The following is a 230,686-nucleotide window of genomic DNA, read 5'->3' as shown; positions in this document are numbered from 1 at the left end:
GGTGCCGTCGGGCAGCCTGGCCCACAGGTGGTAGCCGCCGAACGGGATGTGGGGCAGGGCGAGTTCGGGGAGCCGTAGCCGCAGGGCCGCGGTCATCGTGTCGCGTCGGGCCCTCAACTCGGCCGAAACGGTGCGCAGATGACGCGGCCAGGCCGGCGAGCCGACGAGTTCGAGCGCGGCCTCCTGGAGCGGGCGCGGTACGAAGAAGGTGTCGACGACCTGGATGGCGCGCAGCCGTTCGAGCACCGGGCCGCGCGCGGCCAGCGCGCTCACCCGGAAGCTCGGCGAGGTCGCCTTGGTCAGGGAACCGACGTGCACCACGACACCGTCCGGGTCCTCGGCGGCCAGCGGACGCGGCAGCGGGCCGGCGTCCTCGTGCACCAGACGGCGTACGAAGTCGTCCTCGACGACGAAGGCCCCGGCATCCCGCGCGATGCGCAGCACCTCGCCCCGCCGCTCGGGCGCGAGCACGGCACCGGTCGGATTCTGGAACAGCGGCTGGCAGACGAAGACCCGGGCGCCCGTCACCCTGAAGGCGTCGGCGAGGAGTTCGGGCTTCACCCCGTCGGGATCCACCGGGACCGGAACGGGGCGAAGACCGGCGGCCCGGGCGATGGCCAGCATGCCGGGATACGTGGGCGACTCGACCAGGACCGGGGCGCCGGGCGGCGCGAGCGCGCGCAGGGCGGTCGTCAGGGCGGACTGGCCACCCGCCGCGACCAGGACCTCGGCGGCGCCGATGGCCCCGCCGATGCCCCGCGCGAACCACTCGCGCAGTTCCGGCAGGCCCTCCATGGGCGGCCGGGACCACGCGCCGGGGCGGCGGCCCGCCCGGGCGAGGGCCGCGCCCATCGCCCGTTCCGGCTGGAGCGAGGGGTGCAGATAGCCGCCGTTGAACTCGACGACACCGGGCGCCGGCGCGGCGAGCGAGACGAGGACGCCGGACGCGTCCACCGTGCGGGGGACGACCTCGGCCGCGGCGTCCGCGCTGAGCGCGACCTCCTGCCAGGACGTGTCCCCGGTGGACGTGATGGCGGGGCGGGGCCGCGCCCGGAAGGCACCCGCACCGGGCCGGGTGACCACGAGTCCCTCGGCGGCCAGCTGCGCCAGTGCCCGGGACACCGTCACCGGACTCACCCGGAACCGTTCGACCAGCGCCCGGCTCGACGGCAGCTTTCCACCTGGAGAGTAGCGGTTCAGTTCCTGTCGCAGCTGATTCGCCAGATCGCCCACACTGCTACGCTCTTGCATGAGAACAGAGAGTAGCGCTATCGACCGGACCGGGATAGCGGTCAGCACCGACGTCGAGCCCGTGGTCGCCGCCTCGCACCCGGGCCCCCTACCGAAGGACCGCCGCTCGGGCACCCTTCAGGCGGCCCTCGGTGTCACGGCCTTCTCCCTCACCTTTCCCGCGACCGCCTGGGGCCTGGAGGGCTTCGGTCCCTGGTCGCTGGTGGCCGTGCGCTGTGTCCTCGCGGCGGTCGTCGCGGGTGGCTGCCTCCTCGCGCTGCGGGTGCCCCTGCCGGACCGGCGGCACCTGGCGGGCCTCGCCGTCGTCGCCGCCGGTGTGGTGCTCGGCTTCCCGCTGCTGACGACGCTCGCCCTGCGGACCTCGACCACCGCGCATGCCGCCGTGGTGGTCGGGCTGCTGCCGCTGACGACGGCGCTGTTCTCGTCCCTGCGCACCGGCGCGCGGCCGTCGCGGATGTTCTGGCTGGCGGCCTGCGCGGGCGCGGCCGCGGTGATCGCGTTCACCGTGCAGCAGAGCGGTGGCGCCCTGACGGGTGCGGACGCCTATCTGTTCGGGGCGCTGCTGATCTGCGCGGCGGGCTACACCGAGGGCGGCCGACTGGCCCGGGTGATGCCGGGCTGGCAGGTCATCGGCTGGGCCCTGGTCCTGTGTCTGCCGCTGAGTGTGCCGGGCGCGCTGACGGCGCTGTCGTACGAGCCGGTGCGGCTGACGGCGCACAGCGTGACCGGGCTGCTGTGGGTCGCGGCCGGTTCGCAGTTCCTCGGACTGGTCGTCTGGTACCGGGGGATGGCGTCGATCGGGATTCCGAGGGCCAGCCAGTTGCAGCTCGCCCAACCGCTGCTCACACTGGTGTGGTCGGTACTGCTCCTGGGCGAGCGGCTCACCCCGGCGGCACCCCTGACGGCGGCCGCCGTCCTCGTCTGTATCGCGCTCACCCAGCGGGCGCGGAGCTGACCCGCACGGGCCGGGCCAACCCGCGCCCCCGGCCGTAGACTTGAGGCCACGAACCGTTACTCCCGTACACGACGAGGAGACCGTTCAGATGCACGCAACCAAAGGTGACCAGCTGGTGCAGCACGGGAGGACCGTGGGCCAGCACGACAAGGTCTCGGAGATCACCGAGGTCATGGGAGCCGAAGGCTCTCCCCCCTACCGCGTGCGGTTCGAGGACGGTCACGAGGCCGTGTGCTCGCCGGGCCCGGATTCCGAGATCCGCCACCGGGACATGCCGCAGTAGGACGAGCGGGACGGACGCCGGCGGCCCGGCCGGCTCTCAGCGCGGGGGCTTCACCGGCTGCCGGTAGTGGTCCGCGAGGACGCGTTCCATCGCGCCGGTCCGGTCCGCCGCGGCCTCCCGGGCCGCGAAGAAGACGTGGCCCTGCACCTCGGGATACTTCGCGGCCAGCGTGAGGTGCCGGGAGAGTTCGGCGGGGTCGTGCCAGGCGGCGGGCTGCGCCGGGTCGCCCGCCTTGTAGAGCGCCTCACCCGCGTACAGCCGCACGCCCGTTCCCCGTGCGACCCGCGCCCACCAGGGCAGCAGCTTCGCGTAGTCGGCGGCCGCGAAGCCGATGTTCCAGTAGAGCTGCGGGCAGATGTAGTCGATCCAGCGCTCCCTGACCCACTTCCTGGTGTCGGCGTACAGGTCGTCGTACGTCTCGACGCCGGCCCGGGTCGGCGAGCCGAGCGGGTCGGTCGACGCGTTGCGCCAGACCCCGAAGGGGCTGATCCCGAAGCGGACCCCGGCGCGGACCTTCTTGATGCCCGCCGCCATCTCCAGGACAAGCAGGTCGATGTTGTTGCGCCGCCAGGCCGCTCGGTTCGGGAAGCCCGCGCCGTGTTCCGCGTACGCCGCGTCGTCGTCGAAGCGCTCTCCGGCCACCGGGTACGGATAGAAGTAGTCGTCCCAGTGCACGCCGTCGACCGGGTACCGGCGCACCGCGTCGAGCATCGCGGTCCGGACGAACGTTCGGACCGGGGGCAGGCCGGGGTTGTAGTAGAGCTTCCCGCCGTACGGCACGACCCAGTCCGGGTGGACGCGGGCGGGGTGCGAGGGGGCGAGCCTGCCGGGGTCCGGCTGTCCCGAGACGCGGTACGGGTTGAACCAGGCGTGCAGTTCCAGGCCGCGGGCGTGGGCCTCCCGCACCGCGGTGCCCAGCGGGTCCCAGCCGGGGTCCTTGCCCTGGACGCCGGTCAGGTACTGCGACCAAGGCTCGTACGGCGAGGGCCACAGCGCGTCGGCGGCGGGGCGGACCTGGAAGATCACGGTGTTGAGGCGCAGGCGTACCGCCGTGTCGAGATGCGCGAGCAGTTCGGCGCGCTGCCGGGCGGGGCTCAGGCCGGTGCGGGAGGGCCAGTCGCGGTGCGAGGTGGTCGCCAGCCACAGGCCCCGCACGGCACGCGGGGCGGCCGAGCGGCGCCGGGAGGACGGGCCCTGGGCGGCCACGGCGTCCCCCGCCGTGCCGAACCCCGACAGGGTCGCGAGCGCGGCCGCCGCGAACACCCGCCGTGGCAGTGGCTCCATCGCCGTACCCCCTACGCTACGGGTCCGTCCGGTCACGGACCGTCTCGTCGCCCAGCATGCACCACCCCGACGATCGATCATCGATACTTGGGAGTAACGTGCACGTTCGGAGCAGGGACCGAACAACGGATGACCTGCCAGGCAGTGCGGATCAGCGAAGGGGACGATGTGACCGACATCGAACGCGTCGGAGTGGTGGGCTGCGGCCAGATGGGAGCGGGCATTGCCGAGGTGTGCGCCCGCGCCGGCCTGGACGTCAAGGTCGCCGAGACCACCGGCGAAGCCCTGGAGTTCGGCCGGACCCGGCTCTTCTCCTCGCTCTCCAAGGCGGCTGAGCGCGGAAAGATCTCCGCGGACGAGCTCAAGGCCACCCAGGACCGGCTGAGTTTCACCACGGACCTCGGCGAGTTCGCCGACCGTGACCTGGTGATCGAGGCCGTCGTCGAGAACGAGCAGGTGAAGACCGAGATCTTCCAGGTGCTCGACCAGGTGATGACCAGGCCGGACGCGATCCTCGCCTCCAACACCTCCTCGATCCCGCTGGTGAAACTGGCCGTCGCGACCTCGCGGCCCGACCAGGTCATCGGCATCCACTTCTTCAACCCGGCCCCGGTGCAGCAGCTCGTGGAGCTGATCCCGGCGCTGACCACCTCCGAGGGCACCATCAGCCGCGCCCAGCTCTTCGCCGAGAAGGCGCTCGGCAAGCACGCGATCCGCGCCCAGGACCGCTCGGGCTTCGTCGTCAACGCGCTGCTGATCCCGTATCTCCTGTCCGCGATCCGGATGTTCGAGTCGGGCATCGCCAGCCGCGAGGACATCGACAACGGCATGGAGATGGGCTGCGCCCACCCGATGGGCCCGCTCAAGCTGTCCGACCTGATCGGTCTCGACACGGTGGCCTCGGTCGCGTACTCGATGTACGAGGAGTACAAGGAGCCGCTGTACGCCGCTCCCCCGCTGCTCCAGCGCATGGTGGACGCGGGACGCCTCGGCCGGAAGTCCGGCTCGGGGTTCTACACCTACGGCCAGTAATAGCGGAACGCGGGCTCCGTTCCACGGAGTTCGGGCGGGCGCGGGCCCGGCACCTTTTCCGGTGCCGGGCCCGCGCCGTTCACACGCCGTGTGCGCGCCGGGCCCGCATATGCCGCGCGCACACGCTCCCCACGCGCCCACCAGGCGAGTTGACTTTCCGTGCACGGACAAGGGATGTGCCGACTACGGAAAGGAGCGGACTCGTGACCGCCGACCCCCAGCATCCCGTGGCGCCGAAGGAACTCGCGGAGTTACGCCGGTCTCTCGAAGTGGGGTTCACCCGCATCGAGGGAGGACTGGCCCTGCTCACTCAGCGCGACGACCAGACGGCCAAGGATCTGGATGACCTCAGCACACGGATCGTCGCGCTGGAACACACCCGCTGGCCATTGCCCACCGTCGCCGTCGTCGCGGCCGTGGGCGCACTGACCGTCGCGGTCTGGCAGGCCCTGGGCCACTAGGACCTGTCGCCCCGGCCCCAAGGGGACCGTACGGGGGAACCGATCAGGGCAACGTGTCCTGCCCCAGCCTGAGATGGTGGAGGAGGAGCAACGCGGCCGCCATGTTGGCGGCCGGGACCTCACCGCGGGCGACCATGTCGGGAACGAGCTTCAGGGGAACCCATTCCCGGCGGTCGGACTCGAAGTCGTCCACAGGGTGTCCGATGTACGCGCCCTCGTCGGCCCAGTAGATGTGATGCCGGGCGTCGGTGAGCCCGTTGGAGGGCTCGACACTCATCAGATGCCGCAGGGGTCCCGGCCGCCAGCCGGTCTCCTCCTCCAGTTCGCGGGCCGCCGCCGCGGCGATGTCCTCGCCGTCCTCCACGACGCCCGCCGCCAGCTCCCATCCCCAGCTGTCGGTGATGAAGCGGTGCCGCCACAGGAGCAGTACCTCGTTGGCCTCGTTCACCACCGTGGCCACGGCGACGGGCCGCAGCCGGATCAGGAAGTGATCGAGATGCCGTCCGTCCGGCAGCTCCACATCTGCGAGATTGACACTGAACCAGCGGTTTTCATACACAGTTTGTTCGTTCTGCTTCGTCCACTGCACGGTTCTGCCACCTTCCGCCGAGTAGATGGCAATATCGCAGCAGCGGCGTCCTGGCAGCAGGGCTCACAGGGGTCGGTGCGCAGCGCAGGGGCGGTGAACACGGTCCGGCAAAACGGTGGCCGGCGTTCCGGTACGGCTGGTGAGGGGGCTACGCGAGGGGTCTCTACAGCGGTACGCGCAGTGCGCCGTCGATGAGTTCGGCGGCCTCGGTCGTGCCCGCACAACCGCTGCGCACCAGATGCTCGCGTACCGCGCGAAGTCTGTCGCGCAGCCGCTGGGACTCCATCCCCCGTGCCTGCTCCGCCATTTGGACGGCCGTCGCCACCGCTTTGTCGGCGTTGCCCTGGCGCAGTTCGATCTGGCTGAGCATGGCCAGCCGGTGCACGCGCCCCCGGTCGTGCGCGGGAGTGTCGACGGCAGCCGTGGCGTGCTCCGCCGCCGCCACCAGGTCGCCGAGGCTGAGCAGCGCCTCCGCCACCTGTACGTTGACCAGTCCCGGCTGGACATAGCCGGTCTCGTCGGGCTCGTAACCGCGCCGGATACGCTCGGCGGCCTGCTCGGCACGCCGTATGCACGACAGCGCGCTGCTGCCGTCGCCGAGGTGTGCGTACGCCTTGGCCTGCATCGCGTAGAGGTCGGAGGCGAGCGCCGGGGTGATGTGGCGCCCCGCGGCACGCAGCGCGGCCTCGGCGAAGGCGACGGCCTGCCGGTACTCGCGCATGAACAGCGACTGATTGACGAGGAGGGCTATGACGTAGGCCCCGAGCCCCCTGTCCCCACTGGCCTTCGCCAGCCGCAGCGCCTGGTGGAAGTAGCGCTGGGCGAGTCCGTGCGCGTCGGAGTCGTAGGCGCAGATGCCCGCGATGGCCACCAACCCGCCGGTGGCGCGGTGGAGTTGGCGGCCGGTGGCGTCGGTGTAGCCGCCGCGGAGCAGGGGCGCGGTCTCGGAGTTGAGGAAGCCGACGATCCGGGTGCGGGTCGCTATGCCCCCGGCCTTGCGGTACATCTGCTCGTAGTGGGCCCGTGCCGCGCGCAGCATCTCGATGTCGGCCATGCTGACGTGATGGCGGCCGCCGCGTGAGACGTCCACGTCCTCGGGCGGGTTCTCCCACTCCCACACGGGCATCACCGCGGGCGTGCCGGTGACGGCCTGGGCGCCGAGTATGTGCGGGCGCTGCTGTTCGTCGGACCGCCACAGGGCGGTGGCTCGTTCGACGAAGCCGGAGAGCGATCCGGCGTGCGGGGTGGAGGGTTCGCCGGGGACCCCGAGGCCGATGTCGTCGAGCGTGACGGGACGGTGCAGTCGTCCCGCGAGCACTTCGCAGATCAGGTCGGGCACTTGGCCGCGCGGCCGCTGGCCCTTCAACCACCGTGCCACGGCGGTGTGTTCGTAGCGCAGCGCGAGACCGCGCGCCCGCCCCGCCTGGTTGACGTGGGCGGCCAGTCCCGCGTGCGAGATGCCCGCCTCGTCCAGGATCGCGTCGAGCAGAGTGTTGGGCTGCATGGGAGGCCCCCCGAGTGACTCGTTGCCGACGGCGCGATCGTGCCCGGCCGCGCCCGACCGCACCAGAGAGAGTAGTGCGTCCCCTTTCACACGGGGTGTGATGGGAATGCCCGTATCCGTGTTGTGCGCGCGCTGTCGCGGAGAGTTTCGCACCGGTTGACTGAAATGCCTCGCAAGAGGCCGGCCGGGCCGCCGGCTCCCCCTCGTACAGTACGGCGGCCCGCTCCGCGCCGTCCGCCCGGCCGCCTGCCCGACACTCCGTGGCCGGGCGGACGGGAGCCGGCCCGGCGGGGGCGACCGCGGGACCCCGGTCGTCCGGGTGCGGGTCCCGTGGCCGGTCGCCTCCGGGACCCCGCGAGGCACAGGCAACCACTCCTAGCGAGGCACGTGTTGGGATACGCGGCCCTGTTTCAGGGCGACGGGCCGACGGTCGTTGTGCAGCACCAGAAGGGCCACGTCGTCGTCCGGCCGCCCGCCGGTGTGGCGCAGCAGCCCGGTGAAGACCGCGCGCAGCACGGCCTGCGGTACGACGGGCCCGTCGCGGACGGCCGCCGCGAGCTCCGGGAGCAGCGGAAAGAACCGCCCCCGGGTGTCCCGTGCGTCCTCGACACCGTCGGTGTGCAGGAAGAGCCCCTCGCCGGGCCGGAGTCGGCCGCAGGGTTCGGCCGGGAGACCGGCCGGGAGCGGGAACGGCCCGAGCGGGGGCAGCGGTTCGGCACGGACGAGGGGCCGGACGCAGCCCCTGCCGAGCAGATACGGCCAGGGATGGCCGCAGTTGAGGGCGCGCACCTCGCCGTCGCCGCGGATCTCCAGGAGCAGGACGGTCACGAACTCCTCGGCGGCCGGGCTGTCGGGGTCGAGTGCGGCCGAGAGCTGCTCGGCCCGGTCCCGCCCGCGCAGATGCCGGGCCAGCGCCCGTTCGAGTCTTCTGAGGACGTCGCCGAGTTCGGGTTCGTCGTGCGCGGCCTCGCGGAAGCTGCCGAGGACGGCCGCGACGGTACCGAGGGCGCCGAGTCCGTGCCCGCGGACGTCCCCCATCACGACGCGCACTCCGTGTTCGGTGGCGATCGCCTCGTACAGATCGCCGCCGACGCTCGCGCCGTGGTCCGCGGAGAGCTGGGCGGCGGCGAAGTCCAGCCCGTCGATGCGCGGTGGGAGCGGGCGCAGCAGGACGTTCTGGGCGGCTCCCGCGACCTTGCGGATCTGCCGGAGCTCGCGCAGCAGCGTTCTTCTGACGTGGAGTATCAGACCGGCGCCGACCGCGAAGAAGACGGCGCTGGTGACGATGCGGGCACCGAGCCCGTTCTGCGGAGCGAGCGGGCAGGCCATCTTGTACGAGATCGCCAGCGCGCCCCAGACCGCGGGCAGCCCCAGGTTCACCGCCCGGCGCAGCGGCGGCCGGCCGGCGGTGCGCCGGACCCGGTCGCCAAGGCCGCCGCGTGTGCCGCCTCCGCACCCCTCACGGGTGAACCCGATACGGGGTCTGCGGCCGCGCACCGCGCGGGCGAATCCGGCCCTCAGCCGGTCACGCCGACGCCGCGGCCCGAGGACCGCCCTGGCCGCGTTCCGCGAAGGTGTCCGGAGGGTGGCCCTGCGGGGAGCCCCGGTCTTGATACGGATCATGCCGATTGGCCCCCCAATAGGCACTGACAGCACAGACGGGCCTCGGAGAGACCGGTCCGATTCTGTCGAGCGCCCGACCCGGCCGGGTCGACCTCCCGGACATGTCACCCGAATGAGTGAGGTGTCTTCGGACACGCGCATTTATGCAGGCGGGAGCTGCGGAAGCCCTCGTCGGAAGCCCGGAAAGGCCCGGCGCCCGGGCGCCTGGACCCCCTGGAAACGGGCGCCGGGAACCCCTGGAAAACGGCAGCGGGGAACCGCGCGCCCGGCCACGAACGATCCGCGGCCACCGAACGGCGCACAGTTCCCCGGCACGGCCGGTGGAGTTCCTAGGCTCCGCGCAACACGGCTCCCGTGCGCTCGGCGGCCAGCGCCACCGCCGCGTCGCGGGCCGCGGAGGCCTCGTCGACGGTCAGCGTGCGGTCGGCGGCACGGAACCGCAGCGCGTAGGCGAGGGACTTCTTGTCCTCGCCGAGCTGCTCGCTCTCGTACTCGTCGAACAGCCGGATGGACTCCAGGAGTTCACCCGCGCCCTCGTGCAGCGCCGCCTCGACGTCCCTGTGCGGGACGGTCTTGTCGACGACCAGCGCGACATCCTGCGTGGCGACCGGGAAGGTCGAGATCTTCGGGCCCTTGGGGTGGCCCGAGCTCGCCCGCTCCAGCGCGTCCAGGTCCAGCTCCATCGCGCAGGTGCGCGCGGGCAGGCCCAGCGTCTTCAGCACACCGGGGTGCAGCTCACCGGCGTACCCGATGACCTGCTCCGCGCCGTCCACGACGACCGCGAGTTCGGCGCAGCGGCCCGGGTGCCACGGCCCGTACTGGCCGGAGCGGACGAGGAGTTCGGTCCCCGCCTCGCGGGCCAGGGTGCGCGCGGCCTCGATCGCGTCGGCCCAGTCGGCCGGGCGGCCCTTGCCCCACCAGCCGGCCTGCTCGCGGGCGCCCGCGAGGACGACGGCGGCGTGCCGGGGCTGGACGGGAAGCGCGGCCGTCAGGGACGCGATCTCCTCGTCGGTGGGACGGCGGTCGACGGGCAGCCGCCCGGCGACGCGCAGTTCCTCCCGGGGGTGGAAGACCAGGCCGGTCTCGAAGAGCGCCAGGTCGTGGCTGCCGCGTCCGTCGTTGCGGCGCAGGGCGTGCAGCAGGCCCGGCAGCAGCGTCGTACGGAGCGCGGGCTCCTCGTCGGAGAGCGGGTTGACCAGCTTGACGACCTTGCGCTTCGGGTCGTCGTCGGCCAGGCCGAACTGGTCGAGGACGTGCTCGCCCATGAACGGGTAGTTCAGCGCCTCGACGTATCCGGCACCGGCCAGCGCGCGGCCGATCCGGCGGTGCAGCCGCTGCCGGTCGGTGAGGCCGAGGCCCGCCGGGGGCTTGGGCAGCGTGGAGGGCAGGTTCTCGTAGCCCTCCAGGCGGATGACCTCTTCCGCGAGGTCGTTCGGGTCCGTCAGGTCGGGCCGCCAGGACGGCACGGTGACGATCAGCTCGTCCTGGCCGTAGACGTCGCAGCCGACCTGCTGGAGGCGGCGGACGACGGTCTCGCGGCCGTAGTCGACACCGGCCACCTTGTCCGGGTGGTTCGCCGGGATGGTGATGGTGTGCGGCGCGGACGGCGCGATCACCTCGGTGACCCCGGCGTCGGCGGTGCCGCCCGCGAGGAGCACGAGCAGGTCGACGGTCCGCTGGGCCGCCGCGGAGGCGGCCTGCGGGTCGACGCCGCGCTCGAAGCGCTTGGACGCCTCGGAGGCCAGCTTGTGACGGCGGGCCGTGCGGGCGATCGAGATCGCGTCGAAGTGCGCGGCCTCGATGACGACCTCGGTGGTGGTGCCCTCGGTGTCGTCGATCTCCGTGTTGGCGCCGCCCATGACGCCCGCGAGGCCGATGGGGCCGCGGTCGTCGGTGATCACCAGGTCTCCGGCGTCCAGCGTGCGCTTGACGCCGTCGAGGGTGGTGAGCTTCTCGCCCTGCTCGGCCCGGCGCACGCCGATGGTGCCCTGGACGCGGCTGCGGTCGTAGGCGTGCAGGGGCTGGCCGAGCTCCAGCATCACGTAGTTGGTGATGTCGACGGCGAGCGAGACCGGGCGCATGCCGGCCTTCTGCAGCCGGCGCCGCAGCCAGATCGGGGACTGCGCGTCGGGGTCGAGGCCGGTCACCGTACGGGCGGTGAAGCGGTCGCAGCCCATGGGGTCGGAGATCTGCACCGGGTAGCCGAACGCGTTCGGGGCCGGTACGTCGAGCAGCGCGGGGTCGCGCAGCGGCAGGCCGTACGCGATGGCGGCCTCGCGGGCCACGCCGCGCAGCGACAGGGCGTAGCCGCGGTCGGGCGTGACGGCGATGTCGAGGACCTCGTCGACGAGCTGGAGCAGCTCGATCGCGTCGGTGCCGGGCTCCGTCTCCGGCGGCAGCACGATGATGCCGCCGGAGCCGTCGTCGCCCATGCCCAGTTCGTCGCCGGAGCAGATCATGCCGTGCGAGGTCTTGCCGTACGTCTTGCGCGCGGCGATCGCGAAGTTGCCGGGCAGCACGGCGCCGGGCAGCACCACGACGACCTTGTCGCCGACGGCGAAGTTGCGGGCGCCGCAGACGATCTCCTGGGGCTCACCGGTGCCGTTGGCGGTGCCGACGTCGACGGTGCAGAAGCGGATGGGCTTCTTGAACTCCGTCAGTTCCTCGATGGTGAGCACCTGGCCGACGACCAGGGGGCCCTTGAGGTCGGCGCCGAGCGGCTCGACCGTCTCGACCTCGAGGCCTGCCGAAATGAGCTTGGCCTGGACGTCGCGCCCGGTCTCCGTCGCCGGCAGGTCGACGTACTCCCGCAGCCAAGAAAGCGGGACCCGCATCAGATCTCCATCCCGAACGGCCGGGTGAACCGGACGTCACCCTCGACCATGTCTCGCATGTCTTCTACGTTGTGACGGAACATCAGCATCCGTTCGATGCCGAACCCGAAGGCGAACCCGCTGTACTTCTCCGGGTCGACGCCACAGGCGACCAGCACCCGCGGGTTGACCATGCCGCAGCCGCCGAGCTCGATCCAGCCCTCGGAGGAGCAGGTCCGGCAGGGACGGTCGGGGTTGCCGACGGACTCGCCCTTGCAGACGTAGCAGAGCATGTCCATCTCGGCGGACGGCTCGGTGAAGGGGAAGTAGTTCGGGCGCAGCCGGGTCTTCATGTCCGAGCCGAAGAGCGACTGGACCATGTGGTCCATGGTGCCCTTGAGGTCGGCCATGGTCAGGCCCTCGTCGACGGCCAGCAGCTCGATCTGGTGGAAGACCGGGGTGTGCGTGGCGTCGAGCTCGTCCGTGCGGTAGACGCGGCCGGGGCACACGACGTAGACGGGCGGCTCCCGGTCGAGCAGGGCGCGGGCCTGCACCGGCGAGGTGTGGGTGCGCAGCACGACACCGGACTCGTCGCCTTCCGTGCCCTGGGGGCCCTGGACGAAGAAGGTGTCCTGCATCTGCCGGGCCGGGTGGTCGGGCGTGAAGTTGAGGGCGTCGAAGTTGAACCACTCCGCCTCGACCTCGGGGCCCTCGGCGACCTCGTATCCCATGGACACGAAGACGTCCGCGACCCGCTCCATCATGGTGGTCAGCGGGTGCCGGGCGCCGGCCGGTACGCGGTCGTAGGGCAGTGTGACGTCCACCGCCTCCTCGACCAGTACGCGGGCGTCGCGGTCGGCCTCCAGCTCGGTCTGGCGGGCTGCGAGGGCCTTGTTCACGGCGCCGCGGGCCTGGCCGACGAGCTTGCCGGCCGCGGCCTTGGCCTGCGGGGGCAGCGCGCCGATCTCGCGGTTGGCGAGGGCCAGCGGAGAGGTGCCGCCGGTGTGGGCGACCTTGGCCTCCTGGAGTGCGTCGAGGTCACCGGCGGCCGCGAAGGCGGCGAGCGCCTCGTCCCGCATGCGCTCGATCTCTTCCGGTTTCAAGGCCTCGACCTCTACAGGGTCGTACGACTTATTAGGTGCCGACATCTCTTCCCGTGCTTCCGGTTGGCTGGCTGAGGGTCCCCGTCATCGACTCGGAGACGCATCGTCCGCAGATGAGTGGACGCAAAGGTGCCAAAGGCCGAGTCTAACGGGGGTGGGGGCCTGCCCAGGACTGGGCGTCCTCGCGGTGCTCCCGTGCGGATGAGCCCGTGGGGGCCGCTGCGGCGTTACAGAAGATACGCCGGGGTGCCCACGGGCAACGTAAATCGGAACTCGGCGCCCCCGCCGGGGGCACGTCCGACGGTGATGGAACCGCCGTGGGCTTCGACGATGCCCTTGACGATGTAGAGCCCGAGGCCGGTGCCGCCGCGCTTGCTGCCCCGCCAGAAGCGGGTGAAGACGCGGTTCATGGACTCCTCCGGGATTCCGGCGCCCTCGTCGCTCACGGTGACCGACGTGACGGCGCTCGCCGTGCCCTCGTCGTCCCGCTCACGCGGGGAGGCCGAGGGTGCCACGTCAATGGTGACGGTTCCCTCGCCGTGCCGCACCGCATTTTCGATCAGGTTGCTGAGCACCTGGTCGACCTTGTCGGGGTCGGCCCAGAGGTCGGGCAGGGGCTGCTCGATGCGCAGCAGGAAACGGTCGGCGGGCTGGCCCGAGGCGACGTACGCCTGGATGTGCCGGCCGACGGCGGCGCCTATGTCGACGGGCTGGCGCCGCAGTTCGAGGCGCCCGGAGTCGATGCGGGAGATGTCGAGGAGCTCGGCGATGAGCCGGGTGACGCGGTTCGCGTCGGCGTCGACGGTCTCCAGCATCAGCTTCTTCTGGTCGTCGGTGAAGCGTTCCCACTTGGCGAGCAAGGTCGCGGTGAAGCCCTTGACGGAGGTGAGCGGCGAGCGCAGTTCGTGGGCGACCGTGGCGATCAGCTCGGCGTGGCTGCGCTCGGTGCGGCGGCGGGCCTCGGTGTCGCGCAGACACACGACGACCCGGCGGACCGGTCCGGTGGGCCGGGTCCGCACATACCGCGCGGAGACGAGGACCTCACGGCCGCCGGGCAGCAGCAGGTTCCGCTCGGGCTGGCTGTTGCGGATGGCGAGACCGCCGTACGGGTCGGTCAGCTGCCACCAGCGGCGGCCTTCCAGGTCCTCCAGGGGGAGCGCCGATTCGAGCCGGCGGCCGAGGGCCTCGGCGGCGGGGACCGCGGTGATCCGGGCGGCGGCGGCGTTGAAGCAGATGACCCGGCCGTGTTCGTCGGCGACGACGATTCCGTCGGGCAGGTCGTCGGGGTCTATGCCGAGACCGGGACCGGCTCCGGCGGTGTCATCGTGCCGGGACGCGGATGTGCCGCGCACGTCTCGTGCTCGCAGCGCGCTCTGGGCACCGCCCGTGCCGACACTCATCCCCGTACCCCACCTCTCGTCTGGCGCAGAGGGCCCCCGAGCCCGTCACCCTACTAGCTGCCGGTGACGGAACGGCACCCTGTGGAGGCGCGCTGTGCACGGGCGGACGCGTAGAGACATACGGCCGCGGCCGTGGCCAGGTTCAGGCTCTCGGCCTTTCCGTGGATCGGAACGCGCACGACCGCGTCGGCCAGCGCGCGGGTCTCCTCCGGAAGCCCCCAGGCCTCGTTGCCGAACACCCAGGCGGTGGGGCCGCCCATGGTGCCCTTGTCGAGCTCGTCGTCGAGGTCGTCCTCGCCCGCGCCGTCGGCGGCGAGAATGCGGACGCCCGCGTCCTTGAGTCCCGCCACGGCCTGCTCGACGGGCACGCCGACGGCGACGGGCAGATGGAACAGCGACCCGACGGAGGCCCGTACGGCCTTGGGGTTGTAGAGGTCCACGGACGCGTCGGTGAGGACGACGGCGTCGGCGCCCGCGGCGTCGGCGCAGCGCAGCACGGTGCCGGCGTTCCCGGGGTCGCGCACGTGCGCGAGGACGGCGACGAGTTTGGGTGCGGCCTTGAGGATGTCCTCGAAGGGGGTGTCGAGGAAGCGGCAGATCCCGACGAGACCCTGCGGGGTGACGGTCGTGGAGATGTCGGCGATGACCTGCTCTTCGGCGAGGTGCACCCGCGCGCCGGCCTGGCGGGCGTCGCCGATGATGTCGGCGTAGCGCTCGGCGGCGTCGACCGTGGCGAACAGTTCCACGAGGGTGGCGGTGCCGTCGGAGCGGTGCGCGGCGGCCTCCCGGACGACCTGCGGCCCCTCGGCGAGGAACAGCCGGTCCTTGCCCCGGAAGGTCCGCCTGGCGAGCCGCCGGGCGGCCAGGACACGCGGCGAGCGCGGGGAGATCAGCTCGGGGTCGGCGGGGGGCATGTTCTGGTTCACCTTCGGTATCTGTGCAGCTCGCTTGGCGGCGGGGGCGACTCCGCCCCCCCCGGGGGCGCGGGGCCCTGTCGATCCGCGGCTCCGCCGCGATGGGGGTCCCCCCTGTTCGAGCGGAGCCGCGAACTCGGGGGAGCGACCGGCCTGCCCCCGACGGCCCGCACCCGAACGACTACCCGTGGGGTCAGCAGCAAAGGACCCGCAGGTCTGAAAACCTGCGGGTCCTTTCGTCACATCGGCTCAGAGCCAGCGCAGCGTCACGCGGCCTTCGGCGCGTTGACGTCCGACGGCAGCGCCTTCTTCGCGACCTCGACGAGCGAGGTGAACGCGTTGGCGTCGTTGACGGCCAGCTCAGCGAGGATCTTGCGGTCCACCTCGATGTTGGCGGCCTTCAGACCCTGGATGAGGCGGTTGTACGTCATGCCGTTCTGGCGGGCCGCAGCGTTGATGCGCTGGATCCACAGCTGACGGAAGTCGCCCTTGCGCTTCTTGCGGTCGTTGTAGTTGTAGACCAGCGAGTGGGTGACCTGCTCCTTGGCCTTGCGGTACAGGCGCGAACGCTGACCGCGGTAGCCGGAGGCCGCCTCGAGGATTGCCCGGCGCTTCTTGTGGGCGTTTACTGCCCGCTTGACGCGTGCCACTTTTTAACTCCTTGTAGCGGGGCCGTGGTTGGACTCACACGACCCGAAATCGATTGGGTCCCGGTGCAGACGTACGGCGCGCTGGGCGCCGGTACGTCACTTGCCGAGAAGCTTCTTGATCTTCGCGGCGTCGCCCGGGGCCATCTCGGCGGTGCCGGTGAGACGACGCGTCACGCGGGACGACTTGTGCTCGAGCAGGTGGCGCTTGCCGGCACGCTCACGGAGCACCTTGCCGGAGCCGGTGATCTTGAAGCGCTTGCTGGCACCGCTGTGCGACTTGTTCTTCGGCATAGCGCCGTTCTCTCCTCGTCAGTGGCGTTCCGGTGCCCGGTCGCTGGACCGGGCACGGTGGAACGTCATATGTATGGATTGCCATCCCGGGACATGCGCCCTGGGATCAGGCCTCGGCGGATGCCTCGGCCGGGGCCTCGACGGACTCGGCCTCGGTGGACTCGTCCTCAGTGGACTCGTCCTCGGTGAGCTCGTCCTCGGTGAGCTCGTCTTCGGTGAGCTCACCGTCGGCGATGTCATCGTCGGCGGCGTTCTGCGAGCGACCCGGGTTGGCCTTCGCTTCCGCCTTGCGAGCCGCCTGAGCCTCACGGGCTTCGGCCATCGCCTCGGTCTTCTTCTTGTGCGGACCGAGAACCATGATCATGTTTCGGCCGTCCTGCTTCGGGTTCGACTCGATGAACCCGAGATCCTCGACGTCCGTGGCGAGACGCTGCAGCAGTCGGTAGCCGAGCTCCGGCCTGGACTGCTCGCGACCACGGAACATGATCGTGATCTTGACCTTGTCGCCCTGCTTGAGGAACCGGACGACGTGACCCTTTTTGGTGTCGTAGTCGTGCGGGTCGATCTTCGGCCGGAGCTTCATTTCCTTGATGACCGTGTGCGCCTGGTTCTTGCGCGCCTCACGGGCCTTCATGGCCGACTCGTACTTGAACTTCCCGTAGTCCATGAGCTTGCAGACGGGCGGGCGAGCGCTCGCCGCCACCTCGACCAGGTCGAGGTCGTACTCCTGAGCAAGCTCAAGGGCCTTGGCAAGCGGAACAATCCCGACCTGCTCGCCGCTGGGACCGACAAGTCGCACTTCGGGAACGCGAATCCGGTCGTTGATGCGGGGCTCGGTGCTGATGGATCCTCCTCGGTAGCACCACACGGCGGTCTGGCGGACAGCCGCGTATGTCTCTGATGACATGTAGACCAACCACCGCAGGGCACGAAAAATGCCCCGGACGGGACACAGGCGGGGCTCCATGAATAACCGGAGCACCGCCGCGGTCAACCGCGGGGCGCACATTCGGGCGACTCCATCGTCCGTACGGAACGATGGCGGCCGCCTGACCGGATGACCCGCCGTCCCGGAGGACAGTCGGGTGGGAGATCGGAGCCTCCACTTGTGGGCCGGGCACATGTGTCCGGCCGGTCGTTACACAAGGTTAGCAGTTCCGCCGGGTACGCGCTAACCGGCGGCCTCCTCACCGCCTCTCACCGGGCGGAACACCCCGGAGGAAGCTCCGGCGGACCCGGCGGAGCGCCCCCTCGGCCCCCGCGGAGACTCCCGCGGACGGGGGCGCGCGTGCCGGGGCCTATCGTGTGGGGCATGAGTGACACCCCTCCCCAGAACCCCGACTACGACACCATGGCCCGCGACATCGCCGAGGTCCCCGCGGTCGAGGTCATCGTGACGGTCGCCGTGAACCTGATGAGCGCCGCCGCCGTGAAGCTCGGTCTCACCGAGGAGGGCGACGCGTACAAGGACCTGGACGAGGCGCGCAAGCTGGTCACCGCGCTCGCCGGGCTGCTCGACGCGAGCGCGACCGAGATCAGCTCCTTCCACGCGGCACCGCTGCGCGACGGTCTGAAGTCGCTCCAGCTCGCCTTCCGCGAGGCCTCGCTCGTTCCCGACGAGCCGGGCCAGGGCCCCGGCGAGAAGTACACGGGTCCCGTCTACGGCTGACCCGATCCGTACGTCGGTACGGACACGGACCTGTCCGCGCCCGTACCCGCGTACCTACCCGCGTACGTACAGGGGCTCGCCCGGAGGCGCCGCCTCGGCCGGCAGAAGTGCCAGGTCGAGGCCGCGCACCAGGCGGGCCCTCAGTGTTTCGTCGGCCGCGAGCCGCTGGGCCACCGCGCGGGCGGTCTCCGCGGGGGCGGCCGACGCGTCGAGCACGAGGGCGAGGGTTCCGTCCGCCGGACCGGGGCCGAGATGGGCGCGGACCACCAGGGGCTCGGCGGCGACCGCGGCCCGTACCGCCTCGACCACGGCGGGATCGGCGAGCGGGTCGGCGGTCGTACGTCCCTCGGCGAGCGCCAGCAGGGCGGACCCCGTGAGCTGGTAGGACACGGGCCCGGCCAGGTCCAGCACGATCGTGTCGGCCTTCTCGTGCGCCGCGGCCTCCAGGACCTGACCCAGTCGTGCGGCGACGGGGCGGGCCTCGGGGTCCCAGCGGGCCAGCGAGTCCGTGGACGTGAAGGCGGGCAGGGCCGTGCGGTTCCCGGCCTTGAGCGTGGGCACCGCCATGTCACTGGTCTTCTCGCGGCGCAGCCCGTTCTCGTCCTCCTCGACCTCGCCGAGAATCGCCACGACGGGCACGAGCAGCCGGGCGCTCCTGAGCGCCTCCAGGACCGGCGGTACGGCGGTGCGGTCCGCGGACCAGGCGGCGAGCGCCGCGCTCAGCCGGGGGTCGGCGGATCCGTCGTCGTCGGGGAAGCCGGGGTCGGGAATGTTCTTGTTCGCCACGGTCCCCGACCCTATCGGGGGGATGCTCCTGCGCTTGTGCGGCCCCTGAAACCCGGAGTTGACGGAACTCATGAGTTTCTCAGTATCCCCTGACACACCTCTAACACGGGTCTAACCGCGGACACAGCCCGGCCGTCCAGCATCACCGGATGGACCGTCACAGAGCACACGGGCGTCGCGCCCGGCCCTCCCGACGCAAGCCTCTCCTCTCCGTCGCGGTGGCCTCGGTCGTCCTCGTCGGCGCCACGGCGGCCGGGACCGTGTACATGAAGGCACAGGCGCACGACGGCCCGGCCGCCGTATCGTCGGCGGCGTCGGCGTCGGCGTCGCCCTCTTCGTCGCCGTCCGTGAGCGAGGAGGCATCGGTGGAACCCGTGGCGGAGCCCTCCGTGGACCGGGACGCGCTGCTCGCGAAGGCGCTGAAGTCGGTGACGGTGGCGGACGGCGTGCGGACCTCGGTCGCCGTCCTCGACGTCGACTCCGGTGAGAGCGCCGCCCACGGTGACGCCGCCTTCGACACCGCGAGCATCGTCAAGGTGAACATCCTGGCCGCGCTGCTGCTCCAGGCGCAGGACGCGGACCGGCATCTCACCGCGCAGGAGAGGACGTACGCCACGGCGATGATCGAGAACAGCGACAACGCGTCGGCGACCGCGCTGTGGACCGCGATCGGCAGGGCCGACGGCCTGGACGCCGCGAACAAGCGCTTCGGTCTGAAGGACACGGAGGGCGGCGACGGCGAGCTGTGGGGGCTGACGCAGACCACGGCGAGCGACCAACTCGCCTTGTTGCGCCAGGTGTTCGGGGACGCATCGAAACTGAGCAAGACCTCGCGGTCCTATCTCCAGGGGCTCATGGGCGCGATCGAGACCGACCAGCAGTGGGGGGTGTCGGCCGCCGCCGACGACGACTCTCCATGGGCCCTGAAGAACGGGTGGTTGGCCCGCAGCACGACCGGGCTGTGGGACATCAACAGCATCGGGCGGATCTCGGTCGACGGCCACGCCTATCTGGTGGCGGCCCTGTCGAACGGGAACTCCACGCAGGCGAAGGGCATTTCGCTGGTGGAGGCGGTGTCGAAGGCCGCGCTGTCGGCGTTCCAGGACACGGCCGAGGACTGAGAGCGCGGGCTCACGGGGTTCCCCGCGTACGGGGAAGTCCGGGGGCCGACCGCGAACGGCGCTCGCGGCCAGGGCGGTCCGGCCGATCGGGTCGCAGGAGGACGACGGCGCCGCGGACGCGCGGGCCGGCCCCCGCGTCTGCGGCGTGATTCGGCCGGACAGGTCCTAAGGCGGTCCCAAGGCCGGTCGACGGTCCTAAGGCCGGCCGAACGGGTGCGGGTCTCTGCGTCCGCGCCACAGGAACACCGCCGCCCCGAGCAGGGCCAGCCCCAGGGCGCCCGCGACGGGACCGGCCCAGTCGGCCGAACTGCCGCCGCTGTCCGGGGTGTCGGGGCCCTTGCCGAAGTACTTCTGGGCGTACGCAGCGGACTTGAGGCCCTGCGGCTTGAGCCGGCCGGCGGCCTTGATGGCGGCGGCGGGGTCGATGAAGCCGAAGCCGCGGGAGTCGTCGCGGCCCCCGGAGGGAACGTTGCGGGCGGTGTCCTCCAGGAGCTGCTTGATCTGGGCCGGGGACAGCCCCGGGTGGGCGGCCTTGATGAGCGCGACCGCGCCGGAGACGAAAGCGGACGCCGCGCTGGTGCCCCAGCCCTCGTAGTACCGGTCGTCCGGGTCGGCGATGACGACATCGACGCCCGGGGCGCTGACGGTGGCGTACCAGCGGCGGGTGGAGAAGGAGGCGTGGGTTCCGTAGCGGTCGACGGCGGTCGCCGCGATCACGCCGGGGTAGGCGGCGGGGTACGAGATGTGGTCGCCCTTCTCCCCGCCGTTGCCGGCCGAGGCGACGACGACGGCACCCTTCTTCAGCGCGTACTGGACGGCTTCGTCCTCGGCGGGCTCGGGGTGGGCGGACTTGGAGTCGTCTCCCAGGGAGAGATTGATGACGTCGGCGCCGTGGTCGGCGGCCCAGCGAATGCCCTCGGCGAGCGCGTTGCCCCGGGTGTTACGGGCCTTCGAGCGCGCCGGGTCACCGTCTTCGAGGATGACGCGGACGGGCAGGATCTTCGCCTCCGGGGCGATGCCCATGATGCCGTTGGCGTCACCCGGCCCGTGGCCGTGCCCGGCGATGATGCCCGCCATGGCGGTGCCGTGCCGGGCCCAGGCCCGGTCACCGCGGCTCGCGCCGAACCCGACCAGGTCCTTGTCGGCCAGCACGTTGCCCGCCAGGTCCGGGTGCCGGGAGTCGACGCCGGTGTCGAGGACGGCGACGGTGATGCCCTTGCCCTTGGTCGTACGCCACGCCTGCTGCGTGTGCATCGCGTCGAGGCCCCACTGCTGGGCCCGTATGCCGTCGGCGTGCGCGGCGGTCGAGGGCACCAGGGCGAGGGAGGCGGCGAGGAGTGCGGCGAGGGCGCCGGACCTGCGGGAGAGCCGGGGCCCGCGGACCGCGAGGGCCGCGCGGAGACGCCGGGCGTTGCCGGTGGCGGGGGCCGCGCCGGGCGGGTCCGGCATCGGGATCGGGCCGACCTGGGCGCTCTCCGAAGCCGAGGTCGTCGCTCCGGACATGCCGGGCGTGCCGGTCGCGTTGGGCATGCCGGGTGTGCCGGTCGCCATGGGCGTGCCGGTCTGCTGAATTCGGCGGGCGGGGTCGGCGTTGCGGCTCATGACGGCTTCTCCGTGGCCGAGGTGACGGTCTTGCGGAGGCCTCGCTCGACCCGGTCGGCGAGGCCCTGCGCCTCGTGGCCCAGGCCCGCCTGGGCGGCTGCCGTGGTCGAGTCCGGCTTCATCGCGTCGGCCGCGGGCTGCGGGGTGGCGACCGCGCGGCCGTCGGCGAACCCGGAGACCGCGTACACGACGACGGGGGCGTCCGTGAGGACCGACTCGGTCCAGGAGGCGCGCTGTGCCTTGCCGAAGCCCTCGGCGTCGGTGCCCTTCGCCGCGTAGGGGCGGGGCAGCAGGTCGGCGCGCCGGTCCAGGCCGTCCTTGCGGAAGCGGGCCTTCAGGGCCGTCATGCCCGCCGCGTCCGCCTTCGTGAACAGCAGGCCGACGGTGGTGACATGACTCCGGGTCGCGTCCACGTAGGTGGCACGCAGCAGCCGCAGGCAGCCGACGGGGGCGAGAGCCTGACGCAGCAGCGGGTCGAAGGCGTCCTTGCAGCCGGCGTCCGGGGCGACGGCGATCCGCGTCCAGGAGCGGTCGGAACCGCCGGGGCCCGCTCCGTCGCCGCGCACGGTCGGCGGGAAGAGCCGGTCCACGGGCACGGTGTGCCAGAGTGCTCCGGCCGCCGCGAAGGCACCAGGCGAACCGGGTCCGTCCGTGGTGTCGCCGGTGAGCCAACTCCCGGTCACCGCACCGCCGATGAGCCCGAGTCCGAGGACGACACAGGCAGCGGCGGCCACGGTACGGGACCGGCCCCGCCCTCGGAGCGAACGCGTCCGCGCGGTGTCACCGGCGTACGTCTCGGGCTCCCCGAACGTCACGAAGGGGCGCTCCACACCCGGGGCTCCCCCGGTGGGCGCTGCCGGCGCCGACGGGGTGAACGGGGGTGTGGCGGCAGAGGACACAAGGGAGGGCACGGACTGCTCGAAGCGCCCGGACGGCAGCCCCCGGCTCGCCTCAGCGACCCGCTCCCCGGAAACGGGGACCTGCCCCGCCCCTCCGGCCCGCCCGGACGCGGCGGCCTCGGACGAACGCAGGGGATCGCCGAGACGTGGGGGCCGGGAGGGGCGCGAGGGATCGGCGGGCCGTGAGGGCTGGGCCGGGCGCGAGGGATCGGTGGGCCGTGACGATGGGAGCGGGCGCGCCGGATCGGCCGGCCGCGAAGGTTGCGGCGGGCGAGAGGGGTCGGCGGACCGCGAAGACTGGGCCGAGCGCGAGGGGTCGGCAGCCCGTGAGGGCTGGGACGGGAGCGAGGAATCGAAGGGCCGCGCGGACTCGAAGGCGCGTGGCGGTTCCGCGGCCAGCGAGGGCTCGGAGGAGCCCGGGGACCCGGAGGGCCGCGGGGGCTCGAAGGCGCGTGGCGGTTCGGCGGACCGCGGGGACCCGGAGGGCCGCGGGGGCTCGAAGACGCGTGGCGGTTCCGCGGCCAGCGAGGGCTCGGAGGAGCCCGGGGACCCGGAGGGCCGCGGGGGCTCGAAAACGCGTGGGGATTCAGCGGCCCGCGGGGACCCGGAAGGGCGCGGGGGCTCGAAGACGCGTGGGGATTCAGCGGCCCGCGAGGGCTCGGAGGAGCCCGGGGACGCGGAAGGACGCGGGGGCTCGAAGGCGCCCCGAGGCTCGGACGGGCGCTGCGGCTCGGCGGGGTGCGACAGCCGGGCGGGGCGCTGTCCAGGGCGCTGCGTCCCGCCGGGCCGTGACGGTCCGTCGGTGTGCGGCGCCGCACCGGGACGCACCGGCTCGGCGGGCGCGGGCGGCACGTCAGGGAAGCGTGCGGAGGCCGCCGGGGGCGGCGGGGTCGACGACTCCGGCCCCGCCTCGGGGCGCAGGTGGGGGTAGCGCCGGGCCTCCGGCCGGGACGCGGATGCGGAACCCTGGGGAGCGGTGCCCGACGCGGAGCGCTCCGAGGCCGCCGACGGCGGGGCCGGGCGCTCCGAGGGGGATGCCGCGGAGCCGTACGAGGCGGTTTCCGAGGTGGCGCGCGGTGCGGTGGCCGGCGCCGTCGGGCGCTGCGCGCCGGACGGTGAGGTGCCGGTCGTCCCGGACGCCGCTGCCCCCGCCCTGGCGGACGAGCTGGACCACGGCCTACCGGGCGAGACGGACGCCGGCGCGGCAGGCGAAGCAGACCCGGGAGCGCCGGGCACGGCGGATCCCGGCCCACCGGCCGAGGCAGACCCCGACGCGGCAGGGTCCGCAGATCCCGGCGTACCCCTCGACGCGGCCCCCGGAGCGCCGGACGAGCCCGGCATCGCCCCGCCGGACGAGACGGGGCCCGTGACACCGGGCACGGCGGATCCCGGCCCACCGGCCGAGGCAGATTCCGACCCACCGAACGAAGCCGACCCCGGCAGACCAGGCGCGGCCGCCCCGGTGGCACCGGTGGAGGCGGCCCGCGGCGCGACAGGCGCGGAGAACCTCGACGCACCGGGCGCGGCAGACCCCGGCCCACCGGGCGACGCGAACCCCGGCGTGCCGGGCGAGGCCGATCCCGGCCTGCGGGCAGGACGCGGGGGCGTCGACGCATCCGAGGAAGGGGGCACCTGACCGGAAGGTGAAGCGGGCCTCGCGGCATTCGTCGTGCCGGACGTTTCGTCCGCTTCTGTCGACATGTCGAAGAAGTCGAAGGACCGCGGCGGCGAAGGCACCCGCGAGCCCCGTACGGGTCCCTGCGCGGACGCCGGCCCGGAAGCGGCAGCCGGGGTCGAAGGAGTCGAAGCCGGCTCCGGCGTCGACGCCGGAGCCGACGAGGGAGTCGGGGTGGACGTCGGTACGGAACCCTCGCCGGAGAATTCGAACCCGTCTCCGGCCGCGGATCGTCCGGCCGGCGAACCGGGCCACTCCCGCGTCGACGGGGGCCCGACCGGCTGGGGCGGCACCGACGGAGCCGCCCCCCGGGGCGGGCTCGCGGGGCGCGGCGGCACCGCGGCGGCGCGGCCGGAAGCGGCTTGTCCGGACCCGGACGGGGAACCCTGCGGGGTCGGCGGGGGATCCTCGGCAGACCAGTCCTCCCCGCCCGAAAGGGACGGCCCGGGCGACCGGAGCGGCTGCGAGGGAGCCGGTCCCCCGGGCGGCGTCGTCCCGGCGGACCGGTCCGCCGGGACCGGAGGAGTCGACGGCAGCGGAGGGTGGGCCGGCGCCGGTGGGGTCCGGGAAGGCTGCGGGGACCCGGCGGACGAGGCGGTGGGGCGCTGGGGATTCGAGGCACGCCGCGCTTCCGTACTCATGCACCCCCCGTTTCCTCGTACCGGGCTGTCGGCCGCCCCCGAACTCGGCGAGCCGTTTCGTCTGCGCGCCGGAGGTTCGCCACGGGCACGCATACCCGCACCGGTGGACCGTCACCCCCGGGCAGCGCCCACCGGAGCAAGGTCGTTCCTCCCTGCGTCCGCGTCACTCTACGGGTTGACGCGCGTCCGGCGGGAACCAGTACGAGGCGCCGGGGCATCTGCCCGGAACGTCCCCCTACCCTGCGGTAATCGAGTCTGGCAGTCTTCGCTCATGACTGCCCGTGCCGCCGACAGGGCCCGCTATGACCGGGCCACCGCTCACCTCGACGCCCCCGTCGCGATCGTGGACCTGGATGCCTTCGACGCGAACGCGGACGACCTCGTCCGCAGGGCCGGCGGCAAGCCGATCCGTGTCGCCAGCAAGTCCGTCCGCTGCCGCACCCTCCTGGAACGCGTCCTGGGCCGGGACGGCTTCGCGGGGATCATGTCCTTCACCCTCGCCGAATCGCTCTGGCTGGCCAGGTCCGGTTTCGACGACGTCCTGCTCGCCTATCCGTCGGCGGACCGCAAGAGCTACGCCGAACTGACCGCCGACCCCAAGCTCGCCGCCGCGGTGACCGTCATGGTCGACGACCCGGCGCAGCTCCGTCTCATAGACGAGGCACGCCAGGGGGGCACCGAGGTCGTGCGGGTCTGTCTGGAGCTGGACACCTCGCTCAAGCTGTTCGGCGGCCGGGTCAGGGTCGGAGCGCTGCGTTCACCGCTGCACTCCCCCGCCCAGGTGGCCGACATGGCCCGTGCCGTCGTCCGCGCTCCCGGGTTCGAACTGGTGGGGATCATGGCCTACGAGGGCCACATCGCCGGCGTCGGCGACGCGATCTCGGGACGGCCGCTGCGCTCGCGTGCCGTGCGGCTGATGCAGGCCACCGCCCGCAAGGAGCTCGCCCAGCGGCGCGCGGAGGTCGTCCGTGCGGTCCGGGCCGTGGAGCCGAACCTCGCATTCGTCAACGGCGGCGGCACCGGCAGCGTCCAGCACACGGCTGCCGAGGACGCGGTCACCGAGATCGCGGCCGGGTCGGGGCTCTATGTGCCGAGGCTCTTCGACAACTACACGTCCTTCAGCGGACGCCCGGCCGCGCTGTTCGCCCAGCCCGTCGTGCGCCGCCCGGGCGTGGGTGTGGTGACCGTGCTGGGCGGCGGATATCCCGCGTCCGGGGCCGCGGGCGCGGACCGGCTGCCCGTCCCGTATCTGCCGGAAGGGCTGTCGTACGACCCCCAGGAGGGTCCCGGCGAGGTACAGACCCCGCTGCTCGGCTCCCCGGCGGACGATCTGCTGATCGGCGACAAGGTGTGGTTCCGGCACGCGAAGGCCGGTGAGCTGTGTGAGCGGTTCGACACGCTCCACCTGGTCGAGGGCGATACGGTCACGGCCACCGTCCCGACCTATCGCGGAGAGGGCCACACCTTCCTCTGAGCCGGTGAGGGCCGCGTCTCCGCCGATCAGGCGGGGGCGGCCCGCTCCCGGTAACCGGGTGGCCGGACAGCCGCCGTACAGCCTTACAACCGGGTGGCTGGGACGACCGTCACCGGGACGGGTGGTCAGCGTTCACTTGGACGGGTCGATGCTGCTGCCCACACCGCCGCCCGCGTCCTTCTCGCCGACCGACCGGATCCCCTCGGTGATCCGGTCCATGTCGGACAGCGGCGGCCCGTCGGCGCCGGCGTCGAAGGCGAAGCGGACGATGACCGGGGACTGCGAGCCCACGCTGGACGGGAAGGCCAGCGACTCGACGTAACCCCCGGGCCCCACACCGGTCTTGACCTGCCAGCGCACGAAGTATCCGGCGCGCCCGGCGACGGCGACCGAGCCGGACGTCATCAGCCGGTGGGAGGTGACCCCCCGGAAGGGGCGGCTGCCGACGACGTCGTGGCCGTACGCGCTGTCGACGGCGTCCTCGATGTCCCCCTCGGCGAGGGCCTTCGGGGACGTCACATCGGTGGCCGTGGCCGTGCGCGAGACGACCCGGCCGTGCCGGCACAGGCCGGGGTCGCCCGGACACTCGTAGGTGCCCGGGGTCGTCAGCACCGTGTCGTGGTCGACGACGTACTGCGGTCGTGCCCAGCCGTCGAGAACCGGAAAGGTGATGCCGTCGAGTTCGTCCGTGACGACGGACCGGTCGCCGGCCGACGGCGAGGGGCCGCCCGATGACGGGGACGGGCCGTCGGTCACCGCGGGAGACGCGACGGCCGGCGTGGTCTGTGTCGCGGCCTGGCCGCCACCGTCGTCGTCGTGGCGCAGCAGCACGGCGCCCGTGACGATCGCGGCGACGAGGACCACGGCCGCCGTCCCGAGCGCCACGGCCTTGGCCCGGCCGGAGCCGCCACCGCTGGGCGACCGGGTCTGCACGAGGGGCTGTTGGGGTACCTCGGGCTGACGGCGGTGCTCGGTCCACGCGGCTCCGTCCCACCAGCGTTCGACGAGCGGGTACGACGGGTCGCGGTACCAGCCGGGCGGAGGCGACATGCTCATCCCGGCACTCTAGGACGTGCCGGGACGAGCGGTACACGGTGTACGCGAGGCCGGGCACGACCGGGCCGTGCCGCCCGCGGACCGTGCCCGTGGCCGGCCTACAGCGGCGTCACGTACGCGCCCGAAATACCCCCGTCCACCAGGAAGTCGGTGGCATTCACGAAGGAGGAGTCGTCGCTGGCGAGGAACGCGACGGCCGCCGCGATCTCGTCGGCCTCGGCGAACCGCCCGACCGGGATGTGCACCAGCCGGCGCGCGGCCCGCTCGGGGTCCTTGGCGAACAGCTCCTGGAGCAAAGGGGTGTTGACCGGGCCGGGGCACAGGGCGTTGACCCGGATGCCCTCGCGGGCGAACTGGACCCCCAGTTCACGGGACATGGCCAGCACACCGCCCTTGGAGGCCGTGTACGAGATCTGGGAGGTCGCCGCGCCCATCCGGGCCACGAAGGACGCCGTGTTGATGATGGAGCCCCTGCCCTGGCGGCGCATGTAGGGGATGGCGGACTTGCAACACAGGTACACGGAGGTGAGGTTGACCTCCTGGACGCGCTTCCATGCCTCCAGGCCCGTGTCCAGGATGGAGTCGTCGTCCGGCGGCGAGATGCCCGCGTTGTTGAAGGCGATGTCGACCGAGCCGTAGGTGTCGTACGCCGTCCTGAAGAGCGTCTCGACCTGCTCGGGGTCGGTCACGTCGACCTTGACGAAGATCCCGCCGACCTCCTCGGCCACGGCCTTGCCGTGCTCCTCGTCGATGTCGGCGCAGACGACGTGGGCGCCCTCGGAGGCGAGCCGGCGCGCGGTGGCGAGGCCGATGCCGCTGGCGGCGCCGGTGATCACGGCGGTGCGGCCGACCAGGCGGCGGCAGATGGTCTCAGGGGTGTCTGAAGTCACTGTGCGGGACCCTCCGTGCTGATGAAGACGTTCTTGGTCTCGGTGAAGGCGGTGAGGGCGTCCGGGCCGAGTTCACGGCCGATTCCCGACTGCTTGAAGCCGCCGAAGGGGGTCCAGTAGCGGACGCTGGAATGGGAGTTGACGGACAGGTTCCCGGCCCGGACGGCCTGGGAGACGCGCAGCGCGCGGCCGACGTCGCGGGTCCAGATGGAGCCGGACAGGCCGTAGTCGGTGGCGTTGGCGAGCCGGATCGCGTCGGCCTCGTCCTCGAAGGGCAGCACGACGGCGACGGGGCCGAAGACCTCTTCGACGGCCACGCGCGCGTCGGGCCCGACGCCGGTGAGGACGGTGGGCGCGAACCAGAAGCCGGGACCCTCCGGGGCCTTGCCCCGGATACCGGGCGCGTCGGCGTCGACGTAGGACCGTACGCGCTCCAGCTGGGCTCTGGAGATCAGCGGGCCCATCTGGGTCCGCTCGTCGGAGGGGTCGCCGACGACCACCGACTCGACCGCCGGGGCGAGGAGTTCGAGGAAGCGGTCGTGGACGGAACGTTGGACGAGGATGCGGGTGCGGGCGCAGCAGTCCTGGCCGGAGTTGTCGAGGAAGGACAGGGGAGCGGCGGCCGCGGCGGCCTCGATGTCGGCGTCGGCGAAGACGATGTTGGGGCTCTTGCCGCCGAGTTCGAGGGTGACGCGCTTGAGGAGGGCGGAGCCCTTCGCCAGCACCTGCTTGCCCACGGCCGTCGAGCCGGTGAAGACGATCTTAGCGACGCCGGGGTGTTCGACGAGTGCGGCGCCGGCGACGGGACCCGCGCCGGGCAGCACCTGGAGGAGATGGTCGGGCAGGCCCGCCTCCAGGGCGAGTTCGGCCAGCCGCAGCGCGGTCAGCGGGGTCGTCTCGGCGGGTTTGACGATGACGGCGTTGCCCGCCGCGAGGGCGGGTGCGGTGCCCCAGGCGGCGATGGGCAGGGGGAAGTTCCAGGGGGCGATGACCCCGACGACGCCGAGCGGTTCGAGGAGCGTGATGTCGAGGCCGCCCGCGACGGGGATCTGGCGGCCGGTCAGCCGTTCCACTCCCCCGGCCGCGTAGTCGAGCAGATCGCGGACGTTGCCGGCCTCCCAGCGGGCGTTGCCGAGGGTGTGGCCGGCCTCGCGGACCTCCAGGCGGGCCAGTTCCTCGATGTGGTCGTCGACGACGGCCGCGAAGCGGCGCAGCAGCCGGGCCCGGTCGCCCGGCGCGAGGGCGGCCCACCGGACCTGGGCCTTAGCGGCCCGTACGACGGCGTCCCCGACGTCCTGGGCGGTGGCGGCCGGGACGGTGGCGACGACCTCTTCGGTGGCGGGGTTCAGTACCTGGAGTTCGTGGTCGTACGGGGGCGAGGTGTACGGGAACGAGGTGGACGGGCGTGAGGTGGACGGGTGCGGCAAGGGGGTCCTCACATGCGTTCGAAGGAGCGGCGGAGCTCCCAGTCGGTCACCGCGGCGTCGAAGGCCTCCAGTTCGACGCGGGCCATGTTGCGGTAGTGCTCGACCACCTCGTCGCCGAAGGCGGCTCGGGCGATCGGGCTGTTCTCCCAGAGCTCGGCGGCCTCGCGCAGGGTGGTGGGGACGTGCGCGTACGCGGCGGTGTAGGCGTTGCCGGAGCACGCCTCGGGCAGTTCCAGCTTCTGCTCGATGCCGTACAGGCCGGCCGCCACGAGTCCGGCGACGGCCAGATGCGGGTTGACGTCACCGCCGGGCAGCCGGTTCTCGAAGCGCATCGAGCGGCCGTGGCCGACGACACGGAGCGAGCAGGTGCGGTTGTCGTACCCCCAGGCCACGGCGGTCGGCGCGAAGGAGCCGGGCTGGAAGCGCTTGTACGAGTTGATGTTGGGCGCGTACAGGAGCGAGAAGTCGCGCAGGGCGGCCAGTTGTCCGGCGAGGAAGTGGCGCATCACCTCCGACATGCCGCCCGGGTCGGTGGCGGAGCCGGCCATCACGTTGGCGCCGTCGGCGTCGGCGAGCGAGAGGTGGATGTGGCAGGAGTTGCCCTCGCGCTCGTTGTACTTGGCCATGAAGGTGAGGGAGACGCCCTCCTGGGAGGCGATCTCCTTGGCGCCGGTCTTGTAGATCGCGTGCTGGTCGCAGGTGACGAGGGCCTCGTCGTACTTGAAGGCGATCTCGTGCTGGCCGGGGTTGCACTCGCCCTTGGCGGACTCGACGGTGAGGCCCGCGGCCTGCATCTCGTTGCGGATGCGGCGCAGCAGGGGCTCGATGCGTCCGGTCCCGAGGACCGAGTAGTCGATGTTGTACTGGTTGGCCGGAGTGAGTCCGCGGTAGCCGGTGTCCCAGGCCTGCTCGTAGGTGTCCTTGAAGACGATGAACTCCAGCTCGGTCCCGACCTGGGCGGAGTAGCCGAGCCGGGCGAGCCGTTCGAGCTGGCGGCGCAGGATCTGGCGGGGCGCTGCCACCACCGGGGAGCCGTCGTTCCAGGCGAGGTCGGCGATGAGCAGGGCGGTGCCCTCGTTCCAGGGGACGCGCCGCAGGGTGCCGAGATCGGGGTGCATGGCGAAGTCGCCGTAGCCACGGTCCCAGGAGGACATGGCGTATCCGTCGACGGTGTTCATGTCGGTGTCGACGGCGAGGAGGTAGTTGCAGCCCTCCGTGCCGTGCTCCAGCACCTCGTCGAGGAAGAAGCGCGCGGCGAACCGCTTGCCCTGGAGCCGCCCCTGCATGTCGGGAAAGGCCAGGACGACCGTGTCGATGTCCCCGGCCTCGACGAGACGGCGCAGTTCTTCGACGGTGAGCGGGGGTGTGCGGTCTGCCACCGGAAAAGCCTCCTTGGGTCAGCCGAGAGCCATAAGGTATTGCGGAGAACCATTGCTTGGGAAGGGGGCGCGACCGGATGACGAGGGAGGAACCCGACCGTGGTACGGACGACCGGCTGACGCCGGTGCTGCGGCCGGTGCGGGCGGGCAACGGCTTCGAGGAGGCGCTGGAGCAGATCCTCCAGATCGTCCGGCTCGGTCTGGTACCGGGCGGTGAACGGCTGCCCGCGGAGCGGGAGTTGGCGGAGCGGCTCGGCATCAGCCGGGTGACGCTGCGCGAGGTCCTGAAGGTGCTCCAGGACCAGGGTCTGGTCGAGTCGCGGCGCGGCCGGTACGGCGGCACCTTCGTACAGGCGCGCACCGCCACACCGGGCGAGCACGAGCTGCGCCGCCGGGTCGCCGGCGTCGACATCGAGGACGTCCTGCGATTCCGCGAGGTCCTGGAGGTGGGCGCGGCCGGGCTGTGCGCGACGCACGGACTCGACGCGGAGCAGGCGGGCCGGCTGCGCGAAGCCCTCACCCGGACGAACGACGCCCCGCTGACCGACTACCGACGCCTGGACACCATGCTCCACCTCACCCTCGCGGAGTTGTGCGGCTCCCCGTCGCTCACCGCGCGGTACGCGGCCGTCCGCGCCTCCGTCAACGACCTGCTCGACTGCATCCCGCTCCTGGTCCGCAATCTGGAGCACTCGCAGCGCCAGCACACCGCCCTCGTCGAGGCGGTCCTCGACGGGGACGCGGACGGGGCGCGGGAGATGATGCGGGAGCACTGCGCGGGTACGGCGGCGCTGCTGCGGGGGTTCCTGGCATGAGCGGGACGCGACGCGAGGGGCGAGCGGGGCGCTCGGTGTTTTCCGTCCCTCGCCACCCAAAGGTATGAGACCTTTCCATTGACGTTCCATGGGAGTCGTGGCGACCCGGATCCGAGGGAGAGGCGCGTGGGCAGGCCGCTGGTCGGTGTGAGTACGTATCTGGAGGCCGGGGCGCGCTGGGGCGTGTGGGAGCTGGCGGCCGCGCTGCTGCCGGCGGGCTATCCGCGGCTCGTGCAGCGGGCGGGCGGGCTCGCCGTGATGCTGCCGCCGGACGATCCGGCCCTGGCCGTCGAGACCGTCGCCCGGCTCGACGCGGTGGTCGTGGCGGGCGGTCCCGACGTCGACCCCGCCCGCTACGGCGCCGAGCGCTCCCCGCGTACGGGCCCGCCCGCTCCCGAGCGTGACGCCTGGGAACTCGCCCTGATCCGGGCCGCGTTGGACTCCGGCACCCCGCTCCTGGGCATCTGTCGGGGCCACCAGCTCCTGAACGTGGCCCTGGGTGGCACGCTCGTCCAGCATCTCGACGGGCATGCGAAGGACACCGGGGTCATCGGGCACCACGAGGTGATGCCCGTGCCGGGGACGCGGTACGCGGGTCTGGTTCCGGAGCCGTGCGCTGTCCCGACGTACCACCATCAGGCGGTGGACCGCCTCGGCGACGGCCTCAGGGTCTGCGCGCACGCGACGGACGGCACCGTGGAGGCGGTCGAACTCCCTTCCCCCGCCTGGGCGTTGGGAGTCCAGTGGCACCCGGAGATGGGCGACGACCTACGGGTGATGCGGGGCCTGGTCGCGGCGGCGTCATCACGGGAGGAATCAAGGCCCCTCGGGCGATCGAGGAGCGGGCGCCCAAATTCAGGCCCCTCCGGCGATTGAGGAGCGGGGGTCCAAATTCAGCCCCTCCGGCGATTGAGGAGCGGGGGTCCGGGGGCGGCGCCCCGGATGCGGGACGGGTAGGGGCGGAGGGGGCGAAAACGGCCTGTGGTCAGGCAGCACCCCGTGTCGCCTGCCATCAGGCGACACGGAGTGTCCCGGTGCGGTCAGGCGCCCCCGGGCTCCCGCACGGTCAGGCCGCACCCTGCGTCAGGGAGAGCAGGTCGCGGGCCGGGCCCGTGGGGCGGTGTCCGGTCGGCCAGACGGCCCGCAGGGCGCGGGTGAGCCGGACGTCGGCGAGCGGAATGCTCACCAGCCGATGGGCGGACAGTTCCTCGCCGAGGGCGAGTTCGCTCAGGACGGCGGGCCCGGCACCGTTGACGGCGGAGGCCTTGACGGCCGTCGTCGAGGACAGCTCGATCAACGGGCGCGCGAGCCCGCCGAGCGCGGTGTCGAGAACCTGACGCGTACCCGACCCCTCCTCCCGCAGGATGAGCGGCGTGGCGGCCAGCTCCGCCGCGGCGAGGGGCGCGCGACGACGTGCCCAGGGATGTCCGGGCGCCGTCACCACGATCAGCCGGTCGTGCGCGATGACGGTCGCGTCGAGACCGGACGGCACCGAGAGCCCCTCGACGAAGCCGAGGTCCGCCTCGCCGGAGAGGAGCCGTTCCGCGACGCCGGCGGAGTTCCCGGCGAGCAGCGACACGGCCGTGTCGGGGCGCTGGGCGCGCAGCGCGATCAGCCAGCCGGGCAGCAGATACTCGGCGATGGTCATGCTCGCGGCCACCCGCAGCCGCGAGTCGCGCCGGTCCCGCAGCGCCTGCGCCCCGGCGTCGAACGCCTCGGCCGCGTCCACCACCCGACGGGCCCAGTCCGTGACGAGCGCCCCCTCCCGGGTGAGCCGGGATCCGCGCGGCGAACGGTCGACGAGCGCCACCCCGAGGAGCCGCTCCATGGAACGGATACGGCTGCTGGCCGCCGGCTGGGTGATTCCCAGTTCGCGTGCGGCGCGGCCGAGACTGCCGAGGCGCGCGACCGCCAGCAGCAGTTCCAGCGCGCCGAGATCGGGCACCCGGTGCGCGATCCCGACGCCGTGCCGATCCTCGGCACCGCTACCCATGCCGATCCTCAGTGCCGCTGCTCATAAAGCCAGCTTATGCCCTCATAGGCGCGCACTCCCTGGTGGGGAGCCGAGGCGAGCGCGACCGTGGTGCCATGGTCACCGCAGCCCAGCCCCTGTCCGCCCATCAGGCGGGAACCGTCCCCGACACGAAGACCCCCCGTGCCTCGGGGAACCGCGCCATCGCCGCGGTCCGGCATCTCGGCCCGAACTGGTACGCCTCCGTGATGGGCACCGCGATCGTGGCAACGGCGGGAGCCGGGCTGCCCGGAAACGTGCCGGGCGTGCGCACCGCCTGCACCGTCGTGTGGGCCCTCGCGCTCACCCTGCTGGTGACCTTGCTCGCCGCCCGCGCGCTGCACTGGACGTACCACCGCGACCAGGCCCGCGCCCACCTCCTCGACCCGGCCATGGCCCCGTTCTACGGCTGCCTCTCGATGGCCCTGCTCGCCGTGGGCGCCGGCACCCTGCTCGTCGGCCGGGACTGGATCGGGATGCCGGCGGCGGTCGCCGTGGACACCGTCCTGTTCGTCGCCGGGACGCTGATCGGACTCGCCGCCGCCGTGACCGTCCCGTACCTGATGGTCGTACGGCACCGGATCGAGCCCGGACAGGCGTCACCCGTGTGGCTGCTGCCGATCGTCGCCCCGATGGTGTCGGCGGCGCTCGGGCCCCTCCTCGTTCCCCACCTGCCGGCCGGACAGCCCCGGGAGACGCTGCTCCTCGCCTGTGTCGCGATGTTCGGGATGAGCCTGCTGGCCACCCTGGTGATGCTGCCGACGATCTTCGCCCGGCTCGTCACCGCGGGTCCGCTGCCGCTCGCGCTCACTCCGACGCTCTTCCTGGTGCTCGGCCCGCTGGGCCAGTCGACGACCGCGGTGGGCAAGTTCGCGGACGCCGCGCCCGGCGTGGTGGCCGCCCCGTACGACAAGGGCTTCGCGCTCTTCTCGGTGCTCTACGGCGTCCCCGTGCTGGGTTTCGCGCTGCTGTGGCTCGCGCTGGCCGTCGCGATGGTCGTACGGGCCCGCCGCCAGGGCATGGGCTTCGCGATGACCTGGTGGGCGTTCACCTTCCCGGTGGGCACCTGTGTGACCGGCGCGGAGAGCCTGGCCCGGCACACCGGCCTGGCCGCCTTCGACACGCTCGCCGTCGCGCTGTACGCCCTGCTGGTGGCCGCCTGGTCGGTGGCCGCCGTCCGCACCGCGCACGGCCTGGTCAGCGGCAAGCTGCTCGCAGCGCCTTCGCGAAAGTAGGCCTCTGCGATTGCCTTCCCCTGCCTGGCCACGTCGATCGACGTGGCCAGGCTTCGTCCTTCGCCGACCCTCAAGCAGGGTGCACCGGCCCCCGCGGCCCCGCGCGACGGTCGGCCCGTGCCGGACCCGCGCAGGCATGTTGCAGCGCACAGTTGGGCAGTGTGACGCGTCACAGACAACACGGCACCGCTGTGGGAACTTCAAGTGCCCTTCCTGCCAGCGGAGTTGCTCACAAGCCGAGAGCGAGGTCCGGCCGACCGCACGGATCGCGTCGGACGTGCCGTGCGTGGGTATGAGAGGGAACCGCGGGCCCGCGAGGGAGCCGACGAGTGGGGCGGCCCGCACGTGGAGAGGATCGAATGCGCTCTTTGGAAGACCTGACGCTTGATCAGGTGGTCGACACTGCTCGCTATCCCCTGTCGGAACTCGCGGGCCCCCGGGGACAGGCCGTGGTTTCCCGTGCCCGGCGCGACCTGGCGACGTCCGGCTGCACCGTGCTGCCGGACTTCGTCCGCCCATCGCTGCGCGATGTGCTGCGGCAGGAGTGCTCGGCCATCGCGCCCCGGGCGCACCACGACGTCGAGACGGTGAACGTCTACAACATCGCCGTGGACTCGGCGCTGCCGGCGGACCATCCGGGCCGGAGGACCTTCGAGCGGGGCAACGCGTTCGTCGCGCGGGACCGCATCCCCGCGGACTCCCTGATCAGCCGGCTCTACTCCGACACGGTGTTCCGGCACTTCATCGCCCGCTGCTTCGAACTGCCGGAGCTGCACGAGCTGGCGGACCCGCTCTCCGGACTGGTCCTCAACGTCGTCGCGCCGGGCCTGGAGCACCCCTGGCACTTCGACACCAACGAGTTCACCGTCAGCATGCTCACCCAACAGGCGCAGGCAGGCGGCGTCTTCGAGTACTGCCCGAACATCCGGACCGCGCGGGACGAGAATTTCGACGACGTCCGGGACGTGGTGGACGGCCGGGGCGAGCGGTTGACCCGGCGTCTCCCCCTGCAACCGGGTGACCTGCAACTGTTCAAAGGGCGCTACTCGCTGCACCGGGTGAGCCCGGTGCGCGGCGAGATCGCGCGCCACTCCGCGATCTTCGCCTACAGCGAGCGCCCCGGCGTCATCGGCAGCGTGGAACGAACCCGGCAGCTCTTCGGCCGGGTGCTGCCCGAGCACCTGGCGGCCGAGGGCAAGGCGGTCCGCGGCGACCGGCTCCTGGACTAGGGGGCGAGAACGCGTAGTCGCCGTAGACCGTCACCCCTGCTTCCCCCTGCGCGATCCACGGAGGAGTAAGCCCTGTGCGTTTCGACGTGACCGGAAAAGTCTCACTCGACCACATCTACGACCAGCCCGATCCGCGAGCCTATTTCACAGCGCTGCGCCCGCTCGACTACGGCGTTCCGCAGCAGGCCAAGCCCTACTTCTCGAAGATCATCACGGAGTACCGGGAGTCCCGGCACGTCGCGGTACCGAAGGTGCTGGACATCGGCTGCTCGTACGGAATCAACGCCGCCCTGCTGAAGTACGACGCGACCATGGACGAGCTGTACGCGCGCTACGGCGACGAGGAGCGCGCGGGTGAGAGCCGCGAGGCTCTGCTGGCCCGCGACCGGGAGCTGGCCCGGTCACGCCAACCCCCGCAAGCGATGCGCTTCGTCGGCCTCGACACCTCCGGCAGCGCGCTGTCCTACGCCTTCGAGGCCGGGTTCCTCGACGACGTGGTGCACGCCGACCTGGAGGAGCACGAGCCCACACCCCGACAGCGCGCCCAGCTCTCGGGGACGGACCTGGTGATCTCGACGGGCTGCGTCGGCTACGTCACCGAGCGGACGCTCACGCGAGTCGTCCGGGCGCAGGGCGTCCGCCGGCCCTGGATGGCGCACTTCGTGCTGCGGATGTTCCCGTTCGACCCCGTCGAGCGCGCGTTGGCGGGTCTGGGCTACCGGACCGTCCGCGTCGACGAGGTGTTCAGACAGCGGCGGTTCGCCTCCCCGCAGGAGCAGGCGCTCGTCCTCGACGGCATGGCGGCCGCGGGGGTGGATCCGCGGGGCCTGGAGGCGGAAGGCTGGCTGTACGCACAGCTCCACCTTTCCCGGCCGTACGACATCACAGGTACCGACGATCCGAATCGAGAACAGAGTTGAAGACCAGTCAGGACGCGTCAGGCAACACGACCTTCGCCCAGGAGGACAGCCTCCCGCGCGTGCCGCTGCCGACGCTGGACGCGAGCTGCGAGAGGTTTCTCGCCTGGTGCACGCCGCTGCTGACCGCCGACGAGCGGTCGGCGACCGAGGCGGAGGTCGCCGCCTTCCTCCGACCCGGCGGCCCCGGCCGGGTGCTGCATGCCGCGCTGGAGGAATACGACGCCACGGAGGGCGTGCACAGCTGGCTCGACACCTTCTGGCCGTACCGGTACCTGGGCCGCCGGGACCGGATCGCCCTCAACGCCAACTTCTTCTTCCTGTTCAAGGACTCCGGCCAGGCGCAGGTGGAACGGGCGGCCGGGCTCGTCGCCGGGGCCCTCAACTACAAGCGGCAGCTCGATCAGGAGCTGATTCCGCCGGTGGTGCAGCGCGGAGCACCCCAGTCGATGGTGCAGAACAAGTTCCTGTTCTCCAGCACGCGTATCCCCGGCGCGCGGCAGGACACCGTCCGCGCCCCCTATACCGAGGAGTGGCCGGGCCCGTCCGAGGCCCGGCACATCGTGGTGTTCTTCCGGGGCGGCATGTTCCGGCTGACCGTGCTGGGTCCGGACGGCGTCCCGCACAGCCTGGACGACATCGAGGCGGGGCTGCGCGCGGTGATGAAGGCCGACCCGTCCGGCGCGGACACCTCGGTGGGCCACCTCACCACCATGGCCCGCGCGGAGTGGGCCGCCGCCCGGGAGTCCCTTCTCGCCTGCCACCCCCGCAACGCCGACGCCCTCGACGATGTCGAGACCGCGCTGTTCTGCGTCGCTCTGGAGGACTTCGCCCCCGCGGACGTCCAGGACGCCTGTGACCAGTTGCTGTACGGCGACCGCGGCAACCGCTGGTTCGACAAGGCCGTGTCCCTCGTCGTCTTCGCGGACGGACGGGCGGGCATCAACGTCGAGCACTGCGAGTTGGACGGGACGACGATCCTCACCTTCACCGACGCCCTGCTCGACACCCCGGCCGAGGAGCAGTCCCGGCAGTCCGGAGCCCGCTCCCAGGGGCTGCCCGCGCTGGAGCCGATCGTGTTCGAACTGGACGACGCGCTGCGGGACCGGGCGCGCTCGGCCGCCGACGCGTTCGCGGCGTACGGGGAGAGCACCGCGACCAGCACGTTGTCGTTCCCGGACTTCGGCAGCAGCGCGGCCAAGGTGCTGGGCGTCTCGCCGGACGCGTTCGTCCAGGCCGCCTACCAGCTCGCCCACCAGCGCGCCAAGGGGCTCCTGGGCGCCACGTACGAGTCGATCGCCACCCGGCAGTACCGGCACGGGCGGACCGAGGCGATGCGCGTCGTCACCCCCGAGATGCTCGCTTTCGTGGCGGCGATGGAGGACCCGGCAGCGGACGCGGACGCCCGGCGCGCCGCGTTCCGGGCCGCCACGGAGGCCCATGTGGCGCGCGCGAAGGCCTGCCAGACCGGGCAGGCGCCGGAGCAGCACCTGTGGGAGCTGGAACTGATCCAGCGCCGACGCGGAGCCGAGCTCGGGGTGACCGAGCAGCCCGCGCTGTACCGGACGCCGGGCTGGTCGACCATGCGGGACGACTACCTGAGCACGAGCTCCGCTCCCTCCGTCAACATCCAGTACTTCGGCTTCGGGTCGACCAGCAGCCAGTGCATCGGAGTCGCCTATGTGCTGCTTCCCGATCGGTTCAACCTCTATCTGAGCACGCCGTCGGCGGTCGCCGCGCAGATGCGGACGTTCGCCGACCGGCTCCGGGAGGCGGTGGACGAACTCCGGGAGCTGCTGGCGTCCGAGCGCTCCGAGGACTGAACGAACCGCGCCGCCGGACCGGAACCCCGGTCGGGGTCCACGGTCCCGACCGGAACTCCCGGTCGGAGACCACGGTCCGGCGGCCCGGACGGCTTCGGTGGCTGAGCCCGGGGTGCTGATTTCGCCCGGCCGGAACGGAAGTCCAGGCCTTGCGGCTCCTCACCCGATGGTCATGACCGAGCCGCTCGCAACGCCTCGCCGAGCCGCGCGGGCGCCTCGGTCAGCGACGGTCCGTACCAGGTCAGCAGGCGGCCGTCGACGAGAGCGCAGGGCAGCCCGGGGAACGCCTCGGGCCCGTCGTCGGCGGTGAAGCGGTACGGCTCGTCCGGCAGCACCACGAGGTCCGGGGCCGCCGCGGTCAGCTCGGCGAGCGGAACGCGGGGGTAGCGGTCCTCGTGGTGCGCGTACGCGTGGTCGACGCCGAGCCTGGCGAGGACGTCACCCGCGAAGGTGTCCCGGCCCAGCACCATCCAGGGGCGCCGCCAGATCGGCACGATCGCGGTCGTGCGGCGGGCGGGAGCGGCCGGTTCCGCCCACGCGGCCTCCGCGGCGTCCAGCCAGCGCGGACGACTGCGCGCGCCGCAGGCACCGAGCACCCGGTCCAGTTCACGAAGGGCCCCCGGCACGTCCCGCACCTCGGTGACCAGGACCTCGATCCCCGCCTCCCGCAGGGCGGTCAGGTCGGGCTCCCGGTTCTCCTCCTCGTTGGCGACGACGAGGTCGGGCGCGAGCCGTACGACGGCCTCGACGTCGGGGTTCTTGGTGCCCCCGATCCGAGCGACGTCCAGGTCCGCCGGGTGGCTGCACCAGTCGGTGGCGCCGACCAGGACGGCGGGTACGGACACGGCGACGGCCTCCGTCAGCGAGGGCACGAGGGACACCACGCGCATATCCGTCCGCCTCTCCCGCGCCGTTCTCTCCCCCGCCATCCTCTCGCGAGCCGTCCGGCCCCGCCCTGTCCGCTCCTGTGCCGTCTTCTCCCCCGCGGTCATCGGGGGACCGGCCTCGGCCGCGCCGCTCAGCGCTTGCCGAAGTTGTGCCGGTCCTCCACCGCGTCGATGTGGTCGGCGACCTCGACGACGACCACCCGGGTGTCCGGCACGGTGGCGCGCCAGCGGTGGCGCACACCGCCGGTCAGATAGAGGGTGTCGCCGCGCCCCAGGCGATGGGCACGCCCCTCCGCCTCGACCTCGACGGCACCGTCGGCGACGTACATCAACTTGTCGTTGCGGTGCTGGAGTTCGCGGCCCTCTTCGTGGTCGCCGGTGAACTCGGTGGCGTGCAGCTGGTGGTGACCGCGCACCAGGGGGCGCGCGTGGGCTCCGGGAGTGAACTCGGCACCGGCGTCGGCGCGCACGACGTCGACACTGCACGCCGGGTCGGCGGCGGCGAGCAGTTCGACGGCGGTGGTACCGAGGGCGTCGGCGACTCTCTGCAGGGAGCTTCTGCTGGGCCGTGCCCGCTCGTTCTCCACCTGGCTGAGAAAGGGCACCGACAGGCCGCTGCGTTCGGCCACGACGGCGAGGGTGAGCCGCAGTGCCCGACGTCGTCGCCGTACGGCCGCACCCACCCGAAGGGGCTGTTCTTTGTGGTCGCCCATCGCTCCGGCTCCCTCCCTCGCGTCGTCGGTCCGCGAACCGCCCGGATTTCCGGTCCGCTGCTTCTGAAGAGTTGTTTGCACCCTACGCATGTTCGGCAAACCGTTTCATGGACCCGTCACATCGCTGTCACATCGAGGGAGTGTGAGGGTTACAGTTCGCGCCACCGCGCGAGCCGTCGCGCGCCCGGCGCCGCGGCCCCCTGTCGTGAGGCGAAAGGGCCGATCACCAGGGCGGGACTGCCGGTCCGGACCCGTCGGCGGGGGGATCGGAAGCCGAAGTCCGTTCTCTCTGTGCGCAGTTGACCGTCCGCGCCGCTCCGCGGCCCCCGGTGGCCGAGGGGTTCGGCCGTGCCTCCGCGCACGGAGCTGATGTGCGGCGGGGGCTCGGAGCGGTGCGCGGGGAGCGGTCGGCCCGTCGACCGCGCGGTCGACGCCGTGGGCCGCGAACGCGTCGGGAGAGTGCGGTCACGGACCGCGTCACGGTTGTCCGGATCTCTCTCGTACGCCAGTACGTGACCGCCTGCGTCGTCGCCCGCGTGTGCGGACCGGCCTCCGCCCGGACACGGTGGAGTCCGCCGGCCCCGGGAACGCCGCGAGGGGTGGCCCGCGCCGCGCGGGTCAAGAGGACCCGTACGACGAGGACCACCCCTCGGAGTGAACCGCTCACCACGCTCGGAGTGAACCGATCGCCCCTGACCACCCCGCGGAGGGAACCGCTCACCACCCCTCGGGCCGACCGGCTCGCCTCCTGCTACGGAGTCATCCGCCGCACCAGGTCCGGGTGCTCCTTGAGCCACCCGGCGACGGCGTCCTCCTCGTGCCCCTGCCCGCGTCGCTTGATCTCGCTCTCCAGGCCGCCGAGTTCGGCCTCGCTCATCCGGAACTTCCTTATCCACTCCGTGAGCTTCGGGTACTGGCCGGGGAACTTCGCGCTGGAGATCGTCCGGATCGTGTTGCCCTCACCGAACAGCTTCCGGTCGTCGGCCAGCTTGGTGAGCCGGTACTCGCTGTACGCCCAGTGCGGCGACCACAGGACGACCGCCACCGGCTCCTTCTTGGCGTACGCGCGCTTCAGCTCGGCCAGCATCGCGGGCGTCGAACCGTCGACGACCTTGTACTCCTTGTCGAGCCCGTAGCCCGGAAGCACCTTCTTCTTCAGGAGGTTCATCTCACCGGTGCCCGGCTCGATACCGATGATCTTCCCGCCGAAGGTCTTCGACTTCCCCTTGAGGTCGGCGAGGGACTTCACGTCCTTCACGTACGACGGGACGGCGATCTCCAGGGAGGTCGGTCTGTACCAGGTGCCCAGGTCCTTCAGGTCACTCTTGTGCTGATCCCAGTAGTTGGACTGGGCGTACGGCAGCCAGGCGTCGAAGTTGAGGTCGAGGTCGCCGGAGGCCAGACCGGTGTATACCGGGCCGACGTCCATCTGCTTCAGGTTCAGCGTGTAGCCGCGCCGGGCGAGCACGTTCTTCCAGAGGTAGGTGACGGCGACGTCCTCGTCCCAGGGGAACCAGGCGACGTCCAGCGGGCGCTTCGCCTCGGCCGGAGCGGCGGACGCGGAGCCCTTCACGGGCGCGAGCCTGTCGACGACACCGGGGTTCTTCTTCAGCCAGCCGCGCACCGCGTCCTGCTGCTTGCCCTTGCCGGCCTTGTTGATCTCGGCTTCGAGCCCGGTGAGCTGCTTCTCGGTCATCCTGAAGTTCTTCAGCCACCCTCCGACGACCGGGTTGTCCTGGGCGAAGCCCTTGCGGGAGAGGGTGTGCACGCCGTCGCCCTTGCCCCAGGCGCCCTTGGGGTCCTTGAGCTTCTTCAGCTTGTACTCGCTGTACGCCCAGTGCGGCGACCACAGGGTGGCGACGATCGGCGCCTTCTTCGCGTACGCGCGCTTCAGCTCGGCCAGCATCGCGGGCGTGGAGCTGTCGACGACCTTGTACTCCTTGTCGAGCCCGTACGCCTTGAGCACCTTGCTCTTGAGCAGGCCCATCATTCCGGCGCTGGACTCGATGCCGGTGATCCTGCCGCCGAAGGTGCCGGCCCTGCCCTTGAGGTCGTCGAGTGAGTCGATGCCCTTCATATAGGCGGGCACCGACAGTTCCAGGGATGTCGGGCCGTACCAGGAGCCCAGGTCGTCGAGCTGCTTGCCGTACTTCTTCCAGTACTGGGCGTGCGTGGTCGGCAGCCAGGAGTCGGTCTCGAAGTCGACGCCGCCCTGGGCGAGCGAGGTGTAGAGCGGGCCGGCGTCGAACTGCCTGGTCTCGACCTGGTAGCCGCGCTCCTCCAGGATCTCCTGCCAGAGGAAGGTGGACGCGACGCCCTCGTCCCAGGGGATGTAGCCGATGGTGACCTTCTTGCCCCGGCCGACGTTGTCGCCGCCGGCCGCGGTGGAGGTGGCGCCCGTACCGCCGAGGACGCCCATGCCGGCCGCGACCAGGGCGAGGACGAGGACGCCCGCCAGGGCGACGACGGGACGGGGGCGGTACGACCGGATCCTCGGGCCCTGCGCGGCGCGCGCCTTGGCGGCGGCGCGGCGGCCGAGCGGGGAGACCTGGGTGCCCAGCGCGCCGGTCATGCGGTCCAGGTAGATCGCGAGGATGACGATGGCGACGCCGGCTTCGGAACCGAGGCCGACGTTCAGCTGGCCGATGGCCTCGTTGACGTCGCCGCCGAGACCGCCGGTGCCGACCATGCCCGCAATGGCGGCCATGGACAGGCCCAGCATGATGACCTGGTTGACGCCCGCCATGACGGTGGGCAGCGCGAGCGGGAGCTGGATGCGCAGCAGGGTGTCGCGCGGGGTGGTGCCGAACGCGTCGGCGGCCTCGACCAGGTCCTTGTCGACCTGGCGGATGCCCAGCTCGGTCATGCGGACACCGGGGGCCAGCGCGAAGATCAGGGTGGCGACGATGCCGGCCGGGGCGCCGGTGCCGAAGAAGAGGATCGCCGGGATGAGGTAGATCATCGCGGGCAGCGTCTGCATGAAGTCGAGGACCGGCCGGACGACGCCGCTGACCCGGTCGGAACGGGCCGCCCAGATGCCCACGGGCACCGAGACGACGAGCGCGATGAGGGTCGCGACGAGGACCAGCGAGAGGGTCACCATCGCGTCCTCCCACAGTTCGAGGGAGTCGATGAAGGCGAAGCCCACGAAGGTGAGGACGCCGGCGGAGGTGCCGCGCAGCCAGAACGCGATGACGGCGAAGATGCCGGCGAGGAGCAGAGGTTGGGGCGCCTGGAGGACCGCGTCGATACCGTCGTAGGTGCCCGAGAAGACGCTCTTGAGGAAGTCGAAGAGCCACGCCATGTGGTTCAGCAGCCAGTCGACGGCGCTGTTGACCCAGTCGCCGAAGGGGATCCTAGGCACCGGCCTTCACCCGCTCGTCACGCGAGGTCGCGCACCGGACCGGGGCGCCCCCCTCGTCGCCGAGGAAGCCGACGAGCCGCTGCCGGGGAACGACCCCGACGAGAGCGCGCTTCCTGTCGACGACCGCGACCGGGTGGGACAAACGGGCGCTGATCGCGCAGAGGTCCACGAAGGGCGTGTCCGGTGTGGCTGTCTCGCAGAAGCAGTCGGCCTCGTCGCCGCGCAGGTCCGTGTCCATGACGGCGGCCGCGGTGAGCACCCGTGAGCGGTCGACGTCCTGGGTGAAGGAGGCGACGTAGTCGTCGGCGGGCCGGACGAGGATGTCCTCGGCGGTGCCGGTCTGGACGATACGGCCGTCACGCATCACGGCGATGCGGTCGCCGAGGCGCATCGCCTCGTTGAGGTCGTGCGTGATGAAGACGATGGTCTTCTCGAGCTTCTTCTGGAGCTCGATGAGCTGGTCCTGCATGTCCCGGCGGATCAGCGGGTCGAGCGCGCTGAAGGACTCGTCCATGAGCAGCAGATCGGCGTCGGTGGCGAGCGCACGGGCGAGTCCCACGCGCTGCTGCATTCCGCCGGACAGTTCGTCGGGCCAGGACTTCTCCCAGCCGGCGAGTCCGGCGAGTTCCAGGGCCGTGGTCGCCCGTTCCCTGCGTTCGGCGGCCGGTACGCCCTGGACCTCCAGGCCGTAGCCGGCGTTCTCCAGCACGCTGCGGTGCGGGAACAGCGCGAAGTGCTGGAAGACCATGCTGATCTTCCGGGAGCGGACCGCGCGCAGCTCGCGCGCGCTGAGCCCGGTGAGGTCCTGGCCGTCGAAGCGCACATGTCCCGCGGTGGGCTCCAGCAGTCCGTTGAGCATGCGCAGCAGCGTGGACTTGCCGGATCCGGACAGGCCCATGACGACGAAGATCTGCCCCGGTTCCACCGTGAAGGACGCGTCGATCACGGCGGCGGTGGTGCCTTCGGCGCGCAGTTCCTCACGGTCGGCCCCCTGACGGAGCCGCTCCACGGCCGCTTTCGATCGTCTTCCGAACACCTTGTACAGATGGTCGGCCTCAAGCCTGGATGACACGTGTGCCTCTCGTTCGAACGCGGGGAACGGGTTGAACCAATGGTTTCGATGTTCCCGACGGCTGGTGACGGTTGAATGCACAACCGGGTCCGTTCAGAGGCGGCGCCTGCCCCCGCTTACACGGAGCAAACACGGGAGTGGTCCAGGTCACTGTCAGTGGCGTACGGCATGATGCGGAACGTGACTCTGCAGACGCGACGACTCATGCTTCTCGACACCGCCTCGCTGTACTTCCGCGCCTACTTCGGCGTGCCGGAATCCGTGAAGGCCCCGGACGGCACTCCGGTGAACGCCGTGCGCGGGCTGCTGGAGTTCATCGACCGCCTCGTCAAGGACCACCGCCCGGACGATCTGGTGGCCTGCATGGACGCCGACTGGCGCCCGCAGTGGCGGGTCGATCTGATCCCGTCGTACAAGGCGCACCGCGTCGCGGTGGAGACCGAGACGGGCCCGGACGAGGAGGAGGTGCCGGACACGCTCTCCCCGCAGGTGCCCGTCATCGAGGACGTCCTGGACGCGCTGGGCATCGCGCGCGTGGGGGTCGAGCGGTACGAGGCGGACGACGTGATCGGCACGTTCACCGGGCGCGCCACCGGCCCGGTCGACATCGTCACCGGTGACCGTGACCTGTATCAACTGGTCGACGACAAGCGGGAGGTGCGCGTGCTGTACCCCCTCAAGGGCGTCGGCACGCTCCAGCTCACCGACGAGGCCTGGCTGCGCGAGAAGTACGGCGTGGACGGTCCGGGGTACGCGGATCTGGCGCTGCTGCGCGGCGACCCGAGCGACGGGCTGCCCGGGGTGCCCGGCATCGGGGAGAAGACGGCCTCCAAACTCCTCGCCGAGTTCGGCGACCTGGCCGGGATCATGGCCGCGGTCGACGACCCGAAGGCCAAGCTGACGCCCACTCAGCGCAAGCGGCTCGACGAGTCCCGGCCGTACCTCGCCGTGGCACCGACGGTCGTCAAGGTGGCCGGGGACGTTCCGCTGCCCGAGGTGGACACGGCGCTGCCGCACACCCCGCGCCATCCCGCCGCACTGGACGAACTGGCCGAGCGCTGGGGCCTGGGCGGCTCGCTGCACCGCCTGCTCACGACACTGCGGGCATAGCCGAGCGCCTCTGCCGCGACTGATACCCCTTCACACCTAGGTGTCACAGAGGAAGGGATGCTAACTTAGGTAAGCCTAAGCATGCGAATCAGGAGGCAGTCATGGCAGAGCGCCCGGAACGCAAGCCCCGGAAGCCCCACTCCGCGAAGGTTCTGCGGACCGAGCGGCTGACCCCCCACATGCAACGGGTGGTGCTGGGAGGCGACACCCTCGCGGACTTCGCCACGGGCACCAGCACCGACCATTACGTGAAGCTGCTGTTCGGCCCCCCGGGTGTCACCTATCCCGAGCCCTTCGACCTGGAGCGCATCCGCGAGGAGTTCCCGCGCGAGCAGTGGCCGGTGACGCGGACGTACACCGTGCGCGCCTGGGACCCCGAAGTGCGCGAGCTGACACTGGACTTCGTGGTGCACGGGGACGAGGGGCTCGCCGGGCCGTGGGCCCTTCGGGTGCAACCGGGCGAGGTCGTCCGGTTCATGGGCCCCGGCGGCGCCTACGCGCCGGACACGAGCGCCGACTGGCATCTGCTCGCCGGTGACGAGAGCGCGCTGCCCGCGATCGCCGCAGCACTGGAGTCACTGCCGGACGCCGCCGTCGTCCGCGCCTTCGTCGAGGTCTCCGGGCCCGAGGAGGAGCAGAAGTTCGACTCCGACGCGGAGGTCGTCTGGCTGCACCGCGGCGACCGGCCCGTCGGCACGGCCCTGGTCGAGGCCGTACGGGCGCTGGCGTTCCCGGAGGGCCGGGTGCACGCGTTCGTGCACGGCGAGGCCGGCTTCGTGAAGGAGCTGCGGGGGCTGCTGCGGGTCGAGCGCGGGATTCCGCGCGACGACCTGTCGATCTCCGGCTACTGGCGTCTCGGCCACAACGAGGACGGCTGGCAGGCCGCGAAGCGCTCGTGGAACGCCCAGGTGGAGGCGGAGCAGGAGGCGTCGGCCTGACGCCGGCTCACCACCCCGTACGTCATCAGGAGGCGGACCCGCGTCGCGCGGGCCGCCTCCTGGCGTATGCGCCGACGGCCGGACGGACGGACGGCGGCCCGTGGTGCGGAACGGCCGCTCGGCCCTGTGCGGCGGGGGCGGCGAGGGCGTGAGGACTTAGGCCCGTCGCCGACACGGTCGCGTCACGCGGGTGAAACAGGTTCTCCCTAATTTCTGTCACCCGACAGGAATTCTCGGGAATCCCTCTCCCTTCCGCGCCGAAGGCAGGTGCCGCCGTGACCACCACCGCCCCCTCCGACGTACGCCCCGATCCGCCGGAGTCCCCCGACGACCGCTCCCTCACCGAGTTCGGCTACCGCCAGGAGCTGCACCGCAGCCTCGGCCGGTACGCCTCGTTCGCCGCCGGGTTCTCCTTCATCTCCGTCCTCACGACGGTCTTCCAGTTCTTCGCCTTCGGGTACGCGTTCGGCGGCCCGGTCTTCTTCTGGACCTGGCCGGCCGTGCTGATCGGCCAGCTCGCGGTCGCCGCGTGCTTCGCCGAACTGGCCGCGCGCTACCCGATCTCCGGCGCGATCTACCAGTGGTCCTCGCGCCTGTCGAACCTCTCGTTCGGCTGGTTCGCCGGCTGGATCATGGTGATCGGACAGATCGTCGTGGTCGCCGCGGCGGCGCTCGCCCTGCAGATGGTGCTGCCCGCCATCTGGTCCGGCTTCCAGCTCGTCGGCAGTGATCCGGCCCCGACCAGCCCCGACGGTGCCGCCAACGCGGCCGTCCTCGGCGTCGTCCTGCTCGTCCTGACCACGCTGGTGAACCTCCTCGACAACCGCGTGATGTCCGCGGTCAACCGGATCGGCGTCACCGCCGAGATCATCGGCGCCGTCCTGATCATCGTGCTGCTGCTCACCCACTCCGAGCGTTCCCCCGGCATCACCTTCCACACCGGCGCAGGCACCGGCACCGGCCTGTTCGGGGCGCTGATGGTGGGCTCGTTCATGGCCGCGTACGTGATGATCGGCTTCGACAGCGCCGGCGAGATGAGCGAGGAGACCCATCACCCGCGGCGCACCGCGCCCCGCACGATCCTCACCGCGCTCGGCGCGGCCGGCCTGCTCGGCGGGCTGATCGTGCTCGGCGGACTGCTCGCCGCCCCGAGCCTGACCGACGGCCGCCTCGGCGTGGACGGCCTGAGCTACGTCCTGACCAGCAGCCTCGGCGACGGGGTCGGGCGGGCGCTGCTCGCCGACGTGGTGGTGGCCATCGCGGTGGCGACCCTGGCGATCCAGACCGCCGCCTGCCGCATGCTCTTCTCGATGGCCCGCGACCGCCAGCTCCCCTTCTCAGGACGTCTCGCCAAGGTCGACCCGCGCACCGGTATGCCGACCGCCCCCGCCCTGGTCGTCGGCGTCCTCGCGGCCGCCCTGCTGCTCCTGAACTTCGCCTCCCCGGACGCGTTCCTGGCGATCGGCACCACCTGCATCGTGATGCTGTACCTGGCGTACGCGATGGTCACCGGGCCGCTGCTGGTGCGCCGGCTGCGCGGGCGGTTCACCGCGGACGGCACCGACGAGACGGGCGCCCCGCTCTTCTCCCTCGGCCGCTGGGGCGTTCCCGTGAACGCGCTCGCCCTCGTCTACGGCCTCTTCATGACCGTCAACCTCGCGTGGCCGCGCGCCGCGGTGTACGACCCGGCGGGCGGGCACTGGTACTTCCGCTGGTTCACCCTGCTCTTCCTGGGCCTGACGCTGGTCGCGGGCGCCGGGTACCGGGCGGTCAAGGCACGAGCGACGGTGGCCCAGGCTCCCGAGGTCGTCCCGGCCTCGTACGCTTGACCGGGTGAGACGCAAGCCCCGGATCCCGCCCTCTCCCCTCCCGCAGCGCCACGGGGTCGACCCCGTGCGGATCAGACTGCCGCGGGAGGGGGGCTCGGCCACGGTCCGGGAGTATCTGCTGGAGCGGCTCGCGGCGGGCGACGGGGTCATCGACGCGATGATCGGCGAGGGGCTGATCGTCGGCGAGGACGGACGGCCGCTGACGGCGGAGGCGGCCTACGCGCCGGGGATGTTCCTGTGGTTCCACCGGGAGCTGCCGGACGAGGAGCCGGTGCCGTTCCCCCTCGACGTGGTGTACCGGGACGAGCACATCGTCGTCGCCGACAAACCGCACTTCCTCGCCACCACACCGCGCGGAAGCCATGTCGCCGAGACGGCCCTCGCCCGGCTGCGCCGGGAGCTGGACCTGCCGGAGCTGGGCGCCGCGCACCGCCTCGACCGGCTGACCGCCGGGCTCGTGCTGTTCACCGTACGGCCCGGGGAACGCGGCGCGTACCAGTCGCTGTTCCGTGACCGGCTGGTCGGCAAGGAGTACGAGGCCGTGGCGCCGTACGACTCCGCTCTCGCCCTGCCGCGCACGGTCACCAGCCGCATCCTCAAGGAGCGCGGGGTCATGGCCGCGCGCGAGGTGGCGGGCGAGCCGAACGCGGTCAGCGGGATCGAACTGCTGGAGTGCCGGGAGGAACTGGGCCGCTACCGGCTGACTCCCCGCACCGGCCAGACGCATCAACTCCGGTTGCACATGAGCGCGTTGGGGGTACCGATTCTCGGCGATCCGCTGTACCCGGTGGTGACCGGTCCGGTGCCGGCCGGAGACTTCCGGCGCCCGCTGCAACTGCTTGCGCGGACACTGGAGTTCACCGATCCGGTCACCGGACGGGCCCATCGGTTCGTCAGCGGACGGATGCTGGAGGCGTGGTCCTCGTACGACGCCTGGTCGGCCCGGACCGCCGGGGATCAGTAGCCGCGCCACCACCGCAGGAAACGCTGCCAGGCGCCCGGCCCGCGGACGGGCCGGGGAGCGGCCGGGACGGACTCGGGGGCCACCGGCCGCGGTGCGGGCGCGGTACCCGGTGCCGCGGCGTCGGTCGTGACCTGCCAGTGGGACCGCTGGGCGGGCAGCGGGCGGACCGAGGGCCGCTGTGTGACGTCCTGGGTCGGCTTGGGCTCGAATCGCACGGGCAGATCGACCAGGTGGCGCGAGGACATGGATCCCCGCCAGCGCAGATCGCCCTCGTCGCAGTCGAGTTCGACGTCCGGCAGCCGCAACAGCAGGGCGTCGACGCCGACATCGGCGATGGCACGGCCGATGTCCTGCCCCGGGCACTCGTGGGGACCGCCGCCGAAGGCGAGGTGGGAGCGGTTGCCCTGCATGCTGGCGGCCAGGTCGGGGCGGATCCGGGGGTCGACGTTGCCGGGCGCGATCCCGAACAGCAGTCCGTCGCCCTTGCGGATGCGCTGACCGCCGAGCTCCGTCTCCTGCTTGGCGAAGTAGCCGAGGACGGCGCTGAACGGAGGCTCGTTCCACAGGGACTGCTCGACCGCCTCGGGCACGGTCATCTGCCCGCCGTTCAACTGGGCGCGAAAACGCGGGTCGGTGAGCAGCATGCGCAGCACATTGGCGATCAGGTTGGCGGTGGCCTCGTACGCGGCGAGCAGGACGAGCCGCAGATGCTGGGCCACCTCGTCGTCGGTGAGCCGGGCCGGGTGATTGATCAGATGGCTGGTGAAGTCCTCCTCGGGCTCGGCACGGCGCCGCAGGGTGTGCTGGGTCAGCACGCTCATGACGTACTCGTTGCTGGCGATCGCGGTGTCGGTGCCCTTGAGCAGGTCACGGGTGGCCTGCACCATGCGGTCGTTGTAGTCCTCGGGCATGCCGATGATCTCGCAGAGCACGGACATCGGAAGATGCTCGGCGAACTGTCCCACCAGATCGGCCTCGCCGAGCTCGCAGAACGCGTTGACCAGGCGCTGCGTCGCACGGTTGATGTAGCGCCGCAGGCTGCGGAAGTCGATGGTCGACATGGCCCCGGTGACCGCTCCGCGCAGCCGCAGGTGCTCGTCGCCCTCGGCGTGCGAGCAGATGGGCTGCCAGGCGATGTGCGGGGCGAGCGGATGGTCGGCGCCCGCCGTGCCGTCCTTGACGGCGGTCCACAGCCGGCTGTCGCGTGCGTAGTGCGAGGGCGTACTGACCATGTGCAGGTTCTCGGCGTGACCGAGGACCACCCAGATCGGCACGTCGTTGTGCAGTAACACGGGTGCGACGGCGCCGTGTTCGGCACGGAGCTTCTCGTAGAGGGCGCCCAGGTCCTCCGCCTCGGGTCCGTACAGGCGGCGCAGACCGCCGGGGCCGATGCCCGGGCCGACGCCGGGACCGATTCCATGGGCGGGGCAGCCTGGGGGCGGGCCGCCGAACGCGGGTTCTTCCGTACCGGTGGGGGAATGGGATTCGGTCGTCACAATGATCGCTCCGAAGCTCAAGTACGTTCTATGGATGGGGAGTTGGCGTACGGATGCCGTTCACGGTACGGCGTTCAGACGCGCGCCGAGGTCATCGCCAGGGAATGCAGGAACCGCATCAGGGTCATCAGGGTGTCGCGGCTCGACGCCCTGCGACGGGCGTCGCACTTCACGATCGGGACGTCCTCGGAGAGGTCGAGCGCGGCCCTCAGGTCCTCGACCGGGTACCGGGGCGCGTCGGGGAAGTCGTTTATCGCGACGACGAACGGAACACCGCGCTCCTCCAGGCGGCCGATCACGTCGAAGCTGACTTCCAGGCGGCGGGTGTCGATCAGGACGACCGCGCCGAGCGCTCCCTCGAACAGGCCGTTCCACAGGAACCAGAAGCGCTCCTGTCCCGGCGTGCCGAACAGGTAGAGCACCAGCTGGTCCGTGATGGAGATGCGGCCGAAGTCCATGGCCACGGTGGTGGCCGTCTTGGTCTCGGACCCGTAGTTGTCGTCGACTCCGATGCCGGCCTGCGTCATGGTCTCCTCGGTCGTCAGCGGCTTGATCTCGCTGACGGAGCCCACCATGGTCGTCTTGCCGACTCCGAAGCCGCCCACGATCACGATCTTCACCGCCGCCTGCGCGGTGTGCGGCAGGTGGTCCTCGGCACGAGGGCCCGTGATGGTGTCAGAGCTTTTGAAGTCCATGCATCACCGCTTCGAGGAGGGAACGGTCGGGGAGCGCCTGGCGGACGATCGGGGCGCGCGCCTGTACCAGTTCGGCCGTCAGCAGCTCGGTGAGCAGGACGGTCACCACGCTGAACGGCAGATTGAGATAGGCCGAGATCTCGGCCACGGACAAAGGGGCCTTGCACAGGCGCAGCAGCGCCGACTGCTCCGGCTGGGTGGCGGGCGGCGGCTCGGCGGCACTCGCCACGACCAGCGTGACCAGGTCGAGCTCGGCCCGGTCGCCGCCCTCACCGCCGCCCGTGAGCACGTACAGCCGCTCGGGGTTCTTCGGCTTGTCCTGGCCCTCCTCCCCCTCGGGGCCCTCCGGGGCCACGAGGGGGGAAGCCACTGCGGGAGGTTCCGGGGGCCGCTCCTTCGGGTGGCGCCGCCGCCGTTGCGGAGGAGTCATACGGTCTGCCCGTTGCGGCGCGGCGGGCTCGTCAGATGGGCGCCGATCCGTACGACGAGGTCGCGCATGCGGTTGCTCATCAGACCGGGCTCCGCGGTCTGGTTGGCGAGCACCGCGAGGTAGGCGTTGGGTCCGGCCGACATCAGGTAGAAGTAGCCGCCGTCGATCTCGATGATGACCATCCGCATCCGGCCGTCGCTCCTGGGGATCTCCCCGGCGACGGCTCCGGCCAGGCTCTGCAGGCCCGCGCAGGCCGCGGCGACCCGGTCGGCCGCGTCCGGATCGCCGCCGTAGCGGGCGATGCGCAGTCCGTCGGCGGAGAGCACCACGATCTGCTGGATGCCCGGCACTCCGTCGGCGAGATCCTTGAGCATCCAGTCGAAGTTGGCTCGTTGCTGGATCACTTGAGGTCCCCCTCGTCGTCGGCGTCGGCAGGGGCCGGCTGATTGTCCGTGCTGAATGCGGTCGGGTCCGGGTCGCCCTTGAGTCCGTTCATGAACGCCTCGACCCACAGCCCGGGTTCGGGCTCCTTCTCCTCGGGGCCGGGGTCGGGTTCCCACGGGTCGACGCCACCGGCGGCCTCGGCGGCCTCCCGCTCGGCGCGTGCCGCCTCGGCGTACCGCTGGCTGAGCGGGACCTTGACCCGGCTGCGGCGCTGCGGCAGCCCGCCCGGCGTCCACTCCGTGACCACCGGGACGTCGTCCTCGCGGAGGTCGCCGCTCGACGAGGGGATGCGGGGGCCCGTGGTCGGCCTGCGCTTCTTGGGCTTGCGCGCGGGGCCCTCGACGCCGCCGTTGTCGATGCCGGTCACGGAGGCGGCTCCGATGCCGTGCGCGAGACCGGGGGCGAAGTCGGTGGTGAGCATGTCGCGCGGGGCGACGAGGACGGCGCGGACACCGCCGTACGCGGACTGCCGCAGCGAGATCTGCATGCTGTACATCTGCGCGAGTCGTCCGACGACGGCCATGCCGAGGCGGGGCGCCTGGCCCATCACGTTCGGGTCGACGCCGGCGGCGGCCAGCCGGAGCAGTTCCTCGATCTTGCCGCGGGCCTCGTCGCTGAGGCTGACGCCGCCGTCCTCGATCTCGATGGCGATGCCGGTCTGCACCTCGATGGCGGTGACGTGCACCTTGGTGTGCGGCGGCGAGTAGCGGGTGGCGTTGTCCAGCAGCTCGGCCAGGGCGTGGATGAGCGGTTCGACGGACACGCCGTCGACGGCGATGTCGACGATGTTGTGCAGCTCGATGCGCCGGTACTCCAGGATGCGCGACATCGCGCCGCGCAGCACGCTGAACAGCGGTACGGGCTCGGGCCATTGGCGTCCGGGGCGGCCGCCGCCGAGTACGGCGATGGAGTCGGCGAGCCGGCCGATCAGCGCGGTGCCGTGGTCGATGCGCAGCAGGTCGTCGAAGACCTCGGGGTTGCGCCCGTGGTCCTCCTCCATCTCGCGGAGTTCGTTGTTCTGCTGGTGGACGATGGCCTGGACACGCCGGGCGATGTTGACGAAGGAGCGCTGCGCGGCGTCGCGCATCGACTCCTCGGTATCGATGATCTTGAGCAGTTTCTTCAGCAAGTCCTTCTGGGACTTGGGGATTTCATGGAGTTCCGGGTCGTCGCGGCCCAGGGTGCGAACGACCTCCGAGGGGGAATCCCCGTCGTGCAACCGGTCGATCGCGTACGGAAGGATCTCCCGGGTGAGGCGCACGATGTCCTGGTCGTGGGCGGCGATGCGCTGTTCCAGGGAGGCGGTGCGGCGCGCGGAGTCGGCCCGCAGCTCACGGGCGACCCGGCCGCGGCGGACGGCCTCTCCGCCGATCGCGATCACCAGCAGCGTGGCGAAGCCACCGCACAGGGCGACCGCGCCCCGGGCCGGCTCCGTCACCGCGGCGACGGCGGCGCCGGTCGCCACCGCCATCAGTATGGCCGGCAGCAACAGCACGCGCGCGTAGGGAAGTTCACTGTCACCGGGAGGCGATTGAACACTCACCATGTAAGCCCTCTGAGACAAGTCGGCTGGGGTAGGGGAGGTTTGTGGGGGAAACGGCACGGATCGGCGCGGATCAAACGGCATCTTCGGAACTTTTGGGAACAAGCGCACGAATACATCCCAACTCGGTGCGCTGCGGGCGAGCTTAGTCCGACCGGATCATCGCTGTGTCATATTCAGCAAGCACCTGAAATCGCCCATACGACTGGAGTACCCTCAGCCCCATTTGCACGCTGAGCCTCCGTTCGCACACGGTGCGTGATGACGTGCGGGCATGCGAAAACCGCGCCCGTCAGGGATGGAGCGGCGGTGCGAGCTCAGACTCCGGCGATGCGCAGCGCCGCGTCCGCCGTGGCCTCGGCGAAGGCGGACACCGGGCGCTGCGGATCCGAGCGGTGCACGAGGATGACCCCCTCGATCAACCCGAACAGCAGATCCGTCCGCAGATCCAGCTCACTCTTGGCGAGCGCGCCACCGGCCGCCGTCGCGGCGAGCAACTGACGGTAGGTGTCCTTGAGTTCGGCGCGTACGGCATGGAAGCCCGCGAAGCGTTCGGTGCGCACCTCGGGCAGCAGATAGAGGCCGCCGAGGTTGTGCGGGCCCCCGCAGAGCACCTGCACGTCGGCGCGGCACAGCTCCCACAGCCGGCCCTCAGCGGGCGCGGCGTCATCGGCGAGGAGCTCGCGTGCGAACGCCAGCGACGGTGTCACCGTGGACTCCAGGAGCTCGGCGAGCAGCTCCTCCTTGCCGGACACGTAGTGGTACATCGACGCCTGGCGCATGCCCGCCCGCTCGGCGACGGCCCGGGTGGTGGTGGCCGCGTACCCCCGCGTCGTGAACAACTCGGCCGCGGCGTCGAGCAGTTCGGCGCGCGGCGTCAGGCCGCTGTCCGGCCGCTGCGCGGCCCGTGGCCTGCCGACCCGTCGTGCGCCACCCGTTCCCATGCGTTCGATCCTCGCACACACGACATGCGCCGACGGGGGCCGCGACCCACGCGGCGCACACCGGGCGACGGCGTCCGGACCCGGCCGCCCCCGATGGCGAACCCTCCGTGAGGGACAGGTAACCGCGCGGCAACACACGGGACACGGCCGCGACCCACCCCGCACCTAATTTCTGTCGGGCGACAGAAATGACCCAGGAGCCGGAGGACCCGCGATGGCGACAGCGACCACCTACGGAGCACGCGACCACGCCCGCGCCCAGCAGGGAACCCGCGCGGAGGCCATGCCCGTGGTCCCCGCGGGCGACTGGCCGGCGCCGCCCTGCGAGGCGGGCCATCTGGTGTGGGCGGAGACCGTGGCGGGCGGCAACTACACGCACAAGGTGCTGGCCCGGGGCACCGAACTGCGCCTGACCGACCTCACCGGCGACGCCTGCGCGCACCTTCTGATCTACGTCGCGGACCGCCCGTGGGAGCGCCTGAACGTCGCCGACACCGTCAAGGTCCAGTGGAACGCCTATCTGGGCCAGGGGCAGTTGCTCCTCTCCGACCAGGGCCGGGTGCTGGCCTCGGTGGTCGCCGACTCCTCCGGACGGCACGACGCGCTGTGCGGCACCTCCACGCTCGTACGCAACACCGAGCGGTACGGGGACGGCACTCCGCAGTCCCCGTCCCCGGCCGGACGCGAGCTGTTCAAGCTGGCCGCCGCCAAGAACGGGCTCGGGCCCCGCGATCTGCCGCCCTCGCTCTCCTTCTTCCAGGGCGTGGAGATCCGCGAGGACGGCTCACCGGACTTCACCGGCTCGGCCGGCGCCGGCGGCAGCGTCACCCTGCGCGCCGAGCAGGACGTCACCGTGCTGATCGCGAACGTGCCGCACCCGTCCGATCCGCGCCCGGACTACACGAGCACCCCCCTGGAGGTGCTGGCCTGGCGCGCGCGGGCCACCGCGGCGGGCGACCCGCTGTGGGAGGCCACCCCCGAGGGCCGCCGCGCCTTCCTCAACACCGCCGAATTCCTTGCCACGAGGGGGCTCGCATGACCCACGTCACCGTCCCGGCCAGGGCCGCCTGGTCCGCGATCGTCCGCACCGGCCAGACGCTCACCGTCACCGATCTGCACGGCAACCAGGCCGTCGACTTCCTGGTGTACGACGCCGAGGACACCGCCGTCCGCTACAGCGCGCCCGACACGATCCAGGCGCAGGGGAACATCTTCCTGATCACGGGCAGTGTGCTGATGTCCAACGAGCACACCCCGCTGATGACCGTCGTCGAGGACGAGGTCGGCCGGCACGACACGGTAGGCGGCGCCTGCTCCAAGGAGTCGAACACCCTGCGCTACGGGCACCACACCTGGTCCCAGCACGCCTGCGTGGACAACTTCCTCGCGGAGGGCGCCCGTTACGGCCTCGGCAAGCGCGATCTCGTATCGAACATCAATTGGTACATGAACGTGCCGGTCGAGAAGGACGGCACCCTCGGCATCGTCGACGGCATCTCCGCGCCGGGACTGCGGCTGACCCTGCGCGCCGAACGCGATGTGATCGTGCTGGTGTCCAACTGCCCGCAGATCAACAACCCGTGCAACGGCTTCGAACCGACGGCGGTCGCGATGACGATCGGGGAGTCCGCATGACCTTCGACACCCTGCTGATCGCCAACCGCGGCGAGATCGCCGTCCGGATCATCCGCACGGCCCGCGAACTGGGCCTGCGCACGGTCGCCGTGTATTCCGACGCCGACCGCGCGGCGCCCCACGTCCGGCTCGCCGACGAGGCGGTACGGCTCGGGCCGGCCCCCGCGAAGGAGTCCTACCTCGACGGCGACCTGGTCCTGAAGGCGGCCAAGGACACCGGGGCCGGGGCCATCCACCCGGGATACGGCTTCCTGTCCGAGGACGCGGCGTTCGCGCGGCGCTGCGAGGACGCCGGGATCGTGTTCGTCGGGCCGACGCCGGAGCAACTGGAGCTGTTCGGCGCCAAGCACACGGCACGGGCGGCGGCCGAGGCCGCGGGAGTGCCGCTGGCTCCGGGCACCGGGCTGCTCGCCGGCCTTCCCGAGGCCCTGGAGGCGGCCGGGCGCATCGGCTACCCGGTCATGCTCAAGGCCACCGGCGGTGGCGGCGGCATCGGTATGTCGGCATGTCGATCCGCCGATGAACTGACCGAGGCCTGGGACCGGGTGCAGCGTGTCGCGGCTGCCTCCTTCTCCTCGGCCGGGGTCTTCCTCGAACGCCTCGTCGAGCACGCCCGTCATGTCGAGGTGCAGGTCTTCGGCGACGGCCGGGGCCGAGTCGTCACCTTCGGCGACCGCGACTGCTCGCTCCAGCGCCGCAACCAGAAGGTCCTGGAGGAGGCGCCCGCCCCGGGCCTGCCCTCCGCCGTCCGCGACCGACTCGCCTCGGCCGCACGTGAGTTGTGCGCCTCCGTCGGCTACCGCTCGGCCGGGACCGTCGAGTTCGTCTACGACGCCGCCCGCGAGGAGGCGTACTTCCTGGAGGTCAACACCCGTCTCCAGGTGGAACATCCGGTCACCGAGGAGATCTACGGCGTCGACCTGGTCGGCTGGATGCTGCGCCTCGCCCGGGGCGAGTCCGATGTCGTACGGGATCCGGGGAAGCCCCGCGGTCACGCCGTCGAGGCCCGGGTGTACGCCGAGGACCCCTCGCGCGAACACCGCCCGAGCGCCGGCCTGTTGACGCGGGTGGAGTTCCCCGGCGGCGTCCGCGTGGACGGCTGGGTCGAGACCGGCACCGAGGTGACCACCTCGTACGACCCGATGCTCGCGAAGATCATCGCGTACGGGCCGGACCGGGCGCACGCCCTGGAGCGGCTCGACGAGGCACTGGCCAGGACCCGGGTGGACGGCATCGAGACCAACCTCGGTCTGGTGCGGGCCGCGCTCGCCGAACCGCCCTTCCGGCGGGCGGCGCACTCGACCGCCACCCTCGCGGGTGTCACCGATCCCACCCCGCGCGTCGAGGTCATGTCCGGCGGCACGCTCACCACCGTGCAGGACTGGCCCGGCCGCACCGGCTACTGGCAGGTCGGGGTACCGCCGTGCGGCCCGATGGACGACCTCTCCTTCCGGCTCGGCAACCGTGCCCTCGGCAACCCCGAGGGCGCTCCGGGACTCGAATGCACCCTGCAGGGACCGGCGTTGAGGTTCACCCACGCCACGACGGTCTGCGTGACCGGTGCCCCCGCGCCGGTCACGGTGGACGGCTCACCCGTCGCCCGGTGGGAGCCGGTGACCGTGCCGGCCGGGGCGGTGCTGGAGGTCGGCGCACCCACCGAGCACGGCCTGCGCACCTATGTCCTGTTCGCGGGCGGCGGCCTGGACGTGCCCGCTTTCCTCGGCAGCGCCTCCACCTTCACCCTCGGCCGGTTCGGCGGCCACGGGGGCCGGACCCTGCGGACCGGTGACGTACTGCACGGCGGCGCGGTCACGGCCCTCGGGGCACCCGTGCCGCCCGGTGAGCGTCCCGGCTTCACGGCCGAGTGGCGGGTCGGCGCCCTCGAAGGGCCGCACGCCGCACCGGAGTTCTTCACCGAGGACGACATCCACGACTTCTACGCCGCCGACTGGAAGGTCCACTTCAACTCGGCCCGCACCGGCGTCCGGCTCGTCGGCCCGAAGCCCCGCTGGGCCCGCACGGACGGCGGCGAGGCCGGACTGCACCCGTCCAACATCCACGACACCCCCTACTCGGTCGGGGCCGTCGACTACACCGGCGACATGCCGGTGCTGCTCGGCCCGGACGGCCCCTCCCTCGGCGGCTTCGTCTGTCCGGCGACGGTCGTCAGCACGGAACGCTGGAAACTCGGCCAGCTCCGCCCCGGCGACACCGTGCGCTTCGCCCCGCTCGCCGACGACGGTTCGGCACGGCCCGCGATCGTCGACGGCGGGGTGCTGGCCCGGGACGGCGATGTGACGTACCGCCGCAGCGGCGACGACAACCTGCTCGTCGAGTTCGGGCCCATGCACCTCGACCTGGCCCTGCGCATGCGGGTCCACGCGCTGATGGAGGCGGTCACGGAGGCGGAGCTCGACGGCGTCACCGACCTGACGCCGGGCATCCGCTCGCTCCAGATCCAGGCGGACCCGCGCCGGCTGTCCCAGCGCGAACTCCTCGACACCGTACGGCGGACGGTCCGCGCCCTGCCCCCGAGCGACCAGCTCGTCGTTCCCTCGCGGACCGTCCATCTCCCGCTGTCCTGGGACGACCCGGCCACCCGCGAGGCCATCGCCCGCTACATGGCCGGTGTCCGCGACGACGCTCCCTGGTGCCCGTGGAACATCGAGTTCATCCGCCGGGTGAACGGCCTGGACTCGGTCGACGACGTGTACCGCACGGTGTTCGACGCGGAGTACCTCGTGCTCGGCCTGGGCGACGTCTACCTGGGCGCGCCGGTGGCCACCCCGCTCGACCCCCGCCATCGTCTGGTCACCACCAAGTACAACCCGGCCCGCACCTGGACCGCCGAGAACTCGGTCGGTATCGGCGGCGCCTACCTCTGCGTCTACGGCATGGAGGGCCCCGGCGGCTACCAGTTCGTCGGCCGTACGACCCAGGTGTGGTCGGGCTGGCAGCAGCGCGGCGCGTTCGAGCCGGGCTCACCCTGGCTGCTGCGCTTCTTCGACCGGATCAAGTGGTACCCGGTCGAGGCGGACGAACTCCTCGATCTGCGGGCCGACATCATCTCCGGCCGCTTCGTACCGCGCGTCGAGGAGGGCACCTTCTCGCTCTCCGCGTACGAGGACTTCCTCGCCGAGAACGCCGAGTCCATAGCGGAGTTCAGGTCCCGGCAGGGCGGCGCCTTCTCGGCCGAACGCGATGCCTGGGAGGCGGCGGGCGAGTTCACCCGCGCGGAGGCGGCCGCCGCACCACCGGCTCCGGCCGTCGAGGTGAGCGTCCCGGCGGGCGGCCGGCTGATCGAGGCCGAGTTCGCCGCGTCGGTGTGGCGGCTCGACGTGGAGCCGGGCGAGCGGGTGACGGCGGGGCAGCCGTTGCTCGCCCTGGAGGCCATGAAGATGGAGTCACGCGTCCCCGCGCCGATCGACGGCACGGTCCAGCGGATCCTCACCAAACCGGGCGCCCAGGTGGAAGCGGGCACGGCACTGCTGGTCCTGGCTCCCTTGGAACCGGCGGCATCCTGATCCCGCCCCTCACCGCCACCCGCACGAGCCACGCCGCCACGCACCGGGCCCGCACCCGTACCCGGTACCCCGTACCCCGTACAAGGAGTTCCGATGTCCGCCCTCACCCGAGTCCGCATGGCGTACGCCCGTATCGAGGCCGTGGACCGCCCCGAGATCTGGATCGACCTGCGCCCCCGGCCGGAGGCCGAGAGCGAAGCCCGTGCCGTGGACGCCCGGGTCGCCGCCGGCGAGCGCCTCCCGCTCGCCGGCCGGCTCCTTGCCGTGAAGGGCAACATCGACGTGGCCGGCCTGCCCACCACCGCCGGCTGCCCGGCCTACGCGTACACCCCGCGGGACGACGCCCCCGCGGTCGCCCGCCTGCGCGCGGCCGGAGCCGTCGTCCTCGGCACCACGAACCTCGACCAGTTCGCCACCGGCCTGGTCGGCACCCGCTCCCCCCACGGCGCCGTCCGCAACGCCCTGGACCCGGAAAGGATCAGCGGCGGCTCCAGCTCGGGATCGGCCGTGGCCGTGGCCCTCGGCATCGTCGACCTCGCCCTCGGCACGGACACCGCCGGCTCCGGCCGTGTTCCCGCCGCGTTCAACGGCATCGTCGGCCTGAAGCCGACCCGCGGCCTGGTGCCGACGGCCGGTGTCGTCCCCGCCTGTGCCTCGCTGGACTGCGTGACCGTGTTCGCCCGCACCCTCCCGGAGGCCGAACAGGCCCTCGCGCACCTGGCCTCCCCGTCCGGACGCGAGCTGCCGCCCCTGGTGCAGCGCGTGCCGGGCCCCTGGCGCGTCGCCGTCCCACCGACGGCACAGCTCGGCGAACTGGACGAGGGCTGGGCGGAGGCGTACGAGGCGGCGGTGCACCGGCTCGTCGCGGCCGGGGCCGAGGTGCGCACCCTCGACCTCACCCCGTTCACCGAGGCCGCCGCGATGCTCTACGAGGGCGCGTTCGTCGCCGAGCGCTACACGGCGGTGGGGAGCTTCGTCGACAAGCTGACCGCCGAGGGGGGCGCCGGACTCGACCCGACCGTCGCGGGGATCATCACCCGTGCCCGGGACATCCCGGCCCACCGGCTGTACGCCGACCAGGAGCGGCTGGCCTCCCTGCGCATCCGGGCGCTCGCCGAACTGGCCGACGCGGACGCGTTGCTCCTGCCCACGGCACCGGGCCATCCCACGCTCGCCGAGGTGGCCGCCGACCCGCTGGGCGCCAACGCCCGGCTGGGCCGCTTCACCAATTCCACGAACCTCTTCGACCTGGCGGCCGTCGCCGTCCCCGTCGGGCGGACTCCCGCCGGACTCCCCTTCGGCGTGATGCTGATCGGCCCGGCGTTCACCGACGAACGGCTGGCACGGATCGCCCGCTCGCTGGAGCCGCAGACGCGCCTCGCCGTGGTGGGGGCGCATCTGTCCGGCCAGCCGCTGAACACGCAACTGCTGTCCCTGGGCGCCCGCCTCGACCGTACGACCACCACCGCCGCCGTGTACCGACTGCACGCCCTGGCCACCAGCCCGCCGAAGCCGGGTCTCGTCCATGTCGGCGCGGGCGGCGCCGCCGTCGAGACCGAGGTGTGGACCCTCCCCGCCGACGGCCTCGGACGCCTGCTGGCGGCACTCCCCCGCCCGATGACGCTGGGCAGCGTCGAACTGGCCGACGGCAGCAATGTGCCCGGTTTCCTGTGCGAACCCGGCGCCCTGGCCGGGGCGCCCGACATCACGGAGTACGGCGGCTGGCGCGCGTACGTGGGCCGCCACCCGGCCCGCTGACCCACCCGGGTCCCCGACAGCACGCGCACGACCCGGGCGCGGAGCCGTGCGCCGCACCCCCGCCGAAAACGTGCGCCCGTAGAGTCGGCTGCCGAACAGACGGCCACCGGACGAACGTCACGCCAGGCGGCCCTGCCCGCGAACGCCGTCGGCCGACGCGGCCACTTCCTGCGGCCACACCCACCAGCAGACCCGGCCATGCCCCTGGCACAGCCACCAGCCGACCCCGACACCATCACAAGTGGCAGCCGCGCGGCGCCACCACCTCCACGGGCGACAGCCGCCGGGGCGCCCGTGCCCCGGTCACCGGGGCACGTGGGCGCCGAGCCGCGCCCGTCGCCACGTCGTCCGTCACCGGGTAAAGGCGGCGGCCGGCGGTGCGCCGCCCCCCCGAGGGATGACGGCGCACCGCTGGGGCGGGGCTCAGCCCACCGACGAGTACGCCACCACCCCGCGCAGCAAGGCCTCCACCGCCTTGCGGGCGTTCTTCGCGACCGTCGAGTTCCCGCTGCCCGAGACGGGTGCGGCGGCCGCGATCTGACCGAGGACGTCGATGACCTGCTTGCACCAGCGCACGAAGTCACCGGCCGGCATCTCGGCCTCGCGCAGCACCTCGTCGAGACCCTTGCCGGACGCCCATTCATGGGCGGCCCAGGCGAAGCCGAGGTCCGGTTCGCGCTGGCCGACGCCCTCGGTCTGGTTGATCCCGAAGTCCTCCTCCAGCGCGTCGAGACGGCCCCAGATGCGCACCATCTCGGCGAGCGCGGCCTTCGCCTTGCCGGAAGGCACCTTCGGCGCCATCGCGTCGTCGGCGACCCGGGACTCGTACACCAACGCCGAGACGCAGGCCGCGAGTTCGGCCGGGGAGAGCCCGTCCCAGATACCGGCGCGCAGGCATTCGCTGGCCAGCAGGTCGAGTTCGCCGTACAGCCGGGCGAGCCGCTTGCCGTGCTCGGTGACCTCGTCGGCGCGCAGATAGTCCAGCTCGGTGAGGAGCGCGACGATCCGGTCGAAGGTGCGGGCGATGGTGTTCGTCCGGCCCTCGATACGACGCTCCAACTGCGAGGTGTCGCGCTGCAGGCGGTGATAGCGCTCGGCCCAACGGGCGTGGTCCTCGCGGTCGTTGCACCCGTGGCAGGGGTGCGCGCGGATCACCGTGCGCAGCCGGGCGATCTCACGGTCGTCGGCGGCCTCGGCGCGCTTCTTGCGGTGCCGGTCCGGGACGATGTGCCCGGCCTTGGTGCGCAGGGCGGACGCCAGGTCCCGACGGGACTGCGGCGAACGCGCGTTGAACGACTTGGGGATGCGCATCCGGTCGAGCGCCTCGACCGGCACCGGGAAGTCCATCGAGGCCAGCCGCTTCACCTGGCGCTCGGCGGTGAGCACCAGCGGGCGGGGACCGTCGTGCTGCTCGAAGCCCCGGTGGCCGTTCGACCTGCCGGCGGGCAGCCCGGGATCGAGCACCAGCGCGAGTCCGGCGTACTTGCCGGTCGGCACATGGATCACGTCACCCGGCTTCAGCTTCTCCAGGGCGACGGCCGCTTCGGCGCGGCGCTCCGTCATGCCCCGCCGGGCCAACTCGGTCTCGCGGTCCTTGAGTTCGCGGCGCAGCTCCATGTACGCGTCGAAGTCGCCGAGATGGCAGGTCATGGACTCCTTGTAGCCCTCGAGACCCTCTTCGTTGCGCTGCACCTGCCGGGAGATCCCGACGACCGACTTGTCGGCCTGGAACTGCGCGAAGGACGTCTCAAGGAGTTCGCGCGAGCGGTGCCGCCCGAACTGCTCGACCAGGTTCACCGCCATGTTGTACGACGGCTTGAAGCTGGAGCGCAGCGGATAGGTGCGGGTGCCCGCGAGTCCCGCGAGGTGCTCGGGGCTGAAGCCGCGCTGCCACAGCACGACCGCGTGGCCCTCGACGTCGATGCCGCGGCGGCCCGCGCGGCCGGTGAGCTGGGTGTACTCGCCGGGGGTGATGTCGGCGTGCTGCTCGCCGTTCCACTTGACGAGCTTCTCCAACACCACCGAGCGGGCGGGCATGTTGATGCCCAGCGCGAGGGTCTCCGTCGCGAAGACCGCCTTGACGAGGCCCCGGACGAACAGTTCCTCGACGACCTCCTTGAAGGTGGGCAGCATGCCCGCGTGGTGCGCCGCGATGCCGCGCTCCAGACCCTCCAGCCACTCGAAGTAGCCGAGGACGTGCAGATCCTCGTCCGGGATCGAGGCGGTGCGCTCCTCGACGAGTTCACGGACGCGCACGCGCGCCGCGTCGTCGTTCAGCCGCAGACCGGCGTACAGACACTGCTGCACCGCGGCCTCGCAGGCCGCGCGGCTGAAGATGAACGTGATGGCGGGCAGCAGCCCTTCGCTCTCCAGCCGCTCGATGACCTCGGGACGGCCGGGCGTCCAGATGCGCGAGCGCTGTCTGCGCTCACGCTCCCGGTCGGCCTCGCGCATCGCGCGGCCCCGTTTCCGGTCCTGGTACGACGGGCGGCTCGCCTCCATGCGCGCCATACGCGCGAGGTCGGGGTTGACGGCCCTGCGCTGGCCCTCGCCCTCCTCGAAGAGGTCGTACATGCGCCGTCCGGCCAGCACATGCTGGAACAGCGGGACGGGCCGGTGCTCGGAGACGATCACCTGGGTGTCGCCGCGCACGGTGTCCAGCCAGTCGCCGAACTCCTCCGCGTTCGAGACGGTCGCCGACAGCGACACCAGGGTCACCGACTCGGGGAGGTGAATGATCACTTCCTCCCAGACGGCGCCGCGGAAGCGGTCGGAGAGGTAGTGCACCTCGTCCATCACGACGTAGCCGAGTCCGAGGAGGGTCTGCGAGCCCGCGTACAGCATGTTGCGCAGGACCTCGGTGGTCATGACGACCACCGGTGCCTCGGAGTTGACGCTGTTGTCGCCGGTGAGCAGGCCGACCTTGTCGGCGCCGTAGCGGCGGCACAGGTCGGCGTACTTCTGGTTGGAGAGTGCCTTGATCGGCGTCGTGTAGAAGCACTTCTTGCCCTGCTGGAGGGCGAGGTGGACGGCGAACTCGCCCACGATCGTCTTGCCCGAGCCGGTGGGCGCCGCCACCAGCACCCCCTTGCCCGCTTCGAGCGCCCGGCAGGCCTCGATCTGGAAGGGGTCGAGGCCGAAGTCGTACATCTCGCGGAAGGAGGCGAGCGCGGTGGCCTGCTCGGCAGCGCGCCTGCGTGCTGCCGCATACCGCTCGGCCGGTGAGAGGTCCTCTGTCATCGTGCTTTCGAGACTACCGGGAGCCACTGACATGAGGACGATCATTATCCGTATCAGATGCTGTGAAACATCGGATCCCCGCAGCTCAGGGAAGTGCGACGCGCACAGCCGCCGGTATGCAATCCGCCACGAGGGGCAGCGGTCCGAGCGGCTCCCCGTCGGCGTAGCCGGTGATGCCCTCGGCGAGGAGTTCGACGCGGGCCGCCCGGTGCACACTCACCACGGGATGCTCGACGTGGGTGCCCCGGTAGACCCTCGGGAAGATCTTGAGCAGCGTCGTGCGGGTGCAGTCCCCGACCACCGTGATGTCGAACAGCCCGTCGCCGAGGTCCGCGCCGGGACAGATCCTCATCCCGCCGCCGTACGACGATCCGTTGCCGACGGCCACGAGCGTGGCCTCGATCTCCCGCGTCTCACCGTCGTCCAGCGTGAGGCGGTAGGCGAAGGGCCGGAACGCGGCCAGTTCGGCGAGCATGGCGACGTCGTACTTGAAGCGGCCCGCGGGCAGCCGCATCCGGTTCCCGCGGTCGTTGACCCGGGAGTCGAACCCGGAGGCGAGGACGGTGCCGAACCAGGTGCCGTTCACCCGGCCCAGGTCGACATCACGCAGCCGGTCGGCCTTCAGGGCGTCGGCGATCAGGCGTCCCGAGGCCGCGGGGTCGCCCACCGGCAGGCCGAGGGCGCGCGCGAAGTCGTTGCCGGTCCCGGCGGCGACCAGACCGAGCGGGGTACGGGTCCCGGCGACCGCCTGGAGGGCGAGGTTCGCCATGCCGTCGCCGCCGACCGCGACGAGGGCACCGGTGCCGCCGGCCACCGGCTCGCGCGCCCGCGCGAGACCGTCCGCCGCGTCCTCGCCGAGGATCGTCCGGACGGAGAATCCCGCGGCGCGCAACGCGGAAGCGGCCGGCAGCGCCGCTCGGGCGCCCCGGCCGCTGCCCGCGGTGGGGTTGACGAAGAGGGTGATCTCGCTGGTCACAGGGTGACCCTACGAGGTCCGGGGCTTCGTCAGGTCACGTCGTCATAACCGTTGACCCGGTCCGTGGTGGCCTGCTCCGGAAGGGTCCGGCTGGCCGTCACGGTCTCGATCTCACCGATGTCCTCGGGGGTGAGGTCGAGCTCGGAGGCCTCGTCGTCGGCCGGTCCCTGGGCCTCGCGTCGGGCCCGACGCCGGTCGTTGAGCAACGAGACGGCGACGGCGACGAAGTAGAGCGCCCAGATCGGTGCCGCCAGCGCCAGCATCGTCATCGGGTCGGGGCTGGGTGTGGCCACGGCCGCGAAAGCGGTGATACCGATGATCATGACGCGCCACCAGCCCAGCATGCGCCGCCCGGACAGCACGCCGGTCAGGTTCAGCAGGATCAACAGCAACGGCATCTCGAAGGCGAGACCGAAGACGACGATCATGCGGGTGATCAGGTCCAGCAGGTCGTCCAGCGGCAACAGGTTCTCAGCACCGCTCGGCGTGAGGTCGATCATCACCTTGGCCGTGGTGGGCAGTACGTGGAACGCGAGAAAGCCGCCGCCGAGGAAGAGCGGAAAGCCGAGGCCGACGAACGCGTAGGCGTACTTCTTCTCGGTGCGGTGCAGGCCGGGGGCGACGAACGCCCACAGCTGGTACAGCCAGACCGGCGACGCGAGCACGACACCCGCCGTCAGGGCGACCTTCAGGGCCAGCGTGAAGGGCGCCAGCAGGCCGCTGACGGTGAGATGCGCGCAGTGCGTGTTCTTGGCCCGGGTCAACTCCCCGAATGACTGGTGACAGCCGATCTCATCGAGCATCGGCTTGGTGATGACGTCGATGATGTCCCTGTAGAAGAAGGCCGCGACGATCGTGACGACGAGGATCGCCAGGACACCCTTCGCGAGCCGGTTGCGCAGCTCACGCAAATGATCCGCGAGCGGCATCCGGCCCTCGGGATCCTTCTCCTCTTTGCGGGCGGACTTGAGCAACCCACATCCTCATCTCGTGCAACGGACCGGATGGCCCGGTCCTCGCGTCAGCGCTGGGTCGTGTCCGTGGGCTCGTTGACCGGGCGGGAGCTGGTCACGTCGCCGGGCGCGGCCTGGATCGTACGCTGGGCGGGAGTGGGCTCGTCGGCGGACTCGGCGGGCGTCGCGGTGGTGGGCTGCTTGCCCTCCTCCTTCATCGCCTTCGCCTCGCTCTTCAGGATGCGGGCGGACTTGCCGAGGGAGCGCGCCATGTCCGGCAGCTTCTTGGAACCGAACACGAGGAGGATCACCACAACGAGGATCAGCAGGTGCCACGGCTCAAGTCCGTTGCGGAACATAAGTCTTTACCTTCTCACCGAGGCTGCATGGTCGGGTGCTGCCCGATCAATCGGACGCGTGTCCGATCGATCGTGTTGTCAGCGATCGTAACGCTCAAGGGTGAACGCGGGGCAATCCCTGTGCGTACTCCCAGTTCGCGGCCCGCGCCTCAATCTCCGGACCGTGACCCTGAGCGTACCTGGCCCAGGCATGAAGTCGACAGGCTGGCGTGACGCATTGCTCATAGCGCATCCGTGGATCGACTCATACCGCGTCCATGGAACGTGCGACCCCGACAGCGGCCCGTTCCAGGTCGTCGGAGGCCGTGCCGATACGGCGTGCGGAGTCGGCCACCTGCCGTCCCAGACGCTCCGCTTCCAGGAAGACACGGACGGCGAGTACTCCGAGAACCGTGATTCCCAGAAAACCCGCGGCGATCGCAAACATCGGCCAGAACATGACGACGACCCTAGAGGGTGGAGTGCACCCTCAGTGTGCGGACCCCGCCCCCGGTGAGCAGTTCGACGATGCGCTCTCCGGCCGGCTTGCGGACGGCGGAGCCGCACGCGGGGCAGGTGAACGAGTAGAACGTGGTGCGGCTGCTGGCGCCGATGGCCAGCCGCAGGGCGCCAGGCGTGAGCTCGAAACCGGCCCGGCAGTCGGGACAGGCGGCCTTGAACAGCACCTCGACCACCCTGCGCATCCCGGCGAACGCCGTCCCGACGGACATCTCCGGCGCACCCGAGGGCGACCCCGCCCGCCCCGGCCTGCCCGGCGTCCCCGAGGACGCCCCGGTACGAACGGGCGTGCCCGGCGCTCCCGAGGGCACCCCGGTCCGTCCCGGCGTCCCCGGCGTCCCCGACGGCACCCCGCTGCGACCCGGCGTGCCCGATGACGCCCCGGTGTGACCCGGAACACCCGCCCGCCGCACGGCACCCGGCTTCCCCGAGGTGCCCGGCCCTCCCGGCCCACCAGACATCGACGACGTGCTCAAAGCTCTCGCTCCCGCCCCTCGTACGGTCCGTCCTCGACCCCTTCGAGCCCGTCCGTCCCGTCGTAGGCGGCGAGCGCCTCACGGGCCGCGCTCCGGGCGCTGTCCGCCAGGTCCCGCGGCGAGACGATCCGGCCGTCACCGCCGAGACGCAGGGCCAGCCGCCGCAGCGACGTGGGATCGGGGGTCCGCAGAGTGATACGCAGTCCGCCGTCCGGCAGCTCAACGGCGCTGTCGTGCGGGTAGTACTCGGCGACCCAGCGCCCGCCGGGACCGACCTCGACGACCACCTCGGGATCCTCGGCCGCGGGCTGGACCAGCCCCTCGGACAGGTCCCGCAGCTCGACCTCGGGCGGCGCGGACGGCTCGTCCAGGATGCGGATCTCGGCGACCCGGTCGAGCCGGAACGTGCGGCGCGCCTCCGAGCGGCGGCACCAGGCCTCCACATACGTGTGACCGACGCTGACCAGGCGGATCGGGTCGATCTCACGTTCGCTGAGCTCGTCCCGCGAGGGCGAGTAGTAGCGGATCCACAGCCGGCGCCGCTCCGAGATCGCCCGGTCCACGTCGGCGAAGACACCGCCCTCGGACTCGAAGGTCACCGACAGCCGGGAGCTGGCGCCCGCCGCCTCCCCCGAGGCGGCCTCCACCTTGGCGGTGGCCCGCAACAGCGCCTGACGGTCTCCCTCGCGCAGGCCGGGCAGGGTGGACACCGCGCGGGCGGCCACCAGCAGCGCGGTCGCCTCGTCGGCGGCGATCCGCAACGGCTCGGCGACGTCGTCGGGGTTGTGCCACCAGATCCGGTCGCCGTCGGTGTCGATGTCGAGGAGATCCCCGCCGCGGAAGCTGGTCCCGCACAGCGGCAGCACGTCGAGGTCCGAGATCAGCTCGTCCTCGGTGATCCCGAAGGCACGGGCGACATCGCCGACACGGGCGCCGGGGCGCTCGCGCAGATACGTCACCAGGGAGAGCATCCGCCGCGTCTGGTCGATGGCGTTCGTGGGCCTGGCCGGTTTTCCTGCCACTTTCTTGACTTTCCCCTCAGCCCTTGGCCACGGCGCGCAGCCGGTCGACCACATCGGCCCGCAGTTCGGCGGGCTCCACGACCACCACGTCCGGCCCGAACTCGACGAGCCAGGCGTCCAGTCCGTGCCCGTACGGAATCTCCAACTCGTCCCAGCCCCCGCCCAGTTCCCGCACCGAGACCGCCTTGGCCCGCAGCGGGTAACCCGAGCCGGAACGCAGCCGGATCAGGGCCGAGCGGTCGGTGATCTCCCCCGCCCAGCCGGCGACCGTCTCGCGCACGGTGACGACATCGGGCACCTCGGCCGTGTACTTGCCCGCACGCGCGCGGACCTTGCCGGTGATCCGCGAGAGCCGGAAGACACGCTCGGCGGCCCGGTCGCGGTCCCAGCCCGCGAGATACCAGTGGCCGCGCCAGCACTCCAGGGCCCAGGGCTCGACATGCCGGGTCTCGGGATGCGCGGCGGTGGCCTTGCGGTAGTCGAAGACGACCGGGCGGCGGTCACGGCACGCGAGCATCAGGGGCTCGAAGGCGGCCTCGTGGACGGGGATGTGCGGCTCCAGGGCGCCATGGGAGCCGTACGGGTCCACGTCCTCGGGCAGACCCGCGGCGCGCAGCTTCTGGAGCGCTCCGCTCGCGGCACCGGCGAGCCGCGCCTGCTGCCAGACCTTGGCGGCCAGCCCGAGGGCGGCGGCCTCCTCGGCGTCGAGGGTGATCGGCGGCAGGCGGTTGCTGTCCCGGCGGGCTAGGTAGCCGACCTCGCCGTCGAGGTTCTCCACCGTCTCGATGACCAGGCCGAGTTCGCGCAGATCGTCCTTGTCCCGCTCGAACATCCGGTTGAAGGAGTCGTCCGAACCGGCTTCCAGATAGGCCTCGATGGACTCGCGGAGTTCGCGCTTGCTGAGCGGCCGCCGCGTCCCGAGCAGACACAGTGCGAGGTTCATCAGCCGCTCGGCCTTGGCAATGGCCATCGACGCCCTTCCTATGGTGCTTCCGACCGATGACCGTACCGCTCCGGAGTGGCGCGGCAAAAGCCGAGGGCCCATGCCCCGACAGGCATGGGCCCCAGATGATCGGATCCGGTCAGACCCTGATCACGCGGCGTACGAAGATCGGACCGGACGCCTGTCCATGATCCGCCCTTCACGATCCGTTCCTCCGGACGACCGGACCGCGGTGCGGTCCGGTGCCGGTCTCAGACCGCGACCAGGTCGCAGACGAAGATCAGCGTCTCGCCGGGGGCGATGGCACCGCCCGCGCCACGGTCGCCGTACGCGAGGTGCGCCGGGATGACCAGCTGGCGGCGACCGCCGACCTTCATGCCCTGCACGCCCTGGTCCCAGCCACTGATGACCTGGCCGACGCCGAGCTGGAACGACAGCGGAGCGCCGCGGTTCCAGGAGGCGTCGAACTCCTCGCCGGTGGAGAAGGCCACGCCCACATAGTGGACCTTGACGTGGTCGCCCTTCTTGGCGACCGCGCCGTCACCCTCCCAGATGTCCTTGATCTCGAGGTCCGCCGGGGGCTCGCCGCCCGGGAAGTCGATCTCGGGCTTCTCGATGCTCACGTCTTTGCTCCTGCTTGTGTACGTATGGGCAACACTGACAGTCTTACATCACCGAGGCAGTTACATCTTCGCCAGGATGTCGACCGAGAAGACGAGCGTGGAGTCCTTCTTGATACCGCTGCCGGCCGGCGGGTTGTCCCCGTAACCCAGCTTCGGCGGGATCACGATGAGAACGCGGCTGCCCACCTTCTTGCCGGTCAGCCCCTGCGCCCAGCCCTTCACGACCTGCTGCAGCGAGAACGACGTCAGCTGGCCCCGCTGATACGTGGAGTCGAACTCCTTGCCGCTGTCCCAGAGCACACCCTCGTACTGCACCAGGACAGCGCTGTCGGCCTTGACCACGTCACCGTCGCCCTCGATCACATAGTTCGCCACGAGCGCCGTCGGAGGCTTCGACTTCGGTACCGTGATCTTGGGGGCGGCGCCGTCCGTATTGGTCCCGACCTTCGGCAGCGCCGCGTCGCTCTGCGCGACGTTCTTGCCCTTGGCGGAGCTCTTCGCGTTGAACGTGTTCTCGATGTCGACGACGAAGACCAGCGTGTCGGTGCCCTTGATACCCGCCTTGGTGTTGCCCTGAGTGCCATAGCCCCAGGTCGGAGGAACCGACATCTCGACACGGCTGCCGGCCTTCTTGCCCACCAGGGCATAGCGCCAGCCGTCGATGATGCCGCCCTGCGCGAGCTGGATGACCAGCGGCTCCTTGCGGTCGTAGGAGTTGTCGAAGACCTTCGCCGTGGCCCAGATCTGACCCAGATAGTTGGCCTGGATGTAGTCGTTCTCCGCGACCGTCTGACCACCGCCCGCGATGACCGTCCTGACCGCGAGGTCCTTCGACGGCTCCCCCGTGCCCTTGGCGACGGTCGGCTTCTCGCCGAACTTCGTCCCGGCGGTGATCGCCGGCAGCGGACCGTCGACGATCTTCGGCGGCGGCGGCGCGGAGGCCGCGGCCGAGGCCGAAGGCGACGGACTGCTGCTGGACTTGGCCGTGTCTGACTTGCCGTCGTCACCGCATCCGGCGAGTGTGACCAGTCCAGCGGGTACGGAGAGAAGGAGTGAGCGTCGGCGCACGGTGAGGGCCTCGTATCGGTCGATCTTGGTTGATGGCGTGCGCGCAACTCTACGACGTGAGAAGAGCGCCGTACGGAAAACGTACGGCGCCCCGCGTTGCGTTCCGCTTCACCCGCGGAACTCCCGGCTCACATTCCGGCGATGAGCTTCTCCACCCGGTCGTCCACCGAACGGAACGGGTCCTTGCACAACACCGTGCGCTGTGCCTGGTCGTTGAGCTTCAGGTGCACCCAGTCGACGGTGAAGTCCCGGCGCTGCTCCTGAGCACGCCGGATGAAGTCACCGCGCAGCCGCGCCCGAGTGGTCTGCGGCGGCACCGACTTGCCTTCGAAGATCTTCAAGTCGTTGCAGATCCGCGCGGCTTGCCCCTTCCTCTCCAGCAGGTAGTAGAGGCCACGACGACGGTGGATGTCGTGGTAGGCGAGGTCTATCTGCGCGACCCGGGGGTGCGACATGGTCATGTTGTGCTTGGCCCGGTACCGCTCGATGAGCTGGTACTTCATGACCCAGTCGATCTCGGTGCCGATCCGGTCGAGGTCCTCGGCCTCGATCGAGTCGAGCACCCGGCCCCACAGTTCGAGCACCTGGTCGACGGTTCCGGTCCGGATGCCGCGGCGCTCGACGAAGTCCACGGCCTTCTCGTAGTACTCGCGCTGCACCTCGAGCGCGGAGGCCTCGCGGCCGCTGGCCAGACGCACCTTGCGACGGCCCGTGATGTCGTGGCTGACCTCGCGGATCGCCCGAATGGGGTTCTCCAGGGTGAGGTCCCGCATGACGGTGCCCGCCTCGATCATGCGCAGCACGAGGTCGGTGGCACCGACCTTGAGGAGCATGGTCGTCTCGGACATGTTCGAGTCACCGACGATGACATGGAGCCGACGGTAGCGCTCGGCGTCCGCGTGCGGTTCGTCACGCGTGTTGATGATGGGCCGGGAGCGGGTCGTCGCGGAACTGACGCCCTCCCAGATGTGCTCGGCTCGCTGACTGACGCAGTACACGGCACCGCGCGGGGTCTGCAGCACCTTGCCGGCACCGCACAGCAACTGCCTCGTGACGAGGAACGGAATGAGAATGTCCGCGAGCCGGGAGAACTCCCCGTGCCGGGCCACCAGATAGTTCTCGTGGCATCCGTAGGAGTTGCCTGCCGAGTCGGTGTTGTTCTTGAACAGATAGACGTCGCCCGCGATTCCTTCCTCGTGCAGGCGTCGTTCGGCGTCCACCAGGAGTCCTTCGAGAATGCGCTCGCCGGCCTTGTCGTGGGTGACGAGCTCCGTCACGTTGTCACATTCGGGTGTCGCGTATTCCGGATGTGATCCCACGTCGAGATAAAGGCGGGCACCGTTCCGCAGAAAGACATTGCTGCTGCGGCCCCATGACACGACACGGCGGAAGAGGTACCGCGCCACCTCGTCGGGAGACAGGCGCCGCTGTCCCCTGAACGTACACGTGACGCCGTACTCGTTCTCCAGCCCGAAAATGCGGCGGTCCATGACTGAACATTACGCCCGATCCCCTGAGCTGAAACGGGGTTCGACGGCTCGGTTTGGATCATTTTCCGATGAGACCGCAACGACCGCACCCCTCCCGGTAGCTGCGAGGACCCGGCCCGTGGCCAGCAGAACCACCAGCGCGGCGGCGCCGGCGACCCCCGGAACGGCGAAGCCCCGGGCCGCCCCGCCCCACTCGACCACCGGCCCCGCGAGGCCCGTTCCGACCGACGCGCCCACGGTGAACGTCGTCACAAGCCAGGAGAAAGCCTCGGTGACGGTACCGGCCGGAGCGTGCCGGTCCACCAGCACGAAGGCGCAGGCGATGCAGGGCGCGAGGAACACCCCGGCGAGCGTCGCCAGAGCCGTCATCGCCACCGGACCGGGCACCAGCATCAGCGGGACGTAACACACCGCCAGAAGGGCCACGAGCACCCGCAGCCGCCGCTCCGGAGCCCCGCCCCACCGACGCGCGCCGTAGACCAGGCCGCCCAGCAGCGCGCCGAGGCCGATGCCCGCCATCAGCCAGCCGTACACCGCGTCCCCGCCGTGCGCGTCGGCGTACGACAGCGCGGCGACCGTGATCGAGCCGAGCGCGATCCCGACGAAAAGGAAGGCCCCGAGCAGGGCCAGCAGCCCGGGTGAACGCAGGGCTCCGAGCCAGTGCGCCTCACGCGGCGCCGAACGCCACGCGCGCGAGGGCGGCGAGAGGACCACGGAGAGGGCGCCCAGGACACCGATGACGCTCAGGATCAGCAGCGCCGCCCGCGCGGACCAGAGCGAGACGCACAGCGTCACGAGCAACGGCCCGACGGTGAACATGACTTCCTGCGCCACCGCGTCCATCGCGTACGCGGTGTGCACCTGCTCCTCCTTGCGCAGCACGGAGGGCCACAGCGCCCGCAGGCCGCCCTCCAGGGGAGGCGTGAAGAGCCCGGCCACGGCCATCGCGGCGCAGGCGAGGCCCGGCCGGTCCGTCCCGACGAAGGCGAAGACGACCATCCCGAGGGCCGAGACGACCGCCGCGGGCAGTTGCACCCGCGGTTGCCCGTAGAGGTCCACGAGCCGACCGAGCAGCGGCTGTCCGACCGCGTTGGCCACCCCGTACACGGCGGCGAGCGCGCCCGCCAGGCTGTACGTGCCGCCCTCGGCCCGCACGAACAGCACGACGGCGATGGCCGCCGTGGCGTTCGGCAGCCGCCCCACCAACGTGCCGACGAGCAGCCGGGCGGCGTGCCTCGCCCTGAGGATCTCCAGGTATCCCGTGGCCATGGCTTGCCCTTCCGGTAGCGCGCGACGTAGAGGTGTTACGTATAACGCCTCCCACCATACGTACCATGTGCGCTGTCCAGGAGTCCAGACGAAGGAGCACGCCGACGGTGGCAAGAGGTAGTACGCGCCCCACGAGCCGGGACGTCGCCGAGGCCGCCGGGGTGTCCCAGGCCGCCGTCTCCCTCGTCCTCGGCGACAAGTGGCGCGGCAGGGTCTCACCGGCGACAGCCGAACGCGTCCGCGACGCGGCCCAGGAACTCGGCTACCGCCCGAACCTGGCCGCCCGCAACCTCCGCCTCGGCCGCACCCGCACCGTCCTCCTGGTGGTCCCCGCGCTCACCACGGAGTTCTTCGCCGGCGTCTACACCGGCGCGGCCCGCGTGGCCGCCCAGCACGGCTTCGGCGTGGTCCTCTACCCCTCCCCCGAGGGCATCGGCCCCGCCCGCGACCCCTTCGGCTCCGCCCAGGCCGCCCTCGACGGCGTGATCGCCTCCTCCATGGCGGCCGACGCCCTCACCGCGATCCGCGGCGACCAGCTCCCCCTCGTCATGCTCGACAGCGACCCGGCCGGCAGCCAGGGCGCCGCGACCGTCAACCTCGACATCGCCGACGGCGTACGCCAGGTCACCGGCCACCTCCTCGAACTGGGCCACCGCCGCTTCCTCCACCTCGCCGCCGACATCCCGTCCTGGACCTTCGAGGTCCGCGCCCGGGAGGTGGCCTCCTGCCTCGTCGAGGTCCCCGGAACCAGCCTGCGGGTCGCCCGGGCGCCCATCTCCTTCGAGGACGCCCTGGCGGCGGCCCAGACGGCCCTGTCCGCCCCGGGACCGCGCCCCACCGCGGTGATCTGCGACGACGACAAACTGGCCGCGGGCGCCTACAAGGCGGCCCGCCGCCTCGGCCTGCGCATCCCCGACGACATCTCCATCACCGGTCTCGACGACCTCGCCCTGGCCCGCGCCCTCGACCCGGAACTCACGACGGTCCGCCTCGACGCCGAACGCTTCGGCGAACAGGGCATGAAGGCCCTCCTGGCCGTCCTGGACGGCCGCACACCGCCCCAGGAGGACATCCCTGTCGAACTGGTCGTACGGGGCTCCACGGCCCCTCCAGCCACCTAGGCGCCGCCCTCGCCCCGGGCCCACGAGACCCGGCCACGCATACGGAAGGGGCCGCGCCGGTGTGCACCGGGGCGGCCCCTTCCGTATGAGCACCCGACGGACGGGCGCGAGGTCGGACGTGACCTCACTCGTCGTCGTCGGCGTCCTCGGCCTCCGTCGCGGTCTCCGCTCCTCCGGCCTCCAGCAGCCGGCCCAGCTGACGGCCCACGATCCGCTTGAACTTCCGCTTCTGCGGCCGCGTCCGGTCCAGCACCGCGACCTCCAGCCGCTCCGCCGGAATCTCCCGCTCGCCACCGTTCGGCTCCCGGGACAGCGACTGAACAGCCAGCTTCAAAGCCTCCGCCAGGGACATCCCGTCCCGGTGCTGGGTGTCCAGATACGTGCTGATCTGCTCGGCATTGCCGCCCACGGCGACCGAACCGTGCTCGTCCACGATCGAACCGTCGTGCGGCAGCCGGTAGATCTGGTCACCGTCGGGCGTGTCGCCCACCTCGGCGACCACCAGCTCCACCTCGTACGGCTTCTCCGCCGCCGACGAGAAGATCGTGCCCAGCGTCTGGGCGTACACGTTGGCGAGACCACGGGCGGTCACGTCGTCACGGTCGTACGTGTAACCGCGCAGGTCGGCGTAGCGCACACCGCCGATCCGCAGGTTCTCGTACTCGTTGTACTTGCCGGCGGCCGCGAAGCCGATCCGGTCGTAGATCTCGCTGAACTTGTGCAGCGCGCGGGACGGGTTCTCGCCGACGAACACGATGCCGTCGGCATACTGCAGCACGACCAGGCTGCGGCCACGCGCGATGCCCTTGCGGGCATACTCCGCCCGGTCGGCCATCGCCTGCTGGGGTGAGACATAGAACGGAGTCGACACCGGCTATCCGTCCCTTTCTGTCGAAGTCACTGGATCACCTGGGAAAAGAGACCGGTCTCAGAGCAGCGCGGCGCGCGGGCCGTCGGGCTGCTCGAGTCGCCGCTCCAGGATCGCTCGGGCGATCTCCGAGGACTCCTCGTCGGTGAGCCGGCGGAAGCCGCTCTCGGTGATCACGGTGACGATCGGGTAGATCCGGCGCGCGACATCGGGACCACCGGTCGCCGAGTCGTCGTCCGCCGCGTCGTAGAGGGCCTGGACGACCAGCGTCGTGGCCTGGCTCTCCGTCAGGTCCTTGGCGTAGAGCTTCTTCATGGCACCGCGCGCGAAGATCGAGCCGGAGCCCGTGGCCGCGTAGCCGTGCTCCTCGGAGCGGCCGCCGGTGACGTCGTAGGAGAAGATGCGGCCCCGGTCGCGGTCCACGTCGAAGCCCGCGAACAGGGGGACCACGGCGAGGCCCTGCATGGCCATGCCGAGGTTGGAACGAATCATCGTGGACAGGCGGTTCGCCTTGCCCTCCAGGGAGAGCGTGGCGCCCTCCACCTTCTCGAAGTGCTCCAGTTCCAGCTGGAACAGCTTCACCATCTCGACAGCCAGACCAGCCGTACCGGCGATGCCCACCGCCGAGTACTCGTCGGCCGGGAACACCTTCTCGATGTCGCGCTGGGCGATGACGTTCCCCATCGTGGCCCGCCGGTCACCGGCGAGGACGACTCCGCCGGCGAACGTGACGGCGACGATGGTCGTGCCGTGCGGGGCCTCGATGACACCCTGCACGGGCGGCAGTTGCCGCTTGCCGGGGAGCATCTCCGGCTGGTGCTCGGACAGGAAGTCCATGAAGGACGACGACCCGGGCGTCAGGAAGGCAGCCGGTAGACGCCCGGTGCTACGAGTGTTGGCTTCCACGGGGATCCTTCCAAGTAGGCGGCAGCCCGACGAACTGCGTCGGGATCATCTCCCAACTTGCCGATGGCCGAATTGCAGTTGAAGCACAGTACGCCACGGACACTACCCGTCTTGTGGCAGTGATCCACATGAATGGCGGGAGCTTTCAAACAGATCACGCGGAGGCCCATCTGCGAGGCCACCATCTCGTCGCGTTCGGCTTCGGTGAGGCCGTAGTGGCGTTTGAGGTGTCCCGCACGTCCTTGCACTGCTTTACAAGCCTTGCAGCGCGTCGCGAGGCCGTCGGAGGCGGTCGCGTCGCGATGCCAGTCACTGTGGGGCTTGATTTCCCCACACCCTCGGCAGTGCTTGTGGCCTTCGGGCACCTTCACCCTCGGCCTGACATTCTTGCCCTTTGCCAGTTGCCGGGCCTGGTGGTACGCCGCCCAGCACTGTCGGCAGTAAGCCTGCAGCCCGTCAGAGGCCGCCTTGTCGCTGGCGAAGGCCGCTCGCGGCTTGGACTCCTTGCACCGCGAGCAGCACTTCACACCTTCTTCGATTGCCAGCCTCAAATCCCCCGTTTACCTCCGATTCGAAGGTTACTCGCCGCCCTTCTGAACGAAACTTCGAACGAAGTCCTCGGCGTTTTCCTCGAGTACATCGTCAATTTCGTCAAGAACCGAGTCGACATCGTCGCTCAGCTTTTCCTGGCGTTCCTTGAGGTCGTCGGTCGCCTGCGCGTCCTGCGACTGTTCCTCGACCTCCTCGGTGGAACGCGTCGCCTTCTGCTGTCCGCCGCCGGTGTCCTTGGTCGCCATAACCCTCACCCCGCTCGGTTCGACGTTCTTGATCAGACCCTACAAGCAGGGTCCGACATCGGCCCCGCAGTTGTCACAACGTACGGGGGCCACCTCGATGATTCCCGTAACGCCGGTATTCCACCCTGTCCGGCCGGTGCCGTCCGGGTGGAAGCTCAGTTGCCGGAGAGGACCCTGACCAGGTCCTCGGCCGTCCGGCAGCGGTCCAGGAGCTCCTTGACGTGATTACGCGTTCCGCGAAGGGGCTCCAGGGTTGGGACGCGCTGGAGCGAGTCCCGGCCGGGCAGATCGAAGATCACCGAGTCCCAGGAGGCCGCCGCGACGTCGTCCGCGTACTGCTCCAGGCAGCGCCCGCGGAAGTACGCGCGGGTGTCCTCGGGCGGCGTCGTGCGGGCCCGCTCGACCTCGCTCTCGTCCAGCAGTCGCTTGATCTTGCCCCGGGCCGCGAGACGGTTGTAGAGGCCCTTCTCGGCCCGTACGTCGGCGTACTGGAGATCGACGAGGTGCAGCCGGGCGGCGTCCCAGTCGAGGTCGTCACGGCGCCGGTAGCCCTCCATGAGCTCCCGCTTGGCTACCCAGTCGAGCTCTCCGGCCAGGCTCATCGGGTCGTTCTCCAGGCGGTTCAGGGTGTCCTCCCAGCGCAGCAGGACGTCCTTGGTCTGCTCGTCCGCGTCCGCCCCGAACCGCTCCTCCACGTACTTGCGGGACAGTTCGAAGTACTCCATCTGGAGTTGCACCGCGGTGAGGGTGCGTCCGCTGCGGAGCGTGACCAGGCGCTTGAGGGTCGGGTCGTGGGAGACCTGGTGGAGGGTGCGTACGGGCTGGTCGACGGCCAGGTCGACGGCGATGAAGCCGTCCTCGATCATGGAGAGGACCAGTGCCGTCGTGCCGAGCTTGAGATAGGTCGAGATCTCGGAGAGGTTCGCGTCCCCGATGATCACGTGCAGCCGGCGGTACTTCTCCGCGTCGGCGTGCGGTTCGTCTCGGGTGTTGATGATGGGGCGCTTGAGTGTGGTCTCAAGGCCCACCTCGACCTCGAAGTAGTCGGCGCGCTGGCTGAGCTGGAAGCCGTGCTCGTGCCCGTCCTGACCGATACCGACGCGGCCCGCTCCGGTGACGACCTGGCGTGAGACGAAGAACGGCGTCAGGTGCCGCACGATGTCCGAGAAGGGGGTCTCCCGCTTCATCAGGTAGTTCTCGTGCGTGCCGTACGAGGCGCCCTTGTTGTCGGTGTTGTTCTTGTAGAGGTGGATCGGCTGGGCACCGGGGAGCTGGGCCGCTCGCTCGGCGGCCTCCGCCATGATGCGCTCGCCGGCCTTGTCCCACAGGACGGCGTCCCGCGGGTTGGTGACTTCGGGGGAGCTGTATTCCGGGTGTGCGTGGTCGACGTACAGCCGTGCACCGTTGGTGAGGATGACATTGGCCAGGCCGATGTCCTCGTCGGTGAGCTGGCTGGAGTCGGCGGTCTCCCGGGCGAGGTCGAAGCCTCGCGCGTCCCGCAGCGGGTTCTCCTCCTCGAAGTCCCAGCGGGCGCGGCGCGCCCGGTGCATCGCCGCCGCGTAGGCGTTGACGATCTGGGACGAGGTGAGCATGGCATTGGCGTTGGGGTGACCGGGGACGGAGATCCCGTACTCCGTCTCGATGCCCATTACTCGCCGTACGGTCATGCGGCCCTCCTTGCCCGGCGGCGCCCTCGGTCGGGGGCGCTGCTCAAGTACCGCTGGCGCTCCGGTGCGTGTGCGGTGCCCGTCCCCGCACTGCGCGACTCGGCGGTACGAATGAGCCTAGAGCGCCTTTGCACTGGTGGGGAGATCATTTGCGTCATTGCTGTACTCCGGCCGTGAGCTGAAAAGCAGTCGGCTGCGGGTACCCGTGAAGGGGACCCGCAGCCGCCCTGTCTTTTACAGGTACTGACCGGTGTTGGCCACCGTGTCGATGGAGCGTCCGGTGTCCGCGCCCTGCTTTCCGGTGATGAGCGTACGGATATAGACGATCCGTTCACCCTTCTTTCCGGAGATCCTGGCCCAGTCGTCCGGGTTGGTGGTGTTCGGCAGGTCCTCGTTCTCCTTGAACTCGTCCACGCACGCCTGGAGGAGGTGGGAGACCCGGAGGCCCTTCTGGCTGTGCTCCAGGAAGTCCTTGATGGCCATCTTCTTGGCGCGGCCGACGATGTTCTCGATCATGGCGCCGGAATTGAAGTCCTTGAAGTAGAGGACTTCCTTGTCACCGTTGGCGTAGGTGACTTCCAGGAAGCGGTTCTCCTCCGATTCGGCGTACATCTGCTCCACGGCTGTCTGGATCATGCCGTGGACGGTGGCCGCCCTGTCGCCGCCGTGCTCTCCCACGTCCTCGGGGTGCAGCGGGAGACGTTCGGTGAGGTACTTCTGGAAGATGTCCTTCGCCGCTTCGGCGTCGGGGCGCTCGATCTTGATCTTCACGTCGAGGCGTCCGGGTCGCAGGATGGCGGGGTCGATCATGTCCTCGCGGTTCGAGGCGCCGATCACGACCACGTTCTGCAGGCCTTCCACGCCATCGATCTCGGCGAGGAGCTGCGGGACGATGGTGTTCTCCACGTCCGAGCTGACGCCGGATCCGCGGGTGCGGAAGAGGGACTCCATCTCGTCGAAGAAGACGATGACGGGTGTGCCCTCGCTGGCCTTCTCCCGGGCACGCTGGAAGACGAGGCGGATCTGCCGCTCGGTCTCACCGACGTACTTGTTCAGGAGCTCGGGGCCCTTGATGTTGAGGAAGAAGCTCTTGCCGGTGGCCTGGCCGGTCACTTCGGCGACCTTCTTGGCCAGTGAGTTGGCCACGGCCTTGGCGATGAGCGTCTTTCCGCATCCGGGGGGCCCGTACAGCAGGACGCCCTTGGGCGGCCGCAGTTCGTGCTCCTTGAAGAGGTCGGGGTAGAGGTACGGGAGCTCGACCGCGTCGCGGATCATCTCGATCTGGCCGCCCAGACCGCCGATCTGCTCGTAGCCGATGTCCGGGACCTCTTCGAGGACGAGTTCCTCGACCTCGCTCTTCGGGACGATCTCGTAGACATAGCCGGAACGGGGTTCGAGGAGCAGGGCGTCTCCGGGACGGATATTGACGTCCAGGAGCGGCTCGGCGAGCCGGACCACCCGTTCCTCGTCGGTGTGCCCCTGCACGAGGGCGCGCTCGCCGTCCTCCAGGATCTCCTTGAGGGTGACGATGTCGCCGACGCTCTCGTATTCCATGGCCTCGACCACGTTGAGAGCTTCGTTGAGCATCACTTCCTGGCCGCGCCTGAGCTCGTCGAGCTCCACACTGGGGCTGACGTTCACCCGGAGCTTGCGGCCCCCGGTGAAGATGTCCGCCGTGCCGTCCTCGTTCGCCGTGAGGAAGACACCGAAGCCGGCCGGCGGCTGTGCGAGCCGGTCGACTTCTTCCTTGAGGGCCACGATCTGGTCGCGGGCCTCACGGAGTGTGTTCGCGAGCCGCTCGTTCTGTGCGGACACGCCTGCCAGGTTCGTCTGCAACTCGACGATCCGCTCTTCGAGAATCCTCGTGTGCCGCGGAGAGTCGGCGAGCTTGCGTCGCAGGACGGCGATCTCCTGCTCAAGGTAGGCAATCTGTCCGGCGGGGTCATCGGACCCTCGTCCCGGGCGGATGCCGCGGTTCATGTCGTCGTCGTGGGCTGCCACGGTCCTCACCTCCTCCAAGGGGAGCTGGACGCTTCCAGACCCTACCTGGGTGGGTGTCGATTGAAACCCCTAGATCACAAAGACTGTCGGGGTGTGTCCGATCTTCACCCTTGCGCTCTCCCTCACGCCAGGGGAATACCCACCGAACATGCTTGGGAAGCGGGCGGAGGTAGGGTCGAAGTGTTCAACACCCGTCAGAGCTGGCCCGATTCCCCAGTCTTCGGTCCGCTCGACGCAGAAAAAGGCAGGAGAAATGACCGTGCAGCAGGAGGCCGGAGTCGACGGCGAGGCGCTTGAGGTCTGGATCGACCAGGATCTCTGTACCGGCGACGGGATCTGCGTGCAGTACGCGCCCGAGGTCTTTGAGCTGGACATTGACGGCCTGGCCTATGTGAAGAGCCCCGACGACGAGCTCCTGCAGACCGTGGGCGCCACAACGCCCGTACCGCTGCCGCTTCTGCGCGATGTGACGGACTCGGCGAAGGAGTGTCCGGGCGACTGCATCCACGTACGTCGCGTTTCGGACAAGGTCGAGGTCTTCGGACCCGACGCGGAGTGACCTTTCGGGCACCCCGCGTCACCTGATGTCCGGTTCCTCACACCCTCCGCGCCGCGGAGGGTGTTCTCTTTTGTCCGGGTCTCGCGCCGGGGGCGCGTTCACACACTCCGTGCTTCGGACGGTGTCGAGCGGATGAACGCGCCGTTCTTCCACTGCCACTTGGCGTTGTCCTTCAGGTCCGGGCAGCAACTGGGTACGTCGGACGAGGAGTAGCCGAGCAGAGTGGCGGTGACGGCTCCGTCGCGCACCGCGAAGTCCGTGACGCTCAGCCGGTCCTTGGGATCGACCAGGGTCGCCACGACCCGGGGCTGCTTGGCTCCCTCGGCCTGGGTGAGGACGTAGACGCCGTTGGGCGGGGTGCCCGAGCCGGCGTCGCAGCGGACGACGGCCACGGTCTCCGGGCGGCCGTCGCCGTCCAGGTCCCCGGAGGCCTTCTTCTGCACGAGCACCTTGGTGGGCCCGCAGGTGATCGGGAAGTCCACGCCGGTCGGGTCGGGGGCGGCCACGGGGGCCGTCGCCGACTTCGGGCCGGCGCCGGGCTGGGCCGCCCGCGCCGGATCGGGGTGAAGGACGGACGACAGCGCCACGACTCCGGCGATGGCGGTGGCCGTGGCGACCCACTGGATGGGGCTGGTCTGCGTGTGCGCCAGTTCCGGGACAACGGATTGCTGCACTAGGAGTGTCTCCCGCGAGGGCTGTGCCGGTGGGGGTGGGGGTGACCCGCATGGTGCCACACGTCACAGCCTGGTGGAACGGCGGGGTCCGGACTTGTGAAGAGTTCCGGCGGAGTTTCCGGCACGGTCCGGCGCGGCCCCGGCACGGCCCCGGCACCGTCCGGCCGGGGCCGCCCGGGAGCGCCGCCGGGAGGGCCGCCGGGAGGGAGTCCTGAGGGCGCGCCGCGCGGCTCCTCGGCCCCCGGGCCGGCCGCCTTCCGTACGGCCTTGCGGACCGCTTTGCGTACGGCCTTCCGGCGGGCTGGGGGACCTGCCGCCCCGGCTCCGGGCGGACCCGTCGGAGCGTTCCGTGCGTCCTGCGGCATGGGTGCCGGGCCCGTGGGCCGGACTTCGACAGAGCGGTCGGCCGGCCTTCGGGGCGCAGCACGCCGACGGTGCTCGGCCGGCGGGCCCGCCCTCGTGGCGGACCCGTGCCGGCGGCCTTCGCTGCGGCCTGACGGCCCGCACGGCGGGCGCGCGTCGGCCGGGCCGCGGCACCCTCCCGCCCTCTGCCGGCCGCCCGCCGACGCACCCGCGGACTCTCGTCCGGCGGTTCCCGATGACCCGTCAGGAGCCGTGCGAGCGGCCTGCCGACGGACTCGGCGGGGCTGTCGGCCGGGGTTCCGGCAGGTCCGACGGGTCTGTCCATCGGTCCTGGTGGTGTGTCAACGGAAAAGCGCTGTGGCCGAGTTCCCGGAACGTTCGGGGAACTCGGCCACAGTCGTGGGGCGTTGGGTACGTCAGCGGGCGGTGCCGCCGTCGGCGTTCGGGCCGGAGTAGTCCTCGCCGTACGAGCCCTTGGAGGGACGGCGGCGGCGCATGGGCGGCTCGACACCGTCCGCGAGGCGGCGGGCGGTGAGCAGGAAGCCGGTGTGGCCGATCATCCGGTGGTCCGGGCGGACGGCCAGGCCCTCGATGTGCCAGTTGCGGATCATCGATTCCCAGGCGGTCGGCTCGTTGAAGCAGCCGATCTCGCGGATCGATTCGACGGTCCGCGCGAGCTGGGTGGTGGTCGCCACGTAGCAGCAGAGGATGCCGCCGGGGACGAGCGCCTTGGAGACGGCCTCCAGGCATTCCCAGGGAGCGAGCATGTCGAGGATGACGCGGTCGACGTCGGTGTCGCTCAGGTTGTCCTGGAGGTCGCCGACGGTGAGCTGCCAGGCGGGGTGCGGGCTGCCGAAGTAGCGCTCCACGTTCTGCTGGGCGATCTCGGCGAAGTCCTCGCGGCGCTCGTAGGAGTGCAGCATGCCCTGGTCGCCGATGGCGCGCAGCAGGAAGCTGCTGAGCGAGCCGGAGCCGACTCCCGCTTCCACGACGCGGGCGCCGGGGAAGATGTCGGCGAAGGCCAGGATCTGCCCCGCGTCCTTGGGGTAGACCACGGCGGCGCCGCGGGGCATGGACAGGACGTAGTCGGGGAGCAGGGGGCGCAGCGCGAGATAGGCGACGTTCCCCGTGGTGCGGACAACGCTGCCCTCGGGAGCACCGATCAGCTCGTCGTGGGGGAAGGAACCCTTGTGGGTATGAAAGTTCTTCCCGGCCTCGAGCGTGAACGTGTAGTGGCGGCCCTTGGGGTCGGTCAGCTGAACCTGGTCCCCGACCTTGAAGGGCCCGCGCCTGCGGGCGGCACCGGTCGGTTCGGACATGTGAACAGCCTACCGGTCCCGGACAGGGCCGCCGACCACGGTCAGGAGGGCCGGGCCATGGCCTTCACGAAGGCGCGTTCCACGTCGGCGGCGGACAGGACGCCGTAGATCTCGCCCGAGTCCTCCACGACCAGGTATTCGGTGGCGGGGCTGGCGCGCAGGGCGTCGAGGAGGTCTTCTCCGGCGAGTTCGGCGGAGACGCGCATGCCGTCGGTGAGGTCCTGGGCGAGGCCGCTGACGGCGACCCAGGGGCGGCGGTGTTCGGGTACGCCGACGATGGCGGCTTCGCGGACGAGGGAGAGCGGTTCGCCGTCGGCGTCGACGACGACCAGGGCGCGGGCGCCGACGTCGTTGGCGCGGCGCAGGGCCTCGGAGAGGGGGGTGCTGGTCTCGACGGGGACCGCGCGCCGGGTGAGCGACCGGGCGCGCAGTTCGGGGAGGTGTTCGCGCAGCCGGGCCATGCGCAGGCTGTTGCCGGCGCCGGTCCAGATGATGGCCGCGAGGATGGCGGCGAGGAGGGCGTCGGTGATGGTGTCCATGCCGCCGACGCTGTCGGGGGCGGCGCCGAGTGCCTGGGACTGGGTGAGCAGGGGGAGCCCGATCAGTACGGAGACGGCGAGGGCGCGGCCGACCCAGGCGGCGGCGACGGTGCCGCTCATGGCCCGGCCGGTGATCTTCCAGACGACGGCGCGGAGCATGCGGCCGCCGTCGAGGGGCAGGCCGGGCAGCAGGTTGAAGGCGGCGACGATGAGGTTGGAGACCATCAGGCCGGCGAGGAGGACGCCGGGGACGGTGCCGGGTTCGACGGGCAGCATGGCGAGGTAGAAGAGGCCGGACAGGACGAGGGAGAGCAGGGGGCCGACGAAGGCGAGGACGAATTCGCGGCCGGGGGTCTCGGCTTCCTTCTCGATCTCCGAGACGCCGCCGAAGAACTGGAGCTGGATCCGGCGGACCGGCAGTTTGAAGCGCAGGGCCGCGACGGTGTGGGCGAGTTCGTGGACGAGTACGGAGGCGTAGAAGGCGACGGCGAAGAAGAGGGAGACGAGGTAGCGGGCTGCGCCGAGTTCGGGCAGGACGCGGTCGAGCTGGCCGCCGAACACCCAGGTGATCAGGGCGGCGACGAGGAACCAGCTCGGGGCGACGTACACGGGCACGCCGAAGGGCCTGCCCATCAGCAGGCCGCCGCCTGGCTCCTTGGCGCGGCGCGGTGGCCGTCCCTTGCCGTTGCGTGTGCGGGCGCGGGTCCGGTGGGCGTCGGGGAGTTCGTCGTGGTCGGTGCGGGGCGGCTCGTCGCCGTGTGTCTCGGCCCGGTTGTCGGACGGCTCGGCGGGCTCGCGGTGGGCCGCGGTCTCGTCGGGGTGATCGTCCGTGTGATCGGTGGGGTGTTCGGTGGGGCCGGTGGAGGCGGGGGTCTTCGTCAGCGGGTCGCCGGGGGTTCCGGTGCGGGAGATGGATTCCGCGCCGGGCGTGGGGGGCGTGCGGGAGCCGGTCCGGTCCTGTGGCGTGGTGCCGTCGTGGGGCCCGGGCTCCTGGGTGGAGCCGGCCTCGGCGTCCGTGCGGGAGTCCGCCTCGGGGCGGGCGGGGGTGTCTGTCGCGGACCGGGTGCCGGTGTCCCCGTCGGGGTCCGTCTCGGTCCGGGAGTCGCGATCGGGGGCCGTGGGCGTCGGCCCGGTGGTCTCGGGCCCGGCCGGTCCGGGGCGTGCGTCGGAGGCCGGGCCCGCGGAGGCCGGGGGCCTCTCGTGGTGCTCGGTCGCCTCGCCGGTACCGGACCGCGGCTGCCCGCTCCCGCCGCTCTCGTCCACGATGTCCCCTCGTTCGAAGCGTCCCCCGCCCCCGGTTCATGCGAAGCGGGAGGGTCTGGGTCGATGGTATGCGGCCGTCGCGGCGCGTTCCGCCCCGGCACCCCCTCTGTTTTCCGTGCCGTCGCACCGCCGGGACGGGTTCGCTGTCGGTGGCGGGCCGTAAGGTCTGTTGTCATGGAAACCAGCACCGAGGGCGCCGTACCCGAAGAAGGGGCCGCGGCCCCCGAAGCCGGGGTGCCCGCCGCCGACGGGCCGGCCCCCGTGGTCGCGCGCGCGCCCGCCTCGCTGTCGCCCTCGCGTGCCAGTGACTTCATGCAGTGTCCGTTGCTGTACCGGTTCCGGGTGATCGACAAGCTGCCCGAGAAGCCGAGTGAGGCGGCGACCAGGGGGACGCTGGTGCACGCGGTGCTCGAGCGGCTCTTCGACGCTCCGGCCGTGGACCGGACCGCGCCGCGGGCCAAGTCGCTGATCCCCGCCCAGTGGGACCGGCTGCGGGAGACGAAGCCGGAGGTCGTGGAGCTGTTCGCCGACGACCCGGAGGGCGAGCGGCTCGCGCGCTGGCTCACCGAGGCGGAGCGGCTGGTGGAGCGCTGGTTCACGCTGGAGGATCCGACGCGGCTGGAGCCTGCCGAGCGGGAGCTGTTCGTCGAGGCGCGGCTGGATTCCGGGCTCACGCTGCGCGGCATCATCGACCGGGTCGACGTGGCCCCGTCGGGCGAGGTCCGGATCGTCGACTACAAGACGGGAAAGGCGCCCCGGCCGGAGTACGCGGAGGGTGCCCTGTTCCAGATGAAGTTCTACGCGCTGGTGGTGTGGCGGCTGAAGCGGGTGGTCCCGCGCCGTCTTCAGCTCGTCTATCTGGGCAGCGGTGACGTGCTGACGTACGACCCGGAGATCGCGGACCTGGAGCGGGTGGAGCGCAAGCTGCTCGCCCTGTGGGAGGCGATCCGGGAGGCGACGGAGACGGGCGAGTGGCGGCCGCGCCCCACCAAACTCTGCGGCTGGTGCGACCACCAGGCCGTGTGTCCGGAATTCGGTGGTACTCCCCCGGCATATCCGCTCCCGGTCAGGGCGCCCGGGTCGGGCGCCCGGGAGCAGGGCAGAATGGGGCCGGACTAGCGAAGGAGACTTACGTGGCCATCCGCGTCCTACTGGTCGACGACCAGCCGCTGCTGCGCACCGGCTTCCGGATGATTCTGGAAGCGGAGCAGGACCTGGCGGTCGTCGGCGAGGCCGGTGACGGTCTCCAGGCACTCGATCAGGTGCGTGCGCTGCAGCCCGATGTGGTTCTGATGGACATCCGTATGCCGCGGATGGACGGTGTCGAGGCGACCCGGCAGATCACCGGCCCGGGCCGGGACGGTCCGGCGAAGGTCCTCGTGCTGACGACGTTCGACCTCGACGAGTACGTGGTGGAGGCGCTCCGCGCGGGCGCCAGCGGTTTCCTTCTCAAGGACGCGCCCGCCAATGAGCTGGTGCAGGCGATCCGGGTGGTCGCGGCGGGTGAGGCGATGCTCGCGCCGAGCATCACGCGCCGGCTGCTCGACAAGTACGCGGGGCATCTGCCGTCCGGCGACGAGCCGGTTCCGGACACGTTGCACACGCTGACCGACCGTGAGGTCGAGGTGCTGAAGCTGGTGGCGCGCGGGCTGTCGAACGCGGAGATCGCGGCCGATCTGTTCGTCAGCGAGACCACGGTCAAGACGCATGTGGGGCATGTCCTGACGAAGCTGGGGCTGCGCGACCGGGTGCAGGCCGCGGTGTACGCGTACGAGAGCGGGCTGGTGCGTCCCGGGGCGCAGTAGCGCCGCTTCGCCGGGCCGGACCCGGTTCACTGCAGGCAGCGCGAAGGGCGCCCGTTCCGGTGAGGAACGGGCGCCCTTCGTGTACGACGGCGACGAGCGGTGCTCGGTCAGCCCTTGTAGATCTCCCAGAAGCGGAACACGGTGGAGGCGTCGAGGCAGTTCTCGAGGCCGTAGACGTTGTCGCGCGCGACGGCGTACTGCTTGGCCTGCCAGATCGGGAGGAGGGGCACGTCGGCGGCGACCAGGTCCTGGAGCTTGCCGTAGTCGCCCTCGGTCGAGGCGCGGTCACTCTGGGCGGCCGTCTTCGGGATGAGGGTGCCGGTGATCGTGCGGTTGGTGTAGTTGTTGCTCAGCACGTTGCCCTTGCCGAAGAACGGGGCCGTGAAGTTGTCCGGGTCCGGGTAGTCGGGCACCCAGCCCTTCACGTACACGCCGTACTTGCCGGCGGTGACGTCCTGCTCGTACTGGCCGTAGGCGACGGACTTCACGGTGGCGTCGAAGAGTCCGCTGGCGTTGAGCTGCTTGGCGATCGCCTTGAACTCCTGGTCCGTGGCGGGACCGTAGCGCGAGGGGGTCGACCAGAGGGTGAGCTTCACCTTGCCGGTGATGCCCTCGGCGTGCAGCGCGGCCGCGGCCTTGGGCTGCGAGGGGTGGGCGCCGTAGGTGTCGAAGAAGGACGTGCTGTGTCCGGTGACGCCGGACGGGACGATCGAGTACAGCGGGGTCGCGGTGTCCTGGTAGACGTCGCCGACGAGGGCGTCGCGGTCCAGGAGGTAGGCGATGGCCTTGCGGACGCCGAGCTTGCCGGCCACCGGGTCGTCCATGTTGAAGACGAGGTGCTGGACTTCGGCGCTGGTTCCCTCGACGACGTTGATGCCGCTGTTGGTCGCGGAGTCGTTCTGGATTCCGGCGATGTCGTCGGCGGCGAGGCCTCGGTAGGCGACGTCGATCTGCTTGTTCAGCAGGGAGTTCTTGAGGGCCGTCTGGTCGCCGTGGAAGAACTGCAGCGTGATGCCGGTGTTCTTGGGCTTGGCGGTGCCCTTGTAGCTCGAGTTGACCGAGAAGACGGCCTTGTCGTGGCTGTACGAGTCGAGCTTGTACGGGCCTGAACCGACGGCCTTGTTGTCCTTGCGGAGCGCGTTGGTGGCGTACTGCTGGTGGTCCACGATCGAGCCGGCGCCGGAGGCGATCTTGCTCGGGAAGGTGGCGTCGGCGTACTTGAGGTGGAACACGACGGTCTGGGCGTCGGGTGTGACGACGCGGTCGAGCATGGGGAACATGATCGCCGGACCGGCGTCGTCGTTGATCTTCAGCGTGCGGTCGAAGGAGAACTTCACGTCGGCCGAGGTGAGCGAGTCACCGTTGCTGAACTTCAGGCCGTCCTGCAGCGTGCATTTGTACACCTTGGTTCCGGTGTCGGTGAACGCGCACTCCTTGGCCGCTTCCGGCTCGGGCTCGGTTCCGCCCTTGGGGAAGCTCAACAGCGACTGGAAGACGTTGTTGAACAGCAGCCACGATCCTGGGTCGTAGCCGGAAGCTGGGTCGGTGGCCAGGACGTCGTCGGACATCCCGATCACCACGGAGGAGCTGCTGCTCCCGGTACTGCCCGTCTCCGAGCCGCAGCCGGTCAGCAGGCCGGAGGCCAGCCCCGCCACGATCGGCAGGACTGGCCACTGGTTACGCATGTTCACTTGCACGTGCCTTGTCTTTGGATCTACTGAACCCGAGGCCGTAGGGCCCCTGGCCGGATCCGGGGCCTGACGGCCCCGGATCGGGTGGTACGGGTCACCCGCTGACGCCTCGGCTGAGCTCCCACAGCTGGAGCGTGGAGGACGAGTTGAGCGCCCACTCCGAGCCCGTGATGTTGTCGCGGGCGGCGATGTACTGCTTGCCCTGCCACAGCGGGATCAGCGGGACCTCGTTCGCGACGATGTCCTGGATGGTCGTGAGGCTCTTCGACGCGGTGAGGCGGTCGGCCTCGCGACGGGAGGCGGGGATCAGGTTGTTGATGATGTTGCTGTTCGAGTAGGGCGACTTGAGGAAGTTGTCCTTATCGAGGAACGGCGCCAGGAAGTTGTCGGCGTCGGGGAAGTCGGGGAACCAGCCCATACCCCAGACGTCGTACTTGCCCTTTCGCTCGGCCGGGACGAACTTGTCCCAGGTCGCGCCCTGAGTGGTGACGTCGAAGAGGCCGCTCGCGTTGAGCTGCTTCTTCAGGATCTCGAACTCCTGCGCGGTGGCCGCACCGTAGTGGTCGGTCGTGTAGTGCAGGGTGACCTTGACCGGGGTGGTGATGCCGGCCTTGCCGAGGATCGTCTGGGCCTTGCCGACGCTCGGGTCACCGTACCGGTTGAAGAACGCGTTGGAGTGACCGGTGATGGTCGCCGGGACCATCGAGTAGAGCGGCTCGGCCTGCGAACCGTAGACCTTGGCGACGAGCTCACCGCGGTTGATGAGCTGCGCCATGGCCTGGCGGACGGCGGTCGACTTCACCGAGGGGGCGTCGGTGTTGAAGGCGAGGTAGCGGATTTCCAGGCCGGGCATCTCGTTCAGGTTGACGTTGCCGCCCGAAGCGTTGTCCAGCTTGGTGATCTGCGCCGGCGTCATCGAGCGCGTCATCAGGTCGATGTCGCCCTTCTCGAGAGCCGTTCCCATGGCCGCGGCGCTGTCGAAGGAGCGCATCTCGACCTTGGAGTTCTTTATCTTCAACTGCCCCTTGTAGTGGGAGTTCTTCGTGAAGACGGCCTTGACGACGGCGTCGTCCTTGACCTCGGTCTCCACGGTGTACGGCCCCGAGCCGTCGACGGAGAAGCCGTCGCGCAGCTTGTTCTTCTCGTAGTCCTTCGGGTTCACGATGCCGGCGACCGGGGTCGACAGCTTGAACGGGAAGGTCGCGTCGGCGCTGTTGAGGTGGAAGATCACCTCTCGGTCGCCGCGCGTCTCGACGGTGTCGATGGTGGACAGCAGGGCGAACACACCACTGTCGGCCTTGATGGCCCTCGCACGGTCGATCGAGAACTTGACGTCCTTCGCGGTGATCGCGTCACCGTTGGAGAACTGCAGGCCCTCGCGCAGCGTGCACGAGTAGCGCTCGTTTCCGCTGTCGCTGAAGCCGCACTTCTCGGCAGCCTCGGGCTGCGGCTCACCGTCACCACGCGGCTGGACCATCAGCGTCTGCACGGTCTGACGCAGCACGTTCCAGGTGCCGACGTCGTACGCGTACGCCGGGTCGAACGGAGCCGGGGCAGCCTTCGACGCGGTGAACCGGTCCGTGGTGCCGACAACGATGGCATCGCCGCTGTTGCTCCCGCTGGCGGACCCACCACACGCGGCGAGCACCGGGGCGAGCAGGCCAACCACGGCCGGCAGCACCAAAGTCTTGCGGTTCATGCTCGTGTTTCTCCAGAGCTGTAGTTTCCGCGAACCGGCATGCAGGGGTGGCGCGGCGGGTCACGGGGTTACGGCGATGTTCTCGCGATGACATTAGTCCGCACCACCGGATCGGCCAGCAGGTGCCGGAGCCGCTTTCCGCTCACGCTGCGAAACCGGGCGTGGACGCACCGATAACCCGACACGGGAAGGATTAGTGCAGGGTTTCATCAATCGGGACACAAGGGCACGTCAGGCCTCGATGACGGGGGGACGCGTGCACAAGTCGGTCCGGCTGTCGACCCTCGGTAACGTGGCGAACGTCACACCATCAAATTGATTGAAGAGGACCGGAATTCGGCCATCCGCCCCGTTATCAATTCCCGACGGGCCCTCGCTCGTCCCATACCACAGAGACCCGCTGAACCTTTCCGCGGCATTCACCACCGCACGCCGCGCGATTCGGCGGGGCACACTCGGTGGACTTTCAGTACCTTTCCGTCACCAGGCGGTGCAGAAAGGGCAGGTCGACCTCTTCCAGGGAACGCACCACGGTGCGGCGGGCGGTCGGGGCGATGGGAGCGACCGAGGGGACGGCGATCACCTGGCAGCCCGCGGCCTCGGCGGAGGCGACGCCGGTCGAGGTGTCCTCGATGACGGCGCATCGCGCCGGTTCCGCCCCGAGCCGCGAGGCCGCGAGGAGATACGGGTCGGGGAACGGCTTGGTCCGTTCCACCTCGTCGCCCGCGACGGTCAGGGCGAAGAAGTGGGAGCCGATCGCGCCCAGGACGCGGTCGATGATCCGCCGGTGCGAGGCGGAGACCAGCGCGGTGGGGACCTCGTGCGCCGCGAGCTCGGCGAGCAGCCTGGCCGCGCCCGGCATCAGCGGCAGAAAGTGGCCGATGCGCTCCTCGAACCCGTCGTTGAGCAGCACGGACAGCTCGGGGAGGGTGATGTCGGCACCGGTGGCCTCGATCAGGAAGCCCGCGCTGCGGGTCATCGGGCCGCCGACCACCACATGACGCCAGGAGGCGTCCAGCGTGTGACCGAGGGCCTTGAAGACCTCGACCTCCACGTCCCACCAGAATCCCTCGGTGTCCACCAGGGTTCCGTCCATGTCGAGGAGCACGGCCTGCAGGGCTGAGCCTTCGGCCGTACGAGTTCCGAGCGCGGGGACCGTACTGGTCATCCTGGCGCACCTCCTTGAGGGACGATCAGGCCGGTTGCCCCTTTTGCGTCAGGGGACAACCGGCCTGCGATGGACCGACAAGTGTACGACTTATCCGATCAGTGCGCGCGACCGCGCGGACCGCGGCGCGTCGGGGCCCTCACCGTGCGTTGAAGTACTTGGCCTCGGGGTGGTGGATCACGATCGCGTCGGTGGACTGCTCCGGGTGGAGCTGGAACTCCTCGGAGAGGTGGACGCCGATGCGCTCGGGCTCCAGGAGTTCGGCGATCTTCGCGCGGTCCTCGAGGTTGGGGCAGGCGCCGTAGCCGAGCGAGAAGCGGGCGCCGCGGTACTTCAGGGCGAACATGTCCTCGACGTCGGAGGGGTCCTCCCCCGCGAAGCCCAGCTCGGACCGGACCCGCGCGTGCCAGTACTCGGCGAGCGCCTCGGCGAGCTGGACGGACAGGCCGTGCAGTTCGAGGTAGTCGCGGTAGGCGTCGGACTGGAAGAGCTTGGCCGTCTCCTCGCCGATCCGGGAGCCGACGGTGACGACCTGGAGGCCGACCACGTCGGTCTCCCCCGACTCCTCCGGGCGGAAGAAGTCGGCCAGGCACAGCCGGCGGCCCCGGCGCTGGCGGGGGAAGGTGAAGCGGGTCCGCTCGTTGCCCCGCTCGTCCAGGATGATCAGGTCGTCGTCCTTGGAGACGCACGGGAAGTAGCCGTAGACCACGGCCGCTTCCAGCAGGTTGTCGGTCTGCAGCCGGTCCAGCAGCCCGCGCAGCCGCGGCCGGCCCTCGGTCTCGACCAGTTCCTCGTACGTCGGGCCGTCGCCGGCGCGGGCCTGCTTGAGGCCCCACTGGCCCTTGAACAGGGCGCCCTCGTCCAGCCAGGAGGCGTACTCCTTGAGCTGGATGCCCTTGATCACGCGGGTGCCGGTGAAGGGCGGCTTCGGAACGGGGTTGGTGACGGAGACGTCGGAGCGGACGTGGCCCTCCTCCGGGCGCTCCTCGACGACCGTCTCGGCGGCGGCCCGCACCCGGCGCTGCTTGAGTTCGGGCAGCACCGCTCCGGGCACTCCGCGCTTGACGCCGATCAGCGCGTCCATCAGGCGCAGGCCCTCGAAGGCGTCACGGGCGTAGCGGACCTCGCCCTGGTAGATCTCGTACAGGTCCTGTTCGACATAGGCCCTGGTCAGGGCCGCGCCGCCGAGGATGACCGGGTAGTCAGCCGACAGGCCTCGCTGGTTCAGCTCCTCCAGGTTCTCCTTCATGATCACCGTGGACTTGACGAGGAGCCCCGACATGCCGATGACGTCGGCCTTGTGCTCCTCGGCGGCGTCCAGGATCGCGGAGACCGGCTGCTTGATGCCGAGGTTGACGACGTTGTAGCCGTTGTTGGACAGGATGATGTCGACGAGGTTCTTGCCGATGTCGTGGACGTCGCCGCGCACGGTGGCCAGCACGATGGTGCCCTTGCCCTCCGAGTCCGACTTCTCCATGTGCGGTTCGAGGTAGGCGACGGCCGTCTTCATGACCTCGGCGGACTGGAGCACGAACGGGAGCTGCATCTGGCCGGAGCCGAACAGTTCGCCGACCACCTTCATGCCGTCCAGCAGGGTCTCGTTGACGATGTCGAGGGCGGGGCGGTCCTGGAGTGCCTCCGCGAGGTCGGCCTCCAGGCCGTTCTTCTCACCGTCGATGATCCGCCGCTTGAGGCGCTCGTCCAGCGGCAGCGCGGCCAGTTCCTCGGCCTTGCCCGCCTTGAGGGACTTGGTGGTGGCGCCCTCGAACAGGGCCATCAGCTTCTGCAGCGGGTCGTAGCCCTCGGCCCTGCGGTCGTAAATGAGGTCGAGGGCGGTGGTGACCTCTTCCTCGCTGAAGCGGGCGATCGGCAGGATCTTGGAGGCGTGCACGATCGCCGAGTCCAGGCCCGCCTTGACGCACTCGTCGAGGAAGACCGAGTTGAGCAGGATGCGGGCGGCCGGGTTGAGGCCGAAGGAGATGTTGGAGAGGCCGAGCGTGGTCTGTACGTCCGGACGGCGGCGCTTGAGCTCGCGGATCGCCTCGATCGTCGCGATGCCGTCCTTGCGGGACTCCTCCTGGCCGGTACAGATCGTGAAGGTCAGGGTGTCGATGAGGATGTCGGACTCGTGGATGCCCCAGTTGGACGTGAGGTCCTCGATGAGCCGCTCGGCGATGGCGACCTTGGTCTCGACGGTACGGGCCTGGCCCTCCTCGTCGATGGTCAGCGCGATCAGGGCGGCGCCGTGCTCCCGCGCGAGCCCGGTGACCTTCGCGAACCGGGACTCGGGTCCGTCGCCGTCCTCGTAGTTGACCGAGTTGAGGACCGCGCGTCCGCCGAGGCGCTCCAGGCCCGCGCGCAGGACCTCCACCTCGGTGGAGTCGAGCACGATGGGCAGCGTGGAGGCGGTGGCGAACCGGCCGGCCAGCTCGTCCATGTCGGCGACGCCGTCCCGGCCGACGTAGTCGACGCACAGGTCGAGCATGTGCGCGCCCTCGCGGATCTGGTCGCGGGCCATCTCCACACAGTCGTCCCAGCGGGCCTCCAGCATGGCCTCGCGGAACTTCTTCGAGCCGTTGGCGTTCGTGCGCTCGCCGATCGCCATGTACGCGGTGTCCTGGCGGAACGAGACCGTCTGGTAGAGCGAGGCGGCACCGGGCTCGGGCTGGGGGCTGCGCTCGGGGGGCATGAGGCCGTTCACCCGCTCCACCACCTGGCGCAGGTGCTCCGGTGTCGTACCGCAGCAGCCGCCGATCAGGGAGAGGCCGTAGTCCCGTACGAAGTTCTCCTGGGCGTCGGCCAGTCCCTCGGCGTCGAGCGGGAAGTGGGCGCCGTTCTTCGTCAGGACCGGCAGGCCGGCGTTCGGCATGCACAGCAGGGGGATGCGGGAGTGCCGGGTGAGGTAGCGCAGGTGCTCGCTCATCTCGGCGGGGCCGGTCGAGCAGTTCAGGCCGATCATGTCGATGCCGAGCGGCTCCAGCGCGGTCAGCGCGGCGCCGATCTCGGAGCCCAGCAGCATGGTGCCGGTCGTCTCGAAGGCCATGGAGACCAGCAGGGGCACCCGGACGCCGGTCGCCTCCATCGCGCGGTGCGCGCCGAGGACGGAGGACTTCGTCTGCAGCAGGTCCTGGGTGGTCTCGACGATCAGCGCGTCGGCGCCGCCGGCGAGCAGGCCCTCGGCGTTGGCCTGGAAGCCGTCACGCAGGGTGCCGTAGGAGACGTGGCCGAGTGTGGGCAGCTTCGTGCCGGGGCCGATCGAGCCGAGGACCCAGCGCTGGCGGCCGTCGCGGGCACCGAACGCGTCGGCGACCTCGCGGGCGATCCGGGCACCGGACTCGGAGAGCTCGTGGACGCGGTCGGCGATGTCGTACTCGGCCATCGCGGAGTGGTTCGCCCCGAAGGTGTTCGTCTCGACGCAGTCGACGCCGACCTCGAAGTACGCCTCGTGGACGGAGCGCACGATGTCGGGGCGGGTGATGTTGAGGATTTCGTTGCAGCCCTCGAGGTTCTCGAAGTCCTCGAGCGTCGGGTCCTGCGCCTGAAGCATCGTGCCCATCGCGCCATCGGCCACCACGACACGGGTGGCGAGCGCTTCTCGGAGTGCGTCGGTTCGCGCCCGCCCCTCGGAGAGACCGGACGAAAGGGACGGGTTCGGCAACGAGGCCATGAAGGTGCTCCCTGGAGTGCGACGGCTGTCGGCTTTGCGCTTCCCATGGAAAGCGCACGCCGTCAGGGTAGCCCGGAGCAGCTCGGATCAGTCGTGGGCGTCCACGAGCCGGACGGGCGTGGCGTGGGTGACGTCGGTGTGGCGGCGGACGGAACGTGGGGCGACCACCCATTGGCGGGAGTTCGGTGACGACCGGTAGTGTTCGACATTGCCGAACGGCAGCGGCCTGTCGCGCGCCGGCGGTCCAAGGGGACGGAGGCAGCACGGCGATGGCACGGAACATCCAGTCGCTCGAACGGGCAGCGGCGATGCTGCGGCTGCTGGCGGGCGGCGAGCGGCAGCTCGGCCTGTCGGACATCGCCTCCTCGCTGGGCCTGGCCAAGGGCACCGCCCATGGCATCCTGCGCACCCTCCAGCAGGAGGGGTTCGTCGAGCAGGACACGGCTTCCGGGCGCTATCAGCTGGGCGCCGAGCTGCTGCGCCTGGGCACCACCTATCTGGACGTGCACGAACTGCGGGCGCGTGCCCTGGTGTGGACGGACGACCTGGCTCGCTCCAGCGGCGAGAGCGTCTATCTGGGGGTGCTGCACCAGCAGGGCGTACTGATCGTGCACCACGTCTTCCGGCCCGACGACAGCCGTCAGGTCCTGGAGGTCGGGGCGATGCAGCCGCTGCACTCCACGGCCCTGGGCAAGGTGCTGTCGGCGTACGACCCGGTGGCGCACAGCGAGGTCCTGGAGGTCGAGCGCAAGGCGTTCACACCGCGGACGATCAGCGAACTGGACGACTTCGAGGGCGTCCTGGACGTGACCCGCGCGCGCGGGTACGCGGACGACGTCGAGGAGACCTGGACAGGGGTCGCCTCGGTCGCCGCCCCGATCCACAACCGGCGGCGGATGCCGGTCGGCGCGGTGGGCATCACCGGGGCCGTGGAGCGGGTGTGCAAGGACGGGGAACTGCGTCCGGACCTGATCGCTGCCGTACGGGACTGCGCCCGCGCCGTGTCGCGGGACCTGGGCGCCGGGCGGTTCTGACGCGAACACCGTTCGACGGGCCGCTCCGACGCGCGTCCCGCTCGTCGGGTGGTTCGGGCGCGCACGGCTCCTGGAGCCCTTCGGGGCGGGTCCGGAGTCCGTACCGGAAGAGGTCCGGGGTTCACAGGGGTTCAAGGCCGGGAAGCCGCATGCTTCCCGGCCTTCGTCATGCCCTCGGACCAGCGACGACGCACCGATAGCACACAGCAATCAATAACGATCGTGTTTTCGATAACCCAACCCTTGACGAGTCGCTGAAGCGAGAGCAAGACTCCCGTCCATCGGTCGACATTGTCGAACACCTACCGGCAATACGCGTTAGAGTGTGGCAATGCCAGGGCCGACACCGCTCTCACTCCCCGAGAGCACGAACCACCGGTGGGACCCGGGGTTCGGCTTCCCCTGGACGAAGGACAAAGGAGTCGCGGGTGTCCAGCTCCGACATCTTCATCGGCGAGACCATCGGTACCGCCGTACTCATCCTGCTGGGCGGTGGCGTGTGCGCCGCCGTCACGCTGAAGGCCTCCAAGGCGCGGGGCGCCGGATGGCTCGCCATCGCCTTCGGGTGGGGCTTCGCGGTCATGACCGCGGTCTACATCTCGGCGCCGCTCTCCGGCGCGCACCTCAACCCGGCCGTGACACTCGCGCTCGCGATCAAGAACGACGACTACAGCAACCTCGCCACCTACTGGGGCGGGCAGCTGCTCGGCGCCATGATCGGCGCGGCGCTGGTCTGGGTCGCCTACTACGGCCAGTTCCTCGCGCACCTCACCGACCGCGAGATCGTCGGCGGTCCTGGTGCGCAGGCCACCAGGACCAAGGCCGTCGAGGCCCAGGAGACCGGCGCGGGCCCGGTGCTCGGCGTCTTCTCCACCGGCCCCGAGATCCGGAACATCGCGCAGAACCTCGCCACCGAGATCATCGGCACCGTCGTCCTCATCCTCGCGATCCTCACGCAGGGCCTGAACGACAACGGCAACGGTCTGGGCACCCTGGGCGCCCTGATCACCGCCTTCGTGGTGGTGAGCATCGGCCTCTCCCTCGGCGGCCCCACCGGCTACGCGATCAACCCGGCCCGTGACCTCGGTCCGCGCATCGTGCACGCCCTGCTCCCGCTGCCCAACAAGGGTGGTTCGGACTGGAGCTACGCCTGGATACCGGTCGTCGGTCCGCTCATCGGCGGCGCGATCGCGGCAGGCATATACAACGTCGCCTTCGCTTAGGAGCCCCCGCTCCAGCACGCTTGGAAGCCGCGCCCCAAGAGCCGCGAGCCGCACAGCACCGCTTTGAAGCACCGCGCCGTAAACAGCCCCTATCCGACGGACACCAGGAGCACACCGTGACCGACGCACACACCGCCGGCCCCTTCATCGCCGCGATCGACCAGGGCACCACCTCGTCCCGCTGCATCGTCTTCGACCGCGACGGACGCATCGTCTCCGTCGACCAGAAGGAGCACGAGCAGATCTTCCCGAAGCCGGGCTGGGTCGAGCACGACGCCACCGAGATCTGGACCAACGTCCAGGAGGTCGTCGCCGGAGCCATCTCGAAGGCCGGCATCACCCGCGACGACATCAAGGCCATCGGCATCACCAACCAGCGCGAGACCACGCTGCTGTGGGACAAGAACACCGGCGAGCCCGTCCACAACGCGCTCGTCTGGCAGGACACCCGCACCGACGCCCTGTGCCGGGAACTCGGCCGCAACGTCGGCCAGGACCGCTTCCGCCGCGAGACCGGCCTGCCGCTCGCGTCGTACTTCGCCGGCCCGAAGGCCCGCTGGCTGCTCGACAACGTCGAGGGCCTGCGGGAGCGCGCCGAGGCCGGGGACATCCTCTTCGGCACCATGGACACCTGGGTCATCTGGAACCTGACCGGAGGTGTCGACGGCGGCAAGCACGTCACCGACGTCACCAACGCCTCCCGCACCATGCTGATGAACCTGCACACCCTGGCGTGGGACGAGAAGATCGCCGAGTCCATCGGCGTCCCGCTGGCGATGCTCCCCGAGATCCGCTCCTCCGCCGAGGTCTACGGCGAGGTCACCGGCGGCCCGCTCGGCGAACTGCTCGGCGGCATCCCGGTCGCCTCCGCGCTCGGCGACCAGCAGGCGGCCCTGTTCGGCCAGACCTGTTTCTCCGAGGGCGAGGCCAAGTCCACGTACGGCACCGGCACCTTCATGCTGATGAACACCGGCGACAAGATCATCAACTCGTACTCGGGCCTGCTGACCACCGTCGGCTACCGGATCGGCGACCAGGAACCGGTCTACGCCCTGGAAGGCTCCATCGCCGTCACCGGCTCGCTGGTGCAGTGGATGCGCGACCAGATGGGCCTGATCAAGTCCGCCGCCGAGATCGAGACCCTCGCGTCCTCGGTCGAGGACAACGGCGGCGCGTACGTCGTACCGGCCTTCTCCGGTCTGTTCGCCCCGTACTGGCGTCCCGACGCCCGCGGTGTGATCGCCGGACTGACCCGGTACGTCACCAAGGCGCACATCGCGCGCGCCGTCCTGGAGGCCACCGCCTGGCAGACCCGTGAGATCAGCGACGCCATGACCAAGGACTCCGGCGTCGAGCTCACGGCGCTCAAGGTCGACGGCGGCATGACCTCCAACAACCTGCTGATGCAGACCCTGGCCGACGTCCTGGACGCCCCCGTGGTGCGCCCGATGGTCGCCGAGACCACCTGCCTCGGCGCCGCCTACGCCGCCGGCCTCGCCGTCGGCTTCTGGACCAACACCGAGGACCTGCGCGCCAACTGGCGCCGGGCCGCGGAATGGACCCCCAACATGGACGCGGACGTCCGCGACCGTGAGTACAAGAGCTGGCTCAAGGCCGTCGAACGGACCATGGGCTGGATCGAAGACGAGAACTGACGAGGAGTAAGAACCCGCAATGACCAGCCAGCCCACCCTGCAGTCCGTGCCTGCCCTCGGCACGCACCCGGCCTCCGGCTCCAACCCGAGCCGCGCCGAGGCCCGGGAGCAGCTCTCCAAGGCGACGTACGACCTCCTCGTCATCGGCGGCGGCATCCTGGGCATCTCCACCGCCTGGCACGCCGCGCAGTCCGGACTGCGGGTGGCGCTGGTCGACGCCGGTGACTTCGCCGGCGCCACCTCCTCCGCCTCCTCCAAGCTTCTCCACGGCGGTCTGCGCTACCTGCAGACCGGCGCGGTGAAGCTGGTGGCGGAGAACCACTTCGAGCGCCGTGCGGTCTCCCGCCAGGTGGCCCCCCACCTGGCGAACCCGCTCACGTTCTACCTCCCCGTGTACAAGGGCGGGCCGCACGGCGCGGCGAAGCTCGGAGCGGGCGTCTTCGCCTACTCCGCCCTGTCGGCCTTCGGTGACGGCGTGGGCCATCTGCTCAGCCCCTCGAAGGCCGCGCAGGACGTGCCCGAGCTGCGCACCGACAACCTCAAGGCCGTGGCCGTGTACGGCGACGACCAGATGAACGACTCCCGCATGGCCCTCATGACGGTCCGCGCGGCCGTCGAGTCGGGCGCCGCGGTCCTGAACCACGCCGAGGTCACCGGCCTGCGCTTCACCCGCGGCCGGGTGACCGGCGCGGAGCTGCGGGACCGGCTGTCCGGCGAGGAGTTCGGCGTGAACGCCCGGCTCGTGCTGAACGCGACCGGACCGTGGGTCGACCACCTGCGCAAGCTGGAGGACCCGGACGCCGCTCCCTCCATACGCCTGTCCAAGGGCGCGCACCTGGTCCTGAAGCGCACCTCCCCGTGGAAGGCCGCGCTGGCCACCCCGATCGACAAGTACCGCATCACCTTCGCGCTCCCGTGGGAGGACATGCTCCTGCTCGGCACCACCGACGAGGAGTACGAGGGGGACCCGGCGGACGTCGCGGTCACCGAGAAGGACACCGCCCAGATCCTCGACGAGGCCGCGTTCTCCATCCGCGACCAGCAGCTGTCGCGCGACCTGATCACGTACTCCTTCGCGGGGCTGCGGGTGCTGCCGGGCGGACCCGGCGACACGTCGAAGGCCAAGCGCGAGACGGTCGTCACGGAGGGCCGCGGCGGGATGCTGTCCGTCGCGGGCGGCAAGTGGACCACTTTCCGGCACATCGGGCGTACGGTCATGAAGAAGCTGGAGTCGCTGCCGGGCCACCCACTCGGCGAGGACTTCGAGCCGATCTCCGAACTGCCGAAGAGGATGCCGCTCCCCGGTGTCGCCAACCCGCGCGCGGTCGCGCACCGCCTGCTGGTGGACGGCCCGGCGCCCGGCCCCCGCATGGCCGCCGACACGGCCAGGCACCTGGCCACCCACTACGGCTCGCTGGCCTTCGACATCGCCCGGCTGGCCAACGAGAACCCCGCGCTCGGCGAGCGCGTCCACCCGGACGCCCCGGAGATCTGGGCCCAGGTCGTCTACGCCCGGGACAACGAATGGGCCGAGACGGCGGACGACGTACTGCGCCGCCGTACGACGCTGACGATCCGCGGTCTCGCCACGGACGACGTGCGCGGCAAGGTGCAGGACCTGCTCGACGACAAGTAGGCGCGCGCGGTCGGGTGAGGGGCGGCTCCCACGGGGGGTGCCGCCCCTCACGCGTGTGCCGCCCTCACGTGTCTGCCGGCACGGCGTGGTCGGCGCGCGGCCGCGACCGGCTCCCCAAGGAGAACGAACCGGCGGCCGAACTCGGGCTGTCCCGCAACTCGTTGCGTTAGGCGATCCGCTCCCTGTCCACCGGGGTATCGCGAGGAGCAGCGGGTCCGATCCGCGCTCTAGCGCGGGAATCGCTTCCGGAACATCGGATCTCTCCCGGTCATCCGACCTATGGTGCGGGTACACGGCAACGTCACCCTTCCCCGGGCGAGTTGGCCCCGGACAGCTCGGATGACTGCGGGGTCGCCCGGGGTGGCGGCCGCGCGTGTTTCCGGGCTCCCGACGGGGCAGTGATCCGTTCACTCCCCCGTGCGAGGGGGCTGCGGAGGCCCCCTCGGCACGCCGTAAGGTTGAGGCGTACGCGAGGGCACATCGGAAGGAGGCGCTGGGTGATCGAGCTGGAGGGGGTTCCCGAGCTGATCGACCCAGTCATGGTGGCCGCGTTCGAGGGCTGGAACGACGCCGGCGACGCCGCCTCCGCCGCGGTCGCGCATCTGGACAGGGAATGGAAGGGCGAGGTGTTCGCGGCGCTGGACGCCGAGGACTACTACGACTTCCAGGTGAACCGTCCCACGGTGTGGCTGGACGGTGGCGTACGCAAGATCACCTGGCCGACCACGCGTCTGTCGGTGGTCCGGATCGGCGGCGAGAAGCCGCGCGACCTCGTGCTGGTCCGGGGCATCGAGCCGTCGATGCGCTGGCGCTCGTTCTGCAACGAACTGCTCGGCTTCGCGCACGAACTGGGCGTGGAGCTCGTGGTGATCCTGGGCGCGCTGCTCGGCGACACCCCGCACACCCGGCCGGTGCCGGTCAGCGGAGTCACCTCCGACTCCGACCTGGCCCGCACGATGGACCTGGAGGAGACCAAGTACGAGGGCCCCACGGGCATCGTCGGCGTCCTCCAGGAGGCGTGCACGCACGCGGGCGTACCCGCCGTGTCGCTATGGGCGGCCGTACCGCACTACGTGTCGCAGCCGCCCAACCCGAAGGCGACGCTGGCCCTGCTCAACCGTCTGGAAGACCTCATCGACCTGCGCATTCCGCTGGGCGAGCTGCCCGAGGACTCGCGGGCCTGGCAGCTGGGCGTCGACCAGCTGGCCGCCGAGGACAGCGAGGTCGCCGAGTATGTGCAGACGCTGGAGGAGGCCCGGGACACCGCCGAGCTGCCGGAGGCGTCCGGTGAGGCGATCGCCCGCGAGTTCGAGCGGTATCTGCGCCGCAGGGACGGCGGCGGTCCGACCGCGGGAGCCGGCGGCCACGCGACGGAGAGCGGCGAACCGGCCTCGTACCTCCGCGACACTCCCGGCGGCCGCACCCGGCCCCCGCTGACACAGCGCCCCGAGTCCGACAACGGGCAGGACACCGGGCAGGACGGGACCGCGGACAGCGCCGACGCGGACGCCCAGGACCGTGAGTCCGGCTCCAAGGACTCCAAGGGCCCCAAGGACCCCGCGGGTACGTCGAAGGACACGTCGACCTCGGATGCGTCGAAGGCGCCGGGTGCGCCGGAGTCCGCGGATACGCCGGACCCCTCGGACGCGGCGGATTCCTCCGATCCCTCAGACGCATCGGACTCCTCCGAGGATTGAGTTCCGGGGACTGGACTACGGGCTGGACTACGGAGACTGGGCTACAGGGACTGGACTACGGGGGCTGACTCCGAGGACCGGCCACCCGGACCGATCCGGAAGGGGCGGCACGCGCGAAGCGTGCCGCCCCTTCCGGCCGTCGGGGCCGACACGGGACGCGGTCCATAGCGCCCATCACACCCATCACGCCCACAGCGGTGGCGTTCGGTCGCGGCCCCGGCGGTCAACGGCCGCTGTCGCCCCACCACATGACATCCACCTCCATGGCCTTTGGCCTGAATTCGGCGTGACATCGGTTTCAGGACGGATTGCACCGGTTGCCCAATTCAACTTGTTCTCAAACCAAGTTGGCCAAGACGGGGTGGACGGAACGCCGTGGGCGTGCCAGGTTGTGCCCCGAAGGCGCCGCCCGGCAACGGGACATGGCGCAAGGCGCCGACCGGAGGACAGCACACGGCGCGGCGTACGACACGCAACGAACGGCACACGCAGGGACCGGCACCCCCAGGGATCGAAGGGAGCGGTACGCGATGACCGACCAGGTACAGCCGGCGCAGGGCCCGGGAACGTCCGGGCCGGGGCCCGACGGAGCGGGATTCACCTACCGAGGAGCCGAGCAGGAGCTGATCGTCGTCGCACGTCCGGAGGCCCGGCTGCGCGCACGGGCCGAGGGCGTACGGTCGGCGGCGGGCGCCGACGTCTCGGCCCTCAACATGTTCCTCAGTGACGAACAGCTCGTCCTGGAGCCGCTGTTCGGCAGCGAGGAACGGCTTCAGCAGTCCGCGGCGACGGGCACCGGGAGCGGGCCCGACCTCGCGCTCTTCTACCGGGTGCGCGGCGTGGAGAGCCGCGCCCAGGAACTGCGCGCACGGATCGCCGCGCTGCCGGAGATCGACACGGCGTACATGAAGCCCGGTGCCGTTCCCGCCACGCGGGGATCGGCAGCGTGGACCGGCCAGAGCGCCGACGACAGCCAGCGGTTGAAGGAAGGAGCGCCCGTCACCCCCGACTTCACCAGCCGGCAGGGCTACTTGCGCCCGGCGCCGGAGGGCGTCGACGCGTACTGGGCCTGGCAGCGGCCGGGGGGTTCGGGCCAGAGCGTCACGGTGATCGACGTGGAGGGCGCCTGGCAGCTCGGGCACGAGGACCTGGCGTCGAAACTCGCCGGCGTCGTCGTCGGCACGCCCCACACGGACCTGGCCTGGCGCAACCACGGCACCGCCGTGATCGGGGTGATCGGCGGCGACCGCAATGAGCACGGGATCACCGGGATCGTGCCGGACGCCGTGACCGCGGCCGCGTCCTTCCGGGGCATCGGAACGGCCGCGGCGATCCACGCGGCGGCGGAGCGGCTGAGTCCCGGCGACATCATCCTGGTCGAACTGCACGCCCCGGGGCCGCGGTTCGACTTCGAGGAGCGCGACAGCCAGGCGGGCTACATCCCGCTCGAATGGTGGCCCGACAACTTCGCGGCCATCCAGGACGCGACCGCCCGGGGGATCCTCGTGGTGGCGGCCGCGGGCAACGGCGCCGAGTCGCTCGACGACGCGGTGTACGAACGCCGCCCCGCGGAGTTCCCCGAGTGGTGGCGCAACCCCTTCAACCCCTCCAACCAGTCCTCCGGGGCGATCCTGGTCGGCGCGGGCGCACCGCCGCCCGGCACGCACGGCCGCGACCACGGCCCGGACCGTTCACGGCTCGCGTTCTCCAACTACGGGGCACGCGTGGACGCGCAGGGCTGGGGACGCGAGGTCACGACCACCGGCGGCTTCTGGAACCGGCCCGGCGATCTGCAGGGCGGCGCCGAGGAGATCGCCTGGTACACGGACACGTTCTCCGGGACCTCTTCCGCCTCCCCGGTGGTGGTCGGCGCCCTGGCCGCGCTGCAGGGCATGCTCAAGGCGGCGGGCCAGGCACCGATGTCCTCGGAGCGTGCGCGCGCGGTGCTGCGGGCCACGGGCTCCCCGCAGCAGGACGCGCCGGGCCGGCCCGCGTCCCAGCGGATCGGCAGCCGGCCGGACATCAAGGCGGCGGTCACCCGTCTGCTGCCGGAGGCGGTCGGCTCGGGCCAGGCCGAACGGTACTGGGACGAGCTGCTGCCCTATCCGCGCGAACTCCCGCCGAGGCTCCGGCTGTACGTGTCCGGTGCCTGGCGCAACCTGAACAACCCGTCCCCCGAGATCCGTCAGGCGGTCCACTCCGCCTTCGCGGGGGGACGGCCCGACGTACGGGTCTGGTTCTCGGACGACGAGATCGTCGGCCTGGTCGTCACGGGCTGAGGACCACGACAGAAGGAAACGGAACGCAACCAACCATTGATGGAAGGTGGCACCCCGCATGAGCACGATCCCGCAGATGAGCCAGCAGGGACAGCAGCAGTACCCGAGCACGTCGCCCTACCAGCAGCAGGGCATCGGCCAACAGCAGCCGTTCGGACAGCAGATCCCTGTCGGTCAGCAGATGCCCATCGGGCAACAGATGCCCATCGGACAGCAGATGCCGTTCGGGCAGCAGACGCAGCAGCCCTTCGGCCGGCACGAGATCGGCCGGCAGGTTCCGCAGCACCTGCAGCAGCAGCTCCAGCAGCTCGGTCAGCAGCAGCCGTTCCAGCAACTGCTCCAGCAGCTCGGCGGTCAGCAGCAGATCCAGCAGCAGGGCGGCGGTCAGCAGCAGATCCAGCAGGGCGAGCCGCTGATCCTGCAGAGCTCCGTCGAGACCCGGGCCCTGGCCATCGGCATGGCCGAGCACTTCCAGGACGTCGTGACCGCGCTCCCCGGCCAGTCGCAGGCCCTCTACCTGTTCATCGACAACGGCTGGCGCCGGCTGGTCGACCCCAACCAGGTGACCCACGACGTGGTCCAGAAGGCCTTCGCCTACGGGCAGCAGGTCTACGGGATCTACGACACCGGCACCGGTGCCGTGCAGTCCGTCATCGTGACCAGGTAGGGACAGGAGCACCAGCGGCGTAGAGAGTGCCGGGCGGAGAATCTCCGCCCGGCACTCGTATGTCCCGCCGCTCATGTGTCCCGCCACTCCGGGTGGAGCACGCGGGACGAGGTACTACAGGGCGACGCCGAGGAGCGCGTCGACGGCCCGCGAGACGATGCCCGGGGCACCCTCGTCCGTGCCGCCGCTCTCGTGCTGGAGCGCGGCCCAGCGGTCGACCGCGGCGAGCGCGGCCGGTGCGTCGAGGTCCTCGGCGAGCGCGGCGCGGATCTCCTCGACGAGCGCGTCGGCGGACGGCCCGTCGGGCCGGGACACCGCGGCCCGCCAGTCCTCCAGGCGCGCGACGGCCTCCTCGAGGACGGTGTCGGTCCACTCCCAGTCGGACCGGTAGTGGTGCGCGAGCAGCGCGAGCCGGATGGCGGCCGGGTCGACCCCGTCGTGCCGCAGCCGAGACACGAAGACGAGGTTGCCCTTGGACTTCGACATCTTCTCGCCGTGCAGCGCGACCATGCCGGCGTGGACGTACGCCTTGGCCATCGGGAACTCGCCGGTCAGCACCTGGGCGTGCGAGGCGCCCATCTCGTGGTGCGGGAAGGCGAGGTCGGAGCCGCCGCCCTGGACGTCGAAGCCCATGCCCAGGTGGTCGAGGGCGATGGCGACGCACTCGATGTGCCAGCCGGGCCGGCCGCGGCCCAGGGAGCCGCCGTCCCAGCTCGGCTCACCCTCGCGGGCGGCCATCCACAGCATCGGGTCGAGAGGGTTCTTCTTGCCGGCCCGGTCCGGGTCGCCGCCGCGCTCCGCGGAGAGCAGGCGCATCGTGGCGGCGTCCAGGTTGGACACCTTGCCGAAGTCGGGGTCGGCCTCGACGGAGAAGTAGACATCGCCTTCGAGTTCGTAGGCCGCTCCGGCGTCCCGCAGCCGCTCGACGAGCGGCACGATGCCGGGTATCGCCTCGACGGCGCCTATGTAGTGGCGAGGCGGCAGCATCCGCAGGGCGGTCATGTCCTCGCGGAAGAGGGCGGTCTCCTTCTCGGCGAGTCCCACCCAGTCGACGCCGTCGCGCTCGGCCCGCTCCAGCAGCGGGTCGTCGACGTCCGTCACGTTCTGGACGTAGTGAACCTGCCGCTTGGTGTCGAGCCACACGCGCTGCACGAGGTCGAACGCGTTGTAGGTCGCCGCGTGTCCCATGTGGGTGGCGTCGTACGGCGTGATGCCGCACACGTAGATACGGGCGACGGGACCGGGGTCGAGGGTGACGAGCCCACCGGTCGCGGTGTCGTGGATCCGGAGGTCGCGGCCCTCACCAGGCAGGGCGGGGACCTCAGAAGCGGGCCAGGCATACATGTCATGAGACTAACCGGACGGGACTTCCGCATACGAACCGGGCAGCACCTGACCGCCGGGAAGTCCCCGTCGCACGAGTCCCGGCCGGGTGCGCAGGCGCCGCCGGACCACACCGGGGGCCGCCGCCGGACCACACCGGTGCCGCCGCCGGGCTACACCGGGGGCCAGGGAATGGCGGGCCAGTCCCCGCTCGGCTCCGGGTGTTTCCCGGACGCGAGCATCGCCTCGACCCGCGCGCGCGTGGCGTCGGTCTCGACGGCGGTGACGAGTTCGGCCAGGCGGGTGGCGAGCGGCGCTCCGGGCGCCAGGGCGTCGCGCAGGGAGCCGAGGACCTCCAGCGCCTCGGCCGTCAGCGGCTCCCCCGCCCAGCCCCACAGCAGGGTGCGCAGCTTGTTCTCGGCGTTGAAGGTGACCCCGTGGTCGATGCCGTAGAGGCGGCCCTCCTCCGCGGGCAGCAGATGGCCGCCCTTGCGGTCGGCGTTGTTGATCACGGCGTCGAGGACGGCGAGCCGCCGCAGCCGGGCGTCGTCGGCGTGCACGAGCAGGGCCGTCTCGCCCTCGCCGACCTCGGCGAAGCCGATCGCCTTCCAGCCCTCGGCCGGCTCCTCGCCCTCCACGAGCGCGAGCAGCCCCTCCCCGTCGTTCCCGGGCGACGCCTCGATCCACAACTGGCACATGCCCTCGCCGTACGGCCCGTCGCGCAGCACGGTGGTGGGCACGAGCCCCCAGCCGGTCGCCTCGGAGACCTCGTACGCCGCGACCTCGCGCTGGGCGAGCGTGCCGTCGGGGAAGTCCCACAGCGGCCGCTCCCCGGCCACGGGCTTGTAGACGCAGTGCACCTCACGGCCCTCGTACGACACGGAGCAGTACAACACCGCGTTCGAGGCCTCGCGGATCCGTCCGCGTACTTTCAGCTCGCCCCTGGCGAGCAGCTCGGCGGTCGTCACGCTCCGCGGCGGTATCCGTTCTGGCGCGGACATACGTGTCCTTCCGGGTCGAGCGGGAGGCTGCACAGCGGGCAGGGGGGCCGGCCGGCGTTGACGACGTCGAGGGCGCGCTTGGCGAAGGCCCTGGCCTGTGCGCCGGTGAGCCGGACCCGGAGCATCGGCGGGCCGTTCTCCTCGTCCTGGAGCAGCCGCTCCTCGGCCTCCGCGAGGTCTTCGTCGGAGTCCGCTTCGACTTCCACGAGGGCCTGCGCCTCGACGATCATGCGCTGCTCGTCACCGTCCCAGGCCAGCGCCATGGTGCCGACCCGGAACTCCTCCTCGACGGGGGTGTCGAGGGGCGCGGTGTCGGACACTTCGGTGGAGGCCATCGCCGGGACCGGGGCGCTGCCCCCGGTGCGCCGGACGACCTCGTCGAGGAGCTCGTCCATCCGCTCGGCGAGCGCGGCGACCTGGGTCTTCTCCAGGGCCACACTCGTCACCCGGGGGCCGGAGGATGCCTGCAGGAAGAAGGTACGGCGTCCGGGCAACCCGACCGTACCGGCCACGAAACGGTCCGGGGGGTCGTAGAGGAACACCTGACGGGACACGTCCTGTCTCCATTGAATCGGCATGGGGGCCGGCTGACCGCGTCGGCCCGCATCGGCTGAGAACGGGTTGACAACTACTGTGCTGGTTCGACCGCTTCACCCTACTGCGGCCGACGATCACGGTGCGCCCGCACCGCCCCCGACCGGAGCGTCGCCGCTCGGGGCTTCCTCGTGCGGCGCCAGGGACGCGAGATCACCGGTGTCCCCGAGACGCACGAGAAAGGGCCTGAGACGGGTGTAACGGATCGCTGTGATGGAACACGGTTCGACAGAGATCCGCTGAAAGAGGTCGAGATGAAGTCCGAGTGCGTCGGCGACGAGCGACTTGATGATGTCGCCGTGCGAGCACATGAGGTAGACCGCGTCGGCGCCGTGGTCGCGCTCCACGCGCGCGTTCCACTCGCGTACGGCCTCGGCGGCCCGGGTCTGCATGGCCCGCATCGATTCGCCGCCCGGGAACGCGGCCGCGGACGGATGGGCCTGGACGACGTCCATCAGCGGCTCGTCCTTGAGTTCGGCGAGTTTGCGGCCCGACCAGTCGCCGTAGTGGGCCTCCCCGATGCGCTCCTCGGTGTGCGCGGGGACCTCGGGGCGGGCCTCCAGCAGCGGCCGGACGGTCTCCTGGCAGCGCTGGAGAGGGCTCGTGACGATCTCGGCGATCGGCAGCCCGGTGAGCCGGCCGGGCAGGGCCGCGGCCTGCTGGGTGCCGCGCTCGTCGAGGGCGACGCCGGGCGTCCAGCCGGCGAGCAGTCCCGCGGTGTTGGCGGTGGAACGTCCGTGCCGGACGAGGATCAGGGTGGGCATGCGGCCCAGCGTAAACGGACGGCCCGCGAAGCCGGGGGGCCCTGTGGAAAGCGGCCCCCGGTGTGCGACGGGGCCACAAGGAAGGGAGAATGCGCTCCGTGATCGTGGACTGTGCCATCTACCGTGACGGCCGGCGGACGGAGGGCCCCGACGACCTCTCCGACGCCCTGGCGCAGTGCCGTGCCGTGGGCGAAGCCTTCGTGTGGATCGGCCTGTACGAGCCCACGGAGAACGAGTTCGACCTGGTCACGGAGGAGTTCGGGCTCCATCCGCTGGCGGTCGAGGACGCCCTCAAGGCCCATCAGCGCCCCAAGCTGGAGGTGTACGAGGGCTCGCTCTTCGTGGTCCTCAAGCCGGTGTCGTACGAACCGGAGAGCGATACCGTCACCTCCGGCGAGGTCATGGTCTTCGTCGGCGACTCGTTCGTGGTGACCGTGCGGCACGGCGAGGAGTCGCCCCTCGCGGCGGTGCGGCAGCGTCTGGAGTCGGATCCCGAGATGCTGCGGCACGGGCCGACGGCGGTGCTCTACTCGATCGCGGACGCCGCGGTGGACCACTACCTGGAGGTGGCGACCGAGCTCGGCACCGACCTGGAGGAGCTGGAGGCGGAGGTCTTCTCGCCGCAGCTCGGCGGCTCGCGGAACACCGCGTCCCGGATCTACGCGTTCAAGCGGCAGGTACAGGAGTTCCGCAGGGCGACGGTCCCGCTGGCGGGACCGCTGACCCGGCTCTCGGGCCCGGGCGTCAAGGCGGCCGACGTGCCGTTCGTGAACGAGAAGGCGCAGCCCTTCTTCCGTGACGTCAACGACCATCTGCTGCGGGTCAACGAGTCCGTCGAGGGCCTGGACCGGCTGGTGTCCGACATCCTCTCGGCGCACCTGGCGCAGATGAGCGTGCGGCAGAACGACGACATGCGGAAGATCTCCGCGTGGGCGGCCATGGCGGCGGTCCCCACGATGATCGCGGGGATCTACGGGATGAACTTCGATCACATGCCCGAGCTGCACTGGCTGTGGTCGTATCCGGCGGTGATCGGGTGCATGGTCGTTCTGGAGATCGGGCTGTTCCGGCTCTTCAAGCGGCGGGGCTGGCTGTAGGTCCGCGGGTGGTTCAGGCGAATTCCGGTGCCGTGGTGGCGGGGCCGTTCAGGGCGCCGCGGCGCTCGGGCATCTCCAGGGAGACCATGCGGCGCCAGCCGACGGCCCGCTCGTAGGCGTAGACGGCGTGGATGCCCGCGGCGAGGACGGCCGCCCTCGCTCTGGACCAGCCGAGGAGGCGCCCCATGTGGGCCATCACGGCGAGGCTGACGTCCCGGTAGATACGGATCTCGGCGAGCGCGCACTCGCGCAGGGCCCGCTGGATGGCGCGTCCGTGACCGGCGTACGCGAAGCGGAGCAGTTCCTCGTGGCAGTAGGCGAGGTGGTTGTCCTCGTCGGCGGAGATCATCTTCACCGCGCGGCCGATGTCGGGGTGGTCGGCGAAGTGCCTGCGCAGCAGGTCCATCTGCTCGGAGGCGCGCTGTTCGGTGACCCGGCTGTGGGCCAGATAGATGACGATGTCCCGCACGGTGAGCTGCTGGGCGCCCTTGAGCTTGTCGTGCGCCAGTCCGACGCCGTGCCGTTCCAGGAGCATCGTGTAGTCGGTGTCGGGCGGGACCTCGACCGGTTCGAGGCCGCGCTTCCTCATGAGGGCGTTGAAGATCCGCCCGTGCTTGTCCTCGTCGGCGCCGTGCCGGGCGATCTTGGGGGCGAGCCCGCGTTCCCCCGCCGGGACCAGTGCGGCGATCCGGGCGTTCTCCCAGCCGCCCTGCGACTCCCCGCCGGCGGCGATGGAGCAGAAGAGCCGGTAGGACTCGTCGTTGTCGAGGATCTCCTGGAACAGACTCTTGGCGGACAGCATCATTGACACCCTCTCTGCAGAGTTGTGCAGAAAACGAGTCAAATGGGATGTTCGCGCCGCGGCAACCGATGTGTCGGACAAATCCGCCGAACGATGGACCACGAGACGGGCCCTGGCGCGTAACCAAGGGGCCGTCGGCGCGTTGTTCCCCGTGACGGCCGTGGCGGGGAAGACCCCCGAGCCCCCACCACGGCCGCAGAACTTTTCCGGTGCCGTTCCGGCGCGGTTACGCGAGTCCGGCGCGCTCCAGGGCCTCGGAACCGGCCCGCAGCGAGGCGATCCGGTCCTCCAGCGTGAAGCCCGCGGGGGCCAGCGTGAGCGTGGTGACCCCGGCGGCGGCGTACGCCTTCATCCGGTCGGCGATGCGGTCCACCGAGCCGAGCAGGGTCGTCTGGTCGATCAGCTCGTGCGGGATCGCGGCGGCGGCGCCTTCCTTGTCGCCGGACAGGTACTTGTCCTGGATCTCGGCGGCTTCCTTCTCGTAGCCCATGCGCTGGGCGAGCTGGTTGTAGAAGTTCTGCTTGCGGCTTCCCATGCCCCCGACGTAGAGCGCGGTGTACGGGCGGAACATGTCGGCGAGCGCGGGGACGTCCTTGTCGGCGCCGAGGGCGAGCGGAAGCGTCGGACAGACGTCGAAGCCCTCCATCGTCTTCCCGGCCTTCTCGCGGCCCGCGCGCAGGTACTTGATGGCGGTGTCCTCGAGGTGCTCGGCCGAGGGGAAGATGAGCAGCGCGCCGTCCGCGATCTCGCCGGTCTGCTCCAGGTTCTTGGGGCCGATCGCGGCGATGTACAGCGGGATGTGCTCGCGCTCCGGGTGCACGGTCAGCTTCAGCGGCTTGCCCGGACCGCCCGGCAGGGGCAGCGTCCAGTGCTCGCCCTCGAACGACAGCCGCTCGCGCGTCATCGCCTTGCGTACGATCTCCACGTACTCGCGGGTGCGGGCCAGCGGCTTGTCGAACTTGACGCCGTACCAGCCCTCGGAGACCTGCGGCCCGGAGACACCGAGGCCGAGGCGGAAGCGGCCCCCCGACAGCGAGTCCAGCGTCGCGGCGGTCATCGCGGTCATCGCGGGCTGGCGGGCCGGGATCTGGAAGATGGCCGAACCGACGTCGATGCGCTCGGTCTGGGCGGCGACCCAGCTGAGCACGGTGGCCGCGTCCGAGCCGTAGGCCTCGGCGGCCCAGCAGACGGCGTATCCGAGCCGGTCGGCCTCCTGGGCGACGGCGAGATTGTCCGCGTCCATTCCGGCGCCCCAGTAGCCGAGATTGATGCCGAGCTGCATGGCCGATTCCCCTTACCGATCAGTAACGTCCCTTGTGTCCGAGACCCTAGCGTGCGGGCGCCCCGGGCGGGGAGCGGCGCGTTCGCCTTCTCGGCGGGGGCGCGGGGCGCCGCGACGCCGGCCGTCGCGGCCCCTCGGGTCCGGACCGGCGGCGCCCGTCGTGTCCGCCCGCGCACGCGGGTCCCGGGCGCCGGCCCGCGCCACCGGTCGTCACGTGCGGCAATCGGTGAGATTCCGTTGTCCACAGGCCCCCACACGGCCGGTGCCGGACAGTAATCTCGGCGTCCATGGAGCAGAGGCATCTCGGCCGTACCGGCCTGCGTGTTTCCCGGATCGGACTCGGCACCCTCACATGGGGTCGGGACACCGACGAGCATGACGCCGCGGACCTCTTGAAGACGTTCTGGGAAGCGGGCGGGACCCTCGTCGACACCGCGGACGTGTACGGCGACGGGGAGGCCGAGTACCTGCTCGGGCAACTCATGGAAGGGCTCGTTCCGCGCCGGGACCTGGTCATCTCGACGAAGGCGGGGAGCGTGCGCGACCCGGACCGCCGTTTCGACGGCTCGCGCAGCCATCTGCTGTCGGCCCTGGACGCCTCGCTCGCCCGCCTGGGCACGGACTACGTGGACCTGTGGCACGTCCACGCCTACGACCCCTGCACGCCGCTCGAAGAGACCCTCCAGGCCCTCGACCTCGCCGTCAGCAGCGGCCGGGCGCGCTACGCGGGCGTGTCCAACTTCTGCGGCTGGCAGCTCGCCAAGGCCGCCACCTGGCAGCTCGCGGCGCCCGGTATACGCACCCGGCTGGCCAGTACGCAGATGGAGTACTCCCTGCTCCAGCGCGGCGTCGAGCGGGAGGTGCTGCCCGCCGCCCTCGATCTGGGCATCGGCCTGCTGCCCTCCTCGCCGCTCGGCCGCGGCGTGCTCACCGGCAAGTACCGGGGCGGCACGCCGGCCGACTCCCGGGGAGGCTCGGAACACCTCGCTCCCTTCGTCGCGCCCTATCTCGACGACACGGCGAGCAGCATCGTGGAGGCGGTGACCACCGCGGCGGACGGTCTCGCCGTGACCGCGCTCCAGGTGGCGCTGGCCTGGGTCCGCGACAGGCCCGGGGTCGTCGCGCCCATCGTCGGCGCGCGCAACGCGCAGCAGCTCACGGCCGCGTTGTCAGTGGAGACCCTTAGTCTTCCTGACGAGATCTGCCGGGCGCTCGACGACGTGTCGGCCCCGGTGCACCACTATCCCGATCACGACTGGAGCACGCTGTGAGCACGGAGCCCGAGACCACGGAGGACGCGGAGCCGAGGACGCCGGGCGCGGACACGGCCGCCGACGCCCCGCAGACCACGGGCGAGGACGTGGACGACGCGGGCGACGGCACGGACGCGGACGCCGCCGAGGGTACGGAGGCCGCCGCGGGGTCAGAACCCGCCGAAGGCGCCGCCCAGTTGTCCGAGGCGGCCGCCGAGTTGGCGGCCCAGCGCGTGGAACGGGAGCGGATCGAGCGGCGCAAGGCGGAGAAGCAGGCGCCGATCGCGGCCGGGGGCAAGCTCAGCGGCACGGCCGCGGATCTGCTCGCGGCGGTGCGCGCCGTGGAGAGCGGCGAGAAGCCCATGGCCACCGCCTTCCGCGAACCGGCTCCGGCGCCGCGCAGGGCCGCGCCGGAGCCCGTCCGGCGACCCCAACCGGTGGCCGCACCGACCGCACCGGGGCCGGCCTCGGCGCCGGAGGCCGTCGAGGCCGTCCGTGCCCTGCTGGCCGGGGCGGGCGCCCCCGAAGCGCTCGCGGTACAGGTCGTCGCCGTCCTGGGCGAGGGCGCCGACGACCAACTGCGCGAGGACCCCTGGCAGTTGCTGCGGGTCCCCGGAGTGCGGCCCGAACAGGCCGACGGGTTCGCCCGGGTGCTGCTCGGCGCTGAATGCGGTCCGGACGACGAGCGTCGGGGCATGGCGCTGACCGTGTGGCTGCTGGAGCAGGCGGCCGTCGCCGGGCACACCGCGCTGGACGCCCCGGCGCTGACCGCAGCGCTCGCCCAGCGCTCGGTGCCGGACCCGGACGCGGCCGTGCAGAGCGCTCTCGCGGAGGGCGAGGCCCTGGTCTTCCAGGACGCGCTGGACTCGGCTCCCCCGGCCCCGGCTCCGGCGTCCGAGGACGACGCGGCGGAGCCGCAGGAGCGCCCGGTACGGATCCTGATCGGACTGGAGCGGTACGCGCTGGCCGAGGAGAGCCTCGCCGACGGACTCGCCCGGGTGATGAACTCGGTGCCGAAGGAGGACGGTTCGGCGGCCGACTGGGAGCGGGCCGCGGCCTCGGCCCCCCGCTCCGCCGGGGAGCTGATCCGCGCGGTCGCCGCTCACGGCCTGGTGCTGCACACCGGCGGCGACGCCTCCCGGTCCGAGACGGCGGCGCTGCTGCACGCGGCACACGCGCTCGGCCTGCGCGGCTGGGCCGCCACCCACACCTCCGGCGGACGCGACGGCTTCGCGGCCCGACTGGCCGAAACCCCCGACAGCCCCACGGACGGCGCGGCGACCGGCGTCGCCACCGTCTCCGGGCTGCTCTCCGGCACCGAGGGGCCGGGCCGGGACACGGACGGCGCCCTGGACCTGGATGTCCTGGTGGTCCTCGACGCGCCGCAGCTCGACGTCGAGACGGCGGCGATGCTCGCCGAGTCGCTGCCGGACGGGGCGCGCCTCGTGCTGAGCGGTGATCCCGGGGTGCTCTGGTCGGCGGGCCCCGGCCGGGTCTTCGCGGACCTGCTCGCCGCGCGCGCGTGCCCGCAGGTGGCCTCGCGGACCCCTGACCCCGGGCCCATCGGCGAACTGGTCTCCGGGGTCGGCATCGGCGAGCTCAACCAGGTCGAGGCGCCCGGCAAGGAGGTCGTGATCGTCCCGGTGCGCGACGCCGGCGAGGCGGTCCACCGGACGGTTCAGCTCGTCGCGGACTCGGTGCCGCGCGCGATCGGCATCCCGGCCGAGCAGACGCAGGTGATCACCCCGGGGCACGGCGGGGCGGTCGGCACCCGTGCGCTGAACACCGCGCTCAAGGAGCGACTGAACCCCGGTCCTGGCCGTTTCGGCGGCTTCGACCCGGGCGACAGGATCGCCTACTCCCCCGCACCGGGTCGTACGCTGCCGGGCCAGGTGGTGAAGGCCGACGCCGAGGGGCTGCACCTGGAATGCTCGGGCGCCCCGGTCGTCGTACCGAAGGAGCGGGTGGAGCAGGCCGTGCGGCACGGCTGGGCGCTCACCGCGCACCAGGCGGCGGGGCTGCGCTGGCCCGCCGTGGTCGTGGTGCTCCCGGGCGACGCCGCGGCGGCCCTGACCCGGCCGTGGGTCTACACGGCCTTCGGGCGGGCCGAGCGTCACCTCTCCGTCGTACACGGCGTCGAGCAGGCGCTGCCGCACGCGGTGGCGGAAGTCCCGCAGAAGCCACGCACGACGCGACTGCAGGCACTCTTGGCGGCGCAGGCTCCGACGGCCGGCTGATCAGCACGGGGGCGTGCGCCTGCTGGGCCCGTACGGCCGCCGGGCTGACGGGCCGCCCGGTCGGTGGGCCGTGAGGTCGGTGGGCCGTGAGGTCGGTGGGCCGCCAGGCCCATGCGCTGTGGGCCCGCGGGGTCGCCGCGCCCGTGCGGCCACCGGGCCTGTTCGCGCTGCGGGCCCGTAGTCCGTGCGGGTCCGTACCGCGTACGGGTTCGGTCGGGCGTTGGGTTCGGTCGGGCGTTGGGTGTGAACGTGCGGGGGGGGCGGTCACCGGATTTGGTGACCGCCCCCCGTGTACGCCCTTGAGGCCGGGCCGGCCTCAGCGATCCGCGTCCAGCGGGTCCAGGGGGTCGATCTCCCCGTCGGAGCCGAGGTCGTCGTCCAGGTCGTCGTCGGACTCGTCGTCGAACACCGCGCTGACGTCGAAGCGGCAGACGACGCGCTGGGGGTCGATCGACTCGAACGGTGCCTCCAGCCATTCGCCGGGCTCGGCGGGTTCGTCCGCGGCGGTCACCCAGAGCGTGGAGTCGCCCTCCTCCAGCCCGAATTCCTTGTGCCGGGTGGCGATCTCGTCCGGCTCGAACTCTCCGAACAGGACCCCGAGCGCTCCGTGAACGGTGCCGGCCGCCGCGTCGAAGCCCTCGGTGGCGGTCGCGCCGTCCTCCTCCACCGCCTCGACCCGCTGGGCCTGCGCCAGCAGTCGCTGCGGTTCCACCACCGCGTAGTCCCGGCGGATCACCACGCTCAGCGCGTTCGGCTCCTCGGGTCCGGTGTACGGAGGCAGCGTGTCGTCACTGCCGGGGATCTCGAAGGGCGTGACCTCGTCATAGCGGTCGTAGAGGAGTTCGTCGTACTCCTCGGCCGCCGCGGCGAGCTCGTTGAAAGCCTCGTAGACGGCCGGGTCGTCATCGCCCGTCCTGCGCTCGACCGCGGCCAGGTGGCGGTCGAGTGCGGTCTTGACCGCCTCGGCGGCGGCGCGTACCTCGGCAGCGGTGGGCTGCACAGCATCAGACATAGTGCAGACGCTATCCGTACAGGGCCTCTGCCCGCACAATAGATGCGATGCCGGAATACGAATTTGTCGACGTGTACGTACCTCGCGGGGTCTCCCGCAAGGACACGACACGTCTGCTGACGGACCATGCGGAGTACGGACACTGGGAGTTGGACCGTCTGAGCCTGCTGCGTGACGGCAGCCGCAGAGTGCGGCTGCGCCGGCGGATCATCCGCCAGGTACGCGCCACGTGGTGACGGAAGGCCGCTGAGCCGGAGCGGGCCCCGCCATCACGGGGCCCGCACCATCACTCACGTCACGGGGAAGGCCGTGGCGCCTCGGTCCCAGCCGTGCCGCGCGGTGATCGCGCGTGCGCAGCGCCGGGCCGGGTGATGCCTGCGCCTTCACTCCCAGTGTGATCAACGCACCATCACTGCGCTACGCCGCCGAGCGCGCCCTGCGGTAGAGCACGGCGCCGGCCAGCAGCGCGGCGGCTCCCGCCGGTACGACCGCGCCGAGCGGCAGCTCACTGCCGGTGTGGGCGAGCTGGGGCGCGCCGTCCGGGGCGGCCTGCCCGACGGACGCCGAGCCCAGGTGCGCGACCTGCGCGGCCCCACCGCGCTGCGTGCCGCCGCCCGCGCCGGACGTACCCGGCCGGCCGGGTCGACCCGGGGTAGCTGGATTGCCCGGCAGGCCGGGAGTTCCCGGGTGAGCGGGGGTTCCGGGCTGACCGGGAGTACCCGGGTGGCCCGGCGTACCGGGGTGGCCCGGCTGACCCGGATACCCGGGCTGACCGGGGTGCCCGGGGTGCTCGGAATGGCCCGGCGGGCAATGGTGACCAGGGGTCCCGGGGTGCCCAGGGTGGCCCGGATGCCCGGGGTGCCCAGGGTGGCCCGGATGCCCGGGCGGGGGTGTCTGGTGGCCGCCGGGCCGGGGCATGGGGTGATGACCGGTGGACGCGTCGTTCGCGCAGTCGTCACCCGCCGCCGCGTTGCCGACCCCCACGACGTTCACACTGTTGCCGCAGACATTGACCGGAGCGTCGACCGGTACCTGTACGTGGTTCCCGGAGCCCATCCCCGGGGAGTGACCGGCGTGGCCACCGGCCCATGAGCCGCCGCCCGAATGGTTCCCCCGGCCGGTGTGCCCGGTGTGGCCGCCGCTTCCGGCGTGATCGTCGGACGGACCGCCTCGGTCGCCGTGGTTGACGCACGTGTTGCCCATCGCCGGGTTGAGCAACCCGACCACGCTCACCGTGTTTCCGCAGACGTTGACCGGCGCGTGCACCGGCACCTGCACCGTGTTGCCCGACAGCACGCCGGGCGAGTCCGACGCGGAGCCGATCGCACCCGAGTCGGCGTGTGCGGAGACGCCGGTGACCGCGAGCGCACCGCCGGCCGCCGCCACGATCATCAGGCCTTTGCGGGTGACCTGTCGCATAGCTGAATCCCTGCCTTCAGTCCTGGGGACGTGGACCATCAGTCCTGGGGACGTGGACCATCCGGAACACGCGCACGCCCACGGGACGTGTGCGCGGAAAGCCGGTCGGCCCCGGAGCGCATGGCGCGCACTCTGGGGCCGACGAGCTCAGACCTTCACGAAGTGACCCTCATGAGGTGACCCATGGGGTGCCCCGTCATGGGATGAGGCACGACGTCAGTGGTTGACGCAGGTGTTGCCGAAGGCGGGGTTCAGCAGGCCGATCACGGAGATCGTGTTGCCGCAAACGTTCACCGGGACGTGAACGGGCACCTGAATGACGTTGCCGGAGACGACGCCCGGGGACTGCACGGCGGCACCCTGGGCACCCGAGTCGGCGACGGCCAGGCCCGCACCCGCGAGAACCAGGCCACCAGTGGCAGCCGCGGCGGCGACGATCTTCTTGATCATTATTCCTCCTTGTAGGCAAATGCGATCCCAAGCAGCGGATCGCAACACCTGTAACGAGGAGGAAGTAGTAGGGCTATGGGCTTATGGTCGCATTCACCCGTCCCGGGCGATCTCCGCACGCGCGGGCGAATGTCGGCGTCAACACCCCGCAACCCGCCCGCGCCGCGGCGCGGGCGAGCCGTCCGTGACGCGTCACGACAGCCCGCCCGCGCCGCCTCACGACGCGTCGATGAAACGGTCCAGTACGCGCACGCCGAACTGCAGCGCGTCCACCGGCACCCGCTCGTCGACACCGTGGAACATGCCGGCGAAGTCCAGCTCCGGCGGCAGTTTCAGCGGGGCGAACCCGAAGCAGCGGATCCCGAGGTCCGCGAAGGACTTGGCGTCGGTGCCGGCCGAGAGCATGTACGGCACGGCCCGCGCGATCGGGTCCTCGGCCGAGAGCGCGGTCTGCATGGCGTCGACGAGGGCACCGTCGAAGCCGGTCTCCAGGGCCTTGTCCGCGTGCACGTCCTCGCGCTTCACCCGGGGGCCGAGAATGCGGTCGAGGTCGGCGAGGAACTCTTCCTCGTAGCCCGGCAGATAGCGGCCGTCGACGTGCGCGGTGGCCTGTCCCGGAATCACGTTGACCTTGTAACCGGCGCCGAGCTGCGTCGGGTTGGCGGTGTTCTGGAGGGAGGCGCCGATGAGCTTGGCGATGCCGCCGAGCCTGGCGAGCGTCTCGTCCATGTTCTCCGGGTCGAGCTCGGTGCCCAGCGCGTCGCCGAGTTCGTCGAGGAAGTGCCGCAGGGTCTTCGTCACGCGCACCGGGAACTTGTGCCGGCCGAGCCGCCCGACGGCCTCGGACAGCTCGGTGATCGCGTTGTCCTTGTGGATCATCGAACCGTGGCCGGCGGTGCCGTCGACGGTCAGCTTCATCCAGTGCATGCCCTTCTGCGCGGTCTCGACGAGATACAGCCGCAGCTTCTCGTTGACCGTGAAGGAGAACCCGCCGACCTCGCCGATCGCCTCCGTGACGCCCTCGAACAGGTCCGGGTGCTTGTCGACCAGATGCCGGGCGCCGAACGTTCCGCCCGCCTCCTCGTCGGCGAGGAAGGCGAGGACGATGTCCCGCGGAGGCTTACGGCCGGAGCGCATCCGCTCCCGTACGACCGCGAGCGTCATGGCGTCCATGTCCTTCATGTCGACCGCGCCGCGGCCCCACACCATCCCGTCGGCGATCTCGCCGGAGAACGGGTGGTGCGTCCAGTCCACCGCGTTGGCCGGTACGACATCGGTGTGGCCGTGGATGAGCAGCGCGGGCCGTGAGGGGTCCTCGCCCTCGATGCGGGCCACCGTGGAGGCGCGGCCCTTGTGCGACTCGAAGACCCGCGGCTCCAGTCCGACCTCGGCGAGCTTCTCGGCGACGTACTCCGCGGCCTTGCGCTCCCCCGGGCCCGAGTGGTCCCCGTAGTTGCTGGTGTCGATCCGGATCAGCTCACGGCAGAGGTCCACGACCTCGTCCTCGCCCGTGACGTTCCTGGTCGTGCCGCTCTCGCTCACGCTGCTTCCTCCCGCTGTCGCCGCTGGTGGTCCCCCTCATCCTCTCCCCGATCCACTTCCCCGCCCAAGGCCGACCCCAGCCGTCACACGCCGTTCACGCGGCGACGGGGGGTGATCGAGGGCCCTCGAAAGCCTGGTAATGTTTCCTCTGTCGCCGCGAGGGAAACCCGCGCGACAGACACCTTGTCCGGGTGGCGGAATGGCAGACGCGCTAGCTTGAGGTGCTAGTGCCCTTTATCGGGCGTGGGGGTTCAAGTCCCCCCTCGGACACCAGCATCAATGAGCGTTCATGAGATCACCCTCGATACGTTCACGAATTACCGGTGAGTCATCTGACTCACCGGTAATTTTTCGTTCCTGGAGCCTTCGGGCCCCCTGCGGATGGCTCCGCATGCCGCGGCACCGGCCCGACCGGACCAGCCGGGGCCCGTCCTGAGCCGCGCCCGACGGGTCGGTCACTGATACTGAGAAAATGGGCAAACTTGGGCGATACGTCCCGGCGAGCCGACGGCGCGAGCACGTGCCGCCGAAGGCCGGGCCGCCGGAACCCGGCCCGAAGGCCCGTCACCATTCGGCCGTCCGACGCTGGCTTTCGTCGCGGAAGCCGCGCAGCGTCGCCGGTCAGGTCTTCCTGCTGCAACTGGTGGTCGTCCTGCTGCTCATCGCCACGGCCGTGGTGGTGCTCGTGATCCAGGACCGCAACCGCGCGATCCAGGAAGCCGGCGACCGGTCGCTGGTGGCGGCCGAGTCGTTCGCGAACGCCCCGGGTACCGCGGACGCGATGAAGAGCGACGACCCGACAGCGGCACTCCAGCCACATGCCGAGGCGGTGCGCAAGAAGACCGGCGTCGACTACGTCGTGGCGCTGAGCCCCTACGGCTTCCGGTGGACCCACCCCGACCCGTCCCAGATCGGGAAGCACGTCTCCACCTCCTACGGCCAGGCGCTCCAGGGCGAGCCCCACCAGACCACGTTCGACAGCAGTCTGGGAAAGGCGGTCGACTCGACGGTGGCCGTCTTCGACGAGAAGGGGACCGCGGTCGGCCTCGTCACCGTGGGGGTCACGGTGGACAAGGTGACCAGTGTGGTGCAGAACCAGCTGCCTGTGCTCTTCGCCGCCGGCGGCGTCGCGCTGCTGCTGGCCGCGGGTGGGTCGGCACTGGTCAGCGGGCGTTTGCGGCGCCAGACCCGGGGCCTGGGGCCGGTGGAGATGACCCGCATGTACGAGCACCACGACGCGGTGCTGCACGCGGTCCGGGAAGGCGTGATCATTCTGGACGGTGACGGAAGGCTGCTGCTGGTCAACGACGAGGCGCGCCGGCTGCTCGCACTGCCGCCGGAGGCCGAGGGCAGGCCGGTCACCGGACTCGGGCTGAGCCCGGCCCTGGCCGCACTGCTGGGATCGGGCCGGGCGGCCACCGACCAGGTCTTCCTGGCCGGGGAAACCCTGCTCGCGGTCAACGTGCGGCCGGTGGGCCCGAACGGGGGCAGCGTGGCCACCCTGCGGGACACCACGGAGCTGCGCGCCCTCGCGGGCCGGGCGGACCTGGCGGGCGGGCGCCTGCGGCTGCTCTACGAGGCCAGCACGCGGATCGGCACCACCCTGGAGATAAAGCGCACCGCCGAGGAGCTGACCGAGGTGGCGGTCCCGCGCTTCGCCGACTTCGCCACCGTCGAGCTGGCGGAGTCCGTGCTGCAAGGTGGTGAACCGACCGGCACGAGTATGGAGATGCGCCGCATCGCGGCCGCGGGCATCCGGGAGGACGCGCCCCTTCACCCTGTCGGGACGCCTCAGCGCTTCGTGCCCGGCAACCCCGTGGCCATCGGTATGACGACCGGCCGGCCGGTCCTGGTGGAGCACCTCGCGATGGCCGACGGATGGCGGGCCCAGGACCCGGAGCGGGCCCAGAAGGTCATCGAATTCGGTATCCACTCCATGATCTCGGTGCCGCTCCAGGCCCGAGGCCAATTGCTGGGGGTCGTGGAGTTCTGGCGCTCGGAACAGGACCCCTTCGAGTCGGACGACCTGTCCCCCGCCGAGGAACTGGCCGCCCGCGCGGCCGTCTGCATCGACAACGCGCGCCGCTACACCCGCGAGCACACCACAGCCGTCACCCTCCAGCGCAGCCTGCTGCCCGGCACGCTCCCCGAGCTGTCCGCCCTGGAGGTCGGGCACCGGTACCTGCCCGCCCAGGCGGGGGTGGGCGGCGACTGGTACGACGTCATCCCGCTGCCGGGGGCCCGGGTGGCCCTGGTGGTCGGCGACGTCGTCGGACACGGTCTGCACGCCGCCGCGACGATGGGTCGCCTGAGGACCGCGGTGCACAACTTCGCCGCTCTGGACCTGCCTCCGGACGAGCTTCTCGCGCATCTGGACGACCTGATCACCCGGATCGACCAGGACGCGGCGGCCGAGGGCAACACCGAGGCCGTCACCGGTGCCACCTGCCTGTACGCGGTCTACGATCCGGTCTCCGGGCGGTGTGTTCTCGCCCGGGCGGGTCATCCCGGTCCGGCGCTGGTCTCGCCCGACGGCTCGGTGTCCTTCCCGGACATCCCCGTCGCCCCGCCACTCGGCGTGGGAGGCGGTCTGCCGGTCGAGACGGCCGTCCTCCGGCTGGCCGCCGACAGCCGGCTGGTCCTCTACACCGACGGCCTGGTCGAGGCCCGAGGCCGTGACATCGACATCGGGCTCGGCATGCTGAGGAAGGCACTCGCCGGCACGGAGGGCGCCACCCCGGACGACACCTGCCGGGTGGTGCTCGACGCGATGCTGCGCACCAGGTCGAGTGACGATGTCGCCCTGCTCGTCGCACGCACCCGGCTGCTCGACCCGGAGCAGGTCGAGGAGTGGGAGGTGCCCGACGATCCCGCGGCCGTCCCCCGGATCCGCGCCGAGGCCACCCGCAGGCTGGAATCCTGGGGGCTCGGCGAGGCCGTCTTCACGACCGAGCTGATCCTCAGCGAACTGGTGACGAACGCCATCCGGTACGGAGGAAGCCCCATCAGTCTGCGGCTGCTGCGCGACGGCGACAGCCTGATCTGCGAGGTCGCCGACGGCACCAGCACCTCCCCGCATCTGCGCCGCGCGGCCTTCACCGACGAGGGGGGACGTGGTCTGTTCCTCGTCGCTCAGATGTCCCGCCGCTGGGGGACCCGGTACACCGACCGGGGCAAGATCATCTGGGCTGAGCAGTCGCTCGACGCCGGAGCCGCCGGGGACCTGAGCGGTCTGTGGATGGCGGACCTGTGAAGCGGGACGGAGACCCGACCGCCGCCCCTGGTGCGCGCACACCCGGAGCGTTCAGGAGCTGCCGCCGACCGTGAAGTACGGGATCTTGGCCGGGTCCTGGCCGAAAGCGGCCCCGAGATAGACAGCCGACAGTTTGGTGAGCGTTCCGTCGTCGATCAACTGCGTGATGACCCGGTCCAGCTCGTCCTTGTTGGCCGACCCCTTCGGGTACAGGGCGCCGTAACCCTGGTCGGTCCTGTACTGGCCCACGAGGCGCACCCTGCCCTGCCGCTTCTGGGGATACGCCAGCAGGATCGTCGTGTCGTGGACGACCGCGTCGATCTGCCCCTTCTCCAGCGCCGTGACCATCGCCGGGTCGTTGGGGAAGGCGGTGACGGGCTTGGTCGGCTTGAGGCGGTTCTTGACGAACTCCTCGCCCGTGGTGCCCTCGGCCACTCCGATGCGGACGTCACGGATGTTGTCTTCGCCGATCTTCTCACCGTCCCTGATCAGCACTCCCAGGGTCGAGGAGAGGTAGGGCGGGGAGAACTCGGCGACCTTGCTCCGTTCCGGGGTGATCGTGATCTGCGCCAGGGCCAGGTCGAAGTCCTTGGTCCGGCCGGACACGACCTCCGGAAAGGGGGCGTTCTCGACCTTCACCCGGTCGAGTCCGGACCGATAGGCGATGTTGGCGGCCATGCAGTACTCGTAGCCGTTCTTGATGGAGTCCGGCGTGTCGCCGTTCCACCAGCCGGGCGCGGGCAGGGTCGTTTTGACCGTGAGCGCGCCCGCCGTCCTGGGCGACAGGTGAAACTCCCCGTAATGTCCCGAGATCGGGCAGTCGCCGTAGTGGGTTTTAGGCGACCCGGAACCGCCCTGGTCACAAGCCGATGTCGCGACGATGAGCGCCACGCCGACAGCCAGAGAGACGATCGCTGCCGCGGCGCGCACCATTGCACCTCCGGTAGGGGCAAACTCCTTGAGCCACCATAAATCACCCCGAACGAAACGACTGCTCGAACCACGTGGGAGGACTCCGGGGCGCGGGCCGGGTCGCCCGTCCTCCGACGGTGGCGCAGCAGCCGGCCGGAAGCGCGATCCGTTTCCCGGCCGTGCCGCTTTCAGGCCATGCCGCACCCCGGTGCGACCAGCCGGGCGGACCGCAGCCCTGTCCGCCTCTTCAGGCGATTCCCGATTCCGATCCCCGGCCTCACCGCACAAGGCGATCCGGAAACCTTTCGAAACTTTCGAAGAGTCACCCCATTTTTTTGATCTTGAGGGGAATGGGTTCGACGATCGAGCGCTCCAACAGATGGCACCTATGACCTCTGGCCAGGAGAAACACCACTCTCCTGATTACAGGCTCCGACGAATGTTTCGACTGTCACGCCGAAAGTATTGACAGTTGACAGGGCCAGATCAACACTGTTCGCGATTCACAGAGCACAGTCCGGCCGTGGTGCGCGACGCCGACGCGCGGTCGCCGTCACTCCTGTTCCGCGACCCTCGCGAAGTCCCTCGCACAGCCCCTCGCACAGTCGTGTCACGTTGCCCGGCCCCCACCGGCCTCACGAGGACGAGGAGGAAACACGCACATGATCGACGCACCCGCACACCCGTCGAGCCGCAGCAGCGGTCGTTCAGGGGCGTTCCGTCACTTCCGGCTGCTCATCAGCGGTGTCTGCACCCTGCTGCTGGTCGCCGTGGCCGCGATGACCCTGCCCGGCACCGCCCAGGCCGACACGGTCGTCAGCTCGAACCAGACCGGCACCAACAACGGGTACTACTACTCGTTCTGGACCGACAGCCCCGGAACCGTGTCCATGAACCTGGGCTCCGGCGGCAACTACAGCACGTCATGGAGCAACACCGGGAACTTCGTCGCCGGCAAGGGCTGGGCCAACGGCGGACGCAGGAGTGTGACCTACTCGGGCACCTTCAACCCGTCCGGCAACGGCTACCTGTCCCTCTACGGATGGACGTCGAACCCGCTCGTGGAGTACTACATCGTCGACAACTGGGGCACCTACCGGCCCACGGGCACGTTCATGGGCACGGTCACCAGCGACGGTGGCACGTACGACATCTACAAGACGACGCGGACCAACGCCCCCTCCGTCGAGGGCACGCGCACCTTCGACCAGTACTGGAGCGTCCGGCAGTCGAAGAGGACCGGTGGAACCATCACCACCGGAAACCACTTCGACGCCTGGGCCCGCGCCGGGATGAACCTGGGCAGCTTCAACTACTACATGATCCTCGCCACCGAGGGATACCAGAGCAGCGGGAACTCCAACATCACGCTGGGCGACAGCGGTTCCGGGGGTGGCTCCGGCGGGGGCGGTGGCGGTACCGGCGGGTGCGCCGCGGCCCTGTCCGCGGGCCAGCAGTGGAGCGACCGGTACAACCTCAACGTCGCGGTCACCGGGTCCAGCAACTGGACCGTGACGATGAACGTGCCGTCCCCCGCGAAGATCCTCTCCACCTGGAACATCAGCGCCAGTTACCCCAGCGCCCAAGTTCTCACGGCCAAACCCAACGGCAGCGGGAACAACTTCGGCGTCACCATCCAGTCCAACGGCAACTGGACCTGGCCCACGGTCTCCTGCAGCACGAGCTGACCCCCGACACCCGAGACCGAAGGACCACTTCACATGAGATTGCGCATGAGGTACGGCCCGCATCGCTCGTTACGCTCGCTGATCACCGGACTGGCCGTCGTCGCGACGGCCGCCGCGAGCCCGCTCGCCCTCGACGCCGTACCGGCGCGGGCCGCCGCCTGCAGCGGGTACGTCGGGCTCACCTTCGACGACGGGCCCTCCAGCACCACACCGAACCTGCTCAACGCGCTCAAGCAGAACGGGCTGCGGGCCACGATGTTCAACGAGGGCCAGTACGCCGCGTCCAACCCCGCCCAGGTACGGGCCCAGATCGACGCCGGCATGTGGGTGGGTAACCACAGCTACACCCATCCGCATCTGACGCAGCAGAGCCAGGCGCAGATCGACTCGGAGATCTCCCGGACCCAGCAGGCCATCGCGGCCGCCGGCGGCGGCACCCCGAAACTGTTCCGTCCGCCGTACGGGGAGACCAACGCGACGCTGAAGGCGGTCGAGGCCAAGTACGGCCTGACCGAGATCATCTGGGACGTCGACTCGCAGGACTGGAACGGCGCGAGCACCGACGCGATCGTGCAGGCGGCCGGCCGGCTCACCAACGGCCAGATCATCCTCATGCACGACTGGCCGGCCAACACGATCGCGGCGATCCCGCGCATCGCTCAGGGACTGGCCTCACGCGGTCTGTGCGCCGGGATGATCTCTCCGCAGACCGGCCGCGCCGTGGCCCCCGACGGGAGCGGCACGGGTGGCGGCGGTGGCGGTGGCGGTGGCGGGTGCACCGCGACGCTCTCCGCAGGCCAGCAGTGGAGCGACCGGTACAACCTCGACGTGACGGTCACCGGCTCCAGCGCCTGGACCGTGACGATGAACGTCCCGGCTCCCGAGAAGATCATCGCGACCTGGAACATCAGCGCGAGCTACCCCAGCGCCCAGGTCCTCACCGCCAAGCCCAACGGCAGCGGCAACACCTTCGGCGTCACCGTCCAGACCAACGGCACCTGGACCTGGCCGACGGTCTCCTGCAGCACGGGCTGACCCGGACGGATCACACCGAGGAACGGCGCACCGGTGGCGCGGCGGTCCGTGGCCGCCACGCCACCCGGCAGCACCTGCGAGCGAGGGTCCCGATCATCGAATCGGGGCCCTCGCTCGGCGTGTTCGCGTTGTCACGGAAAGATGTGGGGCAGATCTCGTCACGCTGACATATTCCCACGTCACAGCGCTGGAACCAGGGGTCGGGACACCCCCTGTGGTGGCCTCGCATCGCTGATTTCCAGGTCCGAGGCTAGCGTCGTACTAAAATTGCAGGCTTGTTCGGAGCTGGACCGGAATATCCCCAGGCGTACCTGCGGGCCCACCGGCTCCCCGGAGTCTCCGGGAACAACACGTGAGGACCCGATGGCAGCCCTCCAGCAAGGCCCCGCACTCGCGCTGTCCGACGACGAGGTGCGTGCGGAATTCGGTGTCCAGGCGCGCTTCTCCGCCGGTTCGGCCGCCTCGCCCCGCACGCTCGTCGACATCTTCGACGCCTCCGTACGGGCGTACCCCGACGAGCCCGCTCTCGACGACGGCCGGCGCGCCCTCACCTACCGCGCCCTGGCCGCCGAGGTCGAGGCCGTGCGGTGGCGCCTCGCTGAGGCCGGGGTCGGACGGGGCGACCGGGTCGGTGTCCGGGTCCCGTCGGGCACGAACGAGCTGTACGTGGCGATCCTGGGCGTCCTCGCGGCCGGCGCCGCCTATGTCCCGGTGGACGCCGAGGACCCCGACGAGCGGGCCGAGCTGGTCTTCGGCGAGGCTGAGGTGCGCGCGGTCGTCGGCGCCGGGTACGAGCTGACCGTCAACAGCCGCTCCGAGGTTCCCGCCGGGCGGCCCGGCGTCGAGCACGACGCGTGGATCATCTTCACCTCGGGCTCCACCGGCAAGCCCAAGGGGGTGGCCGTGAGCCACCGCAGCGCCGCCGCCTTCGTGGACGCGGAGGCGGCCCTCTTCCTGACCGAGGAGCCGATCGCTCCCGGTGACCGGGTCATGGCGGGCCTCTCCGTCGCCTTCGACGCCTCCTGCGAGGAGATGTGGCTGGCCTGGCGGTACGGGGCCTGTCTGGTGCCCGTGCCGCGCTCCCAGGTGCGCAGCGGCGCCGACCTCGGGCCCTGGCTGGCGGAGCAGGACATCTCCGTCGTCTCCACCGTGCCCACCCTCGCCGCCCTGTGGGAGCCGGAGACCCTCAACGACGTCCGGCTGCTGATCTTCGGCGGTGAGGCCTGCCCGCCCGAGCTGACGCAGCGCCTGGTGACCGAGGGCCGGGAGGTCTGGAACACGTACGGGCCGACCGAGGCGACCGTCGTGGCCTGTGCCTCGCTGCTGACCGGGGACGAGCCGATCCGCATCGGGCTGCCGCTGAACGGCTGGGAGCTGGCGGTCGTCGACGAGGCCGGCGAGCTGGTCCCGATGGGTGCCAGCGGCCAGCTCGTGATCGGCGGGGTCGGGCTCGCCCGTTATCTCGACGCCGAGAAGGACGCCGAGAAGTACGCGCCGCTCGCGTCGCTGGGCTGGGAGCGGGCGTACCGCAGCGGTGACCTGGTCAAGGCCGAGCCCGAGGGACTGATCTTCCTCGGGCGGGCCGACGAGCAGATCAAGCTCGGCGGGCGCCGGATCGAGCTCGGCGAGGTGGACGCGGCGCTCCAGGCACTGCCCGGTGTCGCGGGCGCGGCAGCCGCGGTGCGGACCGCGCGCGGCGGCAATCAGCTCCTGGTCGGCTATGTCGTGACCCAGGACGGCTGGGACCAGGCGGCCGCCGTCGAGAAGCTGCGCGCCGAACTGCCCGCCGCGCTGGTGCCGCTGATCGCCCCGGTCGAGGACCTGCCGACGCGGACGTCGGGCAAGGTCGACCGGAACGCGCTGCCCTGGCCGCTGGAGGGTCTGGAGACCGCCGGTGCCAAGGAGCAGCTCTACGGCACCGAGGCCTGGCTCGCGGAGCAGTGGAGCGAGGTGCTGGGCATCCCCGTCGGCGGCGCCGGCGACGACTTCTTCGCGATCGGCGGCAGCAGTCTCGCGGCCGCCCAGCTCACCACGCGGCTGCGCGCCCGCTACCCGAACGCCGCCGTGCTCGACGTCTATCAGCAGCCCGTGCTGCGCAAGCTGGCCCGGCATCTGGAGAAGTCCGGCCAGGACGACGGCGCCGAGCGGATCGTCGCGCCGGTCCCGCTGCGCGCCAAACTGATCCAGCTCCTCGTGCTGATCCCGCTGTTCGGTCTGCTCGGGCTGCGCTGGACCGTGGCGCTGGCCGCGCTCGGCAACGTTCTGCACTGGTTCGGTCCGTATCCGTGGGCGCCGAGCACCTCGTGGTGGCTGGTGGGCGCGGGTGCGCTCGTCCTCTTCAGCCCGCCGGGGCGGCTCGCCGTCGCCGCGGGCGGTGCGCGGCTGCTGCTGCGCGGTCTGAAGCCCGGCCGGTACCCGCGCGGCGGGAGCGTCCACCTGCGGCTCTGGACGGCCGAGAGGCTCGCCGCGTTCAGCGGCGCGACCTCGCTGACCGGGTCCTGGCTGGAGCGGTACGGCCGTGCCCTGGGCGCCAGGATCGGCCCGGACGTGGATCTGCACTCGCTGCCGCCGGTGACCGGCATGCTCAAGCTGGGCCGGGGTGCCGCCGTCGAGTCCGAAGTGGACCTGTCGGGGTACTGGCTGGACGGTGACCGGCTGGAGATCGGCCCGGTCAAGGTGGGCGCCGGTGCCGTGGTCGGAACGCGCAGCATCCTCTTCCCCGGGGCCCGGGTCGGCAAGCGTGCCGAGGTGGCCCCGGGTTCCGCCGTGGTGGGGCAGATCCCGACCGGGCAGCGCTGGGCCGGCGCGCCCGCGGGCAAGCTCGGCAAGGCGAAGCGCGCGTGGCCCAAGGACCGGCCGCAGCGCGGCACGTACTGGCGGGCGATGTACGGCGCGACCGGGTTCGCGCTGAGCGCGCTGCCCGTCGTGGCCGCCGTCGCGGCACTGCTGGTGGCCCGGGTGTTCGTGAGCGCGGACGCCGGGCTCGGTGCGGCGCTGCGCGGTGCCGGGATCGCGCTGGTGCCGGCGACGCTCGCCTTCGGTCTGGCGTACGCGCTGCTGCTCCTGGTCTCCGTGCGGCTGCTGAGCCTCGGGCTGCACGAGGGCACGCATCCGACGCACAGCAGGATCGGCTGGCAGGCCTGGACGGTCACGCAGCTCATGGACCGCTCCCGCGAGACGCTGTTCCCGCTGTACGCCGGGCTGATCACGCCGGTGTGGCTGCGGCTGCTCGGCATGCGGATCGGCCGGGGCGCCGAGGTGTCGACCGTGCTCGCGCTGCCGAGTCTGACGACGGTCGGCGAGGGCGCGTTCCTGGCCGACGACACCCTGACCGCGCCGTACGAGCTCGGTGGCGGCTGGATGCGGATCGGGCGGGCCGAGATCGGCCGCCGGGCGTTCCTCGGCAACTCGGGGATGACCGCTCCGGGGCGCAGTGTGCCGGACGGCGGTCTGGTCGGCGTGCTGTCGGCGACGCCGAAGAAGGCGAAGAAGGGCAGCTCGTATCTGGGGCTGCCGCCGATGAAGCTGCCGCGCGCGGCGCAGGGCGGCGACCAGAGCCGTACCTACGACCCGCCGGCCCGGCTGCTGTGGGCCCGCGGTCTGGTGGAGCTGTGCCGGCTGGTGCCGGTGTTCTGCTCGGCGGCGCTGGCCGTGCTGACGGTCGCCGCGCTGTGTGCGCTGGGGCCGTGGGCGTGGGCGTTCTCGGGGGCCGTGCTGCTCGCCGTGGGTGTGCTCGGCTGTCTGCTCTCCGTCGTGGCGAAGTGGACGCTGGTCGGCCGGCACCGCGCCGGTGAGCACCCGCTGTGGAGCGGTTTCGTGTGGCGCAACGAGCTGGCCGACACCTTCGTGGAGGTCGTCGCGGTGCCGTGGCTGGCGGGAGCCGTGCCGGGTACGCCGCTGATGACCGCGTGGCTGCGGGGGCTCGGCGCCAAGATCGGGAAGGGCGCGTGGGTGGAGAGCTACTGGCTGCCCGAGACGGACCTCGTGACGCTCGGGGACGCGACGACGGTCAACCGTGGCTGTGTGCTGCAGACCCACCTCTTCCACGACCGGATCTTGCGGACGGATACTGTGGTCCTCCGTGAGGGCGCCACCCTGGGTCCGGGCGGAATCGTCCTGCCCGGCAGCACCGTCGGGGCCCGCTCCACGCTGGGTCCCGCGTCGCTGGTGATGGCGGCGGAGTCCGTTCCCGACGACACCCGCTGGCTGGGCAATCCGATCGAGGCCTGGCGTTCGTAGCAGACTTGACCTGATCGGACACGAAGGGCGGTACAGCGGCACGTCGAGCACAGGGCAGGGAGCAGTCGCAGCAGTGAGCGTTCAGCAGACAGCGGGACCGGACCCCTATTTCCCGGCCAACGGAGATTCCCGTTACCGGGTGCACCGGTACGAGCTCGCGCTGGACTACCGCCCCGGCCCGAACCGGCTCTCCGGCACCGCGCGGATCAACGCCATAGCGGGCCGCTCGCTGACCGAGTTCCAGCTGAACCTGGCCGACTTCCGGATCGGCCGGGTCCGGGTCGACGGCAAGGCGCCGCACTACACGCACCGGGGCGGCAGGCTGCGGGTCCGTCCGCCGAAGCCGATACGGTCCGGCGCCGCGTTCACCGTCGAGGTGCACTGGTCGGGAAACCCCAAGCCGGTCAGCAGTCCCTGGGGCGGGATCGGCTGGGAGGAGCTGGAGGACGGGGCGCTGGTGGCGAGCCAGCCGGTCGGCTCACCGTCCTGGTATCCGTGCAACGACCGGCCGGCCGACAAGGCCGCGTACCAGATCTCGGTCACCACGCCCTCCGCGTACGCGGTGGTGGCGGGCGGGCGTCTGCTGACGCGGACGACGAAGGCGTCGACGACCACCTGGGTGTACGAGCAGTCGGCGCCGACCTCCAGCTATCTCGTGGGCCTGTCGATCGGCAAGTACCAGACGGTGCTGCTCGGCGACCCGGGCCTCGGGGGCGTACCGCAGTCGGCGCATCTGCCCGCGCAGCTGCTGCCGGAGTTCTCCCGGGACTTCGCGCGGCAGCCCGCGATGATGGACCTGTTCGAGACCGTCTTCGGTCCGTATCCGTTCGGCGAGTACGCCGTGGTGGTGACGGAGGAGGAGCTCGACGTCCCGGTCGAGGCTCAGGGTCTTTCGCTGTTCGGCGCCAACCATCTGGACGGGGCGCGGGGTTCGGAGCGGCTGATCGCGCACGAGCTGGCGCACCAGTGGTTCGGCAACAGCGTGACGATCGCGGACTGGCGGCACATCTGGCTGAACGAGGGGCTCGCGAAGTACGCCGAGTGGCTGTGGTCGGAGCGCTCGGGCGGGCGCCCGGCGGGCCAGCTCGCCGCCGCCGCGCACCGGAAGCTGTCCGCGCTGCCGCAGGACCTGCTGCTGTCCGACCCGGGCCGCAAGCTGATGTTCGACGACCGGCTCTACGAGCGTGGCGGGCTCACGGTGCACGCGATCCGCTGCGCGATGGGCGACGACGCCTTCTTCCGCATGCTGCGCGGCTGGGCGACGCTGCACCGGGGCGGCGCGGTCACCACGTCCGTCTTCACCGCGCACGTCTCGCGCTACGCGGCCGAGCCTCTGGACGACCTCTTCGCGGCGTGGCTGTACGAGACGGCGCTGCCGCCGCTGCCCGCGCAGGCCCCGCCGTTGCCGGCCACGCAGATGCCGGCCCGGCCCACCTATCCGCCCACGAACGCGGACCCGGCGCGGGTCCGGGGGGAGTGAAGCGATGACCAGCCGTTCCTGTCCCTGCGGGCTCGCCGGGCCGTACGCGCGCTGCTGCGGTCGCTTCCATCGGGGCGAGGCCGCGGCGCCGAGTGCCGAGGCGCTCATGCGGTCGCGGTACTGCGCCTTCGTCATGGAGGACGAGGGGTACCTGCTGCGCACCTGGCATCCGCGCACCCGGCCGGCCCGGGTGGAGTTCGACCCCGGTATGCGCTGGACCGGCCTGGAGATCCTCGGCACGGGTCAGGGCTCGGCGTTCCACACCACGGGGACCGTGACCTTCCGGGCCTCCTACCGGGGCGGCTCGCTGCACGAACTGAGCCGGTTCGAGCGGGTGGACGGGGCCTGGGTGTATGTGGACGGGGAGTTCCTCGACTGACCGTCCACGGCAAGGCGCGGCGGCCGTCAGGGGGCCAGGACGTCCAGTTCCTGGAGTGCGCCGACCGTGATCTCGCGGGTGAGCCGTTCGGCGCGGGGCGCGTCGCCCTCGCGGACGGCCGCGGCGAGCTGGACGTGCAGGGTGACGGCGGCGGGGTCGGGGTCCTCGAACATGACGTCGTGATGGGTCCGGCCGGACAGGACCTCCGCGACGACGTCACCGAGGCGGGCGAACATCTCGTTGCCGGACGCGTTGAGGATCACCCGGTGGAAGGCGACGTCGTGGACGAGGTACGCCTCCAGCTGCTGCCCGCGTGAGGTGGTGACCATGCCGAGCGCGCACTCGGTGAGCTCCGCGCACTGTTCGGCGGTGGCGTGCCGGGCGGCGAGTCCCGCGGCGACCGGTTCGATCGCCGAGCGCAGCACGGTGAGCGAACGGAGCTGGTGGGGACGGTCGGCACCGGCCAGCCGCCAGCGGATGACCTGAGGGTCGTAGACGTTCCACTCGGACTTGGGGCGGACCGTCACGCCGACGCGGCGGCGGGACTCGACCAGATACATGGATTCCAGGACGCGGACCGCCTCGCGCATCACGGAACGCGACACCTCGAAGCGCTGCGCGAGTTCGTCGGTGCGCAGCACGCTCCCCGGGGGATATTCGCCCGCCGTGATCGCCGGCCCGAGGGACTCCAGTACGTGTCCGTGCAGTCCCCGGCCCCGTGTGGTCATGAAACCAGCGTACGAGGCTGACGTCACGAACAAAAAGTCAGACTTATATGTCACACACTCTTGAATTAGTCGTACCTAATACGTTTCAGTGGCGTCGACATCAGAGGTCGACGAAGACAGCGAGAGCGCGATGCAGCAGAGCCCCAACCCCCATGTCGTCGTGGTCATGGGCGTCGCAGGCACCGGGAAGACCACCGTCGGCCCGCTGCTCGCGGCCCGGCTCGGCGTTCCGTACGCCGAGGGCGACGACTTCCACCCGCAGGCCAACATCGCCAAGATGACGGCCGGGACGCCCCTGACCGACGAGGACCGGTGGCCGTGGCTGGACGCCATCGGGCGCTGGGCGCACGACCGGGCCGGGCTCGGCGGTGTGGTCAGCAGCTCGGCTCTCAAGCGCGCCTACCGGGACCGGCTGCGGCTGGCCGCGCCGGGGGTCGTCTTCGTCCATCTCACCGGGGACCGCGAACTCATCGAGGACCGGATGTCGCACCGCAAGGGGCACTTCATGCCCACGGCGCTCCTGGACTCGCAGTTCGCCACGCTCCAGCCGCTGGCGGCGGACGAGGCGGGGGTCCAGGTGGATGTGTCCGGCGACCCCGCCGAGATCAGCGAGCGGGCCGCAGCGGCGCTCGACGGCCTCGCACCGCCCCGGCCCTGACGCCGGGTCCGCGCTTACGGCCGTAACGCCCGGCCCTCACAACAGCGCCTGTTCCATCGACGCGCCGCCCGCCCCACGAAGCGGCGGCGCCTTCTCCACCGGTGCCGGTCCTTCCGTCCGGTAGGACCTTCTTCGCGCACCGCTTCGCGCGCCTTCTCGCGCACCACCTTCCCCGCGTCCGTTTCTCAAGCAAGGGAACCCCCGTGACCAGACTCAGTGTCGAGACGCTGGCAGCGGACACCGTCGAACCGATCACCTCGGCGGGCCACGCTCAACTGGGCATAGCCGTGCTGGCGGGCATAGCCGTCATCGTCCTGCTCATCACCAAGTTCAAGCTGCACGCCTTTCTGGCCCTGACCATCGGCTCACTGGCCCTCGGCGCGTTCGCCGGTGCCCCGCTCGACAAGGTCATCGTCAGTTTCACGACCGGGCTCGGCTCGACCGTGGCCGGCGTGGGTGTCCTGATCGCCCTCGGCGCGATCCTCGGCAGACTGCTCGCCGACTCGGGAGGCGCCGACCGGATCGTCGACACGATCCTCGCCAAGGCGGGCGGGCGCGCCCTGCCGTGGGCGATGGTGCTGATCGCCTCGGTGATCGGTCTGCCGCTGTTCTTCGAGGTCGGCATCGTGCTGCTGATCCCGGTGGTCCTGATGGTCGCCAAGCGCGGCAACTATTCGTTGATGCGCATCGGCATCCCGGCGCTCGCGGGCCTGTCCGTGATGCACGGTCTGATTCCGCCGCACCCGGGCCCGTTGGTCGCGATCGACGCCGTCAAGGCGAACCTCGGCCTCACCCTCGCCCTCGGTGTCCTGGTCGCCGTCCCGACGGTGATCATCGCCGGTCCGGTGTTCTCCCGGTACGCGGCCCGCTGGGTGGACGTCCAGGCCCCCGACCGCATGGTCCCGCAGCGCGCCTCGGAGGACCTGGAGAAGCGCCCCGGCTTCGGCGCGACCCTCGCCACCATGCTGCTGCCCGTGGTGCTGATGCTGGCCAAGGCGCTGGTGGACATCGTCGTCGACGACCCGGCGAACCGGACGCAGCGCGTCTTCGACGTCGTCGGAGCGCCGCTGATCGCCCTGCTCGCGGCCGTGATCGTGGGCATGTTCACGCTGGGCCGGGCGGCGGGCTTCACCAAGGACCGCATCTCGACGACCGTCGAGAAGTCCCTCGCGCCCATCGCCGGCGTCCTGCTCATCGTGGGCGCGGGCGGCGGCTTCAAGCAGACCCTGATCGACTCCGGTGTGGGGCAGATGATCCTGGAGATCTCCAAGGACTGGTCGATCCCCGCGCTGCTGCTGGCCTGGCTGATCGCGGTGGCGATCCGTCTCGCGACCGGCTCGGCGACCGTCGCCACCATCTCGGCGGCCGGTCTGGTCGCGCCCCTCGCGGCCGACATGTCGACCGCCCACACCTCCCTGCTCGTCCTGGCGATCGGTGCGGGCTCGCTCTTCTTCAGCCATGTCAACGACGCCGGCTTCTGGCTGGTGAAGGAGTACTTCGGCCTGGACGTCGGCCAGACCGTCAAGACCTGGTCCGTCATGGAGACGATCATCTCGGTGGTGGCCGGAGGACTGGTGCTGCTGCTGTCCCTGGTCATCTAGGGCGGTCGTCCGGGCCGGTCGTCCAGAGCGGTCGTGGAGCGCCGGGGCCGGCCGCGTCCAGGGCCCGTCCGGCGGTGAACGGGCCGCGGGGAGAGCCGAGTTCGGCCCTCCCCGCGGCCCGTTTCTTCGTCGTCAGCCCCCGCTCACGGCCGCCACAGCGGATGTTCGCGGTCGGCCCACTCGCGGCTCACCGACCCCGTGCGCAGGCCCCTCCTGGCCTCCGGGTCGCCCAGCGCCATACCGATGTGGCCCGCGAGGACGATGCCGACGGTGAGGGACAGCCAGTCGTGGACGAAGGTCGCCGAGGTGCGCCACATCAGCGGGGTGAGGTGGGTGAACCACATCAGCAGGCCCGTGCCCAGCATCACCAGCGTGGCCCCGGCGATCCAGGCCGCGTAGATCTTCTGTCCGGCGTTGAACTTGCCCGCGGGACGGGACCGGTGGTCCTTGTCGCGGCGCAGCGCGGCCCGCAGCCACACCCGGTCGTGCGGACCGAAGCGGTTCAGGAAGCCCAGGTCACGGCGGAACGCGCGGGAGGCCAGGCCCGCCAGGATCGGCAGCGGAAGCATCACCCCGGCCACCTCGTGGACACGGACGACGAGTTCGCGGCGGCCGACGAGTTCGGCGAACTGGGGGATGTAGAGGCAGGCCGCGGTGGCCACGCAGACCCCCATCAGCAGCGCGGTGACCCGGTGCACCCAGTGCTCGGCCCTGGTGAAGCGCCGTACGTGGGAGGAGTGCGCGGACACGGCCGGGGGGCCGTCAACTCGTGGGTTCATCGTCGCGTCCGTTCGAACGGCCGACCCAGGCGTCGACGTCGTACCCCCGGTCCTCCCAGTACCCGGGACGGACGTCCTTGGTGACCGTGATACCGGAGAGCCACTTGGCGGATTTGTAGAAGTACATCGGGGCCACGTAGAGGCGGACGGGGCCGCCGTGGTTGTGGCCGACGGGCTTGTCCTGCATGCGCAGGGCCACCAGGACGTCCGGGCGGCGGGCCTGGCGCATGGTGAGGCTCTCCGAGTACGTGCCGTCGAAGCAGGTGAAACGGATCGCCCCGGCCGTGTGGTGCACCCCGGCGGCGTCGAGGAGGTGGGAGAGCTGTACGCCCTCGAAGGGGGTGCCGGGCACCCGCCAGCCGGTGACGCACTGGACGTCGTGCACCAGCCGGGTCTGCGGCAGGGCGCGCAGGTCGGCGAGGGTGTAGCTGGTGGGGTGGTCGACCAGGCCGTCGACGGTGAGACGGTAGTCCGTCTCGTTCTTGTGGGGGACGGAGGCGGCCACCGAGTAGTAGCGGAAGCCGCCGCCGTTGGGCAGGAGGCCCGTCAGACCGGTGGGGTCCCGCTGGGAGGCGCCGGCGAGGAAGGCGTCCATACCGCGCTGGAGTGTGGGCGCGGTCAGGACGCCGAGGGCGCCGAGTCCGAGCGTGCCGAGCAGCACCCGCCGGCCGATGGGCCGGCCATGCTCCCCGGGTTCCTCGCGCTCTTCGTGTTCCTCGCGCTCTTCCTGCTCGTCGCGTTCTTCTTGCTCGTCGTGCTCTTCGGGAGCCCGCGGCTCGGGCCGTTCCGGCTCGCGGGACTCGGGCCGCTCCGGCCGTTCCGGTTCCCGCGACCTCGGTCGCTCCGGGTCCGGTTCCCCGGGCCTTTCAGTGTTCACCTCTTGATTCGAGCACCCGCGACCCCCAAAAGGCCAGCGGTGGCGGGTGCTCGTCAGCATTCCGTCATCTCTTCTCACCTACGGTCCGAGAACATCGGCCGCGGAGAGGACGTCAGGGCCTCATCAGGAGGCGGTCTCGGCCGCCTTGTCCAACTGGAACGCCTCGTTGCCGAGGCCGATCCGGGCGTGCGCCTCGGGCTTGCGGGAGCGCAGCACCAGACCCTGGACGAGTCCGACGACCAGCGCGACCCCGATGACCGCGGGCAGCAGCACGTTCAGGACGGAGTCCGGACCCGCGCCGACGAGCACGTCGAAGTCCTTGACCGTGTAGACCGCGATGACGAGCAGGGCGATGCCCGCGATCGCGGAGGTGGCCAGACGCCAGGACTGGGCGCGGGCCGCGCCGCGGCGGACGAAGAACACGATGACCGAGAGCGAGGCGGCCGCCATCAGGAGGGTGACGCCGAGCGCACCGACGTTGCCGCCCCAGGTGAAGAGCTGGAGCACGGGCGCGGTCGGGTCGCCGGTCGGCTTGTCGTCGGCCAGGGCGAATCCGCCGACCACGATCAGCGAGACGACGGTGTGCAGGAGCGAGCCGGTGCCGGGGGCACCACTGGACTCGGAGGTGCGGCCGAAGGCGGTGGGCAGCAGACCCTCGCGGCCCATGGCGAAGGCGTACCGCGCGACGACGTTGTGGAAGCTGAGCAGAGCCGCGAACATTCCGGTCACGAACAGCACGTGCAGGACGTCCGTGAAGGTGGAGCCGAGCCGTGACTCGGTGAGGAAGAACAGCAGCCCGGCGCTCTGCTTGTGTGCCGTCCCGACGATCGCGGAGGGGCCGGTGGCGATGGTGAGCGCCCAGGAGCTGATCGCGAAGAAGACGGCGACGAAGCCGATGGCCAGGAACATGACGCGCGGCACGAGGATGTGCGGGCGGCTGGTCTCCTCGGCGTACACCGGGGCCTGTTCGAAGCCGGTGAAGGCCGCGATGCAGAAGCACAGCGCGGTGCCGACGCCCGCTCCGGTGAGGGTGTCCGGGTTGAAGGCGTGCAGCGACAGACCCTCCTTGGCGGGATCGCCGATGGCCGCGACATCGAAGACGATGACGAGCGCCACCTCGATGATCAGCAGCACGCCGAGCACCCACGCGTTGACGTCGATCTTCAGCCAGGCCAGCGCGCCCACCACGAGCACGGCCGCCAACGCCGGTATCCACCAGACGAGTTCGGTGTCGAGGTAGGTGGAGAACAGTCCGGAGACCTCGAAGCCGAAGAGTCCGTAGATGCCGACCTGGAGTGCGCTGTAGGCCACGAGGGCGACCGCGGCCGCGCCCGCGCCCGGGGTGCCGCCGAGACCGCGCGAGATGTACGCGTAGAAGGCGCCCGCGTTGTGGACGTGCCGGCTCATCTCGGCGTACCCGACGCTGAAGAGCACGAGGACGATGCCGAGGATGACGAAGAGCAGCGGCTGCCCCACGATCCCCATCACATCGAATGTGGTGGGCATGACACCCGCGACCACCATGAGCGGGGCGGTCGCCGCGAGGACGGACAGCAGCAGCCCTCCCGTGCCCAGCCGGCCGGCACGCAGGGCCCGGTCCTGACCCTTGAAGGTGCTGATGCCGGCGCCGTCGGCGTCCGGTCTTCCCGTGCTCGACGTACTCGATGTGCTCGAACTGCCCGTCGTCATCGCGGGGTCGTCCTTTCGGATGTCAGGTCTTCGGGGGCGTGCGTTCACACCGTGCCGAGCACGCTGTCGCGCGCGGCACGGAAGGCTTGGTACCCATCGCGGTCCGGGTACGACCACGGAGCCGGGGTCGCGTGCTCCGCGATGCGGTGGAACAGGGCGGCGGCCTCACCGTCCCGCCCGCCCTCGCAGATCTTGGCGTGGGCGAGGAAGTTGAGGTCGACGAGCCGGCGCGGATGCTCCCCGTGCTCCCACTCGAGCCACCAGTCGAAGGCGGCCTTCATCACCTGGCGGGCCCGGCGCCCCGCCCAGTGCCCGGAGGCGACCGGGTCGGCGGGCTCGCTCCCGGCCGCGGCGAGCACCCGGAAGCGCTCGGCGTGCGCGACGACCGGAAGGATCGCCAGCGGCGAGTCGGCGGGCGCCTGCTCGGCCGACCAGTTGGCGAAGTCGTACACCTCGTGCAGGGGGTCCTGACCCGCGGCGGCGCGGCGCTCGGCGAGCCGGGCGACCATCAGGTGGTGGGCGTGGTGATGGACGGCGTGCCGGTGGCGCACCTCGTCGAAGAGCCGGACCACGTCGTCCTCGGCGCCGAGGACGCGCTCCAGGAGGAGCAGACCGAGCCAGGGGGTGGGATCGTCGGGGGCGAGGGCCGCCGCCCGGTGGCAGGCCTCGCGGGCACTCTCCGGGCGCTCCTTGCCGTGCAGGGCGCGCTCCACGGTGGCGCAGCCGAGGAGTACGGCGGCGTCGGGGGACTCCGGTTCGGCGAGCTGCCAGTCGCGGGCCCAGGCGAGCGTCGCGGACTCCTGCGCGAGGACGGTGACACGGTGGCCGCGGCGGTCCCAGTCGTCGCCGGTGGCGGCGAGCAGCGAGCGGACGTCCGTCCACCGCCCCTGGTTCAACGAGGTGCGCGCGACGGCGAGTTCGGCGTCGTCGAGGGCGGCGTCGAAGGCGTGGGACGCCCGCTTGCGGCCGCGGCCCAGCGGAGGTGGGGGTGGTGACACCGCTGCTCAACCTCACAGGCGCGGTCCGTCAAAGTGTGATCACGGACAGCAAACCCGCAGCCAAGGGTTCAAGTCAAGCTCCAGCCAAATCACTACACGTGTCAACTGCCTTCGCTTGCGCCGTAGTTGACTGCTCGTCGCCCTCATCGTCCCGAACGACCGTCTTTTCCCTATGACTTGAACAGCCATCTTGTCCCTACAACTCGAACGGCCTTCTTGCGTCGACGCGTTGGGCAGCCACCCTGGACGGATGGCTTGAACAGCCGCCTCGGACCACTCACCGAACGGCTGCCCCGGACCGAAGTCCCGGGCAGCCGCCGCCTCACACGCCGAACGGCCTTCCCCGACGGGCGACTTGAACGGCTCCCCCTGGCGTGGTCAGCCCAGCGCCTTGGCCGCCGCCCGGCCCGCCGTGCGGCCGGAGAAGAGGCAGCCGCCGAGGAAGGTGCCTTCCAGGGACCGGTATCCGTGGACTCCGCCGCCGCCGAATCCGGCGGCCTCACCGGCGGCGTACACACCCTCCAGCGGGTCTCCTCCCTCGGTCAGCACCCGCGAGGAGAGGTCGGTCTCCAGACCGCCGAGGGTCTTGCGGGTCAGGATGTTGAGGCGCACCGCGATCAGCGGGCCCGCCCCGGGGTCGAGGATGCGGTGCAGGGGCGCGGTGCGGATCAGCTTGTCGCCGAGGTAGTTGCGGGCGCCGCGGATCGACATGACCTGGAGGTCCTTGGTGAAGGGGTTGGCGATCTCCCGGTCGCGCGCGACGATCTCGTTGCGCAGCGCCGCCTCGTCGATCAGCGGCTTCTCGGTGAGCGCGTTCATCCCTCGCACCAGCGCGCCGAGGTCGTTCTCCACGACGAAGTCGGCGCCGTGGTCCATGAACGCCTTGACCGGCGCGGGCACATCGGCGCGGGCCCGCCCGATGACGCCTCTGACCGACTTGCCGGTGAGGTCCGGGTTCTGCTCCGAACCGGAGAGCGCGAACTCCTTGCCGATGATCTTCTGGTCGAGGACGAACCAGGTGTAGTCGTACCCGGTGCGCATGATGTGTTCGAGGGTACCGAGGGTGTCGAAGCCCGGGAAGAGCGGTACCGGCAGCCGGTTGCCGCGCGCGTCCAGCCAGAGGGAGGAGGGGCCCGGCAGGATGCGGATGCCGTGCTTGTCCCAGATGGGGTTCCAGTTCTGGATGCCCTCGGTGTAGTGCCACATGCGGTCGCGGTTGATGAGGCGGGCGCCGGCCTCCTCGGCGATCCCGAGCATGGCGCCGTCGACGTGGGCGGGGACGCCGGAGATCATCCGCTCGGGCGGTGTGCCGAGGCGCTCGGGCCAGTTGGCGCGTACGAGGTCGTGGTTGCCGCCGATGCCGCCGGAGGTGACGATCACGGCCTGGGCCCTGAGCTCGAAGGCGCCGGTGACCGTACGGCTGCTGGCCTGGCCGCGCTCGATGCCCGACGGCTCCAGGATCTCCCCGGTGACGGTGTCCACGGAGCCGGCGCTGCGGGACAGACCGGTGACCCGGTGGCGGAACCTCAGCTCGACCAGACCGCGGGCGACCCCCTCCCGGACCCGCCGCTCGAAGGGCGCCACCAGGCCGGGCCCGGTGCCCCAGGTGATGTGGAAGCGCGGGACGGAGTTGCCGTGCCCGTTGGCGTCGTAGCCGCCGCGCTCGGCCCAGCCCACCACCGGGAAGAAGCGCACGCCCTGCTGGTGCAGCCAGGGCCGCTTCTCGCCGGCCGCGAAGTCGACGTACGCCTCGGCCCACTGGCGCGGCCAGTGGTCCTCGGGCCGGTCGAAGCCCGCCGTACCCATCCAGTCCTGCAGGGCGAGCGCGTGATTGTCCTTGATCCGCATACGGCGCTGCTCGGGCGAGTCGACGAAGAAGAGCCCGCCGAAGGACCAGTGCGCCTGGCCGCCGATCGACTGCTCGGGCTCCTGGTCGAGGAGGATCACCTTGCGGCCCGCGTCGACGAGCTCCGCGGTCGCCGCGAGCCCCGCGAGGCCCGCTCCGATGACGATCACATCTGCGTCGTAGGCCATGGGCCCGTCCTCTCGACATTCCGACTGGTCGGACCGGGCCGGCGCCAAAAAGGGCGCTTTGATGACATTTGTCACGAACCGATCGACAGCGTGCTGGTTGATGAGACATTGGTGGTGGTCGGCCGTACGGCCGACCGGCACTTGTTACTGATCGGTCAGATCCTTCGGCAAAAAAGGTGACCGAGTCAACTGCCTGGTTCCGGGTACTCCCGGGGGCAGGCTCCCGGCGCATGGCGCTACAGTCGGCGGGATACGCACCACTGGCCCGCCCCGACTCCGATGTATCGAGGTACCCAGCGTGTCGGTACTGGTTCTGGTCCTTGCCGTGAGCGCGGCCTGCTGTCTGGGCTTCGGCTTCGTGCTCCAGCAGAACGCCGCCTCGCACGCCCCGCTCAGCGACTTCCTCTCCGTCCGCCTGCTGCTCGACCTCATCCGGGTCCCGCGCTGGCTGGGCGGCATCGGGCTCATGGTGTGCGGCATGGTCCTCGGCGCGATCGCGCTCGGCAACGGCGAGGTCTCGCTGGTGGAACCGCTCCTGGCCACCAACCTGCTCTTCGCCCTCGCGCTCTCCCGCCACCAGACCAAACAGCCGCTCGGCAAACAGGGCTGGGCCGGGCTGCTGCTGCTCGCGGGCGGCGTCTCGGCGTTCATCGTGGCCGGGCAGCCGCAGGGCGGCGACGCCGTCAGCGACCCGCTGCGGCACTGGCTGATCATCGGGATCGTGCTCGGGCTGGCCCTGCTGCTCACCACCTACGCGAAACGGTCCCGGCTCAGCGCCGGACCCGTGCTGCTGGCCACCGCCGCCGGGCTGCTGTACGGCCTGCAGGACGCGCTCACCCGGATCAGCGGCCAGCGGTTCAGCGCCGGCGGCTGGACCGAACTGATCACCGGCTGGCAGCCGTACGCGGTGCTCGCCCTCGGTGTGACCGGGCTGATCCTGGTCCAGAGCGCCTTCGAGACCGCACCGCTGCGGATGTCGCTGCCCGCGCTCACCGCCGCCCAGCCGCTGGCCGGCATCGTCTGCGGGGTGGGCTTCCTCGGGGACCAGCTCCGCACCGACGCGGGAGCCCTGGCCTGGCAGGCCGCGGGGCTCGCGGGCGTCGTGGTGGGGATCATCCTGCTGGGCATGCACCCGGCGATGCCCTCGGGCACGGCGGAACCGGAACGCTCGCGGGACCTCCAGCCGCACTGAGGAAGGTCCCCGTCCGCAGGTACCCGCGATCCTCGGACACAGCACGCCGGATCCCGAACTGCTTGGATGGATCCATGAGCGCCGCTGACGAGATCCTCGACATCGTGGACGAGAACGACCAGGTCATCGGACAGGCCCCGCGCGGGGAGGCGTACGCGCGCGGGCTGCGCCACCGGTGCGTGTTCATCGAGGCCCGGGACGCCGAGGGCCGGCTCTTCGTCCATCGACGCACCCGTACCAAACTGGTGTTCCCCTCGTTCTACGACATGTTCGTCGGCGGAGTCGTCGGCGCGGGCGAGTCCTACGACGACGCGGCGCTCCGCGAGGCCGAGGAGGAACTCGGCGTCTCCGGGCTCCCGAGGCCGACCCCCCTTTTCACGTTCCTGTACGACGACGGGGCCGGCGCGACCTGGTGGTCCGCCGTGTACGAGGTCCGCTGCGAGCTTCCGGTGAACCCGCAGGTGGAGGAGGTCGCCTGGCACGCCTTCCTCACCGACGACGAGGTGGAGCGGCGGTTGTCGGAGTGGACCTGGGTGCCGGACGGACTGGCGGCCTACGAGCGGCTCACGGACTACCGGGCGATGGACTGAGCGCCCACGGGAGCGGGCGGCACCGACGGCGTTCCGCCCCAGGCTCCCCGGTAGGGTCCTGAAGGTGATCGAACTCGTGCGTAATGTCCAGTTGTGGTTCGCGCCGCAGGAGATCCGGGGCGAGGGCAGGACCCCGGACTACCGGTTCTCGCTGGCCAATGAGCGGACCTTTCTGGCCTGGCTGCGCACCGCGCTCGCACTGATCGGCGGGGGCTTCGCCGTGGACCAGTTCCTGCCCGACCTGCGCTGGGCCTGGCGGGCGGGCCTCTCCCTGGCGCTGCTGGCGGCGGGCGTGCTGTGCGCGCTGCGGGCCGTCAATCACTGGGTGCGCTGCGAGCGGGCGATGCGGCGCGGCGAGGACCTGCCGGTGTCACGCTTCCCGGCGGTGCTGAGCATCGTCGTCGCGGTCGTCGCGGTCGCGATGGTCGTCGTCGTGCTCGTCGGCTGGGCGGGATGACCACGCCCGCCCGGGAGGTACGGGACCCCGGCCTCCAGCCGGAACGCACGCGGCTGGCCTGGCGCCGTACGACGCTCTCCAGCACCGTCGTCGCCGTGCTCGCCGCGAAGGCGGCGCTGCACGACAGGGGCTCGGCCGCCGGGATCGTGGCGTGCTCGTGCTGCTGCGTTCTCTGGCTGACCCTCCTCGGCCTCGCCCACCTCCGCATCCGGACGCTGGCGACCGCGGGACCGGCGGGTCCGGCCACGCTCGCCCCCCGGCACGCGACGGCGACGGCCCTGTGCACGGTGGCGCTGGCCGTGTGCGCCGTGGCGTTCGTGTTCTAGCGGCGGCGGTCTCCCCCGACCGGCGTTCGGGGCGCGGTGGCGGCGGTTCGCTCGTGACCGGCGTTCGGGCGGCGTCGGCGCCACACGCCCGGGAATGGACCGGATCGTAACGGTTTACGGCGATAGCCTGGATTGTCGCCCAGCCCTCGCGCCGCCCAGCCCTGCCGCGCCGCGCGGGCGGCGCGGCACGCAGGCGGCGCGGCACGCAGGCGGCGCGGCACGCAGGCGGCGCGGCACGCAGGCGGCGCGGCACGCAGGCGGCGCGGCACGCAGGCACCCCTATCCACGTCACAGCCGAAGGTGAGCACGATGACCACCCTTCACCAGGAGCACCCCACCCACCAGCACGTCCACGGCCCGAACTGCGGTCACACCGAGGTACGGCACGGGGACCACGTCGACTACGCGCACGACGGGCATCTGCACCGCGAGCACTCGGGGCACTGGGACGAGTGCGAGCCGAGCGGACACGCGGCGCACGACCGGCACGCCCATCAGCACGGCGAGGGCTGCGGGCATCCCGCCGTGGCGCACGGCGACCACGTCGACTATCTGCACGACGGCCACCGGCACGCCGAGCACGACGGCCACTGGGACGACCACTGACCCCTCGGAACCGGCCCTCGGTCCGGCACCTCGGCCCCCGGAACCGGCCCCCGGCACCGGCTCTCAGCGCCCGCCCTCAGCACCGACGGCGTCTCCCCGGCTCGCGCGCCCGGGGAGACGCCGATCACGTTTCGCACAGCCGCTGGACGACATACCGACTGGTCGGCATCATGGTCACGTCCCGTTCCCGTGTGCTGAGGAGCAAAAATGAGCCCGGACCACCCGCCAGGTCTCGATCTCGACCGGTTGCGCGGCCTGCTCGACCGTGAGCGGCCCGGACTGGTGAACGGCCCGCTGACCGGCCGGCTGATCGAGGGCGGACGGTCGAACCTCACCTACGCGGTCTCCGACGGCACCGCCCGGTGGGTCGTACGGCGTCCTCCGCTGGGCCACGTGCTGGCCACGGCGCACGACATGAAGCGCGAGCACCGGGTGATCAGCGCGCTGCACCCGACGGCCGTCCCGGTCCCGAACCCCGTGCTGCTGTGCGAGGACGATTCGGTGCTCGGCGCCCCGTTCTACGTCATGGAGTTCGTGGAGGGCACCCCGTTCCGCACCGCCGGCCAGCTCGCCCCGCTCGGCCCGCAGCGCACCCGCGACGCGGTGCTCGGCCTGGTCGACACCCTGGTCGAACTGCACTCGGTGGACCCCGCAGAGGTGGGTCTCGCCGACTTCGGCCGCCCCGAGGGCTTCCTGGACCGGCAACTGCGCCGCTGGGGCAAGCAGTTGGACGCGTCCCGGAACCGCGAGCTCGCCGGCATCGACGAGCTGCACGCAGCCCTGGGACGCGAACTGCCCGCTTCCCCCGCGCCCACCGTCGTCCACGGCGACTACCGCCTCGACAACGTACTGATCGGGCCCGACGACCGGATCAGGGCGATCCTGGACTGGGAGATGTCCACGCTCGGCGACCCGCTCACCGACCTGGGGCTGCTCGTCATGTACAGCACCCGCCTGGACCTGCCCAACTCCCCCATCAGCACGACCGCTTCGGCCGCGGGACACCCGAAGGCGGCCGAGATCGTCGAGCGGTACGCCGCGCGCTCGGGGCGCGACGTCTCCGCGGTCTCCTGGTACACGGCCTTCGCGTGGTTCAAGCTCGCCGTGATCCTGGAGGGCATCCACTTCCGGTACACCAAGGGCCAGACGGTCGGCGCGGGCTTCGACCGCATCGGCGAGCTGACCCCGGTCTTCATCGAGCACGGCCTGACCACCCTTCAGGAAGGCTGATCCGCCATGGACTTCGGATTCGACGCGCGCACCGAAGAGCTGCGCCAGAAGCTGCTCGCCTTCATGGACGAGTACGTCTATCCGGCGGAGGCCGTCGCGGAGGAACAGCGCGCTCTGCTGGCCTCGCCGTGGGACACGCCCGCCGTGGTGGGCGAGTTGAAGGCCGAGGCCCGCAGACAGGGTCTGTGGAACCTCTTCCTGCCGGACTCCGAGTACGGTGCCGGGCTGACCAATCTCCAGTACGCGCCGCTCGCCGAAATCACCGGCCGCAGCCCGCACTTGGCGCCCACCGCGCTGAACTGCGCGGCCCCCGACACCGGCAACATGGAGGTGCTCACCCAGTTCGGCGACGAGCGCCAGAAGAAGCAGTGGCTGGAGCCGCTGCTCGCCGGTGAGATCCGCTCCGCGTTCGCGATGACGGAGCCCGAGGTCGCCTCCTCCGACGCCACGAACATCACCACGCTGATCGAGCGGGACGGTGGGGGCACCTCCCGCTCGAGCGGAGCCGAGAGTGGGGGTGAGTACGTCATCACGGGTCGCAAGTGGTACATCTCGGGGGCGATGAACCCCGACTGCAAGATCTTCATCGTGATGGGCAAGACGGACCCGGACGGCGCCGACATCCGCCGCCAGCAGTCGATGGTCCTGGTCCCGCGCGACACACCTGGCCTCGTCGTCCGGCGCGCCATGCGGGTCTACGGCTACGAGGACCACTCCCACGGCGGGCACGCCGAGGTCGTCTTCGACCACGTCCGGGTCCCGGTGGGCAACCTGGTCGGCGAGGAGGGCGGCGGTTTCGCCATCGCGCAGGCGCGGCTCGGTCCGGGCCGTATCCACCACTGCATGCGGCTGATCGGCATGGCCGAGCGGGCCATCGAGCTGATGTGCCGGCGCGCGGTGTCCCGTACGGCGTTCGGCAAGCCGCTGGCCCAGCAGGGCGTCGTGCAGAACTGGATCGCCGACGCGCGGGTGACCGTCGAGCAGCTGCGCCTGCTGGTCCTGAAGACCGCCTGGATGATGGACACGGTCGGCAACAGGGGCGCGCACACGGAGATCCAGGCCATCAAGATCGCCACTCCGCGCGCGGTCGTCGACATCCTCGACAAGGCCGTCCAGCTCCACGGCGCGGGCGGCGTCAGCCAGGACTTCCCGCTGGCCGAACTGTGGTCCGCCGCGCGGACCCTGAAGCTCGCCGACGGGCCCGACGAGGTCCACCAGCGCTCACTGGCCCGCCAGGAGATCAAGAAGTACATGTGATCGGCGCGTACGTGCGATGACAGGGCCGAGGCCCCACCGTCCGGTGGGGCCTCGGCGCGTCACGGGTCCGGCCGTTACGGGCGCAGGGCGCGCAGCAGCAGGTCCGCCAGCTGGTCGGCGACCTGCTGGGGGGCGAGGGGGCCGTCGGGGCGGTACCACGTCGACAGGTGGTGGACGGAGCCGAAGTGGTAGTCGACGACCAGGTCGGCGGGCGTGGCCGTGGAGAAGACGCCCTTCTTCTGGCCCTCCTCGATCAGGGCGCGGAAGCGCTCGTGGTAGCGGCGCCGTTCGGACCGCACCTGCTTGAGCTTCTCGGGGCCGAGGTGGTGCATCGACCGGAAGAAGATCGAGGCGTCGTCGAGGTTGTCGATGGTCGTGACGACCACGTCGGCCGCCGCTCCCCTCAGCCGTTCCTCCACCGGCGCGTCCGAGTCCGCGAACGCGTCGAGCCGCTCCTGCTGGAGGCGCAGCACGCGCGCGTAGACCTCGTGCAGGAGGTCGTCCTTGGAGCCGAAGTAGTGGTAGAGCGCCCCTTTGGTGACGCCCGCCGCCTCGACGATCTCCTGCACCGAGGTGCGGTCGTAGCCCTGCTCGGCGAAGAGCCGGGTGGCGGCGGCGAGCAGCCGCTGCGGGACGGGCGTACCGTCACCGTCCGTCGTCCTGGGCACTGCCGCCACCTGCCTTCCGTGCGTTCACATCGATGACCGTGTTCCGTGAAGAGTCCTGGAGACTACTGGGACTCCCGGGACCGGGAACGCAGTTCCCGACGGAGGATCTTCCCACTCGTCGTCTTGGGCAGTTCGGGCAGGATCACCACCTGCCGCGGATACTTGTAGGCGGCCAGTCTCTCCTTGCAGTACGCGGCCAGCGCGGCGGGCTCCTCGGAGGCGCCCGGCCGCAGGCTGATGTACGCCATGACGGTCTCCCCGCGATAGCCGTCCGGGACCCCGACGACGGCCGCCTCGCGGACCGCCGGGTGCGTGTGCAGGACGTCCTCGACCTCGCGCGGCCACACCTTGAAGCCGGACGCGTTGATCATGTCCTTCTTCCGGTCGACCACGTAGAGCCAGCCGTTCACGTCCATGAAGCCGATGTCGCCGGTGTGCAGCTCGCCGTCCGGGAAGGTCTCGGCGGTGGCTTCGGGGCGGCGCCAGTAGCCGGGCACCACCTGCGGACCGCTGACGAGGATCTCGCCCTGCTCTCCGAAGGGGACCTCCTCGCCCGCGTCGTCGACGATGCGGACGACCGACTCCGGGCCCGGTACGCCCACGGCCAGGGTCCCGGAGGCCGGGTCCACCGGCGCCTCGAGGCCCGGCGGCACGGAGGCGCACGGCGCGGTGCACTCGGTGAGCCCGTAGCCGTTGCGGATGTACGGCCCGAAGCCGGCCCGGAAACGCTCGACGAGGGCGGGCGGCAGCGGGGCACCACCGGAGGAGATGTTCATGAAGGAAGAGAAGTGGTCCGGGGTGACCGCCGGGTGGGCGGCCAGCGCCATGAAGGCGGTCGAGGGGCCGACCGTGTAGAGCGGCCGGTGCTCGGCGAAGGCGTCGAGGACGACCCCGGCCTCGAAGCGGTACGCGAGGGCCAGCGTGCCGGAGCTGTTGAGGCAGGCGGCGAGCTGGCAGACCATCCCGGTGATGTGGAACAGCGGCGCCATCGCGAAGTAGACGGGCGCCTCGGGCAGCGCTAGGCCGGTCCGCTGCCGCTCGGCGTTGTACATGATGTTGCCGTGCGTGTTGGTGGCTCCCTTGGGGGTGCCGCTGGTGCCCGAGGTGTAGCTGATCAGCGCGATGTCGGACGGGCCGAGGGCGCGGTCGCCGGGCGCCTTGTGCCCCTGCCGGGCGACCGCGAGGAGATCGTCCGCCGCCGCGTCCTGGGGCAGTCGCTCGAAGGCCAGCACCCGCGGGTCGTCGCGGCTCTGGAGATCCCGTTCACAGGCCGTCAGGACCACCCGTACCGGCGAGTCGGCGGCACTCTCGCGCAGATACGTGTCCCAGGCGCGGTCGGAGCAGACGAGGGTGCTCACCTCGGCATCGTGCAGGACGTGCCGGACCTCGCCGGACTTGTACATCGGGTTGACCGGCACCACCGTCGCGCCGGCCTTCCAGGCGCCGAGCAGGGCGAGCACGAAATGCGGGGAGTTCTGGAGCATGATCGCCACCCGGTCGCCCCGCTCCACACCGCGGGCGGCGAGGTGCCCGGCCACGGAGTCGCTCAGGTCGTCGACCTCGCGGTAGCTCAGCCGCCCGTCGAAGTAGGCGAGCGCGGTGCGGTCCGGGGTCCGCTCGACCACGTCCCGGAGGGCGTGGACCAGGGTGTCGGCGGGGCTCACCGGGCCGCGCTGCGCCTCGTTCAGGAGCGCCACCCAGGGCCGGTCTGCGTAGCGGGTCACTCGGCGGCCTCCCACTTCTGCTGGAGGTGGTTCATGTTCGTCATCCAGCGGTCGGGGGCGGCGGCCCGCGCCTGGTAGTACCCGGCGACCTCGGGGTGCGGCAGGATCAGGAAGCGGTCCTCCTCGATCCCCTTCACGAGCGCGTCGGCGACGGCCTCGGGCTCGATGGCGGTCGGCTGGAGCACCAGGTCACCGGCGCTGCCGGTGGCGTCGAGCATGTCGGTGCGCACGCCCTGGGGGCAGATCGCGTGCACCTTCAGACCCCGGTGGCGGTACGTCAGGGACAGCCACTCGGCGAACGCGTACGCGCCGTGCTTGGTGACGCTGTACGGCGCGGCGCCGATCATGGTGAGCAGTCCGGCGGCCGAGACGGTCGAGACGAATCGGCCGCTGCCGCGCTCCAGCCAGTCCGGGAGCAGCGCCTCGGCGGCGCGCACGTGCGCCATCACGTTGACGTCCCAGGCCAGGGCCCATATGTTCTCGCCCGCCGCTTCCGAGCCGCCCGAGGCCACTCCCGCGTTCGCGCAGTAGACGTCGACCGTGCCGCCGAGGGCGTCGCGGGCCTCGGCCACGATCCGGGAGGCGTCGCCCACGACCGCGATGCCGCCGATCTCGTCGGCCACGGCCCTCACCTTGTCGGCGTCGAGGTCGTTGACCACGACCCGCGCTCCCTCGGCGGCGAAACGGCGGGCCAGCGCGGCTCCGATGCCACCTCCCGCTCCGGTGACGACGACTCCCGCACCCTGCATGGCTTCCACCACGGGTCTCCTTCGACGCGACGTGACACGGCTCTGCTGTGACGCCAGACTAACCAGTCGGTATGTAACAAGGGAAGGGTTCCCTCCACGGCGCGGGCGGCCGTGTGACGAGCCACGACAGGCTGGTGGGATCCGGGCCCTACGAACTTGCCCCAGGAGCCCTTAGCGTGCCTGTGCCAACCTTCCGCGATCACGGAGGTCCCACCATGCGCATGTCCCGACGGTCACTGCTCGCGGCCGGCACCGCCGCGGCGGCCCTGACCCCGCTGCCCGCAGGGGCGGCGGTGCCGGCCACGAACCGCGGGCCCCGGCTCCGCACCGGCTTCGAGCGTCTCGCCGAAGCCGGGTACTCCCCACTCGGCGGCGGACGTGTCGGCATGGTCACCAACCCCACGGGCGTCACCCGTGACGTCCGCCACATCGTCGACGTCATGCACGCCGACGACCGGGTGGACCTGGTCGCCGTCTTCGGACCCGAGCACGGCTTCCGGGGCACCGCGCAGGCCGGCGGCTCCGAGGGCCGCTACGACGATCCGGCGACCGGACTCCCCGTCTACGACACGTACTTGAAGAGCGGTCAGGCCCTCGCCGACATCTTCACCGCTTCCGGCGTGGACACCGTCGTCTTCGACATCCAGGACGTGGGAGCGCGCTTCTACACGTACATCTGGACGCTGTACGACTGCATGGAGGCCGCGCAGCTCGCCGGCAAGCGGTTCGTGGTGCTCGACCGGCCGAACCCGGTCACCGGCCTGTCGGCCCAAGGGCCGGTCCTGCACAAGGAGTTCGCCACGTTCGTCGGGCGTCAGCCGATCGCGCAGGCGCACGGGATGACGGTGGCGGAGCTGGCCCGGCTCTTCAACGGTGAGTTCCTGGCGGCGCCCGTGGAACTGGACACCGTGCTGATGTCGGGCTGGCGGCGCGGGGAGTTCTACGACACCTCGGGGCTGCCCTGGGTGCCGCCGAGCCCGAACATGCCGACGGCGGACACCGCGCTGGTGTACTCGGGGACCTGCCTCTTCGAGGGCACGAACCTGTCGGAGGGGCGGGGTACGACGCGGCCTTTCGAACTGCTCGGCGCGGAGGGTGTCGACGGGCGCTGGGCGGCGGCGGCCGGTGAACTGGGGCTGCCCGGCGTCCACTTCAGGGAGGCGTACTTCGCTCCGACGTTCTCCAAGTTCCAGGGCAAGACCATCGGGGGCGTACAGATCCATGTGCACGACCGGGCCGCGTACGACCCCGTCCGCACCGGGGTCGCTCTGCTGGTGACCGCGAAGAAGGTCTGGAGCGACTTCGCCTGGCGCTCCGACAACTGGATCGACAAGCTGACCGGCTCGGCGCAGGTGCGCACGATGATCGACGCGGGCGCGGGCGCCGGCGAGGTCGTCGCGGCCTGGCAGGACGAACTGGAGGCGTTCCGGACGGTCCGGAGGCATTACCTCATCTACAAGTGATCCGGGGTCCTCTTCCACGGACGAGTGACGGAAACGCGATGGATGGGTCGTGATGTATGGCCAACTTTCCCCGCCGGGTGGACGATGCGCCCATATCGCACCGCCCGCGGGGTCAGGGGGCCTGGCATGACGGAACCGGCAGTGAGTGTTTCTCCGTACTGGGAGCTGACGTTCGACGCGGACGGGGACGCGGACGGCCGTGAACAGGACCGTTGGATCCAGGAGGTGCCGCGACGCAAGGTCCGCGACCTGATCGTCTTCACGCACGGCTGGAACAACGACCGTTCGGCGGCCACCCGCCTCTTCAGCCAGTTCTTCGAACCCGTCCCCCAGCTCGCGCCGACAGCGCGCCTCGGCTACGTGGGGGTGATCTGGCCTTCTATGCGCTTCTCGGACGAGCCGATCCCCGACTTCCCGCCGTCGGTGGCCGCCGAGCTCACCCCGGACACCGCTTCCCCGCTCGGCAAGAACACCCGGCACGCCCTTCTGGAGGTGTTCCCCGGCCGCGCGACCATGGTCGAGCAGATCGCCCGGCTGCTCGACCAACAGCCCGACGAGGGAGCCTCGTTGGAGGAGTTCGGCCGTCTCGTACGCCTGCTCGTCGAGGTCCGGCCGCAGGGACCGCAGACCTCCTTCGCGGCGGACACCCTGGCGGAGGGCGTCCCGGAGAGCGATCCCGAGATGCTCTTCGGGGACACCGCGACGGTCTGCGCCGAGTTCGCGCAGGCGCTCGCCGGGGCCGGGAATCCCGGTGCCACCGAGTTCGCGCTGCCCCGGCTGTGGGACGGCGCCCTCGAACTGCTGCGCCAGGCCACGTACTACGCGATGAAGCGGCGCGCGGGCACGGTCGGTGAGCGCGGGCTCGGGCGGGCGATCGGCCGGCTCGCGGCGGCGGCACCCGACGTGCGCGTGCATCTGGTCGGGCACAGCTTCGGTGGCCGGCTGGTCTCGTTCGCGCTGCGCGGGCTGCCTCCCGGAGTACACACGGTGAAGTCGGTGACGCTGCTCCAAGGCGCCTTCTCGCACTACGCGTTCGCGGCCCGGCTGCCGCACGACGCGCGGTCGAGCGGTGTGCTGGACGGGCAGTACAACCGGATCGACGGCCCCTTGGTGTGCTGCTACTCCCATTTCGACGCGGCGCTCGGCACGATCTACCCGCTGGCCTCGCGGATGGCGGGTGACGACCGGTCCGCCATGGCGGACTTCGGCATCGGCAGCGCTCTGGGCGCGCAGTGGGGCGCGATGGGCCACGACGGGGTGCAGGCGGTACCGGGGACCAGGTCGTTCACGCTCGCCGAGGCCCTGCGCACCCGAATGCCGGTCTCGGGGTGCGTGAACGTCGACGCGGCCTCGGTGGTGTGCCGGGGCGGCGCCCCGGCAGGCGCGCACAGCGACATCTGCCATCGCGAGCTGGCCCAGCTGGTGCTGGCGGCGGGTCGCGTCCGCTGACCCGACCGGTATGGGCGGCGGGCCGCGTCCGCCGACCCGCCGCCGCTCCGGCGCCGATCGCTCCTAGGAGCCGTCCTGTCGGCGCCGGTCCGTGCTCACCGGTGCGAGGTGTACTCGACGACCTGCTGGAAGGTCGGCCGGTTCTGCCAGGTGATCTTGCCGTGCTTGATGCCGCCGAGCGTCCGCTGGACGATCGAGTCGGCGCACCACTGGTCGCCCGCCGAGCACTGGTCGTCGCCGGGGTAGACGGCCGACGCGGTCTTGCCCGCCGCCTCCTTCAGTGAGCTGATCAGGGCGTCCCGGCAGGCGGTGAGGCTGCCGGCGCCGCAGTACTTCTGCGACAGACCGCCCTGCACGGACTCCCCGAGCACCGCCCGGATGTCCTTGTCGACATAGCTCCACCAGCCGTACTGGAAGGAGCTTCCGGCGTGCGAGCCGGTCGGTCCGTGTCCGGCGGACGGTGCCTCGTCGACGGGGAGGTTGTTGCCGAACGCGGTGTACAGGTCGCTGCCGAGTCCCGGCTGGAACTCCGCCTTCACCAGCAGCGGCCACCAGGCGTCCAGGATCCGGATCGCGTCGGCGTTGGCATAGGTGTGCGAACCGGACGAGGTCTCCGTGCGCTTGGCGCCCGCCGTCACCCACGCGGACAGCTTGCTCACCGCGGCGGCGGCCGTGGAGTCGGTGACCGGGGAGCTGTTGACGACCTTCAGCAGGTTCGGGAGGACGTCCTCGGCCCGCAGATCGGCGAGTGACGCGTCGGCCATGGCCTTCACCAGCGCGGATCTGGTCACTCCGCCCGCCGCGACCAGCTTGGAGACCCGGTCCTCCAGGAGGTCGCCGCGGTGCACCGAGCCGTCGCCCCAGGAGGCCGTCGTGTAGTCCTTGGCCTGCTTGTTGTTCCAGGAGATGTAGTAGTCCTGGTCCACCGAGTTGGGGTGGGCGGACGCCGGGGTGTACGTGGCGGTGTTCGTGGCCGGGTCCCAGTTCTGCCACTCGTAGGCGGCCTGCGCCCACACGGGGAACTCGGCGTCGACGCCGCTCGCCCGTACCGGGTTGTCACCGCTGTTGTAGTACGCGGTGTGCGCCGAGTCGGCGTAGAACCAGTTGAAGGTGTAGTTGATGTGCTGCGCCGCGCTCTGGAAGGTCGCCGGACTGTTCACGTAGTCCGGGTCGTTGAGCATCTGGAAGCCGATGATCGAGTCGGCCTCGTGCATGAAGGAGGAGCGCAGGGTGGTGTACGCGACCTTCTTGCCGCCCACGGTCGCGCGGTACTCCACGGGCCCGTACGCGGTCCGGTAGACCTGCATCCGGTACGAGCCGGCCGCGGTGCCGTCCGCGGTGGTCGGCGTCCAGGAGTTGGTCCGCTCGACCTTGTCCATCGCCGTGCAGGTGCCGTGGAACAGGTAGTGGTAGTCGTCCTGGCACAGCTCGACGGCGTAGGTGTCGATGATGTCCTGGCCGGAGGTCGTCGCGCTCCAGGAGTAGTCCTGGCCGCGGCCGAGTTCCACGTACATGCTCAGGCCCGCGAAGGAGGCGCCGCGGGCGCTGATCCCCGGGCCCTGGATCTCCTGGAGCATGAGGAGCTGTGGCGCGAAATAGCCGGTCTGCGGGCCGAAGACGGCGATCGGGTGGCCGCTGGCCGTGTACTTCCCGCTGACCACGAGGGCGTTGGACATTCCGCGCTTGGCGGAGGTGAGCGAGGTCCTGGCCGCCGTGGCCGAGGCACTGGTGGCGCTCGCGGTGGCAGCGCTGCCGGTGCGGTCGTAGACCAGCGGCTCCTGGGTCACCGAGCCGGCGTCGGGCAGCGCCTCGCCCTGAGGGGTGTCCGGCCTCGCGGCGTACGGGAAGCTCTCGCCGTTGTGGACCGTGAGCGCGGCTTCCGGGTCGTTGCGCTCACGGAAGGACTCCCAGACCTTGGTGCCCTCGGTCACTCCGTACTGGGACTGCGCGGCGAGCAGCGACAGGGCGTTGTTGACCTCGCCGCCGCCTCCGGAACCGAACAGCGAGCCGATGACGGAGGCCAGCGCGACCAGGTCGGTGAGCTTGAAGTGGTCGATGGTGCCGGCGTTGGTGATGGAGTCCTTGTGGCCGGTGAGGACGTATTCGCCGGGGAAGTAGCGGCCGCTGTCGGAGGCGTCGATGTAGGCGTTGATGCCGTCGATGTAGGCGTTCGCGTCGGCGAGGGCCTGGGCGCCACGGGCTCCGGCCTTGCTGGTGGCGCTGTCTATCTGGGCCTGCAGATCGGCCTCGGTGTAGGGCGCGTTGCGCCAGAACTCCTGCTCCAGGCCCTGGTTGGAGGCGGCACCGCCGGCGAAGGAGGTGAGCTGGCCGCGCCCGACGTGACGGAAGACGTCCATCAGCCACAGCCGGTCCTGGGCGGCGGCGAACCCGGCGCCGTACTCGGTGCCGTAGCGGGTGGTACCGCTGATGTGCGGGACGCCCGTCTTCTTGTCCCGGACGATCGTCACATCGGTGCGTCCGCCGGGCTTGGTGGTCGACTCGACCTGGTTGGAGGCGACGCCGAAGGAGGCGTCGTTGAAGAAGTCGTTGATCTTGGCGTCGGTGAGGGTCGAGGAGCCGGAGGGCAGGCTGCCGTAGAGGCCGAGCTGGTCCTCGGCGTGGCTGGGCTGGGTGCCGAAGGCCTGGTTGAGCAGGATCTGGGCGAGGGTCGCGTTGCCGTTCTCACCGGGCGGCAGGATGTCCGAACACTGGCCGCCGCAGTAGTCGTTCGCGGCGACCGCTGTCGAGGTGTCGGCGGCGACCGCCTGGGAAAGCGGCGATAAAAGACCGGCAATGAGCACGCATAGGGATGCCGCCTTGAGGAACTTGGGGAATCGGCGGGGAGTTCTCAGTCTGTCCAACGTGGTACGTGGGGTGCTCGGTGGCATGTCAGCTCCTACCGACGGGGGGGTGGGCCGGACGTTACCGCCGGTATCCCCGAGATTGAAGATGAACATGCGTCAGTTTTTGGGATTCATAGACAGCGAGGGCGCGTCGGACGACCGGCGGACAGCCGGCCGGCAGCGACGGGAGGTAGGTCAAGGGCACTCGGCGGTTGGGCTTGTGGGGGTCGTCGAAAAATTGGATGGAGCCGAATCGCTTGTCGATACGTCTACTCGACGACGTCCGTACGAGACGGCGCCGAAGTGACCGGAGTACAGGTGCAGGTGTGACGGAGGTGCAGGGCGATGGCCGGTTTCCGGAGTCTGGCGAGACAGGTGCGAGATCCGAGGTGTGATCTGGCACTGCGGCGGTACTCACTGCGCAAGTGCCTGGAGAGGTTCGCCCCTTACGGGCATCGGGCGACCTGGGACCATCTGTGTTCCCGGGCCGGGTTCGGTCCCGAGGACCGTTCCCCCGATCCAGTGCGGCTCGTGGCCGCACTGGACGAACTGGAGGAGGCCCGCTCCGTCTGGCTCGCCTACGAGGTCGAGTTCGCGCAGCGTCGCAAGAAGGAGAAGCACGACGGGCTGCGCAGGCCGGGCAGTGTCGACGACTGGCACCGGCTGACCTGGGGCGGGTTCGGTGTCGCCTGGTGCGACAACCCCCGCGTCCACCCCCATGAACCACTGGCCGAGGTGCTGCGCCGGCTGATCGCCGCACTGGAGCGCGGGCCGGGCTCCGTCTGCCCGGTGTGCGCCGGTGAGCGCCTTGTATGGATGTACGACCTGGCCCACGAACCGTCGTCGGGTCCCGTCTGCACGAGCTGCGGAATCGTGGTGCCGCGGCCCGTCCTGACCCCGGAAGCACTGGCCGGTGCCAGGCGCGGCCGGCTGCTCGTGTCCGCGTGAGTGCCCCGCCGGGCCGGGCGGCCGGGACACCGCCGGGCTGAGCGGCACCGGGCAGGGGAACCGCTGGTGAGCCGTCGGCCGCGGAGGGTCCGTGGCCGGGCGCGGTTCCCGGCGCCCGGGTCGTCAGGGGGTGTCCCGCGCCATCGGGGGCATGGTGCGGGCCTGTCCGAACGGAGCACGGATCGGCACGACGGCGCCGTCGTGCCGATGCCACCTGGGCGATGTCCCCACCCGCGACCGCCCGGTCGCGACCGGCGCCCGGCCCGCGGCGCCCAGCCGTCGCGTCCGGCCGTCGTGTCCCGCCGTCGCGCCCGGCCGTCGTGTCCCGCCGCACGGCGAGGAGGGCGGCCCCTGCTGCGCCCGACGGGCTGACCGACGGGCCGACCCCGCCGCCCGGCCCCCTGCCGGGGCCACACTTGCAACTCCCCTGCTGGCTAGGGGTGTTGACCGACGGTTCAGTCGACTGGTGACGGAGGGTCCCGTTCGGCGCGGAGCGGCCCGGCGAGTGCTGCGGGCGCGGCGCTGCGGCGCGGCGTCAGGCCTGGCGGACGTGGCGCTCCGGGCGCGGCGTCGGGCCTGGCGGACTGCGCAGCGGCGCAGCGGCGCAGCGCGAGAGTGCTGTGGGCGACGAGCTGCGGGCGCGGCGCGACGGCCCTGCGAGCTGCGAGCTGCGAGCTGCGAGTTGCGAGCGACAACGCCGTGGGCACGGCGACGGGCGACGGTAGCAGTCGGAAAACCGATGGTTCCAGCTGTTTCCCCCGCGGACAGTTGGGGGCGATGAAAAACGGCTGAGCAATCCGAGGAGTCCTGCGTGTCGACGCTGCGTGTCACCGCCGAAGTGCTGACCGTCCACGAACACCCGAACGCCGACGCACTCGAACTGGCCCAGGTGGGCCTGTATCGGGCCGTGGTCGCCAAGGGCGCGTACCGCACCGGCGAGTGGGCCGTCTACATCCCCGAGCAGTCCGTGCTTCCGGCCGGGCTGATCGAGGAACTGGGGCTGACCGGGCGGCTCGCGGGCAGCGCGTCGGACCGCGTCAGGGCGGTACGGCTGCGCGGCGAGCTGTCGCAGGGCATCGTGTGCCGCCCGAAGGCGCTGGCGGACGTTGACCTGGAGCGGGCCGCCCAGGACGGCACGGACTTCGCGGAGTTCCTCGGCATCGTGAAATGGGTGCCGCCGGTTCCGCCCACCATGAACGGCGACGTCGAGTCGGCGCCCGATCTGCTGCCCTGGGTGGACATCGAGAACATCCAGCGGTACCCGGACATCTTCACCCCGGGCGAGCCCGTCGTCCTGACGGAGAAGCTGCACGGTACGGCCTGTCTGCTGACCTACGTCGCCGACGGGGGCCGCGTCCACGTGTCCTCGAAGGGCTTCGGCGCCAAGTCCCTCGCCCTGAAGGAGGATCCGCGCAATCTGTACTGGCGCGCGGTGCGCGGGCACGGCGTCGCGGAGGCCGCCGCCCGGATCGCCGGACGACTGGGCGCGCGCCGTGTCGGCATCTTCGGCGAGGTGTACGGGGCGGGCGTGCAGGACCTGTCGTACGGCGCCGACGGACGCCGCGAGACGATCGGCTACGCCGTGTTCGACGTGTCCGCGGAGATCGACGGCGAGATCCGCTGGCTGGACGCGCAGGAACTGCTGACGGGCGAACTCCCGCTGGTGCCGAGGCTGTACGAGGGTCCGTACGACGTCGAGCGCGTCCTGGAGGTCGCCTCGGGCAGGGAGACGGTGTCCGGCCGCGGGCTGCACCTGCGCGAGGGCGTCGTGATCCGTCCCGGAGCTCCCGCTCCGGCCGGTCCGGAGGGGACCTACGTGGCCGCCGAGCGGTACAGCCCGGTGACGGGCGGACGCGCCATAGCGAAGGCGGTCAGCCCGGCCTACCTGACCCGCAAGGGCGGCACGGAGTACGAGTAAGGGCCCGTTTCCCCGCACGACCCGGCCTGCCGAACGGCGCGACGTCAGCCCGTACCACCTCGCGCAAGCCGCCCGACGCAGGTGCTCATCCCGGCAGCTCGGCGGTGCGGCGTCCCTGGGCGCCGCACTGCCCTGTCCGGGGCTCCCCACCCCGCGTCGAGTCACGGATGGAACCGCCACCGGCCTTCAGAGAGGACATCCACCTTGCCGTCCCTGACGCGAACGGCCGTCTCGTCGTCGATGAAGTAGATCGGGAAGTCCGCCCGCGCGGCGATGCGATCGGCCCAGGCGTCGTCCCGCTCGGGGAAATCCGGCGAGTACAGGTGGGGCTTGAGATACCAGTCGAAGAGGCCGAACGGCGGCTCCACGGTCGTCGCGCCGAGCACGTGGAGGTCCGCGGTGTCCCCGATGACGTCGGCGGAGTGTCCGGTGAGATGACGGCTGAAGATCATCGATCCGGCGCTGACCCCCACATAGACCCGGTTCTCCAGCGCCTCCAGGAAGCCGTCGGCCAGGTCGTTGCCGGTGATGCTGCGCGCGAGGTGGTAGTGGCTGCCGCCCTCGACATGGATGACGTCGGCGTGGAGCAGCCGGTCGAGCACCATCCGCCGGGGCAGGCCGTTCAGCTCCAGGACGTCGAACTCCCGCCAGCCGAGGCCGTGCACCCGGTTCATGTCCTCGACGAACCACCCGTGGTCCCCGGGCTCGGCGACCGATGCCGTGGGAACGTACACGATGTTCGCCGATCCGAACGGCTTTCCCAGCATGTCCCGCAGCGCATCCCGCAGCGTCTCGTTGCGCAGGCCACTCGCCGTCAGCAGAAGGTTCATCGGGCGAGCCAAGCACGGCTGACGGGCGCGCGCAACGACCCAGGATCCACCCCTGCCGTCATGGCACGGCCGCATCAGGAACAGGCCCTGAAGGCGAAGGAGCGGGCGGTCGGGGGCGGGTCAGCGACAGTCCCCCACCGCCGGTTCCTGACGCGGACCGGGGTCGCACATCCCCGCCCGGCCCCGGTGCCGCTCCCTCGGCTTCGGCGTCGGCTCCGCGCCGGCGGGCTCCGCCATGAGCCGGGAGCCGGCCCGGCGCTCGCCGAGGACGTCGTCGGGGTTGGAGAGCACGCAGGTCTCCAAGGAGAGGCAGCCGCAGCCGATGCAGTCCGTGAGGTGGTCGCGCAGCCGGCCGAGCTGTTTGATGCGTTCGTCGAGTTCGGAGCGCCAGGCCCGCGACAGCCGGGCCCAGTCCTCCCGCGTCGGGGTGCGCTCCTCGGGGAGTTCGGCGAGCGCCTCGCGGATGGTGGCGAGCGGGATGCCGACCCGCTGGGCGGCCCGGACGAAGGCGACCCGGCGCAGCGCGTCACGGTGATAGCGGCGCTGGTTGCCCGAGGTGCGGCGGCTGCTGATCAGGCCCTTGGACTCGTAGAAGTGCAGCGCGGAGACGGCCGCGCCGCTGCGGGCCGACAACTGTCCGACGGTCAGCTCGTGGATCGTCTCAGGGATCTGGGGCACCCCTCCAACCTACCCACCGCGTCACACGTACGGTCCGTTGACATGCGCCTTCCGGCCGACCATGCTAAGCAGTCGCTTAGACTATGAGATACGGGAGGCCAGGGACATGGCAGAGCCGAGGACGTTCGCAACGGTCGACGAACTGCGGGGCGCCGTGGGCGAACAGCTGGGGTACACGGACTGGGTCGAGATCGAGCAGAAGCGGATCGACCTGTTCGCGGAGGCGACGGGCGATCACCAGTGGATCCACGTCGATCCCGAGAAGGCCGCGGCGGGTCCGTTCGGCACCACGATCGCGCACGGCTATCTGACCCTGTCGCTGCTGCCGCTCTTCGGCCCGCAGCTGATCAGCGTCGAGGGCGTGAAGATGGGCGTCAACTACGGGACGAACAAGGTCCGTTTCCCCGCCCCCGTGCCGGTCGGCTCGCGGCTGCGCGCCACCGCGACGATCACCGCGGTGGACGACGTGCCCGGCGGCGTCCAGGTCTCCGTGGCCTTCACCGTGGAGCGCGAGGGCGGCGACAAGCCGGTCTGCGTCGCGGAGTCGGTCTCGCGCTACTACCTCTGACCGGATCCCGGGCCCGGGCCCGACGCCACCGGCTCCGGGAGGGGGCGGTGACGACCCGCGGGCGGCCCGGACCGGAGCCGGGCCGGGACCTACTCCTTGTAGCCCACCATCCGCCGGACCAGGTCGGCATAGAGCGCGCCGACCTCGTCCGGCGTGCGGGGGCCGTCGACGTTGAACCAGCGGGCCACGTCGATGCACAGGGACAGCACGGCGAGGGTGGTTCCTGGTACGTCCGGGACGTCGAAGTCGCCCGTCGCGACGCCGTCCTGGATGATGCTGCGGACCTCCGCGTTCACCTGGCGGCGCAGGTCGATGATCTCGGCGCGCGCGTCGGGCCCGAGGGCGTCGAGTTCGTACTGCACGACGCGGGCGGTGGTGTGCTGGCCCGCGTGCCACCGTACGAAGGACCGTACGGCGTCGGAGAGCCGCTCGGCGGCCGTACCCTCGCCCGCGGCCGCGGTGCGCACGATGTCCAGTGCCTTGTCGTGGCCGATGCGGCTGATCCGGTGGAGCAGCTCTTCCTTGGTCTTGTAGTGGATGTACAGCGCGGCCGGGCTCATGCCCGCGCGGCCCGCGATGTCGCGGGTCGTCGTCGCGTGGTACCCGCGCTCGGCGAAGGCCTCCACCGCGGCGACGAGCAGCCGCCGCGCCGCGTCCGGGGTCACCTCGCCCCACGGCTCCATCTCGCCGCCGGGCGTCTCCTGCGCCGTACTCATCGCTGTTCGCCCCTTCTCGACTGACAGGGTGAACACCATACCCCCGAACCTGAGCGAGCGCTTAGCGTCTTCGGCCAGGTCATGGCCGCGCGGGGCTCAGAGCTTCTCGAAAGGGTCGTACACCCGGCCGCCGGGACGGTTGCCGTCCTGCCGGTCGCGGATCACCTTGGCCAGCGTGAAGGAGGACGTCACCAGATAGAGGACGGCGATGGCGAGGAAGGCCCGCACCCACGCGTCGGCCTGCAGCTTGAAGATGCCGATGGCGGTGGCGGCCATCGCCACGGAGAAGGACGCCACGGCCTGGCCGTAGAACGCGGCCGTGCTCTGCTGTTTGACAGGTGTCTCACTCATGGGGACAAGGATCGGCGGATGTGGCCGCCGCCACATCCGCCGTCATACTCAGGTACTCGGACACATACTCAGAGCCCCGACGCCGGAGCCGGTCAGAACGCCGAGACACCCGTCAGAGCGCGCCCGATGACCAGCTTCTGGATCTGGCTGGTGCCTTCGTAGAGGGTCATCACGCGGGCGTCACGCAGCAGTTTGCCGACCGGGTACTCGTCGATGTAGCCGTAACCGCCGAAGACCTGGAGGGCGTTGTTCGCGGCGCGCACGGCGGCCTCGGAGGCGAAGAGCTTGGCCTTCGAGGACTCGGTGGCGAACGGCAGCCCGCGGTCTATGAGGTCGGCGACCCGCCAGGTCAGCAGGCGCGCCGCGTCCACGTCGACGGCGATGTCGCTGAGCAGCTCCTGGACGAGCTGGTGGTGCGCGATCGTCCTGCCGAACTGTTCCCGCTCGGTCGCGTACGTCACCGCCGCGTCCAGCGCGGCCTGGGCGATGCCGACACAGCCCGCGGCCACCGACATCCGCCCCTTGGCCAGCGCCGACATCGCCACCGCGAAGCCCTTGCCCTCGGGTGCCATCATGGCGTCGGCCGGCACGCGCACGTCCTCGAAGGTCAGTTCGGCGGTGGCCTGGCCGCGCAGCCCGAGCTTGCCGTGGATGGTGCGGCGGGTCAGACCGGGGGTGTCGGCCGGCACCAGGAAGGCGGAGACGCCCTTGTGGCCCGGGGCGTCGGTGGAGCGGGCGAAGAGCAGCACGACATCGGCCCAGGTGCCGTTCGTGATGAACATCTTGGAGCCGTTGATGACGTAGTCGTCGCCCTCGCGCACGGCGCGCGTCGACAACTGGCCCGCGTCGGAGCCGGTGCCCGGTTCGGTGAGCCCGAAGCAGCCGACGTACTCGCCGGAGGTCAGCCCCGGCAGCCACCGCCCCTTCTGCTCCTCGCTCCCCCAGTGCGCGATCGTCTTGGCGACCAGCCCGAGCGAGACGGAGACGATCCCGCGCACGGAGGAGTCGCCGCGCCCCAGTTCCTCGGTGACCAGGCAGTACGCGAGGTGGTCGCCGCCGCTGCCGCCGTACTCCTCGTCGATGGTGAGGCCGAGGAAGCCGACCTCGCCGAGCTTCTTCACGATGGACCGGTCGACGTCTTCCGCGCGGTCCCACGCGACGACGTGCGGGGCGATCTCGCGGTGCACGAAGTCCTTGGCGAGCTGCCGGACGGCGGTCTGCTCATCACTGAGCCCAAGGTTCATGCCGGGTCACCCCACAGATAGCTGACATCGGATAGCTGACATTGAAAGCCGTACATTTAAATTAGCACTGCTAGTTTCCTGGTGCAGCCCTACTATGTGCGCCATGGCCCGACCGCGCAAGCCCCTCCTCAGCACCGACCGGATCGTCGAGACGGCACGGGCGCTGGTGGACGCCGAGGGCCTGGCGGCCGTCTCGACGCGCCGGCTCGCCGCGGAACTCGGGGTGAGCGGGCCCTCCCTCTACAACCACTTCCGCACCAAGGACCAGATCCTGGAGGCGGTCGCGGACTCGGTGAGCGCGCAGGTCGATCTGTCGATGTTCGAGGGCGGCCGTGACTGGCGGACCGCGCTGCACGACTGGGCCGTCTCCTACCGCGCCGCCCTGCGCGACCACCCGAACATCGTCCCGGTCCTCGCGCGCGGACCGGGCCGCAGGCCGGCCGGACTCCGGCTCGCCGACGCCGTCTTCGGAGCCATGGTCGACGCCGGCTGGCCGCCCTCGCAGGCCACCTCGATCGGGGCGCTGATGCGGTACTTCATCATGGGGTCCGCGCTGGGGTCGTTCGCCGGGGGCTTCGTGGACGACGAGAGCGCGTACGACCCCGCCGACTATCCGCATCTGGGGCAGGCGCACCTCCTCGCCGAACAGCAGGAGAAGATCGACGAGCGGGCCTTCGAGACGGGGATCGTCGCACTGCTGGACGGCCTCGCGGTGCAGTACGCGGGGCTGGTGCGGGAGGCCTGAGCGGCCCCGCGCGTACCCGTTCAGGCTTTCCGCAGCAGGCCGGCGCGGCCGCTCGCGATCCTTCGGTGAACACCGAACTGTCCGTGGCGCGTGCTGAACGGCATGGCCGAAGGATCCGGTCGGACCGGGGCTCACGTTGCCGGCCGGGCTGATCACGGACGGTCGCGGGTCCGGTCGACGCTCCGGCTCCGGTACCCGCGACGGCCCCGGAACGGAATCCGAGGCCGGACAGGTGTGACCTGCGGCCGTCCTGCCGGGAGTGGTGCCGCTCAGGGCAGCGACCCCCCGGCCAGGGCTGTGCGACCGCACCTGGGCGAGTCGGTCCGCGCATGGATCACCAGCCCCGGAGGGAGCCCCGTCCACTGTCCGGGACGGGGCTCGACCTGGGCTTCACGATCACCGGGCAGGAGTTCCACAGCTCCACCCCGGCCGTGAGCAGGTCCAGTACCGCGCGCCACTCGCCGGGAGTCCACGCGTCGCTCTCGTCTCCGAACAGCTTCTCGTAGGCGCTGTTGTGCACCGCTCCCTGCTGGGGCAGCCGGTGGACTTCGCCGAGTCCTCGGGCCAGGTCCTCGAAGAAGTTCCACGCGTCCAGCACCGCGCCCGAGGGGACGTGCCGGCGCACCGGATCCGCCAGCCAGTGCTGGACACGGGTGAGTTCCAGCACGCCGGCCTCGGAGACAGCCGGTTTCCGACCGCGCCGGCTCGTGTACGCCCGTGCCTGCCGAACCGTCACGAACACCGGCACGCGTCGGTGGCCGGCGTCCGGCAGCGCCAGCACCTGGTCGGGTTCGTCACCCGCGCCGCCGATCCACAGAACCACCGCGCTGCGGCCGAGCCCGCGCACCCGATACGCGTAGAGGCTCCCGCCTCCACCGCGGCGTCCGGCCGTGAACACATCCGCCGTCCCGATCTTCGACACGCCCTCACACTGGCACGACCCGCGAGAACCGTCACGGAATTTCTCCGCAGAGTGTGACGGCATCGGGAACCCGGAAGAGGTCCGCTGCCCGCCGGCGAGGGGAGCCGCTAGAACACCACCAGCGCCCGGCCCCCCTTGCCCGCGATCATGTTGTCGAAGGCCGCCGGGATGCCGTCCAGAGCGATGCGGTCGGTGACCAGGCCGCCGAGGTCGAGGCGCCCCGCGCGGACGTGTTCCGCGAGCACCGGGAGATCGCGGGCCGGGTCGGAGTTGCCGTACACACAGCCCGCGAGGGTCCTGCCCCAGTGGAAGATCTCCAGGGCGTTGAAGGTGACCTGCTGGTCCTTGCCGCCGATGCCGACGACCGTGGTGCGGCCGCCGCGCCGGGTCGACTCCCAGGCGGTACGGATGGTGACGGCGCGGCCGACGCACTCGACGGCGACGTCGACTCCCTGTTTGCCGGTCAGGGCGCGGATCTCGCGGGCGGTGGTGTCGGAGGCGACGACGTAGTCGGTGGCGCCGGCCTCGCGGGCGAGCGACTCCTTCTCGGGCGAGACGTCGATCGCGATGATCTTCGAGGCGCCCGCGATCCGGGCGGCCTGCAGGGCCGCGAGTCCGACCCCGCCGGCCCCGAACACGGCGACGGTCTCGCCGGGACGGACCTGGGCGGAGTGGTGGACGGCGCCGTATCCGGTGAGGACGGCGCAGCCGAGCAGAGCGGCCTCGGTGAGCGGGATGCCGTCAGGGGCGGGCAGCAGGCAGGACACCGGCACCACCGTCTCCTCCGCGAAGGCGGCGACGTTCAGGCCGGGGTAGAGATCGCTCCCGTCGGAGGCGCGGCGGGCGTACACATTTCCCGCGCCGGTCAGCGCGTCGGCGCACAGCCACACCTCGCCCAGCGAGCAGGCGTGACACCTCCCGCAGGAGGGCGCCCAGTTGAGGACGACACGGGAGCCCGGCGCGACCTGGGTGACGCCCTCGCCGACCGCGACGACGGTACCGGCGCCCTCGTGGCCGAGCACGGCGGGCACCGGCACCCGCATGGTGCCGTTGGAGAGGGAGAGGTCGGAATGGCAGACACCGGCGGCGGCCAGCCGGACCCGGACCCGGCCCGGTCCCGGGTCGGGGAGTTCGATCTCGGCGATCTCCAGCGGGGCACCCACGGCGGACAGGACAGCGGCGCGAACCACGTGAACGCTCCTAGAACTGGAGGGACTTGGTCTGGAGGTACTCGGACAGGCCGTGGGCGCCGAGTTCGCGACCCACGCCCGACTGCTTGTAACCCCCGAAGGGGGCCAGGGGGTTGAAGCGTCCCCCGTTGATGTCGACCTGGCCGGTGTCGAGTTTGCGCGCGAAGGCGACCGCCTCGGACTCCTCGCCCGCCCACACCGCGCCCGCGAGCCCGTACACGGTGCCGTTGGCGATCCGCAGGGCGTCCTCCTCGTCCTCGTAGCGCAGGATCGACAGGACCGGGCCGAAGATCTCCTCCTGCGCGATCGTCATCTGCGGCGTGACGTCGGCGAAGACGGTGGGGCTGATGAAGTAGCCCTGTTCGCGGGGGGATTCGGGGCCGCCCGCGACGAGCCGCGCGCCCTCGGCGACACCCTTCTCGATGTAACCACGCACCCGGTCCCGCTGCTTGGCGTTGACTACGGGTCCGATGCGGTCGCCGTACTTGGCGGCGGCGGCCGCGGCCAGCTCGACCGCCTCGTCGTAGCGGTCGGCGGGGACCAGCATGCGCGTCCAGGCGCTGCACGTCTGGCCGGAGTTGGACATCACGTTGGCGACGCCGACGTTCACGGCCTTGGCGAGGTCGGCGCTGGGCAGGATGACATTGGCGGACTTGCCGCCGAGTTCGAGGGCGACGCGCTTGACGGCGGCACCCGCGGTCGCGCCGATCCGGCGGCCGACCGCCGTGGAGCCGGTGAAGGAGACCAGGTCGACGTCCGGGTGCTCGGCGAGGGCCTGGCCGGCGACCGGTCCGAGGCCGGTGACGAGGTTGAAGACTCCGGCCGGGACGCCCGCCTCGGCCACGGCCTCGGCGAAGAGCTGGGCGGTGAGCGGGGTGTCCTCGGCGGGCTTGAGCACGACCGTGCAGCCCGCGGCGAGCGCGGGCGCGACCTTGGCGACGATCTGGTGGAGCGGGTAGTTCCAGGGCGTGATCGCGCCGACGACGCCGACGGGCTCCTGGTGGACGGTCGAGTTGCCGACCTTCTCCTCGAAGGCGTACGTCGCCGCCAGCTCGGCGTAGGACCCGGCGACCAGCACCGGGACGCCCGCGTGCACCGCCTGGGAGAACGCGAGCGGCGATCCGAGCTCGGCGGTGACGGTCTCGGCGATCTCGTCCTTCCGAGCCACCAGGACGTCCCTCAGGGCGGCCAGCCGGGCGGCCCGTTCGGCGGGCGCGGTCGCGGCCCAGCCGGGGAACGCGGCGCGGGCGGCCCGTACGGCGGCGTCGACGTCCAGGGCCGTGCCCGCCGGGACGTGGCCGATCACCTGCTCGTCGACCGGGTTCACGACCTCGATCGTGTCCCGTCCGGCGGCGGGGCGCCACGCCCCGTCGATGTACATGCCGTCATGTGCCTTCATCGTGTTCCTCCGGGGGCGGGGCAGCGTCGTCCGCGCCCTAAACTAGCGATGATAGTTTTGCGGCGCCAGGGGGACTCGCCACCCGGGAGGCCCGGGATTCACTCCTCCAGGTCCGGCAGCCGCTCCGGTGCCGGGCAGATCCGTTCGCCGTTCCGGTCGAAGACGAACAGGTGGGCGATGTCCACGAGGAGCGGGATCTGCATTCCGTGGCGGAGTTCGATGTCGGGTGTGGTGCGCACGACGAGATCGCCGGGCAGCCGGCCCTCGGGCGGTGTCTGCCCCACGAGATCGGCCTCGTCGTCCGCGGGATGGTCGAGGACGACGACGGGTCCGGCCCGCAGCGTCCCCGCCCGCAGTGCCCCGGCGCGCCCCCGCAGCCGGTCCAGGACGGTGCCGTCACGGCGCCGCCGGCGCGTCGCGCGGGCCGGGCGCGGCGACTCCAGCTCCGGTACGTGGGCGGGCCGCGAACCCGTGTTGAAGTGGACGAGGACCTCGTGCCCCTGGAACTCGACGTGCTCGACCAGACCGCTGATCGCCACTTCCCCCGGCCGGGCGTCGGACGGTCTGGCGAGCCGTACGGCCTCGGAGCGCAGCCCGACGATCACCTCACGGCCCTGCTGCACCCGGAGCAGCTGGTGGTCCAGGCAGAGGGGTTCGGGCAGGCGCAGATACTGCTTGCCGAGGCTGATCGTCATGGCGCCGTCGAGCGGGGCCCGGACGAGCCCGCGCAGCAGGTTGATCCGCGGGGTGCCGATGAAGGCGGCGACGAAGACGTTCGCGGGCAGCCCGTAGACCGTGCGGGGCGTGCCCAGTTGCTGGAGGACTCCGCCGCGCAGTACGGCGACCCGGTCGCCGAGCGACATGGCCTCGGCCTGGTCGTGGGTGACGTAGACCGTGGTGGCGCCCGATTCCCTGGTGAGCCGGGAGATTTCGGTCCGCAGGTGGTTGCGGAGCTTGGCGTCGAGGTTGGACAGCGGTTCGTCCATCAGGAAGGCGGAGGGGTGGCGCGCTATCGCCCGCCCCATGGCGACGCGCTGCCGCTCGCCGCCGGAGAGCTGGTTGGGGAAGCGGTCGAGGAGGTCCTGGATGCCGAGCATCCGGGCCGTGGCGTCCACCCGCGCGCGGGGGTCCTCGCCGGGCGTCTCGATGCGCAGCGGGAAGCCGATGTTGTCGCGGCTGGTCATGCTCGGGTAGAGGGCGAAGTTCTGGAACACCATCGCCATGTTCCGGTCGGACGGCTGCAGATCGTTGGCGTACTCCCCGTCCAGCCGCACCTCGCCCTCGGTGACCTCCTCCAGTCCCGCGATCATCCTCAGCACGGTCGACTTGCCGCAGCCGGAGGGGCCGAGCAGGACGAGGAATTCACCGGGCCGGATGTCCAGCGACAGCCGTTCCACCACACGGGCCCCGCGGGTGTACGACTTGCTGACGTGGTGCAGGGAGATGGCGCGTGTCATGACGTGTGCCCCCGGGGGCGTGCAAGGCGCTGGTGCTCCGCGGCCGGTCGTCCCGCACGGGTCGTACGGGACCTTGAGTCACGGAAGCTAACGGACCGCACACACCCGGGGGAAGACACATGGCGGTATCGGACGTGCCGGTTCGGTACGGGCGGAAACGGACGATCGGATACCGGTCGCGCGTGTGCCGGACACCGGCTCGCGCCGCGCCCCCGGGCCGGCGCCCGACGGCTCGTCTCAGCGGGCGCCGGCCCGCCCCCGGATCTCCGTGAGGTGGGCGAAGGCGATGAGGTTCGCGGCGTATCCGGCCTTCCGGTCGAAGGCGCCGCCGCAGGTGATCAGCCGCAGTTCGGGACGCCCCCGGTTGCCATACACCTCCTGGTCGGGGAAGTGCGCCTTCGCGTACGTGCGTACGGCGTCCACCGTATAGACGGCGGTCCGCCCGTCCACGCGGCGGGCCTCGACGCGTGCGCCGGGGCGGATCCGTTCGAGCGGGGCGAAGACGGCGGGTCCCGTCCGGGTGTCGCGATGGCCGACGACGAGGGCCGTGCCGCGTTCGCCGGGCGTGGGACCGTCCGTGTACCAGCCGACGAGTGTGGGCTCGTCCATGGGCGGCGTGGTGAGCCGTCGCTCGCGGTCCAGCCGGAGGCCGACGACCGGCGCGTCCAGGCCGAGGGAGGGGATGCGCAGGGAGGCGGCCCGGGAGCGCGGCAGCGATGCGGGCGGGGGTGCGGGCCGGGCCGGGCGGGCGGCCGGGGCGCGGTGCGGCCGCGGACCGCGCGCGTCGCCGGCGGGGTGGGCGTCCGGCCCGTGGCCGGTGCCCGCCGCCCCCGCCGGAGCGGGGGAGGCGGCGCCCTCGTCGCGCACGGCACCGGACGCCACCGTGCCGGCGGGCTCGCCGTCCCCCGCCCACCAGACGCCGCCCGCCACCAGTGCGACGGTGACCACCATGGTCCGCGTCAGGCGGTAGGCGCGCGTCCGGTACCAGGGCCTCCGTCGTCTACGCGGCGCCATCGGGGCGTCGGCGCAGCCGCAGGAACACGACTCCACCGGCTACGACGAGTCCCGCGGCCGCCGCACCGGCCACCGGCGAGAAGTTCTGCGGATGGGCGAGACCGCCGCCGCCCGCCGGGGGCCCTCCGTTGGGACCGCCCGGGCCGCCCTGCGGTCCGCCGGGGCCTCCGCCCGGGCCGGTGGTCGTCGTGCTCGGCGACGGGGTCGGGCTCGGCCCGCCGAGGGGGCAGGCGACCTTGAAGACCTTGCTCTTGCCCGCGCCGTTCTCGCCCACGAACCGCCAGGTCAGCTTGTACTGGCCGTCGGGCAGCGTGAAGTTCGGCAGGGGCGTGCGACCCTGACCGGTCGGCAGGTCCAGGCTGCCCCTGAGGTTGGCGCCGCCCGCGACGAGGGGCTGGGTCAGGATGGCCCAGGTGATCCGCTGCCCCGGGTCGAAGTTGAAGCCGTCGAGGTAGAAGCGGCAGACCTTCGGATCGTCCCGCTGGTCGTCGACCGCGGTGCTCGCGTCGTGGATCTTGACGTCGCCGTTGTCGCCGGGGGCGGCGAAGGCGGCCGGGGCACCGAGGAGGGCGGCGCCCGCGACGGCGAGGGCCGCGAGGGCACCGGCGCCGCGACGTGGCACGGAGCGGTGCGAGAGGGTCGAGGTGGACATGCGAGTTCCTCCGAGTCAGGTGATTGTCATACAAATCTCACTTCATCTGACTACTTCTCACATATGCCCACGAAAGATCCGTAACAGCGCCCGGTCCCCCGTCAGGTATCGCTCTTCCGGCGCAAGAAAACCCCTGGCCGCGGCGGCTCCTCGCGCACCCGCCGCGGCCTCGGAGCACGGTGACGGCTAGGGGCAGGCCGCCAGGTCCACCGGCACCCCGTTGAGGACCGCCGTTCCGGACAGCGGGTCGAGCAGCGAGCCGTCCAGGAGTTGGTTGACGTTGACGCCGGGGTCCAGGGCCGCGTGGCTCATCCGGGTGCCGGGGCGGTCGTGCCCCCAGCCGTGCGGAAGGCTCACCACGCCCCGCCGTACGGTGTCGGTGATCTCAGCCGGGGCGATCACCTCTCCGCCGGCCCCCTTGACGCGCACGGCCGACCCGTCGGCGAGCCCGAGCCGGGCGGCGTCGTCGGGGTGGATGTGCAGGGTGCAGCGGTTGGAACCGCCGGTCAGGGCGGGGACGTTGTGCATCCAGCTGTTGTTGGAGCGCAGATGACGGCGGCCGACGAGGACGACGGCCGCGGGGCGTTCGCGCAGCGCGTCCCGCAGACGCGGCAGATCGCCGGCGATCGGTTCGGGGAGCAGCTCGATCTTGCCGCTGCGGGTCTTCAGGCGCCGCGGCAGGCAGGAGGCGAGCGGTCCGAGGTCGATGCCGTGCGGGTGGGCGAGCACCTTGTCCAGCGTCAGTCCGTCGGGACGGGCGCCGAAACCGTCGCCGTACGGGCCGAGGCGCAGCATCATGTCGAGCCGGCGCTCGGGGCCGTTCTCGCCGGTGAGGGCGGCGGCGAGCTCACGCGGGTCGCGCCCGTGCACCGGCGACGCGGCGTCCCCGACCGCCTTGCCGAGGGTGCCGTCGATGACCATCGTGTCCACGGCGGACGGGTCGGCGCCGTGCATGCCGGTCGCGGCGAGGACGAGCCGGGCGAGGATCTCGGTCTCCGCCATCCGGCCCTCCTCCAGGGGGACGGCTGGGCGGTTGTAGCGGACCTGGTTGCGCACGGCGAGGGTGTTGAACGCGAAGTCGTGGTGCGCGCTCCGGGAGGGCGGGGGCGGCGGCAGCACGACGTGGGCGTGGCGCGAGGTCTCGTTCAGGTACGGGTCGACGCTGACCATGAAGTCCAGCGATTCGAGGGCCTTGTCGAGCCGGAGGCCGTCGGGTGCGGACAGGACGGGGTTGGCGGCGACGGCGATGACGGCGCGGACCGGGCTGCCGTCCGGGGTCGCGGTGTCGATCTCCTCCGCCAGGGCGGACAGCGGCAGTTCGCCCTTGGCCTCGGGGTGCCGGCTCACCCGGCTGTGCCAGCGGCCGAGCGCGAAGCCGTGACCGGGGCCCGCCGGGCGGGGCGTCCGGTCGGTGGCGGCCGTCGGGAAGAGGGCGCCGCCCGGCCGGTCGAGGTTGCCCGTGAGGATGTTGAGAACGTCCACGAGCCAGCTCGCCAGGGTGCCGTGCGGGACGGTGCAGCTGCCGATGCGGGCGTAGACGGCGGCGGTCGGCGCGGCGGCCAGCTCGCGCGCCAGCTCCCGGATGGTCCCGGCGTCCACGTCGCAGGCCGCGCTCGCCGCCTCGGGGGTGAAGTCCCGCAGCGCGTCGGGGAGTTCGTCGACACCCTGGACGTGCGGGGCGAGTGCGCCGAGGTCGACGAGCTTTTCCTCGAAGAGGACGTACGCCATCGCCGCGAGGAGCAGGGCGTCGGTGCCGGGGCGGATGGCCACATGGCGGTCGGCGAGTTTGGCCGTGCGGGTGCGGCGCGGGTCGATGACGGTCAGCGTGCCGCCGCGCGCCCGCAGTGCCCGGAGCTTGCCGGGGAAGTCGGGTGCGGTGCACAGACTCCCGTTGGATTCCAGCGGGTTGGCGCCGATGAGCAGCAGGTGGTCGGTGTGGTCCAGGTCCGGCACGGGGATCGCGTTGGCGTCGCCGAACAGCAGGCCGCTCGACACGTGCTTGGGCATCTGGTCGACCGTGGAGGCGGTGAAGACGCTGTGCGTGCGCAGGGCGCCGAGCAGGACCTGCGGGTAGAGGGCACCGGCCATGGTGTGCACGTTCGGGTTGCCGAGCACGACACCGAGGGCGTGCGGTCCGTACCGGTCGACGACTCCGCGCAGCCCGGCGGCGACCGTGTCGAAGGCCTCGTCCCAGGTGGCCTCGCGCAGTTCGCCGTCCTCGCGGACGAGGGGGGTGCGCAGTCGGTCGGGGTCGCCGTCGGCGGCCCCGAAGGAGGCGCCCTTCGGGCAGATGAAGCCCTTGCTGAACACGTCGTCGCGGTCACCGCGGGCGCCGGTCACCCGGGTGCCCTCGATGGTCAGCGTCAGCCCGCAGGTGGCTTCGCACAGGGGGCAGACGCGCAGCGCGGTTCGGGAGTCGGGGGTGGTGCCGGAGGTGCGGGACACGGGGTCCTCCCGGAGGGCGGTGGCTACGGTGGCACACGGACGCGACCGAGCATACCGACCGGTACGCATGCTGGGGAGACTCCGCAGGGGGTCACGTCGGAATTCCGCGCGCCGCGTCCCGTTCGGGCGACCGGTCAGTCGAGGACTCTGGCCAGGTACGCCCGCAGCAGCTCGCGCGTCTCCTCGATGATCCGCTCGTCCCCTTCGGGGTCGACCCGGAAGGCCAGGTGGACCAGGGTGTCCGCGGTCTCCACGGCCACCAGGAAACAGCGCCGGAGATCCTCGTCCGGGGCGCGGTCGAGATAGCCGGAGAGCAGGTCGGTGAGACGGTCGGCGACCCGGGTGTTGGGCTCGGCATAGCGCGCGCCGACGGGTATCTGGTTGCCGAAGTCGACGAGGGAGAAGCCCGGCGCGGTGCGCTTCATGGCGAGGTACTCGTCGAGCACCGCGTCCATCGCGGCCCGCCAGCCCGCCCCTTCCGTGTCCCGCAGGCTCCGGGTGACGCGCTCGGCGTAGAGCTCCAGGTTGCGCTGGGCGAGCGCGTCGGCCATCGCGCGCTTGTTGCCGAAGAAGCGGTAGACGGATCCGATGGGCACACCGGCCCGCTGAGCCACGGCCCGTGTGCTCAGACCGTCGTAGCCCACCTCGTCGAGGAGGTCGGCGCAGGCGTCGAGGATTCTGGTCAGTCGTTCTGCGCTGCGCCGCTGAACGGGCGCTCTGCGCAGCGAGGTCGCATGGGGCACGGTCTTCATGATGCCTTTCCGCCGGGGTCCGGTGAACCTCCCCCATGAGTACGCACCTGTGTGCCGTGACCACTCATCTCACCTCAGGGACCACCACCGACGGTGTGGCCTGCGACGCAGCCGGTGAGACCGGTGATGTCGAGGCCCGCGGGGGCGGCACGGCCGGGGTCGCGGGGCCCGGGGCCGACGTCCCGGGTGGCGCCGATTCCGGGCCGGGCGCCGAACCGGAATCCGACGCCGTGATGTCGGCGGTGCTCTCGACGGGCTTGCCGTGGACGGCCCACACGGTGCCGTCGTCGGCGTACAGCCGCACGGTGACGTGGTGGGTGCCGCGCGGCACGAGGTGCCCGGCCAGGCGGTACCCGGCGGTGCGCAGCCGGGCGACGGTCCGGCCGTCGACGTAGAGGTGGGCGAGGCCGCGCCCGGCGACCGGCACCGCACGCGCGCCCGCGGGCGAGAAGCGGAAGTCGCGGACGGTCAGCCGCACGTCCCAGCCGCCGGCGGCGTCCGGCTGGATCTCGATGGCGACCTCGGGCGCCCCCTTCTTGCCCACCTCACGGTAGAGCCGCCCTTCCTCGTCCATCTCGTCGAGCAATGTGCCCACGGGCGAGGCCGAGACCGTGACCCCCCGCTCGTGCGCTTCACCGGCGCCGCAGCCCGCGGCTCCGCCGAGCAGGGCGCAGACCGCGAACGCGGCGAGCAGTCCACGCGTCCACCGCATGAACGGGAGCGTAGAACAAGGCTCCTTACGGCCGGATCCCCCTGGAGTCGGGTTCTCGGGCCGCGCGGACCCGCCCGAGTACTACTCCCGCGGCAGCTTCCGCGGGGATTCCGGCCAACCCCCGAGCCGTACCGGAGATGCCGCGAGCCGCCCCGGTCCGGGCCCGGTTTCGTCCCCCGGACCGGCCCGCGCCCAAGCCGGGCGAAGATCCGCGCGCGGCCCGTGGCCGATCCCGTTCGGTGCGCTCGGATGACCCCTTGCGCGGGGCAGGAGGGAATCCTACGGTGATGCATAGGAATCAGGCGCAAGGGAGCGATCATGAGCGGGGACGCGAGGAAGACGGCCGAAGGGCTGGCCTACCTCTCCGGATTCGGCAACGAACACAGCTCGGAGGCGGTCCCGGGGGCCCTGCCGCACGGTCGCAACGCGCCCCAGCGCGCACCGCTCGGCCTGTACGCGGAGCAGCTCAGCGGCTCGGCGTTCACCGAGCCGAGAGCGTCCAACCGGCGTTCGTGGCTCTACCGGATCCGGCCGTCGGCCGCGCACCCCGCGTTCACCCGCGCCGACAACGGCACCCTGCGGACGGCGCCCTTCACGGAGTCGGTGCCCGACCCGAACCGGCTGCGCTGGAACCCGCTGCCCGAGCCGCCCGCCGGGACGGACTTCCTCGCGGGCCTGTGGACCCTCGGCGGCAACGGCGACGCCGCCCAGCGCACCGGCATCGCCGTGCACCTCTATCACGCCAATTCCTCGATGGAGCGGGTGTTCAGCGACGCCGACGGCGAGCTGCTCATCGTCCCGGAGCGCGGCGGCCTGCTGCTGCGCACCGAGTTCGGGCTGCTGCACGTGGAGCCGGGCCAGCTGGCGCTGATCCCCCGCGGGGTGCGCTTCCGGGTGGAACTGCTGGACAGGGCGCCGGAGGGCGGGCGGAGCCGTGGCGCCCGCGGCTATGTGTGCGAGAACTACGGGGCGCCGTTCCACCTGCCCGACCTCGGGCCCATCGGTGCCAACGGCCTCGCCAACGCCCGGGACTTCCTCGCCCCGGTCGCCGCGTACGAGGACGTCGAGGGCCCGGTCGAGGTGGTGAACAAGTTCTGCGGCAACCTCTGGACGGCGACGTACGACCACTCGCCGCTGGACGTGGTCGCCTGGCACGGCAACCATGTGCCGTACATCTACGACCTGCACCGTTTCAATGTGATCGGCTCCATCAGCTACGACCACCCGGATCCCTCGATCTTCACGGTGCTGACGTCACCGTCCGACACCCCGGGCCTGGCCGGTGTCGACTTCGTCGTGTTCGCGCCGCGCTGGCTGGTGGGCGAGGACACGTTCCGTCCGCCGTACTTCCACCGGAACGTGATGAGCGAGTACATGGGGCTCATCGAGGGCGCGTACGACGCGAAGGCGGAGGGGTTCGTGCCGGGCGGCGGCTCGCTGCACAACATGATGTCGGCGCACGGACCGGACCAGGAGACCTTCGCCCGCGCCAGTGCCGCCGAGCTGAAGCCGCAGAAGATCGACGACGGGCTCGCCTTCATGTTCGAGACGCGCTGGCCGGTGACGGCGACGGCCCAGGCGGCACGGGCCGAGCATCTCCAGCGCGGCTACGACGACGTGTGGCAGGGCCTCGGACGGCACTTCCGCGCGATCGACTGAGGGGTCACCGGCCGTTGCCTTCCACGCCCGCGACCTGTACGGATACCTCGTGACCTCCTTTGCTCCCGACTCGATCGTCCTGAACCGCAAGCTGCCGCTCTGGTATCAGGTGTCGCAGTCCCTGCGCGCCTCGATACTCGGCCGCTCCTCCCAGGACCCGCTGCGGCTGCCCACCGAGGAGCAGCTCGCCGGGCACTACGGGGTGAGCGTGCTGACCATGCGGCAGGCACTCAAGGAGCTGGAGGTCGAGGGGCTCATCACCCGGCACCGCCGGCGGGGCACGTTCATCGAGCCGAGTGCGCGGCGGGGCACGCCCGTGCGGCTGCTCGGCTCGGTGGACGCGATCGTGGCCCAGCAGTCGGGCATGACGACCGAACTGCTGGACCAGGGGAAGGCGCCCGTTTCGGGCGAACTGGCCGAATTCTTCCCGGATGTGGACGAGGTGGCGACGTACCACCGGCTGCGCAGCGACGAGACGACGGGCGAACCGACGAACCACGCGCGCAACTACCTCCGGCCGGAGCTGGCCGACCGCATCGACCGGGAGGACCTGATCCGCTGGCCGATGACCAAGGTGCTGCGGGACGTGCTCGGAGTCGGCATCAGCCGGATCACCGACACGGTGGAGGCCCGGCTCGCCGACCCGGAGACGGCGCGCCTGCTCCAAGTGCCGCTGCTCAGCCCGATCCTGCGCTACACGGGCATCATCTACGGCAAGGACGGGCAGGCGCTGGACGTGGCGGTCATCCACTACCGGGGCGACCGCTTCTCGTTCACGGTCACCCTCGACGCCCACTGACGATGCCGTACGGGGACGGCGCGCGGCGCCCGCGTCGTACGATGCCGAGCGTGACGCCCGACGCCGCTCCGCTGCTCGCGGACCTCATGCCGTGGTCCGTCGCACCGCCGAGGCTGGGCCGGAGGTGGCCGACGGCCCCCGACGCCGCCTCGCTGAAGGCGCGTTGGGACGCCCTCGTCCGGGCCGAAGGGGCCGCTCGCGAGACGCTGTTCGGGCCGACCCGGGCCCGCACGACGCGGTCCGCGGTGGCCCAGTTGCCGGGTCAGTCCAGCGGGACGGGCCGACTCGCGCGGGCGTCGGACCCCTGCCCGGACCCGGTCCGCGTGCTGAGCGCCCCCTTCGACGAGCAGTGGTTGATTCCCGACCACCGGCTGATCGACGCGGCGCGCCCCGAGTTGTGGCGGGTGGCGGGTGAGGAACAGGTGTTCGTGGTCGAGCAGGCTTCGGGGCCCGAGGCGTCCGGCCCGGTCCTGCTGGCCGCGTCCGTGCTGCCGCTGAGCGCCGGCCGCGGCGGCCGGGTGCGCCCCCTCTACCGGCGCCCCGGTGGCCGTGAACCGAACCTGGCCCCGGGCCTGTTGGAGCACCTCGGCACCCGCCTCGGCCACTCCCCCGCCCCCGTCGACGTCCTCGCCTGGACGATGGCGGTCGCGCGGCACGGCCGGGACGGCTGCGCGGTACCGCTCACCTCCGACCCCGAAGTGTGGTCGTACGGCGTCGAGTTGGGGCGCCGGACGCTGCGGCTGATGCGCCGCGACGGCGAGCGCCCCAAACTCCCCGGCGGCCGCCGCCCGTACGTCCGCGCGCCACTGACCGCCCTCCCCCACGGACCCCGCCCGGCCGCGGGCCCCCTCCTCACCGATCCGTACTACGACCGCGCCGAGGAGTCCCTGCATCTCGGGGACGGCAGGATCTCACCCGTCCCGCCCGAGGCCTGGGACTTCGAGGTCGGTGGTGTGCGCGTGCTCGAACAGTGGTTCGCGGCCAGGACCGGGGCGCCCGAGCCGGGCACGCTGGAGGCGATCGGCCCCGCCGGCTGGCCGCAGGCCTGGACGTCCGAACTCCTCGAACTCATCACGGTGCTCGCCCTGCTCGCGGAACTGCGCCCCCAGCAGGCCGAGTTGGAACTCCGATCGCCGATCACCCGGGCCGAACTGCGCACGGCCGGGGTCCTCCCGGTCCCGGACACGGCGCGCCGTCCGGCCTCGGTCCTCGACCACCACGAAGAAGGTCCGGAAGGCCAGTTCGCGCTGATCTAGCCGATCCAGCCGATCGAGGGCGCGGCCCCGCCCGGCCCCTGCCGGATGAACCCGTCCGACATACATGCATGACAAAAGTATTGCCGAGGGGCCATGATCCACGGCATGCAGTCACAGCCTCTCCCGCTCGAAGGCATCACCGTCGTCGCCGTCGAACAAGCCGTCGCCGCACCCTTCGCCACCCGGCAGCTCGCCGATCTCGGCGCCCGGGTGGTCAAGATCGAACGGATCGACGGCGGGGACTTCGCCCGTGGCTACGACACCGCGGCCGGCGGCCTCGCCTCGCATTTCGTGTGGTGCAACCGGGGCAAGGAGTCCGTCGCCCTCGATCTGAAGGACCCGCGCGGGCTCGACGTCGTACGCCGGCTGATCGCGGACGCGGACGTGTTCGTGCAGAACCTCGCCCAGGGGGCCGCGGCCCGGCTGGGACTCGACGCGGTGACCCTGTGTGCCGAGCATCCGCGGCTGATCGCCGTGGACGTCTCGGGGTACGGGCCGTCGGGGCCGTACGCCGGCAAACGCGCGTACGACATGCTCGTGCAGTGCGAGGCGGGGCTCGTGTCGGTGACGGGGACGCCGGAGCAGCCGGTGAAGGCCGGCATCCCGGCCGCGGACATCGCGGCGGCCATGTACGCGTTCTCGGGAGTCCTCGCGGCTCTCGTGCGGCGCGGCACGACCGGGCGCGGGGGCCCGGTGGAGGTGTCGATGCTGGACGCGCTCGCGGAGTGGATGGGGCATCCGCTGCACCACGCGATGCACGGCGGGACCCCACCGGAACGCACGGGCCTCGCCCATGCCGTCATCGTTCCCTACGACGTCTATTCGACGGCGGACGGCGGACGGGTCCTGTTGTCGGTGCAGAACGATCGCGAGTGGCGACGGCTCGCCCAACAGGTTCTGGGGCACGCCGAGTTGGCGGACGATCCGGAGTTCGCGACGAACCCGGCGCGGGTGGCGAACCGGGAGCGCGTGGACACGCTGGTGGCGAAGGCGCTGGGCACGCTCGGCACCGACGAGGCGGTCGCCCGGCTGGAGGCCGCGGGCATCGCCTGCGCCCGGCTGCGGGACGTACGGGAAGTGGCGGAGCATCCGCAGTTGGCGGCCAGGAACCGCTGGCGCGAGGTGGGGTCACCCGTCGGGCCGCTGCGGGCGCTGCTGCCTCCCATCACGCTGCCGGGCGGGGAGGAAGCGCGTATGGGGGCCGTCCCGCGGCTCGGCGAGCACACAGGGGTGGTGTTGCGGGCGCTGGGCATGGCGGACGCGGACGTCGCCGAGCTGCGGCGGGACGGAGTGGTGCGCTGAACCTCACGGCTCGGTGAAGGGAGTGACCCGCGCTCCGGCACTGCTGACCACCGGGCACCGCTGCCCGCCGTGGGGATGACGGACGCGGAAGGGCAGCGCTGCGCCGGGGCGGTGGAGTCGCCGGAGCGCGGGTCGGGAAAGGCCGGTGCCGAGAGCCGCTCAGCGGTCGCCGAACAGCGAACGGCGCAGCCGCCTGAGCGGCGCGAAGAGCGAGACCCGCCGCACGCGCGCGCCCCTGGAGCCGCTGTCGTGCGCGGTGTCACGCGCCGTGAGCTCACGCATCAGTGACGTCGCCTCGACCGTCTCGCGCTGCGGTATGGCAGGGCCACCGAGCACCGCCAGGTGACGGTCGAGGCGCGAACTGGTCGCGCTGCTCCCGCACGTGATCGCAGGGACGCGTGCCCTGCTGCGCACTGTTATCTGTTCCATGTCACTCCCCACCCGTACAAGTCCACCCGGCCCGGGCAGACTAACCCTATCGCCCCCTCGTGGCGCGCGTGTATCTCGGACAAAGGATTCACCTTCCCCATAAGGGGGTTGACGATTACTCTCCGAATCCGACCGTTTCCAGGGCGAGTTGGACAACCGGCGTGGTAGTGGGCTGCTCTGAGCCCCCGTGAGGCTCGACGGTCACTGCGAGTGACGTCGCCTTAGTATTCAGTCCGTCGGCGACGAGGGGCGTGTCGCCGTCGAAGAGGCCGAGAGAACGCGGTTTCTCGTTGGGGCGCATGAGCCACAACTGATGGACACGCCCGCCCGGAGGAGTGCCGAGTCCGCTCAGCGTCACGACGGCGCTCCGCTCCGACGCGGAGGCCACCACTCCGATTCCACGCCCTTGCGCGTCCCGGTCACCGGTCGCGCGCGCGTCGGGCGCCGCGAGAACGTGGGCGATCTCACGCGCCTGGGCGCGCTCCCGGTTCAGGTCGTCCCGCGCCTGGGTCGCCTGCACCGCGAACAGCGAGGCGACGACGAGGGCCGCGGCGGCCGTGGTGGTGGCGAGCGGGGCGAACAGCGGGCGGAGCCGGGGGGCGCGCGCCCGCGCGGGCTGATGGGCCGCCCGCGCGCGGGGCTGGTCCCGGGTGGCCGGTTCCTGCGGTGTCGTCCGCACGGCGGTCAGCACCCGCTCGCGCAGCGCGGTCGGCGGGGACACCGCTGTGGACCAGGCGAGCCGTATCGCGTCCTCGGTCAACGCCCGCACCTCGTCGGCACAGCGGTCACAGCCCTTCAGATGACGTTCGAATCGGCGCCGCTCGTCGCTTTCCAGCGCGTCGAGGGCGTAGGGCGCGGCGAGGGAGTGCAGATCGCGGCCCAGCAGTCGGTCGAGGACGCTCATACGGCACCCCTCTCTCTTCCGTGCGGATCTCTTCCGTGCGGATCTCTTTCGAGGAGTTCGTGGCCGGGCGGGCAGTCGTCGACGTTCACGCGACTCCTCCCAGGCATTCACGCAGGCGGGTGAGCCCGTCGCGCATACGGGTCTTGACGGTGCCGAGGGGCAGGGAGAGCCGCTCGGCGACTTCACGGTAGGTGTAGCCGTCGTAGTAGGCGAGGGTGACGGACTGGCGTTGCAGGGCGGTGAGCCGGTCGAGGCAGCGGCGGACCCACTCGCGTTCGAGTCCGGCCTCGACCTCCTCGGCGACCTGGTCGAACGCGGGGTGGTGGTTGCGCTGTCCCTCGCGCTGCTCGCGCTCGGTGGCCGCGCGGGCGCTGCGCACCCGGTCGACGGCACGGCGGTGCGCGAGGGTGAGGATCCAGGACAGGGCGCTGCCGCGTCCGGGGTCGAACCGGGCCGCGGAGCGCCAGAGTTCGAGCAGGACCTCCTGGGACACCTCCTCCGACTGTGCGGGGTCCCGCACCACGCGGCGCACCAGTCCGAACACCGGCCCTGACACCAGTCCGTACAGCTCCTCGAACGCCTTCTGGTCGCCTCCGGCCACCAGCACCAGTAGTTCGTCAGCCTCCACCCGTCCCCCTCTCCGGCCGTGCACGGCCCGTCCTTTCCCCTACGTCTTCGCAGCGAACCTGTCTACGGATGGGTTACGGATCGGAGCACCGAAAACGCGTGTCCCGCGCTGATCAGTTCGCGTGCCCCGCCACGGAGGGGTTCGCGTGTCCACGGCCTGCCGGTTCGCGTGTTCGTGACCGAGCGATCCGCGTGTTCGTGACCGAGCGGTTCGCGGGCCGTCGCCAAAGAAACGGGACCGCCGGTGAAACAAGCCGAGAGAACCGCCGTAAACACGTTTGGGATTCGACCAATCCACCCCGGCGACCGCTCCGAATGGCGTGCGTCAGGCAAGTTGGACAGAGGACGGACGGCATGACACCTATCTCCAGGAGCGGCGTGGGACGCAGGACTCTCGCGACCCTCGTATGCGGTGCGCTGGCCGCCGGGGGGCTCGCAGCCGCCGGCATGACGGCACTGGTACCGGGGGCGGCCTCCGCCTCCAGCCACCGGGAGGCCCCGCTCATCTCGGGCACTCCGCAGTACGACAACACGGACGTCTACGCGTTCGTCAGCCCGGACAAGCCCAACACGACCACGATCGTGGCGAACTGGATTCCCTTCGAGGAGCCCGCCGGCGGCCCGAACTTCTACACGTTCGCCGACGACGCCCAGTACGACATCCACATCGACAACAACGGTGACGCACAGGGCGAGTTGATCTACCGCTACACGTTCAAGACGCACCGGAAGAACGGCAACACCTTCCTCTACAACACGGGTCCGGTCACCAGCCTCGACGACCCCGACCTGAACATCACGCAGACGTACGACATCGATGTACTGCGCCTGCACAACCAGAAGCTGGTGTCGAAGACCAAGATCGCGGACGACGTTCCGGTCGCGCCGTCCAACGTCGGCAAGGCGTCGATGCCGGACTACGCCAAGCTGCGCTACCAGGCGGTGTCCAAGGCCGCGGGCGGCGCGACGACGTTCGCCGGCCAGGCGGACGACCCGTTCTTCCTGGACCTGCGCGTCTTCGACCTGCTCTACGGCGGGAACCTGACCGAGGTCGGGCGGGACACCCTCAAGGGCTACAACGTCAACTCCATAGCCCTGCAGGTCCCGAACGACATGATCCGCGAGTCGGCCGGCCAGCCGATCGTCGGCATCTGGTCCACCACGCAGCGCAAGGACGCCCGCGGCAACTACCGCCAGGTCTCCCGTCTCGGCATGCCGCTGGTCAACGAGGTCGTCAACCCGCAGAAGGACAAGGACAAGTTCAACGCGTCCGCGCCCTGGGACGACGCCCAGTTCCTGAAGAACGTGACCAACCCGGAACTGCCGAAGCTCATCGAGTCGATCTACAAGATCAAGGCCCCGGCCGAGCCCCGCAACGACCTGGTCGACGTGTTCCTGAAGGGCGTGAAGGGTCTCAACCAGCCGCCCCATGTGCGTCCGGCGGAGGAACTGCGCCTCAACACCTCGATCAAGCCGGCCATGCACCCCAAGCGGCTCGGTGTGCTCGACGGCGACAACGCGGGCTTCCCGAACGGACGCCGGCTCACCGACGACGTGATCGACGCCTCGCTCCAGGTCGTCGAGGGTGAACTGGTCGGCTCCAAGAACGACTTGGGCGACGCGGTCGACAAGAACGACAAGGGCTTCGAGAAGTCGTTCCCGTACGTCGCGGAGCCCACCTCGGGTTCGCGCGGCGCGCTCGCCAAGGGCACGACCAGCGGGACCGACGTGCGCAGCCAGCTCGGCGACGCGCTGCAGCCCACCGGTACCTCCGGCGGAGGCACCGACACCGTGCTGATCGCGGGCTCCGCCGCGGCGGGCGCCGCGGGCATCCTGCTCATCGGCTCCGGTCTGCTGTGGTGGCGCCGACGGATGTACAACCGGGCCTACTGACCCGGCTCACCGACTGGCGCGGCCCGCACACACTTCACCCCCCACGGTGCGGGCCGCGCCGCCCCACCCCCACAACGACCGTTCCGCCAAGGACTTTGAGGAGAGGGCATGTCCCCGCGTACGAACGAGAACGCGACGCCGGACGCCGAGACGGCCACGCCCGACGAGAGCACCGTGGGGGCCATGCCCACCGAGAACACCGCGGAGGCGACACCGGCCGAGGACACCACGGGCAACGCGCCTCGTGAGGACACCGGCGCCGACGCCGAGCGCGTCAAGGGCATCGAGGCGCCGGAGCGTGACACGAGCACGTCGGAGCCGACGCCCGTCGAGGACACCGGCGTAGCCGCGTCCGGCGACGACAACGGCGGGGCCGACTCCGCCGAGGAGACCGGCGAGGTCGCTTCCGCAGACGACGCCGGCGAAGCCACTTCCGCCCAGGACAACACCGGCGAAGCCGCTTCCGTCGGTGACACCCCCATGGCCGCGTCCGGCGAGGGCACCTCGCTGCTCGGCGCCGACGGAGCCACCGCGGGTGTCGCCGACGTGGTGGACGAGCGGGTGGCCGCGGTACGGCGGCTGTCGCAGTCGCAGCGTCGCTGGCGGGCCGCTCAACTCGGTTTCTGTGCCGCCGCGTTGGCCGTCGCGATGACGGCGGGCGCGGTGGTGCTCGGGGCCCTGCGGGACGGCGCGACGACTCCCGCCGTCGCGGCCGTGTCCAACGGTGTGTCACCACAACTGCTCGCCAGCGGCGACCTCGACGCGAGCATCCTCTCCCTCCAGGCCCATCTCCGCACCCAGCCCAAGGACTTCAGCGGCTGGGCGACGCTCGGCCTCGCCTACGTCGAACAGGCCCGCACCAAGGGCGACCCCTCCCGCTATCCGCAGGCACAGGAGGCGCTGAACCGCTCCCTGAAGCTGCGCCCGGACTACGACCCCGCGCTCGCCGGACGGGCCGCCCTCGCCGCCGCCCGGCACGACTTCGCCGGCGCCCTGAAGAACGCGGACCTCGCGCTGAAGCAGAACCCCTACAGCGAGCGCGCGCTGTCCTCCCGTATCGACGCACTCGTCGAACTCGGCCGCTACGACGAGGCGTCGAAGGCGGCCGACCTGGCGGACTCCCGGCGGCCCGGCGTCCCCGTGTTCACCCGGTACGCCTACGTCCACGAGCTGCGCGGCGACGTGAAGACCGCCCGCCGGGTCCTGCTGCAGGCGCTCGCGACGGCGACCAGCCGCGGCGACGTCTCGTACGTCACGTCGGCGCTCGGCCAACTGGCCTGGAACCAGGGTGACTACCACGCGGCCCTCACCTACTACGCACGGGCGCTCGCCGCCGACGACAGCTACCTCCCCGCCCTCGAAGGCCGGGCCCGCACCCAGGCCGCGCTGGGCGAGCGGGCGGCGGCGATCAAGGGGATGGAGCAGGTCGTCCAGCGCTACCCGCTTCCGCAACCCCTGGTCGAACTGGGCGAGTTGTACGAGGCCCGTGGCGGATCGGGCGACACGCAGAAGGCCCACGACCAGTACACGCTGGTGAACGCCTGGATCTCGCTCGCCCACGCCTACGGCGTCAACGCCGACCTCGACACCGCGCTGGCCGCCGCCGACCACGGCGACCACAAGGCCGCGCTGCAGGCGGCCCGCGCCGAGTGGGCCCGCCGGCACACCGTGCACACGGCGGACGCGCTCGGCTGGGCCCTGCACGTCTCGGGCCACGACGCGCAGGCCCTGCCGTACGCCCGCGAGGCCACGGCGACGGGCTACCGCAACGCGTCCTTCCTCTATCACCTCGGGGTCATCGAGCAGGCCACCGGGCACACCGACAAGGCCCGCACCGCCCTGAAGGCGGCCCTGGACCTGAACCCGGGATTCTCGCCGCTGGGCGCCGCCAAAGCCCGTACGGCGCTGAAGGCCGCGCAGTGAGGGCGCCCCGGTTCCTGGCCGTCTGCGGGACGATCCTGACCGCGGCCTGCGCCCTCGTACTGGTCCCCTCCGGGCAGGCGAGCGCGCATCCGCTGGGCAACTTCACCGTGAACCGGTACGACGGACTCGTCGCCGCCCCGGGGCAGTTGCGCGTCGATCACGTCGAGGACCTGGCGGAGATCCCCGCCACCCAGGCCAAGCCGGACATCAAGAGGCTCGGTATGGCCGAGTGGGCCCGGCAGCGGTGCGAGACCGCGGCCCAGGGCAGCAAGGTCACCGTCGGCGGGCGGGCGGTGGCGCTCACCTCGGGCGCGAGCCGAGCCCGCCTGCGGCCGGGGCAGGCGGGACTCAACACCCTGCGCGTGGAGTGCCGGCTGACGGCGCCCCTGCCGGGCAAGGGCACGGTCACCGTCGGATTCCACAGCGCGGGCGCCGACCGGGGCCCCGGCTGGCGCGAGATCACCGCCCGTGGCGACCGGATGACGCTCGCCTCCTCGGACGTACCGAGGAAGTCGGTGTCGGCGGAGCTGACCACGTACCCGAAGGCGCTGCTCTCCTCGCCCGCCGACACAGCCACCGCGTCGCTGCGGATCCGCCCCGGCGGCCCCGCCCTCGTCGAGGAACGGCGCGACGCTCCGGCCGCCTCGGTGCTGCCGCGCGGCGCCGACCGCTGGACCGAGGCCCTGAACAACCTGGTGGCCCGTCATCACCTCACCTTCGGCTTCGCCGCGCTGGCCCTGGTCATCGCCGTCGGCCTGGGCGCGATGCACGCGCTCGCGCCGGGCCACGGCAAGACCCTGATGGCCGCGACGGCGGCGGCGCGCGGGGGCCGGGCCCGGCTGAAGGACGTGCTGCCGCTGGCCGCCTCGGTGACGGTCACCCACACGCTCGGGGTCGTCGCGCTCGGCCTGCTGGTCACCGCGGGTTCGGCGGCGACCCCCTCCGTGATCGCCTGGCTGGGCGTGTCCAGCGGCGTCCTGGTCACCGTGGCAGGCACGACGCTCCTGCGGCGGGCCTGGCGCAACCGGCCCTCCGGACTCGGGCACGATCACGGGCACGGCCACGACCACGGACATCCGCACGACCCGGGCCACCCGCACGACCACGACCACGGCCACGCCCACGAATCCGCTCACGGACACGCGCACGAGCACGGCCAGGACCGGGTCCCGGCCCATGACCACACGCACGAGCACGGACCGGACCACGCGCACGACCACGATCACTCGCCCGCCCCCCGGCACACACACGAACACGATCACGATCACGTGGCCGCTCCGCACCGGCACGCCGACCATCCCGTGCGCCCCCTGGTGCTCGCGCACGCCACCGCCTCCGTGACAACCAGCGCTCCCACCTCGACCGCGACCACAACGGCAACGGCAACCGCAACCCAACTCCACGACCACCCGCACCCGCACCCGCACCCGCACGACCACCACCACGAGCACGAGCCCCACCACCACTCCGGCAAGACCACCCGCTCCTCCGCCCTCGAACACACCCACGGCGGCTTCACCCACACCCACGAGGTCGCGCCCACGCTCCGCGGGACGATCCTGCTCGGCTTCGCCGGTGGGCTGGTCCCCAGTCCGTCGGCGGTCGTCGTGCTCGTGGGCGCCGCGGCGCTCGGACAGGCCTGGTTCGGCCTTCTTCTCGTTCTCGCGTACGGCGTCGGGCTCGCCCTGACACTGACGGCGGCCGGGTTCGCCGTCGTCAAGCTCGGCACCGGTGTCAACCGGGCCCTGGCCGGGCGCCGGCAGTGGGCCGAAGGACGCGTCGTGCTCCTGGTCCGCAGGACGGCACCCCTGGGATCGGCGTTGATCGTCGTAGCCCTCGGGGCCGGATTGGTGCTCAAGGGGGCGGCATCCGTACTCGGCTGAGCTACTTTTGGGGAGAAATCGCGCGGATGCGAATGGGGGACGCACGTGTCCGAAGATCCGGGCAGTGAACGTGTGATCGCGGGGCGCTACCGGCTGCTCTCGCCCTTGGGCGAAGGCGGTATGGGAACGGTGTGGCGCGCCCGCGACGAAGTGCTGCAACGCGAGGTCGCCGTGAAGGAGGTCCGCGCGCCGGCCGGGCTTCAGACATCCGAGATCGAGCGGATGTACGCGCGCCTGGAGCGGGAGGCTTGGGCGGCCGCCCGTATCTCCAACCGCAATGTGGTGACGGTGTACGACGTGGCCCTGGAGGACGGCCGGCCCTGGATCGTCATGGAGCTGATCCGCGGCATCGCGCTCTCCGATCTGCTGGACGCCGAGGGGCCGTTGGCGCCGCAGCGCGCCGCCCACATCGGCGCCGAGGTGCTCGCCGCCCTGCGTGCGGCGCACGAGGCGGGGGTGCTGCACCGGGACGTGAAACCGGGCAACGTCCTGATGGCGAACGACGGCCGGGTCGTGCTGACGGACTTCGGGATCGCGACGGTCGAGGGCAGCTCCGCCCTGACCATGACCGGCGAGGTCATCGGATCGCCCGAATTCCTGGCGCCGGAGCGGGCGTTGGGACGTACCCCCGGACCCGAGTCGGATCTGTGGTCGCTCGGAGTGCTGCTGTACGCGGCGGTCGAGGGCAACTCGCCCTTCCGGCAGAACACTCCGCTGAGCACCCTGCGGGCCATCGTCGACGAACCACTGCCGGTGCCCCGTCGTGCGGGTCAACTCGGCCCCGTCATCGAGGGGCTGCTCGCCAAGGACCCGGCCGAGCGGACGAGCGCGGAGTCGGCCGAGCACCAGCTCCGCGCGATCGCGGCGGGCGGTACGGCGCCCACCCGGCCCATGGGGGCCGCGCCCCGCGGTTCAGACGCCCCGACGATCGCGGCGTTCAACCAGCCGTCGCCGGCCTCGCCGACACCGCCCCAGGGGTTCGGCCCGCCTCCCCCGACCGGGCCGGCTGCCACCACCAGGGTGGAGCCGGACCGCAATCGGCGCGCGGCCGTCGCACTGATCGCGGGCCTGGTGGCGCTGGCACTCGCCCTCGGCGGGCTGACGTACGCCCTGCTCAACCGGGACAACGGCAACGCCGGGAACAGCGGGCAGGGGACCAGCAGCGGGGGCACCGGCAGTACCACCGACGGCGGCGGGACCTCGGGCGGCAAGAAGAGCGACAGCGCCACGGCCGGTGCGACCGGTGGCGGGAGCCCCTCCAACAGCGCTTCCGGCGGCGGTGCTTCGACCAGCGCTCCGCCCGCGCAGTCGGTACAGGTGACGGTCGCGGGTCACCACACCGACTACCGGGGCACCTGTCCGCCGCCCGGCACGGAGGCTCCCTCGTTCACGGTGACGTTCACGGTGGGGCGCGTGCCGGCGGATGTCGAGTACCGCTGGGTGACGCAGACCGGCGACGTGACCGATCCGAACTGGAAGACGCTCTCGTTCCCCGCGGGCGGCGGCAGAACCCAGCAGAAGACGGTGGTGGCGACGACGTACGACACGAGCGGGGAGTTCGCCAACGCGATCAGTGTGGAGGTCCGCAGCCCGGTCCGCGTGACCTCCAACTCCGTTCCGTTCACTATCACTTGTGCGACGGAGACCCCTACGGACGGGGCCTCCGCTTCCGTGTCCGCGTCCCCTTGACGGGGCTGACGGTGTCCCCCCGTCAGGGCGTACGTTCTCCCTCGGCGGGACGGGTGCTCTCTCGAAGGGTTCCGGGAGTGGGGCCCGGAGGTCAGGCGGCTCCGGAGAAGGCCGGCAGATAGCCACCGGAATGGCCGGCCGCGGTCGGGTGGTACGACTCGCCGATGTCCAGCCAGTTCAGGCTGTGCAGCCAGGCGTCACCGGAGCAGATCTCGTGGCCGGTGAAGTTGCCGCGTACATCGGCGAACGTGAAGCCGTGGGCGGCGGCACGGGCGGCGATCGCGCTGTCCAGATAGTCGGCGGCGCCGTTGATGGCGGACCTTTCGTTCTCCGAAAGTCCGGTCAGGCAGCTTCCGTTGAGCTTGTAGAAGCGGGGGTAGCCCAGGACGACCACATGGGCGGCCGGGGCCTTCGCGCTGATCGCCGAGTAGACCGAGTCGAGGTTTCCGGGGAGCGTGGAGTCGACGTACGCCTTCGCCGTGGCGATGCGGGCGAGGCAGGTGCTCTCGGACTGCAGGACACAGGTCGTCATGACGTCGGAGAACCCGGCGTCGTTGCCGCCGATGGTGATCGAGACGAGGCCCGTGGCGGAGCTGAGCGGGCCGAGCTGATTCGCCGTGACATCACCCGTACGAGCGCCCGAGCAAGCGGTGAAGTCGAACGACGAGGGTGAATGGGCGGCTTTCCAGAGATACGGATACGCGTTCGTGCTGCGATCGCACGAGCCGCTGGAGCTGATGTAGCTGCCTGCGCCGACGCCGGAGGAATAGGAGTCACCGAGGGCCACATAGCCGGTGGCCGCCGCGGTTTGCGCCTGCGCCGCGGCTGCCCCGGTGAGGGCGAGGCCGACGGCGAGGAGGAGTGAGGTCACGGATGCCGAAAATCTGGGACGTTTCATGGAACCTCCCTTTAGCAGGATCTCTGCCACAACTTTGGTAGCAGCTACGCATGTTGACAGGAAGTGTCCATGCCAAGACTCATAGGCATCAGTCGCCGGATCCGCCCCCGTTCATCCCCTATTCCGCTACATGTCCATGACAGTCAGATGCCGGTCAGGTGACACGGACGGCGGCCCGCCAACTCCCCGGAGGCCGCCCCGGCGTCACACATATGGCTCGACGAGACCGTCCTCCGCCCACCAACTCCGTGGTTTCACACGGCAGTTACCGAAGGAAAGCGTCAACTCCGGAAGTGCGCGTTCAAAAGACGGCCAGAACTCCCGGGAACGCCGCCCGCGCCTTGACGTCCACAGGACCATTGCGCCACATTGAAGTCCGGCATCCGGCGCTTCGGGGGGCAAAGTCGCCAATGCAGGCCATAGGTATCAAGACATCATCGTCCGACACCGCCGAGCGGTCGCGGAAGGGTCCGGGGAGGGACCTCCTGCCGTTGCTCGCGGGTGTCGCGACCGTGGTCGGGGGCGTCGGCGCGTTCCTGGCACTCGCCGATGTGAACTCACCCCTGCGCGGCCCGTTCACCCTGTTCTTCCTGCTCGCGGCGCCGTCGGCCGCCATCGCGGCCGCACTGCGCGGGCTGGAACCCTTCGGACGCGTCCTCGCGTCCCTCGCCGGCGCGGTCACCCTGGACATGCTGGTGGCCCAGGGCATGATCGCCGTCCACCGCTGGTCGGTTCCCGGCGGGATCGTGGCGGTGGCCGCACTCAGCTCGCTGATTCTCCTGCTGGCGCTGGCGCGGCGACGGGGCGACCGCAGGACGGGCGGACGGACCCTCTGACGACCAGGGGCCGGAACGGAACATCAAGGATTCCCCCGGGGAGGCGGCACGTCCGCGCGCCCGAGGGGTGGGTGGTGACACCCGGCCGGAGCCGTTCGCGCCGGCCTGCGGGATCCTCAAACGGATGGGAGAAATCCACTCGAGGCGCCGAGTAACGGTCAAACCAACAAAAACGTGAGGCCTCGTTCCAGGTCTTGCCATACAGACTCAATCGTCAATACCGTCGTACATCTCACCCGCATCGGTCCATCATCAGCGGCTCTAGGGGAGGGCTCAAGGACCGCGATGGTTTCCGGAGCGGGGCGCGGTTGGGGGGTGCCGTACTCGGTGACCAGACCTGTGCCGAGTCGTGCCGCGCGACCGGCTCCTCTTTTCGGAGCCGGCCAGTTTTGCCAGCTCACCCGGCATGCACGGAGATCCATTTCAGTATGCCGTCAGTGAGAACCCCCCTTTCGAACCGGACAAAGAGCCGGACCGCCCAGGGGCGGGCGGTCCACCGGACGAGAGGGATCAGACTCATGAGCTCAGTCCTGCGCCCAGCCATTTCGGGCGATGATCCGTCAGTGGCCGCCAAGTACCGGCCCATCTCATCTCACCTGGCCATCGCGCCGCCGGTGAGTGTCGTGATTCCCGCCATGAACGAGGCGGAGAATCTCCCCTACGTGTTCAAGACCCTTCCGTCGTGGATCCACGAAGTGGTCCTGGTCGACGGCAACTCCACCGACAACACCGTCGAGGTGGCCCGCGACCTGTGGCCGGACGTCAAGGTCGTCGGGCAGCGCGGAAAGGGCAAGGGCGACGCCCTGATCACCGGGTTCGAGGCGTGCACCGGCGACATCATCGTGATGGTCGACGCGGACGGCTCGGCCGACGGCCACGAGATCGTGTCGTACGTCTCCGCGCTGGTGTCCGGGGCCGACTTCGCCAAGGGCTCGCGGTTCGCGAACGGCGGCGGCACGTCCGACATGACGCCGATCCGCAAACTCGGCAACCGCGTGCTCTGTGCGACCGTCAACGCCAAGTTCGGCGCCCGCTACACCGACCTCTGCTACGGATACAACGCGTTCTGGCGGCACTGCCTCGACAAGATCGAGCTCGACTGCACGGGCTTCGAGGTCGAGACCCTGATGAACATCCGGGTGGTCAAGGCAGGGCTCAAGGTGCAGGAGATACCGAGCCACGAGTACCTCCGCATCCACGGCACCAGCAATCTGCGCGCCGTGCGCGACGGGCTGCGGGTGCTCAAGGTGATCCTCAAGGAACGCTCCAACCGGCGCGCGCTGCGCCGCAGGCCGCACGCCGCCCAGCTCGACTCCGGCCAGGGAGAGGTGTCTTGAGCACGCAGGACATCTCCGTGGTGATCTGCGTCTACACCGAGGACCGCTGGGAGGACATCCTCGCGGCGGTCTCCTCGGTGCGGGCGCAGTCCCTGCCCGCCCTGGAGACGCTGCTGGTCGTGGACCACAATGCCGTCCTCCTGGAGCGGCTGAGCGGGGAGTACAAGGAGACCGACGGGGTGCGGGTGCTCGCCAACGCGGGCCCCCGCGGTCTGTCCGCCGGCCGCAACACCGGGATCGCCGCCTCGCGCGCAGCCGTCATCGCGTTCCTCGACGACGACGCCGTCGCCGAACGGGACTGGCTGCTGCATTTCGCCGAGGGTTACACCGATCCACGGGTCATGGCCGTCGGCGGCCGTACGATGCCGATCTGGGCGTCCGGCCGCCGTCCGGCCTGGTTCCCCGAGGAGTTCGACTGGGTGGTGGGCTGCACGTACAAGGGGCTGCCACCGGGCCGCGTCCGGGTCCGCAATGTCCTCGGCGGCAACGCCTCTTTCCGTCGAACGGCGTTCGACGCGGCGGGCGGCTTCGCCACCGGCATCGGCCGCGACGGCGACAAGCGCCCGCTGGGCTGCGAGGAGACGGAACTGTGCATCCGCCTCACCCGTGCCCGGCCGGACGCGATCCTGCTGATCGACGACCGCGCGGTCATCCATCACCGGGTGCCCGAGGCCCGCGAGCACTTCGGCTACTTCCGTACCCGCTCCTACGCCGAAGGCCTGTCCAAAGCCCTGGTCGCCCGAAGTGTGGGTGCCGACAAGGGACTTGAGTCGGAACGCCGCTACTCGACCCGGGTGCTGCCGGCCGGCGTGCTGCGCGGACTGCGGGACGCCGCGCTGGCCCGGCCGGGCGGCGCGGGCCGCGCGGGCGCGATCGTCGCCGGGGTACTGACGGCGGCCGGGGGGTACCTACTCGGGAGCATCCGGGCCCGCCGGAGCGGGGCCACGTTCTCCGTGGTCTCCGTCACGGCGGGCGAGGGGGTCCCGGACGACGAGGGGGCGGCGGCATGAGCGAACCGGTACCGATCCTGATGTACCACTCGATCGCGCGGTCGCCCAACGACGCGACCCGGGCGCTGTCCGTCTCCCCCGAGGCCTTCGCCGAGCAGATGGCGCTGCTCGACGACCGCGGCTTCACGCCGCTCGACACCGCCCGGCTGGCGTCGAGTTGGCGCTCGGGCGGACCGCTGCCCGCGCGCCCCGTGCTGATCACCTTCGACGACGGCTACGAGGGCGTGCACCTGCACGCACTGCCCGCGCTCGCCAAGTACGGCTTCGCGTCCACCCTGTTCGTCTCGACGGGGTGGATCAGGGGCGCCTACGACACCGGGGGCGGCCTCGACGCCATGCTCGGCTGGGACCAGGTGCGCAGGCTCGCGGGCGAACAGATGGAGATCGGCGGGCACAGCCACACCCATCCGCAGCTCGACCAGATCGCGGACGACGCGCTCTGGTTCGAGCTGCTGCGCTGCAAGGAAATCATCGCCGCCGAACTGGGCGCCCGCCCGGTGTCGTTCGCGTACCCGTACGGCTACTCCAGCCCACGGGTGCGCCGTACGGTGCGCGAGGCGGGGTTCGCCCAGTCGCTCGCCGTCGGAAACGGTCTCGCACGCCGACGCCAGGGCCCCTACGCCCTGCAGCGCGTCACCGTGCGTCGTACGACCGGTATCGAGGAGTTCGAGCGGCTGGTCGAGGGCCGCGCGATCACCCGTACCTTCGCCCGGGACCGCGCCCTCACCAAGGGGTACGCCATGGTCCGAAGAGCACGACAGGTCCGCCGGAAGGCCATCCGTTCCCGTGTCTGACACGACCACCACAACCCAGGCTTCCACGCCCCCGACCGAGGCACCCGAGCAGCGGCCGGGCCGCCGCCTGCGGCTGCCCGGCCGGGGGCGCAAGGGGGCCGACGGGGGAAGCCAGCTGTTCCGCAACGCCTACGCCCTGATGCTCAACACCGGGATCTCCGCGGTGCTCGGGCTCGGGTACTGGCTGCTCGCCGCCCGCTACTACACCGACGCGGCGGTCGGTCAGGGCTCCGCCGCGATCGCCGCGATGAAGCTCCTCGCCGGCGTGACCGCGGTGACGCTGACGGGTGCGCTCGCCCGCTTCATCCCGGTCGCGGGGCGTGCCACCGGGCGGCTCATCTTCCGTACGTACGCGGGCAGTTCGGTGGTCGTGGCGGTCGCCGCCGGGATCTTCCTGCTCACCCTGAACGCATGGGGGCCCTCGTACCGCTTCCTGCACGGCACGCTCCACGGGCTCGGCTTCGTCATCGCGGTCGTCGCCTGGTCGCTGCTGACGCTCCAGGACGGCGTGCTGACGGGGCTGCGCAGCGCGCTGTGGGTGCCGGTGGGCAACACCGTGTTCTCCGCGGTGAAGCTGGTGCTGCTGGTCGCACTCGCCGCCGCGATCCCCACGTCGGGCGTCTTCGTCTCCTGGGTGGCCGCCATCGCCCTGTCGGTGGTGCCGCTGGGACTGCTGGTGTTCCGACGGCTCGTTCCCCGGCACATCAAAGCGACGAAGGACCATGCGAAGCCGCCGTCGCTCAAGGAGATCGGCCGCTTCCTCGCCGGTGACTACACCGGTTCGCTGTTCTCGCTCGCCGTCGTCTATCTCGTCCCGGTGATCGTGGCGTCGCAGGTCAGCTCCGCCGACAACGCGTACTTCTACATCACCACGACCATAGGCGGCACGGTCAACCTGCTCGCCATCAACATGGGCGCCTCGCTGACCGTCGAGGGATCGCACGAACCGGCACGGCTGGCCGCCGACACCCGGGCCGCGCTCAAGCGCATGGCCCGGATCATGCTGCCGGTGTGCGGACTGCTCTTCCTCGGCGCCCCGTTCATCCTGCACGTGTTCGGCGACGGCTACGCGCACGCGGCGACCCCGCTGCTGCGCTGGTTCGCCGTCGGCGCGCTGCTGCGGGTGGTCATGGAGACGTACTTCGCCGTCCTGCGCGCCCAGAGCCGGACCTCCGGACTCGCTTATCTGCAGGGCCTGTTGTGCGTGCTCGTGCTCGGCCTCACGGTGTTCCTGCTGCCCCGGATGGGCCTGACCGGCGCGGGTGTCGCCGAGATCTCCAGCCTCACGGTGATCGTGACGATCGCCGCGCCCAGGCTGTTCAGGATCGTCCGCACCGCCCCGCCCGCCGAGCGGCCCGAGGACGCGGCGCCGGACGGGGACCTCGCCGACCTGGGGGCGCGCGATGTCGCCGTCACCGAGCCGCGCGAGCCGAAGCGCGGGCCCGGCTGGGCCCTCGACTCCGACACCCTCGCCCTCGGCGTGCACGTCGACTTCGACCACCAGGAACGCAGGCCCGACGTCCGTCCGGGGCCCGGCACTCCGCCGAGCGGCACACCGGCGGCGCGGCGTCCGACGTGGGCGCTGCGGCAGCCGTCCGTGGGTCTGCCGGTCGAGGCCCGCGAGCCGGGCTCGGAGGCCTCGCTCGGCCCGGCGGAGACGCCGGAGGTCGACGCCCCGTTCGAGGCGCGCGACCCAGGGAGCGCTCCGACCGGGACGCGCGGTACACCGGCCGGCGGCTCGCCCGCCGGGGCCCGGCCCGCCGAGGAGGCCCGGCAAGCCACGGAAGCCCGGTCGGCCGCCGAGGCGCGGCCGTCGGCCTCGGAGGCACGGTCGGCCGCCGAGGCACAACCGGCGACGGACAACAGACAGGGGCCGGGCGACCCGCCGCTGTCCTGGCGGCAACGCGTCCTGCGTCCGTCGAAGCCGGGCGTCGTCCTCGGCTGTCTCCTGTTCTCCGCGCTGCTCCTGTACTGGGTGCCCGCGCTGAGCCTCAACGACGGTTCCCTGGCCCGCATGGGCGGCCTGGGCCTGATCTCCGTGCTCCCGCTGCCCACCCTCGTCGGCGCGGCTCTGCTGGTCACGGTCTTCGCCTCACTGCTCTGGATGAACAGCGAGCACCGGGGCCTGCTGCTGATCACCCTGCTCGCCACCGTCGTGTCCCTGCACGCGCTGCCTGCCGTCATCGAGACCGAGCCACGGTTCGCGACCGCCTGGCAGCACCTCGGGTTCCTGGACTACATCGACCGCACCGGGTCCGCCGTGCCGGACCTGGACGCACGCTGGAGCTGGCCCGGCTTCTTCGCGGCGGCCGCGTTCGTCGCGAAGGCGTGCGGGGTCACCGACCTCACCGAGGTCATCCGCTGGTGGCCGCTCACCATCCAACTCCTCTATCTGGCGCCGATGTTCCTGCTCGTGCGCTCGATGCGGGCGAGCTGGCGCGCCAAGTGGACGGGCATCTGGTTCTTCACTCTGTGCGGCTGGGTCGGCCAGGACTACTTCTCCCCGCAGGGCTTCACCTATCTGCTGTACCTGATGTTCGTGGCGATCCTGCTGGTGTGGTTCCGGGCGCCGCGGGTGCTGTGGGGGACCCGGCGGCCTGGCGAGGCCGAGGTGGAGCCGGCGGACCGCCGGCAGCGGGCCGTGCTGCTCATGATCCTGATCGGGCTGTTCGCGGCCACGGTCCCGGCGCACCAGCTCACCCCGTTCGTGATGCTGGGCGTCCTCGCGGTCCTCGTCCTCGTCGGCCGCTCCGAACTGCGCGGTCTGCCCATCCTGTTCGCCGTCCTGGTCGCCGCCTGGGTCGGTTTCATGGCCGAGCCGTACTGGTCGGGTCACTTCAACGAGCTGTTCGGCGGGGTCGGCGGCGTCGGCAGCAATGTGTCGACGTCGGTCTCCGGCCGTATCCAGGGCGGCAGTTCGACCCACAAGCTGGTGCTCTACACCCGGGTGCTGCTCGCCGGCTCCCTGATGGTCTTCGCCTGCTGGGGCTGGTGGCGGCGGCGCGAGAACAAGTACCGCGAGCGCTCGCTGCTCGTGCTGACCTTCGTCCCGTTCCTCGGCTTCGGCATGCAGTCGTACGGCGGCGAAATGGCCCTGCGCGTCTTCATGTTCGCTGTCCCGGGCGCGGCTCTGCTCGCCGGACTCGCCCTGTTCCCGCGCACCGGTGCCACCGTGAAGGAGCGCGACAAGGACCGGGTGAGTCTCGCCCCGATCGCCGCCCTGATGGCGGGCCTGCTGCTCATGGGCGGCTTCCTGGTGGCCCGTTGGGGCAACGAGGCGTTCGAGCGGATCAGGCCGGGCGAGGTGGCGGCCATGAACTACGTGTACGCGCACGACGATCCGACGGTCCGGCTGCTGTGGATGAGCAACGACACCGCCGACAACGTGACACCCGCGATGCCGTGGGGCGCCAAGGACATGGAGAAGGTGCAGTACGTGCCCACCCTCGCGCCCGTCGACCCGGTCCTGGTGTCCGGTCTGGTCAAGGCGCTCAAGGACGCGGGCCCGAACTCGTATCTGATGATCAACCGCAGCCAGGTGGTCTACCTGGAAATGGACGTGGGCTACTCGACGACCTGGGAGTCGAGGCTGATCACCAACCTCGACGGTCGGCAGGAACTGAAGAAGGTCCTGGTCAACGAGGACGTCACCATGTACACCCTGCGGACGCAGCCCCAGGGCAGGGTCCCGCGGGCCGATCCGGGTCCGATCGGACCGCAGGTGACGTGGACGCCCTGGTCGGTCGTCGGCGGTCTCGCGGCCGTCGCCCTCATCGTGCTGCTGACGGTGCGGGAGTGGGTCCGGGTCGCGGTGCGGCCCGGCATACGGCAGTTGCAGTGGCTGCAGAGCAGCTTCTGGTTCTCGCTGCCCCTGCTGGCGGTCCTGCTGGCCTCACTGGTGCAGCGGTTCCTGACGATGAAGTGACGGACGGACCGCTCGACGGGCAGGGAGTCGTGCGTACGGGGTGATCTGGCTCAACGGGACTACCGGCTGAGCCACTTCACCTCGTACGCGGCCATCTCGAAGCGTTTCCCGTCGACCTGCGCGCTGATCGGCCGGTCCAGGGTGTTGACCACGAGGACGGTCCTGGCGGAGGCGAGGACCCGCACGTTGGGCACGTCGTCCGCGGCGACGGCCACCTTCTCGTACGCGGTCCCCGGCGGGAACGCCCTGCCGAAGCGGGAGACCAGGTCGTACATGGGGAGTTCCCTCCCCCCACCCGCGGTGTCGGTCGGGGTCCACAGGCAGCCGGCGCAGCCGGAGCCCTTCTCCTTCTCCGGGTTCCAGTAGAAGCCCGAGGAGGCGCCGCCCTTGACCATCGCGATCAGGCCGCTCGCCTGGACGGCGACCCGGTGGGTCTCGGACCAGCCCCCGCGCTCGTCGTTGCCGTCGGCCGGCTCGACGTAGTACTCGGCCCACCACAGCGGCAGTCCGTGCGTCCGCGCACGCACCCACGCGCCGACGGCCGTGAGCTTGTCGGTGGCCGCGAACTCATCGGGCAGGGTGTCGTCGTCGTCGGTGTAGCTGGAGCCGTCCACGACCACGAAGTCGGCGCCCGCCTTGTGCTCGTTCCAGTAGTCGAAGGCGTCCAGGACCCGCTGGTCCATGGCGCCCCAGGTGCCCCGCACGGTCGGGGAAGCGTCCTGGGTCTGACGCGGGTCGAAGCTGTCCATGACCAGGTAGGGGCCACCCACCATGATGTCCTTGTTCACCTTCTTCAGCGCCTTGTAGACCAGGTTGTAGAGCTGGGTGTAACCCTCGTAGTCCCAACGGCCCTTGCTGTCGTTCCAGAAGCCCTTGAACTCGTTCCAGACGATGAAGTGCCTCACGTCGGGATAGCGTCGGGCGACGGTCGCGGCGAGCGCGGCGAAGTCCGCGAAGTGGGACGGCTCCGGGGCCGTCTCCAGGGACGACTGGCTCCAATTCGTGTTGTCGGCGCCGGACTTACCGCCTTTCATCCAGTCCGGTGAGCAGCAGAGCGTGACGGTCGGGGTGCCGCCGGACCTGCGGACGAAGTCGATGCGGCTGTCCATCTCGGAGAAGTCGTAACGCCCCTTGGACGGCTCGGGGTTGCCCGCCCCCCAGCCCATGATGTGCTGGTTCTGCGGCAGCGCCACCTGGTCCTTGCCGAGCAGTCCCTCGACCCGCTCGGTGGCGGTCGCGCTGCCCTCGTCGGCGCTGAACTGGGTGTGGGTGAAGCCCCAGCCCACGTCCGGCCGCGGCGTCGCGGGCGGAGTGAGGGGTGTGCCGTGCACCTTGTCTCCGTCGCGGGTCGTGCCCGCGGTGCTCCCGCCGCCCCCCGGCAGGGTGTTGATCAAGGTCACCACCAGGGCCAGCACGGCCGCACCGACGCCGATCAGCGCGGTGAGGCGCCATCGGCCCGCCCCCGAACTCCACCCATGACGTCCCATCATGGGCCACAGTAACGGGGGATATCCGGCGCGGGACAGATCTCGTCACACCACAGCCCTGTTACAGGACGGAGGGGATACACCGGAAGAGCGGGACCGGGCACGACACACGCGACGTACCGCGGAAACCGGGTGCACGGGGCGCCCTCGTGACAGATCATGGCGACATGTCTGCGAACCCACACGACGCTCTGCCGATCAGGCTCAACGTCGACGACAGCGACTCGCCGTCGGATGTCGTCGACGCGCTGTTCCTCGGTCGCTTCGCGACGGGCGAGCAGCCGCACTCGCACGCGGCGAACATCGACCGCGTACGGTCCGGGGCCACGCTGCTCCCACCGGGCGCCCGGGTGCTGCGCTCCGCGCGCGACGACGACCGCAGCGCCACCCTCGCCGAGGGCGACGGCTGGACCCTGCTGGTGTCCCGCTGGAACCGGGGTGCCGACGTCACGGTGACCGCGACCAGCGGCGAGCTGGCCGAGAAGGTGCTGAAGCAGGCCACGGACGGCGCGGCGGACGAGCCGGAACCGCAGCCGGAGAACGTGACGATGGGCTTCTGGTACGTGTCGCCGCGCCGGGGCCCGCACCGCACGACCCGGCAGATCTCGGCGGGCACGTGGGAGGAGGTCCGCGCCAACTACACGGCGCCGGTGGCCGACGCCATGGACCGTCTGATGAAGACGACCCCGGAGGACATCGCGGGGCGGCTGCTGCTGCTCCACGGTCCGCCCGGCACCGGCAAGACCTCCGCCCTGCGCACGCTGGCCCGTTCCTGGCGCGACTGGTGCCAGGTGGACTGTGTGCTGGACCCCGAGCGGCTCTTCTCCGACGTCGGCTATCTGATGGACATCGCGATCGGCGAGGAGGACGGCACCGGCAAGGGGCGCTGGCGGCTCCTGCTCCTGGAGGACTGCGACGAGCTGATCCGCGGCGAGGCCAAGCACACCGCGGGCCAGGCGCTCTCCCGGCTGCTCAACCTCACCGACGGCCTGCTCGGCCAGGGCCGCAACGTCCTCGTGGGCGTCACGACGAACGAGGACCTGGAGCGCCTCCACCCGGCCGTCGTCCGTCCCGGCCGCTGCCTCGCCCGGATCGAGGTCGGGCCGCTGACCCGCCGTGAGGCGGTGGGCTGGCTGGGCACCGAGGAGGGCGTCTCTCGCGAGGGCGCGACCCTCGCGGAGCTGTACGCACTGCGCCGCGGCACGACCCCGACATCGGTACCGGACCAGCGGGAGGGCGCGGACGCGGGGTTGTACCTGTAGGGACCTGGCTGGGGCTGAGGTTCGGTCCTCGACCGGGGTTCGTAGTGATGCCGGGCTCGGGGCCGGGTCCAGGCTGGGCGTGGTCCCCGGCTGGGGCTGGGTCCCCGGCTGGGGCTGGGTGCCCGGCCGAGGCTGGGTCCCCGGCCGAGGCTTGGACCCGGGCCGAGGCTTGGACCCGGGCCGAGGCTTGGACCCGGGCCGAGGCTTGGACCCGCGCTGGGGCTTGGACCCGCGCTGGGGCTGGGTCCCCGGCCGAGGCTTGGACCCGGGCCGAGGCTTGGACCCGGGCTGGGGCTGAGGGGCATTATCCGGGCCCGGTTCGGGCTCCGGCCCCGGCTGGAGTCGAGGCCCGAAGCCAGTCCGGGGTGCGGTTGCGGGCTGTGGTGCGGTGGCGGCCGGCGGCCGGCGAACGCGGCTGGTGGCTGGATACCGGCGGCTGATGCCTGGTGGCTGGGGCTAGGAACCGTCCTCATAGGCGGCCCTCAGGGCGTCTCGTACGGCGTCCAGGGCGGCGTTCTCGGTCAGGCCGAGCCGTTGCGCGCGCTCGGCGTAGCCCTGTGCGGCCGACGCGGCCTCGCGTGACGCGGCGTCCCCGGCGGCGGCCACGAACGTACCGTTGCGGCCCCGCGTCTCGATCACCCCGTCCGCCTCCAGGGCCCGGTAGGCCTTGGCGACGGTGTTGGCCGCGAGGCCGAGCGACTCGGCCAGCCCCCGTACCGTGGGCAGCTTGTGGCCGACCGGCAGCGCGCCGGACCGGGCCTGCTCGGAAATCTGGGCGCGCACCTGCTCGTACGGCGCGGCCCCCTCTGTGATGCGGATCTTCAGGGTCACGCGGCGATTGTCCCGTACCCGCCGGAAAATGAGAGGCATCCGCACACGGACCCCGCGTAGCGTGCGATGCCATGACCGTGATCGTCCGCGAACTGCGGCTCGGCGACCCGGCGGACGCCGCCGCCTTCGCCCGCATCCGTCACCAGGCCCTCCCGTTCATGCTCTTCACCCCCGAGTCCATCGCGTACGACCTGGAGTGGGCCCATCCCGACGCCCACTACCGGCCGTTGCTGGCCGAGGAGGACGGGGAGCCGATCGGCACCGCGCAGGCCGGCCTCGTGTACGACAGCCCGGAGCCCGGCCAGGCGGACGTCAACATCTACGTGCACCCGGAGCGGACGGGACGCGGCGCGGGTTCGCTGCTGGCCCGCACGGCCGAGGAGCGGCTCGCCGCGCTGGGCGCGACCAGGCTGCACGCGTGGGTGAAGGACACACCCGAGGACCGCGCCTTCGCCGAGAAGCGGGGCTATCGCGCGGCGCGCTCGGCACACTTCCTGCGCCTCGATCTGGCGAACGGCACCCTGCCACCGCTTCAACCCCCACCGCCCGGCGTCGAGTTGCGCACCGGAGCGGACTTCGCGGACGACCCTCGGCCACTGTTCACGCTGGACGCGAAGACGCTCCTCGACGAACCGAGCGACGTCGACCGCGAGTTCACGGACTACGAGGCCTGGCTGACGGAGACCTGGCGCCACCCGCTGTTGAGCCATGAGCTCACCTCCGTCGCACTCGTCGACGGCCGCCCGGCGGCGTTCAGCGCGGCCCGCACCGACGGCGGCGCCCGCTACGCCACCGTCATGACAGGCACCGACCGCGCCTTCCGGGGCCGGGGTCTGGCCAAGCTCGCCAAGAACCACTCCCTGCACCGGGCCCGCGCGGCCGGGTTCACGGAGGCGTTCACCGGCAACGACGCGGGCAACGGGCCGATGCTGGCGATCAACACATGGTTCGGATACGAAATCTGCGCAACGGAGGTGAAGTATGTCCGTGACCTCGGCTGACACGCCCGACTCGTTGGAGGTCGTGCTCGTCAAGGCAGGCCGTACGAAGATCAGTTACCCGGCCGAACTGCTCGCCGACGACGGCACCCGGGTGGTCGTGCGCGCACCGTGGGCGGGCGACGCCGTCCGCGACTTCGGCTTCGTACGGTTCGAGAAGGGCGATGTCTTCACCGAGTACTACTGGCGGGACCGCTGGTACGCGGTGAAGGAGGTCCGGGACGCGGCGGGCGTGCGCAAGGGCTGGTACTGCGACATCACCCGCCCGGCCACCGTGTCCGGAGGTCGGCTGGTCGTAGAGGATCTCGACCTGGACCTGTGGCTCTCGGCCGACGGCACGGACGTACGGCGCCTGGACGAGGACGAGTTCGCGGAGAGCGGCCTCGCGACCACCGACCCGGCCGCCGCGGCAGCCGCCGAGAAGGCCCTGGACGACCTCGAACACCTGGCCCGCGAGGGCGGCTTCGAAGCACTGCTGGTGTAGGTGCCGACGTGGCGGGCGATGTCGGCTGTGGTGCCGCAGGGGTGGCGTCCGACCCGTGCGGCGCCAGTGACGGGGCGGGCGCGGGCGTCGCACACCCGGTGCCGCGCGGGCCCGCGCGCACCGACGCACGATGCCGCCCGCTCCGAGTGCCCCCTCAGAGCGCGTCATCAGAGCGCGTCATCAGAGTCTTCGGAGCACCCGCTCAGAGGGCGGCACCCCTCGGAAGGCGCGCCGGTCACGGAGCGAGCCGATCTCGGGGCGCGCCGATCAGGAGGCGCGCCGGTCAGAAGCGGGCCACCACGGCGTACCGCTCGTCGTCCACGTCCCGTCCCCACAGCTGCGCGTCGGCCGACAGCGGCTCCACGCGCAGGTCGGCGGCATCGGGCACCAGCGGCCGGAGCAGGGTGGCCATCCGCTCGGCGGATATGCCGACCGGGCTCAGGGTCCCCCACACGCCCTCGACGAGCAGCAGCCGCCCTCCCGGGCGCAGCAGTCCCCGCCAGTGCCGCAGCACGCGCTCGGGATCGGGCAGCGTCCACAGCACATGGCGGCTGATCAGGACGTCGAAGCGCTGCTCGCCGACGGGCGGTGCCACCGCGTCACCGACGAGGAACACCGCGTCGCGTCCGGCCAGCTTGGCGCGGGCGAGGTCGATCATGCGCGGCGAGAGGTCGACCCCGGTGACCCGGTGGCCCCACTCGGACGCGATGAGTGACAGGCTGCCGGTGCCGCAGCCCACGTCGAGCACATCGCCGGCCCGCTCTGGCAGCCAGTCTCGCAGCCGGTCGACCCAGGCAGCGCGGACCACGGGGTCGCGCAGGCCGTGGTCGGGCTCCTCGTCGAAGGTGGTGGACGCCGCGTCCCAGTCGACGCCCACCCCCGGATTCATGCCACTGTTACTCACCATGCGCTCCAGAGTGACACCCACCACTGACAGTCGACGGGTGCCCACCTTGGGCAGCCGATGGGGGCCCACCACGGACAGCCGAAGGGTGACCGCCGCCACAGACAGATCGCGACCGATGAGGAACTCTCCCCGAAAGGGTCTACCTCCGTACAACCGCGGAATCCGGTAGACGCCAAGGAGGCAGCCATGCGCCGTGTGACCGTGCAGAAGCCCCTGAGGAAGTCGGACTCCCGCCGCGTACGGGAGGAGCCCGACGAGCGCCCCGCCGAGCGCCCGGAGGTCCGCAAGGACATCGCGCGCACCTGGTGGCCGGACGGCTGAGCCGCCCCGCGCGGCCTGCGCGGCTTGCGCGGCTTGCGCGGCTTGCGCGGCTTGCGCGGCTTGCGCGGCTTGTGGTGAAGGCCGTCAGACCAGCCGCTTGCGGTAGTGGATCCGGTCGTACGGCCCGTCCGCGCGCCGCTCGATCACCTCGTAGCCGTACCTCGGGTAGATCTTCTGGTTCGCCCACATCATCGCGTTCGTATGGAGCCTGATCTCGTCCAGCCCGAGCGCACGCGCGTGTGCGTCCACGAAACGCAGCAGCCGTCCCCCGATGCCCCGGCCATGGGCGTTGGGGCGGACCGCGATGATGTCGAGGTAGAGATGGTCAGCGCGCTCCTCGACGACCACGAGCCCCGTCACCGGCTCCCCCGTGACGAACACCCGTCCCGCCGCCACGTTCGCCGCGTGGTCCGCCTCCATGGGCACCGGGACGACTCCGATGCGCTCGATGTACGGCTGGAACGCGGCATCGATCACGGCCTTCACGACGGGCACGTCGGCAACCACGGCGGCCCGCACTCCGAACCCCCCGGGCATCTCCCCGAACCCCTCGGGCGTCTCCCCGGGCTCCTCGGACGTCTCGTTCATGCTCCGCACGCTACCTACCTGATCGCAGTCTCAGCACTCCCTTAACAGCGCCATAAGGATCACCATCACCCGCCTCCAGCAGGCGATTCCACGGTTCCTTGGGGCTAGTTTTCTGATCGCCCCCCACGGGATCCCGCACGGAACGCCTGCGGGACTCACTCCACGCCACAGGACCGTTCGAGGAGTTCCCCCATGTCCGCACGCCGCAAGGCCGCCGGCGTCGCCGTCCTCGGCATCGCCCCGCTCGCCCTGGCCGCGCTGGCCGCCGCTCCGGCCTCGGCGCACGGCTCGATGGGGGACCCGGTGAGCCGGGTGTCCCAGTGCTACGCGGAGGGTCCGGAGAATCCCAGGTCGGACGCCTGCAAGGCGGCCGTCGCGGCGGGTGGCACCCAGGCGCTCTACGACTGGAACGGCATCCGCATCGGCGACGCGAACGGGCGGCACCAGGAGCTGATCCCGGACGGCAAGCTGTGCAGCGCCGGCAACGCCGAGTTCAGGGGACTCGACCTGGCGCGCTCCGACTGGCCCGCGACGAGCGTGAGCAGGGGCTCGTACACCTTCAAGTACCGGGTGACCGCACCGCACAAGGGCACGTTCGAGGTCTACATCACGAAGCCGGGCTACGACCCGTCGAAGCCGCCGGCCTGGGGCGATCTGGACCTGGCGCACCCGGTCGCGACGGTCACCGACCCGGCGGCCTCGGGCGGCTTCTACACCTTCTCGGGCACGCTCCCGGAGCGCTCCGGCAAGCAGCTCCTGTACGCGGTCTGGCAGCGCTCGGACAGCCCGGAGGCCTTCTACTCGTGCTCCGATGTCGCGTTCGGGGGCAGCGGCGGCGGCAAGGGCGCGGGCGGCGGCACAACTCCCGCGCCGAGCGCCTCCGCGCCGTCCGACAAACAGATCGAGGACAGCAGCGGCAAGTCGACCGTGGAACACCACGGCCACGGTGACGACGACGCCGGTACGTCGGCGGAGCCGGCCACGAGCGCGGACACCGCCGGGACCGTCGAGGACACCACGACCACGGCGGAGAGCGGGACGGCCGAGGACACGCAGGCCACCGCGGCCTCCGCAGCCTCCGCGGGGAACCTGCCGGAGGCGGCCGGTTCCGTCCGGAGTCTCGCCGAGACCGGTGGCGACTCCTCCACCTCGTACGTCGCGATCGGCGGTGCCGCCGCCCTCGCGCTCGGTGCCGCGGCGCTGTTCGCCTCGGTGCGGCGGCGCGCGACGCCGGGAAGCCGGCGCGGCCGCTAGGGCCGGACGACTCCCGGGGGCTGACCGGCGGCTCAGGCCGGACAGCCCCCGGCGGCGTGCTCGGCCGTCCGCGTTCCGTGTGGGTTCGGAACGCGGACGGACCGACGGTCACGCCGGCCTGCTCGGGCGGACGGCCATGGACGTGTCGTCCGCCGAGCACGTCAGCCGGTCAGCCGGCCGGTCAGCTGAACACGGACGCGCAGGTGGTGGTGGAGGCGTGTGCCGGGTCGAGCGCGTTCGCCACCTCGTGGTACGCGATCCGGTCGAAGATCCCGATGGCCACGTGCTCGGAGAGGTCGAGCCCGCACAGGTTCTGCAACAGGACGTTGTGCACGTCGGATCCGCTCAGGAACCCGGAGTCGTACGGCGTGACCACCTCGTCGTGACGGGTGGCGATGACCGTGTAGTGGACGCCGGGGACGGTGTCGCCTCCCGCGTTGAGCTTGGTCAGGAAGGCGGAGCCGGCGATCTGGTCCGCGAGTCCCGGGGTCGCCGCGGACAGCAGGTCCTCCGCGCCCGGGAAGTACGGGAGCAGCTTGGTGAGTCCGTTGAGGGTCGTGCCGTGGTTGTCGGGGGCGATACCGACGAGGGCGTTCACCTTGGCGGCTCCGCCGAGGAACTTGAGGTAGTAGCGGGGCATCATGCCGCCCTGCGAGTGGCCCACCAGGTCGGCCTTGGCCGCGCCGGTCGCGGCGAGCACCTTGTCGACGAAGACCTGAAGCTGCGCGGCCGACTGGTCGATGGGGCCGAGGCCGTTGAAGAGGGGGACGCCGGGCAGCTGCCCGTAGTCGAGGGAGAAGACGCAGTACCCGCGGCTGGTCAGATAGGGCGCGAGGGCCAGCCAGTTGTCGACGGAGTTCCCGAAGGTTCCGTGCACGAGGACGACGGGGCGGGGATGCGCGGCGGACGGCTTGCAGGAGTAGTCGTTCCAGCCACTGCTGGGGGCGGAATCAGCGTGTGCTGTGGCGGCGGGGATGACCGCGACGGTGGCGGTCAGGAGCAGCGCGGCCAGGGGTCTGAGCACTCGCTTCCAGGGCAGCATCGAGTGATCTCCTTGCGGCTCAAGGGAGTTGTGGGGGTGTACGCCCTGTGATCCGGATCACGAGGATGCTGTTCACTCGTCAAGTTACGGGCGAGTAGCAGACGTGTGAAGTTACGCGTCAGTAAAAACTTTCAGTGATAACCGGAGTGACCGTCCTGGTCGACCGACCGTCACCAGGCGGGCCTGATGGGACCGTAGGGCGCGATGCTCAGCAAACGCGTATACAACGCGCGCATTTCGCCCTCTCCCAACACTTCGGCCCATGCCCGCACCGCATCCGCCGCCGCCTCTTCCGCCGCTCGGGTGCACGCCCATCCCAGCTCGGTCAGCACGACGAGCCTGGCCCGCGCGTCGTCGGGATGCGGCCGCCGCTCGACATATCCCTTGCGGACCAGTTCCTCGACGAGCTGACTGGCGGCCTGCTTGGTGACCCCGAGGTGGGCGGCGAGGTCGGTGACCGTCGCCCCGTCCGGCGCGAGCCGCGCGAAGGCGAAGCCGTGCGCGGGCCGCAGCCCGTCGAATCCGCGGGCGATCACACCCTCGTGGATACGTTGCGTCAGCTCGCCGGCGGTGGCGAGCAAGGCGGCGGACAGGGCCATGGCCTCGGAGTTCTGCACGCACGCATTGAAACACCCTTGACGATTTGGTCAAGCTGATTGACTATATTCCTGAACCCTTGGTCAAGCTGCTTGACCGAATATCATCGACCCAGGAGGCACCCGTGCCCGTCGTCCGCTCGTCCGAAGCCGTCGTCCACGAGATCCACGGCGCCCGTTTCGTCTCGTACGCCAACCCGCGCAGCGGCAGCAAGGAACTGTGCGCCTGGCGCGCGGAGATTCCCGCGGGGCATCAGGCCCCCGTACACACCGTCGACCGCGAGGAGATCTTTCTTCTCCTCTCCGGCGAACTGCTGGTCACGCTCGACGGCCGCACCGAGCGGATCACCGCGGGCGACACCGTGATCATCACGCCGGGCGCGACCCTCGGCATCGAGAACCCGACCCAGGAGCCCGCGCTCTCCTGGGTCACCACCTCCATCGGCCTCCAGGCGGAACTGGCCGACGGCTCGGTCCTCACGCCGCCCTGGGCCAACTAGGCCCGCGAGGAAGGCGAGACGGGAGGCCGCTCTCCGAGCGGACCCGCCCGCCCCCGTGCGGACGTCACGCGGCCAGCGTCCCCGGGCCGATCACATGGGGGCCGAACTTCGCCCGCGCCCGGTCCGCGACCTCCTCGATGCGGCGGACCTTCTCGTCGACCGGGTCGAAGGTGAGCTGGTGGGAGGCCTGGGCCGCGGGGGTCAGCCCCTCGGCCCGCAGGACGATCACACGGACCCGGGCGCGCTGGAGACCGAGCGCCTCGTACATGCGGTACGCGGTGCCGGCCAGTGCCGAGGAGTGCGCGGTCGGCTCCTTGAGGGTGCGGCTGCGGGTGGTCGCGGAGCGGTCGGCGTAGCGCACGGTGAGGGTCAGCGTGCGGCAGACCTTCTCCAGGGCGCGCAGCCGGGTGCCGAGTTCCTCGGTCGCGGAGAGCAGGGCGTGGCGGTGCCCGGAGGGGTCCAACTCGTCGTGCTGGAAGGCTCGTTCGGCGGCCAGAGAGCGCGCGGCGGCGTTCGGCACGACCCGGCTCCGGTCGAGGCCGGACGCCTTCTCGCGCAGTTCGCGGCCGGTCCGGACGCCGGTGAGGCGCTGGAGCGTGGACAGGGGCGCGGCCGCGACCTTGCCGATGGTGTCGAGGCCGTACTCGCACAGGGTGCGGGCGGTGGCGCCGCCGACGCCGGGCAGCGCGGCGACGGGCCGGCCGGCGAGGAACTCCGTGACGGCGTCCGGCTCTCCGGGCACCACCCGGGTCACCCCGGGTGCCGCGTCCCGCAGCGCCATCCGCGCGAGCATCGGTCCGGGCCCGGCGCCGACCACGCAGTCGATCCCGTACAGGGCGAGGGTCCGCACCCGGATCAGCGAGGCGAACTCGACGGCACCGCGCCCGAAGTACCGCTCCGCGCCCCGCAGATCGAGCAGCGCGCCGTCGGGTGGCAGCGCCTCGATGACGGGCGTGAACTCCTCCAGTACGCCGAGGAGTCGAGGCAGGGCGGCCTCGTGCGTCGGAGGCAGCTGGAAACGTACGCAGAGGATGGTCATCCCGCACTCCCCGGACTCTGGTGCCACAACTTCTTTCCTCCCGCGGGCCCTTCGCCCGCGGGACGCAGATCGGCCCAGGGGTGCATCTCGTACCCCGTGGACATCCGGATCGTCCGGCCCGCGGCCGGATCACCGTCACTGGGCGTTCCCGCCCGCCGCCGCGACTCCCCCGGGCCGCCCGGCTCCCCCGGCTCCCCCGACCTCTCCGGTGCGGGTTCCGCCAGCCGCGCCGCCACCACGTCGAGGCCGCCCTCGGCGCGCAGCTCGACCAGTTCGGCGAGGTTCCAGGCCGCCGCTCCCACCACGCTGAGGCTGCGCGGGCCGCGGCGCTGCACCACTCCGCGCACGAGCAGCAGCCAGGAGTGGAAGACGGTGTGGGCGCAGGCGTCGTGGGAGTCGTCGAAGAAGGCGAGGTCGACCAGGCCCGTCCCGTCGTCCAGCGTGCTGAAGATGACCCGCTTGCCGGAGCGGATCGGCGGGGTCTGGGTGGCCGCCTTGGCGCCGGCGACCAGGACCGTCTCACCGTGCCGCGCCTCGCGCAGCCGACGCGCCGTGACCACGCCCAACTCCCCCAGGAACGCGCGGTGGTCGTCCATCAGATTGCGTGAGGCGTCCATCGAGAGCACACCCAGCTCGGCGCTCAGCCGTTCCGCCGGGGACAGGTCGGGCAGCCCGGCGGAAGCGGTGTTCCGTCCGCCGGACAGCGGGAGTTGACCGCCGCCCGCGCCTCGGGAGCCGCGGTGCAGTTCGGTCAAGTGGAGTTGCAGATCACGGCGGTTGGCGCCGAACGCGTCCAGCGCGCCGACCTGCGCGAGCCGCTGGGCGAGCGGCCGGCTCGGCCGGGCCCGTTCCCAGAAGTCGAGCAGCGAGGCGTACGGCTGCCCGTCCGCGATCCGCGCGGCCTCGGCCTCACTGATGCCGTGCACGTCGGAGAGCGCCAGCCGGACGCCCCAGCCACCGGCGGGGCGGGAATCCGAACCGGGACCCGAGCCGGGACCCGAACCGGAGTCCGAGCCCTTGGATTCAGACATCAGTTCGATTCGATGGGCGACCACCGACCGGTTCACGTCCAATGGCAGGATCGGCACCCCGCGCCGCCGCGCGTCCGCCAGCAGCAGCCGCTTCGGGTACATCCCGGGGTCGTGCGTGAGCAACCCGGCGTAGAAGGCGGCCGGGTGATGGGCCTTCAGCCACGCCGACTGGTACGTCGGGACGGCGAAGGCGACGGCGTGCGCCTTGCAGAAGCCGTACGACCCGAAGGCCTCGACGATCTCCCAGGTCCGCGCGACGGTCTCGGCGTCGTACCCCTTCAGCGCCGCGTGCTGCGCGAACCAGAACCGGATCCGTCCCTGCGACTCGGGATCGGAGAGCCCGCGGCGCACCCGGTCCGCCTCGTCGCGCCCGCAGCCGGTCATGATGTCGACGATGTCGATGATCTGCTCGTGGAAGACGACGACTCCGTACGTCTCCTTCAGCGGCCCCTCCAGGTCCGGGTGCGGATAGCGGACCGGCGCCCGGCCGTGCCGCGCCTCGATGAACGGCCGCACCATATCGGCGGCGACCGGCCCGGGCCGGAAGAGCGAGATGTCGACGACGAGGTCGTGGAAGGTCGCGGGCTGCAGGCGTCCGACCAGGTCACGCTGTCCCGGCGACTCGATCTGGAAGCAGCCCAGCGTCTCGGTGGACTGGATCAGCCGGTACGTCGCCGGGTCACCCGGCGCCACCGCGTCGATGTCCGGCCGGTCCCCCGTGGCCCGCGCCACCTCGGCCACCGCGTGCGCCATCGCGGACTGCATCCGCACGCCCAGCACGTCGAGCTTGAGCAGCCCGAGGTCCTCGACGTCCTCCTTGTCGAACTGCGACATGGGCAGACCCTCACCGCTGGTCGGCATGACCGGCGTACGGGCGAGCAGGGAGGCGTCGGAGAGGAGCACCCCGCACGGGTGCATGGCGATGCCGCGCGGGAGGGCGTCGAGGGATTCGACCAGGTCCCACAGCTTGCCGTACCGGTCCTTCTCCCCGGCCAGTTCGCGCAGTTCGGGGAGTTCGTCCATGGCCGCGCGGGCGTCACGGGCGCGGATGTGCGGGAAGGCCTTGGCGATCCGGTCGATCTCGGCCGGGTCCAGGGAGAGGGCGGCGCCCACATCGCGGATGGCGTGCCGGACCCGGTAGGTCTCGGGCATGGAGACGGTCGCGACCCGCTCGGTGCCGAACCGGCCGATGATCGCGCGGTAGACCTCCAGACGGCGCGCGGACTCCACGTCGATGTCGATGTCGGGCAGCACCGGGCGGCGCTTGGACAGGAAGCGTTCCATCAGCAGCCGGTGCTCGACGGGATCGGCGTGCGCGATGCCGAGGAGATGGTTGACCAGGGAGCCGGCCCCGGAGCCGCGCGCCGCGACCCGGATGCCCATCTCCCGTACATCGTCCACCACTTGAGCGACCGTCAGGAAGTAGGTGGCGAAGTTGTGGTGGGCGATGATGTCCAGCTCGTGGTGCATCCGTTCCCAGTACGCGCGCCGCCCGGCGTAGCCGCGCAGCACCATGCCCGCCGTCGCCCGGGAGGCCAGGACGCGCTGGGCGGTGCGCCGGTCCGCGCCGACGAGATGCGGTTCGGGGAAGTGCACGCCGCCGATGCCGAGGTCGCCCTCGGGGTCGACACGGCATGCGGCGGCGGTGGCCCGCGTCTGTTCGAGCAGCCGGTGCGCGGTGTCACGGCGGTAGCCCGCCGCCTCGACGATCCGTTCGGCGGCGCCCAGCATGGCGGCCTCGTCCTTGAGCCAGGCCTCGCCAGAGTCCAGCTCGCGCCGGGGGTCGACGGGGACGAGCCGGCGGGCGGCGTCCAGGACGTCGGCGACCGGGCCGAGGCCCGCGTCGGCGTACCGGACGGCGTTGCTGAGCACGGGACGTACCCGCTGCTCGGCGGCGAAGCCGACCATGCGGGCGGCGAGGCGCAGGGAGCCGGGGCCGGTGCCCTGACGGCCGTGCCAGACGGCTTCGAGGCGCAGTGCGTCGCCGTAGATCTCCCGCCAGGGCGCGAGCAGCCCGGCCGCGCGGTCGGGGCGGCCCGCGGCGAGTGCGCGGCCGACGTCGGAGTCCGGGCCGAGCAGCACGGTCAGGCCTTCGGCGTGGTTGTCCGGCCAGGGCAGGAGCGGCGGGCCGCCCTCCCGGCCGCCCGCATGCGTCGCCGTGACGATTCTGCAGAGGTCGGCCCAGCCGGCCGCGCCGTCCCGGGCGAGGAAGGTCACCCGGGGTGTCGACTCGTCGATGAAGGCACCGCCGCGCACCGGGGTGCGGCGCCGTTCCCCCCGCGCGGGCTCCCCGACCGCCAGATCCACGCCGAACAACGGGCGGATGCCCGCCTTCGCACAGGCCTTGGCGAACCGGACCGAGCCCGCGAGGGTGTCCCGGTCGGTGAGCGCGAGGGCGTCCATACCCCGCTCTGCGGCGCGCGCGACGAGGCGCTCCGGGTGCGAGGCCCCGTACCGCAGGGAGAACCCGGAGGCGGTGTGCAGATGCGTGAATCCCGGCACGCACACCTCCTGACCTGTGAGCCTTTACGACTCTCGAACGCTTGTTCCCAACTGCCCCACCCCCACCATAGACCAATTCTCGAACGCTTGTGCGATACCCGTTCGAACCCGTCCCACCTGCGCAAACACCGGACGGCTCAGCCGCGGGACACGTCGCGGACCGTCGGAGCCGACGCCCTTCGCGCATCCGGCGTGCGGCTTCCGCGGCCGGGAGAGCCCGGGAGCCCCGCCCCCGGGGAGGCCGGGCCGGGAAGGCTGGACCGTAGACGCGGGAAGGCTGGGCCGTAGAGGCGGGACCCGGGAAGGCCGTCAGCCGATCTGGGCGCCGAAGGCCGAGAGCGCCTCGGTCACCGGCTGGAAGAGCGCCTCGGTCACCGGCCGGAAGAAGGTCTCGCCGCCCGCGGTGCAGTCGCCGCTGCCGCCGGAGGTGAGGCCGATCGCGGTGTCGCCGGAGAAGAGCGAGCCGCCACTGTCGCCGGGCTCGGCGCAGACGTCGGTCCGGACGAGGCCGTTGACCACATCGCCGTTGCCGTAGTTCACGGTGGCGTCCAGGCCGGTGACCGTGCCGTCGAGCACATGGGTCGTGGAGCCGCTGCGGGTCACCTTCCTGCCGACGGTGGCGTCACCCGCCTTGGTTTTGCTTCCGGCCGACGGACTACTCGGGTCGGGAATCGGGCGTCCGCTCAGGAACGGCGGGCTGCTCAGGAACGGCGGGCCGCTGGGGATCGGCGGACTGCCGGGGACCGGGAGCACGCTCGGGCACGACCGGCGGCTGTCCGGACTGCGCGCGTTCCAGGAAGCGCAGCAGTTCCACCGGGAAGGGCAGGACGAGTGTGGAGTTCTTCTCGGCCGCGACGGCCACCACCGTCTGCAGCAGGCGCAGTTGGAGCGCGGCCGGCTGTTCCGACATCACCTCGGCGGCCTCCGCGAGCTTCTTGGAAGCCTGCAACTCCGCGTCCGCGTTGATGACCCGGGCGCGCCGCTCACGGTCCGCCTCGGCCTGCCGGGCCATGGACCGCTTCATCGTCTCCGGCAGCGACACGTCCTTGATCTCGACCCGGTCGATCTGCACGCCCCAGCCGATCGCCGGACTGTCGATCATCAACTCCAGCCCCTGGTTGAGCTGTTCACGGCTGGACAGCAGGTCGTCCAGGTCGCTCTTGCCGATGATCGACCGCAGTGACGTCTGGGCCATCTGGGAGACCGCGAAGCGGTAGTCCTCGACCTGGATGACCGCGTCGGCCGCGTCCACCACCTTGAAGTAGACGACCGCGTCCACCCGGACCGTGACGTTGTCCCGGGTGATGCCCTCCTGCGCGGGCACCGGCATCGTGACGATCTGCATGTTGACCTTGCGCAGCCGGTCCACGAACGGCACGACCATGGTGAACCCGGGGCCGCGCACCTCGGAGCGCAACTTGCCGAGCCGCAGCACCACGCCCCGTTCGTACTGTTTGACGACGCGGGCGCCGGCCATCGCGTAGACCAGCCCCACGGACACGACGGAGACTCCCGCCGCCACCAGTTCCTCGACCATCACGGCCCCCCAGGGTCCGACGTGGGCGTACCGGGCATGCGTGTACAGCGTGCGCTTCGAAGGTAGACCCGTCACCGGAACAAGGGCGAGCCCCCGCACGCCGGTTGCGTGCGGGGGCTCGCCTGTTCGCCTGCGTGGGTCCGGTCGCGCGGAATCCCGTGGGGGGTGCCGGCCGTAGGGGTCGACGAACGGCCGGTCCGTCGCGCGACCGGTCGGTCAGCCGACGCTCACGCCGTAGTAGCTCAGCGCCTCGGTGACCGGCTGGAAGAAGGTCGTACCGCCGGAGGTGCAGTCGCCGCTGCCGCCGGAGGTCAGACCGTAGGCGACGCTGCCGCCGTACAGGGGGCCGCCGCTGTCCCCGCCCTCGGCGCAGACCGTGGTCTGGATCATGCCGTAGACGACGTCACCACTGCCGTAGTTGACGGTGGCGTTCAGAGCAGTGACCCTGCCGCTGTGCGTTCCGGTGGTCGAGCCGCGACGGTAGACCGTCGTGCCCACGCTGGGCGTGGCCGCGCTGCTGATCGTCTGGCTGCCGACCGCGCTCGGGTGCGCGACCGAGGTGTTGGTGTAGCGGACCAGCGCGAAGTCGTTGGTCGGGAAGCTGTAGCCGACGTTCGTGCCCAGCGTCGTGGTGTGACCCGAGTTGGAGTACCAGGTGGAGGCGACCTGACCGCAGTGGCCGGCGGTCAGGAAGTAGTAGGTGCTCCCGCTGTGCACGTTGAAACCGAGCGAACAGCGGTAGGAACCGCCGTAGATGGCGTCGCCGCCGGTGATCAGCGGCTTGAAGGTGCCCGAGGTGTGCTTGATGGTCAGCGCGGCCGCGTTGCCGCCCGCTTCCTGCTTGATCTTCGCGATCTCCGCCTTCGAGACCGTGCTGTCGACGGTGACGACCACGCGGTTCGTCTTGGCGTCGACCGCCCAAGCGGTGCCCGCGACATCGGACTTGAGTACCGACTGTTTGGCACTGCTCAGCTGGGTGGCGCTGAACGTCTGGGCGTCGGACGCGTTCGCGCTGGGGACCGCGAACGCTGCGGCGGCGACGAGTCCGGTGGTCACGGCGATCAGCCGGCTCCGTCTCGCTATGCCACTGCGGGGGGTGGTGCGCTTGATCCTCACGTTTCATTCCTCCGAAGGGAAGTAAGGGGCCCTCATGTCGTGGGGTTGGGGCCCGTGAGGCGCAGCCGGGAGCCGCTGTCCGGATTCCGAACAAGCCATGCCCCTGACAAGCGCTGAGGGGGAGTATTCGGCGGCACGGCCGACGGGCACAAGGGCGCCTTTCGGCCGTGCAGCGTTCAACTTGCTTCCATACAAAGGAGGTTGATCATCGGACCACTGAAGGCATCAGATTTCCCCCGCGCCTTCGGGAGTCCCGGAGGCCTCAGACCGATCGGCGCTCCCCCGCCGCGACAGCCACCCTCAGCGTATTTCCGGGCGGCGGGAACGGACAGACGAAATGGTCGGCGAACGCGCACGGTGGAAGCACGGCCCGGTTGAAGTCCACCGTCGTACGCCCCTCGGCGTCGGGCGCCGCCGGGCGCAGGAAGCGGAAGCGGTAACTGCTGTCCCCGCTGGTGGTGTCGGCGAAGACGGCCCACAGCGAGCCGTCGCTCTCGACCGACACCTGGAGGGTGAGGTCCTGCCCGTCCAGGGTGAAGGCGAGGACTCCGCCGAGGGCCAGCCCGCGGGCGACTCCGTCGGCGTTCTCGACACGCACGGTACGGCCCTCGCCGTACGGGGTGAAGTGTCCGGGCACCGACCAGCGCGCTTCGTAGGGGGTCGCCTCGATGCCCGCGAAAGCCTGCCGGGCGGGTGCCGCGGGGTCGTAGCGGCGTACGCCCCAGATCCCCTCGCGCACCAGGACGACGAAGCGCCGCTCCCCGTGCCCGGCGCGGGCCGCGCCGGCCGGTCCGTAGTCGGCGTCCAGCACGATGTCGCCGGTGAACGGCTTGCCGTCGACCGTGATCCCTTCCTCGGCGATCGCCGTCAGGGCCACTCCGTCGTCCCTGACGGCCCAATGCCCCGGGATGTCCGGAAGTCGCCCTTCCGGATAGTCCTCGATCCAGTGCGTTCCGGTGAGCGCGAGCGGGCCGTACGGCGCGGACACCGTCGCGACACGGTGCTCCTGCCAGTGCTTCCAGTCCTCGGGTGCGTCCGTCGTCATGTGATCAACCCTTCCATACGGGCTCGGCCAGGCCGAGGTGCGAGCGCAACGTGGTGCCCGTGTATTCGGTCCGGAACGCTCCGCGCTCCTGGAGCAGCGGGACCACCCGGTCCACGAACTCGTCGAGTCCACCCGGTGTGGCAGGGGGGACGAGGACGAAGCCGTCGGCGGCACCGGTCCGCACGCCCTCGTCGAGCGCGGCGGCGACCGCCTCCGGCGTGCCGACGATCGGCCCGCGTCCGGACGTCTCGATGACGGTCTGCCGGACGGACAGGCTCTCGGCGGCCCGCTCCCGGGCCTCGGCCGCGGTGTCGCCGAGCACGAAGCCGACCACGGGCATGATCTTCAGCTCCTCGGGCGACCGGCCGTACGCCGCCAGCCGCTCCTTCATCTCGGCGCGGAACACCCGACCCGCCTCCAGGGCCCCGTGCAGGGAGCCGTGTCCTCCCGGGAATCCGTCTCCGGATCCCCCCTCGACGAGGACGACGTCGGCGGCGCGGGCCGCGAACTCCCGTCCCTCCGGCGAGTCCCCCGCGTGGATGACCACGGGATGTCCCTGCGGCGGGCGCGGCACGGTGAAATCGCCCGCGATGTCGAAGTACCGGCCCCGGTACGCGATCGGGCGGGACACCCCGCCGGGAGTCCAGGAGTCCCACAACTCCCTTGCCGCCTCGACGCATTCGGCGGCCCGCGGGTACCGGGCCGCGATGTCCGGACAGCCACCGCGGCGGAGGTTCTCCGCGGTGGAGGCGTCCGTCGCGGCCACCACGTTCCAGGCGGCCCGGCCCTCGCTGAGATGGTCCAGCGTGGCGAGCCTGCGGGCGAGTTCGTACGGCTCGTCGAAGACCGCGTCGGCCGTGGCGGCGAGCCCCAGCCGTTCGGTGACGGCGGCGAGCGCGTTGAGGACCGTGATCGCCTCGGGCCGGCCCACGACGTCCGGGGCCCGGACGCTCCCTTCGCGGTCGGGCGACGGCCGTCCCCCGGCGAGGAGCAGGAAGTCGAACAGACCGCGCTCGGCGGTGCGCGCGAGACCTTCGAAGGAGGCGAAGTCGACCGGAGACGAGGAGCGCCGGCCGGTCGCCGGGCCGGTCGCGTCACCGGCACCCGGCCGTACGGTGGTGCCCCTGGCACCTGGCCGTACGGTGCTGTTGCCGAGCCCCGGCCGGACGGTGGCGCTGCCGAGCCCCGGCCGGACGGTGGCGCTGCCGACGCCCGCCCGGACGGTGGCGTCGACGGCGCCCGCCCGTACGGTGGTGTCGACGGCGCCCGCCCGTACGGTGGTGTCGACGGCGCCCGGAAGGCGGACGGCGAGGTGCATCCGGGCGCGTACGCTCATGAGGCTCTCCTCGCCCCGGCGTACCGGTTGGCGGGCCGGGCGAGCCCCAGATGTTCCCTGAGGGTGCTGCCCGGATAGAAGGTGCGGAACAGTCCGCGGTGCTGGAGCAGCGCGACCGTTCCGTTGACGAGCCGCTCCAGGTCGCGGCGCGGCTCGACGGGCGTGAGGTGGAAGCCGTCGACGGCGTCCGCCCGGTGCCAGGCGGCGATCAGTTCGGCGAGGCCGACGGGGCCGCCGCGGTACAGCGGACCCCGCGCGGTCTGCCGGGCTCCGCCTCCGCCGTGGCCGGGCTCGACCGCGCACTCGCCTTCTCCGAGGTCGACGCCGAGCCCGGCGAGGACGCGCAGTTCATCGGGGTCACGCCCGAACCTGGCTGCCTTGTCCCGCAGTTCGGCGCGTACGGCCTGTACCTGGGCCGGGCCCGCTACCCGCACCAGCGCCACGTCCGCGTACCGGGCCGCGGTCCGCCGGGCGGACACCTCGGTCGCGTCGACGACCCGGACGGGGTGCCCCTGCGGGGGCCGCGGAACGGTCGAGGGTCCCTTCACGGAGAACGTGCCGCCCTCGAAGTCGACCTGGTGCAGCCTGTTCCGGTCGACGCGGCGGCCGGTGACCCCGTCCCCCGTCTCGGCGCCGTCCTCCCGGCTGTCCCAGAGCCGCGCGGCCACGTCGGCGACCTCTCCCGCCTCCCGCCACAGCGCGTCGAGGGACGGCGAGGACGTCATCCGGTCGTGCGGAGGCGGCAGTTCGGAGGTACCGCGGCCGAACAGCCTGGCCTCCGCCGCGGTCCTCGACACCTCGATCTGCCAGCCGGCCCGGCCGCGGCTGACCCAGTCGAGGGTCGCGACGGCCGCCTGGACGTAAAAGGGCTCGGTGTGTGTGGTGGTGACGGTCGGCACCAGACCGATCCGGCCGGTGACGGGCGCGACCCGGGAGAGCACGGCGAGCGCGTCGAGTCCCGGCCGCGCGAAGGTGTCCCCGAGGGTGACGAAGTCCAGGGCGCCACGCTCCGCGAGCTGCGTCTGCTCCACGAAGGAGGCGGCGCCAGGGGCCGCTCGCCGGTCGAGGGCGGCGGCCAGATGCAGGAGCGCCCGGCCGCGCGACGCGGTCATCGGACCACCCCGGCGGCGGTGTTCGGGAAGCCGGTGCGGCGCCGCGGCACGAAGTGCGGGGCGGCCGCCCGGTCCGGGGCGACGGCCGCCCCGGTGAGGGTGTCGGAGAACATGCGAAAGCTCCGTGATGCGTCGAGTCGAGCACGGGTGCCTTCACACAGATCGCGCGGATCGCACAGATCGCGCGGAACACGGGGTGCCCGAGGGCACCGCACGGCCGAGCCCCTCAGCGGGGCCGTGGTGGCACGAGAGTACGGGGCCGTTTCCCCTCGATGTCAAGGCTGTCCATACTCTGAGCCTTACGTCTCAAGCGAGTTGACGCGCAAACGGATGCCTGTTCCACTTGCCCCATGGATTCGCAGCAGTGGCTGGTCAAGCGCTCCCACATCGACCTCGGTCGAGTGTGGTCCGCCTCCTGTTGAGCTGACCCCCTGCGCGCTCGTCCGGGACGGGCGCCTTCCGGCGTTTCCCCTTTCTCCTTGCCCCCGCCTTCACACACGCGCACCCCTCCCCTCATTTCGGTGACATCCCCCTTCGGTGTCATCTCCTTCGGTGTCATCTCCTTCGGTGTCATCTCCTTCGGTGTCACCGCAGAGCTCCACCCCCGGTCACAACCCGCAGTCGCAACACGAGCAGCACTCGCAGCATTCACAGCACTGGCACGCCTCGCAGCAACTGCAGTCGCAGTCACAGTCGTTCAGGCATCCTTCGCGCTTCTTGCGCGACCACGGCCCTTCGTACTCGCCGGCGCAGCACATCTTGCAGGTGCAGCACAGTCCGACGGCGGCGGCGCAGCCGGCCCAGAATCCGCGCTTGCCGGGGGTCGGGGGCTGGAAGGACGGCCCGCCGCCGAAGGGGTTGCCGCCGCCGTACGGGTTGCCGCCGTGCTGGGGCGGAGGCCCGAACGAGCCCTCCGCCGGGTGCCCGCACGCCGACGTCCCGAACGCGCGGTCCACCGAGCGGCCCAGTTCGTGGGCGAGCAGCACATGCGCCAGCCTGCCGTCGGTGAACTCGGCCTCCCGCAGGGCGAGCCGTATACCGTGCAGGGCGTCGTCGGCGAGCCGGCGCGCCTCGGTGAGCGAGGTGCCGGTGGCCGTGAGCGGATTCCAGGCACCTGACGCGGCGTCGGTCTCCCTGTCCTCCACGGCGTCCAGCAGATGGGCGAGCCGCCCGAAGAGCCTCCCCGCCTCGGCCAGTGGTGCCGCGTTGCCGGGGCGGCCCGCGAGCGCGGCGGTGTGCGCGAAGGCCGCGGCGGTGGCGGTCTCGGTGGGTTCGGTGACGGTCAACAACGGCGTTCCTGGCCCGGCCAGCGCCTCGATCCCGACCTGCCGGTCCACCGCGTCGACGAGCACGGCCGTGTCGAAGCCGACGGCGGATCCCGTACGTTCCCCGGCCCTTCCCCAGCTCGCGGCCACCCGGCGGGCGGCGACCGCGACCGGCCTGCGCGCCAGGAGGCCGTCCCCGTCGGCGACGTGGTCGCGCACCTTCGCCGAGGCGAGCACCAGCGAGACGGCGGCGGCGAGGCGCGCGCCCTCGCCCTGCGCGACGGAGGCGGTCCGCATGCCGCGCAGCGGACAGGGCCCGGCGGTGCGCCGCCATCCCGTGGCGCGCTCGGCCTGAGCCTCCGTCAGAACCGATATCAGCAGGCCGTCATAGTTGGTGACCACCCGCGCGAACTGGCCGTGGTCCCCGCGCAGCGCGAGACACAGCCCGCACAAATGCGCCATCCACTGCGTCTTGAGCCCTTCACCGAGGCGATGACTGCAGGGCCTCACGATTCCGAACACGACACTCCCCCGTGACACGTACGACGTTGAGGTGCGGCATCGTATCGAGCACTCCGTTCACCCGAACGCACCCCTCATCACCCGGTCGCCGCGAGAAATCATATTTCACTCTCAGTCAGCAGCCGTACCCCGTACGACCCTTGGGGGGCGCGGGCTCTCGACGGATTCGCTGTGCACCAGTACCGTCACGAAACCCCCACGCGGCGTCTATCCACTTGGCGCGACATCCGCATCATGGACGACCATGGGGATGCGGAAGCACGAAAGACCGCTGTGAGAGGAGGCGTCCATGGGATCGGTGCGCAAGGCGAGTGCCTGGCTTGGCCTCGTAGACGACAACGATGACGAGCGTTACTACGACGACGACTACGCCGAGGGTCAGGACTCCGGCGACGCGTGGGTCACCGACCCGCGCGTGAAGGTTGCTTCCGAGACGGCGGAGGAGAAGGGCCGCCGGATCGGCACGGTCACCCCGGACAGCTTCCGGGACGCACGCGGTATCGGCGAACTCTTCCGGGACGGCGTCCCGGTCATCATCAACCTCACGTCCATGGAGGCCTCCGACGCCAAGCGCGTGGTGGACTTCGCGGCCGGCCTGACCTTCGGCCTGCGCGGCACCATCGAGCGGGTCGCGACCCGGGTCTTCCTGCTGACCCCGGCCAACACGGAGATCGTCAGCGGCGAGGCCGCGAGCCGTCGCACGGACGGTTTCTTCAACCAGAGCTGAGGCAGGGCCGCTCACCGGCCCTGCCTTGCCGGGGCTTCACGAGCGGGGCCTTCACCTGAACGCGTCGAGCCCGGTGAGCGCCTTGCCCAGCACGAGCTGATGCATTTCGACGGTGCCCTCGTAGGTGAGCACCGACTCCAGGTTCGTGGCGTGCCGCATCACGGGGTATTCGAGGGAGATCCCGTTGGCGCCGAGAATCGTGCGCGAGGTACGGCAGATCTCGATGGCCTCGCGTACGTTGTTGAGCTTGCCGAAGCTGATCTGCTCGGGGCGGAGCCGTCCCGCGTCCATGCGGCGGCCCAGGTGATGGGCGAGCAGGATCCCCTTGTGCAGTTCGACGGCCATGTCGGCGAGTTTGGCCTGGGTGAGCTGGAAGCCGCCGATGGGGCGCCCGAACTGCTCACGCGTCTTCGCGTAGGCGACGGCGGACTCGAAGCTGGATCGCGCCGCGCCCATGGCGCCCCACACGATGCCGTACCGCGCGTGCGAGAGGCAGCCGAGCGGGCCCTTGAGGCCGACGACGTCGGGCAGGACGGCGTCGGCCGGCAGCCGCACGTCGTCGAGGACCAGCTCACTGGTCACGCTCGCCCGCAGGGACCACTTGTGCTTGATCTCGGGCGCGGAGAACCCGGGCACGTCGGTGGGCACGACGAATCCGCGGATGCCGTCGTCGGTCTGCGCCCAGACGACGGCGACTCCGGCGACGGAACCGTTGGTGATCCACATCTTGCGCCCGTTGAGGACCCAGTCCCCGCCGTCGCGCTTGGCGTGCGTCCGCATCGAGCCGGGGTCGGAGCCGTGGTCCGGCTCGGTCAGTCCGAAGCACCCGATGATCTCGCCGGAGGCCATGCGCGGCAGCCAGGTCAGCTTCTGCTCCTCGCTGCCGAACCGGTGGATGGCGTACATGGCGAGGGAGCCCTGCACCGAGACGAGCGAACGGATCCCGGAGTCGGCCGCTTCGAGCTCCAGACAGGCGAGGCCGTACTGCACGGCGCTGGCCCCCGCGCACCCGTACCCCTGGAGCGACATGCCGAGGGCGCCGATACCGCCGAGTTCCCGTGCCAGTTCCCGGATGCCGGGCAGCTCGCCCTTCTCGTACCAGTCGGCGACGTACGGCAGCACCCGGTCCGCGGCCCAGGTCCGCACGGTGTCGCGGATGGCCAGATCCTCCGCGTCCAGCAGGTCGTCGATCCCGAGCGGATCGGCGGGGTCGAAGGGCGGCAGCTTCGAGGACGCGGACATACGACAGCCTCCGGCAGGGTAATAACTAGCACCGCTAGTTAAGAATCTCGACCCGACGTTACGACGCAGTGTCCCGCAAGTCCAGGCCCCTTCCGCACAGCACACCGGCCGAGGCGAGCGGGGCACCTGACGCCCAGGCGGGCGGGGCACCCACGGGGAACGGCACGAGGCCAGGAACCCCTAAGCGGAGACGCGGGTCCCGGCGATGTCCCTGGAGGCCGGGATCGCGGCCGGCCCCGGGGCGGAGTCCGCGGTGGAGTCCGCCGCGAAGCCGGTCTCGGCCCGGACGGAGTCCGCGTCCGCGGCGGAGCTCGCCGCGGGTGCACCGCAGTCCATGACCCGCGGCAGCCGCAGCGCCATCGCGGCGCCCAGCAGCAACAGTCCCGCGCTCACCAGCAGCGTCACATGCAGTCCGTGCACGAAGGAGTCCCGGGCGGCCTGCCGCAGGGCGCCCCCGGTCGTGCCCCCGAGCCGGTCGGCGACCTGGTACGCCTCGCCGAGCGAGTGTCCCGCCGCCGCCGAATCGGCCGCCCCGACGCCGGGGACGGACGACAGTCCCGGCGCGTACGCCGCGTTCATCACACTGCCCAGCAGCGCGATCCCTATGCCCGCGCCCAGTTGGTACGAGGTCTCGCCTATCGCCGCGGCGCCGCCCGACTGCGCCTGCGGGGCCTCGCTCAGCATGGACTCGTAGGCCCCGAAGAGCGTGGTCTCCAGACCGAAGCCGAGCAGGACGAAGCCGAGGAGCAGCAGCCCGGTGTTGTCGTTGCCGCCCATCGCGGTGAGCGTGACCACGGCGGCCGCGGTGAGACAGAACCCGAAGCAGACCATCGAGCGCGGCCCGAACCGCCGCAGCAGTTTCGCCCCCGCGAGCCCCGCGGCCATCGCCGCGACGGTGAGGGGCAGCAGCCGCAGCCCGGTCTGCAGGGGTGACAGGCCGAGCACGAGCTGCAAGTACTGCGCGGCGATCAGTTCGAGCCCCACCAGGGCGAGCATGGCGAGGACGATGCAGCCCACCGACGTGCTGAAGGCCGGACGCGCGAACATGCGCAGGTCCACCAGCGGATGCGCGCGCCGCCGCTGCCGCCGTACGAAGACGGCCATCAGCACCCCGCCGAGGAGCAGCGGCGCCAGGGTGAAGGGGCTGAAGGGGGCCTCGCCGGCGCCGAGGCGCTTCACGCCGAGGACGAGTCCGAACAGACCGGCGGCGGCCATCAGCGCCCCGACCACGTCCCAGGGACCGTCGCGGTCACCGCGGGACTCGGGCAGCAGCAGCCGTCCGATCGGCAGACTGACGATCATCAGCGGGATGTTGACGAGGAAGACCGATCCCCACCAGAAGTGTTCGAGGAGGAAGCCGCCGAGCAGCGGTCCGACCGCCGCGCCGACGGCGGCGACCGCGCTCCAGATGCCGATCGCGAACGCCCGCTCGCGCCGGTCGGGGAAGACCTGGCGCAGGATCGAGAGCGTGGCCGGCATGATCATCGCGCCGCCGACGCCGAGCAGGGCGCGGGCGCCTATCAGGAGCTGTGCGCTCCCGGAGAAGGCCGCGATGCCCGAGGCGACGCCGAAGAGGGCGTAACCGAGGAGGAGGACACGCCGGCGGCCGACGCGGTCACCGAGCGTGCCGAAGAGGATGAGGAGCGCGGCGCAGACGAGCGGATAGACGTCGACGATCCAGAGCAGTTCTATCGCGCCGGGCTTCAGGTCCTCGGTGACGGCGGGGACCGCGACATGGAGCACGGTGGCGTCGAGGGCGACCAGCAGCAGGCTGACGCACAGAACGACGAGGACGACCCAGCGGTTGGCACCGACCCCGGCTTCCCGACGGCATCGCGCAGCGGCCGTGGTCGTCCCGGACATGTACGTACCTCCAGAGGTTCCCTCGCGTTCTGCGGATCCGCAGGGTGGGGACTCCCTGGGGTTGCGGCCCGGAGAGCGGAGTCCCGGGCCCACGCAACAAAGGCGAGTGAGCCGTCAGCGTACGCGAGTTCTCGCCGAGGACACGTGGCGGACCTCTCACGTTCGCCTGGCCAGGAGTGTGGTGTACACCACGCTCTCTGCTGCTCGTAACGCCCCGCGCGACTCGACGGTTCCGGGTCCCGCCGATAATCGAGCCCGTGACCGATCCCGAGACTCCCGCCGCGACACCGCTCCGCGCGGGTGCCCTGCGCCGCGCCGCACCCGCCCTCCTCGGGTACGCGGCCGTCCGCGCCCTGGGCCTCGTCACCCTCGCCGTGTGGAGCGCGGCGAACGGCAAGAGCGCCCACCGGCTGCTGGCGCAGCGCTGGGACTCGCTCTGGTACACCCGGGTCGCCGAGCTCGGCTACGGCTACGAGGTCCGCCTCCCGAACGGTGACGTGCACGCGAACCTCGCGTTCTTCCCGCTGCTGCCGTGGCTGGAGCGGCTGGGTTCGGCGGTGACCCCGCTGTCCTACCCGGACGCGGGCCTGCTGGTCAGCGCGGTGGCCTCGCTCGCCGCGGCCTGGGGGATCTTCGCGGTCGCCGACCATGTGCACGGCCGCCGGGCCGGAGTGTGCGCGGCGCTGGTGTGGGCTGCCCTGCCGGTCGGCATCGTGCAGTCGATGGCGTACAGCGAGTCACTGTTCACGGCGCTCGCCGCGTGGTCGCTGTACGCGGTGCTGACCGGCCGCTGGCTGACCGCGGGCCTGCTCGCCGCGTTCGCCGGGCTCACGCGGCCGGTGGGGGTCGCGGTGGTCGCGGCCCTGTGGGTGGCGGCGATTACCTCGTTCGTGGGAGAACGCCGGCACGGCGGAAGCACAACCCTGACGGACGGCGCACGCGGGTGGCGGCGCGCCCTCGCCATGATCATCGCGCCGCTCGGCGCCGCCGGGTACGTGCTGTGGGTGGGTCACCGCACGGGCAAGGGCCCGCTCGGCTATCTCGACGTCCAGGCCGGCTGGCGCAACGGCTTCGACGGCGGTTACGCCTTCGGCCGCTTCGTGGCCGAAAAGCTCACCTCGTTCCCGTCGGCCCTGGCCGGTGCCGGGCTGATCGCCGGCGTCGCGCTGGTGCTCTGGCTCTACGTGACATGTGTACGCCAGAAACAGCCGCCGGCACTCCTGGTCTACGCGGGGATCGTCCTCGCGCTCGCCCTGTGCGCGTCGAGCTACTTCGGCTCGAAACCACGCCTGCTGCTGCCCGCCTTCCCCCTCCTGTTCCCGCTCGCGGTGGCCCTGGCACGGCTGCGTACCTCCAGGTCGGCGCTGCTCCTCGGAGGCGTCTCGGTGGCCTCGGCGGTCTACGGGGCCTTCTGGCTGAACGGCTCGGGACCGCCGTGACCGGCCCGGCCGCACCCCCTCAGAACCGGTGAGCGGCCCGAGAATTCCACCCCATCATTCGGTGAACGAATATAAAAGTGCCATAAAATTGAAGACCTCCAGGGATCAAAGGAATTGAAGGCTCCGTGCGCCGGAGATTAGAGATTCATTGGAAATGAACATGATCCTGAGAGGAATCCCACATCACATCGTCATCACAAACCGAGTGAATCAGCCTGGAACGCAGCTCACTCGCTGTAACGTCGATTGAGTGCGTACCGAACGAAACCTCACCCGTCTGGACCGGGTCTTCGCCCGGCTGGACCGTGAGCCGGAACGACCGGCCCACATCGATGTGCCGAAGATGAGTCGGCACAGGGTTGTCCTCTTCACGGCGACCCTGGCCTTCTACCTGGCGATCGTGTGGGCCGTGGCGATCACGTCGTGGCTGGTCCGGTTCGACTGGCAGGTCATGTTCTTCCGGCCCTACCAGCAATGGCCGGGGATCCACGCGTTCCTGGACTACTACGTGGTGCTCGGCCAGCGCGGCCCCACCGCCGTGATGGTCGCCTCGTGGCTGGGCTGGCGCTCCTGGCGGCAGCACACACTGCGCCCACTGCTCACCCTGGGCGCGTCCCTGCTGCTGCTCAACATCACGGTCGGCGCCGCGAAGCTCGGCATGGGCCGCCTCGGCCCGCACTACGCCATCACCATCGGCTCGAACGAAATGGGCCTGGGCGGCGATATATTTCCTTCCGGCCACACCGCCAACGCCGTCGTGACCTGGGGAATCCTGGCCTATCTGGCGTCGACCCCGAGAGCCCGACGCTGGCTCTCCGCGCTGTCCGCCGTCACCTCGCTCGGCGTCGGCCTCACGACCGTGTACCTGGGTACGCACTGGCTGAGCGATGTCCTGCTGGGCTGGGCCGCCGGCCTGCTGATCCTGCTCGCGCTGCCCTGGTGCGAGCCGCTGATCGCCCGCTCCGAGGCCGGGATCTTCTCGCTGCGCGACCTGTGGCGCTCCCGTCGCGGCCGTACGGCACCCACGCCCGCACCCGCGCCCTCGCCGGTCGGCGCCCCGGTCATGTCCCCGCGGCCCGTCGTGGACGGCGACGCGCCGGCCCGAGAGCCCGTCACGTCCCGTCCGCCCAGAGCCCCCGTCCACCTGGCGCCGGGCCCCCACACCGCCCGCTCGGAGCGCACCCCGGTGACCCCGGCGGGCAGCCGCCGCCCGCCGCACCCGGACCGTCCGGCGCGCGCGGCCACGGCCGCCTCCGCCCGGCCTCTGACCGGCGGCTGAAGACCGCGGGGCCGGTACGCACAACCTCGCCCCGCACCGCGATGGCCCCCGGCTCGACGAGCCGGGGGCCTTCGCACATCCTGTCGCGGCGCTCACCGCCGATCCGCCCGCTCCGGCGCCGGAGCGGGCGGACTCCGCACCGAGGCCGTCGCTCAGCCCTTCCAGCAGCGCGTGACCGTACCGTCCGTGACCTCGAAGTTCAGCCGCCCCACCAGGTACTCCATGGTGATGATCGCGCCGGGCGGCAGCGAGCGCACCGACGACCAGCCGTGCTCCCGCGCGCGCTCCTCGGCACTGCTCACCTCCAGTCCGACATAGCTCTCCGGACTGTCCTGCGGCTCTGTGTGAGAGGGGGGAATGGGTGTCATGACCGCCACGTTAGGCGGCGCGCCCCGGCGGTGGAAGGCCGATCGGCGACCAAGCGTCACCTGTCCCCCGCCGGTCACGCTTCTGTCACAGGATCACGACACGTGTTTCGCGGAACTGCGTCACCCGTTCGAGGGGCCCCTACGCCTTCCGCGCACCTTCGAACGTAATTCGGAGGCGTCGCCCGAAAATCTCGAATAGCCCCGCGGATTGTGGGATCGGGGTGTCGGCGCGCGTTCGGCGACGC

General features: G+C 71.2%; 192 protein-coding genes, 1 tRNA gene and 1 pseudogene (1 of these 194 only partly in view). 82 read left to right on the top strand and 112 right to left on the bottom strand.

Features of this window, described 5'->3' with window-relative positions:
• On the bottom strand, window positions 1-1,251 hold the 5' portion of the coding sequence (locus ACIQRL_RS22195) for a PLP-dependent aminotransferase family protein (protein WP_401333947.1). It extends 186 nt beyond the left edge of the window; the window shows 1,251 of its 1,437 coding nt (coding positions 1-1,251); the start codon lies at window positions 1,249-1,251; the stop codon falls past the left edge of the window.
• Between ACIQRL_RS22195 and ACIQRL_RS22190 the strand changes: the two genes are divergently transcribed.
• Window positions 1,250-2,206 carry a DMT family transporter gene (locus tag ACIQRL_RS22190; RefSeq protein WP_401333944.1) on the top strand — a complete coding sequence of 319 codons (957 nt, stop codon included), beginning with the start codon at window positions 1,250-1,252 and terminating at the stop codon, window positions 2,204-2,206. The two genes, ACIQRL_RS22195 and ACIQRL_RS22190, sit on opposite strands and share 2 nt — an antisense overlap.
• Before the next feature lie 88 nt (window positions 2,207-2,294).
• Complete coding sequence (locus ACIQRL_RS22185) at window positions 2,295-2,489, top strand: DUF1918 domain-containing protein (RefSeq protein ID WP_401333941.1); 195 nt, start codon at window positions 2,295-2,297, stop codon at window positions 2,487-2,489.
• Window positions 2,490-2,525: 36 nt separating this feature from the next.
• Here ACIQRL_RS22185 and ACIQRL_RS22180 read toward each other — a convergent pair whose 3' ends face one another.
• A complete protein-coding gene (locus tag ACIQRL_RS22180) occupies window positions 2,526-3,773 on the bottom strand; it encodes a glycoside hydrolase family 10 protein (RefSeq protein ID WP_401333938.1) in 1,248 nt (415 codons plus the stop codon).
• Window positions 3,774-3,902: 129 nt separating this feature from the next.
• Here ACIQRL_RS22180 and ACIQRL_RS22175 point away from each other — a divergent pair, with 129 nt between their 5' ends.
• Window positions 3,903-4,805 (top strand): 3-hydroxybutyryl-CoA dehydrogenase, encoded by a 903-nt coding sequence (locus ACIQRL_RS22175; RefSeq protein WP_401333935.1) that lies wholly within the window; start codon window positions 3,903-3,905, stop codon window positions 4,803-4,805.
• 203 nt (window positions 4,806-5,008) lie between these two features.
• Window positions 5,009-5,266 carry a hypothetical protein gene (locus tag ACIQRL_RS22170; protein ID WP_401333933.1) on the top strand — a complete coding sequence of 86 codons (258 nt, stop codon included), beginning with the start codon at window positions 5,009-5,011 and terminating at the stop codon, window positions 5,264-5,266.
• Between the two features lie 43 nt (window positions 5,267-5,309).
• Here ACIQRL_RS22170 and ACIQRL_RS22165 read toward each other — a convergent pair whose 3' ends face one another.
• From ACIQRL_RS22165 to infC, 10 genes are all read right to left on the bottom strand, one after another.
• On the bottom strand, window positions 5,310-5,855 hold the full coding sequence (locus tag ACIQRL_RS22165) for an NUDIX domain-containing protein (RefSeq protein ID WP_401333930.1): 546 nt from the start codon (window positions 5,853-5,855) through the stop codon (window positions 5,310-5,312).
• 163 nt (window positions 5,856-6,018) lie between these two features.
• A complete protein-coding gene (locus tag ACIQRL_RS22160; protein ID WP_401333928.1) occupies window positions 6,019-7,359 on the bottom strand; it encodes a transcriptional regulator in 1,341 nt (446 codons plus the stop codon).
• Window positions 7,360-7,734: 375 nt separating this feature from the next.
• Window positions 7,735-8,982 (bottom strand): PP2C family protein-serine/threonine phosphatase, encoded by a 1,248-nt coding sequence (locus ACIQRL_RS22155; RefSeq protein ID WP_401333926.1) that lies wholly within the window; start codon window positions 8,980-8,982, stop codon window positions 7,735-7,737.
• Between the two features lie 329 nt (window positions 8,983-9,311).
• A complete protein-coding gene (pheT, locus tag ACIQRL_RS22150) occupies window positions 9,312-11,816 on the bottom strand; it encodes a phenylalanine--tRNA ligase subunit beta (RefSeq protein ID WP_401333923.1) in 2,505 nt (834 codons plus the stop codon).
• Window positions 11,816-12,943 carry a phenylalanine--tRNA ligase subunit alpha gene (pheS, locus tag ACIQRL_RS22145; RefSeq protein WP_401333921.1) on the bottom strand — a complete coding sequence of 376 codons (1,128 nt, stop codon included), beginning with the start codon at window positions 12,941-12,943 and terminating at the stop codon, window positions 11,816-11,818. The genes pheT and pheS overlap by 1 nt, the downstream gene beginning before the upstream one ends.
• A 182-nt stretch (window positions 12,944-13,125) precedes the next feature.
• A complete protein-coding gene (locus ACIQRL_RS22140; protein ID WP_401333919.1) occupies window positions 13,126-14,298 on the bottom strand; it encodes an ATP-binding protein in 1,173 nt (390 codons plus the stop codon).
• A gap of 53 nt (window positions 14,299-14,351) precedes the next feature.
• Window positions 14,352-15,212, bottom strand: a complete 861-nt coding sequence (locus ACIQRL_RS22135) for a TrmH family RNA methyltransferase (RefSeq protein ID WP_401333916.1) — start codon at window positions 15,210-15,212, stop codon at window positions 14,352-14,354.
• A 266-nt stretch (window positions 15,213-15,478) separates the two neighbouring features.
• Complete coding sequence (rplT, locus tag ACIQRL_RS22130; RefSeq protein WP_328454349.1) at window positions 15,479-15,862, bottom strand: 50S ribosomal protein L20; 384 nt, start codon at window positions 15,860-15,862, stop codon at window positions 15,479-15,481.
• Window positions 15,863-15,958: 96 nt separating this feature from the next.
• A complete protein-coding gene (gene rpmI / locus ACIQRL_RS22125; RefSeq protein WP_006374321.1) occupies window positions 15,959-16,153 on the bottom strand; it encodes a 50S ribosomal protein L35 in 195 nt (64 codons plus the stop codon).
• Between the two features lie 106 nt (window positions 16,154-16,259).
• A complete protein-coding gene (infC, locus tag ACIQRL_RS22120; protein WP_401334466.1) occupies window positions 16,260-17,021 on the bottom strand; it encodes a translation initiation factor IF-3 in 762 nt (253 codons plus the stop codon).
• 444 nt (window positions 17,022-17,465) lie between these two features.
• On the opposite strand from infC, the gene ACIQRL_RS22115 reads away from it, so the two are divergent.
• Window positions 17,466-17,822: a DUF1844 domain-containing protein gene (locus ACIQRL_RS22115; protein ID WP_401333913.1), complete on the top strand. Its 357-nt coding sequence runs from the start codon at window positions 17,466-17,468 to the stop codon at window positions 17,820-17,822.
• A gap of 54 nt (window positions 17,823-17,876) precedes the next feature.
• Here the strand turns inward: ACIQRL_RS22115 and ACIQRL_RS22110 are convergent, their stop codons facing one another.
• Complete coding sequence (locus tag ACIQRL_RS22110) at window positions 17,877-18,608, bottom strand: SseB family protein (RefSeq protein ID WP_401333910.1); 732 nt, start codon at window positions 18,606-18,608, stop codon at window positions 17,877-17,879.
• Window positions 18,609-18,757: 149 nt separating this feature from the next.
• Between ACIQRL_RS22110 and ACIQRL_RS22105 the strand changes: the two genes are divergently transcribed.
• The gene (locus tag ACIQRL_RS22105) at window positions 18,758-19,729 is read left to right on the top strand and encodes a serine hydrolase (protein WP_401333907.1); all 972 of its coding nucleotides are present in this window, start codon (window positions 18,758-18,760) and stop codon (window positions 19,727-19,729) included.
• 195 nt (window positions 19,730-19,924) lie between these two features.
• Here the strand turns inward: ACIQRL_RS22105 and mycP are convergent, their stop codons facing one another.
• Both mycP and ACIQRL_RS22095 read right to left on the bottom strand, forming a co-directional pair.
• Window positions 19,925-21,331, bottom strand: coding sequence for a type VII secretion-associated serine protease mycosin (mycP, locus tag ACIQRL_RS22100; protein WP_401333905.1), 1,407 nt, complete (start codon window positions 21,329-21,331; stop codon window positions 19,925-19,927).
• A complete protein-coding gene (locus tag ACIQRL_RS22095) occupies window positions 21,328-22,161 on the bottom strand; it encodes a hypothetical protein (RefSeq protein ID WP_401333902.1) in 834 nt (277 codons plus the stop codon). The genes mycP and ACIQRL_RS22095 overlap by 4 nt, the downstream gene beginning before the upstream one ends.
• A 1,045-nt stretch (window positions 22,162-23,206) precedes the next feature.
• Between ACIQRL_RS22095 and ACIQRL_RS22090 the strand changes: the two genes are divergently transcribed.
• Both ACIQRL_RS22090 and ACIQRL_RS22085 read left to right on the top strand, forming a co-directional pair.
• A complete protein-coding gene (locus ACIQRL_RS22090; protein ID WP_401333899.1) occupies window positions 23,207-23,866 on the top strand; it encodes a hypothetical protein in 660 nt (219 codons plus the stop codon).
• A 951-nt stretch (window positions 23,867-24,817) separates the two neighbouring features.
• Window positions 24,818-26,020, top strand: coding sequence for an amino acid deaminase/aldolase (locus tag ACIQRL_RS22085; protein WP_401333896.1), 1,203 nt, complete (start codon window positions 24,818-24,820; stop codon window positions 26,018-26,020).
• Between the two features lie 132 nt (window positions 26,021-26,152).
• On the opposite strand, the gene ACIQRL_RS22080 is transcribed toward ACIQRL_RS22085, so the two are convergent.
• From ACIQRL_RS22080 to ACIQRL_RS22065, 4 genes are all read right to left on the bottom strand, one after another.
• A complete protein-coding gene (locus ACIQRL_RS22080) occupies window positions 26,153-27,076 on the bottom strand; it encodes a DUF2510 domain-containing protein (RefSeq protein WP_401333893.1) in 924 nt (307 codons plus the stop codon).
• 98 nt (window positions 27,077-27,174) lie between these two features.
• Window positions 27,175-27,966, bottom strand: a complete 792-nt coding sequence (locus ACIQRL_RS22075; RefSeq protein ID WP_401333891.1) for a 3-oxoacyl-ACP reductase — start codon at window positions 27,964-27,966, stop codon at window positions 27,175-27,177.
• The gene (locus ACIQRL_RS22070; protein WP_401334464.1) at window positions 27,963-29,315 is read right to left on the bottom strand and encodes an aldehyde dehydrogenase family protein; all 1,353 of its coding nucleotides are present in this window, start codon (window positions 29,313-29,315) and stop codon (window positions 27,963-27,965) included. Before ACIQRL_RS22070 ends, ACIQRL_RS22075 begins: the two co-directional genes overlap by 4 nt.
• Window positions 29,316-29,401: 86 nt before the next feature.
• Window positions 29,402-30,772, bottom strand: a complete 1,371-nt coding sequence (locus ACIQRL_RS22065) for a glutamine synthetase family protein (protein ID WP_401333889.1) — start codon at window positions 30,770-30,772, stop codon at window positions 29,402-29,404.
• A gap of 77 nt (window positions 30,773-30,849) precedes the next feature.
• Between ACIQRL_RS22065 and ACIQRL_RS22060 the strand changes: the two genes are divergently transcribed.
• Both ACIQRL_RS22060 and ACIQRL_RS22055 read left to right on the top strand, forming a co-directional pair.
• Window positions 30,850-31,587 (top strand): FadR/GntR family transcriptional regulator, encoded by a 738-nt coding sequence (locus ACIQRL_RS22060; protein WP_401333887.1) that lies wholly within the window; start codon window positions 30,850-30,852, stop codon window positions 31,585-31,587.
• A gap of 126 nt (window positions 31,588-31,713) precedes the next feature.
• Window positions 31,714-32,463: a gamma-glutamyl-gamma-aminobutyrate hydrolase family protein gene (locus tag ACIQRL_RS22055; RefSeq protein ID WP_401333884.1), complete on the top strand. Its 750-nt coding sequence runs from the start codon at window positions 31,714-31,716 to the stop codon at window positions 32,461-32,463.
• Between the two features lie 190 nt (window positions 32,464-32,653).
• Here the strand turns inward: ACIQRL_RS22055 and ACIQRL_RS22050 are convergent, their stop codons facing one another.
• Window positions 32,654-33,580 carry a LysR family transcriptional regulator gene (locus tag ACIQRL_RS22050; protein WP_401333881.1) on the bottom strand — a complete coding sequence of 309 codons (927 nt, stop codon included), beginning with the start codon at window positions 33,578-33,580 and terminating at the stop codon, window positions 32,654-32,656.
• Between the two features lie 95 nt (window positions 33,581-33,675).
• On the opposite strand from ACIQRL_RS22050, the gene ACIQRL_RS22045 reads away from it, so the two are divergent.
• The 4 genes from ACIQRL_RS22045 (at window position 33,676) to ACIQRL_RS22030 (ending at window position 38,802) form a co-directional block, all read left to right on the top strand.
• Window positions 33,676-34,833, top strand: a complete 1,158-nt coding sequence (locus tag ACIQRL_RS22045; RefSeq protein WP_401333879.1) for a TDT family transporter — start codon at window positions 33,676-33,678, stop codon at window positions 34,831-34,833.
• Window positions 34,834-35,192: 359 nt separating this feature from the next.
• Complete coding sequence (locus tag ACIQRL_RS22040) at window positions 35,193-36,062, top strand: arpA protein (RefSeq protein ID WP_401333876.1); 870 nt, start codon at window positions 35,193-35,195, stop codon at window positions 36,060-36,062.
• Between the two features lie 74 nt (window positions 36,063-36,136).
• The gene (locus tag ACIQRL_RS22035) at window positions 36,137-36,982 is read left to right on the top strand and encodes a class I SAM-dependent methyltransferase (protein ID WP_401333874.1); all 846 of its coding nucleotides are present in this window, start codon (window positions 36,137-36,139) and stop codon (window positions 36,980-36,982) included.
• Complete coding sequence (locus ACIQRL_RS22030; RefSeq protein WP_401333872.1) at window positions 36,979-38,802, top strand: choline/carnitine O-acyltransferase; 1,824 nt, start codon at window positions 36,979-36,981, stop codon at window positions 38,800-38,802. The genes ACIQRL_RS22035 and ACIQRL_RS22030 overlap by 4 nt, the downstream gene beginning before the upstream one ends.
• 170 nt (window positions 38,803-38,972) lie before the next feature.
• On the opposite strand, the gene ACIQRL_RS22025 is transcribed toward ACIQRL_RS22030, so the two are convergent.
• The 4 genes from ACIQRL_RS22025 to ACIQRL_RS22010 form a co-directional block, all read right to left on the bottom strand.
• Entirely contained in the window at window positions 38,973-39,692 is a 720-nt protein-coding gene (locus ACIQRL_RS22025; protein WP_401333870.1) for a helical backbone metal receptor, read from the bottom strand.
• A gap of 128 nt (window positions 39,693-39,820) precedes the next feature.
• A complete protein-coding gene (locus ACIQRL_RS22020) occupies window positions 39,821-40,402 on the bottom strand; it encodes a helix-turn-helix domain-containing protein (RefSeq protein WP_401333867.1) in 582 nt (193 codons plus the stop codon).
• Between the two features lie 751 nt (window positions 40,403-41,153).
• Window positions 41,154-43,766, bottom strand: a complete 2,613-nt coding sequence (locus tag ACIQRL_RS22015; protein WP_401333864.1) for an ABC transporter permease/substrate binding protein — start codon at window positions 43,764-43,766, stop codon at window positions 41,154-41,156.
• Window positions 43,759-44,838: a glycine betaine/L-proline ABC transporter ATP-binding protein gene (locus ACIQRL_RS22010; RefSeq protein ID WP_401333861.1), complete on the bottom strand. Its 1,080-nt coding sequence runs from the start codon at window positions 44,836-44,838 to the stop codon at window positions 43,759-43,761. The genes ACIQRL_RS22015 and ACIQRL_RS22010 overlap by 8 nt, the downstream gene beginning before the upstream one ends.
• A gap of 171 nt (window positions 44,839-45,009) precedes the next feature.
• Between ACIQRL_RS22010 and ACIQRL_RS22005 the strand changes: the two genes are divergently transcribed.
• The 4 genes from ACIQRL_RS22005 (at window position 45,010) to ACIQRL_RS21990 (ending at window position 49,679) form a co-directional block, all read left to right on the top strand.
• Window positions 45,010-45,948, top strand: a complete 939-nt coding sequence (locus ACIQRL_RS22005) for a 5'-3' exonuclease H3TH domain-containing protein (protein WP_401334463.1) — start codon at window positions 45,010-45,012, stop codon at window positions 45,946-45,948.
• A gap of 101 nt (window positions 45,949-46,049) precedes the next feature.
• Window positions 46,050-46,886, top strand: coding sequence for a siderophore-interacting protein (locus ACIQRL_RS22000; RefSeq protein ID WP_401333859.1), 837 nt, complete (start codon window positions 46,050-46,052; stop codon window positions 46,884-46,886).
• A gap of 275 nt (window positions 46,887-47,161) precedes the next feature.
• A complete protein-coding gene (locus tag ACIQRL_RS21995; protein ID WP_401333856.1) occupies window positions 47,162-48,715 on the top strand; it encodes an amino acid permease in 1,554 nt (517 codons plus the stop codon).
• Between the two features lie 4 nt (window positions 48,716-48,719).
• Window positions 48,720-49,679, top strand: a complete 960-nt coding sequence (locus ACIQRL_RS21990) for an RluA family pseudouridine synthase (RefSeq protein WP_401333853.1) — start codon at window positions 48,720-48,722, stop codon at window positions 49,677-49,679.
• Here ACIQRL_RS21990 and ACIQRL_RS21985 read toward each other — a convergent pair.
• From ACIQRL_RS21985 to ACIQRL_RS21960, 6 genes are all read right to left on the bottom strand, one after another.
• The gene (locus ACIQRL_RS21985) at window positions 49,673-51,175 is read right to left on the bottom strand and encodes a cytochrome P450 (RefSeq protein ID WP_401333850.1); all 1,503 of its coding nucleotides are present in this window, start codon (window positions 51,173-51,175) and stop codon (window positions 49,673-49,675) included. The two genes, ACIQRL_RS21990 and ACIQRL_RS21985, sit on opposite strands and share 7 nt — an antisense overlap.
• A 74-nt stretch (window positions 51,176-51,249) precedes the next feature.
• Window positions 51,250-51,870, bottom strand: coding sequence for a GTP-binding protein (locus ACIQRL_RS21980; RefSeq protein ID WP_401333849.1), 621 nt, complete (start codon window positions 51,868-51,870; stop codon window positions 51,250-51,252).
• Window positions 51,851-52,300, bottom strand: a complete 450-nt coding sequence (locus ACIQRL_RS21975; RefSeq protein ID WP_401333846.1) for a DUF742 domain-containing protein — start codon at window positions 52,298-52,300, stop codon at window positions 51,851-51,853. The genes ACIQRL_RS21980 and ACIQRL_RS21975 overlap by 20 nt, the downstream gene beginning before the upstream one ends.
• Window positions 52,297-52,704 (bottom strand): roadblock/LC7 domain-containing protein, encoded by a 408-nt coding sequence (locus ACIQRL_RS21970; RefSeq protein WP_401333844.1) that lies wholly within the window; start codon window positions 52,702-52,704, stop codon window positions 52,297-52,299. Before ACIQRL_RS21970 ends, ACIQRL_RS21975 begins: the two co-directional genes overlap by 4 nt.
• Window positions 52,701-54,290 (bottom strand): sensor histidine kinase, encoded by a 1,590-nt coding sequence (locus tag ACIQRL_RS21965; RefSeq protein ID WP_401333841.1) that lies wholly within the window; start codon window positions 54,288-54,290, stop codon window positions 52,701-52,703. The genes ACIQRL_RS21970 and ACIQRL_RS21965 overlap by 4 nt, the downstream gene beginning before the upstream one ends.
• Window positions 54,291-54,604: 314 nt before the next feature.
• On the bottom strand, window positions 54,605-55,231 hold the full coding sequence (locus tag ACIQRL_RS21960; protein ID WP_401333838.1) for a TetR/AcrR family transcriptional regulator: 627 nt from the start codon (window positions 55,229-55,231) through the stop codon (window positions 54,605-54,607).
• A gap of 214 nt (window positions 55,232-55,445) precedes the next feature.
• Between ACIQRL_RS21960 and ACIQRL_RS21955 the strand changes: the two genes are divergently transcribed.
• From ACIQRL_RS21955 to atzF, 4 genes are all read left to right on the top strand, one after another.
• Window positions 55,446-56,270 carry an urea amidolyase associated protein UAAP1 gene (locus tag ACIQRL_RS21955; protein WP_401333835.1) on the top strand — a complete coding sequence of 275 codons (825 nt, stop codon included), beginning with the start codon at window positions 55,446-55,448 and terminating at the stop codon, window positions 56,268-56,270.
• Entirely contained in the window at window positions 56,267-56,866 is a 600-nt protein-coding gene (locus ACIQRL_RS21950; protein WP_401333832.1) for an urea amidolyase associated protein UAAP2, read from the top strand. Before ACIQRL_RS21955 ends, ACIQRL_RS21950 begins: the two co-directional genes overlap by 4 nt.
• Window positions 56,863-60,390, top strand: a complete 3,528-nt coding sequence (locus tag ACIQRL_RS21945; RefSeq protein WP_401333830.1) for a 5-oxoprolinase/urea amidolyase family protein — start codon at window positions 56,863-56,865, stop codon at window positions 60,388-60,390. Before ACIQRL_RS21950 ends, ACIQRL_RS21945 begins: the two co-directional genes overlap by 4 nt.
• Before the next feature lie 93 nt (window positions 60,391-60,483).
• Window positions 60,484-62,148, top strand: a complete 1,665-nt coding sequence (gene atzF / locus ACIQRL_RS21940) for an allophanate hydrolase (RefSeq protein WP_401333827.1) — start codon at window positions 60,484-60,486, stop codon at window positions 62,146-62,148.
• A 423-nt stretch (window positions 62,149-62,571) separates the two neighbouring features.
• On the opposite strand, the gene ACIQRL_RS21935 is transcribed toward atzF, so the two are convergent.
• The 6 genes from ACIQRL_RS21935 to ACIQRL_RS21910 form a co-directional block, all read right to left on the bottom strand.
• A complete protein-coding gene (locus tag ACIQRL_RS21935; protein ID WP_401333825.1) occupies window positions 62,572-65,433 on the bottom strand; it encodes a DEAD/DEAH box helicase in 2,862 nt (953 codons plus the stop codon).
• Between the two features lie 40 nt (window positions 65,434-65,473).
• Entirely contained in the window at window positions 65,474-66,364 is an 891-nt protein-coding gene (locus tag ACIQRL_RS21930) for a diacylglycerol kinase (protein WP_401333822.1), read from the bottom strand.
• Between the two features lie 29 nt (window positions 66,365-66,393).
• On the bottom strand, window positions 66,394-67,338 hold the full coding sequence (gene tatC / locus ACIQRL_RS21925; RefSeq protein WP_401333820.1) for a twin-arginine translocase subunit TatC: 945 nt from the start codon (window positions 67,336-67,338) through the stop codon (window positions 66,394-66,396).
• Between the two features lie 47 nt (window positions 67,339-67,385).
• The gene (gene tatA / locus ACIQRL_RS21920; RefSeq protein ID WP_401333817.1) at window positions 67,386-67,676 is read right to left on the bottom strand and encodes a Sec-independent protein translocase subunit TatA; all 291 of its coding nucleotides are present in this window, start codon (window positions 67,674-67,676) and stop codon (window positions 67,386-67,388) included.
• Between the two features lie 244 nt (window positions 67,677-67,920).
• Window positions 67,921-68,115, bottom strand: a complete 195-nt coding sequence (locus ACIQRL_RS21915; RefSeq protein WP_401333815.1) for a hypothetical protein — start codon at window positions 68,113-68,115, stop codon at window positions 67,921-67,923.
• A gap of 10 nt (window positions 68,116-68,125) precedes the next feature.
• Window positions 68,126-68,386: a hypothetical protein gene (locus ACIQRL_RS21910; protein WP_401333813.1), complete on the bottom strand. Its 261-nt coding sequence runs from the start codon at window positions 68,384-68,386 to the stop codon at window positions 68,126-68,128.
• On the opposite strand from ACIQRL_RS21910, the gene ACIQRL_RS21905 reads away from it, so the two are divergent.
• Entirely contained in the window at window positions 68,331-68,564 is a 234-nt protein-coding gene (locus ACIQRL_RS21905; RefSeq protein WP_401334508.1) for a hypothetical protein, read from the top strand. The two genes, ACIQRL_RS21910 and ACIQRL_RS21905, sit on opposite strands and share 56 nt — an antisense overlap.
• Window positions 68,565-68,646: 82 nt before the next feature.
• Here ACIQRL_RS21905 and ACIQRL_RS21900 read toward each other — a convergent pair whose 3' ends face one another.
• The 6 genes from ACIQRL_RS21900 to ACIQRL_RS21875 form a co-directional block, all read right to left on the bottom strand.
• On the bottom strand, window positions 68,647-69,672 hold the full coding sequence (locus tag ACIQRL_RS21900) for a helix-turn-helix transcriptional regulator (RefSeq protein WP_401333810.1): 1,026 nt from the start codon (window positions 69,670-69,672) through the stop codon (window positions 68,647-68,649).
• A gap of 16 nt (window positions 69,673-69,688) precedes the next feature.
• Entirely contained in the window at window positions 69,689-70,642 is a 954-nt protein-coding gene (locus ACIQRL_RS21895) for a helix-turn-helix transcriptional regulator (protein ID WP_401333807.1), read from the bottom strand.
• 224 nt (window positions 70,643-70,866) lie between these two features.
• Window positions 70,867-71,238: an FKBP-type peptidyl-prolyl cis-trans isomerase gene (locus tag ACIQRL_RS21890; protein WP_401333804.1), complete on the bottom strand. Its 372-nt coding sequence runs from the start codon at window positions 71,236-71,238 to the stop codon at window positions 70,867-70,869.
• Between the two features lie 60 nt (window positions 71,239-71,298).
• Entirely contained in the window at window positions 71,299-72,306 is a 1,008-nt protein-coding gene (locus ACIQRL_RS21885; protein ID WP_401333801.1) for an FKBP-type peptidyl-prolyl cis-trans isomerase, read from the bottom strand.
• Between the two features lie 128 nt (window positions 72,307-72,434).
• A complete protein-coding gene (pafA, locus tag ACIQRL_RS21880; RefSeq protein ID WP_355769317.1) occupies window positions 72,435-73,796 on the bottom strand; it encodes a Pup--protein ligase in 1,362 nt (453 codons plus the stop codon).
• Between the two features lie 9 nt (window positions 73,797-73,805).
• Entirely contained in the window at window positions 73,806-75,065 is a 1,260-nt protein-coding gene (locus ACIQRL_RS21875) for an MFS transporter (RefSeq protein ID WP_401333798.1), read from the bottom strand.
• 107 nt (window positions 75,066-75,172) lie between these two features.
• Between ACIQRL_RS21875 and ACIQRL_RS21870 the strand changes: the two genes are divergently transcribed.
• Window positions 75,173-76,186, top strand: a complete 1,014-nt coding sequence (locus tag ACIQRL_RS21870; RefSeq protein WP_401333795.1) for a LacI family DNA-binding transcriptional regulator — start codon at window positions 75,173-75,175, stop codon at window positions 76,184-76,186.
• Between the two features lie 124 nt (window positions 76,187-76,310).
• On the opposite strand, the gene prcA is transcribed toward ACIQRL_RS21870, so the two are convergent.
• From prcA to arc, 6 genes are all read right to left on the bottom strand, one after another.
• Window positions 76,311-77,057: a proteasome subunit alpha gene (gene prcA, locus ACIQRL_RS21865; protein ID WP_261702924.1), complete on the bottom strand. Its 747-nt coding sequence runs from the start codon at window positions 77,055-77,057 to the stop codon at window positions 76,311-76,313.
• 57 nt (window positions 77,058-77,114) lie between these two features.
• Window positions 77,115-77,960 (bottom strand): proteasome subunit beta, encoded by an 846-nt coding sequence (prcB, locus tag ACIQRL_RS21860; RefSeq protein WP_401333791.1) that lies wholly within the window; start codon window positions 77,958-77,960, stop codon window positions 77,115-77,117.
• The gene (locus ACIQRL_RS21855; RefSeq protein WP_401334461.1) at window positions 77,912-78,505 is read right to left on the bottom strand and encodes an endonuclease VII domain-containing protein; all 594 of its coding nucleotides are present in this window, start codon (window positions 78,503-78,505) and stop codon (window positions 77,912-77,914) included. Before ACIQRL_RS21855 ends, prcB begins: the two co-directional genes overlap by 49 nt.
• Before the next feature lie 33 nt (window positions 78,506-78,538).
• Entirely contained in the window at window positions 78,539-78,757 is a 219-nt protein-coding gene (locus ACIQRL_RS21850) for a ubiquitin-like protein Pup (protein WP_261702927.1), read from the bottom strand.
• Window positions 78,758-78,912: 155 nt separating this feature from the next.
• The gene (gene dop, locus ACIQRL_RS21845) at window positions 78,913-80,424 is read right to left on the bottom strand and encodes a depupylase/deamidase Dop (protein WP_401333788.1); all 1,512 of its coding nucleotides are present in this window, start codon (window positions 80,422-80,424) and stop codon (window positions 78,913-78,915) included.
• Between the two features lie 234 nt (window positions 80,425-80,658).
• The gene (gene arc, locus ACIQRL_RS21840; RefSeq protein WP_401333786.1) at window positions 80,659-82,425 is read right to left on the bottom strand and encodes a proteasome ATPase; all 1,767 of its coding nucleotides are present in this window, start codon (window positions 82,423-82,425) and stop codon (window positions 80,659-80,661) included.
• A gap of 253 nt (window positions 82,426-82,678) precedes the next feature.
• Here arc and ACIQRL_RS21835 point away from each other — a divergent pair, with 253 nt between their 5' ends.
• Window positions 82,679-82,984 carry a ferredoxin gene (locus ACIQRL_RS21835; protein WP_401333784.1) on the top strand — a complete coding sequence of 102 codons (306 nt, stop codon included), beginning with the start codon at window positions 82,679-82,681 and terminating at the stop codon, window positions 82,982-82,984.
• A 98-nt stretch (window positions 82,985-83,082) separates the two neighbouring features.
• Here ACIQRL_RS21835 and ACIQRL_RS21830 read toward each other — a convergent pair whose 3' ends face one another.
• The 3 genes from ACIQRL_RS21830 to ACIQRL_RS21820 all read right to left on the bottom strand — a co-directional run bounded on the left by ACIQRL_RS21830 (window position 83,083) and on the right by ACIQRL_RS21820 (window position 87,142).
• On the bottom strand, window positions 83,083-83,658 hold the full coding sequence (locus ACIQRL_RS21830; RefSeq protein ID WP_401333781.1) for a hypothetical protein: 576 nt from the start codon (window positions 83,656-83,658) through the stop codon (window positions 83,083-83,085).
• Between the two features lie 779 nt (window positions 83,659-84,437).
• Window positions 84,438-85,340, bottom strand: coding sequence for a tRNA (adenine-N1)-methyltransferase (locus ACIQRL_RS21825; RefSeq protein WP_401333779.1), 903 nt, complete (start codon window positions 85,338-85,340; stop codon window positions 84,438-84,440).
• Window positions 85,341-85,381: 41 nt separating this feature from the next.
• Window positions 85,382-87,142 carry a site-2 protease family protein gene (locus tag ACIQRL_RS21820; RefSeq protein ID WP_401333776.1) on the bottom strand — a complete coding sequence of 587 codons (1,761 nt, stop codon included), beginning with the start codon at window positions 87,140-87,142 and terminating at the stop codon, window positions 85,382-85,384.
• Window positions 87,143-87,316: 174 nt separating this feature from the next.
• On the opposite strand from ACIQRL_RS21820, the gene ACIQRL_RS21815 reads away from it, so the two are divergent.
• Entirely contained in the window at window positions 87,317-88,261 is a 945-nt protein-coding gene (locus tag ACIQRL_RS21815) for a RecB family exonuclease (protein WP_401333773.1), read from the top strand.
• Window positions 88,262-88,275: 14 nt separating this feature from the next.
• The gene (locus ACIQRL_RS21810) at window positions 88,276-88,947 is read left to right on the top strand and encodes a response regulator transcription factor (protein ID WP_261702934.1); all 672 of its coding nucleotides are present in this window, start codon (window positions 88,276-88,278) and stop codon (window positions 88,945-88,947) included.
• Between the two features lie 107 nt (window positions 88,948-89,054).
• Here the strand turns inward: ACIQRL_RS21810 and ACIQRL_RS21805 are convergent, their stop codons facing one another.
• The 4 genes from ACIQRL_RS21805 to metH all read right to left on the bottom strand — a co-directional run bounded on the left by ACIQRL_RS21805 (window position 89,055) and on the right by metH (window position 97,172).
• Window positions 89,055-90,638: an ABC transporter substrate-binding protein gene (locus ACIQRL_RS21805; protein WP_401333770.1), complete on the bottom strand. Its 1,584-nt coding sequence runs from the start codon at window positions 90,636-90,638 to the stop codon at window positions 89,055-89,057.
• 94 nt (window positions 90,639-90,732) lie between these two features.
• On the bottom strand, window positions 90,733-92,337 hold the full coding sequence (locus ACIQRL_RS21800) for an ABC transporter substrate-binding protein (RefSeq protein WP_401333768.1): 1,605 nt from the start codon (window positions 92,335-92,337) through the stop codon (window positions 90,733-90,735).
• A 466-nt stretch (window positions 92,338-92,803) separates the two neighbouring features.
• Complete coding sequence (locus tag ACIQRL_RS21795) at window positions 92,804-93,505, bottom strand: HAD family hydrolase (protein ID WP_401333766.1); 702 nt, start codon at window positions 93,503-93,505, stop codon at window positions 92,804-92,806.
• 139 nt (window positions 93,506-93,644) lie between these two features.
• Window positions 93,645-97,172 (bottom strand): methionine synthase, encoded by a 3,528-nt coding sequence (gene metH, locus ACIQRL_RS21790; protein ID WP_401333764.1) that lies wholly within the window; start codon window positions 97,170-97,172, stop codon window positions 93,645-93,647.
• A 269-nt stretch (window positions 97,173-97,441) separates the two neighbouring features.
• On the opposite strand from metH, the gene ACIQRL_RS21785 reads away from it, so the two are divergent.
• The 7 genes from ACIQRL_RS21785 to ACIQRL_RS21755 all read left to right on the top strand — a co-directional run bounded on the left by ACIQRL_RS21785 (window position 97,442) and on the right by ACIQRL_RS21755 (window position 107,363).
• On the top strand, window positions 97,442-98,206 hold the full coding sequence (locus ACIQRL_RS21785; RefSeq protein ID WP_401333762.1) for an IclR family transcriptional regulator: 765 nt from the start codon (window positions 97,442-97,444) through the stop codon (window positions 98,204-98,206).
• 428 nt (window positions 98,207-98,634) lie between these two features.
• Window positions 98,635-99,429, top strand: a complete 795-nt coding sequence (locus tag ACIQRL_RS21780; RefSeq protein ID WP_401333760.1) for an MIP/aquaporin family protein — start codon at window positions 98,635-98,637, stop codon at window positions 99,427-99,429.
• A 116-nt stretch (window positions 99,430-99,545) separates the two neighbouring features.
• On the top strand, window positions 99,546-101,084 hold the full coding sequence (glpK, locus tag ACIQRL_RS21775) for a glycerol kinase GlpK (protein ID WP_328454239.1): 1,539 nt from the start codon (window positions 99,546-99,548) through the stop codon (window positions 101,082-101,084).
• A gap of 19 nt (window positions 101,085-101,103) precedes the next feature.
• Entirely contained in the window at window positions 101,104-102,720 is a 1,617-nt protein-coding gene (locus ACIQRL_RS21770; protein WP_401333757.1) for an FAD-dependent oxidoreductase, read from the top strand.
• Between the two features lie 497 nt (window positions 102,721-103,217).
• On the top strand, window positions 103,218-104,417 hold the full coding sequence (locus ACIQRL_RS21765) for a PAC2 family protein (protein ID WP_401333754.1): 1,200 nt from the start codon (window positions 103,218-103,220) through the stop codon (window positions 104,415-104,417).
• 530 nt (window positions 104,418-104,947) lie between these two features.
• Entirely contained in the window at window positions 104,948-106,696 is a 1,749-nt protein-coding gene (locus tag ACIQRL_RS21760) for a S8 family peptidase (RefSeq protein WP_401333751.1), read from the top strand.
• Window positions 106,697-106,754: 58 nt separating this feature from the next.
• Entirely contained in the window at window positions 106,755-107,363 is a 609-nt protein-coding gene (locus ACIQRL_RS21755) for a hypothetical protein (RefSeq protein ID WP_401333750.1), read from the top strand.
• Between the two features lie 114 nt (window positions 107,364-107,477).
• Here ACIQRL_RS21755 and mshC read toward each other — a convergent pair whose 3' ends face one another.
• The 4 genes from mshC to ACIQRL_RS21735 form a co-directional block, all read right to left on the bottom strand.
• A complete protein-coding gene (gene mshC / locus ACIQRL_RS21750) occupies window positions 107,478-108,707 on the bottom strand; it encodes a cysteine--1-D-myo-inosityl 2-amino-2-deoxy-alpha-D-glucopyranoside ligase (RefSeq protein WP_401333747.1) in 1,230 nt (409 codons plus the stop codon).
• A gap of 152 nt (window positions 108,708-108,859) precedes the next feature.
• Window positions 108,860-109,687 (bottom strand): SCO1664 family protein, encoded by an 828-nt coding sequence (locus tag ACIQRL_RS21745; protein ID WP_401333745.1) that lies wholly within the window; start codon window positions 109,685-109,687, stop codon window positions 108,860-108,862.
• Window positions 109,651-110,241 (bottom strand): DUF3090 domain-containing protein, encoded by a 591-nt coding sequence (locus ACIQRL_RS21740; RefSeq protein ID WP_401333743.1) that lies wholly within the window; start codon window positions 110,239-110,241, stop codon window positions 109,651-109,653. The genes ACIQRL_RS21745 and ACIQRL_RS21740 overlap by 37 nt, the downstream gene beginning before the upstream one ends.
• Window positions 110,242-110,358: 117 nt before the next feature.
• Entirely contained in the window at window positions 110,359-111,045 is a 687-nt protein-coding gene (locus ACIQRL_RS21735) for a histidine phosphatase family protein (protein ID WP_401333741.1), read from the bottom strand.
• Window positions 111,046-111,143: 98 nt separating this feature from the next.
• Between ACIQRL_RS21735 and corA the strand changes: the two genes are divergently transcribed.
• On the top strand, window positions 111,144-112,142 hold the full coding sequence (gene corA, locus ACIQRL_RS21730) for a magnesium/cobalt transporter CorA (RefSeq protein WP_401334458.1): 999 nt from the start codon (window positions 111,144-111,146) through the stop codon (window positions 112,140-112,142).
• A gap of 13 nt (window positions 112,143-112,155) precedes the next feature.
• On the opposite strand, the gene ACIQRL_RS21725 is transcribed toward corA, so the two are convergent.
• Both ACIQRL_RS21725 and ACIQRL_RS21720 read right to left on the bottom strand, forming a co-directional pair.
• Window positions 112,156-112,944: a ferritin-like domain-containing protein gene (locus ACIQRL_RS21725; protein ID WP_401334455.1), complete on the bottom strand. Its 789-nt coding sequence runs from the start codon at window positions 112,942-112,944 to the stop codon at window positions 112,156-112,158.
• A 226-nt stretch (window positions 112,945-113,170) separates the two neighbouring features.
• Window positions 113,171-114,226: an LLM class F420-dependent oxidoreductase gene (locus ACIQRL_RS21720; protein ID WP_401333739.1), complete on the bottom strand. Its 1,056-nt coding sequence runs from the start codon at window positions 114,224-114,226 to the stop codon at window positions 113,171-113,173.
• A 287-nt stretch (window positions 114,227-114,513) separates the two neighbouring features.
• Here ACIQRL_RS21720 and ACIQRL_RS21715 point away from each other — a divergent pair, with 287 nt between their 5' ends.
• Both ACIQRL_RS21715 and ACIQRL_RS21710 read left to right on the top strand, forming a co-directional pair.
• Window positions 114,514-115,497 (top strand): aldo/keto reductase, encoded by a 984-nt coding sequence (locus tag ACIQRL_RS21715; protein ID WP_401333737.1) that lies wholly within the window; start codon window positions 114,514-114,516, stop codon window positions 115,495-115,497.
• Window positions 115,494-117,716: a helix-hairpin-helix domain-containing protein gene (locus ACIQRL_RS21710; protein WP_401333734.1), complete on the top strand. Its 2,223-nt coding sequence runs from the start codon at window positions 115,494-115,496 to the stop codon at window positions 117,714-117,716. Before ACIQRL_RS21715 ends, ACIQRL_RS21710 begins: the two co-directional genes overlap by 4 nt.
• Window positions 117,717-118,032: 316 nt before the next feature.
• On the opposite strand, the gene ACIQRL_RS21705 is transcribed toward ACIQRL_RS21710, so the two are convergent.
• Complete coding sequence (locus ACIQRL_RS21705) at window positions 118,033-118,728, bottom strand: hypothetical protein (RefSeq protein WP_401333731.1); 696 nt, start codon at window positions 118,726-118,728, stop codon at window positions 118,033-118,035.
• 47 nt (window positions 118,729-118,775) lie between these two features.
• On the opposite strand from ACIQRL_RS21705, the gene ACIQRL_RS21700 reads away from it, so the two are divergent.
• The gene (locus ACIQRL_RS21700; protein WP_326788735.1) at window positions 118,776-118,964 is read left to right on the top strand and encodes a DUF5703 family protein; all 189 of its coding nucleotides are present in this window, start codon (window positions 118,776-118,778) and stop codon (window positions 118,962-118,964) included.
• 181 nt (window positions 118,965-119,145) lie between these two features.
• On the opposite strand, the gene ACIQRL_RS21695 is transcribed toward ACIQRL_RS21700, so the two are convergent.
• The 3 genes from ACIQRL_RS21695 to ACIQRL_RS21685 form a co-directional block, all read right to left on the bottom strand.
• Complete coding sequence (locus tag ACIQRL_RS21695; RefSeq protein WP_401333728.1) at window positions 119,146-120,147, bottom strand: chaplin family protein; 1,002 nt, start codon at window positions 120,145-120,147, stop codon at window positions 119,146-119,148.
• A 216-nt stretch (window positions 120,148-120,363) separates the two neighbouring features.
• Entirely contained in the window at window positions 120,364-120,597 is a 234-nt protein-coding gene (chpH, locus tag ACIQRL_RS21690; RefSeq protein WP_261709374.1) for a chaplin ChpH, read from the bottom strand.
• Between the two features lie 216 nt (window positions 120,598-120,813).
• A complete protein-coding gene (locus ACIQRL_RS21685; protein ID WP_401333725.1) occupies window positions 120,814-122,139 on the bottom strand; it encodes a M20/M25/M40 family metallo-hydrolase in 1,326 nt (441 codons plus the stop codon).
• A 185-nt stretch (window positions 122,140-122,324) separates the two neighbouring features.
• Between ACIQRL_RS21685 and ACIQRL_RS21680 the strand changes: the two genes are divergently transcribed.
• Window positions 122,325-122,412 (top strand) — tRNA-Leu (locus ACIQRL_RS21680).
• 199 nt (window positions 122,413-122,611) lie between these two features.
• Window positions 122,612-125,392, top strand: coding sequence for a SpoIIE family protein phosphatase (locus tag ACIQRL_RS21675; RefSeq protein ID WP_401333723.1), 2,781 nt, complete (start codon window positions 122,612-122,614; stop codon window positions 125,390-125,392).
• A gap of 51 nt (window positions 125,393-125,443) precedes the next feature.
• Here ACIQRL_RS21675 and ACIQRL_RS21670 read toward each other — a convergent pair whose 3' ends face one another.
• The gene (locus tag ACIQRL_RS21670) at window positions 125,444-126,325 is read right to left on the bottom strand and encodes an ABC transporter substrate-binding protein (protein ID WP_401333720.1); all 882 of its coding nucleotides are present in this window, start codon (window positions 126,323-126,325) and stop codon (window positions 125,444-125,446) included.
• Window positions 126,326-126,969: 644 nt separating this feature from the next.
• On the opposite strand from ACIQRL_RS21670, the gene ACIQRL_RS21665 reads away from it, so the two are divergent.
• The 5 genes from ACIQRL_RS21665 to ACIQRL_RS21645 all read left to right on the top strand — a co-directional run bounded on the left by ACIQRL_RS21665 (window position 126,970) and on the right by ACIQRL_RS21645 (window position 135,125).
• A complete protein-coding gene (locus ACIQRL_RS21665) occupies window positions 126,970-127,992 on the top strand; it encodes a glycoside hydrolase family 11 protein (RefSeq protein ID WP_401334452.1) in 1,023 nt (340 codons plus the stop codon).
• A 45-nt stretch (window positions 127,993-128,037) separates the two neighbouring features.
• Window positions 128,038-129,027 carry a polysaccharide deacetylase family protein gene (locus ACIQRL_RS21660; RefSeq protein ID WP_401334449.1) on the top strand — a complete coding sequence of 330 codons (990 nt, stop codon included), beginning with the start codon at window positions 128,038-128,040 and terminating at the stop codon, window positions 129,025-129,027.
• Between the two features lie 363 nt (window positions 129,028-129,390).
• Complete coding sequence (locus ACIQRL_RS21655) at window positions 129,391-133,266, top strand: Pls/PosA family non-ribosomal peptide synthetase (RefSeq protein ID WP_401333718.1); 3,876 nt, start codon at window positions 129,391-129,393, stop codon at window positions 133,264-133,266.
• 73 nt (window positions 133,267-133,339) lie between these two features.
• Complete coding sequence (locus ACIQRL_RS21650; RefSeq protein ID WP_401333715.1) at window positions 133,340-134,746, top strand: M1 family metallopeptidase; 1,407 nt, start codon at window positions 133,340-133,342, stop codon at window positions 134,744-134,746.
• Window positions 134,747-134,750: 4 nt separating this feature from the next.
• Window positions 134,751-135,125 carry a YchJ family protein gene (locus tag ACIQRL_RS21645; protein WP_401333714.1) on the top strand — a complete coding sequence of 125 codons (375 nt, stop codon included), beginning with the start codon at window positions 134,751-134,753 and terminating at the stop codon, window positions 135,123-135,125.
• A gap of 26 nt (window positions 135,126-135,151) precedes the next feature.
• Here the strand turns inward: ACIQRL_RS21645 and ACIQRL_RS21640 are convergent, their stop codons facing one another.
• Window positions 135,152-135,853, bottom strand: coding sequence for a FadR/GntR family transcriptional regulator (locus ACIQRL_RS21640; RefSeq protein WP_401333711.1), 702 nt, complete (start codon window positions 135,851-135,853; stop codon window positions 135,152-135,154).
• Between the two features lie 130 nt (window positions 135,854-135,983).
• On the opposite strand from ACIQRL_RS21640, the gene ACIQRL_RS21635 reads away from it, so the two are divergent.
• Window positions 135,984-136,511: a gluconokinase gene (locus ACIQRL_RS21635; protein WP_401334447.1), complete on the top strand. Its 528-nt coding sequence runs from the start codon at window positions 135,984-135,986 to the stop codon at window positions 136,509-136,511.
• Window positions 136,512-136,714: 203 nt separating this feature from the next.
• Window positions 136,715-138,112 (top strand): GntP family permease, encoded by a 1,398-nt coding sequence (locus tag ACIQRL_RS21630; protein WP_401333709.1) that lies wholly within the window; start codon window positions 136,715-136,717, stop codon window positions 138,110-138,112.
• Window positions 138,113-138,255: 143 nt separating this feature from the next.
• Here ACIQRL_RS21630 and ACIQRL_RS21625 read toward each other — a convergent pair whose 3' ends face one another.
• The 5 genes from ACIQRL_RS21625 to ACIQRL_RS21605 all read right to left on the bottom strand — a co-directional run bounded on the left by ACIQRL_RS21625 (window position 138,256) and on the right by ACIQRL_RS21605 (window position 144,489).
• The gene (locus ACIQRL_RS21625; protein WP_401333707.1) at window positions 138,256-138,891 is read right to left on the bottom strand and encodes a cytochrome b/b6 domain-containing protein; all 636 of its coding nucleotides are present in this window, start codon (window positions 138,889-138,891) and stop codon (window positions 138,256-138,258) included.
• Complete coding sequence (locus ACIQRL_RS21620; protein WP_401334444.1) at window positions 138,875-139,564, bottom strand: molybdopterin-dependent oxidoreductase; 690 nt, start codon at window positions 139,562-139,564, stop codon at window positions 138,875-138,877. Before ACIQRL_RS21620 ends, ACIQRL_RS21625 begins: the two co-directional genes overlap by 17 nt.
• Window positions 139,565-139,891: 327 nt before the next feature.
• Window positions 139,892-141,457, bottom strand: coding sequence for an APC family permease (locus ACIQRL_RS21615; RefSeq protein ID WP_401333705.1), 1,566 nt, complete (start codon window positions 141,455-141,457; stop codon window positions 139,892-139,894).
• A gap of 44 nt (window positions 141,458-141,501) precedes the next feature.
• Window positions 141,502-142,455 carry a hypothetical protein gene (locus ACIQRL_RS21610; protein ID WP_401333702.1) on the bottom strand — a complete coding sequence of 318 codons (954 nt, stop codon included), beginning with the start codon at window positions 142,453-142,455 and terminating at the stop codon, window positions 141,502-141,504.
• A gap of 378 nt (window positions 142,456-142,833) precedes the next feature.
• A complete protein-coding gene (locus ACIQRL_RS21605; RefSeq protein WP_401333700.1) occupies window positions 142,834-144,489 on the bottom strand; it encodes an FAD-binding dehydrogenase in 1,656 nt (551 codons plus the stop codon).
• A 298-nt stretch (window positions 144,490-144,787) separates the two neighbouring features.
• Here ACIQRL_RS21605 and ACIQRL_RS21600 point away from each other — a divergent pair, with 298 nt between their 5' ends.
• The 7 genes from ACIQRL_RS21600 to ACIQRL_RS21570 all read left to right on the top strand — a co-directional run bounded on the left by ACIQRL_RS21600 (window position 144,788) and on the right by ACIQRL_RS21570 (window position 150,147).
• Window positions 144,788-145,681, top strand: coding sequence for a DMT family transporter (locus tag ACIQRL_RS21600; protein ID WP_401333697.1), 894 nt, complete (start codon window positions 144,788-144,790; stop codon window positions 145,679-145,681).
• A 74-nt stretch (window positions 145,682-145,755) separates the two neighbouring features.
• Window positions 145,756-146,271, top strand: a complete 516-nt coding sequence (locus ACIQRL_RS21595) for an NUDIX hydrolase (protein WP_401333694.1) — start codon at window positions 145,756-145,758, stop codon at window positions 146,269-146,271.
• A gap of 64 nt (window positions 146,272-146,335) precedes the next feature.
• The gene (locus ACIQRL_RS21590; protein ID WP_401333692.1) at window positions 146,336-146,728 is read left to right on the top strand and encodes a YidH family protein; all 393 of its coding nucleotides are present in this window, start codon (window positions 146,336-146,338) and stop codon (window positions 146,726-146,728) included.
• Window positions 146,725-147,054 carry a DUF202 domain-containing protein gene (locus ACIQRL_RS21585; RefSeq protein ID WP_401333690.1) on the top strand — a complete coding sequence of 110 codons (330 nt, stop codon included), beginning with the start codon at window positions 146,725-146,727 and terminating at the stop codon, window positions 147,052-147,054. The genes ACIQRL_RS21590 and ACIQRL_RS21585 overlap by 4 nt, the downstream gene beginning before the upstream one ends.
• Window positions 147,055-147,363: 309 nt before the next feature.
• Window positions 147,364-147,660, top strand: a complete 297-nt coding sequence (locus tag ACIQRL_RS21580) for a hypothetical protein (protein ID WP_401333687.1) — start codon at window positions 147,364-147,366, stop codon at window positions 147,658-147,660.
• A 207-nt stretch (window positions 147,661-147,867) separates the two neighbouring features.
• Window positions 147,868-148,890 (top strand): phosphotransferase family protein, encoded by a 1,023-nt coding sequence (locus tag ACIQRL_RS21575; protein WP_401333685.1) that lies wholly within the window; start codon window positions 147,868-147,870, stop codon window positions 148,888-148,890.
• Window positions 148,891-148,896: 6 nt separating this feature from the next.
• Window positions 148,897-150,147: an acyl-CoA dehydrogenase family protein gene (locus ACIQRL_RS21570; RefSeq protein WP_401333682.1), complete on the top strand. Its 1,251-nt coding sequence runs from the start codon at window positions 148,897-148,899 to the stop codon at window positions 150,145-150,147.
• Between the two features lie 74 nt (window positions 150,148-150,221).
• On the opposite strand, the gene ACIQRL_RS21565 is transcribed toward ACIQRL_RS21570, so the two are convergent.
• The 3 genes from ACIQRL_RS21565 to ACIQRL_RS21555 all read right to left on the bottom strand — a co-directional run bounded on the left by ACIQRL_RS21565 (window position 150,222) and on the right by ACIQRL_RS21555 (window position 153,300).
• On the bottom strand, window positions 150,222-150,815 hold the full coding sequence (locus ACIQRL_RS21565; protein WP_401333679.1) for a TetR/AcrR family transcriptional regulator: 594 nt from the start codon (window positions 150,813-150,815) through the stop codon (window positions 150,222-150,224).
• Window positions 150,816-150,877: 62 nt separating this feature from the next.
• Window positions 150,878-152,539 (bottom strand): class I adenylate-forming enzyme family protein, encoded by a 1,662-nt coding sequence (locus ACIQRL_RS21560; protein WP_401333676.1) that lies wholly within the window; start codon window positions 152,537-152,539, stop codon window positions 150,878-150,880.
• Window positions 152,536-153,300: an SDR family oxidoreductase gene (locus tag ACIQRL_RS21555; protein ID WP_401333673.1), complete on the bottom strand. Its 765-nt coding sequence runs from the start codon at window positions 153,298-153,300 to the stop codon at window positions 152,536-152,538. The genes ACIQRL_RS21560 and ACIQRL_RS21555 overlap by 4 nt, the downstream gene beginning before the upstream one ends.
• A gap of 203 nt (window positions 153,301-153,503) precedes the next feature.
• Between ACIQRL_RS21555 and ACIQRL_RS21550 the strand changes: the two genes are divergently transcribed.
• Window positions 153,504-154,751 carry an exo-beta-N-acetylmuramidase NamZ domain-containing protein gene (locus tag ACIQRL_RS21550; protein ID WP_401333670.1) on the top strand — a complete coding sequence of 416 codons (1,248 nt, stop codon included), beginning with the start codon at window positions 153,504-153,506 and terminating at the stop codon, window positions 154,749-154,751.
• 126 nt (window positions 154,752-154,877) lie between these two features.
• Window positions 154,878-156,200: a serine-threonine protein kinase gene (locus tag ACIQRL_RS21545; RefSeq protein ID WP_401333667.1), complete on the top strand. Its 1,323-nt coding sequence runs from the start codon at window positions 154,878-154,880 to the stop codon at window positions 156,198-156,200.
• 95 nt (window positions 156,201-156,295) lie between these two features.
• Here the strand turns inward: ACIQRL_RS21545 and ACIQRL_RS21540 are convergent, their stop codons facing one another.
• Window positions 156,296-159,088 carry a penicillin acylase family protein gene (locus ACIQRL_RS21540; RefSeq protein ID WP_401333664.1) on the bottom strand — a complete coding sequence of 931 codons (2,793 nt, stop codon included), beginning with the start codon at window positions 159,086-159,088 and terminating at the stop codon, window positions 156,296-156,298.
• A gap of 300 nt (window positions 159,089-159,388) precedes the next feature.
• Between ACIQRL_RS21540 and ACIQRL_RS21535 the strand changes: the two genes are divergently transcribed.
• Together ACIQRL_RS21535 and ACIQRL_RS21530 are read left to right on the top strand one after the other, a co-directional pair.
• The gene (locus tag ACIQRL_RS21535; RefSeq protein ID WP_401333662.1) at window positions 159,389-159,991 is read left to right on the top strand and encodes a hypothetical protein; all 603 of its coding nucleotides are present in this window, start codon (window positions 159,389-159,391) and stop codon (window positions 159,989-159,991) included.
• An 811-nt stretch (window positions 159,992-160,802) separates the two neighbouring features.
• Complete coding sequence (locus tag ACIQRL_RS21530) at window positions 160,803-161,909, top strand: RNA ligase (ATP) (RefSeq protein WP_401333659.1); 1,107 nt, start codon at window positions 160,803-160,805, stop codon at window positions 161,907-161,909.
• A 161-nt stretch (window positions 161,910-162,070) separates the two neighbouring features.
• Here ACIQRL_RS21530 and ACIQRL_RS21525 read toward each other — a convergent pair whose 3' ends face one another.
• Together ACIQRL_RS21525 and soxR are read right to left on the bottom strand one after the other, a co-directional pair.
• Window positions 162,071-162,739: a Type 1 glutamine amidotransferase-like domain-containing protein gene (locus ACIQRL_RS21525; RefSeq protein WP_401333656.1), complete on the bottom strand. Its 669-nt coding sequence runs from the start codon at window positions 162,737-162,739 to the stop codon at window positions 162,071-162,073.
• A 120-nt stretch (window positions 162,740-162,859) separates the two neighbouring features.
• Window positions 162,860-163,417: a redox-sensitive transcriptional activator SoxR gene (gene soxR / locus ACIQRL_RS21520; RefSeq protein WP_401333654.1), complete on the bottom strand. Its 558-nt coding sequence runs from the start codon at window positions 163,415-163,417 to the stop codon at window positions 162,860-162,862.
• A gap of 106 nt (window positions 163,418-163,523) precedes the next feature.
• Between soxR and ACIQRL_RS21515 the strand changes: the two genes are divergently transcribed.
• Window positions 163,524-163,985 (top strand): MaoC family dehydratase, encoded by a 462-nt coding sequence (locus ACIQRL_RS21515; RefSeq protein ID WP_401333651.1) that lies wholly within the window; start codon window positions 163,524-163,526, stop codon window positions 163,983-163,985.
• Between the two features lie 89 nt (window positions 163,986-164,074).
• On the opposite strand, the gene ACIQRL_RS21510 is transcribed toward ACIQRL_RS21515, so the two are convergent.
• The 3 genes from ACIQRL_RS21510 to ACIQRL_RS21500 all read right to left on the bottom strand — a co-directional run bounded on the left by ACIQRL_RS21510 (window position 164,075) and on the right by ACIQRL_RS21500 (window position 166,296).
• On the bottom strand, window positions 164,075-164,701 hold the full coding sequence (locus tag ACIQRL_RS21510) for a TetR/AcrR family transcriptional regulator (RefSeq protein WP_401333649.1): 627 nt from the start codon (window positions 164,699-164,701) through the stop codon (window positions 164,075-164,077).
• Between the two features lie 96 nt (window positions 164,702-164,797).
• Window positions 164,798-165,052 carry a YiaA/YiaB family inner membrane protein gene (locus tag ACIQRL_RS21505; protein ID WP_401333646.1) on the bottom strand — a complete coding sequence of 85 codons (255 nt, stop codon included), beginning with the start codon at window positions 165,050-165,052 and terminating at the stop codon, window positions 164,798-164,800.
• 92 nt (window positions 165,053-165,144) lie between these two features.
• Entirely contained in the window at window positions 165,145-166,296 is a 1,152-nt protein-coding gene (locus ACIQRL_RS21500; protein ID WP_401333644.1) for an acyl-CoA dehydrogenase family protein, read from the bottom strand.
• Between the two features lie 103 nt (window positions 166,297-166,399).
• Between ACIQRL_RS21500 and ACIQRL_RS21495 the strand changes: the two genes are divergently transcribed.
• On the top strand, window positions 166,400-167,041 hold the full coding sequence (locus ACIQRL_RS21495; RefSeq protein ID WP_401333641.1) for a TetR/AcrR family transcriptional regulator: 642 nt from the start codon (window positions 166,400-166,402) through the stop codon (window positions 167,039-167,041).
• A gap of 334 nt (window positions 167,042-167,375) precedes the next feature.
• Here ACIQRL_RS21495 and ACIQRL_RS21490 read toward each other — a convergent pair whose 3' ends face one another.
• From ACIQRL_RS21490 to ACIQRL_RS21450, 9 genes are all read right to left on the bottom strand, one after another.
• Window positions 167,376-167,963, bottom strand: a complete 588-nt coding sequence (locus ACIQRL_RS21490; RefSeq protein ID WP_401333638.1) for a hypothetical protein — start codon at window positions 167,961-167,963, stop codon at window positions 167,376-167,378.
• 107 nt (window positions 167,964-168,070) lie between these two features.
• Window positions 168,071-169,153: a Zn-dependent alcohol dehydrogenase gene (locus ACIQRL_RS21485; RefSeq protein ID WP_401333635.1), complete on the bottom strand. Its 1,083-nt coding sequence runs from the start codon at window positions 169,151-169,153 to the stop codon at window positions 168,071-168,073.
• 10 nt (window positions 169,154-169,163) lie between these two features.
• Complete coding sequence (locus ACIQRL_RS21480) at window positions 169,164-170,552, bottom strand: aldehyde dehydrogenase family protein (RefSeq protein ID WP_401333633.1); 1,389 nt, start codon at window positions 170,550-170,552, stop codon at window positions 169,164-169,166.
• Between the two features lie 98 nt (window positions 170,553-170,650).
• Window positions 170,651-172,009, bottom strand: coding sequence for an ABC transporter ATP-binding protein (locus ACIQRL_RS21475; protein WP_401333631.1), 1,359 nt, complete (start codon window positions 172,007-172,009; stop codon window positions 170,651-170,653).
• A 237-nt stretch (window positions 172,010-172,246) separates the two neighbouring features.
• Entirely contained in the window at window positions 172,247-172,960 is a 714-nt protein-coding gene (locus tag ACIQRL_RS21470) for a class F sortase (protein WP_401333629.1), read from the bottom strand.
• A 49-nt stretch (window positions 172,961-173,009) separates the two neighbouring features.
• Complete coding sequence (locus ACIQRL_RS21465) at window positions 173,010-173,675, bottom strand: hypothetical protein (RefSeq protein WP_401333627.1); 666 nt, start codon at window positions 173,673-173,675, stop codon at window positions 173,010-173,012.
• Window positions 173,676-173,861: 186 nt separating this feature from the next.
• Window positions 173,862-176,120, bottom strand: coding sequence for a molybdopterin oxidoreductase family protein (locus ACIQRL_RS21460; RefSeq protein WP_401333625.1), 2,259 nt, complete (start codon window positions 176,118-176,120; stop codon window positions 173,862-173,864).
• Between the two features lie 134 nt (window positions 176,121-176,254).
• Window positions 176,255-176,872, bottom strand: a complete 618-nt coding sequence (locus tag ACIQRL_RS21455; protein WP_401333623.1) for a TetR family transcriptional regulator — start codon at window positions 176,870-176,872, stop codon at window positions 176,255-176,257.
• Window positions 176,873-176,936: 64 nt separating this feature from the next.
• Window positions 176,937-177,584 carry a hypothetical protein gene (locus tag ACIQRL_RS21450; protein ID WP_401333622.1) on the bottom strand — a complete coding sequence of 216 codons (648 nt, stop codon included), beginning with the start codon at window positions 177,582-177,584 and terminating at the stop codon, window positions 176,937-176,939.
• 318 nt (window positions 177,585-177,902) lie between these two features.
• On the opposite strand from ACIQRL_RS21450, the gene hmgA reads away from it, so the two are divergent.
• From hmgA to ACIQRL_RS21430, 4 genes are all read left to right on the top strand, one after another.
• Window positions 177,903-179,243 carry a homogentisate 1,2-dioxygenase gene (hmgA, locus tag ACIQRL_RS21445; RefSeq protein ID WP_401333619.1) on the top strand — a complete coding sequence of 447 codons (1,341 nt, stop codon included), beginning with the start codon at window positions 177,903-177,905 and terminating at the stop codon, window positions 179,241-179,243.
• Between the two features lie 49 nt (window positions 179,244-179,292).
• Window positions 179,293-180,042 (top strand): GntR family transcriptional regulator, encoded by a 750-nt coding sequence (locus ACIQRL_RS21440; protein ID WP_401333617.1) that lies wholly within the window; start codon window positions 179,293-179,295, stop codon window positions 180,040-180,042.
• A 41-nt stretch (window positions 180,043-180,083) separates the two neighbouring features.
• On the top strand, window positions 180,084-181,298 hold the full coding sequence (locus tag ACIQRL_RS21435) for a type ISP restriction/modification enzyme (RefSeq protein WP_401333615.1): 1,215 nt from the start codon (window positions 180,084-180,086) through the stop codon (window positions 181,296-181,298).
• A gap of 93 nt (window positions 181,299-181,391) precedes the next feature.
• Window positions 181,392-182,600, top strand: a complete 1,209-nt coding sequence (locus ACIQRL_RS21430; RefSeq protein ID WP_401333612.1) for a CaiB/BaiF CoA transferase family protein — start codon at window positions 181,392-181,394, stop codon at window positions 182,598-182,600.
• A 159-nt stretch (window positions 182,601-182,759) separates the two neighbouring features.
• Here the strand turns inward: ACIQRL_RS21430 and ACIQRL_RS21425 are convergent, their stop codons facing one another.
• From ACIQRL_RS21425 to ACIQRL_RS21415, 3 genes are all read right to left on the bottom strand, one after another.
• Complete coding sequence (locus tag ACIQRL_RS21425; protein WP_261708223.1) at window positions 182,760-183,029, bottom strand: hypothetical protein; 270 nt, start codon at window positions 183,027-183,029, stop codon at window positions 182,760-182,762.
• Between the two features lie 115 nt (window positions 183,030-183,144).
• Window positions 183,145-183,933, bottom strand: a complete 789-nt coding sequence (locus ACIQRL_RS21420; RefSeq protein WP_401333609.1) for an anti-sigma factor domain-containing protein — start codon at window positions 183,931-183,933, stop codon at window positions 183,145-183,147.
• An 85-nt stretch (window positions 183,934-184,018) separates the two neighbouring features.
• Complete coding sequence (locus tag ACIQRL_RS21415) at window positions 184,019-184,561, bottom strand: sigma-70 family RNA polymerase sigma factor (protein ID WP_401333606.1); 543 nt, start codon at window positions 184,559-184,561, stop codon at window positions 184,019-184,021.
• A gap of 353 nt (window positions 184,562-184,914) precedes the next feature.
• Here ACIQRL_RS21415 and ACIQRL_RS21410 point away from each other — a divergent pair, with 353 nt between their 5' ends.
• The 4 genes from ACIQRL_RS21410 to ACIQRL_RS21395 all read left to right on the top strand — a co-directional run bounded on the left by ACIQRL_RS21410 (window position 184,915) and on the right by ACIQRL_RS21395 (window position 191,948).
• Window positions 184,915-186,453 (top strand): DUF4331 domain-containing protein, encoded by a 1,539-nt coding sequence (locus ACIQRL_RS21410; RefSeq protein WP_401333603.1) that lies wholly within the window; start codon window positions 184,915-184,917, stop codon window positions 186,451-186,453.
• A 108-nt stretch (window positions 186,454-186,561) separates the two neighbouring features.
• Window positions 186,562-188,376, top strand: a complete 1,815-nt coding sequence (locus ACIQRL_RS21405; protein WP_401333600.1) for a tetratricopeptide repeat protein — start codon at window positions 186,562-186,564, stop codon at window positions 188,374-188,376.
• On the top strand, window positions 188,373-190,259 hold the full coding sequence (locus ACIQRL_RS21400; protein ID WP_401333597.1) for a sulfite exporter TauE/SafE family protein: 1,887 nt from the start codon (window positions 188,373-188,375) through the stop codon (window positions 190,257-190,259). Before ACIQRL_RS21405 ends, ACIQRL_RS21400 begins: the two co-directional genes overlap by 4 nt.
• Before the next feature lie 45 nt (window positions 190,260-190,304).
• Window positions 190,305-191,948: a serine/threonine-protein kinase gene (locus tag ACIQRL_RS21395; RefSeq protein ID WP_401333595.1), complete on the top strand. Its 1,644-nt coding sequence runs from the start codon at window positions 190,305-190,307 to the stop codon at window positions 191,946-191,948.
• Window positions 191,949-192,039: 91 nt separating this feature from the next.
• Here the strand turns inward: ACIQRL_RS21395 and ACIQRL_RS21390 are convergent, their stop codons facing one another.
• Window positions 192,040-192,846 (bottom strand): SGNH/GDSL hydrolase family protein, encoded by an 807-nt coding sequence (locus tag ACIQRL_RS21390; RefSeq protein WP_401333592.1) that lies wholly within the window; start codon window positions 192,844-192,846, stop codon window positions 192,040-192,042.
• Between the two features lie 410 nt (window positions 192,847-193,256).
• On the opposite strand from ACIQRL_RS21390, the gene ACIQRL_RS21385 reads away from it, so the two are divergent.
• The 5 genes from ACIQRL_RS21385 (at window position 193,257) to ACIQRL_RS21365 (ending at window position 200,748) form a co-directional block, all read left to right on the top strand.
• Entirely contained in the window at window positions 193,257-193,682 is a 426-nt protein-coding gene (locus ACIQRL_RS21385) for a hypothetical protein (protein WP_401333590.1), read from the top strand.
• A 518-nt stretch (window positions 193,683-194,200) separates the two neighbouring features.
• Window positions 194,201-195,019 (top strand): glycosyltransferase family 2 protein, encoded by an 819-nt coding sequence (locus tag ACIQRL_RS21380; protein ID WP_401333587.1) that lies wholly within the window; start codon window positions 194,201-194,203, stop codon window positions 195,017-195,019.
• Window positions 195,016-196,029 carry a glycosyltransferase family 2 protein gene (locus ACIQRL_RS21375; RefSeq protein ID WP_401333584.1) on the top strand — a complete coding sequence of 338 codons (1,014 nt, stop codon included), beginning with the start codon at window positions 195,016-195,018 and terminating at the stop codon, window positions 196,027-196,029. Before ACIQRL_RS21380 ends, ACIQRL_RS21375 begins: the two co-directional genes overlap by 4 nt.
• Window positions 196,026-196,823, top strand: a complete 798-nt coding sequence (locus ACIQRL_RS21370) for a polysaccharide deacetylase family protein (RefSeq protein ID WP_401333581.1) — start codon at window positions 196,026-196,028, stop codon at window positions 196,821-196,823. The genes ACIQRL_RS21375 and ACIQRL_RS21370 overlap by 4 nt, the downstream gene beginning before the upstream one ends.
• A complete protein-coding gene (locus ACIQRL_RS21365; RefSeq protein WP_401333578.1) occupies window positions 196,816-200,748 on the top strand; it encodes a lipopolysaccharide biosynthesis protein in 3,933 nt (1,310 codons plus the stop codon). Before ACIQRL_RS21370 ends, ACIQRL_RS21365 begins: the two co-directional genes overlap by 8 nt.
• A gap of 59 nt (window positions 200,749-200,807) precedes the next feature.
• Here ACIQRL_RS21365 and ACIQRL_RS21360 read toward each other — a convergent pair whose 3' ends face one another.
• On the bottom strand, window positions 200,808-202,235 hold the full coding sequence (locus ACIQRL_RS21360; protein ID WP_401334441.1) for a xylan 1,4-beta-xylosidase: 1,428 nt from the start codon (window positions 202,233-202,235) through the stop codon (window positions 200,808-200,810).
• A 167-nt stretch (window positions 202,236-202,402) separates the two neighbouring features.
• Between ACIQRL_RS21360 and ACIQRL_RS21355 the strand changes: the two genes are divergently transcribed.
• Entirely contained in the window at window positions 202,403-203,497 is a 1,095-nt protein-coding gene (locus ACIQRL_RS21355) for a DUF5925 domain-containing protein (RefSeq protein WP_401333577.1), read from the top strand.
• A gap of 456 nt (window positions 203,498-203,953) precedes the next feature.
• Here the strand turns inward: ACIQRL_RS21355 and ACIQRL_RS21350 are convergent, their stop codons facing one another.
• Window positions 203,954-204,328, bottom strand: a complete 375-nt coding sequence (locus ACIQRL_RS21350; RefSeq protein WP_401333575.1) for a GntR family transcriptional regulator — start codon at window positions 204,326-204,328, stop codon at window positions 203,954-203,956.
• 71 nt (window positions 204,329-204,399) lie between these two features.
• On the opposite strand from ACIQRL_RS21350, the gene ACIQRL_RS21345 reads away from it, so the two are divergent.
• Both ACIQRL_RS21345 and ACIQRL_RS21340 read left to right on the top strand, forming a co-directional pair.
• A complete protein-coding gene (locus ACIQRL_RS21345) occupies window positions 204,400-205,329 on the top strand; it encodes a GNAT family N-acetyltransferase (RefSeq protein ID WP_401333572.1) in 930 nt (309 codons plus the stop codon).
• Window positions 205,310-205,810 carry a DUF402 domain-containing protein gene (locus tag ACIQRL_RS21340; protein ID WP_401333569.1) on the top strand — a complete coding sequence of 167 codons (501 nt, stop codon included), beginning with the start codon at window positions 205,310-205,312 and terminating at the stop codon, window positions 205,808-205,810. The genes ACIQRL_RS21345 and ACIQRL_RS21340 overlap by 20 nt, the downstream gene beginning before the upstream one ends.
• A gap of 283 nt (window positions 205,811-206,093) precedes the next feature.
• Here the strand turns inward: ACIQRL_RS21340 and ACIQRL_RS21335 are convergent, their stop codons facing one another.
• On the bottom strand, window positions 206,094-206,717 hold the full coding sequence (locus ACIQRL_RS21335) for a class I SAM-dependent methyltransferase (RefSeq protein ID WP_401333566.1): 624 nt from the start codon (window positions 206,715-206,717) through the stop codon (window positions 206,094-206,096).
• Window positions 206,718-206,903: 186 nt separating this feature from the next.
• On the opposite strand from ACIQRL_RS21335, the gene ACIQRL_RS21330 reads away from it, so the two are divergent.
• Window positions 206,904-207,038, top strand: coding sequence for a hypothetical protein (locus ACIQRL_RS21330; protein WP_103553260.1), 135 nt, complete (start codon window positions 206,904-206,906; stop codon window positions 207,036-207,038).
• 84 nt (window positions 207,039-207,122) lie between these two features.
• Here ACIQRL_RS21330 and ACIQRL_RS21325 read toward each other — a convergent pair whose 3' ends face one another.
• Entirely contained in the window at window positions 207,123-207,575 is a 453-nt protein-coding gene (locus tag ACIQRL_RS21325; protein ID WP_401334438.1) for a GNAT family N-acetyltransferase, read from the bottom strand.
• A gap of 243 nt (window positions 207,576-207,818) precedes the next feature.
• Here ACIQRL_RS21325 and ACIQRL_RS21320 point away from each other — a divergent pair, with 243 nt between their 5' ends.
• A complete protein-coding gene (locus ACIQRL_RS21320; protein WP_401333562.1) occupies window positions 207,819-208,880 on the top strand; it encodes a lytic polysaccharide monooxygenase in 1,062 nt (353 codons plus the stop codon).
• Between the two features lie 181 nt (window positions 208,881-209,061).
• Here ACIQRL_RS21320 and ACIQRL_RS21315 read toward each other — a convergent pair whose 3' ends face one another.
• On the bottom strand, window positions 209,062-209,922 hold the full coding sequence (locus ACIQRL_RS21315; RefSeq protein WP_401333559.1) for an esterase/lipase family protein: 861 nt from the start codon (window positions 209,920-209,922) through the stop codon (window positions 209,062-209,064).
• 170 nt (window positions 209,923-210,092) lie between these two features.
• Window positions 210,093-210,539: a MarR family winged helix-turn-helix transcriptional regulator gene (locus ACIQRL_RS21310; protein ID WP_401333557.1), complete on the bottom strand. Its 447-nt coding sequence runs from the start codon at window positions 210,537-210,539 to the stop codon at window positions 210,093-210,095.
• A 104-nt stretch (window positions 210,540-210,643) separates the two neighbouring features.
• Here ACIQRL_RS21310 and ACIQRL_RS21305 point away from each other — a divergent pair, with 104 nt between their 5' ends.
• Complete coding sequence (locus tag ACIQRL_RS21305; protein ID WP_401333555.1) at window positions 210,644-211,018, top strand: cupin domain-containing protein; 375 nt, start codon at window positions 210,644-210,646, stop codon at window positions 211,016-211,018.
• Between the two features lie 64 nt (window positions 211,019-211,082).
• Here the strand turns inward: ACIQRL_RS21305 and ACIQRL_RS21300 are convergent, their stop codons facing one another.
• The 9 genes and pseudogenes from ACIQRL_RS21300 to ACIQRL_RS21260 all read right to left on the bottom strand — a co-directional run bounded on the left by ACIQRL_RS21300 (window position 211,083) and on the right by ACIQRL_RS21260 (window position 223,523).
• Window positions 211,083-212,057 carry a DNA polymerase thumb domain-containing protein gene (locus tag ACIQRL_RS21300; RefSeq protein WP_401333552.1) on the bottom strand — a complete coding sequence of 325 codons (975 nt, stop codon included), beginning with the start codon at window positions 212,055-212,057 and terminating at the stop codon, window positions 211,083-211,085.
• Entirely contained in the window at window positions 212,054-215,590 is a 3,537-nt protein-coding gene (locus ACIQRL_RS21295; RefSeq protein ID WP_401333550.1) for a DNA polymerase III subunit alpha, read from the bottom strand. Before ACIQRL_RS21295 ends, ACIQRL_RS21300 begins: the two co-directional genes overlap by 4 nt.
• Before the next feature lie 309 nt (window positions 215,591-215,899).
• Window positions 215,900-216,226 (bottom strand): annotated as a pseudogene (locus tag ACIQRL_RS21290) (S1 family peptidase); the annotation flags it as partial.
• Window positions 216,227-216,245: 19 nt separating this feature from the next.
• On the bottom strand, window positions 216,246-217,127 hold the full coding sequence (locus tag ACIQRL_RS21285) for a slipin family protein (RefSeq protein WP_401334435.1): 882 nt from the start codon (window positions 217,125-217,127) through the stop codon (window positions 216,246-216,248).
• 216 nt (window positions 217,128-217,343) lie between these two features.
• On the bottom strand, window positions 217,344-218,243 hold the full coding sequence (locus tag ACIQRL_RS21280) for a S1 family peptidase (protein ID WP_401333548.1): 900 nt from the start codon (window positions 218,241-218,243) through the stop codon (window positions 217,344-217,346).
• Window positions 218,244-218,505: 262 nt separating this feature from the next.
• Window positions 218,506-219,288 (bottom strand): DUF1684 domain-containing protein, encoded by a 783-nt coding sequence (locus tag ACIQRL_RS21275; RefSeq protein ID WP_401333545.1) that lies wholly within the window; start codon window positions 219,286-219,288, stop codon window positions 218,506-218,508.
• A gap of 4 nt (window positions 219,289-219,292) precedes the next feature.
• Complete coding sequence (locus tag ACIQRL_RS21270; RefSeq protein WP_401333543.1) at window positions 219,293-220,624, bottom strand: LLM class flavin-dependent oxidoreductase; 1,332 nt, start codon at window positions 220,622-220,624, stop codon at window positions 219,293-219,295.
• Window positions 220,621-221,736, bottom strand: coding sequence for an LLM class flavin-dependent oxidoreductase (locus tag ACIQRL_RS21265; RefSeq protein WP_401333540.1), 1,116 nt, complete (start codon window positions 221,734-221,736; stop codon window positions 220,621-220,623). The genes ACIQRL_RS21270 and ACIQRL_RS21265 overlap by 4 nt, the downstream gene beginning before the upstream one ends.
• A gap of 608 nt (window positions 221,737-222,344) precedes the next feature.
• A complete protein-coding gene (locus ACIQRL_RS21260; protein WP_401333538.1) occupies window positions 222,345-223,523 on the bottom strand; it encodes a DUF5685 family protein in 1,179 nt (392 codons plus the stop codon).
• Window positions 223,524-223,812: 289 nt separating this feature from the next.
• On the opposite strand from ACIQRL_RS21260, the gene ACIQRL_RS21255 reads away from it, so the two are divergent.
• Entirely contained in the window at window positions 223,813-224,250 is a 438-nt protein-coding gene (locus tag ACIQRL_RS21255; RefSeq protein WP_401333537.1) for a cell division protein SepF, read from the top strand.
• A gap of 51 nt (window positions 224,251-224,301) precedes the next feature.
• Here the strand turns inward: ACIQRL_RS21255 and ACIQRL_RS21250 are convergent, their stop codons facing one another.
• Window positions 224,302-225,492: an acyl-CoA dehydrogenase family protein gene (locus ACIQRL_RS21250; protein ID WP_401333534.1), complete on the bottom strand. Its 1,191-nt coding sequence runs from the start codon at window positions 225,490-225,492 to the stop codon at window positions 224,302-224,304.
• Window positions 225,493-225,672: 180 nt separating this feature from the next.
• Window positions 225,673-227,355 carry an MFS transporter gene (locus ACIQRL_RS21245; protein WP_401333532.1) on the bottom strand — a complete coding sequence of 561 codons (1,683 nt, stop codon included), beginning with the start codon at window positions 227,353-227,355 and terminating at the stop codon, window positions 225,673-225,675.
• A gap of 257 nt (window positions 227,356-227,612) precedes the next feature.
• Between ACIQRL_RS21245 and ACIQRL_RS21240 the strand changes: the two genes are divergently transcribed.
• The gene (locus tag ACIQRL_RS21240) at window positions 227,613-228,794 is read left to right on the top strand and encodes a glycosyltransferase family 39 protein (protein WP_401333529.1); all 1,182 of its coding nucleotides are present in this window, start codon (window positions 227,613-227,615) and stop codon (window positions 228,792-228,794) included.
• Window positions 228,795-229,044: 250 nt separating this feature from the next.
• Entirely contained in the window at window positions 229,045-230,073 is a 1,029-nt protein-coding gene (locus ACIQRL_RS21235) for a phosphatase PAP2 family protein (RefSeq protein ID WP_401333526.1), read from the top strand.
• A 152-nt stretch (window positions 230,074-230,225) separates the two neighbouring features.
• On the opposite strand, the gene ACIQRL_RS21230 is transcribed toward ACIQRL_RS21235, so the two are convergent.
• The gene (locus ACIQRL_RS21230) at window positions 230,226-230,441 is read right to left on the bottom strand and encodes an I78 family peptidase inhibitor (protein ID WP_401333523.1); all 216 of its coding nucleotides are present in this window, start codon (window positions 230,439-230,441) and stop codon (window positions 230,226-230,228) included.
• Window positions 230,442-230,686 lie beyond the last annotated feature (245 nt).

It is taken from the genome of Streptomyces sp. NPDC091209 (assembly GCF_044757755.1).
In the GTDB taxonomy this organism is placed as follows: Bacteria; Actinomycetota; Actinomycetes; order Streptomycetales; family Streptomycetaceae; genus Streptomyces.
This window is presented reverse-complemented; position numbering and strand designations above follow the sequence as displayed.

What these genes read in the sequence shown, in the direction of transcription:
- ACIQRL_RS22190 (WP_401333944.1), top strand. Translation starts at nt 1,250, where the DNA reads ATGAGAACAGAGAGTAGCGCTATCGACCGGACCGGGATAGCGGTCAGC.
- ACIQRL_RS22185 (WP_401333941.1), top strand. Translation starts at nt 2,295, where the DNA reads ATGCACGCAACCAAAGGTGACCAGCTGGTGCAGCACGGGAGGACCGTG.
- ACIQRL_RS22180 (WP_401333938.1), bottom strand. Translation starts at nt 3,773, where the DNA reads ATGGAGCCACTGCCACGGCGGGTGTTCGCGGCGGCCGCGCTCGCGACC.
- ACIQRL_RS22175 (WP_401333935.1), top strand. Translation starts at nt 3,903, where the DNA reads ATGACCTGCCAGGCAGTGCGGATCAGCGAAGGGGACGATGTGACCGAC.
- ACIQRL_RS22160 (WP_401333928.1), bottom strand. Translation starts at nt 7,359, where the DNA reads ATGCAGCCCAACACTCTGCTCGACGCGATCCTGGACGAGGCGGGCATC.
- ACIQRL_RS22155 (WP_401333926.1), bottom strand. Translation starts at nt 8,982, where the DNA reads ATGATCCGTATCAAGACCGGGGCTCCCCGCAGGGCCACCCTCCGGACA.
- pheT (WP_401333923.1), bottom strand. Translation starts at nt 11,816, where the DNA reads ATGCGGGTCCCGCTTTCTTGGCTGCGGGAGTACGTCGACCTGCCGGCG.
- pheS (WP_401333921.1), bottom strand. Translation starts at nt 12,943, where the DNA reads ATGTCGGCACCTAATAAGTCGTACGACCCTGTAGAGGTCGAGGCCTTG.
- ACIQRL_RS22140 (WP_401333919.1), bottom strand. Translation starts at nt 14,298, where the DNA reads ATGAGTGTCGGCACGGGCGGTGCCCAGAGCGCGCTGCGAGCACGAGAC.
- ACIQRL_RS22135 (WP_401333916.1), bottom strand. Translation starts at nt 15,212, where the DNA reads ATGCCCCCCGCCGACCCCGAGCTGATCTCCCCGCGCTCGCCGCGTGTC.
- rpmI (WP_006374321.1), bottom strand. Translation starts at nt 16,153, where the DNA reads ATGCCGAAGAACAAGTCGCACAGCGGTGCCAGCAAGCGCTTCAAGATC.
- ACIQRL_RS22115 (WP_401333913.1), top strand. Translation starts at nt 17,466, where the DNA reads ATGAGTGACACCCCTCCCCAGAACCCCGACTACGACACCATGGCCCGC.
- ACIQRL_RS22105 (WP_401333907.1), top strand. Translation starts at nt 18,758, where the DNA reads ATGGACCGTCACAGAGCACACGGGCGTCGCGCCCGGCCCTCCCGACGC.
- mycP (WP_401333905.1), bottom strand. Translation starts at nt 21,331, where the DNA reads ATGAGCCGCAACGCCGACCCCGCCCGCCGAATTCAGCAGACCGGCACG.
- ACIQRL_RS22085 (WP_401333896.1), top strand. Translation starts at nt 24,818, where the DNA reads ATGACTGCCCGTGCCGCCGACAGGGCCCGCTATGACCGGGCCACCGCT.
- ACIQRL_RS22080 (WP_401333893.1), bottom strand. Translation starts at nt 27,076, where the DNA reads ATGAGCATGTCGCCTCCGCCCGGCTGGTACCGCGACCCGTCGTACCCG.
- ACIQRL_RS22060 (WP_401333887.1), top strand. Translation starts at nt 30,850, where the DNA reads ATGACGAGGGAGGAACCCGACCGTGGTACGGACGACCGGCTGACGCCG.
- ACIQRL_RS22050 (WP_401333881.1), bottom strand. Translation starts at nt 33,580, where the DNA reads ATGGGTAGCGGTGCCGAGGATCGGCACGGCGTCGGGATCGCGCACCGG.
- ACIQRL_RS22045 (WP_401333879.1), top strand. Translation starts at nt 33,676, where the DNA reads ATGGTCACCGCAGCCCAGCCCCTGTCCGCCCATCAGGCGGGAACCGTC.
- ACIQRL_RS22040 (WP_401333876.1), top strand. Translation starts at nt 35,193, where the DNA reads ATGCGCTCTTTGGAAGACCTGACGCTTGATCAGGTGGTCGACACTGCT.
- ACIQRL_RS22025 (WP_401333870.1), bottom strand. Translation starts at nt 39,692, where the DNA reads ATGCGCGTGGTGTCCCTCGTGCCCTCGCTGACGGAGGCCGTCGCCGTG.
- ACIQRL_RS22020 (WP_401333867.1), bottom strand. Translation starts at nt 40,402, where the DNA reads ATGGGCGACCACAAAGAACAGCCCCTTCGGGTGGGTGCGGCCGTACGG.
- ACIQRL_RS22005 (WP_401334463.1), top strand. Translation starts at nt 45,010, where the DNA reads ATGCGGAACGTGACTCTGCAGACGCGACGACTCATGCTTCTCGACACC.
- ACIQRL_RS22000 (WP_401333859.1), top strand. Translation starts at nt 46,050, where the DNA reads ATGGCAGAGCGCCCGGAACGCAAGCCCCGGAAGCCCCACTCCGCGAAG.
- ACIQRL_RS21980 (WP_401333849.1), bottom strand. Translation starts at nt 51,870, where the DNA reads ATGGACTTCAAAAGCTCTGACACCATCACGGGCCCTCGTGCCGAGGAC.
- ACIQRL_RS21975 (WP_401333846.1), bottom strand. Translation starts at nt 52,300, where the DNA reads ATGACTCCTCCGCAACGGCGGCGGCGCCACCCGAAGGAGCGGCCCCCG.
- ACIQRL_RS21965 (WP_401333841.1), bottom strand. Translation starts at nt 54,290, where the DNA reads ATGGTGAGTGTTCAATCGCCTCCCGGTGACAGTGAACTTCCCTACGCG.
- ACIQRL_RS21960 (WP_401333838.1), bottom strand. Translation starts at nt 55,231, where the DNA reads ATGGGAACGGGTGGCGCACGACGGGTCGGCAGGCCACGGGCCGCGCAG.
- ACIQRL_RS21955 (WP_401333835.1), top strand. Translation starts at nt 55,446, where the DNA reads ATGGCGACAGCGACCACCTACGGAGCACGCGACCACGCCCGCGCCCAG.
- ACIQRL_RS21950 (WP_401333832.1), top strand. Translation starts at nt 56,267, where the DNA reads ATGACCCACGTCACCGTCCCGGCCAGGGCCGCCTGGTCCGCGATCGTC.
- ACIQRL_RS21945 (WP_401333830.1), top strand. Translation starts at nt 56,863, where the DNA reads ATGACCTTCGACACCCTGCTGATCGCCAACCGCGGCGAGATCGCCGTC.
- atzF (WP_401333827.1), top strand. Translation starts at nt 60,484, where the DNA reads ATGTCCGCCCTCACCCGAGTCCGCATGGCGTACGCCCGTATCGAGGCC.
- ACIQRL_RS21935 (WP_401333825.1), bottom strand. Translation starts at nt 65,433, where the DNA reads ATGATCGTCCTCATGTCAGTGGCTCCCGGTAGTCTCGAAAGCACGATG.
- tatA (WP_401333817.1), bottom strand. Translation starts at nt 67,676, where the DNA reads ATGTTCCGCAACGGACTTGAGCCGTGGCACCTGCTGATCCTCGTTGTG.
- ACIQRL_RS21915 (WP_401333815.1), bottom strand. Translation starts at nt 68,115, where the DNA reads ATGTTCTGGCCGATGTTTGCGATCGCCGCGGGTTTTCTGGGAATCACG.
- ACIQRL_RS21910 (WP_401333813.1), bottom strand. Translation starts at nt 68,386, where the DNA reads ATGTCCGTCGGGACGGCGTTCGCCGGGATGCGCAGGGTGGTCGAGGTG.
- ACIQRL_RS21895 (WP_401333807.1), bottom strand. Translation starts at nt 70,642, where the DNA reads ATGGCCATTGCCAAGGCCGAGCGGCTGATGAACCTCGCACTGTGTCTG.
- pafA (WP_355769317.1), bottom strand. Translation starts at nt 73,796, where the DNA reads ATGGACCGCCGCATTTTCGGGCTGGAGAACGAGTACGGCGTCACGTGT.
- ACIQRL_RS21875 (WP_401333798.1), bottom strand. Translation starts at nt 75,065, where the DNA reads ATGGCCACGGGATACCTGGAGATCCTCAGGGCGAGGCACGCCGCCCGG.
- ACIQRL_RS21850 (WP_261702927.1), bottom strand. Translation starts at nt 78,757, where the DNA reads ATGGCGACCAAGGACACCGGCGGCGGACAGCAGAAGGCGACGCGTTCC.
- dop (WP_401333788.1), bottom strand. Translation starts at nt 80,424, where the DNA reads ATGACCGTACGGCGAGTAATGGGCATCGAGACGGAGTACGGGATCTCC.
- ACIQRL_RS21835 (WP_401333784.1), top strand. Translation starts at nt 82,679, where the DNA reads ATGACCGTGCAGCAGGAGGCCGGAGTCGACGGCGAGGCGCTTGAGGTC.
- ACIQRL_RS21825 (WP_401333779.1), bottom strand. Translation starts at nt 85,340, where the DNA reads ATGTCCGAACCGACCGGTGCCGCCCGCAGGCGCGGGCCCTTCAAGGTC.
- ACIQRL_RS21815 (WP_401333773.1), top strand. Translation starts at nt 87,317, where the DNA reads ATGGAAACCAGCACCGAGGGCGCCGTACCCGAAGAAGGGGCCGCGGCC.
- ACIQRL_RS21800 (WP_401333768.1), bottom strand. Translation starts at nt 92,337, where the DNA reads ATGAACCGCAAGACTTTGGTGCTGCCGGCCGTGGTTGGCCTGCTCGCC.
- ACIQRL_RS21795 (WP_401333766.1), bottom strand. Translation starts at nt 93,505, where the DNA reads ATGACCAGTACGGTCCCCGCGCTCGGAACTCGTACGGCCGAAGGCTCA.
- metH (WP_401333764.1), bottom strand. Translation starts at nt 97,172, where the DNA reads ATGGCCTCGTTGCCGAACCCGTCCCTTTCGTCCGGTCTCTCCGAGGGG.
- ACIQRL_RS21785 (WP_401333762.1), top strand. Translation starts at nt 97,442, where the DNA reads ATGGCACGGAACATCCAGTCGCTCGAACGGGCAGCGGCGATGCTGCGG.
- ACIQRL_RS21770 (WP_401333757.1), top strand. Translation starts at nt 101,104, where the DNA reads ATGACCAGCCAGCCCACCCTGCAGTCCGTGCCTGCCCTCGGCACGCAC.
- ACIQRL_RS21760 (WP_401333751.1), top strand. Translation starts at nt 104,948, where the DNA reads ATGACCGACCAGGTACAGCCGGCGCAGGGCCCGGGAACGTCCGGGCCG.
- ACIQRL_RS21755 (WP_401333750.1), top strand. Translation starts at nt 106,755, where the DNA reads ATGAGCACGATCCCGCAGATGAGCCAGCAGGGACAGCAGCAGTACCCG.
- mshC (WP_401333747.1), bottom strand. Translation starts at nt 108,707, where the DNA reads ATGTATGCCTGGCCCGCTTCTGAGGTCCCCGCCCTGCCTGGTGAGGGC.
- ACIQRL_RS21745 (WP_401333745.1), bottom strand. Translation starts at nt 109,687, where the DNA reads ATGTCCGCGCCAGAACGGATACCGCCGCGGAGCGTGACGACCGCCGAG.
- ACIQRL_RS21735 (WP_401333741.1), bottom strand. Translation starts at nt 111,045, where the DNA reads ATGCCCACCCTGATCCTCGTCCGGCACGGACGTTCCACCGCCAACACC.
- ACIQRL_RS21725 (WP_401334455.1), bottom strand. Translation starts at nt 112,944, where the DNA reads ATGCTGTCCGCCAAGAGTCTGTTCCAGGAGATCCTCGACAACGACGAG.
- ACIQRL_RS21720 (WP_401333739.1), bottom strand. Translation starts at nt 114,226, where the DNA reads ATGCAGCTCGGCATCAATCTCGGCTACTGGGGCGCCGGAATGGACGCG.
- ACIQRL_RS21715 (WP_401333737.1), top strand. Translation starts at nt 114,514, where the DNA reads ATGGAGCAGAGGCATCTCGGCCGTACCGGCCTGCGTGTTTCCCGGATC.
- ACIQRL_RS21705 (WP_401333731.1), bottom strand. Translation starts at nt 118,728, where the DNA reads ATGTCTGATGCTGTGCAGCCCACCGCTGCCGAGGTACGCGCCGCCGCC.
- ACIQRL_RS21700 (WP_326788735.1), top strand. Translation starts at nt 118,776, where the DNA reads ATGCCGGAATACGAATTTGTCGACGTGTACGTACCTCGCGGGGTCTCC.
- ACIQRL_RS21695 (WP_401333728.1), bottom strand. Translation starts at nt 120,147, where the DNA reads ATGCGACAGGTCACCCGCAAAGGCCTGATGATCGTGGCGGCGGCCGGC.
- chpH (WP_261709374.1), bottom strand. Translation starts at nt 120,597, where the DNA reads ATGATCAAGAAGATCGTCGCCGCCGCGGCTGCCACTGGTGGCCTGGTT.
- ACIQRL_RS21675 (WP_401333723.1), top strand. Translation starts at nt 122,612, where the DNA reads ATGGGCAAACTTGGGCGATACGTCCCGGCGAGCCGACGGCGCGAGCAC.
- ACIQRL_RS21670 (WP_401333720.1), bottom strand. Translation starts at nt 126,325, where the DNA reads ATGGTGCGCGCCGCGGCAGCGATCGTCTCTCTGGCTGTCGGCGTGGCG.
- ACIQRL_RS21660 (WP_401334449.1), top strand. Translation starts at nt 128,038, where the DNA reads ATGAGGTACGGCCCGCATCGCTCGTTACGCTCGCTGATCACCGGACTG.
- ACIQRL_RS21655 (WP_401333718.1), top strand. Translation starts at nt 129,391, where the DNA reads ATGGCAGCCCTCCAGCAAGGCCCCGCACTCGCGCTGTCCGACGACGAG.
- ACIQRL_RS21645 (WP_401333714.1), top strand. Translation starts at nt 134,751, where the DNA reads ATGACCAGCCGTTCCTGTCCCTGCGGGCTCGCCGGGCCGTACGCGCGC.
- ACIQRL_RS21640 (WP_401333711.1), bottom strand. Translation starts at nt 135,853, where the DNA reads ATGACCACACGGGGCCGGGGACTGCACGGACACGTACTGGAGTCCCTC.
- ACIQRL_RS21635 (WP_401334447.1), top strand. Translation starts at nt 135,984, where the DNA reads ATGCAGCAGAGCCCCAACCCCCATGTCGTCGTGGTCATGGGCGTCGCA.
- ACIQRL_RS21625 (WP_401333707.1), bottom strand. Translation starts at nt 138,891, where the DNA reads ATGAACCCACGAGTTGACGGCCCCCCGGCCGTGTCCGCGCACTCCTCC.
- ACIQRL_RS21615 (WP_401333705.1), bottom strand. Translation starts at nt 141,457, where the DNA reads ATGACGACGGGCAGTTCGAGCACATCGAGTACGTCGAGCACGGGAAGA.
- ACIQRL_RS21605 (WP_401333700.1), bottom strand. Translation starts at nt 144,489, where the DNA reads ATGGCCTACGACGCAGATGTGATCGTCATCGGAGCGGGCCTCGCGGGG.
- ACIQRL_RS21595 (WP_401333694.1), top strand. Translation starts at nt 145,756, where the DNA reads ATGAGCGCCGCTGACGAGATCCTCGACATCGTGGACGAGAACGACCAG.
- ACIQRL_RS21585 (WP_401333690.1), top strand. Translation starts at nt 146,725, where the DNA reads ATGACCACGCCCGCCCGGGAGGTACGGGACCCCGGCCTCCAGCCGGAA.
- ACIQRL_RS21580 (WP_401333687.1), top strand. Translation starts at nt 147,364, where the DNA reads ATGACCACCCTTCACCAGGAGCACCCCACCCACCAGCACGTCCACGGC.
- ACIQRL_RS21575 (WP_401333685.1), top strand. Translation starts at nt 147,868, where the DNA reads ATGAGCCCGGACCACCCGCCAGGTCTCGATCTCGACCGGTTGCGCGGC.
- ACIQRL_RS21570 (WP_401333682.1), top strand. Translation starts at nt 148,897, where the DNA reads ATGGACTTCGGATTCGACGCGCGCACCGAAGAGCTGCGCCAGAAGCTG.
- ACIQRL_RS21550 (WP_401333670.1), top strand. Translation starts at nt 153,504, where the DNA reads ATGCGCATGTCCCGACGGTCACTGCTCGCGGCCGGCACCGCCGCGGCG.
- ACIQRL_RS21545 (WP_401333667.1), top strand. Translation starts at nt 154,878, where the DNA reads ATGACGGAACCGGCAGTGAGTGTTTCTCCGTACTGGGAGCTGACGTTC.
- ACIQRL_RS21540 (WP_401333664.1), bottom strand. Translation starts at nt 159,088, where the DNA reads ATGCCACCGAGCACCCCACGTACCACGTTGGACAGACTGAGAACTCCC.
- ACIQRL_RS21535 (WP_401333662.1), top strand. Translation starts at nt 159,389, where the DNA reads ATGGCCGGTTTCCGGAGTCTGGCGAGACAGGTGCGAGATCCGAGGTGT.
- ACIQRL_RS21525 (WP_401333656.1), bottom strand. Translation starts at nt 162,739, where the DNA reads ATGAACCTTCTGCTGACGGCGAGTGGCCTGCGCAACGAGACGCTGCGG.
- ACIQRL_RS21515 (WP_401333651.1), top strand. Translation starts at nt 163,524, where the DNA reads ATGGCAGAGCCGAGGACGTTCGCAACGGTCGACGAACTGCGGGGCGCC.
- ACIQRL_RS21510 (WP_401333649.1), bottom strand. Translation starts at nt 164,701, where the DNA reads ATGAGTACGGCGCAGGAGACGCCCGGCGGCGAGATGGAGCCGTGGGGC.
- ACIQRL_RS21505 (WP_401333646.1), bottom strand. Translation starts at nt 165,052, where the DNA reads ATGAGTGAGACACCTGTCAAACAGCAGAGCACGGCCGCGTTCTACGGC.
- ACIQRL_RS21500 (WP_401333644.1), bottom strand. Translation starts at nt 166,296, where the DNA reads ATGAACCTTGGGCTCAGTGATGAGCAGACCGCCGTCCGGCAGCTCGCC.
- ACIQRL_RS21495 (WP_401333641.1), top strand. Translation starts at nt 166,400, where the DNA reads ATGGCCCGACCGCGCAAGCCCCTCCTCAGCACCGACCGGATCGTCGAG.
- ACIQRL_RS21480 (WP_401333633.1), bottom strand. Translation starts at nt 170,552, where the DNA reads ATGAAGGCACATGACGGCATGTACATCGACGGGGCGTGGCGCCCCGCC.
- ACIQRL_RS21475 (WP_401333631.1), bottom strand. Translation starts at nt 172,009, where the DNA reads ATGACACGCGCCATCTCCCTGCACCACGTCAGCAAGTCGTACACCCGC.
- ACIQRL_RS21470 (WP_401333629.1), bottom strand. Translation starts at nt 172,960, where the DNA reads ATGGTGGTCACCGTCGCACTGGTGGCGGGCGGCGTCTGGTGGGCGGGG.
- ACIQRL_RS21465 (WP_401333627.1), bottom strand. Translation starts at nt 173,675, where the DNA reads ATGTCCACCTCGACCCTCTCGCACCGCTCCGTGCCACGTCGCGGCGCC.
- ACIQRL_RS21455 (WP_401333623.1), bottom strand. Translation starts at nt 176,872, where the DNA reads ATGAAGACCGTGCCCCATGCGACCTCGCTGCGCAGAGCGCCCGTTCAG.
- ACIQRL_RS21450 (WP_401333622.1), bottom strand. Translation starts at nt 177,584, where the DNA reads ATGCGGTGGACGCGTGGACTGCTCGCCGCGTTCGCGGTCTGCGCCCTG.
- hmgA (WP_401333619.1), top strand. Translation starts at nt 177,903, where the DNA reads ATGAGCGGGGACGCGAGGAAGACGGCCGAAGGGCTGGCCTACCTCTCC.
- ACIQRL_RS21435 (WP_401333615.1), top strand. Translation starts at nt 180,084, where the DNA reads ATGCCGAGCGTGACGCCCGACGCCGCTCCGCTGCTCGCGGACCTCATG.
- ACIQRL_RS21430 (WP_401333612.1), top strand. Translation starts at nt 181,392, where the DNA reads ATGATCCACGGCATGCAGTCACAGCCTCTCCCGCTCGAAGGCATCACC.
- ACIQRL_RS21425 (WP_261708223.1), bottom strand. Translation starts at nt 183,029, where the DNA reads ATGGAACAGATAACAGTGCGCAGCAGGGCACGCGTCCCTGCGATCACG.
- ACIQRL_RS21420 (WP_401333609.1), bottom strand. Translation starts at nt 183,933, where the DNA reads ATGAGCGTCCTCGACCGACTGCTGGGCCGCGATCTGCACTCCCTCGCC.
- ACIQRL_RS21410 (WP_401333603.1), top strand. Translation starts at nt 184,915, where the DNA reads ATGACACCTATCTCCAGGAGCGGCGTGGGACGCAGGACTCTCGCGACC.
- ACIQRL_RS21405 (WP_401333600.1), top strand. Translation starts at nt 186,562, where the DNA reads ATGTCCCCGCGTACGAACGAGAACGCGACGCCGGACGCCGAGACGGCC.
- ACIQRL_RS21390 (WP_401333592.1), bottom strand. Translation starts at nt 192,846, where the DNA reads ATGAAACGTCCCAGATTTTCGGCATCCGTGACCTCACTCCTCCTCGCC.
- ACIQRL_RS21385 (WP_401333590.1), top strand. Translation starts at nt 193,257, where the DNA reads ATGCAGGCCATAGGTATCAAGACATCATCGTCCGACACCGCCGAGCGG.
- ACIQRL_RS21380 (WP_401333587.1), top strand. Translation starts at nt 194,201, where the DNA reads ATGAGCTCAGTCCTGCGCCCAGCCATTTCGGGCGATGATCCGTCAGTG.
- ACIQRL_RS21370 (WP_401333581.1), top strand. Translation starts at nt 196,026, where the DNA reads ATGAGCGAACCGGTACCGATCCTGATGTACCACTCGATCGCGCGGTCG.
- ACIQRL_RS21360 (WP_401334441.1), bottom strand. Translation starts at nt 202,235, where the DNA reads ATGGGACGTCATGGGTGGAGTTCGGGGGCGGGCCGATGGCGCCTCACC.
- ACIQRL_RS21355 (WP_401333577.1), top strand. Translation starts at nt 202,403, where the DNA reads ATGTCTGCGAACCCACACGACGCTCTGCCGATCAGGCTCAACGTCGAC.
- ACIQRL_RS21345 (WP_401333572.1), top strand. Translation starts at nt 204,400, where the DNA reads ATGACCGTGATCGTCCGCGAACTGCGGCTCGGCGACCCGGCGGACGCC.
- ACIQRL_RS21340 (WP_401333569.1), top strand. Translation starts at nt 205,310, where the DNA reads ATGTCCGTGACCTCGGCTGACACGCCCGACTCGTTGGAGGTCGTGCTC.
- ACIQRL_RS21335 (WP_401333566.1), bottom strand. Translation starts at nt 206,717, where the DNA reads ATGGTGAGTAACAGTGGCATGAATCCGGGGGTGGGCGTCGACTGGGAC.
- ACIQRL_RS21330 (WP_103553260.1), top strand. Translation starts at nt 206,904, where the DNA reads ATGCGCCGTGTGACCGTGCAGAAGCCCCTGAGGAAGTCGGACTCCCGC.
- ACIQRL_RS21325 (WP_401334438.1), bottom strand. Translation starts at nt 207,575, where the DNA reads ATGCCCGGGGGGTTCGGAGTGCGGGCCGCCGTGGTTGCCGACGTGCCC.
- ACIQRL_RS21320 (WP_401333562.1), top strand. Translation starts at nt 207,819, where the DNA reads ATGTCCGCACGCCGCAAGGCCGCCGGCGTCGCCGTCCTCGGCATCGCC.
- ACIQRL_RS21315 (WP_401333559.1), bottom strand. Translation starts at nt 209,922, where the DNA reads ATGCTGCCCTGGAAGCGAGTGCTCAGACCCCTGGCCGCGCTGCTCCTG.
- ACIQRL_RS21300 (WP_401333552.1), bottom strand. Translation starts at nt 212,057, where the DNA reads ATGACCATCCTCTGCGTACGTTTCCAGCTGCCTCCGACGCACGAGGCC.
- ACIQRL_RS21285 (WP_401334435.1), bottom strand. Translation starts at nt 217,127, where the DNA reads ATGGTCGAGGAACTGGTGGCGGCGGGAGTCTCCGTCGTGTCCGTGGGG.
- ACIQRL_RS21275 (WP_401333545.1), bottom strand. Translation starts at nt 219,288, where the DNA reads ATGACGACGGACGCACCCGAGGACTGGAAGCACTGGCAGGAGCACCGT.
- ACIQRL_RS21270 (WP_401333543.1), bottom strand. Translation starts at nt 220,624, where the DNA reads ATGAGCGTACGCGCCCGGATGCACCTCGCCGTCCGCCTTCCGGGCGCC.
- ACIQRL_RS21265 (WP_401333540.1), bottom strand. Translation starts at nt 221,736, where the DNA reads ATGACCGCGTCGCGCGGCCGGGCGCTCCTGCATCTGGCCGCCGCCCTC.
- ACIQRL_RS21255 (WP_401333537.1), top strand. Translation starts at nt 223,813, where the DNA reads ATGGGATCGGTGCGCAAGGCGAGTGCCTGGCTTGGCCTCGTAGACGAC.
- ACIQRL_RS21250 (WP_401333534.1), bottom strand. Translation starts at nt 225,492, where the DNA reads ATGTCCGCGTCCTCGAAGCTGCCGCCCTTCGACCCCGCCGATCCGCTC.
- ACIQRL_RS21245 (WP_401333532.1), bottom strand. Translation starts at nt 227,355, where the DNA reads ATGTCCGGGACGACCACGGCCGCTGCGCGATGCCGTCGGGAAGCCGGG.
- ACIQRL_RS21230 (WP_401333523.1), bottom strand. Translation starts at nt 230,441, where the DNA reads ATGACACCCATTCCCCCCTCTCACACAGAGCCGCAGGACAGTCCGGAG.